The organism is Marinobacter sp. NFXS9, from assembly GCF_040148665.1.
GTDB classification, from domain to species: Bacteria; Pseudomonadota; Gammaproteobacteria; order Pseudomonadales; family Oleiphilaceae; genus Marinobacter_A; species Marinobacter_A mangrovi.
In genome coordinates this window covers 115,344-346,029 of the sequence record NZ_JAGDDW010000001.1, presented here as the reverse complement: position 1 = coordinate 346,029, position 230,686 = coordinate 115,344, and the positions used below count along the sequence as shown (strand labels likewise).

Here is a 230,686-nt window from a genome sequence, read left to right as displayed (position 1 = left end):
CGCTCTGGTCGAAGCGGTTGGTCGCGTCCTGCCATTCGCACGGCAATGGGTATTCCGGGTTCTCTTCGGCGTAGGCGTCGCCTTCGACCGGTGCGTTGGGCTCGAGCTTATTGTCCATGCCGTAGAGTGCGCCTGCCAGCACGGAGGCCAGCACCAGATACGGGTTGGCATCGGCACCCGACACGCGGTGTTCGATTCGCCGCGCGACGTTGGGGCTTTCCGGCACCCGCAGGGCAACCGTGCGGTTTTCATAACCCCAGCTGGCGTGGGTTGGTGCATAGGCGCCGGGCATGAAGCGGCGATAGGAATTCAGGTGTGGCGCAAATACCAGCATGCTTTCAGGCATCAGTTGCATAAGGCCGGCGACAGCGTGGCGCAACAGTTCGCTGCCCTCGTCCGTGCCGTTGTCGAAGACGTTGTTGCCGTCCTGGTCGAGCAGGCTGAAATGCACGTGGAACCCGTTGCCGCTTTCCTCGGCATAGGGCTTCGCCATGAAGGTGGCGGAATAGCCATGGCGACGGGACACACCGCGCACCAGGCGCTTGAACAGGATCGCCTGATCGCCGGCGTTCAACGGATCGGCCACGTGGTTGAGGTTTACCTCGAACTGGCCGGGGCCCATTTCAGCAATGATGGTGTCCGCGCCAATGCCCTGTGCCTGGCAGGCTGCCCGGACGTCGGCGAAGAACGCCTCGAACCCGTCCATCTCTTCAACGGCGTAGCCTTCAGTGTTCGACAGGCGCCGGCCTTTCCCGTCCGCCAGCGCCGGCGGAATCGGGCGCTGGGTGCTTTCGGATTCAGCATCCATGAGATAGAACTCAAGCTCGGTAGCCATGACCGGTGTCAGGCCCTTTTCGGCAAAGCGGTCCACCATGCGTTTGAGTACCTGGCGTGGATCGGCTTCAAACGGTGAGCCGTCCGGGTTGAACATCATGGCCAGCATCTGGTCCCGGGGTGCTTCCGACCAGGGTACGGGTATCGGATCTTCCGTGACGGGCATGCAGACACCATCGCTGTCGCCGGTTTCAAAAACCAGCCCGTTTTCCAGCACGTCGGCCCCCCAGAAGTCGAAGCCAACCACGGAACGAGGTAGTTTGAGCCCTTCCTTCCGCGCCTTTTTCAGGCCGCTGGCCGGCATGCGTTTTCCGCGTAGATTGCCGTTCAGGTCCGTAATAAACAGGTCCAGGTCACGGTGCTTGTCCTGATTCTTGTTAATGGTCATACGCATCACTCTTGAACGCTTTTTCGAAAGTCAGACAGTCAAGATATCCCATCGCCAACGGCGTGTATCTATCACCCGGGGGGTATCTGAAGCCGCTCATGCCACCGTTTTACTCACTCGGACACCTATACCCTTAGGGGTATATCCCCCCAATCACGACATTCCCTATGGTTAACCTGGACCCTGACCCCGCCGCGTCCGAAATAACGCGGCGAGTACTCTCATCCTTCTGGAGGCTGTCATGCCGTACACAACAACAAGCCCTACATCCGGAAACGCGGTGCGCGAATTGGACGCCCGCCACCACCTGCACCCCTTCACCGACACCCAGGCCCTGAACCGAAAAGGAGCCCGGGTCATTACCCGCGCCGAGGGCGTCTACGTCTGGGATTCGGAAGGTAACCAGCTGATCGACGGCATGGCGGGCCTGTGGTGCGTGAATATTGGGTATGGCCGCCAGGAGCTGATCGATGCCGCGTCCAGCCAGATGCAAGTGCTGCCCTACTACAACACCTTCTTCCAGAGCACCCACGAGCCGGTCACCCAACTGGCCCAGACCATCGCCGAAATCACGCCAGGCGACCTGAACAGGGTGTTCTTCGCCAACTCCGGTTCGGAAGCCATCGACACGGTGATCCGGATGGTGCGCCACTACTGGACCCTCAAGGGCAAGCCCTATCGCATGCTGCTGATTGCCCGTGAAAACGCCTATCACGGCAGCACCCTGGCCGGTGCCAGCCTGGGCGGCATGGGACACATGCACCGTCAGTGCGCGCCGATGCTGCCGGGGATCCACCGTATTGGTCAGCCCTACTGGTACGGCGAGGCCGACGGTCTGTCAGAGGATGAATTCGGTCTGAAACGCGCCCGGGAGCTGGAAGAGAAAATACTGGAAGTGGGCCCGGACAACGTCGCCGCCTTCATCGGCGAGCCGATCCAGGGCGCCGGCGGCGTGATCGTGCCGCCCCGGACCTACTGGCCCGAGATTCAGCGGATCTGCCGCAAGTACGACGTGCTGCTGGTGGCGGACGAAGTGATCTGTGGTTTCGGGCGCACGGGGCAGTGGTTCGGTTGCCAGACCTATGATTTCCAACCGGACATCATGTCCATGGCCAAGGGCCTGTCCTCCGGCTACCTGCCGATTTCCGCTGTCGCCGTGGGCGACCGGATTGCGGATGTTCTGACCGAACACGGCGGCGACTTCAATCATGGATTCACCTATTCCGGCCATCCGGCCGCGGCGGCCGTGGCCCTGGAAAATATCCGGTTGCTTCGGGAAGAAGGCGTGATCGAATCCGTCGCATCAGACACCGGCCCCTATCTGCAGGCGAAGTTGCGGGAAGTGGTTGGCGAACATCCGATCTGCGGACACATTGAAGGTACCGGCCTGATCGCGGGTCTTGCCCTCGTCAAAGACCGCAAGAATCGTACGGTCTTTGACGAGGATGTGGGCACTATATGCCGGGATGAGTGCACCAAAGCCGGTCTGATCGCCCGAGCCTGCGGCAATCGGATTGTGCTCTCTCCGCCGCTGGTAATCCGTCGCGAGGAAATTGACGAGATGGTGGATCGTTTGCGTATTGCGCTGGACAGGACTTATGAGCAGGTCAGCAACCTGTCCGCGGCATGATCGTTGCGGTGGACCGGGCTGGCGCCGGTCCACCAACTGGCTTAGCCTTATAGAATCCTCGAAGAAGCCCGTGCTGTAGTGAGCCATCCATGGGCATCGCTTTCAACGGGTGACATTCCGTGGTGCGCTGAAAGAATAAAAAGGATGGTGATGAGAGATCGCGTTAATCAGATACAGGCCAATGAGAGCTGGCAGAAGAACCTGGCGGTCCTCATCGAGCACCAGCGACTACGCAGCTTTCCCTCGATGCTGGAGGCCTTCCTCTCGACCCTGTGTTTCTTCGACACCATCCTGCTGCTGACCTACAAGAAATCCCTGCGACCTATTCTGGTCCACCCTTCCGATCCCGAAGAGCAAAGCGACACACTGCGCCAGTACATCAACCACGCCTATGTGCTCGACCCGCTCTTCCACGCGATCAAGAACGGTGCGGCACCCGGCATCGTGCGGCTGGCCGAGATCATGCCGGATTCCTTCAAGAGTACGGAATATTACCAGACTTGCTACCAGAACTTCGGCCTGGTGGACGAGATCAATCTGCTGATTCGCCTGGATGACAAGGTGACCTGTGCGATCACACTGGGGCGAAGAGCGTCCCTGGAAAGCATTTCCCGCACCGAATTAAACGCCCTGCAGGAATTCTACCCGGTGATCAGCGCGCTGGTGCGGCAATTCTGGCAGGCACAGTCCGGGGAGTTCCTGCAATACGGGCGCTCGGACGGGCCCATGAAGCGGGCCCTGCGCACCTTCGCCAGCGGCGTCCTGACCCAGCGCGAGCGGGAAATTACCGACCTGATCCTGCGGGGCTTTTCATCCCAGGCGATTGCCGACCAGTTGACCATCAGCGTCGGCACAGTGAAGGTGCACCGCAAGAACATCCACGCGCGGCTGAACACCTCCACCCAGGCGGAAATCTTCACCCAGTTCATTAACCACCTGAGCCACCTGGAAGAAAACGCCTAGTGTCCAGATTGTCCGCCGCCGGCCGACCGCTACCGGGCGACCGGATCAGAGACTGATCCAGACGGTTTTGATGTCCGTGTACTTCTCCAAGGCATGCAGGGATTTGTCCCGGCCGAAGCCCGACGCCTTCATCCCGCCGAACGGCATGGTGCTGTCACCACCACCCCAACCGTTGACCCAGACCATACCGCTCTGAATCTTCCGGCTGACGCGGTGCGCCCGGGACAGGTTGCCGGTCCAGACGGACGCACCCAGACCGTAGCGGTTGTCGTTGGCCAGATGGATCGCTTCCGCCTCATCGCTGAACTCGCCCACGGCCAGCACCGGTCCGAAAATTTCTTCCTGCACAAACTGCATGCCGTTATGGGCATCACCGATGATGGTGGGCTGAACGAAATAGCCCTGCCCCGGCACCGCCTCGGGGACGCCACCGGTCAACACCCGGCCACCTTCGTCGATGGCCGACTGAACGTAGCGGGCGACGGTCTCCAGTTGGGTCTTATCGACCAGTGCCCCCATGCGGGTTTCCGGGTTGAGCGGATCCTGGGGCTGGTAGGCCTTGGCGGCTTCCAGCAGCGCTTCAGTGAAGCGCTCGCGGATGGACGACTGAACGTAAAGCCGGGAGCAGGCGATGCAGACTTCGCCCTGGTTGGAGAAGATCGCGGCCGCTGCGGTGCCGGCGGCCTTCTCGATGTCTTCGCAGTCCTCAAACACCAACATCGGCGACTTGCCGCCCGCCTCGATCCAGACCCGCTTGAGGTTCGACTGACCGGCGTACTCCATCAGCAGCCCGCCGACCCGGCTGGAGCCGGTGAAAGCGAGCACGTTAACATCGTTATGCAGAGCCAGCGCCTTGCCGGCCGTGTGTCCAAACCCGGGCAGCACATTGAAGACGCCATCGGGAATACCCGCTTCTTTGGCCAGTTCCGCCAGGCGCAGCACGCTCAGGGCGCTCTTCTCGGACGGTTTGAGAATGACCGAATTGCCCGCCGCCAGAGCTGGCGCAATCTTCCACATGGCCATCATAAGCGGGTAATTCCAGGGGGTGATGGCGGCGACCACACCAGCCGGTTCGTGGCTGATCAGACCCAGCGTGTTGCTGCCGGTGGGTGAAATCTCGCCGTACAACTTGTCGATGGACTCAGCGGTCCAGCGCAGGCAGTCGATGGAATCCGGCACATCAATGGCCACCATCTCGCTGATCGGCTTGCCCATATCCAGGCTGTCCAGAACCGCCAGTTCATCGCCATGTTGCTCGACCAGATCTGCGAAGCGCAACAGCGCCCGCTTGCGATCGCCCGGCGACAACTCCGACCACACGCCAGAGACGAACGCCTTGCGGGCCGCATCGACGGCCAGGTCCACGTCGGCCGTATCACAGCTGGCAATGTCCGCCAGCTTGGTTTCCGTTGCCGGATTGATCGCCGGGAAGGTCTCGCCGGACACGGCGCTCTGGAATCGACCATCGATAAAGGCCTGTCCGTGCAGGGTCACCGACTCGCTCAGGGCTTTCCATTCCGCGCTGGTTTTCATGGTCTTCTCCCGACATTGATTGACTTTGCATCAAGCCTAACCGGCCGGGACATTTCGGCTCCATATCCCCCAGTGGGTATACAAAGCGAGAATTCTACAGCCGTTCCGGCAGACACCCTTCACAAATGCTCAAAAGGACCTCTGGAACCCACTGCATATGCATGTCATATATAATCAGTTTATGGTCTTGCTAACAACACTGGACCATTGGCTTTTCAAGCCATCCACATCAACTGAACGCATGGCAAAGTACCATGTTCCCCGGTCCAGCCCAGTAATTTTGAGCTCCATGGACTGGCCGTCCTCCACAACCAATTCATTAGACATGCTCTCAATGTCCTTTTCGGTACCATAGCGAAGGACATAGCCATCAAGTTCACCCATAGCGAGGGCTGAGCCGTCTTCTCGAGTCAGCGGTGGCTGCCAACTCAACGTGGCGGAGTTCAAATCAGCCTCAGAGCTTTCTTCTACACGGGCACCAGATCCCTCGTCCGGCGCCTCCTGGCTATCAGCTTCGTCACTAGAATCTTCTTCGGGATCACCTACCACGTTTCCGTCAAGGTTGTTGCCCGCCTCTAATTCAAGGCCATCGTTACGCCCTTGAACTGATCCGGCAGCCGAAGTCTCCTCTAAATCCTCACTGGAAGCCGCATTAGAACCAGACGTTGAGCCAGAATCTATCTCCGATCCCGAAATACTTCCCTTAACTTGCCCCCCATCAGACGATTCATCCTCTTCTGTTGTTCCCAATTTATCCGGATCTGGGGCTGGATCAGGCTGAGGCCCTGTTTCAGTATGTGCTTCCGTCGAATCCAGAGCGTCGCTTGGAAAAGACTCGTATCCTGTCGAAAACAGCGTACCCGTCAGACTTTCAATCGTACCTTTGATCTCACTGCGCGATGAACCCAGCTCGCGACTGGATCGTTCATAAAAATATTGGGCCTGCATCAAGGCGGACAACGCGATCAGCTCAAGGCTCATCGAAAACTGATTACCGGCTTCAACCGGAAGTTGCCCCGCGCCAGACATAGAATTCTCGGCAGCATCGATAACTTCGCTCAACGTTTTCCAGCGCTGCCCATCAACCAAAGCCATGAAAGCTGCGTTAACAAAAGCCGCCTTTAGCTCTGGAATTGATGCGTAACCATTTTCGAGGGCAGACAAATCCAATGGTTTCATTTGCAGGGTGCCGGAACCCAGACCGAACTGGGCCTCAATCCCCTGATCTGCGTAGCCCCTCTGAAATTCAAGATCTCCAGAATGCAGTTGATGATTGGCAACCAAAGTGCCTAAAGGCGTTAGCGAAATCGCTGGCGAATTGACCGATGACTTCGCAAGGGTAACCAATCGAAGATCCGGTCCCGGCGAGAACCAATCTCCGAATTCGACATTGCCGCCCAAAGGATCAACACATTTTGGCAATACGTCACAACGCATCATCGTTTGGGAGTCTGCTCGCAGCACAACCTTCAACAGGTCGTTCGAGTACTCTCCAGGCACCGAAAATTTGAAACTACCGTCCGATTGAGTCCGGGCATTCGTGTCCAGAGGGGTCCAACTATACTGAGAGCCTGATGTCTCCAGGCGCCAAACCCTAACAAGGCCATTGTTGATTGCACCTTTTACCGCATAGCCCTCTATCCACACGGGCCTTTCCAGTATGTCGGGCATCGACGAGGGCTTCGACACCTCGCTTGTCTCCGGAGGGGCAGTCGTATTCGCTGGCGATGAACCACCTTCACCCCCGCCGCAAGCACTCAAAACCACACTCATGGCTAACAAAGCTGAGGCGACAAAGTACTGTTTTGAATTGCAAGGATTCATAGCATCTCCAGACGAAACGAACGATGCTATGGTAGGAGACGAGGCTGTCAAATAACGTTAAAGCCGTCGACATTTTGACCCATAATTGCGCCATTTTTCCGACACCAATCCCGATTCCTTTCACTTGGACATCCGATCATTTCGCAAGATGTCCTGCATCCTTTATCGCTCAAGCTAGAAAAATTTCGGTTTCATCAATACCCCTGGCCGTTTAAAACGACCAAACCAGGGGAATCAATCCAACAACAACAACACCGGAAATAGCACTGAGAGGAAAACCAATTCGCATATAATCCGTAAATCGATACCTTCCAGGCCCATACACCATTAAATTGGTTTGATAACCAAGCGGCGTAATAAACGACGCAGATGCAGCGAACATCACTGCGACAATGAAGGGTAAAGCACTCACACCCAAATGTTCTGAAACGGACAGAGCAATTGGGAACATGAGGACAGCAGCCGCGTTGTTTGTCATCAGCTCGGTAAACATAGCCGTGATGACATAAACTACGGCCAGAAGAAGCCATGGAGAGAATGTGCCGGCATCAAGCAAACCGTTTGCCAACCAGTCGGCTGCTCCCGTTTCCCTCATTGCATTTCCAAGCGCAAAGGAAGACGCAATGACCAGTAGAACTGGCAAATCGACACTGCGCCTGGCACGACTTCCCGTAAGGCAGCCGAGCGCAATCATCGCACCGGCGGCCAAAAACGCAGCTTCAAGTATAGAAAGCAGTCCGATTGCACTCACCAGAACCATAACTGACAGGATTGCCAGCGCGCGGGGCGCTTTATGAAAGTCCGGTGGCGTCGAATCGTTAAGCGCACTTACCAGCAAAAAATCACGTCGAAAGCGATACTGCTCGACAAACTGATGGCTAGCTTCAAGTAAAAGCGTATCTCCCATACGGAAAGTGATATCACCCAGTTTGCCTGGAACCCGTCGCCCCTCCCTGGATACCGATAAAACGACAGCGTTGAAACGGGTGCGAAATCGACTGTCGCGGATAGTCATGCCCAGCGCTGGAAACTCCTGCCCGAGTACGACCTCAACCAGGCAACGCTGATGATTTTCTATCTCGAGTTTGTGGACGCTGCCATTCGCTGCCTTCAATCCCTGAATACGGCGCAGTTCACTGGCACACTCCGGTGCGCCGATGAAGTAAAGGTGATCACCGGCCTGGAGAGTCCGATCAGGCTCAACGGCTGTAATGAGACGGCCATTCCGGTTTATCTCTGCCAGATACCCATAACTCAGAGCTCGCAAACCTGCCTCGGCAATCGTTTTACCAACCAAAGAACCTTGCCCCACGACCTCGACTTCAACTCCGTATTCACGAGCCTGTTCCAGTTCCTCATTCACCCCACCACGATCGGGCAAAAGTCGACTCCCGAAAAGCACCAGGAACGCGCCGCCAACCAGAAGCAAAGGAACGCCAACCCAGGCCAACTCGAACAATCCGAAACCAGTCCCAAACTGGCGTCTCACCAGGCCATCAACCACCAGGTTGGTGCTGGTTCCAATCAGTGTGCAAGTACCACCCAGAATGGCGGCATAACTCAGGGGAAGTAAGAGTCGGGAGGCAGAAATATTCAGCTGTTTGGCCCAATCCTGGATAGCGGGAATAAACATGGCCACAACAGCTGTGTTGTTCATAAAACCACTGAGGATTCCGGTCGGAACGACCATACGGAATAAGGCTCCACGCTGCGTTTCCGGGTGTCCAAGCAGCATTCGGGCAATCCACTGAACGGCGCCGGTTTCCTTCAAGCCGGCTGCGACCACATAGAGCGTTGCAATTGTAATAACCCCGGGATTTGCAAAACCTGCCAGGGCCTCTACCGGGGTCAGAATACCGGTAATCAGCAGTATGGCAAGCGCTGCCATGAACACGAGATCGGCCGCAACTCGCGTAAAAACAAGTGCCGACAAAGCTGCTCCAAGGGTCAGTAGCGTCAGGACAGCCTGCCACGTCACTGTATATGCACCTCTGACTGACTCATTATCCTTCGTCCTAGCGGGCCGAAATCAACTGGCTCGAAACCAGATATTCCACAAGTGAATCAATACACTCGTCGACGGATAGTCGGGAGGTGTCCAGCGTGACTTCCGGATGTTCCGGCGCCTCATAGGGTGAATCGATTCCCGTGAAATGCCTTATCTCACCGGTTCTTGCTTTTTCGTAAAGGCCTTTCGGGTCTCTTTCCTCGCAGACCGTCAGAGGCGCATCCATATAAACTTCTATGAACTCACCTGCCGGGAACAGGTTTCGCACCATTCTCCGATCACTGGTGAACGGAGAAATAAACGCACTCAAGACAATCAATCCAGCATCCGTAAACAGCTTGCTGACTTCACCAATGCGACGAATATTCTCTACACGATCGAGATCCGAGAAACCCAGATCTTTACAAAGTCCATGCCTGACATTGTCACCATCCAATAGAAAGGTATGGTAGCCCCGCTGATGCAAGGCCACATCAAGGGCATTGGCAACCGTCGACTTTCCAGAACCACTCAAACCAGTGAACCAGAGCAGGCAGGGCTTCTGAGCTTTATTATCAGCTCGCTGCGCTCGAGTAATTTTGTGATCGTGCCAGACAATATTAGAGGACACTATAAGTTTCCTTTTATAATAGAATTTACCTCAACGATCAATAATCAAACAACTTAATCCAGAATACCCGCATCTTTAAGCCTCTAAACATTTAACAGCTTTAACTAGATTAGCAACAACTACCATTCTTACTTTGAATCAAAGAATTAATTCTGTAACTTTCTTTGATAATGCTTCTCTAACTCTTGAATTTTGGGCCCATTAGGTCTTAACTGTAACGCACGCGAGATGAGCTTATGAGCCATTTCCGTTCTATTCTCCTGATCCACAATAATGGATATATCCCTGAGATAGTCGGCCTCTTTGTATGCTCCTTCAGACATAGCTTTCAGTTGGCGATCAGAAAAACCGAGCGCACCACCAGTAGTTATGCGGGACATATCTAGCATTGCATTATAAAAATCAGGTCTTGCTAAAAGTGGTGATAATACTTGGGCCGATTTCCGAACGACAGGATTGGAGGATTCGAAACCAGAACTCAAAGCATCACGAAGAACAGATCCTATTTTCGGGTTTTTAGCCAAAAGCAGGTCAGTAATACGATTGATTGACTGAACTTTCTTGTTAGAATCGATAACAGGCGAAAAAAATTTATAATTATTATAAAATAATTTTTTATCTAACCCAAAAATATCTGCCAACTCTTCACGGTAGCATTGAAAGAAAGAATCTGCTTGAGCAAGTTCTTCTTCCGAGTACAGCGAAAATTTTTGCCCACCATTTTCAAAGTAGTCGTGAGAATACCTTTGTAAAACAGCATCAACTTCTGCCATAAAAGGAAACGAAATATTCTCAACCAGCGCATTTAGACAACGTTTATAATCCAGTGCATCGGCGCAATATGACACATTCACTTTGCTAGGGCGAATATGAAAATTCTCGGTATGACCCACTCCTATTGAATACAGAAAATCATCGTATATATTTTTATTCTTAAAAGAATCGTTCTCATAAAGCCGAAAAACAACATTATTTTTTCCATACAGATCGACCCACCTCTTTATCAGTTCGCCAGTGTAAAACGGCTCTTTTCTATTCATAACTCTTTTCAAAGCAACAGAGAATGGAGCTTTTTGACCAGCCCTTTTCACCGACTGATTATATGATGACTCAACTAGATCCAGTTGGTTTCGAAAATAGACTATTACTTTGGCGGCAGGTGCAATTCTGTGCACTATTTCAGGATGACCATAGAAGGCTTCACTCGAAATCAAAACATTATTCGACTTACTTTTTTTTAGCAGCTTATCGAGATGAGCCCTAGCCTTACCAACACCCTGATGAATCGCAATATTTATAATTTCTTGACCATTTCCGGAGGAAATATCATTCCCATCGAATCCATGTTTCGGATAACTAAAACCATTGCGCTCTAACGACTCAAGGTTATCCATAAAAAACTTTTGAAGCGCAGATGTCCCAGTTTTTGGTGTTCCAATATGTAAAAAAATCTGCTTATTAGCAATAGACATAGCTATACCAAAGTAGTGCTTAAAATGTACAATTAATGCAAACTGTTACGAGTCAGTTTTCGTTTGATTCCGCGCTGAATAGAGAGTGGCACAAGCCTCGCTGCACCCCCTCCAATCTTGGTTCGAGTCAAATAGAGCAAAAGTCGTAATATTTTTTCTCGACGCCCAATCACCGCATCGGCAGCTTCTGCATTTTCCACATGTAGGCTCAAAACAGTTGGAGATAATGCGCCTCCCCCCTTTCGACACCTCAACCCATCTATATATCTAGTTCCATAAAAATCGTCATCGGAAAATGCTGCATATGATTCCGACACTGAAGAAGACAAAATCACATTAAAATCTGAGCTTGCAGATTTCCAGAATTTAATCCAAGCTTCTTCAGAATCGTATTCCGAAAATAAAACAGTAGCTCCTCTACCTGCTAAGCGTTCAGGAAACGCTCCTATCTTTGAAGCAACTACAGGTAAACCTAATTGCAGCGCCAAGCTTAGAGTGTAACTGTACGTCTCTGCGCAGCGCACTGGAAACCATACGACATGAGGAGCTATGTTAGATATTAGTTCTATCGCGTCTTCTTCTGCATATGATCCATGAACTTTAATTTTTCTGTCCAGGGCCCTGTATGCATAACCCAGCAGGTGAAAATCCAAGTCCAATTTGGCGGTTGCGCGAGCGACGCCCTCTAATATATCAGCACCCTTCTCAGGGCTCAGGGCCCCCAAAACCAGGACTCGTAATTGTCCTTGGGGCTCGCAAGCCTTAACCCTAACAGACTGTAACCCCCTGGCATCCATATGGTGGGTAACAACCCAGCTAGTAAGGTGCGAAAATTCACTGACAGATCTCAGCCGCCTATACATATCATCAGAGGGGCAAATCAGATAGCGCGCCTGCTCCAGGAGGAAGAGCTGGTTCTCTCTCCATTGTTTTGCATCAACTCCCGGCGGGAGGGGGCAGCGGGCAGCACACAGCTGATCCCGATCCTGAAGATCCCCAACGAAACGACCGTTACTGTCCAGCAGAGAAGGATTCCCATTGATAACGGCATAGTCATGCAGCGTATAATCCAGGGTCGTTTCCAGATCGCGAGCCAGCCCCCATAGCCGAGTAGGCAATCCCATAGTGTGATGCACATGGACATGCCCAACTCCAGAAGCTCGAAGAAGATCCAGCAACTGCGGGTATCCCTCATCCATGTTGAAATCAAGGTACATCTGAAATTTTTCTGGAGCTAGATGAAGCCGAATGCCTCCGCCGGTGACGGGTTCGATCAGAAGATAGTGGATGCCAGGGTGCTCTCGAATAAGCTCCCGGAGGTGCGTGTAAACCCCTCCCCCCATGCCATGAGCAAGTAACAACACTTTGGGAAGTCGACTTTCACCCAGCATCGCAACCGAAACAGCCACTCGGTACAAGCGCGCGGGGTCACGGGAGATAAAGTCCTGCACATCAGCGTTGTATGACGGGAACCGTTTCAGGAGGGTTCTTAAATTCTCTTCCTTGCGCGGGTTTGACTCCTCCGCAAAGCTGACGGCGCCCTTATGGTAAACAAACACATTGAGTGCGTGAAGGTTATGCCAACCGCTCTTTATCGCACTTTGGCACCAGTCGTTTTCCTCACCATATCCTCTGCCGTATGCCGTCTCATCGAACAAGCCAATCTCATCCATGCACGCTCGACGCATGTACATGCAGCAGCCAACCCCTGACGGGATCTCAACAGCCATGTTGGCAGGAACCGCTTTCCTGAACACAGCATCCAAGGAGCCAACATCGAACCCGGCAGGCAAGTCATTGTCTTCACAAAAAACAGGGAAGCTGCATATCGTGGCATTGTTCGCCGTCGCGGTCACCGACGCCACGTTTTCACGGGAATAGGCGCAATCCTGCAGTCGCTCAAGCCAGTCATTGGCTACTTCTACGTCACTATTCAGAAGCAGGACATCAGCCTCCCGACGCAGAGTCATTCCCTTGTTAACGGTTCCCACGAACCCAAGATTTCGTTCGTTTTCCAACAATTCATAGCCATATTCCGCCTGACTTTTTCTCAACCAGTCAGTAATCTCAGGCTCCGGAGAACAATCATTGATCACAACAAGTCTTGCCCAGGCTGTGTCAATCGATCCGGCCGCAGAAACAATCGCCTCGCGCGTTTCCTCAAACCCGCCGTAAACAGGAATAATGACATCAACCGGCGGCCTTTCGGCACCGCCAGGGAATACAGTTCTACCGGATGCAGGGCCGGCTCCACTCGTCACCGGGTGAGAACCACTTTTTTTCGCTATCCGCCCCAGCAAACGCATGGCACGATAAAGCTTGCCAGGAAAAGATGCCTCAAACGCAGTGACACGTGCTTGAACCCGCGATAATTGCTGATCCCGCTTCTCCACGATACTTAGCGCGTATTCGTGGTGGGTACGCAGCTCGTCAAATTCATTGCTTCTGCGGTTAATTTCAAGGTTTAGCCCCTCAATCTCACGGTCCCGTGCTGAGATTGTTTCAATTGCCTCCCGATGCAACCCGCCAACGCGCTCCCGCTCTGCATTGAGGGCTTCCAGTTGCTGGTCTCGGCGTTTGATGACTTCCAGCGCCCTGGAATGGTCGCGCCCCAGAGATTCAAGATGGGCACTCACCTTCTGCAACTGGATCGTCGAAGCATTGAAACGCCCAAACAGAACTTCGATGTCATCGAACACCACCCGAAAACGATTGACCAGTTTCGCAAGACTTAAAGGATCGATCGCATGCCGACGGACAATATCGCTGTACAACAGCGCAACCTCGTCTCCAAGCAAGCCCGGTGCATACCTGGTTTCACCTTTATGATGTCTGAGATCGCCTTGGATCCATTGCTCCATTCTTGCTTTATCTGATCGGAGCCCGATTCCCAGAGACTTGAGTGCCAGCTCTGTATACCCCCGGGGCGATTCCATCAAATCGTCATAACTTCCGGTGAAACTGATTTCCAGTTGCCGGCAGAATTCCATGGAAGACAGCACATGATCCAACCAGAGCACGTTGGAATGAGAGGACACGATACCATCTCTTTTCTCAAGTGAACGCGCCACTTCAGACGGGTGACGCACCATCTGTAACCCGACAACACGGGCCCCCGCCTCCTCGAAAAGCGGTAGCCAGAACGACGCGGTCAGGCATAGCCTCGGATCCTTGATCGCAACACACGGCGTTTCAGAGTCCGCTACCCCCTTCATAAGCTCACCAATGAAAGCTCGCGCTCGGTCTTTGAGAGGCTCTAGATCATACGAAGGGTCAGCTAACGACTCAGAAATGCTGTCGGAAGACAATGGGGAGAACCAACAAAGACCTGCTCGTTCGAGCAAATCCTCGTTTATCGCGACCAACTCCTTGTGCTCCCAAAAGCCCTTGTCGTTGACGCCTTTTGCAGGCTCCAGCAGGTCTTCTCCGAGCCAGACACCGGAGGCTGCCAGTGCACCAGCCAGCGCGGATGTGCCGCTGCGATGCATACCCAGTACAAAAATAGCGGTGGGTTTAGTCAAACAGAACTCCTTGCTCTGACAGCACGTTCAAGCCTGGCGCCTGCCGGTCCTTGTCGGACAACTGAACATCACCCACGTCCGGCCACTCGATGCCTACATTTGAATCATCCCAACGCAAACTTCGCTCATGATCAGGAGACCAGTACGCATCCACCTTATATTGCACTTCCGCGATCTCGCTGGTCACAATGAAAGCATGACCAAAACCCGCCGGCACCCAAAGCTGTCTCTTATTCTCGGCACTCAGGTAAACGCCAGTCCAGTGGCCGAATGTTGGCGAGGATCGTCGCAAATCAACGGCAACATCGAAAATCTCTCCAGAGGTCGACCGCACAAGCTTGCCTTGCGCAGCCCCTCCATACTGGAAGTGAATACCTCGGAGAACGCCCCGACCGGACCTTGAGTGATTGTCCTGGACAAATCTCACTTCGTGACCGACCGCTTTCTTAAAATTCAAGGCATTGAAGCTCTCGAAAAACCAGCCTCTGTGGTCGCCAAACACTTTGGGCTCAAAAATAATTACACCGTCCAGCGGCGTCTCAACCACCTTCATTTCACTTCTCCAGGTCACCCAACCGCAACAAATCCAGCAAGTACTGGCCATAGCCTGTCTTGCTGAACTGTTCACCAACCGCCTCCAGCGCGGCATCATCCATCCAGCCATTGCGCCAGGCCACTTCTTCAGGGCATGCCACTTTCAATCCCTGACGATGCTCCAATGTTGCAATAAAGTGAGATGCCTCCAGCAATGAATCGTGCGTGCCGGTATCCAGCCAGGCATAGCCTCGCCCCATCAACTCAACCTTAAGCTGGTCCTGTGCCAGGTAACGTGCGTTAATGTCTGTAATTTCGAGCTCACCACGACCGGAGGGTTCGACTGATTTTGCGAAATCCACGACTTGTTCGTCGTAAAAGTACAATCCGGTTACGGCGTATCGCGACTTCGGGTCCGAAGGCTTTTCCTCAATGTCGACAACGTTGCGACTGCCATCGAAAGTCACAACACCATATCTTTCAGGGTCTTGGACGGGATATGCAAAGACAGTCGCACCAGATGTTTGATCGTTTGCTCGTGCGAGCAGATCGCGGAAATTGCTCCCATGAAAGAGATTGTCCCCCAGCACCAGAGCGCTTGGGTGGCCATTGAGAAACGATTCACCGATAAGAAATGCTTCAGCCAGCCCTCGGGGTTCAGCCTGAACCGCATAGGTAAGATTTATCCCCCACTGCTTGCCATCGCCAAGCAGTTGCTCAAATCGCGGCAAGTCCTGGGGCGTCGAAATCAGGAGAATATCTTTGATGCCGGCCTGCATAAGTGTCGACAGTGGATAGTAAACCATCGGCTTATCGTACACCGGCAACAGTTGCTTCGATGTCGCGAGCGTGCAGGGGTGCAGCCGCGTACCTGAGCCACCAGCCAGGATGATTCCTTTTCGTTCATTACGTTCGGTCATGTGCCCCTCCTCCCCTGGAGATCGGCCAATGTGATCGATAAAGCCCGCTTCCAGTCGGGTAGCGTTATGCCCAGCAGCAACTCGATTCGATCCACAGCCAACCTCGAGTTTGCTGGTCGAGGAGCCGGCGCTGGGTATTCGCTGGTCGGAATGGGAAGCACCTGATCATCCTTCATTGTCAACCGATGCCCCTTCTGGCGGGCCTGATGAATAATCTCCCTGGCAAAGCCACACCAGCTGGTTTCCCCACGACAGCTAAGGTGCAACACCCCGTTGAGCTCGGTATTACCAGCCAAGCGCGACTGCAGAGCAATCGACGTCACCTGGGCAATCAACCAGGCAGGAGTCGGCGCTCCAAATTGGTCAGAAACGACCGTTAATTTCGATTTTTCTGCGGCGAGACGCAACATTGTCAACATGAAATTGCGTCCACGCGCACCGTACACCCAGGATGTCCTGAAAATCAGAGCGGAGGGATCCTCGCGCAGAATGGCTTCGTCCCCGGCCAGTTTGGACTGACCGTAGACTGACGCTGGAGACGTCGGCTCGTCCTCCGTCTGGGGGGATACGCCATGCCCCGGATACACATAGTCCGTCGAAAAGTGGACAAGGAAGCGATCGTGGGCGCGCGTCCATCTTGCTAAGGATTCGGGCATTCGCGCATTGAGCGTAAAAGCAAGTTCCGATTCGCTTTCTGCCGGATCAACCGCCGTGTATGCAGCTGGATTGATCACGACATGAGGATCGTATTTATCGAGTAACGCTTCAACGACCAAAACATCAGACAAATCGCCATCTGCACGCGTCAGGCCAATCACATTGCCGAGTGGTGCCAAACTTTTCAGAAGTTCGTGGCCAACCTGGCCATCGCTACCCGTTACCAGAATGTTCATATCAATGCTCCCAGGAAAGATTCCAGTCAGCTTCTGTATTGGTGATCGAGCCAGTGCCGGTATTCACCGCTTTTAACCCGATCCACCCAGGTACGATTGCTCAGGTACCAGTCCACTGTCCGCCGAAGCCCTTCACAAAAATCAATCTGGGGGTACCAGTTCAACTGGTCACGGATGTGAGTCGGGTTGATGGCGTAGCGCCGATCGTGCCCGGGGCGATCCTTCACGAAACGGATCAGCTCCCGATACCCCCCCTCTCTCGGCTTCATCATCTGAAGTACATTCGTCAGGTTTTCAACGACGTCAAGGTTGGTCCGCTCTTCATTGCCACCGATGTTGTAGGTCTCTCCAGGTGTACCTTTTTCCAATACCGCCATGATGGCATGACAATGATCCTCGACATAAAGCCAGTCCCTGACATTGTTCCCGTCTCCATAAACGGGCAGCGACTCTCCCGACAGGCCGCGTTCGATCATCAGGGGAATCAACTTCTCGGGAAACTGATAAGGTCCGTAGTTGTTGGAACAGTTCGTCGTCAGGACCGGGAGATCATATGTGTGATGCCAGGCACGAACCAGATGGTCCGAGGCCGCTTTTGAAGCAGAGTAAGGACTGTTTGGCTGATAGCGATGCTGCTCGGTGAATGCCGGGTCGCGTTTGCCGAGAGAGCCATAGACCTCATCCGTAGAGACATGGAGGAACCGGAAACCATCCGGTTGGCCCTGCGTATTCCACATAGCCAGAGCTGAATGCAGCAGATTGAACGTTCCCATAACATTCGTTTGCAGGAACGCTTCCGGTGAAGTGATTGAACGATCAACGTGGCTTTCGGCGGCAAAGTGCAGAATGGCACGTGGCCGATATCGTTTGAGCACATCGGCTATTGCCGATGCATCGCAGATGTCGACCTGCTCAAAATAATAATCAGGATTGTCCTGTATATCTGACAGGTTTTCTGCGTTGCCCGCATACGTCAACGCGTCGACATTCACGACAGGCTCATTCTTTTCAGCAAGCCAAAGGCGGATAAAGTTAGTCCCAATAAATCCGCAACCACCTGTAACCAAGATCATCCGCAAAAGCCCTCTCGAGACCGTCTAAAAGGCGCGGATTATCCCAGATAGAGCTGCCATTGTCACAACCCCTTACCAACCCGAAAGAGGCGCCAACCATGCCGCCGGAAAAACTTGAACGCCGAGCATACAAACCACCAGCGGTGCTCCAGAGACTTACCCGATACCCCTCCGCCGGCATGCTGAACAATGGCTCCTGGCTCGTAGACCTGTACCCAGCCCATTTTCGTGGCCCTTACCGATAGATCAAAATCCTCAAAGTACATGAAATACCGAGTGTCGAAACCGCCAAGACTCACCCAGAAATCCGTCCTAGCCAGCATGAAACAGCCGCTGCACAGCTCAACACCTCGGTGCTCCCATTCCGGCAGACGATCACGGTATTCATAGAGGTCATTCAGACGCCGCAACACCCTAAACCGTTGAAGAAACGGAAATTGGCGGACCGCCAATACAGAGAGCGATGGATAACGCTTGCAGCCATACACATCATATCCTGCCTCCGGATCCAGCAGCCGCGGAACGATGATGCCACATCCGGGATCGCCGGAGAGACGCCACAGGAGTCTGGGCATCGCCATTTCCGAAACGATCACGTCAGGATTCATGATCAAGGTGGTGTCGAATGCCCGCGAAGCAATCTTTTCCAACAACAGATTGTTGGCCTTTCCGTAGCCACCATTTTCCTGGGCCTGAAATGCATCGATACCAAAGGGAAAGGTTCGAGCCAGGATTGCCACTTGCGCCTGCAGGTTCACAGGCTCGGACCCATTGTAGAGAATGAAAAGCGCAGCCTCATCGAGCAAGCCCGATTCACGTGCCGCCAACAGACTTCGCCCCAGGGTTGTTACGGAACGTCCAACTTCCTCCTCACGCCAATGATGTATAACCAGAGAAACAGCCAGCCTCTTGCAAAAAAGATCAGCCATTGGCCACCATCGCCTCATACTGAGGCAGAACATCCTGTATCGGCCCTGAAAGCACGCTGCGCCCCTTGTCAATGACGACCAATTTGCTGCACAGATCCCGGAGCGTATTCACATTATGAGAAACAACAATGGCCGACTGACCACCGACAATACGTTCCCTGAGCATCGCCGCAGATTTCCGTCGAAAAGGGGCATCTCCCACGCCCAACACTTCATCGATCAGCAACACGTCGGGTGACGCCGCAAGCGCGACCCCAAAACCCAGTCGCGCCCTCATACCAGACGAGTAGGTTGACAACGGAGCGCTCATCGCATCACCGATTTCGGCAAACTCCCGAATGGCATCAAGCTTCGAACGACCTTGCTTGCGCGTGAGTCCAAGCAACACACAACTCAGGACCGCATTCTCCTCACCAGTCAACTCGGGCAGAAAGCCAACCTGCAACGCCAATAACGACGCCCGAACGCCCGGCTTTTGCCACACCTGACCGCTATCCGGGGATATAATCCCCGCAAGCAGCTTGAGAAGTGTGCTCTTACCCGCCCCATTTCGACCAATGACACCCACGACCTCTCCGTCGTGCAAATCAAAGCTCACGTCCCTGAGAGCCCAATGTTTATGCCGCGAAAAGATACCGCCGGCCGGATAAGCCACACCCGCGGAGTCGACCCGAATAAGACAATCATCAAGGGAATTCATCACACCACCCGCTTTGGATAAACCCGATCAAAACGGGCCAGACATAAGCCGCCAACCAGGCACATGAGACCGCCTATCCCGGCCGAATAGCCCACATGCCCCCAATCCGGATACCCCGACTCGAGCAATACGGCCCGGAACGCCTCAAGCAGCCCAACGAGAGGATTCAGGTAAAACCAGCTTTGGATCGCCTCGGGAAATTCGCTGACGTTAAAAAAAACGCCCGACAAGAACATCAACAACAACATGCCGTTATTGATCAGCATCCGGAGATCATCGGCAAACGGGACGAGCGATGCCGAAAGCAACGTACAACCCGTTACAAGCAGTAATGCGGCCAGAAAAACCGGCATAAGAGCCAACCAATCCCAGCCCGGAGGCCGTCGAAATATCCAGACATAGCCCACCAGCAACACCAGAACAACCAGGAACTTGAAGGTGTTGGCCGTCACGGGAATCAATGGGAGCAGGAATTTTGGCAAATAGACCTGCTGCATCAGCCCACGATTTGCCATTAGACTGTTCGATCCCTGTATAACCGTCGTCGAAAACCACTTCCAGACCACCAGCCCGGTCAACAGAAATCCGACGTACCCCTCGCCACCGTTACCGTGCCTCACGCCCATGGCAAAAATCAGGTAAAAGGCAGACATATAGAGAAGCGGCTCAATAACCCACCAGAGAATACCAAGATAGGTCCGCGTAATGTCCCGATGCAGCTCTGCCGTTGCCCGCAACCAGACGACATCAATCCCATTGGCCACCTTATTCACTGAACGCCTCACTGTCTTTCCCGGGCGCCAGATAAGGGGCACACTGCTCGGAAACCGTTTTCATGGAATGGGTCTCGAGAATCTTTTCGCAGGCACTCAATAATGCGGGTGCGTGCTTTGGATTCAATGATCCAAATACCAGTGGGGACTTCTCCGGAGCCGTGAACCCCTCGCCCCTCAGTCGACGATATTCCTCATTCAACTCCTCAAAACTATGGCCTTGCTGACGCTCTCCGGTTGTGACGCCACCGTGCAGCTGATGAAAGCACCCCTCACCGGCCAGATAAATGAGCGTCGAATCCGGCCATTCAACCACCCGCTTGTAGAAATCCAGGTTAACCAGCCCCCCACCCGGCATTTCAAAACCTTCGTCATAACCGCCGATCCGGTCATACAGATCGCGAGACACACAGATACAGTTACTTTCGGAAGCCCCCAACAACCACCCTCCGGCACAGGAACCGCCCCAGGACGAAATTTCGAACAGACGATACCCGTCTGCTGGCCAGCCAATGTCTTCCAGCAGGCGGTCTTCCACATGCTTGCTATATCCCTGTTCGACCGTCTCTCGCTGATGCGCGGGACCGATATGCAAGCCCAGGACGGCCACAACCGGCTCGCGCGCGAGACCAATTGCATCAACTGCTCCCCGAACCACGCCGGGGCTCAGCATGCGCGCACCGTCAATCATCACCGCCACGAATTCTCCAGAGGTATGAGCCACACCGATATTGATGGCATCGGCGGGAGAGACCCGAGCCTGATCACGACGTATCAACCTCAGTGGAACACCAATATCCCCGACCGCCGAGAGGTCCAGAGGTTGTGCGGAGCCGTTATCCACGACCACAACCTCATACTCAATCCCCTCACTGCCCTTCTGGTACCTCCGGGACAGGGATTCCACCGTCCTCAGAGCTTCCCGCTGCATGTTATAGGCGATCACCACAAAAGACAGCTTTGGCCGCTGAACCTTACGACCACGTTGAAACCAATTCCGAATCATTGCCTGAAACCTGTCATTCTGCCTGTTTACCAGGATTTCGCTGCGCCCTTTAACGCCATGTAGAGCTCAGCGATATCAGGAGGAAGAGCACCGAGACCTTCGACTCGCTGCGAGCGCAGAGCCGGATCGAAAAATGGCTCCGTCCGACGACCAAGCGAGCCTTTCACTGCGCCAAACACCCCCTGGCGACGAACGCGAGCCAGCATCCCTTCACGGAGCCGGAGGGTCTCCATGAGCCGGCCAACGGAAGCGAGATATTCGTCGTCGGGCTCGTCAAAATCGACCAGAGGGAACTGGCGATCGCGCCAGTACGCCAGCAGGCGGCGGTTGTATGTGGCCCACAGCTGCATATAACCTTCCAACGTATTGAGCGCAGGATCGCGACTGTGGAGCGACCGAGCCACGGCAAGAGGGTGCCGGACTGTACCCACCAGCTTCGCATCCGGAAACAGCGACAACCAGCCTTCAAGCGCGATCAAAGCTCTCGGATCCTTGAATCCCCAGCTTTCAACACCTGCAAACCGGCGACAAAACGCTTCCTGCTGGCTGATAAAGGGCTCGGTCCATTCCACCGACCCTGGCGGGTTATGCCAGCTACCGCCATTGGCTTGCAGTAAGGACTCATGCAAGGCCATTAATTCTGGATGCTCACGATTGCCCTTACGATTGAAGGGATTGGCCGTATGGACATCGCCCAGCACCAAACCGGCCTGCTGCAGAGACCCGGTCAGACTACTCGTCCCGCTACGATGCATCCCAAGCACTATGAATGGCGGCCTGACAGCCAACGAGCTTTCCTTCAAAACCTGCCTCCAAATTCAAAAATCGAACCCGAGCAGCGGTATACATCCACCCGGAAGCGGGCGGCATATTACCCTATTTCCAACCAAACTGACGAACGCCTGTTCGGGCCAAGATACAACCACCATTGCTCACACTAAATATTGCCCAAAGACAACCCTGCCCCTGATGATTTATTGGTCATGTTTGCCATTTTTTAATCAACTCTATGTTTACTTTTGTAACTTCTCGAAATTGCGCCAAATTTTTAATATTTAACAACCTCCGTAGTTGACATACTCATGACCTGTACCTAGTATCGGTTTTCGTGAATTCCGGCGCCCGCGGCGGGATTACCGTGTGCGCTGGGTTCCGTGAATTGCAGGAAACCTTGTCGACAAGGTCATTAAATCTTGGAAACTAATAGGAACGTTTCTTATGTATAAAAAGATCCTTTTGAGCACAGCTGTTGCTGCTGCACTGGGAACTGCAGGGGTTGCTAACGCTGCTGTCGATTTGGACAAGCCGAACGGTGAAAACCCGCTCGTGTTTGCACAGGAAATTGCCGTTGGTACCGGCGTTGACCTGAACGTATCTGTTGCAGGCCAGAATGGCGGTGGTGATGGCTCTACCGCTGGTAGCAGCCTCGTCGACCTGACCGGCGGCACGGGCAGCAACACCGGCGGCGCTGTCGAGGCTACTTTTGGCTTTACTATTGGCCAAGGCACTTCCAAATATGTTCGCCTGTCTTTCGACGAGCCTCTGGCTGCCGCTCTGGCCGATGAGGATTTCGACTCCGATAACGGCGATGTCACTTTCTCCATCTCCCAAGGTGGCGCAGCTGGCGACAGCTACGTTATCGTTGAAACAGCACAGCCGACCGGTGTTGCTGACCTGCCGCAAACAGCCAAGTTCATTTTCGCACCGCAATCCGGTGACGAGATCGAAGCGACTGATCAGAACACCCGCTCCATTTCATACGCCCTGTACGAAACTGCGGTAGACGCGGTCAACAAGACCAACGCTCTGGTGTCTAAATCAGGTCAGTGGATCACCTGGGGCCCGGGCTATGCCCTGACTTGCCCGACCGCAAACCCGGCTCAGATTGACGTTGTCGATCCGACTCAGTTTGTCGATGGCACCACAACAACTGACGTTGCAAGCTTCAACCTGGCAGCGAAAAACGTCTTCACCGAAAACGGTGTTGCCGTCACGATCCTGGCCAACTACTTTGGCGCAGGCACTGAAGTTGTCATGCAAGGCAGCACAGACGCATTCGAAACAGCCAACGGCTTCCAGCTGAACAGCGTCAACGCAGATGCAGCGCCGGCTAACGGCTCCGCTACCTGGACTTCTGCTGATCCGGCTGGTCTGCTGAATGGTCTGTTCACCGTTAATGCTGACGGCACTAACGAGATGAGCCAGTCCACTTACTCTGTAAGCGTCACTGATGCTGCGTCTGCAGCCACGTACGACGTGGGCACCGTTACCACGACTTGTAGCGGCCTGCAGTTCAGCGGTTCTACTGACCGTCTGGACTTCGCCCTGACTCCGGGCGGCGCCTTCCAGCAGTTCGCTCGCATCACCAACCCGAGCGGCACTGCTGGCGACGTGACTGTGACCGTGATCAACGATGACGGCGAGCAAGTTTCGTTCGACCTCGGCGATATCGCAGGTGTAGACAGCAGCACTCTGGTCGCTCGTGCCAGCACTAAGCTGATCAACATCAACGACATCTACGCGGCAGCTCAAGCGGCTGATCCGGCCTTCGCTCTGGCAGCAACTGGCGCCGACAGCAAGAACAAGCTGCGCGTTGTTGTTCGTGGTGAGTTCGGCGGTGACGCAGTTGAAGGCTACAGTGCTACTGCAGCCAACGATGGCACCAACCCGACTGTCGAAAGCAGCTTCACTGGTGAGCGCCTGGTGGGTCGTCGTGCAGACGGCATCTACATCCAGGGCCTGACCGTGTCTCGCGACAACAACGCTTTCTTCCAGACCAAGTAATTTGATCTGAAAGAACGTTGTGAGAAAGGCACCCTTCGGGGTGCCTTTTTTTTTGCGCTCCGGTAGACTTCGACGCGTTATTTCAAACAGCGCATGGAACGAAACAGCATGACCATGAAACCCGGCGACCCACATTACCGAGCCTACGTGGGAGACCCCGTTAACTACGACCTTATTGCAGCCACCGTGTTCAACCTGATGACCACGCTGGGTCTACGGGACCACCACAAAGTCCTTGATGTCGGTTGCGGCTCCCTTCGCAACGCCCGACTGCTCATCCCCTACCTTGCCCGATCTGGCTACGTCGGCATTGAACCCAATCGCTGGCTGGTCGAAGAAGGCATGAGCCAAGAGTGCGGCAAAGACGTTATTGAACTGAAACAGGCACGCTTCTCTTTCAGAACCGACTGTACAGAACTCAACACTGACGAGCGCTTCGATTTCATTCTGCTGCAGTCCATTTTCAGCCACTGCGGCGAAGATCTGGTCCGACACTGGCTTCAGGAATTAGACCCCCATCTGGCAGACGACGGTGTGATGCTGGTGACCTGGTTTCCAGACCAAAAGAACTCGGGGGAATCGGGCTGGCTTTACCCGGGACTGGTTCGCTACAACGAGGCGTACTTTAAATCGATGGTCGAAGAGGCAGGACTAACCTACAAATCATTGAACTGGCCCCACCCCATTCAGAGGTGGGCCATGCTGACACGCTCACAGGCCCGACTTGACTGGGTTGACGAGACGGGCCTGTCTTTCTACAAGGCGTTTCAGAGAATGCGCAAGCCGCGCCCGGGTCACTGAGCGGGCTTGCGCTTCTGCAGTTGTTGCTCACTGGATTGACGGACACGCTCCTCCAGGAGGTCCGAAATATTCTGGGCCTCCTTGTCGTTTCGAACAACGTAAGGAATCACCATAACCATGAGCTCGGTCGTGGACGTGTTGTCCGAATCGGTTCTGAACAACTGCCCGATGTAGGGCAACTTACCCAAAAATGGCACGCCCTGCTCACCATTACTACTGGTCTTGGAAATCAACCCTCCAAGCACCACGGAGCCGCCGTCACGAAGCGTTAAAGACGTTTCCACTGACCGATTGAGGATAGTCGGCAAAAACTCATCGCTGCCACTGCTGGTGTCCTGACTCTCGCTGAGCTCCTGGCTAATGCGTATATCAACCAGACCGCTTGCCTGGACAACGGGCTCGACTTTCAGGTTAACCCCTGTCTTGCGATATTGAAACTGCTCCAACACATCGGTGTTGCCATCTGTTTGAGTATCCCCCTGGCGGGACGAGGTCTTGATCGGGATTTCATTGCCGACCTCAATTGTTGCAGTTTCACCACTCTTGACCATGATTTTGGGCGATGAACGAATGACAGCCTGATTGGAGTCATAGAACGCGTTGATCAATGCCCGAACATCCCCCGCACTATCCAAGGTGTAAGTAAACCCCTGGCTACCAATTCCCAGACCGTTCAGTGTCCCGAACTCATGACCGAATTTGCTCCCACTGTGACTCGCCAGCCACTCGACACCCATACCCTGACGATCATTGAGGGTGACCTCGGCCAATACAACCTCCATAAGCACCGAGGGCACTTGCTTGTCGAGCTCTACGGCAATCTTCCGAAGCTTGATCCAATCGGCACCGCTGCCCCGGAAAATAAGCACGTTCCGACTCTTGTCCACGACAAGGCGCCCTCCCGCAACCGTGGTCGAAACACTGCCAGACGCGTCACTTTTTCCGCGACTTCCGCTATTACCACCCATCGAGGAGCCGGAACCGGAAGACCCACTCTCTTTGTCTGAGGAGCTGGAATCCTTGCCCGATTCGGGCGTTTTCATTTCATCGCCACCATATAGCTGTGACAACAACGAAGCCAACTGCTCGGCGCTGCTGTTCTGAACCTCGTAAGTGAACATGCCGGATTCGATTTCGCGCTGGTAATCCTGATCCAGCTTCTCCGCCCACTGTCGGGCGTGGTCAAGAACACTCCGACTGCGTCCCAGCACCACGACAGCCCCCAGTTCCGGCAACGGCAGAATCGTCATGCTGACCCCGGTACCTCCGGGCTTGCCTACGGAATACCCCTCCCCCGTGAGGATATCCTGCAAGGCTTTGGCGAGGCTCGACACGTCCCGATAGACGGGGCGCAATACGAGGCTGTTACGCCCTTGCAGCAACGGACGATCGAAGAATGAAACGGCCTGTGCGGCTTCAGCAACGGACTGCCTGTCCCCTTTCAGAATGATTGCGTTTCGAAGCGCATCTTCCTGAATGTCGATTTTGCTCCCTTTGAACAGGGATGTGACCAGTCCACGGACCTGCGAATTGCTGACCACCTTGAGCGGGATCACCTGGAAGACTGGCCGGTGGCTGGTTGGCACATCCGGAAGCGCTTCGCCGGTTATGAGGAGCGGCACACCCTGTGTGGATACGTTCTCGGCCGGCGAGAATAACCAGACGCCGTCACGCTGCTCCATGGCGACGCCATAGTCCGCCAATACAGACCGCGCGGTTCGGAACAGCGCCGAAGGCTCAAGAGGTTCAGCCAACCTCAGCGTGACCAAATCGGTTTTATTGGACAAAGAAGGCGCCAGGGAGAATGAGAGCCCCAGCTTTTCCCCAAACACTTCGTTGATAAACACGGGCAATGGAAGGTCATTGAGCTCCAGGCTAATCGGCTTACCGGCCAGATCCGGAACATCTTCGGACGTAAGCCCAACATTGGCAGAGCCGGTATCAACGCCCGCAACCGGTCCCCACTCGGCTTTCATCGAAACCTTGGCAGGCTCACGAGTATCGGACACCGTTTGGTCACCTTTCACACCAGTCTCTGACTCGTTACTGGTAGAGGCTCGATCCTCTCGATATAAGGGTTTAACGCTGAAATGCTCAGCTGGATCGACCCCCAGAGAACTGCCTTCACTATCTTTTTGCGCCGAATGGGTTGCGCAGCCTGAAAGCACAAACGCCGCGAGCAGACTGCCAAGAAGGATTTGGGAACTGCGGGTGAACAACATCTTCATTCTTTCGATCCATTTTTCGAGCTCCTGGGAAAGAGGAACAGCGTTCGCGCATCCCCCCCCTGCTCCAGGGAAATTTGTTGCTGGTCGATACTTGCCAGAATGACGCCCGTACCCTGAAGTTCATCTCCGGGCATGGCACGGAATACGGGTGACTGGTCATCAGCGGCATTGAGGTCTCGTATCAGGGCTTCCGGCTTACCACCAGATACCTGGAGGATGCCGAGAAGCCTGAATCGGTCCAAACCTTCTGGAGCCGACTGCTTTTCCGGCTCATCGTCGCCACCGGCCTTCTCTGCCGGGGTCACAGCGGACCATGCTGATCGCTGATACAGGGTTTCCAGACTTTGCTTGCGTCCGGCATCACCATTGGCGGCGGCGACATCATTGGGCAAACGAACGGCCATAGAGTCGTCAAGACCTCTTGGCACCGATGATGGTATGTCTGCCATAAGCCACCCAATGCCTGCCGCACAAGCGATAACAATGAGGCCGAACAAAACATTTCGGATCACTTGCCCGCCCCCTCGTTTTCCAGGCCGGTCACCAGTACCCGGAAATCAATAATCAAGGCGGCGCCCGATTTTCGACCAACGCGAAGATCCAGGCTATCAATGTAAAATGCAGGCGAAGCGCCCTCCAACTCCGCTATCCAGGCCCAGGGAGCACCCCGCTCTTCAGCGCTGACTGTAAGACGGCCACGCATCTCGTCGACGCCCTCCATTATGGGCTGCGGCTCTGTCAGCTCTATGTTTCTGACCCTCAGCTTCAGAGGGCTCTCGGAAGCCGCTTTATCGACAAACTCACGCACGGCCGCCTTTGCGAGCCCTGCGGTTTTGTAGTCCCAGGCCTCGGCAAGCAAACGTTCGCGCCTCTCCTGCCTGGCTTTGACAACCGCCGGCCAGTAACCCTGCTGCTCGAGCGACCGGGAATCCGCTATATCTGCCTCAGCCCTTTGCCACTCTAGCTGCCGCAGTGCCAGCTCATCATCCAGCCAGAGCAATACGTACACAAGGAGAATGATTGCAATCGCCCAGCCACCCAGGCGAAGTACGGAACTGGCCTGCCATTGCTGGCGTACGTCCTGCCACAACGAATCAATCATCAGCGCCGTCCTCAACAGCACCCGGGGCGTCAATGACCTTCATTTTCATTTCCATCAGCGTGTCGCTGCGCTCTTGCGCCTGAACATCCCGGGACCAGGGTGCCGCTTCCACTGCCGTAATGAGGCTCGTCGACTCCGGCATGTCGCCCTCTGGCTCCCAGCTCACCTCAAGCTGGTTCTTGCGGTAAGTCCAGCGCACTAACCGACCGCCGTGCATATCGATTCGGTCGGCGAGATCGGCCGCAACAGCCACCTGTGAGGGAGAGCGATAGCTTGCAAGCAAATCGTTTCCAGACTTCAGCGATGATGACGTTTGCCTTAGCTCAAGAACATCCGACACCCCTGACTTCATGCGTAACGATTGCTGCTGCGCAGCCTGGGACTGGACACTGGCGAATACGATAGCGAATATGTAAACCAGCACGAAAAAACCGAGCAAGCAGGTGGTCAACGGGAAGACGCGGGTCTCCAGTGATGAGCCACGCGCATGCAGCCCCCGGCCACTGACCCCGCTCAGCTCCGGGGCCCCCTGGGCTACAAGGGCCTCTGGGTTCACATTGGCTTTGTGACGATGAAGCCAGGCCGCTATCTCATCTCGCGATGCTGCCCTGGTATAGCGCTTTTCAAACAGCCCGTGCCGGGGATCCTGATATTGCACGACAACCAGACCGCTGCCCCGATCGTCAATCCAGCGATAGTCGCCTGGCGCCAGTGCCGGCCAAAGAGCCCCCTCTGGAACATATGTCAGTCCGACGCCGATTTTGCCCGCTGCATCCTCAGCTTGAGACCCCAAGTCTTCAGGCCAGTACCAGACGCACGCTTGTCCATCGCTCCAGATGACCCAGCCGTTGACTGCATCAAAGGGGGCTTGCTGCTCCAGCTCAAGACGCAGGGCGCTATTGCGCTCCCGTACGGGAAGGTCGCCGAGATCAATTCGACTGAAAAAGACAACCGCTCTGGGGAGCACACAGGCGCCACCGGGAAAACCGGCAAGCGGCCCTATGGGTTCAATTGAACTGTCATTCCATCGATAGCTGGTGCGGGAAAAACGCTGAATAATACGGCCAAGTATCGGCTCCAGGCGCTGCTTCAGTCGTTTCATTCGGGCTGAAAGCATTCTTTGTGTTGTGCTCCTGTGGGCGATGATCAAAACTTACTGGATGGCTGTATTGGATGATCCAGGGCGCACCATTTGAGGTGGCCGTGAATTTTACTCCAATCCATCGCTTGTGTCTGCCCTGCCGGTCTCCCAGCATGATTCTCACATAGCCCGATGGCTGCCATGATGTCTGAAATTGCCCGCCTTGAAAGAGAACCCCGTATCGGGAGGACGCTTCCATCAGGGACTTGATGATGTGTGCCTTGCGATCCCGAACGATTTTTTCAGCCGTTTGGCGAGTCATGGAGTGCACGAGCTCAAGCATCAGTGGCGGCGAGGTGTTCAGGTTCGCCATAGTACCCGTCCCTGTCGTGACCGACCTGATCAGATCATCCGCGACATCCGGGTTCTGACGAGCAATGGGCAGGTTTCGAATTTCGAAGGGCGTGACCGGAAAACGGTTCGGAGGCGGAGCAAGTCCCTGGTCCCGATAGCCCTCTTTCTCAGCCCCGTTGAGCCGGGTAAGAGAGTCGCGATCTTCATAATCGAGGAGCTCGTCGTACCATTGACTAGCCGTATCGGCGGAGAGGCCCAGAAGGCTCATAGCGCGCAACCAGGTGTCGCGCTCCGGCTCAAGGAGGCTCAGGGTTGCACCAGCGTCCTGAAGACTGAAGCTGACATCACCGATACCTTGGTACCAGGTTCCATCAAACCTCAATGTCGGCCCTTCAACCTCGTTGGATGAACGGCCCGCAAACGGGTCAGTCGACTTATTTTCGTCTTTATCGAGGCCGCCGATATTCGTCGCCAGTTGTGCGCCGGCCTCATTCTGACTGTGGGTAGAGAGCAAATAAAGCAGCGTCTGCTCTGTTGCCATCGCATCCTGATCGCTACGAACAAGCTCTCGCATTGAGCTGGCCTGCTCCAGGGTGCTGTTGATTTTGGCCACAATTCCGCCGGTAATTAACGTCAATGCGGCGACACTCCACAGCACCACGGCAAGGACGAACCCACCCTGATTATCCGGTGGCACGCGGTTCATTGAAGTCCCAGGAAGTCACGATAATCATCGCGCCCATAGGGGCGCTGCTCAGTCGTACCATAAAGCCAAACCGCGCCAGAACCATCCTGTATCCGGACAGCAACCGGTAATCGCCTATTCTGACCGTCATCATTCCAATCTGAGGTCCAGCGCCCATCCGCATGAAGGTAGGCGAAAGAAGCATCGGAGGGCAGCTTACCCATCATGTCCAGCGGCTTCGAATCGCCATCCGCCCCCTCTGTGTACGTCAGCAATGAGCCGCTCGCATCTTGAGTCAGCAGCCACTGGATGGATGTCCTTTTACCCGCATCGTTCATAATCGGGGCAAACGAAAAACCCGTAAATTCTCTATCGGAACCCTTCACACAATGCCCAGGGTCGGTACATGGAACCAAACTACCGATCGACTGGGTCCACCATCGAGCCTGACGAAATCGAACGTCCATCGTCGACGTTATGTTGGCCACTCTATTGTATAGATTAAGACTCAGACCAAGACCCCGAACGACGAGCGCTATGACAAGACTGCCAATTACCATGGCAACCAGCAGCTCCATAAGCGTCATACCACGCTCAAAACGTTGGCTCATCCAGCACCTGCTTACTTGCGACCCTCCGTGTCACGATCTCGTCCAAACGACGCTGACCATGCCATAACTCAATATCTACTCGATAAAGGGCGACCTGATGGATACCTCGGGCCCCACTGCCGGTGACGGTAAAAGTAGGGCCCGCAACCCGCTTGAAAAAAGCCCGGGCAGAAACACTACCCGATTCGCTTTGAAATTCGATATCCGCCTGTTTGGTCTCTGGCAACTGACTCAAATCGATCCCCCGAACCCAAGACAGAACCTGAGGTTCCAGAGTCGTCGTCGCAACCGACGCTTCAGCCTTGGCCAGGTTCTGCACTCCAGTGTTGATCAGCGCAAATAGTGCAGCGCCGACACTAGCCACAATAACGAGCGCTACCAACGCTTCGAGGAGCGCAAAGCCTCCTGCCCGACGCATGATTACCCCTGAACCTGAGGGCGGCAAACGGGAGCACTCAAAATCTGCGAGAATCTCCGCCCTTCCCCAAGCTCCCAGTGAATATTGCCGCCGGTGCATGCACCATTAGGGCGATACTCAATGGTCTGGGGTATCCAGACTCTGGGATAACCTTCATCAACTTCGGGTAATGGCACAGGTGAACCATGAAACGCCCGCGGCAAAACGACATAACCGTCGGTGGCATCGAGAGTAAAGTGCTCGCCCGCCTTCATGACGGCTACCGGGAGATCCTGAAGATACTGTGAGAGAGCGTCCCTTTCATTACGCTCCCCCAGTCGATCGGCAAGCCTCATCAAGGAAGGCGTAGCAACAGCCGCCCCCAAAGCGAGGATAAGCAGTACAACCATGAGTTCGAGTAGCGTGAACCCTCCTGAAAAGCGGGCCATAGGGGCTCAGCCTTCAGGCAGATAGCCGATATCGGCATCCAGGCCCTCTCCCCCACGCTTCCCATCGGCGCCATAGGAGAAAAGAAGAAAGCCCTGAGGCTGACTGGAACCCGGCTTATACTGATAGGGCATCCCCCAGGGATCCATCGGCAACTCGTCCCCCAGGTAGGGGCCATCCCACAGTTTACGCTGTCGCTCATCAGAGGGAGGACTGTTCAGGGCTTTCAAGCCTTCCTGCTCGCTGGGGAATTTACCCAAATCAAGTCTGTAGGTAAGCAAGCCGGACTTGAGCATTTGTATTTGCGTTTGCGCCGTTTGCACTTTGGCAGCGTCCGCCTTGCCAAAAAGCCTGGGGCCAACAAGACCGGCCAGCAGCCCGAGAATCACGAGTACGACAAGCAGCTCGAGAAGGGTAAAACCCGCTTCGGCCTTATAATTCTGGTTTGATTTCATTGAGATAGGATCTGGAAGTTCGAATGGATCAGAAGACGATATCGTTGGCACTTGTAATCGCCAGAATAACGCCCATGATGATGACACCGATCACGCCACCAATCAACAGAATGGCAAGGGGCTCAATGAGCGTCAGAAAGCGCTTCATCCGATTGCGGCCACTTTCACTGTGCAACTCGGCCAGGGATCGCAATAAATGAGCCAAATCACCGGACTTTTCGCCGGCCCGAAGCAGGTTGTAACCAGTATTGGTAATCACATCATTCTCTTTAAGAGACTCTGACAACGGTATGCCGGACTTGACCTGACCAAACACCCTGGACAATCGTTTGCGCCTGGAAGGCAGGCGAACGGCGTTTTTTGCCAAATCCAGCGAATCCAGGATCGCTACGCGATGACCTACCAGGGCTGCCAGAATAGAGGCCCAACGTGCTGTCTCGGCCTCAACAATCATCTCACCCACTACGGGCACCCCCTGCAACCCATCCATGAAGCGTGAGCGAACGGCTGGCAGACTAAACACCCTGATCAGGACAAGCGCAATCGCAATCGTACCGGCAACCAGCCAAGCCATATGGGAATTGACCCACTTGCCAGACGCGAGCACGGCCCATGCCAGCGCAGGTAACTTGTCCCTATGTTCCAACAGATTCTGAAATTGAGGAACAACAAAGGTAAATACCAGCAATACCGCGCCGACACCTGAAACGCATAGGATCGCAGGATAGACCAAAGCGTTTTTCATTTCTGTTGCGATTTGCTTCTCATACTCCATCTGGGTTACCGCAGTTTGCAAACTGCTTCCCATTTCGCCGGTCAACTCGCCTGCTCTTACCAGCTGTATCAGATACTCGGGAACAGGAACGCCAGAATCCCGCAAGGCACCACTGAATGATTCACCCTGACGAAGTCCTGAAGCCCACCGCTCGAAAGCCACCTGAAGCGCAGCAGCCCTCTCCCCCCCAATCAGGCTATCTATGGCATCTTTAAGTGGCACACCTGATTTTAGGAGAGTTGCCAATTCGGATAGTGCAAGCAAAAGCTCTTCTCGACTTATTTTGCCTTTGGCTCTCGTGGCTTTTGAGGCCTGGTTGGCTTGAGCCAACTCTGTAACACGAAGGCCCTGCTGCTTCAAATTGCTGAGCGCAAGCTTTCGGGATTCGGCGGCGGCCTCCCCTTCCACCTTCTTCCCATTCGGGTCAATGGCACGATATCTGAATTTCATTCTTCATCGGCCTCGTCTTCCGAGCCCCCTCCGCCTGCGACGCGCATCACTTCTTCTATCGTAGTTTCGCCCCGGGCAGCCTTTATCAACCCATCCTGCAACAAGGTTCTATACCCTCGCTTGGCAGCCCACCTGCGCAGCTCACTGATGTCAGCATTGTCAGCTACCAGCTGTTGAAGCTCTTCCGTCGCGGGAATGATTTCATAGATACCCAACCGCCCCCGGTAACCCGTGTGATGGCATCGATCACAGCCCTTGGGCTCGACAAAGCCAGGGGACTCAATCCAATCTCCCGCCAACGGCCGCCAAAGAGAGTCCGGCAACGTCACGTCCTCACTACAGTTTGAACATACTTTTCGAACCAGCCGCTGTGCCTGAACTGCTTTGACAGGGGCTGCCACAAGATAAGGTTCAACGCCCATATCCACCATGCGGGTAAACGCAGACAAGGCATCATTTGTATGGAGCGTCGAAAGCACAAGATGGCCGGTCAGTGCTGACTGTATGGCTATCTGGGCGGTTTCCAGATCCCGGATTTCACCAATCATAATGACATCTGGATCCTGGCGGAGGATCGCTCTTAATGCTCTGGCAAACGTATACCCAATGTCAGCATTGGCCTGGATCTGAGTCACCCCACGAACCTGAAACTCCACCGGATCTTCAACCGTTATAAGCTTTTGCCGCCCATCAACGAGCTCAGACAGACCACTGTATAGCGTTGTCGATTTACCAGACCCCGTAGGACCCGTCACAAGAACAATACCATTGGAATAACCAAGAACCGAACGCATGAGCTTCAGGTGATCCGGCTCCATACCGAGACTATCCATGGACAGCGACTCCCGGTGCTTGGGCAACAACCGCATCACCACCGATTCGCCAAAAGAACATGGTGCAGTGGACACTCGTATATCCATTTCCTGCCCACCGAGGCGCGTGCTTATTCGCCCATCCTGAGGCAGCCTTGATTCAGCAATATCCATACCACTGATCAGCTTGATTCGTGATGCAACGGCAGGGAATCGACTCGCCGATTGAGTCATTTGGGAATGAAGAACACCATCAACCCTGTAGCGAACGACGAAAAACTCTTCTCCCGGCTCTATATGAACGTCAGAAGCAGCGGCTTCTACGGCCCGAGTCAACAGGTTGTTAACCAACTCCACTACAGGAGCTTCTTCAGCCAGCTCTAACAAATTCTGACTATTTTGCTCACTAAACAAACGCGTAACGGCTACTTCCTGCCTTACAAAGTTTATGAGACGCTCTATTTCATAGGATGAAGCAAGGACCCAGTTGATTTGAAAGCCATGCGGTTCGAGACTGGTTTCGAGCACCTCTCTCACTTCATCGCTATGAAATCGCCCTGAGAGCACATAGATCGGCTTGTCAATACTCTCCGATTCTGACTCGGCATTCGTACCATCAATCCAGGCAACGGTATTCTGATCCAGCATCCAATCGAGGTTGATCGGTAACTCCTTCAGCGTCTCGTAAATCTGGAAGTCATCAGGAACACGCTGCTGCCCTCCCAACAACGGGTATCCCCATTGAGCGGAGAGCGCCCGTAACACCATATCTTCACTAGTGGCACCGGAACGCACCAGCAAACTCCCCAAAAGGCCACCGATCTGTTTCTGGACCTCTAGTGCCTGATTAAGTTCTTTCTCTGAGATTGCACCGAGCTCTTTCAGCCAGGCACCGAGAGGTTTCCAGGGTTGCGATACTGCCATTAAGATACTATTCCGGCCGATTTCGAAAGACGGGATTGTAGCAGAAGGTTCTGATAGCAGCACAGGCACGTTGAGCCGTGACTGCCGTTGCCATTACTTCGCGTATAAAGCGACTTGAGTTAAGTCCAATGATCGATTTGCACTGGACTCTCAGAGCCAGCCTTTTTTCTTGAAATACAGGTACGGGGCAATACCGGCCATGACCATCAGGCCCAGCGCCCAGGGATAGCCGCCCAGCCAGTGCAACTCGGGCATCACGTCGAAGTTCATGCCATAGATGCTGGCCACCAGCGTCGGCGGCAGGAAGACGACCGCCGCAATGGAGAAGATCTTGATGATTTGGTTTTGCTCGATGTTGATGAAGCCCTGGGTGGAATCCATCAGGAAGTTGATCTTGTCGAACAGGAAGGTGGTGTGGGACATCAGCGTTTCGATATCGCGCATGATTTCACGCAGGGTATCGGGATGCTCGGAGGCACTGCGCAAATGCCGCAGCAGAAAGGAGATGTCCCGCTGGGAATCCATCAGGCACAGCCGGATCTTGCCGTTGCTGTCTTCCAGACGGGCCAGTTTGCCAATGGCTTCGTCCAGCTCCGCTTCCTCGTCTTCAAGCACCATGTAGGAGACATCTTCCAACTGACGGTGCAGGTCTTCCAGCGAATCCGCATGGTTCTCCATCTTCTGCTCGAACAGCGTCACCAGGAGCTCCGCCGGTGAATTCGCCTCAACCTGTCCCCGCCGGGCGCGCATGCGGATCAGCCGGAAGTCTGCCACGTCGTCTTCCCGAATGGTGATCAGTCGACGACTCTGGAGAATACAGGCCACGGAAATCGTGTCGTGGCGGCCTTCGGTCTGGGTCAGGAACAGGGAGTGCACGTGAATGCCGGCCTGATCCACAAAACAGCGGGCGGAGGCCTCGATTTCCTCCACTTCATCGAACTCGGGCACATCGGTGTGCAATAGTCGCTGCAGCAGGTTGCGCTCGTCCTCGTCCGGCGTATGCACGTCGATCCAGTCGGCCTTCTCCAGCGCCGAGTCCGCCTCATCCGGCGCCACATCCATCTCCCGGATCAACCCGTTATCAATCCTGAAAAATCGCAGCATTCGACAGTTACCTCTCTGATATCTCGGGGCGCTGGATTGAACGCACCGGCATTTTCCCTGTCCGGTATCTTAGGACAAATCGCTAATAACCCAAGTCCGGGATGCCGTGTAGGATGACTTTCATAAGGCTCGACACAATGAATTAGCAAGCCCCGGGAATCCATCACACATGACTTACGCTCGCATCACTGGCACCGGTTCGTACCTGCCGGACAATGTTGTTACCAACAAAGACCTGGAAAAGAAGGTCGACACCAGTGACCAGTGGATTCGTGAACGGACCGGCATCGAGCAGCGCCACATTGCCCTGGACCACCAGACCACGGTGGACCTGGCGGAGCAGGCGTCCCTGAGAGCGATTGAAGCCGCGGGAATTGATCCGCAGGAGATCGATCTCATTGTTTTCGCTACCTCCACCCCGGACAAGATCTTCCCCAGCAGCGCCTGTATTCTCCAGGCCCGCCTGGGCATCCAGGGTTGCCCGGCATTTGATATCCAGGCGGTCTGCAGCGGTTTCGTCTACGCCCTGGCGACCGCTGACAAGTTCGTCAAGACGGGCGCCAGCAAGAAAGCCCTGGTGATCGGCGCGGAAATCTTCTCCCGGATCATCGACTGGGACGATCGCGCCACCTGCGTCCTGTTCGGTGATGGCGCCGGCGCCGTCGTCCTCGAAGCGAGTGAGGAAACCGGCATTCTCTCCACCCACATCCACGCCGATGGCCGTTACGAAGAACTGCTGCATGTCCCCTGCGGTATCGCATCGGACTTCGAGCGGGTCAAGGCTGGCCGTGCGTTTGTGGAGATGAAAGGCAACGAAGTCTTCAAGATGGCGGTCAACACCCTCGGCAAAATCGTCGACGAAACCCTCGAAGCCAACCAGATGGAGAAGTCTGACATCGACTGGCTGGTGCCTCATCAGGCCAACCTGCGCATCATTTCGGCCACGGCCAAGAAGCTGAACATGTCCATGGATCAAGTGGTAGTGACGGTCAACGAACACGGGAATACGTCCGCCGCGTCGATTCCGCTGGCATTGGATGCAGCGGTTCGGGATGGGCGGATCCAGAAGAATGAAGTCGTGTTGCTCGAGGCCTTCGGCGGCGGGTTCACCTGGGGCGCGGCGCTGCTGCGGTTCTGAAGACCTGATCTCCTGCCGGAAGAAAAAGGGGCGCGATACTCGCGCCCCTTTTTGTTTCGACTCGGCCTACAAGGCATCCCGGGAGTAATCCCCGTCCACCAACCGCAGTAACGCCAACGGATTGCTGTCCCGCACTGCATCGGGTAGCGCGGCGTCCGGCAGGTTCTGATAGCAGACCGGGCGCAGGTAGCGCTCGATGGCCAGGCTACCAACCGAAGTGCCACGGGCGTCGGTGGTCGCCGGATAAGGACCGCCATGAACCATGGTGTCGTTCACTTCGACCCCGGTCGGATAGCCATTGAACAGCAATCGACCGACCTTCTGTTCCAACACCGAGAGCAGCTCCCGCTGGTCGCGCAGGTCCGCGCCACCGGCCGCAAACACCGTTGCGGTGAGCTGTCCGTTCAGGGCGCGGGCGGCAGCAACCAGTTCCTCGTCGCTATCGACCTCGACCACAACCGTCGCCGGCCCGAACACCTCTTCCAGCAACGGCGAGGCTTCGCGGTCCTTAGGTGAAAGCAGCAAACTCTTGTCGGCCGTAAACAGCCGCGCACCCGCCTCACCGTCTTCCGACGGCCCCGCGGCGATCTCATCAATGCCACCCAGACTCGCCAGGTGTTCGAGGCCCTTGCCGTAGTTCGACAGAATGCCCGCATTCAGCATCGTCTGGGCCGGCTGCTCGCGCAGCTCCGACGCTAATTTTTCGATAAAGCGGGATGAGGCTGCGGAACGGCGCATCAGAATCAGCCCCGGATTCGTGCAGAACTGGCCGCAACCGAGGGCTACCGAACCCGCCAGGCCTTTGGCAATGTCGTCGCCCTGCCCGGCCAGCGCGCTTTCCAGCATAAACATGGGGTTGATGCTCGACATCTCGGCAAAGACAGGGATGGGCTCGGGCCGGGCATGAGCCAGATCGAACAGGGCGCGGCCACCTTTCAGCGAGCCGGTGAAACCCACGGCCTTTATCAACGGTTCCTGAACCAGCTGGGCCCCAACCCGGTCGCCGTAGATCATATTGAACACGCCTTTGGGCATGCCCTGGCTTTCCACGGCACGCTCAATGGCATTGGCCACATACTCGGACGTCACCATATGGCCGGGATGAGCTTTTACCACCACCGGGCAGCCCGCAGCCAGTGCCGACGCGGTGTCGCCGCCAGCGACCGAGAAGGCGAACGGGAAATTGCTGGCCCCAAACACCGCAACCGGTCCCAGCGCGGTTTTCATCTGGCGTATGTCCGGCTTGGGCGGTTGAGCGTCTGGCTGCCCCCGGTCGATCCGGGCGCCGAAGAAATCGCCGCGGCGGACGACCCGGGCGAACAGGCGCAACTGGTTGCTGGTGCGCGAGCGCTCGCCCTTGAGGCGGGCTTCCGGCAGAGCGGTCTCCCGCATGACTTCGGCGATCACATCGTCGCCCAAACCATCGATTTCATCGGCGATGGCCTCCAGGAAATCGGCCCGGCTGTTGGGATCGGTTTTCCGATAAATACCGAAAGCCTGGTCGGCGGCCTTCGCCGCTGCAGAGACTTCTTCAGGGGTCGCTTCACAGAACGTCGCCGGAGACGCCTCACCCGTCGAAGCCGAGAGACTCTGCATCGTGGATGACCCTGCGGCAACGCGCTGGCCGCCGACATACTGTTGACCAAGAATCTGCGTCATTGGATTCCTCCTGTTAAAAAGTGGCGATCAACCTAAAGTTCGCTAACCGCAACGGACTCCGCCCGGGTGTGGACAAGCGGGTTGCGCAGCGTCGGGCCAAAATCCGCCACTTCGATCTCGAAAATGTCGCCGTCCCGGGTGATCACGTCATCGGCGCAACTGAGAGTTGCCGTGCCGAAGAAATGCACGTGAACGTCTCCCGGGCGACGGAATTGCGGGTACTTGAAATGATGCGCTTCCAGGTTGGCGATGCTGTGGCACATGTTGGCCTCGCCAGAAAGGAACGGCTTTTCCCAGAGCACCTGGCCATTGCGGTGAATCCGGGACATACCCTGAACGTCCGAGGGCAACTCGCCCAGCCGCAGTGCCGGGCCGAATGAGCAGGCCCGCAACTTCGAATGAGCCAGATACAGGTAGTTCTGGCGCTCGGTCACGTGATCGGAGAACTCGTTGCCGAGCACAAATCCCAGTCGCCGGGGCGTGCCGTGGGTATCGATCACGTAGATACCGGCGATTTCAGGTTCTTCGCCGCCATCGAGGGCAAAGCCGGGCTGCCCCAGCGCCTCGCCGGGGGCGACCACAATACTGCCGTCACCCTTGTAGAACCATTCCGGCTGCACGCCGGCCTGGCCGGATTCCGGTTTGCCACCCTCCAATCCCATGCGGAACATGCGCATGGAATCGGTCAGGGTTTCCGGCTCGTCGAGCTGTCGATGCATCTTGTCGCGGCCTTCGGCACTGCCGAGATGGGTCAGGCCGGTGCCGCTCACCAACAGATGAGCCGGGTCCGGATGGTCGATCGGTGGCAGCAGCCGGCCGTCATCGACCAGCGCATTGAGGTCGACGCGGTCCTGTCCGGGCCAGTCCGCCACCAGCACCTGCAGCGGCGTCCCCCGTTGCAGCGCCTCCAGCGCCAGTGTATAGACGCTTTTGGCACCGTCCAGTACACGGCCTGTACCTTCGTCTCCGGTGCCGGCGATGACCAGCCGGCGTCCCGCCTCATCCTGGGCCTGGAAAAGTTGCATAACGTGCTCCTGATTCAATCCGTCAAACGAGAGGCTCAATGGGAATGGGACGGCACCTTGGCGCCGCGCTGCCCCACGAGGAAGTCGAAATCACAGCCCTCGTCCGCCTGCAGGACGTGGTCGATGTAGAGCTGCAGGTAGCCGCCGTCGCTGGCCAGCACCTTGGAGGTGCCGGGATGCACGTCTTCCATGCGGGCCGCCAGCTCGGCTTCGCTGATGTCCAGATGCAGGCGGCCGGACTCGCAATCCAGTTCGATCCAGTCGCCATCGCGCACGGCCGCGAGCGGCCCGCCATCGGCAGCCTCGGGCGCGACATGCAGGACGACCGTCCCGTACGCCGTGCCGCTCATGCGGGCATCGGAAATTCGCACCATGTCCGTCACGCCCTGCTCCAGCAGCTTGGCGGGCAGCCCCATGTTGCCGACCTCGGCCATGCCGGGATAACCCTTGGGCCCGCAATTGCGCATGACCAGCACGCTGTTGGCGTCCACGTCCAGTTCCGGATCATTGATCCGCGCCTTGTAGTGATCGAAATTATCGAACACCACCGCCCGGCCCCGGTGGTTCATCAGTTCCGGCGTCGCCGCTGAGGGCTTCAGGACGGCACCACGGGGTGCCAGGTTGCCGCGCAGGACGCAAATGCCACCGTCATCGCAAAGCGGGTTATCCAGCGGACGGATCACATCGTCGTTGTAAAGCGGTGCGTCCTTGACGTTCTCCCACAGCGTCTGGCCGTTGGCCGTCAGCGCATCCGGATGTGGCAGCCGGTTGGCTTCGCCCAGGCGACGCAGCACTGCAGGCAGGCCGCCGGCGTAGTAGAACTCTTCCATCAGGAACCGGCCTGAGGGCTGCAAATCCACGATGGTCGGCGTGCCCCGGCCGATCCGGGTCCAGTCTTCCATGGACAGGTCGACACCGATCCGACCCGCGATGGCCTTCAGGTGGACCACAGCGTTCGTCGAGCCGCCGATGGCGGCGTTCACGCGGATGGCGTTCTCGAAGGCTTCCCGGGTGAGGATTTTCGACAGTCGCAGATCTTCATGGACCATCTCCACAATCCGGTTACCGGACATCTGGGCCAACACATAGCGCCGGGAATCCACCGCCGGGATGGCCGCGTTGTGAGGCAGTGACGTGCCGAGGGATTCGGCGATGCTCGCCATGGTCGACGCTGTGCCCATGGTGTTGCAGGTACCGGCGGATCGGGACATATCCGCTTCGGCCGACATGAAATCGTGGATCGAGATCTGGCCGGCCTTGACCTGCTCGGACAACTGCCAGACGGCCGTGCCGGAGCCGATGTCCTGGCCCTTGTGCTTGCCGTTCAGCATCGGGCCGCCGCTGACCACGATGGTGGGCAGGTCACAGCTCGCGGCCCCCATCAGCAATGCCGGGGTGGTTTTGTCACATCCGACCAGCAGCACGACGCCGTCTACCGGGTTGCCGCGCAGGGATTCTTCCACATCCATGCTGGCCAGGTTGCGGGTCAGCATGGCCGTCGGCCGCAGGTTGGATTCGCCGTTGGAGAACACCGGGAACTCCACCGGGAAGCCGCCGGCCTCCAGGACGCCCTGACGGACTTTGTCGGCGATCCGCCGGAAATGGGCGTTGCACGGGGTCAATTCGGACCAGGTGTTGCAGATGCCGATCACCGGTCGGCCATCGAACATGTGCTTGGGGAACCCCTGATTTTTCATCCAGCTTCGGTACATGAAGCCGTTCTTGTCGGCCGTGCCGAACCACGCTTCCGAACGCAGCGGACGCTTTTTATCAGACATCGGATAATGCTCCTAAAGACAGATTCGGGACTCGTTCAGGACGTCAGTGTCCGGTCAGGCCCGGCTGCGACGGGTCTGTTTCCAACGATCGAACAGCACGGCCAGCAGCAGGATGGCGCCGCGCACGAGGTATTGGTAAAAGGTCGGGACGTTGAGCAGGCCCATGGCGTTCTGCACACTGCCCATAATCAGCACGCCCACCAGCACGCCGGTAATGGAGGCCACGCCGCCGGAAAGGGACACCCCGCCCAGCACACAGGCTGAGATCACGGCGAGCTCCAGACCCAGGGAGGTGTTGGGATCGCCCAGCCCCATGCGGGAGGTCAGCAGCACCCCGGCCACGCCAGCCACCACGCCCTGCAGGGCAAAGACAGTGATCTTCAGACGGCGTACGTTGACGCCCGCCAGGTTGGCCGCTTCCGCGTTGCCGCCGGTCGCCAGCACATTGCGGCCGAAGGCGGTCATGTTGAGCAGCACGCCAAAGATCAGGAAACAGACGATCATGGTCCAGACCGGCACCGTCAGCCCCAGGAAGGAGGCGCTACCCAGGTCGAAGAAGGACGGCACGGTGATCATGACCGCATCACCACCGGAGGTGATATAGGCCAGCCCGCGCACGAACTCCATCGCCGCCAGGGTGGCGATCAGTGAATTGACTCCGAACTGGGCCACCACAAAGCCGTTGAAGGCCCCAACCGCGGCGCCGGCGGCGACACCAGACATCACGCCGATAAAGACGCTGCCGGAGGTGGACGTCATGACCGCGGCCACCACGCCGGTAAACGCCACAATGGAGGCCACCGACAGGTCCACCTCACCCAGCGCCAGCACCATCATCATGGTTGTGGCGATGGTGCCAATCAGGGTGACGGATAAAAGCAGGCCGACGATGTTCCGGCCGGTCAGGAAGTCGGGCACCATCACGGAGAGCCCGATGAAGAGCAGGATAAAGACGGCAATCAGTCCGGACGTATCGAGCAGGTTGCGCACGATCCGGGTCAGCCCGCTGCGGCTTGCCGAGAAGTCTGGAGTGGACTGTGCCTGAGCCAGTTTTTCCGTAGACATGGTTGTTCTCTCTTGTTTTGGTTCAGGCCGGCAACGCCAGGCCCAACAAACGTTCAGGGGTGGCCTGGTCACGCGGGACCACATCAATCACGCGCCCGTCCCGCATCACACCAATGCGATCGCAGATCGAGCTGACTTCCGCCAGGTCGCTGGAAATGACCACCACACTCTTGCCCTGCTCCGCCAGGTCGTAGAGCAGCGAGTAAATGTCTCGCCGGGCCCCCACGTCGATGCCGCGCGTGGGCTCGTCCATCACGAACACGTCGATGTCCTCCGCCAGCCAGCGGGCCAGGATGGTTTTCTGCTGGTTGCCACCGGACAGCGTGCCGATGCGGGTTTCCGGGCCCGGCGTCTTGATGCGCAGGCGCCGGATGTAGTCGTGGGCGTTGCTGGCTTCCTGGGCGGTGTTGCGGAACAGCTTCCAGCGGGAGAAGAAGCGCCGGCAGCTGATGTTGATGTTGTCGCCGACGCTGGCGATGGCGAAGATGCCCTGGGTCTTACGATCCTCCGGGCACATGGCGATGCCGGACTGGATCGCTTCCCGGGGACTGGTAAATAGGCAGTCTCGCCCTTTGTAGTGCATCGAACCGGCCTCGGCTTTTTCAGCCCCGCAGACCAGTCGAAGCAGCTCACTGCGGCCGGCCCCCACCAGTCCGAAGAGACCGAATACCTCGCCCTGGCGCACGTCGAAGCTGGCCGGCTCGCTGACGCCGGGACCTTTCAGGCCTTTCACTTCGAGTTGGACCGGGCCGTGTTCGCGCTCCCGGTAACCATAAACATCCTCAATCTCACGACCGACCATCTCGCTGACCAGGATGTCGTGGTCGATGTGCTCAAGCGTGGGATGCGTGCTGATGTGTTTGCCGTCCCGGAACACCGTAATGGCGTCGCACATTTCAAAGACCTCATCCATTCGATGGGTCACGTAAAGCACGACTTTGCCCTCATCCCGCAGCCGTTTAACAATGCGCTTGAGGTTGCGGATTTCCTGGACCGACAGACTGCTGGTGGGCTCATCGAAGGCAATAATACGGGCGTTGCGCAACAGGGCCCGGCCAATCTCGATCATCTGCTGCTGGCCGATGGACAGGTCGCGTACCCGCGTGGACGGGTCGATGCTTTCCTCGCCCAGCTCCCGCAACACGCCCAGTGCGCTCTCGCGCAACGAACGCCGGTCGACAAAGCCCTTGCGGACGGGCAACTGGCCCAGCAACAGATTTTCCGCCACGGACAGGTTGGGCGACAGGGTCAGCTCCTGGTAGATGATGGCGATGCCCTGGTCCAGCGCTTCCCGTTCATTAGCGAACACGTGACGCTCGCCGTTGATCCAGAGTGCGCCGGAAGTGACCCGGTTGACGCCGCTGAGCACCTTGAGCAGGGTCGATTTACCGGCCCCGTTCTCCCCCATCAGGGCGTGAACTTCGCCTGCCTGGGCGCCAAAGGACACATCGTCGAGCGCACGTACGCCGGGAAACTCCACGGAGATGCCGTCAAACCGGAGATATGGGTCAGACATGATTGAACTCCCGAAAACCTCTGAACGGTCGGGCGCCCGGGTTGCGGCGGACACCCGACATCCGCTTAAAGCCCCAGCTCGTCGCGGACCTGTTGCCAGTTGTCACGCGTCATCAGCTTGCCGGTGGTCTGGGTATTCGCCGGCGGCTTCTCACCTTCGGTAATCCAGTTATAGAGGTTTTTGGCACTCTGGCGGCCATGCATCGTGGAGCTGACCGCGATGGTGCCGTAAAAGCCGGTGGGCTTTTCACGGGAGAACTCGGCAAAGGCCGCGCCGGATCCGTTGATACCAACACCAATCACGTCATCGGCCGTCAGGCCATACTGCTCGCTGGCGCGGACGCCGCCCAGCACGCTTTCTTCGTTCAGCGCGTAAATCACCCAGTGCTTGTACTTGCTCTGCTTGGAGAAAACCGGGGAAGCCGCGGCAAAGGCGCTGCTGGTATCGGTGTTCTGCTGGGGCGCGTCAAAGATGTTGTCTTTCTTGAAACCCGCATCCATCAGGGCGTCCGTCGCACCGTCCGTACGCTCCTTGGCGGTCGGCAGCTCGTAGTTACTGATGCGCAGCGCGGCGACATCGTCCATATCCCAACCGCGGGCCTTGATCTGCTTTGCGATGGTTTTGCCCACCTGCTGGCCGATCTTGTAACCGGACATGCCCAGGTGGGGCACGTCTTTCATCGGCTCACCATCGGAATTGACGAAGCGGTCATCGACGGTGACGACTTTCATATTGTACTGCTCGGCACGACGCTTGATCACCGGCCCCAGACGCACGTCCGGCGGGCAGATCACAAAGCCCTGGGCGCCCTGTGAATGGAGGTTGTCGATCGCGGAAAGAACTTCCTGGCCGTCCACGCCGGACAGCTTCACGACTTCGAATCCGTCTTTTTTGCCAAGTTCGGTCGCGGCGCTCTGTTCATTGATGAACCATGCCTGTTCCGGCTTCTTGACGATAAATCCAATGGTGGTGTCCTCCTGCGCCGCATGAGCGGACATCAGGGGGAGGCAGGCAAAACTGGCGCTGATGGCCAGCGTTTTCAGCTTACGAAGAGATCGCATTCAATGTCTCCTGAGTGCCTCGAAGGCACGGTTTGTTGTTGTTGCGCACACGTTCTGTGTCCTGAAGACAGTTCCACCTTAGGGCGACCAGCGATATCCTACAAATCCCAATTTTGGCTACTTTTGATACCACTTTTGATATCGATATAGGCGCACAGACGCAGCCGCTTCACAACAGCGCGCGGAATGAAAAAAGCCACCGCCCGCGAGATGCCGACGATGGCCTTTCAAAACACCTCTTTTCATCAACGGGCCGAGAAGGTATACACCGTGCGCGTGTGGTAGGTGTCACCCGGTTCCAGGATGGTTGACGGGAAGTCTTTCTGGTTCGGGGAGTCCGGGAAATGCTGGCTTTCCAGCGCGAAGCCATTGCGACGGCCGTAGGCCCGACCCGACTTGCCAGTCAGGGTGCCGTCCAGGAAATTTCCGGAATAGAACTGGATGCCCGGCTCGGTGGTGGCGATCTCCAGTATCCGACCGCTGTCCGGCTCGGTCACCCGTGCCGCCAGGACCAGTTCGCCGTCACTGCCATCCGGGCGGTTCAACACGAAGTTGTGGTCGTATCCGGGGCCGTATTCGAGTTGGGTATTGTCGTCGTTGATCCGCTTTCCGATCGCTGTGGCTTCACGAAAATCAAACGGCGTGCCTTTCACCGGACGGATTTCACCCGTGGGAATCAACGTCTTGTCCACGGGCGTGAACGCGTCGGCATTGATCATCAGACGATGGTCCAGAATGCTGCCGCTGCCCTCGCCTTCCAGGTTGAAATAGGAATGCTGGGTCAGGTTCACCGGCGTGGCCTTGGTGGTCGTGGCGTTGTACTCGACCGACAGCGTGTCCTGGTCACTCAGCGTATAAGTCACCGTGACGTCCATTTTGCCCGGATAACCTTCCTCCCCATCCGCGCTGGTATAGCTGAGAATCACGCCCGTCCCGGTGTCGTTGGAGAACGGCTTCGCATCCCACAGCACCTGGTTGAACCCCTTGTTGCCCCCATGCAGGTGATTGGGACCGTTGTTCTTCGCCAGGGTGTAGGTTTTGCCATCCAGGGTGAACTCACCGCCGGCGATACGGTTGCCATAGCGGCCGATCAATGCCCCGAAATAGGGATTGGAGGTCTGGTAAGCCCTGGACAGGTACCCGTCCAGGGAATCAAACCCCAGCACGATGTCATCGACATCGCCGTCACTGTCAGGGGTGCGCAGTGACACGATGATACCGCCGTAGTTGGTCACGGCCATTTCGACACCGTGGGCATTGGAAAATCGGTACAGCCGGGCCTCACGGCCATCCGGTAAGGTGCCGAAGACGGATGTCTTAACGGCGTCCGTCATTGAGGCCGGGTTGTCGGCGGCCAGGGCCGGGCCACTGATCGCGGCGGCCAGAACCCAGGGTGCGGATGCGATCATCCATTTCATGTCGTAGCTCCTGCTTTCGGAATTGTTGTTGTTTGAAAAAGTGGACGCGAACGCCCGACATCACGTTAGACTAGGGATTGATACCCGACTAATACCTTTTTTCGGGTGAACCAATAACAAATCCAATATCGATCAAGACAGGACACGGCTTATGGCCACACTCGCCAGCGATTGGTTCTTGCGTGCTCGACTCAAACTGCGCCACTTGCAACTGTTTCTCGCACTGGATGAACATCGCAACCTGCATCGGGCAGCCGAAAGCCTCTCCATGAACCAGCCCGCCGCCTCGAAACTCCTCAATGACCTGGAAGACCAGCTCGGCGTAGTGCTGTTCGATCGCCACCCTCGTGGGATGACGCCCAACTGGTATGGCGAAATCATGGTGCGCCACGCCCGCAGCATCGTGTCGCAGCTCACCCACACCGGTGAGGAAATCAATGCCATGCGGGAAGGCAACGCGGGCATGGTCGCTGTCGGCGCGGTGATGGCCCCGGCGGTCACGATCCTCACCAGCGCCGTGGAACGGGTTCATCGGGACCTGCCAGGCCTCAAGGTGCGCGTCGATGTGGACGTGAGTAAACGGCTGGTCCCGCGGATGATCGAGGGCGAGTTTGATTTTGTGATCAGCCGGATACCGGAAGGCTTCACCGCGGAGCGGTTCATTTTCGAGGAAATCGGTGAGGAGGATATCTGCATCGTCTGCCGGGAGGGGCATCCGGCGATGGGCGAGGCGCCGGTATCGTTGGACACGCTGACGGACTATCCCTGGTCGTTACAACCGCCAGGCGCCCTACTTCGCCAGCGTGTCGACAACCTGTTCCTGCACTATGGCGTGCAGCCGCCCAAGTACATCGTCGATTCGCCGGACTTCCTGGTATCCCTGGCGCTGGTCGACAAATCCGACACGCTGACGGTAACCACCCGCCAGGTGGCCGAAATGCTCTGTGCCCCGCAGCGCTTCAGCATCCTGCCGTTTGGCGAACCCATCCGGGTCCAGCCCTACGGCCTGGTGAGCCTGCGGGACAAGCGCCTGTCACCGGGTGCGTCGGCCCTGATGAAGACACTGAGGGAAATCATTCGCGAGGAGGCCTGATACTCTCAGCAAGAGGCGGCCAGTTCAGTCCACCTCCCAGTGGAACGGGTCGACGATGACGCGACGCCCCAGCAGGAAGGCATCCGAAACATGCCGAAGAGGGCTCACATCCACATCATGACGCCCACTTTCGATCAATTCGGCAAAGTGCCGGTAGAGCCCGGGGTATTCCTGCTCGGGCGCCTCGAACTGCAACGCGCCATCGATGAACAGCTGGCTGCCGCCTTTTGACAGCGTCAGCGAGCCACCCTCCGCCTCGACATGGATATCCCAGCTCTGGGGCCCTTTCTGGCGGAAGTCGAAAGCCGCATTCACCGGGTATCCGCCAGCGCTGGCAAAGCTCAAATCCGCAGCAATGGGAGCATGCCGGTTGTCCGGCACCGCCAGGACACCTTCGCGGAAGAAAAACGCGTCGTCCAGGATGGCCGTGGCGATCGAAAGCGCGTTGATGCCAGGATCAAAGACGCCCATGCCGCCGGGTTGCCAGATCCAGTCCTGGCCCGGATGCCAGACGCAGACGTCCTCTTTCCATTCGATATCCACGCCAACGATCCGACGCCACTGAAGCCACTCCCGGGCCGGTTCAACGGCCGGCGCATGACGGGAGTGCCAGGAGGCAAACAGCGTTCGACCGGCTTCCAGGGCCTGACGTTCAAGCTCATGAACCTCGGCCAGCGTTGCACCGGGTGGCTTTTCCAGCAGGACATGCTTGCCCCGGGCCAATGCTTCGCTGGCCAACGAGTAACGAACGGTCGGCGGCACACACAGGGCCACGGCATCGATCTCCGGCATCGACTCCAGCATGGCTGTCATGGAGGCGAAGTGCGGCAGGGAATCGGACGTGCTGGATGGGCTGGCCACGGCCACCAGCTCATAGGCCGGGTTAGCGTTGAGGGCGGGCAGATGTTGGTCGCGCGCGATTTTGCCAAAGCCCACGATTCCAATCTTGATAGCGGACATAGTGTTGTTATCCCGTCATTAAAAGCAGATGCCCTCACCTTAACCGGACACGTAAATAGCTTCTAATAGCGATTTTCGGCACCTTCGATATGCCTTTTGATATAGCAGACGCACTCAACCGACGTGTTGCTTGAAGAACGGCAACAGTCGTTGCTTCCAGAGCCGCTGCAGCACCTGAATCCAGCGCGGTTTTTGATAGAGGCGCTGTTCCTCCGCCGTGGGCTTCTCGCCGGTCATCCTGACCTTGTATTTCAGAAGGTGGGACATGTCGCTGCGCCGCATCGGCGACAGCAGAAACCGACCAACGCCCCGCCCCCGAACTGCACCCGCGAAATCGATCAGCACCACCCGGTCCTTGCTGAGGATGATGTTGTTTCCGCGCACATCGTTATGGGTGACCGACATTCCGTGCAGCGATTTCATGACCCCCATCAACTGCGCGAAACAGAAGGGATCGCCTGCGGCCATGTGCTCGCTGAGCAGTTCGCCGGGAATGTACTCCATCATCAGCGCCAGCGTGCCCATACAGCCCACCACTTTGGGTGAGTGTGGCCAGTCTTTCAGGTATTCCAGGATACGGGCCTCACGCCGAATCAGCAGACGCGCAAGCAATGCCCGCCAACTGCCGCGGTAACGACTGTAATCCTTGCAGATAACCGGCTGCCCATCCTGCATGTAGACGAACACATCGGCCTTGAGAAAACCCTTGCCGTGCTGGATAGGCACCGTCTTCTTTGGATGATTCGGATGTTCTGGTGTATGTCTCGGAGTGGAGTCGCTGGAAGTCATGACCATCCCGTGTCTTGCCAATATGATTAGCAGTCTATTTATTTGACACGAGTTTGACAATAGGAAAAAACCGAACCAGGACGGCGGTTTACAGAGCAAGGCAATAAAAAAGCAGGATCAGACAACGATGGTTGGCGACGCGTGAGCTCCTGGCAGCGCCTTTTTATGACTTCATTGGCAGGTCAGTGAAAACCGAAGTTATTTGCCCGTGTAATGGAGTTAACTGTCGTACCGACGCCGCAACAGGTATCCTAGTGCGTTTTGGGGACCCGTATCCCTGACCGAACCTATTCAACGAACATCCGGTAACCGCCTGACTGAAACTGCTCCATGCCGCTTAAATCGATCCTGACCAGACGTTCCCGCCATATCCTTCTGGCCATCGCCGCCCTGTGTATCACGGTTGGCCTGATGTGGCAGTCTGAACCCACCAGCGCTGTCTCTATCCCCATCCAGCAGGTTGAGCTGCCAGCCGATCAGAGCGCTGGCAATACGGCCCCACCGGCACCGGACGCGGCCGAGGATGCGAAGGCGGCCGCTGACGCATCAACAAAGGACACTGAGAACAGCGCACTGAGTCGGGCGACCGAGCCTCACCCGGTGGCCTATGAGATCCAATCCGGCGATACGCTGAGCGAAATCTTCGAGGATCACGGCATCTCCGCCAATACCCTGCACAAGCTGCTGGAAGCGGATGCCGAATTCCTGTCCCTGGAAACCATCCAGCCGGGCACGACCCTGACCTTCACGTTCGATGAGAAAAACCAGCTGCAAAAGCTTGATTTGCAGTTGGATGTTGCCCGTACGGCGTCGTATTCCCGCACTGAGGATGGCGGCTTCGAGCACGAGGAAATCACCAAGCCGTTGCACTGGGAAAGCAACCGGGTCAGCGGTGATATCCACGGCAGTTTCTATGCCTCGGGTCTCAAGGCAGGCCTGGATAAAGCGCAGGTGGCCAAAGTCAGCCAACTGCTCAAGAGCAAACTCAACTTCCGCCGGGACCTGCGCGCGGGCGACACCTTCTCGGTGATCGTCGGCCATGAGCACACCGACTCCCAGGCCACGGGCAACACCCGGATCGAAGCCATCGAGCTGCACCGGGGTTCCAGAATCTATTACGCCTTCCTTTATTCGGACGGCAACTACTACGACGAAACCGGTGACAGTGTGACGCCGGCCTTCCTGCGCTGGCCCACCAAGCGCCATTATCGGGTGACGTCGCCATTCAATCCCAAACGACTGCACCCGATCACGGGCCGTCGGGCACCGCACAACGGCGTGGATCTGGGCGCGCCATCAGGCACGCCTGTAATGAGCACCGGCGACGGTATCGTCTCGCGAATCGGTAACCATCCGTACGCAGGCAAATACGTCGAAATCGAGCACAGCGGTACCTACAAGACCCGTTACCTCCACCTGAGCAAGATTCTGGTCCGTCGGGGTGAAGCCGTTAAACGTGGCGAGAAGATTGCGCTGTCCGGCGCGACCGGCCGGGTGACCGGTCCACACCTGCACTTCGAGCTGCACGTCCGCCACCATCCGGTGAATCCGCTGACCGCCAAGATTCCGACATCCGCGCGGGTGCCAGCGGATCGGATCGCTGCTTTCCGGCAGCATATTCGTCCGCTGCTGGCGCGCTTGAATGTACCCAGCCACCTGCCTGCCAAGGCCTCTGGCAACCCGCAAGGCGACAACGGGCCGACGCAGGCCAATAACAGCGATTGGACGCAACAATGCTTGCGTCCCGGACAATGCCGATTCAACTGAGCGGCAGGCACCCGCGGTTGAAAAAAAGGGGCGTCATGAAGACGCCCCTTTTTTCGTTTAACCGCCGTGCTTTGTCAGTGTGCCGTAGAGGGTGTCTTTGAGCTGAGCCCGCTCCATCTTCATCTGGTTGAAGTGCTCGTCGTCGGTGGGAACCTCTCGAAACTCAAGTCCACGTATGGACTTGTCCAACTTGTCGTAGTGGTCGCTCATTTCCTTGAACGTGGCGTCTGACTGTCGTAATTCGCGGATGAGTTCCTTGTACTGGGGAAAATCCACGTTTAAAGCGTGATCACTAATCGACATGTTGCCCCTCCTTCAGGAAGTTTGGGTGAGCCCATACAGCTGGAAATACGAAAACACCGGCGGAACAGGTTGGTCAACGCCATCCGAAATGCCTTCCGATCCCACAGTCAAGCATAGCATTCCTGCCGCCGCGCCGTGGCGTCGCTGGTGTTCCGGCTTTGACGACCGGGCAAGGCCCCGAGTTCCCGCCATTCATGACTTGCAAAACGTGGATTTTCAGACAGGCTGAAGAGTATGGCCTCAAGGCGCTTCAGCGAGCCCGACAACAAGGAGAACAGCCGGCCCGATGCCCTGGTTCGAATTCCTCCTGCCCTATGATTTCTCGCCGCTGACCGTTGCCGCCTACCTGGGCGCGCTCATTGTTTACGGTCTGGCGTTGCCACGTCTGCCTGAAGCAGAGCGCCCCGGCCCCTGGCGGATCTCCGCCTTCCTGGTGGGCCTTTTAGCCTGTTATGCCGTGATGCAGACGCGATTCGATTACTACGCCCAGTACACGTTTTTCATCCATCGGGGCCAGCATCTGATCTTGCATCATGTCGGCCCCTTCCTCATAGCGTTGTCCAATCCTTTACCGGTCCTGCGCTTCTGGCGCGACCGTCTTCCTTCAAGGGGATTGCGGATCGCTGCTCCCCTGTCCGGGACCTATCGCATCCTCCAGCAACCGGCCGTCGCCGCCGTGTTGTTCGTCGGTCTCATCTATTTCTGGCTATGGCCGGCCGTCCATTTCGATGCGATGCTCAATCGCCAGCTCTACTGGACGATGAACTGGAGCATGCTGCTTGACGGTTTGCTGTTCTGGTGGCTGATGCTTGACCCACGCCCACCGGCCCGGGGCCGCACGCTCGGGCACGGCACCCGCATCCTGATGATGGCCCTGGTGGCCCTGCCGCAGCTGGTGCTGGGAGCCGTAATCGTCTTCGCCCACGAATCGCTTTACGACATCTACGACGTATGCGGTCGCGCCTGGCCCATTGCCCCACGCACGGATCAGCTGCTGGGCGGCTTGCTGACCTGGATCCCGCCCGCCATGATGAGCATTATCGGCATTCTGTTGATGTTGCAACGGATCATGAATGACGGTCGCCCACAACAAAAACAGGCCGACCTGGCACACTCGTCCAACGGAGGCATGACATCATGAGCGCACCCCGGCATACAACAACGCTCGCCGCGTTCCTGCTGGGCCTGGCAATGCTGTTATCCGGATGCTCCGGCGAAAAGCCCCACTGGAACGGCAAGGACATCAGCGGCGTGATGCCGGACCTCGAGTTCAGGCTCCGTAGCGTGCAGGGTGACACCGTCACCCCGGGCGATTCAGCCGGCCAGGTCCGAATCCTGTTCTTTGGCTACACCTCCTGCCCCGACGTCTGCCCGACCACACTGGCCTATCTGCATCAGGTGCTGGAGAAAATGCCGGCCGAAGCCCGGGACGATGTCACGGCCCTGTTCATCAGCGTGGATCCCAAGCGGGACACTCCGGAACGCCTGGGGAGCTATGTGTCGTATTTTGACAGCCACATTGTCGGCCTGACCGGCTCGGAAGACACGTTGCGCAAGCTGGCCAAGCGCTACCGCACCACATTCGGCTATGGGGACGCTGACAACGACGGCAACTACGCCGTGTCCCACAGCAGCGCAATCTACGTCTTCGATGGAAAAGGCAGGATCCGCCTGCTACTGAAGCAGGATATGCCCCAGCAGCAGGCGGCGGAGGATCTCACCCGGCTGGCGCGTCAGGATCTCTCCTGATCGCAAAGGGACCGCAACGCATCGGCGGCGATGGAGAAGGATTTTACTCGGGCGGCGTGATCGTAGATTTGCCCGGTTACAATCACTTCGTCGACGCCGGTCCTGCCCACAAACGCTTCCAGACCGGCGGCCACGGTGGCCGGTGAACCGGCCGCGGACTCCGCCAGCGCGTTCTCGACCTGTTTCCGCTCGAATACGCTACCCACCTGCTCGGGATCGTCCACCGGAGGCTTCAGCGGCCCGGGCGTGCCTCGCCGCAGCGCGATAAATTGCTGCTCCATGGACGTCATCAGGCGACGGCCCTCGTCGTCAGTGTCGGCGGCAAACACGTTGAAACCGGCGGCGGCGTATGGCGCGTCCAGATATTGCGACGGCTCGAATCGCTCACGATAGACTCGCAGCGCATCCCCCAGCATATCCGGGGCGAAATGGGAGGCGAAAGCAAACGGCAGCCCCAGCGCCGCCGCCAACTGAGCACTGTAGAGACTGGATCCGAGCAGCCAGACCGGCACGTTCAGCCCCATACCGGGAACCGCCCTTACCTTCTGGCCGGGTTGCTCGGGTTGGAAATAGTGCAAGAGCTCCTGGACGTCCCGCGGGAACTGATTGGCGCCGTCGATCTGGTCCCGGCGCAGTGCCATCATGGTGGCTCCATCCGTACCGGGCGCCCGGCCAAGCCCGAGATCCACCCGATCCGGGTACAGGGAAGCCAATGTGCCGAATTGCTCGGCAATCACCAGCGGCGCGTGGTTGGGCAACATCACCCCGCCGGCAGCGACACGGATCGTCCGGGTGCCCTCGGCCACGAACCCCAGTGCCACGGCGGTCGCCGCGCTGGCAATACCGGTCATGTTGTGGTGCTCGGCCATCCAGAAGCGCTTATAGCCCTGCCGCTCGGCATGCTGTGCCAGATCGCGGGAATTTCGCAAGGCACGGCCGGCATCGCTCCCTTGAGCGATGGGCGAAAGATCGAGCACGGAGAATGCGCGCATGAACACTCCTATTGATCAATGGATACAGCGCCGGCTCTACCGACTGACCATGAGGCTAACCTGCGGCGGCAGCAGGCTGGTTGCCTGATCCTGCCGACTCCTTGCGCTGCCGCATGTCATGAAGGGATGGGGCTTCAGGACCCCAGGATATGACTGAACAGACTGGTCAGGATGATCAGCCCGGCGATCCAGCCAATCGCCGCCGGCCAGAAGCTGGTCGTCGATGGCTGTTTTTCCCGGCCTTCCGTGCCTTCGGACGGCGCCGCACCCGGCCCCCGATGCAGAGGGTCGTCGAAAGGATCGTTCGTCGTCTGGACCTCGTTCGACGTCGTTTCGTCAAGTTCGCTCCAACCAAACCACTGGGACAGGAACGCCCTGACCGGCTGAGGCAGGGAGCCATCGTCCAGATAGGGCTTGAGACGAGGATACAACGCCCCACTGGCGGCCTCGCGTATGCCGTCCCGGTCGGCCGGCGGCTCGGTCAGGATGGCCCGCCAGATGTTGGCATCCGAGCGTCGATGGCTGTCGTTGAGCATCGCTTCGACCTGGATCACGATCTCGCGCACCACCTGCTGGTCCCGCGCACTGAGCTCGGGTGTCGGGCCGGGCGCCGATACGGCAGGTGCCGACTGACGCTCCGGTTCCGGTGTGGGTTCGGGGTCAGCCACGGCAAAGCCTCCCTCGCGAAGGGCCTGGCGGTAGGCGTCATCCAGATCGGAAAGGGATTCCCCGCTGGCAAATTTGCGCTGGGACTCGTATGCCTTTTCGATGCGCTCCCGATTGTTGGTCGGTGAAATACCCAGGACTTCCCAACACGTCATAAATTCAAACTCCGGCAAAATTTGGTCGAAGTCGAGAGACAGCCGCCGCCGACTTCACTATCATGAAATACTTGTAATCTAAAACAGAATAAAGCTGCGAAACCTACTGCAGCATCAAGCGCTCGGCAAAGTATTTCTAACGATGACAAAATCTCCCTTACTCAGATGGCATCAGGGCCTGTTGGTCCTTTTGGCCAGCGTGGCCGTCAACGTCTACGCACAGGATAACACGATCGACTCCACCATCCCGTCCGGATCCACAGACAGCAGTATGTCCGGCGGGTTCGACCAGGGCTACGATTTCGTCCTTGAACAGCCTATTCCGGAGGTGCTTTCCACCACCAAGCTGCGCCAGCCGAAATCCCGGGTCCCCGGCACCACCACGGTGATCCAGGGCGAGCTGATTCGCGACCTGGGCATTCTCAACATCTGGGAAGTTTTCCGCCTGGTCCCGGGTATGACCGTAGGCTTTGTGCAAAGTAACCGTCCGGTGGTCAGTTACCACGGCACCGTCGCCGATGAACAGCGGCGCCTGCAGGTCCAGATCGATGGCCGGACGGCCTACCAGCCAAACCTGGCGGATGTGGACTGGCACGCCATGCCCGTACCCCTGGAAAACATTGAACGGATCGAAGTAACCCGTGGTCCGAATGCCGCTGCCTACGGCATCAATGCCTTCCTGGCGACGATCAATATCATCACCAAATCGCCCCAGGATACGCACGGGGTCAATCTGCGCGTGCGTGCCGGTGATCACGGTTACAAGCAGGCCTACGGGTCAGTCGGCGACCAGGTCGGCAACTACGACTGGCGGCTGTCCTACAGCCGTCGCGAGTCGGAAGGCTTCGACTACCGTTTCTACAATCCGGACGATACGTCGGTAAAGGAAGGCGAACGCAAGACCTTCAACGACAGCTACCGATTCAACACCCTCAACTACGACTCGATCCTGAATATCGACCCGGACAACGCCCTCGATATCCGGCTGGGTTATAGCGACGTCTATGACGAGGAAGACGCCCAACAGTACGGTGAAGAATTCGGTATCCAGGGCATTCCAGCCGAGACCGGCGATGACTACTACCTGCAGACCAAGTGGACCCATACCCTGAGCGACCGGCACTTCTTCCACGTCCAGGTCAGCTACCAGGATTATAATCGTCGCCAGCACTGGCGCAGTTGTATCCCGGCCGGAACCGACATTGGCGGGACCGTGCTGCCGTTGGAACTCTGTGCCAATACGAACCAGGACATCGACGAGAACCGGCTTGAATTCGAGATTCAGGACACCTTCGCCCTGAACGACAACCTGCGTTTCGTCAACGGTGGTGGCTACCGGGAAGACCGGTTCGACTCGGACACCTATTTCAATGGCGAAGGCAGCAACTACCAGACGCTGCTGTTCTCCAACATCGAATACACCCCCATCCACTGGGTGACCTTCAACGCGGGCGCCAGTTGGGAACAGACCACCGCGTTGGATGACGACTTCATCTCCCCCCGGTTCGCCATCAACTTCCAGTTGACGGAAAATCAGACGCTGCGCTTTGTCTTCTCCAAGGCCGTTCGCACTCCCGATGCCTTTGAACAGGGTGCCGATTGGGGCTACCGCGCAACCGACGTCACTCCCGAGGCCGCATACGGATTCCTCGAAGGCCAACGTCTGCTCGATTTCCAGGCCCCGGGTAATCTGCACGAAGAAACCATCATCTCCCGCGAGATCAGTTACTTTATCCAGCACCGGATGGGAATGGGACTATTCTCCACAGAGGTGAAGTTCTTCCACGACAGCCTCCGGGACATCATCAGCGGGGTGATCTCAGCCGATGGCAGCTGGGATCTGTGCAACTGCGTCGCACTGGACCAACAGGGGATCGAGATCGAAAGCTCACTGGAGTACCAGCAGAGCCAGTTCCGGCTGACGTACGCCTACATGGACCAGAACTCGGAATACCGCGGGCCGCCGCCTACCCTGGGTGAAAACCAGGAAAAACGCTATATCCGCCTGCAAAACCGGCTGACAGCGGAAAATTCCGGCAGCTTTGCCTGGATCCAGCGTTTTCCTCGATCCGTGACCACATCCGCGGCATACTACATCGCCTCCGATCTGGGTGAGTATCTCTATGACCGGATCGATGCCAGGGTCGCCAAATCCTTCTATTTACCGCACTCGACGGTCGAGTTAGCGGCCATCATGCACTATTATCCGCATGACGACCCAATCATGTATCCCGACAATCAATACGAGAATCAGACCCAATTCTTTTTCGAGGCGTCCGTTAAATTCTGACGCCGTGCAGTTCAGGTAAAAGCCTATGGCACCAGGGATGGATGCCGTCCACAGGGGCGGCAGTTAATCGGATGTTTTTCAGACGACGGCTGTCCATCGTCCGGCGCCTCCGAAACGTGGCCCGGCGGGTACTTTGCCCGCTGCTGGCCATGCTGTGGCTCTCGCCTGCCTGGGCCCAGGGACCGCTTTACGCGGCCAGCGACAGCCCCTCCCATGTCGTGTTCCTGGCGGGCTCCGAGAACATCTCCTTCAACCTGGTGTTTCGCAAGCGTCTTGAGGACGCCTTGCCCAAGGGCATCAAGCTCGCCCGCTATGCCGACGACGCGGTCATCAAAAGCCCCGACTCGCTGATCATCACCCTGGGCGCTTCCAGCCTCAACGACGTTGTCCAACAGAATCCACGCTCTCCCGTGTTGGCACTGATGGTGACAGAGGACCAGTTCTCGCAGTATCAGGCCATTGACGAGCAAACCATTACCGCACTCTACCTGAACCCGCCGCTCAAACGTCAGGCCTTGCTGGGACAGCAGATACTGCCCCAGGCGACCCAGGTGGCTCTGTTGGCCAGGGCGGGAGCAGAGCAACAATACCGGGGACTGGCCGAAGCCCTGGCCCGTTACGGACTGGAGCTGCGTGTTTTTACCGTCGATAACCCGCAGAATCTGGCCTCAACGCTCAGCCGGGCCCTCAATTTCGGCGACTTCCTGCTGGGCACCCCCGACCCGGAAATCTATAACCGGCAGACCATCAAACACATCCTGCTGACCACCTATCGCCACAATCGCATCCTGATCGGTCCGGAACGGGCCTTCGTGCAAGCCGGTGCCCTGGCATCGACTTACGCCCCCACCGATACGATTGTCACAGATGCGGCGCAGATTATTTCGGAGTACGTACGTTCAGGACAGCTCCCCCGGGCCCATTATCCGGATGATTTTGCGGTGCTGTTCAATGAACAGGTCGCGCGCTCCCTGAATATTCCTCTTCCCGACCGGGATTCGGTTCTGCAGGCGCTGAAGCGTCTCGAGTCATCATCGACAGGAGTGGGTAATGAGTAGCCGGCAACGCCCGCTGAATCGCCAATTACTGTTGCTGGGTACCGTACCGGCAATACTCATGTTCCTTGTGCTGCTGATTTTCTTCACGTCGGTACGCCTGGAGGACGTCCGTCGGGACCTGTTCCGCTCCACCCAGGTCATTGCCGATAACCTGGCGCCGGCGGTGGAATACGCCGTCGTCTCCGGTAACCACAAAGCGTTGAAGCAAATTCTGGAACGGACCCTGCGCCGCAGTGACGTTGCCTGGATCCGCGTGCGGGATATCGGTGACACCGTCGTCGGCCTGGAGACCGGTCAAGGCGTGTTCCCCGACAGCGGTGACTTCTTCGTCTTCAACGCCGACATCCTGCAACAGCCGCTGGAAATGGACAGCGAAAGCGACCTGGACTGGTTCGAACCCGGACTTTCCAGCAATTCCGGCGCGCTGCGGGTGGGGTCGGTGTCCGTCGCCGTATCCGGCTCGCGACTGACGGCCCAGCGCCAGGAAATCATCTTCACGTCCTTCGCCGTGGCGGTCTCGGTCCTGATCGTCACACTACTGATCATCAATCAAATCGCCCATCGCATTTCCCGGCCGATCCAGAACCTCAGCGGCAACGTCAAAAAGTTAATGGATGGGCACTACGAGCAGCCCGACCGCTCCTCTCACGCCGCCCGCGAAATACAGGACCTGGAGCAGAATCTCAGTGCCCTGGCCTATCATCTGGAACATCTGCGCTCGTCCCGGGAAAAGACACTGAAAGCCTCCGAGCAGGCCCGTGAGCGGGCAGAATCGGCAAGTCACGCCAAGTCCGAGTTCCTGGCAATGATGAGCCACGAGCTGCGCACACCGCTGAGCGGGGTCCTGGGCATGCTGGAACTGGTGGCCGAGGAACCTATGACCGAGCGCCAGAAGGACTATATGCAGACCGCGCGGCGAGCCACGGAAGACCTACTGACTGTTATCAGCGATATCCTGGATTATTCCCGGGTGGAACGAGGCACGCTGACCCTCGAGCACCGTAGCTTTAACCTGCGCCAGCTGATCGAGAACTGCGTTGCCACGCACCGCCATGACTGCGAAAGCAAAGGTCTGGAACTGGACTTGCGGTTTATCGGAGACTGGCCGGAACACCCTCGTGTGCGCGGCGATTCCGGGCGGCTGCGGCAGGTCCTCGCCGGCTTGCTGGAAAACGCCATCAAGTTTACCGAGCAGGGGCACGTGGGCGTGCGCAGCGAATGGCTGGTCATGGAGGGCAACTCCATCTACCTGAGCTGTGAGGTGCGGGATTCCGGTTCCGGAATTCCTTCCGAGTACCTGACCGGTATTTTCAACAGTTTCGAGCAAGTAGACAGTTCGGCGTCCCGCCGCTATGGCGGCACCGGGATGGGTCTGGCGCTGATACAGCGCCTGATTGAACTGATGGGCGGGCACATCCGGGTGGATTCGAGCCTGGGCTCTGGCTCGGCATTCTATTTCGAGCTGCCGTTCGAGTGCGCCGGCGCAGCCGAACTGGAGAGTTCGACGGACTATCCGGCGGCCAGCCGGACCATCACCGCAACCCCGCCGGAAACGCCGGCCGAACCGGCTCGCCCGGGCCAGAACTCGCCGCTGGCGTTGGTGGTGGAAGACAATGAGGTCAATCAGCGGGTAGCCTGCGCCCTTCTCCGTCGCTTCGGCTTTGAAACCATCAGCGCTGAAAACGGCGAGGTCGCGGTCAAACTGGTGACCGAGAGTAACCACACCTACGACATTATCCTGATGGATTGCCAGATGCCGGTGATGGACGGTTATGAAGCCACCCGCTGCATCCGGGCCTGGGAGACGGCCCACGGGCACGATCCGTTGCCGATCATCGCCCTGACGGCGGATGCCCTGCCCGGAACCGACCGGGCCTGCCATACGGCTGGTATGAACGACTACCTCGCCAAACCGGTCCGCAAGGAGAAACTGCGCAATGTGATCAATCGCTGGATCCGTTTACCGGAAACCGGTGCCGATCTGCCATAAGCTGGCCGGCACCGGGTCTTTCAAACCGCTCTATCCGACGATGCGTTCCGGCTCGCGCATGGTGACGAACTCTTCCGCCGACGTGGGGTGAATGCCCACGGTACTGTCGAACACTGCCTTGGTCGCTCCGGCCTTGATGGCCACCGCAATCCCCTGCAGCATTTCACCCGCCTCAGGGCCCACCATGTGGGCCGCGACGACCCGGTCCGACGCATCGTCGACGATCAGTTTCATCAGGCAACGCTCATCGCGACCGGACAACGTGTGCTTCATGGGCCGGAATTCCGTGCGATAGATTCGCAGGCGACCATACTGCTCCAGGGCTTCGGCTTCGGTGGGGCCCACCGTGCCGATATTGGGCTGGCAGAAAACCGCGGTCGGGATGGCCGAATAGTCCATCGTACCCTCGCCGTCCCCGAACAGCCTGCGGGACAGCACCATGCCCTGGCCGATGGCCACCGGCGTCAGCTGCGGCGTTCCGATAACGTCACCCAGTGCCGAGACAGACGGCACGGCGGTCTGGAAATGCTCGTCGACGTCGATGTGTCCGGAGTCGGTCAGCTGCACGCCCAGTGTGTCCAGCCCCAATCCATCGACCAGTGCCCGGCGCCCGGTCGCGGCCATGACCAGGCCAGTATTCAGGCGGGAGCCATCACTCAGATCCAGACGATAGTGAGCGCCTTCCGGTGTCACCGCATCGATGTTCACACCGAAACGCACATCGATGCCTTTCTTGCGCAATTCGGCTGCAGTGAACTCGCGAATGTCGTCATCGAACCCGCGCAGGAACAGGTTCCCCCGATACAGTAGCGTGGTCTTGACGCCCAGTCCGGCGAGAATGCCGGCGAACTCGACGGCGATGTAGCCGCCGCCCCATATCACCGCTTCGCCGGGTAACTGCGGCAGGTAGAACATGTCATTGGAGGTCACCACGTGTTCCTTGCCTGGAATGTCCGGTACTACCGGCCAGCTGCCTGTCGCAACGGTGATGTGCCTGGCGCTGATGCGGCGATCGCCGACTGACAAGGTGTGGGCATCCTCAAAGCGCGCACTGCCATTGATGATGGTGACACCGGCATTTTCCAGCAACCGTTGGTAGATGCCGTTCAGCCGGTGAATCTCGGCATTCTTGTTGGCCACCAGGGTTGGCCAGTCGAATCTGACCTGATCCCCGGGAATGGTCCAGCCGTAACCGGCCGCATCGGCCATGTCTTCACCGACGTGGGAGCCGTAGACGAAGAGTTTCTTGGGAACACAGCCCACGTTGACGCAGGTCCCTCCCAGATAGCGGGATTCGACGATAGCGACACGGGCACCGCGCTGGGCGGACATGCGGGCCAGACGGACACCGCCGGACCCGGCTCCGATGACCACCAGATCAAACTCATAATGCTCCGACACAATGACTCCTCGACTGTCGATGTTCAGTATGCTTTCCGGCAGACGTCCCGGTAGAGGACATACTCCGTCAGTTCGCCCATCCGGACTTCGCCCAGGTTGCGGAAACCCAGGGACTCGTAGAACGGCAGATACCGGCTATTGCCCGTGTCGAGCACCAGCCCCTGGCCGCGGGGGTTATCCTCACACAATCGTTCTACAGCCTCCAATAGAAGACGTCCATAACCACGATTCTGATATTGGGGATGCACGCCCATCAGCGGCAACTGATGTATCTGCTCGCCGGGCAGGCAGGCACGAATCTGCTCGTGGTAATCGATGTAGCGGCGGGTTGAGGCGACGCCTGCGGTCAGCATCATCCGCAGGCGCCAGGACAATTGGCGGGTCAGGTCCAGGCGCATTTCCGGGTCGCCCAGGAAAGCTACCGCCACCAGGGTGTCGTCCGTCATCAGGCCGATGGCGTCCTGATCCATTTCGAAGTAAAGGTCGATAAGCTCGCGCACCGTGGCCCTGACCCGCCGGTCATAGCCCGGTTTGCGGTCGTCGAACAGATAGTGAAACGTGGGTTCGTGCCGGTAGGCCTTGTTGAGAATGGCTCGGGCTTCATTAACTGCGGTCCGATCCAACCGCACGACGGTCGGCTCGGCCCGGGGATCCATCTCGCTTGCAGTGGCTGTCTCCATGGTTCACCTCGCCCCTGTGTGGTGCATCACACCGGGCGACGCGATCACCCGGATCAGATTTCGAACGAAAGCCGGACGCTGACGATACCCGGCTTGTCCTCCCGGTCGATCGCCGCCTGGTCGATGACGATGCCGTGCTCACGGGTCAGCTGCTCAAGCCAGCTCGAGACCTGGTTGAACGGCGCGTCTTCCAGCCACACCCGCATGCCGTCCTCACCACTGGGCTCAAAACGCTGCAGGGAGAGGCCGGCTTTTCCCGCGCTGGCGGTGACGGTGGACATCAACGAGCGCACGTCCGTGATCTGAGTGGCTCCCGCCGGCCGTTCACCAGCCGCCGCCATGCTCCGGACCTCGTCTTCATTCTGTTGCATCCAGGCCAACAGATCCGCAGCGGACTGGCGCTCGGACAGCGCGTCATCGTGATAGGCCGCCGCCGGCCGCCAGATAAGGAAATAGATCAGAAACAGCGCAACTGCAACCATCAGGATCTGGAGAGCCATCTGATCACGCCGGGGCAGATGATCGTACTGGGTGATCAATTTCTGCACGGAGGGATTTTTCTTGAGCTGATTCAACATGTCAGGATCCTCCGCTGACGGTCAGGCGCGCGCGGGCGCCGCTGCTGTCGTTCACCACCGAGCCGATCCGGGCTTCCAGTCCCCGGTCGCCAATGGCGCTGCGTAACGCGCTCAGACGGTCGTAATTGTCGGCACGCAGTTCGACCACCAACTCGCCCCGCTGACGGCTGTAATTAACCGAATCGAACTGCAGGTTCTGGCCGCCGCCCAGCTTGTCGTATTCGGCACCCGCCTGCGCCATCAAGGACAGGAAATCCGCCCGCGGGCCCTGCTGACGAGCGACCCGAAGACGGCCTTCCAATACGCGGCGCACATTCGCTGCGGTTGCGCGAGTGTCCTGTGGAAAGACGTCATGGTAGAGCGACATCGCCTGGTTCTCGAGTTCGGCGGCCTGCTGGTGGTGGTAATAGCCCAGCCCCAGCTCAACGCCTACCTGCAGCGCCAGCCATAGACCGGCGACGATGGCCGCAGGACGCCAGACGCGCCAGACGCCACCGGTCTTGTCGGTGTTCTCGAAGGTGCCCTGACACAGATTGATGGGTTCACACAGGGCGTTATGCTGGGCGTGTGCCAGTAACTCCAGCGGTGTCATCTGCAGTACGTCACGGGTGACGCGCAGTCGATCTTCGGTTTCGATCGGTCGGATGTTATCGGCGTAGCGCGCCAGGTCTTCTTCACTCCCATAGAGGGTCACCGGGATTTCCGCGACCACTTCGTCTTTGTCCGGCTGTGCCAGGGTATAGGAGAAAATGCTCAGGTTCTCGGTCTTCATGCGGAACCACTCGCCCCGGGAGCCGGCCACCAACGTGTCCTCGCCCGCAAGACAGATGCACCAGCGGGATTCGCTCACCGGCAGCAGCGCCGCATCCGGATACAGCGCCTCCAGATCCGCACCCTGGAAGGCATCGAACAGTTCGTGCCAGATCGCCATACGCTGCTGGTCGATGGCCGCGACCCGGAAACCCTCTTCGCTGCGCTTGCCCAGAGCGAGATGGACCGAATCGATGTCCTGGGCGATCTGCTCTTCCACGGCAAACGGCAATGCCTGACGGACATAACGCGCCTGCTTGGCCGGTATCTCGGCAAAGCAGAACAGCACGTCGTCCCCCGGCAGCAGGCCCACCAGCAGGACGTGTTCCAGGTCATTCTGGGTCAGCGTCTGCTCGATTACCGACCGGTCGTCATCCTGGCCGCTGGCCTGGAACACGCCGCTGGCATCGATCAGCGCCCAGTCGAAGCGCTGGCCGTCCATATCGCCATGCAGCGCACGGAAGGGCGCAGCCGGTTGAACGTAGAGTCGATATGACATGAATCCGTAGTTCCTTGTTGTTTTCCGGAAGCGGCTGGCCGTAGACGCCTGACTCAGTCAGATATGCCGAGCGCGTCGGCGGCGTCCCTGGCCTCCTGGCTCTGGCTGTCGCCCGAAACCTGATAGCGCTCCTTGGTGATCAGCTGCGTCTGGCTTTCGTCCCGGCGAACCGTGAACATCTCGCCCTGGGGGTTCCGGTAAATGGTCGTCACCAACCGGAACACTCGATCATTGAACGTGATGCGTGAGGCGACATCGAAAAAGTCCGTGCTGACCCCCAGCCCATTGCTGTTCAGCCCCAGTCCGGCAAACGCCGGCAGTGCCAGGAAATCCTGGACGGTCTCAAACGGCTCATCTTCGCGCTGTTCAACCACGGTTTCCACCTGCGCCGCCGTGAGATTTTCGTTCAGGGCCTGTAATACGGGTGCTGGCGCCATATTAACATTGATTGTCGTGCCCGATACCGGCAAAGCCGCCACATACGGCAACAGTTTACGATAGGCCTCTTCGGTCATGCCGTTGATCAGTCGCAATTCCGAGACACTGGCGAACGGCTGGTTGGCGGCCCGGTAAGGCGGGTCCATACCGAGATAGACGCCGTCCTCGGCACCGTAGGCATTGACCGTTTCATCATTATCGTCGATCCAGTCGATCAGGGCTTCCACGTGTACAGAAGAAATATCGAGAACCAAAAGCAGTCTAGCCAACCGGTCCCGGGTCAGCTCATTGACCGCGCCGGTGGCATCCACCAGATTATTGAGATTAATGCGCCCGCCCAGATCATTGATCTGCACTTCGACCACGCCGTTTTCTTCATACGGCAGCACGGCCGAGTATTTGGCCCAGACTTCGTCGGGGCTGTCGACGTGGGCACCGTCCTCCTCGTCGTCTTCAAAATCCTTGGACAGGATCTGCTCCGCGAAGGCTTCCGCGCCGAAGGCGATACTCTTGCCCTGACTCTGTGCGAGGTAGTGGCTCGCTTTATAGATACGCAGTTGCTGCAACTGGGTCATGCCGGCAACCAGCGTTACCACCAACGCCATGGCCAGCAGTACCATGATCAAGGCCACGCCCTGCTGCTCACGCGATGCGTTTGGGCTCCTCATGACCCCGAGCCCTCCGAGGTACCCGAGTTGGAGCCGGATTGGCTGCCCTCTTCTTCGCTGTCCGACTCCCCGCTCGACTCCGTCGAGTTGGTTATCGTGGTCTGGGCAGATTCCGGATCGAAATCGGGCAGGACGAAAACCCGCTGCAGCTCGCCATAATCCGACTGTTTGATCACGATCGCCACGCCCTTCGGCAGGGGCACGGATGCCAGCGCCGACGGCGAATCACTGGTCTGAGCCGCCGCCTGATCGGTAGTCGGCCATTCGTCCTGCCAGGTGCCCTGGTCGTCCAGAAAACGCACGTTGACATCTTCGACATTGGAAAGCAGCAGCTGATCACGCCCCTTGGCATCCTCCGCCAGATCCAGCGTGCCCCAGTAGCGCCGATGCAGCTCGTCACCGGTGAACTCGTAGCTCACCCGCTGCAGATCACTACGCCGGGCGCCGATGGGGTTGCGCCAGCCCTGGCGGGTCAACGCCAGTTCAACCCCATCCTCGCGACTGGTCATGGCGTAGCGGGCGTCGCCGTAGATATCGCGAATCGGCCGGTTAACCACCTGGTCCAGGTCGCGCTCAATGACCAGCATGGCTCGCTGGATCTGTTCAAACTCCTCGGCGGCGGCATTGACTCGATCCCGGGCCTGGATCACGCCACTGATCATCTGCCAGACACCGACGCCGATCAGGGCTGTGATGCCAACGGCAATCAGCACTTCCAGGAGGGTGAAACCACGCTGCCGGGTCCGGATGGGTGTGCGATCAATAATCACCAATGAACCCCGCCAGACTGGACAGTTGCCTCTTGTCACCATCTTCCGGAGCGAGGAAGACCGTGACTTCAACCCGACGCACTTTTTCATCCTGGGTGCCGCTGACCACCGTTTCCACCTGCCAGTGACGGTTGGCATAGTCCAGGTCATCGGTTTCCTCGGACACTTGCGGGAGATCGGATTGCAGGCGCAGCTGCGCCACCTCGTTCTCGGCAATCCAGGTGGCCATGGTGCGGTCGCGGACTCGCTCAAAGGTGCCGATATAGTTGCTGGCTACTTCAGACGCCGCGGTGGCGATCAGGCCGAAGACCAGCACGGCGACGAGAACCTCGATCAGGGTAAAGCCTCGTTGCCGAAAGCGTGGCGAACACACCGTCACAGCGGCTCCTCCTCACCCGGCGGATGCCATTTGAGGCCGTTCAGACCATCGGTATCAATGCGGTAGATTGGCTCCTCGTCGCTGCCGACCGCCAGTTCCATATCGAACGGAGTGGTTTCGCCAGAGGAATAGAACACGATATCCGGCCGCGGGGTGTCTTCGTCGTCTTCCGTTCCCGGCAATTTGGGCAGGTCGTCTTCGGTGTGGTAAGCCACCGCCAGCCAATCCGGGAGTTGCCGCGGCGCAAACAGACGCTCTTTCTGGCGCTCCCAGGTCTGTTCGACGTCGTCATACACCATAAAGCGATAGGCGTTGTCGTCGATCAGCAGGCCCAGTTCCTGGTTATTCAGAACCGCCTGCTCTGAGGCGGTCTGCATCAACAGGAACATTTCCCTGGCCTTATTTTCCAGCTCCCGCTGCTGGGCGCCGCCGCCCAGGTTCACCACGGCAATGACGGCAAGCAGGCCCACCAGGACCAGCACCACCATAATCTCGATCAGGGTAAACCCGCGCGAGCGGCTCATTGAACCACCCGCTTATTTGTCAGGATTATCCTGAACACTGATGTCTGCAGCGTCGCCCTCACCCCCTTCGCGTCCGTCGGAGCCGTAGGAAAACAGATCGTAAGGCCCATTCACGCCCGGGCTGATGTACTGGTAGTCGTTGTCCCACGGATCCTGGGGCACGTTCTTCAGGTAGCCGTCCGGGTTCCAGTTCTTGGGCTCGGGGCTGCCGCTGGGCTTGCTGACCAGGGCCTGCAGCCCCTGCTGGGTTGAGGGATAGGAGCCGTTGTCGAGCCGGTAAAGATCCAGCGCATTGGCAATGTTGCTCATCTGGGTCTGGGCCACGGTGACCCGGGCCTGGTCGCTCCGGCCCAGGATGTTAGGCGCCACGATGGCGACCAGCAGACCCAGAATGACCATCACGACCATGATCTCGATCAGTGTAAAACCGGCATTCCTGTTCAGTTGTTTCATCGTCATCCGTCTCGTTTGCATCGTCGTCGGTTGTTGTCTCAGGGACGTCCCTGTTGCCAGATTGTGGGCAGGCTTCCGGTTTCTTAAGACCGACTTGTTCAGCCCACCAGGTTACTCATGTTGAGGATCGGCAGCATGATCGCCATCACGATGATCAGCACCACGCCGCCCATGACCAGCAACATCAGCGGTTCAAACAGCCCCACCATGGTCTGGATCTTGGCCTGCAGAGTATTCTCCTGCATGGTGGCGGTGCGTTCCAGCATGCTGTCCAGCTCACCGCTGGCTTCGCCGCTGGCAATCATATGCAACATCATCGGGGGAAAATAGCCCGTCGCGTCCAGCGATTTGTGCAGGCTGGCCCCCTCGCTCACGGATTGCGCCGCCTCTTTGAGCCGCATCCGCAGGTAGTCGTTGGACAGCACTTCGCCAGCAATTCGCATGGCTTCCACCAACGGTACGCCACTGGTGGTCAATATCGACAGCGTGCTGGCATAACGCGCGGTATTCACGCCCCGCGTCATGCCGGAGATCCCCGGCATGTGCAGCAGCGAACGGTGAAAGCGCAAGCGGTTGGCTTCCTTGCGCAACGCCATCCGGAACGCAAAGAAGATGGCCGCGAGGATAATGGCGAGGAAAATCCCGTACTGCATCAGGAAGTCGGACATCACCAGCAGCCCGCGGGTCAACACCGGCAGCTCCTGCCCCTGTTTGACGAAGACCTCGATGATGTCCGGTACCACGTAGGTCAACAGGAACACCACGATAGACAGCGCCACAACGGTCAGGATGATCGGGTAAATGGCCGCCAGCTGGATTTTCTGGCGCGATTCCTGACGAGTCTCGGTATAGTCCGCCAACCGGTTCAGCACCAGGTCCAGGTGACCGGCGTGTTCGCCCGCGGCGACCGTGGAGCGGAACAGCCGGGGAAAAGCCCGCGGAAACTCACCCAGGCTGTCCGCCAGCGAATGACCTTCCATGACTTTCGAGCGTATGGCAATCATCATACTCTTGATGCGTGGCTTCTCGGACTGCTGCGCTGCGGCGCCCAACGCCTGCTCCACCGGGATCCCCGACTGGATCAGGGTCGCGATCTGCCGGGTCACCAGCGCCAGGTCCGAGGCGCTGAGACCGCGGCCTTTTCGGGTCGTCCCGCCACCTTTGTTTTCCCGCTCTGACGCGGTGTCCACCGACAATGGCGTCAGCTTGCGTTCCCGCAGCTGTTGCCGCACCGCCCTGGCGCTATCCGCTTCAACAACGCCCTGTTTCTGTTTGCCCCGCGCGTCCAGCGCCTTGTAGTTGAATGCTGGCATACGCCCCTTAGCTCCGGTGCGTCACGCGCAGGACTTCTTCAACCGTCGTACGGCCGGCCAGCACCTTGGCCACGCCGTCGGCATGGATGCTGGGACCGTGCTGCCGGGCCACCTTCTCCAGCTCCAGTTCGCCGGCCTGGCGGTGAATCAGGGTGCTCAGATCCTCATCGACGCGCACCACCTCGTAGATCCCCATACGGCCACGATAGCCGAGGTGGTTACATTCGTTGCAGCCAACAGCACGGTAGATGTCCGGCGGGTTCTCGGGATCGAGCTGCAGGAATTCGCAATGCTCGACCGAGGGTGAATAGGATTCCTTGCAATGGGGACACAGCACCCGCACCAGTCGCTGGGCCACGATGCCGATCAGACTGGAGGAGATCAGGAACGGCTCGATGCCCATATCGATCAGCCGCGCGATGGCGCCGACGGCCGTGTTGGTGTGCAGCGTGGACAGCACCAGGTGACCGGTCAAACTCGCCTGGACCGCAATCTCGGCGGTTTCCAGATCCCGGATCTCACCGATCATGACCACGTCCGGGTCCTGACGCAGGATGGCACGCAACCCCCGGGCAAAGGTCATGTCGACCTTCGGGTTGACCTGGGTCTGGCCGATGCCGGACAGGTTGTACTCGATCGGATCCTCAACCGTCAGGATGTTGCGGCTGCGATCGTTGATTTCCTGAAGCGCGCCGTAAAGTGTAGTGGACTTACCGGAACCGGTGGGACCGGTGACCAGGATGATCCCGTAAGGCCGGAAGATCAGCTCCCGCAATACTTTGAAATCACGCTCCGCCATCCCTAACGAAGCGAGGCGCAAACGGCCGGCCTGCTTGTCCAGTAGACGCAATACGATCCGCTCGCCATTGGAAGACGGCATGGTGGAGACCCGCAGATCCACTTCCCGACCGGCCACCCGCAGGGATATCCGGCCGTCCTGGGGCACCCGCTTCTCGGCGATATCGAGCCTGGACATCACCTTGATGCGCGACACCAGCAGCGGCGCCAGCGCCCGTTTGGGCTCAACCACCTCACGCAGAATGCCGTCGACCCGAAACCGCACCACCAGGCGCTTCTCGTAGGTTTCAATGTGGACGTCGGAGGCGTTGGTGTTGACGGCTTCGGTGAGGATGGCGTTGATCAGGCGGATAATCGGCGCGTCGTCTTCCTGTTCGAGCAGGTCCTCGGTTTCCGGCACGGACTCCGCCAGGCTGGCCAGGTCCATGTCGTCACCAATGCCTTCAACCATCTGCATGGCTTCGGTGGAATCGTTCTGGTAGGCGGCGTTGAGGGCTTCGTCGAAATCTTCCGGTGCAATCGGCTCGAACTTGGCCCGCCCGCCACTGACGCGGTTGGCTTCCGCCAGCGCCATGGGCGTGGCTCCGGGTCGTACGAGAACCTTCACGGCGCCGCTGTCGCCGCGGGTCAGGATAACGCCGTGGCGTTTGGCGAAGGTAAAAGGCAGGCGCCCGATCGGGGCGTCCTGAGCCTGCATGTCGAGGTCTTGTTCCACGCTGGTTCTCACCTGTTCCTGTCACCGAAGAAGGCAAAGGCTATCATAGCTCGCCCGGGAGTATGCGGTCTCTGACGAGTTATCGGGAAAATTGGGACGTTCGTCAAGCACGTCACGGTGCTAATCGCTTATTTTTGCATCATTTTTGGTCGAATATGACAATTGCCGCCCTTATAATCCACCGTTTGCAAAGACCGCTGAGTATTTACCGGGTGTTTGTCTAAACTGTTACAGTGCGATCGGCCACCGTAGCGTCCTTCCGGAAACCAGGTGCATCGCCTAACCCCGATGAACCGGAAGCGCTCAAGATTAGACCGTATCCAGGGACGGTAATTCCGCTACGCTATCTATCAGGAGATCAGGGCTACCCATGACCGGCATCTATTCCCGACTACCCCAGATTACCGCCCTATTACTGGTGGTGGCCATGATGGCATCGCTGGGCTGGCAGGGGTGGCAGTTTTACCAGGCCGAACAGGCACGACAGGCCGGCGGCGGGGCCGTGGTCACCCGGCAGGCCCCAACGGGCAACGCCGGTGCGCAAGACATTAACCTGTCCGCCATTGATCTCTTCGGCAAAGCCGGCGCCCAGCCCGTACAACAGCCCCAGTCCACCGAGAATCTGCCCGAGACCAACCTGCGCCTCTATTTGCGCGGCGTGATGGCCGGCGGTGAAAAAAGTGTCGCCAGCGCCCTGATCGAAGACGCCAACAACGATACCGAAGCCTACCTGATCGGCGACGAATTGCCCGGCAACGCCACCCTGCGCTCGGTCTATCCCAACCGGGTCATTATCGAACGCAGTGGCAAGCTCGAAAACCTCTATTTTCCTGAAACCGCAGACACCAGCGGTATCGATCTGAGTAACGGCAACGAGGCCCAGGCCGCGGAAAGCACCCCGGCGGAACCCCGGTCCCAGCCTCGAGCCGTCCAACCTCCCGGTTCTGCGCCGGCGGTAACCAGCGACAGACGGGAAGAGATTCGTCGCCGACTGGAGGCTCTCCGGGAGCGATTGCGCCAGAACAGTAACTGAGGCCATGGATGAGTCCGACGCGCATCAGGCAGGGATTTCAAATCTGTGCCCTGGCCCTGTCATTGACGGTCACCGCCGTCATTGGCATCGAGCTGAGCTCGCGTCTGCTTGATTATGTCCAGAATGAATTCGGCGATGCCGCCCGGGAACGCCTGGTTCAGTGGCAGCAGCTGCAGAAGCTGGCCAGCCATGCCCCGGTCCGACGCCAACTGCGGTTGGTGAATTCCTTCTTCAACCAGGTCAAATTCGTCAACGACATCGAACACTGGGGAATGGAGGATTACTGGGCCACGCCGGTCGAGATGCTCGCCACCGACGGCGGCGACTGCGAGGACTTCTCCATCGCAAAATACCTCACCCTGCGCGCGCTGGGCGTGCCCGACGACCAACTACGCATCACCTACGTCAAAGCCCTGGAGCTCAACCAGGCCCATATGGTGCTGGCCTGGTACAAGACGCCGAATGCCGACCCGCTGATCCTCGACAACCTCATCAATGAAATCCGTCCGGCCTCCGAGCGCGACGACCTGGAGCCGGTCTACAGCTTTAACGGCGAAGGCTTGTGGCTGCAACAAAAAGGAGGCGGTGCGGACGCCGAACGCATCGGCAATGCCGACAAACTCAAAAACTGGACCGACCTGAACAACCGCCTCATCGACTCCCTCCGGTAGGAAACCCCATTGAAACGGTTGACACATCTCTGTCGCCGGAATTACCTTTACGTTAACGTCAACGTGAGCAAGTCGATATGAGTGACCTGAACGTCAAGCGAACCCACTCCATCAGCGATCTGGCCCGGGAATTCGACATCACCACCCGGACCATTCGCTTCTATGAAGAAGCCGGCATGATTACGCCGGAGCGCGACGGCCAGACTCGGATCTATACTGATCAGGACCGGGTGAAACTGAAGCTGATCCTGCGCGGCAAGCGCCTCGGTTTCAGCCTGGCGGAATCCCGTGAGCTGATCGAGATGTACGATCCTTCTTCCGACAATGCTCATCAGCTCAATGCCCTACAACAAAAAATCAACGAGCGACGTGACGCCTTGAAGCAGCAGCTTGCAGACATCGAGATCATGCAGAAGGAACTCGACGACGCCGAAACACGGTGCCAGGCCGCCATGGCCGCCCTGAACAACTGAACCGTATCGCGTCCCGAGCCAGACACACCACAACAAAGACAAGATTTCAGGTGGGTTATGACGATGCAGAAGAGCTATGTCAGCGGGGTCAGCGAAACGCCCCTGCTGGGTATGACCATCGGCGAGAAGTTTGACGACACAGCCCGTCGCTTCCCGGATACGGACGCCCTGATCGTCCATCATCAGGATCGCCGTTACAGCTACCGCGAACTGCAGGCTGCCGTGGATCAATGCGCCCGGGCCATGATGGCCCTGGGCATCGAGAAAGGCGACCGGGTGGGCATCTGGTCCCCCAACAACGCCGAATGGTGCATCACCCAGTTTGCCACCGCCCAGATTGGCGCCATCCTGGTCAACATCAATCCCAGCTACCGGGTGCATGAAGTGCAGTACGCGCTCAGGCATTCGGGCGCCTCCGTGCTCATCCTGAAGGGTCAGTTCAAGACGTCGGATTACGTGGGCATGATGACCGAACTGGTTCCGGCCCTGAATGACGCCCGCCAGGAGCGCATCCACAGTGACACCCTACCCGACCTGAAGCAGGTCATCTGCCTGGACGCCAATCACAAGGCACCCGGCATGTGGCACTGGGATGAGGTGATCGCCCGGGCGTCGCAAACGTCAGAGGCCGACTACCGCGCCCGTCAGGCCCGACTGCAGTTCGACGACCCGATCAACATCCAGTACACGTCCGGCACCACCGGCGCGCCCAAGGGCGCCATGCTTTCCCATCACAACATTCTCAACAACGGGTTGTTCGTTGCTCGCCGGATGAATTTCACCGAGAAGGACCGGCTGGTCATTCCGGTACCGCTCTATCACTGCTTCGGCATGGTCATGGGCAACCTGGGTTGCATTACCCACGGCGCCACCATGATCTACCCCAGCGAAGGCTTTGAACCGGTGGCCGCCCTCACCGCGGTGCAGAGGGAGAAAGCCACGGCCCTTTACGGCGTACCCACGATGTTCATCGCCGAGCTGGAACACCCGGATTTCGCGAGCTTCGACCTGTCGACCCTGCGCACCGGCATCATGGCCGGTTCCAACTGCCCGGCCGAGATCATGCGCAAGGTGATCGACCAGATGCACATGACCGACGTGACCATCTGCTACGGCATGACCGAAACCAGCCCGGTGAGCCTGCAGACGGAACCGGATGCGCCCCTCGACAAGCGCGTCACCACCGTCGGCACGATCCATCCGCACCTGGAAATCAAGATCGTCGATCCGGCGACCGGCGACCTCGTGCCGCGCGGCGAGAAAGGCGAGCTCTGCACCCGCGGCTACAGCGTCATGCTGGGCTACTGGAACAACGAGGAAGCCACCCGAAAATCCATCGACGTGACCCGCTGGATGCACACCGGCGACCTGGCCACGATGGACGAGGCCGGCTATGTCGCCATTACCGGCCGCATCAAGGATCTGATCATCCGCGGCGGCGAGAACATCTATCCCCGCGAGATCGAGGAATTCCTCTACACCCACGAGGCCATTTCCGACGCCCAGGTGATCGGTATCCCGGATGAGAAATTCGGCGAGGAAGTCATGGCGTGGGTCAAGCTGGCCGAGGGCAAGCAGGCCACGGAAGACGACATCCGTGAATTCTGCAAGGGCAAGATCGCCCACTACAAAGTCCCCCGATACATCAAGCTGGTCGACGAGTTTCCCATGACCGTCACCGGCAAGATCCAGAAGTTCCGGATGCGGGAAATCAGCATCGATGAATTGAACCTCGGCGGTTGATGCCGGGCGGTCATTGCGATCGCCCTCGCCTCAAGGTTGACGTTAACGTAAACGACAGTTTTTACCGGCAGGAGTCAGAACCACCATGAAAAGCCAGTACACTTCCCTCAACTTCGGACTCGGCGAAACCGTCGACATGCTCCGGGACCAGGTCAACCAGTTTGCCACTGACCGCATCGCTCCCCGGGCAGCCGACGTGGACCGGGACAACCTGTTCCCCAACGAACTCTGGCCGCAGCTTGGCGAGATGGGCCTGCTCGGCATGACCGTCAGCGAGGAGTACGGCGGCAGCGGCATGGGCTACCTCGCCCACACGGTGGCCATGGAAGAAATCAGCCGGGCCTCCGCCAGTATCGGCCTGAGCTACGGCGCCCACTCCAACCTGTGTGTCAACCAGATTTTCCGAAACGGTAATGACGAGCAGAAAGCCAAATACCTCCCCAAGCTGGTCAGCGGTGAGCACGTCGGTGCTCTTGCTATGAGCGAACCCAATGCCGGTTCCGACGTGGTCAGCATGAAGCTGCGCGCTGACAAGAAAGGCGACCGCTACATCCTCAACGGCAACAAGATGTGGATCACCAACGGGCCCGACGCGAACACCTACGTCATTTACGCCAAGACCGACACCAGCAAGGGCCCCCACGGCATCACGGCCTTTATCGTCGAACGGGACTGGAAAGGCTTCTCCCGCGGCCAGAAGCTGGACAAGCTGGGCATGCGCGGTTCGAACACCTGCGAGCTGATCTTCGAGGATGTGGAAGTCCCGGAAGAGAACATCCTGGGTCAGGAGAATGGCGGCGTGCGCGTGTTGATGTCCGGCCTGGACTACGAGCGTGTGGTGCTGTCCGGAGGACCCATCGGCATCATGCAGGCCTGCCTCGACAACGTGGTGCCCTACGTCCACGAGCGCAAGCAGTTCGACCAGCCCATCGGCGAGTTCCAGCTGATCCAGGGCAAGCTGGCGGACATGTACACCGAGCTGGCCGCCTGCCGCGCGTACCTTTATTCGGTCGCACAGGCCTGCGACCGCGGCGAGACCACCCGCAAGGATGCCGCCGGCGTGATCCTCTACACTTCAGAGCGGGCCACCAAGATGGCGCTGGAAGCCATCCAGATCCTCGGCGGCAACGGCTATATCAATGAGTTCCCCACCGGTCGCCTGCTGCGGGATGCCAAGCTCTATGAGATCGGTGCCGGCACCCAGGAAGTCCGCCGCATGCTGATCGGTCGCGAACTGTTCAACGAATCACGGTAAGGGGTCCCATGGCTATCCTCCATTCCAAGATCCAGACCGAATCGCCGGAATTCACCGAGCGTCAGGCCGCGATGCAGGCGCTTTGCGATGAACGCCGGGAACGTCATGACACCATCGCCAAGGGCGGCGGTGAACAGGCCCAGAAACGCCACACCGACCGGGGCAAAATGCTGCCCCGCGAGCGCATCCACCGTCTGCTGGACCCCGGTTCACCGTTCCTGGAGATCGGCGCGTTTGCCGCGGATGATGTCTACGGAGAGGACGTGCCCGCTGCCGGCGTGATTGCCGGGATCGGTCAGGTGCATGGCATTGAGTGCATGATCGTCGCCAACGATTCCACCGTGAAAGGCGGCACCTACTACCCGCTGACGGTGAAAAAACACATCCGGGCCCAGACCATCGCCGAGGAAAACCACCTGCCCTGTATCTATCTGGTGGATTCCGGCGGTGCCAACCTGCCCCGTCAGGACGAGGTGTTCCCGGACCAGGAGGACTTCGGCCACATTTTCTATCGCCAAGCCAACATGTCCGCCAAGGGCATCGCGCAGATCGCCGTGGTGATGGGTCTGTGCACCGCCGGCGGCGCCTACGTGCCGGCCATGGCGGATGAAAGCATCATGGTGCGCGAGCAGAGTTCGATCTTCCTCGCCGGCCCGCCGCTGGTCAAAGCCGCTACGGGCGAGACCGTCAGCGCGGAGGAACTCGGTGGCGCGGATGTGCACACCGGCATTTCCGGCGTGGCGGATCACTACGCCAACACCGAGGCGGAGGCTCTGGAGCGAGCCCGCCAGTGTATTGCCAACCTCAATTTCCGGCGCCCGGAGACGGTTCGCCTGCGCGAGCCGGCCGAACCGCTGTATTCGCCGGATGAGTTGTACGGCGTCGTCCCGAGCGACCTGAAAACCCCCTACGACGTGCATGAAGTCATCGCGCGACTCGTCGACGGCTCCGAGCTCGATGAATTCAAGGCCCGCTACGGATCGACCCTGGTGTGCGGTTTTGCCCACCTCTATGGCATGCCGGTGGGCATCATCGCCAACAACGGCATCCTGTTCTCCGAATCCGCCCAGAAAGGCGCGCACTTCGTGGAACTGTGCTGCCAGCGCGGTATTCCGCTGATCTTCCTGCAGAACATCACCGGGTTCATGGTGGGCAAGCAGGCCGAACACGACGGCATCGCCAAGCACGGCGCCAAGCTGGTCACCGCTGTGGCCTGCGCCCGGGTGCCGAAGCTGACGGTCATCATCGGCGGCAGCTTCGGGGCCGGCAATTACGGCATGTGTGGCCGGGCCTACAAACCCCGCTTCCTGTGGATGTGGCCCAACGCCCGCATCGCGGTCATGGGCGGCGAGCAGGCCGCTGGCGTGCTGGCCGACGTCAAGCGCGCCGGCAAGGAGCGTCGGGGCGAAAGCTGGAGCCAGGATGAGGAGCAGGCGTTCAAGCAGCCGATCATTGACCAGTTCGAGCACCAGTCGAGCCCCTACTACGCCAGCGCGCGCCTGTGGGACGACGGCGTCATCGACCCGGCCGACACCCGCCGGGTGCTGGGCCTGAGCCTCTCGGCCGCCGTCAATGCGCCACCCGAAGACACCCGTTTCGGCCTCTTCCGGATGTAACCAGGAGATCACCATGACTGAACAGGCTGTACGTACCGAAACCGACGGTCGCGGGGTCACCCGGATTACCCTGGCGCGACCGGACAAACGCAATGCTTTCAACGACAGCGTCATGCGCGAACTGCGGGATGCGCTGGTGGCGGCCGGCAATGATCCGGTCTGCCGGGTCGTGGTCCTGCAGGGCGACGGCAAGCATTTTTCCGCCGGCGCTGACCTGAACTACATGCAACAGACCGCCGAATTGAGCCACGAAGCCAACGTGGACGACGCCCTGGCGCTCGCCGGCCTGATGCAGACGCTCGACCAACTCCCCAGGCCGACTATTGCCCGCGTCCAGGGCGCGGCGTTTGGCGGGGCGCTGGGCTTGATCTGCGCCTGCGATATCGCCATCGCCACCGAAAATGCCCGTTTCTGCCTGAGCGAAGCGCGTCTGGGGCTGGCGCCGGCGGCTATCGGTCCCTATGTGATCCGTGCTATCGGCCCGCGTCAGGCGCGTCGCTACTTCCTCACCACCGAGGAAATCCCCGCGGACGACGCCAAGCAACTGGGCATCGTCCATGACGTAGTCGCTGCCGACGACATTGATGAAACCATCAACGCCCTGGCCGAACGGCTTCTGCGCAACGGGCCCGTTGCCCTCGACGCCTGCAAGTCCCTGGTCGCCCGCACCCAGATGGACGGCCCGGACGAGGCGCTGATTCGTTACACCGCCGAACTGATCGCCGGGTTGCGCACCGGTGACGAGGGTCAGGAGGGCCTGCAGGCCTTCCTGGAAAAACGCCAACCAGCCTGGATCCAGGAGTAACCCGATGACTGAGCACGCCATTCGCACCCTCCTGGTCGCCAACCGGGGCGAGATTGCCCTACGCGTGATGCGCACGGCGCAGGCCATGGGCATTCGCTGTATTGCAGTTTATTCAGAGGCAGATCGCAACGCGCCGTTCGTACGTCAGGCCGATGTAGCCGTCGCCATCGGCCCGGCAGCCGCCGCCGAAAGCTACCTGAAAGTCGACCACATCCTCGCGGCCGCAAAGGAGCACGGAGCCGACGCCATCCATCCCGGCTACGGTTTCCTGTCAGAGAACACCACCCTGGCCGAACAGTGCCAGGCTGAAGGCATCCGCTTTATCGGCCCGCCCGCCTCGGCCATCGCTGCCATGGGCTCCAAGAGCGCCGCCAAGGCGTTGATCGCCGAAGCCGGCGTACCACTGGTACCGGGCTATCACGGCGACGACCAGAGCGTTGCCCGGTTCCGTGAAGAGGCCGAAAACACCGGCTTCCCCATGCTGATCAAGGCCAGCGCCGGCGGAGGTGGCAAAGGCATGCGGGTCGTTCACGGGATGGACGAACTGGAAGAAGCCATCGCCGCGGCGCAACGTGAGGCCTGCGCCAGCTTCGGCGACGACCACCTGCTGATGGAGCGTTACCTGGAAAACCCGCGTCATGTGGAAGTCCAGGTCATGTTCGATGGCCACGGCAAGGGCCTGTATCTGTTCGACCGGGACTGCTCCGTCCAGCGTCGGCACCAGAAAATCATCGAGGAAGCCCCCGCGCCGGGGATTCCTGATGCCATCCGCAAAGCCATGGGTGAAGCCGCCGTGCGATGTGGTGAGGCCATCGGCTATGTCGGTGCCGGCACCGTGGAATTCCTCTACGAGCCGGGTGGCTATTTCTACTTCATGGAAATGAACACCCGCCTGCAGGTGGAACATCCGGTCACCGAGCTGATCACCGGGCTCGACCTGGTGGAATGGCAGATCCGTGTCGCCAACGGAGAGACGCTGCCCTGGGCCCAGGACGAACTGACCTGCCATGGCCACGCCATGGAGGCCCGGGTCTACGCCGAAGATCCGGACAACGACTTCCTTCCCGTTACTGGCCGCCTGAACCACCTGCGCGAACCGATGGACCTGCCTCACGTCCGGATCGACTCCGGCGTGGCCGTAGGCCAGGACATCACCCCCTGGTACGACCCCATGCTCGCCAAGGTGATCACCTGGGGCGAAGACCGGGATACCGCCCGCCAGCGCCTGATCGACGCCCTCGCCCGCTACGAGGTCATGGGCGTGACCCTGAACACCGATTTCGTGGCCCGTGTCCTGCGCGAGCCGGATTTCGCCAGCGGCGAGCTGACAACCCACTTCATCGAGACCCACGCCGAGGCCCTGAGCACCCCCGAGTTCACGCACGAGGAACAGCAGGCCCTGAGCTGGCTCGCCTGGCAGCAGGACGCCCGGTCAGAAAGTGCGCCCGGCCCCTGGTCAATGCAGGACAGCTTCCGCCTCGGCGGTCCCCGCCAGCAACGCTGTGAGTTGCGCATTGGCGATCAGGACAGCACGCTGGGCTATGAGATGATCAGTGATCGACGGGCCCGACTGCATTCGGAAGGCGATTCACCGGTGCTGACACTCTCCTGGCAACCGGCCGATCACGCGGCCCTGGCCGTTCGGTTGAATGGTCGCCAGGTCCGTCTGTCCTGGGCCAGTCACGGCGAGAAGCTCGGCCTCTTCGCAGGCAACATGTCCTGGACGGCCTTGGTGAACCATCCCGAGGAGCAGGTCCAGGACGCCGACAGCGACGCTCACCTCACCGCGCCGATGCACGGCCGGGTGATTGCGGTGAACTGCACCGAGGGAGAGACGGTCGAACCGGGTAAGACCCTGGTCGTCATGGAAGCCATGAAAATGGAGCACAGCCTGAAAGCCCCGGCAAAGGGCTGCGTTGTCGCGCTGCACTGTGCCGAGGGCGACAGTGTGGGTGCCGGCCAGGTCCTGGTGGACTTTGAAGCGGAGGAAGACGCATGACGGGCGAGAAAGTAACCCTGGTGGAAGTGGGCCTGCGGGACGGCCTGCAGAACGAGGCAACGGCGGTTTCCCATGAGGACCGTGCCCGCTGGTTCAACGCGCTGGCCGATACGGGGCTGACGCGAATCGAGGCCGGCAGCTTTGTTTCCCCCAAGTGGGTGCCGCAGATGGCCAATACCGATGCGGTCATGCAGGCCATCCGCCGCCGGGACGACGTCTCGGCGGAAGTCCTGGTGCCCAACAGCAAGGGGCTTGAAGCGGCTCTGGCCGCCGACGCCGATGTGATCGCCGTCTTCACCGCGGCGTCCGAGAGCTTCAACCGCAAAAACATCAACTGCTCCATCGAGGAGAGCATCGCGCGCTTCGAACCGGTGGTCAGCGGTGCCAAATCTGCAGGCAAGCGGGTTCGAGCCTACGTTTCCTGCGTCGTGGGGTGTCCGTATGAAGGCCCGATCGCTCCACGCCAGGTGGCTGATGTGGTCCAGAAGCTCCTGGAACTGGGCGCCGACGAAGTCTCCCTGGGTGACACCATCGGCGTGGCCCGTCCCCGTGAAATCCACGCCCTGCTGGATGCCACCCTGCCGCTGATGCCCACCGAAAACCTGGCCCTGCATTGCCACGATACCCGCGGCCAGGCCATCGCCAACATCTACGCCGGCCTGGAGCGGGGCATCCGCATCTTCGACAGCGCCGTGGCCGGTCTCGGCGGCTGTCCCTACGCCAAGGGAGCCACCGGCAATGTAGCCACCGAAGATGTGCTTTACTTGCTGCAGGGCGAAGGGTTCGAAACCGGTGTCGACCTGCATGCCGTGGCCCGGGTCGGTCAGGAGATCTGCGAAATGCTGGACCGCCCCAACCCGTCACGCACAGGCAAGGCCCTCACCGCGCATCTGACCGAAGACGATTTGACGACGGGACAGGATCAGCATTCATGACTAGAACGCCACTCTGGCAACCCAGTGACGATCGCATTGCCAACACCCGCCTGACGCAGTTTGAAGAACGTCTGCGCAAGCGATACCCAGACATGGCACCGGGTTATGAAGGGTTGCACGCCTGGAGCGTCGCGTACGCCGATCGTTTCTGGGAAAACCTGGTGGATGAATTCGGCGTTCTGGGCGACTGGAGCGGGCCGGTCTCGGAAGACGGCTTTCCGGTGGTCGGGCGGCGTTTCTTCCCGCAGAGCCGGATCAACTTCGCCGAAAACCTGCTGGCCCGGGGCAATCCGGAAGCCGTCGCGATCATCGAACATCGCGAGGATGGCCGCCGGCGGATCGTCACCTTCGATGACCTGCGCCACAAGTCCCAGGCCCTGGCCGGGGCCTTGAAATCGGTCGGTGTGGGCGAAGGCGACCGGGTCGCCGGATTCGTCCCCAATGGCATCGAGGCGGTCGTGGGCATGCTCGCCGCCAGTCAACTGGGCGCCGTGTGGTCCTCCTGCTCCCCGGATTTCGGACTCAACGGTGTGATCGATCGATTCGGTCAGATCGAGCCCAAGGTGCTGATCGCCATCAACGGCTACCACTACAACGGCAAGGTGATCGATACCCGCGACCGGGTCCGGAACATCGTCGACTCACTGCCCTCCCTTGCCCGGCTGATCCGCATCGATAACTGCGACGACTGCCCCTGGCCGGACGATAGCGTCGGCATGACCTGGGACGAGGCCATCAGCGCCGAACCGGTCTGTCATTACACCCGTATGCCGTTCAACGCGCCGCTCTATATCCTGTATTCATCAGGCACCACCGGCGTTCCCAAGTGCATCGTGCACGGCATAGGCGGAACCCTACTGCAACACGTGAAGGAGCATGCCCTGCACACCGACGTCCACGCCGGCGACCGGGTGTTCTACTACACCACCTGTGGCTGGATGATGTGGAACTGGCTGGTCAGCAGCCTGAGTCTGGGAGCCACCCTGGTGCTGTTTGACGGCTCCCCGTTCTCGCCCGCGCCGGAAGTACTCTGGAACATCGCCGAGAAGGAACAGATCCGAGTGTTCGGCGCCAGCGCCAAATACTACGCCGCCTGCGAAAAGACCGGCCTGAAACCGCGGGAAAGCCACAATCTGGAAGCGCTGGACGCCCTGCTCTCCACCGGTAGCCCGCTCTCTCACGAAAGTTTCGATTACCTTTACCGGGACGTAAAGCCGGACGTCTGCGTCTCCAGTATTTCCGGTGGCACCGACATTGTCGCCTGCTTCGCATTGGGCAACCCGAACCTGCCGGTCTATCGCGGCGAGCTGCAATGCATCAGTCTGGGCATGGACGTGGCGTTCGTTGACGACGACGGCAATCCATTGGCCGAAGGCAAAGGCGAGCTGATCTGCCGCAACGCCTTCCCGTCCATGCCGGTCGGCTTCTGGAACGATCCCGAGAACGCCCGCTTCGAGGACGCCTACTTCAGTCGCTTCCCGGGCGTCTGGGCCCATGGCGACTACGGTGAGCTGAGCGTTCATCCGGAGACCGCCACGACACCGGCGCAAACCGGCGTATTGATCCATGGCCGCTCCGACGCCACGCTCAATCCCGGTGGGGTCCGCATCGGCACGGCCGAAATCTACCGGCAGGTAGAAAAGGTCGATGCCGTTCTGGAAGCGCTCGCCATCGGCCAGCAGTGGGAGGACGATGTCCGCGTGGTGCTGTTCGTCCGGTTGCGCGACGGCGTGACACTGGATGACGATCTGGTCCAGACGATTCGACAAACCATTCGCGCCAACACCACTCCCCGGCACGTTCCCGCACGGATCGTTCAGGTTGCCGACATACCCCGCACCATTAGCGGCAAGATCGTTGAATTGGCGGTCCGCAACGTGCTCCACGGCGAGCCGGTGAAAAACAAGGATGCACTGGCGAATCCCGAAGCGCTCCGGTATTTTGAGAATCTTCCCGAACTCAAACAATAATACCGGCTAACGGCCGTCCGTCCCCGGGCGGCCGACAGGGACCGTTATGACACGCGCATCCGGATTCACCCTAGAGGATCTTTCAGACCTCTCTGAAAGCCCCCTGCTCACCCTTCTCGACCACATCTGCGAAGGCAGCCTGATCGTTGACGATCACGCCCACGTGCTCTGGATCAGCGACAAGTATCGCGATGTCCTCGGCATCGACCGCGACCTGGCCGTCCGCGGACAGCCCGTCGAAGAGCTGATCCCCAACAGTATGATGCGACAGGTCGTCCGCAGCGGTCAGCCCATTCTGCTCGACCTGCTGCGCAGCCGGGAAACCTGGATGGTGGTCACACGCATCCCCATCCGCGACCAGGCCGACCGGGTGATCGGCGGCATTGGCTTCGTGTTCTACAAGGACATGGACTACCTGAAGGCGTTCGTTGAGAAATACGGCCGTCTGCGCGGTGTCCCCAGCACCGCTGAACGGCAGCTCGCCAATATGCGGGACACCAAATACACCTTTGCCGATTTCATTGGCCAGAGCGCGCCGGTGGAGCAGCTGCTGCAACGGGCCAGACGGGCGGCCGAGCTGGACACCACCGTCCTCCTGCTTGGGGAAACGGGTACCGGCAAGGAGGTCCTGGCCCATGCCATCCATCACGCCTCCGTACGGGCCGAACGGCCGTTCGTCAGCATCAACATGGCGGCGGTGCCGGACAACCTGATGGAGGCGGAATTCTTCGGGGTGGCCCCGGGCGCCTATACCGGCGCCGACCGTAAGGGCCGCAAGGGCAAGATCCAGCTGGCCGACAAGGGCACGCTGTTCCTGGATGAGGTGGGTGACCTGCCCCAGAGCCTGCAGAGCAAGCTGCTGCGGGTCCTGCAGGAGCAGGAGTTCGAACCCCTGGGTTCCAACGAGGTGATCCGGGTCGACGTCCGCATCATCGCCGCCACCAGCAAGGACCTCAAGGCTATGGTGGATGCTGGTGATTTCCGGGCGGATCTTTACTATCGGCTCAATGTCCTGCCCATCGAAGTGCCGCCGTTGCGCGACCGGATGGAAGACATTGAAGTGCTCGCCAACACCATGATCGATCGCATCGCCCACAACCTGGGCATGTCACCCAAGTGGCTCAGTGCCGCGGCACTGGACTACCTGCGCGACCACGCCTGGCCCGGCAACGTGCGCGAACTCCAGAATACCCTGGAGCGCACCTTTATCTTCGCCCAGAGTCCGATCCTCCAGGCCGAGGACTTCCTGCCACCGGCGCCCGACCGCCTGCACGAGTCCGCCGGCGCCGCCGGTATCGAGACCCTGCAGCAGACGGTCGCCCGGGCCGAGCGCGACGGCATTCGCAAGGCGCTGGATGCCACCGGGAACAACCGGTCCCGGGCCGCACGCATCCTCGGCATTTCCCGCGCCAGTCTCTACGAGAAGATGGCCCGATACGGGCTTTAATCCGACGAGGTCGCCCAAATCGCGACCGCTCGGTTATAGTGTCCATTTTTTCAGACAGTGTCCGAGATATCAGACACACCCTTCAGACCCTCGAATCACCGAGTCCGTAACGTCACCCCTATTTTATGTCCGGATTTCCAGACACTTCGGCTTTCACGTAGCCGAAAACCCTGATCCTATAATCCACATATCATTGTTTTTAAACATTTTTCTATCGTTGGCACAAGGATTGTTACAAGCCCACTCGGCAGATAACTCCCTGCACACAACAACAATAGAAGGAAGTCACAATGATAAAGACGAGCAAATCCCTCGCGTTCCTGTCCGTCTGTGGTCTGGCTGCAGCCATGGCCACCACTCCCGCCCTGGGGGCTGAAAAGATCCGCTGGAAGATGCAAGCCGCCTACGGCAGCAATCTCCCGGCTCTGGGCGATACCATTCCGGGTGTTCTGGACGACCTCCGGGAAGTCACCGATAACCGCATCATCATCAAGCATTTCGAGCCCAACAAGCTGGTGCCGACCCTGAACATCACTGACGCCGTTCGTACCGGCAAGCTGGAGGCCGGCTACACCTGGATCGGCTATGACCAGGGCAAGATCCCGTCATCCACCCTGTTTTCGGCGGTACCGTTCGGTATGGAGCCCTGGGAATACATGGCCTGGTGGTACGACGGCGATGGCCAGAAGCTGGCCGAGGAAATCTACGAAAAGAACAACGTCCACCCGGTCCTGTGCGGCCTGACCGGCCCGGAAACCGGCGGCTGGTTCAACAAGGAAATCAACAGCCTGGACGACATCGACGGCCTCAAGATCCGCTACGCCGGCATCGGCGGACGCATCCTGCAGGAACTGGGCGCGTCGGTGACCGTTCTGCCGGGCGGTGAAATCTTCCAGGCGCTGGAGAAAGGCGCCATCGACGCCTCCGAGTTCTCCCTGCCGACCGTCGACGAGAAGCTCGGCTTCTACGAAGTGGCCAAATACAACTACTTCCCCGGCTGGCACCAGCCGTTCGCGGCCTTCCACCTGATCGTCAACAAGGACAAGTGGGATGCCATCAGCGATGCCGACAAGAAGCTGATCAACCTGACCTGCCAGGCCAGCGTCACTCGCAACCTGGCCAGCGCCGAGGCGTACCAGGGCAAGGCCATCGAGTTCATGAAGAGCAAGGGGGCCGAAACCCGCAAGCTGCCGGACCCGGTCCTGCACGAACTGGAAGACGTCACCGAAAAAGTACTCAAGCAGGAAGCAGATAAGGACAAAGACTTTGCCCGTGTCCTGAAGAGCCAGAAGGCGTTCCAGGCGCAGTACCAGGAGTGGCAGGACCTCGGCTACCTGCCGCGGGACTTCTGATCCCGGTACCCACCCGAATGGCGCGACCGTTGGTCGCGTCATGGAACGATTGCCACCCTGGCGGACAACCGTATGACAGGCGCCCCAAACTCGCCGCGGTCATCCGGATTCCCGGGTGGCCCCTACCGTCTTCCGGAGTTTCACATGAACGCTTCCATCGAGGCCACTGCCCCCGAGCTTGAGCCGGCGCCGCAGGGGCTGCCTGGTGAGGTGCTGCCTCACACCCCGATTTCCCGGGTGCTGGACGGTCTGATCCGGCACATCGGCGAATTCAGCGCCTGGCTGTGGCCGGTGCTGATGCTGGTCATCATCGTCAACGTGGTGTCCCGCTATGTTTTCTCCCAGGGCTTCATCGAGCTGGAGGAGCTGCAATGGCACATCTATTCCGCAGGCTTCCTGATTGCCCTGTCCTATGCGCTGCTGCGGGACAATCACGTCCGTGTTGACCTGTTCCGCGAGCGCTTCAGTTTCCGCACCCAGGCCTGGATCGAACTCGGCGGCATGCTCCTTTTGCTGGGGCCGTTCATCGGCTTATTGCTGTATTACTCGGTGCCCTACGTTATCGACTCCTGGCACATGAACGAAGCCTCCAGCGCGCCGGGCGGGCTCAGCCACCGCTGGATCATCAAGAGTGCGTTGCCACTTGGACTGGGGCTGGTGCTGCTTGCCGCTTTTTCCCGGTTTACACGTTTGGTCGCTTTCCTGGCCGGATCGGAGGTGCGCCATGCTGATTAACGAAATGCTCGCCATCGGGATGTTCGCCTCGTTCATCCTGCTGATCTTTACCGGTTTCCCGATTGCCTGGGCCCTGGGTGGTGTTGCCATTGCCTTCACCGGCCTTGCCATGCTGTCGGATAGCTATCTCGATACGTTTATTGCCATCGACTGGAGTTACACCTCACTGGCCATCGACCGGATCTGGGGCACCATGAGCAGTTGGGTACTGGTTGCCATCCCGATGTTCGTATTCATGGGCCAGATGCTGGATCGTTCCGGCATGGCTGAAAAGCTGATGCTCAATGTCTCCCGGCTGTTCGGGCGACTCAACGGCGGTACAGCGATCGCCGTGGTGATCATTGGCCTGCTTCTGGCGGCATCCACCGGTATTGTCGGCGCGTCCGTCGCCCTGCTCACCCTGCTGGCCGTACCGGTCATGCTCAAGCGCGAGTATCAGCCGGAACTGGCGGTCGGGACGGTCTGTGCCGTCGGTACGCTGGGCATCCTGATGCCGCCATCGATCATGCTGGTGATGATGGCCGATCAATTGGCCATGTCGGTCGGCGACCTGTTTATGGGGGCGGTGTTCCCGAGTGCCCTGCTGGGCGTCGTCTTCGTACTCTATATCGTGATTCGCGGCTGGATGCGGCCGGACGTGGCGCCGGCAGGCGACGATGCCGAGCCGGTCAACTTCGGCATCATCCTGGACGCCCTGAAGTCCATCCTGCCGCCGGCTTTCCTGATCCTCGCGGTGCTGGGTAGCATCTTTGCGGGGATTGCGACACCGACCGAGGCCTCGGGCGTCGGTGCCTTCGGCGCCACCCTGCTGGCCCTGGCCAACAAGCGGCTGAACAGGCAGGTGATGCTCGAAGTGTGCCGGGAGACCAGCCAGACCACCGCGTTTATCTTCGCCCTGCTGATTGGCGCTACGGCATTCTCACTCGTCCTTCGTGGGCTGGGTGGTGACGAGATGATCGCCGATGCCCTCCACGGGCTGCCGTTCGGTCCTCATGGCGTGGTGATCTGCATCCTGCTACTGACCTTCCTGCTCGGCTTCGTGCTGGACTGGATCGAGATCACACTGATCATCCTGCCGCTGGTAGCGCCGGTCATCCACACGCTCGGCTTCGATATTGTCTGGTTCACCGTGCTGTTTGCGGTCTGCCTGCAGACCTCATTCCTGACGCCGCCCGTCGGTTTCTCGCTGTTTTACTGCAAGGGTGTGGCGCCGCCATCGATTGGTGTGAAAACGCTCTACAAGGGCGTGACACCCTTCATTCTGCTGCAGGCATCGGTCCTGGCGATCATCTTCCTGTGGCCCGATCTGGTGACCTGGCTACCGGCCCAGGCCTACAGCGGACAGTAGGAGGTTTCGATGTCACATCCCAAACTGATTTCCGCAGAGCAGGCGGCCGCCCTCGTCCCGGAAGGCGCGACACTGGCCACAGGCGGGTTTGTTGGAATCGGCTTTCCGGAAGCCCTGGCCCGAGCCCTCGAACACCGCTTTGTGGCCGAACAGGCACCCCACAACCTGACCCTGGTCTACGCGGCCGGTCAGGGGGATGGCGGCGACCGGGGGCTGAACCACCTGGCTCACGAGGGTCTCGTCAAACGGGTGATCGGTGGCCACTGGGGCCTGGTCCCCAAGCTGGGCGCTCTGGCCTGCAACAACCGCATCGAGGCCTACAACCTGCCCCAGGGCGTGATTGCACAGCTCTACCGGGACATCGCGGCCGGCAAACCCGGCATGCTGACCCACGTGGGCCTGCATTCGTTTGTCGACCCCCGCCACGGCGGCGGGCGCATGAACGAACGCACCGGGGAAGATCTGGTGGAGGTGATGAACCTCAAGGGTCGCGACTACCTGTTCTACCCCACCTTCCCGATCCATGTGGCGTTCCTGCGAGGTACCACAGCGGATGCCCGCGGCAACATCACCACCGAAAAGGAAGCCCTGCCCCTGGAAAGCCTGGCCATCGCCCAGGCGGTCCACAATTCCGGCGGCAAGGTGTTCGTGCAGGTGGAACGCCTGACGGAGCGACACCAGCTTCATCCCGAACGCGTACAGATACCCGGCATCCTCGTGGATCACATCATCCTGGCGGCCCCGGACGAGCATCTGCAGACGTTTGCCGAACCCTATAACCCGGCCTACACCAGCGAGATCCGGCTGCCAGCCCTGGAGGGTGGCGACCCGCTCAGTATCCGCAAGCTGATTGGCCGCCGGGCGGCCGAGCATCTGGAGCCGGGCGCCGTCGTCAATCTCGGCATCGGTATGCCGGAACAGGTCGCGGAAGTCGCGGCCGAAAAAGGCCTGCTGGACCGGATCACCCTGACCATCGAACCCGGCGCCATCGGCGGCCGCCCGGCCGGCGGTCTGAGCTTCGGGGCCGCCGCCAATGCCGAAGCGGTGATCGACCAACCAGCCCAGTTCGACTTCTACGACGGGGGCGGTCTGGATCAGGCGTATCTGGGGATGGCACAGGTGGATCGGCACGGCAACGTCAACGTAAGCCGCTTCGGATCACGTCTGTCGGGTGCCGGGGGCTTTATAAACATCAGCCAGAATGCCCGTGAGGTCTTCTTCATGGGCACTTTCGAGGCGGGCAAACAATCCATCGCCATCGACGAGGACGGCCTGCAGATTGAAGAAAGCGGAACCGGACGCAAGTTCGTGAAGGACGTCGAGCACCTGACCTTCAATGGTCGCTACGCCCTGGAACGCGGGCAGCGGGTGTTCTACATCACCGAGCGATGCGTGTTCCAGCTCACGGAGAACGGCCTGGAGCTGATCGAGATAGCGCCGGGGCTGGATCTGGATCGCGACATCCTGGCCTACATGGATTTCCGTCCAGCCATCTCCAGCCGACTCCATGTCACCGATCGGCGTCTGTACACGCTTTGACGAGAGGAAACCTTTCACGCAAACAAAAAGGGCGCCGTTATGGCGCCCTTTTTTGTAACTGAATCCGTTCTTTACAGAACTTTCTTCAGTTCTTCCTCGAGCTGCGGGACCGCTTCAAACAGGTCCGCAACGAGGCCATAGTCCGCGACCTGGAAGATCGGGGCTTCTTCGTCCTTGTTGATCGCAACGATCACCTTGGAGTCGGACATGCCCGCCAGGTGCTGGATCGCGCCGGAGATACCGACGGCCACGTACAGCTGCGGAGCCACGATCTTACCGGTCTGGCCGACCTGCATGTCGTTCGGTACGAAACCGGCGTCAACCGCGGCACGGGATGCACCCACAGCGGCACCCAGCAGATCCGCGACTTTTTCCAGCATCTGGAAGTTTTCGCCGTTCTGCATGCCACGACCACCGGAGATGACGATACCGGCACTGCCCAGATCCGGACGATCGGACTCGGCCAGCTGCTCGCTGACGAACGAAGACACGCCCGCGTCCTGAACACCGTCAACGGTCTCAACGGACGCAGAACCGCCTTCACCAGCTACCGGGTCAAACGCGGTCGGACGAACGGTCACGACCTTGATGCCGTCGCTGCTCTTCACGGTTGCAATGGCGTTACCCGCGTAGATCGGACGCACGAAGGTGTCTTCAGACTCGACACGGATGATGTCGGAGATCTGAGCGACGTCCAGCAGCGCAGCAACGCGCGGCATGAAGTCCTTACCGGTGGTGCCGGCGGCCGCGAAGATGTGGCCGTAGTTCTTGCCCAGGTCGGACACCAGCAGGGACAGGTTCTCCGCCAGGAAGTGGCCGTAAGCCGCGTTGTCCGCAACCAGAACCTTGTTGACGCCTTCGATCTTGGCCGCTGCTTCGCCGACAGCGCCGCAGTTCTCGCCCGCCACCAGAACGTCGATGTCACCACCTACAGCCTTGGCCGCCGCGACGACATTCAGGGTCGCCTGCTTCAGGCTGCTGTTGTCATGTTCAGCAATTACAAGGATGCTCATTTAGATCACCTTCGCTTCGTTCTTCAGTTTGTCGACGAGTTCTGCCACATCGGCAACCTTCACACCGGCCTGACGGGAAGCCGGAGCCTCAACCTTCAGGGTGGACAGGCGCGGAGCCACATCAACGCCCAGATCCGCCGGGCTCATGTTATCGAGCGGCTTCTTCTTGGCTTTCATGATGTTGGGCAGCGAAGCGTAACGCGGTTCGTTCAGACGCAGGTCTGTGGTCACGACCGCCGGCAGGTTCAGGGCAACCGTCAACAGACCGCCGTCCACTTCACGGGTCACGTTGACCTTCTCGCCTTCAACAACCACTTCAGACGCGAACGTGCCCTGAGCCATACCGGTCAGCGCGGCCAGCATCTGGCCTGTCTGGTTGTTGTCCGTGTCGATGGACTGTTTGCCCAGGATAACCAGCTTGGGCTCTTCCTTCTCGACAACGGCCTTCAGCAGCTTGGCGGCTTCCAGGGACTGGACTTCCTCGTCGGTCTCGACGTGGATACCGCGGTCGGCACCGAGGGCCAGAGCGGTACGGATCTGCTCCTGGGCAGCCTTGGGACCAATGGAAACCACAACGATTTCAGTGGCAACCCCTTTCTCTTTCAGGCGAACCGCTTCTTCCACAGCGATTTCGCAGAAAGGGTTCATCGCCATCTTGACGTTGGCAAGATCGACGCCGGTGTTATCCGGCTTGACGCGAACCTTTACGTTGTAGTCGATTACACGTTTAACAGCGACCAGAACCTTCATAGATTCCTCGTTCTTCTACGATGGGTTTAAGACTTGCAATCATGCAGTATCTGACGGGCCAGGCCACGTCCATACCAATGATTCCTGTCGCATCGATTCGTCCTGGGACCAATCGTACGGTTTCGTCGAGGCCATCCGTTCCGGCTTTTCCAGCTCTTTATTACACGGGCCTCTCACCAACGGTGCGTGCGGCGACCGCACAAATGCACGTTGAACAACGGGGCGGCTTACAGTTAGGCCCCTTGTTAAAAGCGCCATAATACTGACGACAAAGCCCAGGGGGGTCAATAGTCGTGCAGGCATTACACAGCACCGTCATCGGTATTACAATGGCGCCCGGTAAGGCATGTCATAGCCGTCGCGTTGGCGATGTCACTATACAGCCGCCGGCAGCCAGTGACCTCTCCTGCTCGATTGCATTTGGGGCCAATGGTTCGCCACAGTGCCACGGGGCACAGCGATTTTCAAACAAACGTTTGTTTGATTTTTATTATATTGTATCCTTTGCGCCTGTGACACAAGCCTTTGGGCGGTAAAACGTTCGTTTGTCGCCCAGGCTTTGGGTACTATATACTCCGCACAGCGATTTACCAATACCGCTGTGCGGACCATGCGAGTCACAAAAGACCTTGACCGCCTGGATGCCCTAAAAACTAGAGAGAACCGGATTCTTCTTCGCTGCTTCTCAGATGCGCGTCGAAATCCCAATATCCACAATGAAGTTTGAGGAGACCAACGTGGAACGCGAATCGATGGAATTTGATGTTCTGATCGTCGGTGCGGGCCCTGCAGGGCTGTCCGCGGCCTGCCGCATCATGCAGATGGCACAGGAATCCGGCGAAGAACTCACCGTATGCGTCGTCGAAAAAGGCTCGGAAGTGGGCGCCCATATCATGGCGGGCACCGTCTTCGAACCGACTGCCCTCAACGAGCTCTTCCCGGACTGGAAAGAGAAAGGCGCACCGCTGAACACCCCGGTCACCCGCGACGACATCTTCGTCCTGCGCGGCCAGGACTCGGCCACCAAGGTCCCCAACGCGTTTGTGCCGCGCAACATGCACAACCACGGCAACTACATCATCAGCCTGGGCAATCTGTGCCGCTGGCTGGCCGAACAGGCCGAAGGCCTGGGCGTTGAAGTGTATCCGGGCTTCGCGGCTTCCGAGACCATCATCGAGGACGGCCAGGTTAAAGGCATCATTACTGGCGATATGGGCGTGGCCCGTGACGGCAGCCACAAAGACGGCTATATGCCGGGCATGGAACTGCGCGCCAAGTACACCCTGTTCTCCGAAGGCTGCCGCGGTCACCTGGGCAAGCGTCTGATCAAGGATTTCAACCTGGATGAAGGCAAGGATCCGCAGCACTACGGTATCGGCATCAAGGAACTGTGGGACATCGATCCGGACAAGCACGAGCCAGGCCTGGTCATCCACACCACCGGCTGGCCGCTGACCGAGTCCGGTTCCACCGGCGGCTCTTTCCTGTATCACCTGGAAGGCGGTCAAGTGTATGTCGGCCTCATCACCGACCTGTCCTACAGCAACCCTCACATGAGCCCGTTCGAGGAATTCCAGCGCCTGAAACTCCATCCGGAGATTCGCAAGTACCTGGAAGGCGGCAAGCGGGTGGCTTATGGCGCACGGGCCATCACCAAGGGCGGCTACAACGCGCTGCCGAAGATGAGCTTCCCGGGCGGTCTGCTGCTGGGCTGTGACGCCGGTACACTGAACAGCTCCAAGATCAAGGGCTCCCACACCGCCATGAAGTCCGGCCTGCTGGGCGCGGAAGCAGTCTTCGAAGCCCTGAAAGACGGCAAGAACGGCGAGGAGATCACCAGCTTCGCCGAGCGTTTCGAGAACAGCTGGCTGTATAAAGAGCTGTACGATGAGCGGAACTTCGGTCCGGCCATGCACAAGTTCGGCAACATCATTGGCGGTGGCATCGCCTACCTGGAGCAGAACATCCTGCACCGGAGCCTGCCATTCACTTTCCGGGACACTACCCCGGATTACGCGACGATGAAGCCGGCCGACCAGTCGAAGAAAATCGACTATCCGAAGCCGGATAACACGCTGACGTTTGACCGTCTGTCCTCGGTGTTCATTTCCAACACCAACCACGAGGAAGATCAGCCGATTCACCTGAAGCTGAGCAACCCGGAGATCCCGATCCAGGAAAACCTGCCGAAGTACAACGAACCGGCGCAGCGTTACTGCCCGGCGGGCGTGTACGAGGTGGTGGAAGCGGACGACGGCAGTGGCAAGAAGTTCCAGATCAACGCCCAGAACTGCGTCCACTGCAAGACCTGCGACATCAAGGACCCGGCCCAGAACATCACCTGGGTGACGCCGGAAGGCGGTGGTGGTCCGAACTATCCGAACATGTAATAACGTTCGGCCGGAACAAAAAGGCGACCCTCGGGTCGCCTTTTTTATGGCAAGGTCATCCTCACACAGCCGGACTCACGCCCCGCTTTTCTTCGGACATAAAAAAAGCGGCTCAATGAGCCGCTTTTTTCGATAACCCACCTTAGGCTCAGTGCACGTGACCGTGCTCTACCTCTTCTTCGGTCGGCTCGCGGGTTTCGATGACTTCGACATCGAAGTTCAGGGTCTCACCGGCCAGCGGATGGTTGGCATCGATGGTGACGGTTTCTTCCTCAACTTCCACGACGCGAACGATCTGCGGACCGCCCGGAGTCTGTGCCTGGAACTGCATGCCCGGCTCGATGGTGTCAACGCCTTCAAAGGCGGAACGCGGAACCGGCTGAACCAGCTCTTCGTTCTTCTCACCGTAGCCCTCTGCCGGCTCGACGGAGACCTGAAGCTTCTCGCCAGCTTCTTTTTCGTTCAGCGCTGATTCCAGACCGCTGATGATGTTCTGCGCGCCTTCCAGATAGGTCAGCGGCTCACGACCTTCCTCGCGGGAAGAATCGAGCTGCTCGCCCTGTTCGTTGGTAAGCGTATAGTGAATGGTAACAACACGAGGTTGGGCCATGTGATCTCCTTGCGTGCCGCAAAAATAAGCAGTGTGTGTAACTCGGTAATCGAAAGTGTTCGTGAACAGGCGGACTGCACAGAGGGACTAACGACAACCATCCTCGTTCGAGAGCCAGGCTCTACAAAAAACAAGATGTTTAATGCAACAGCTTAACAAACGTCTTGCTGCGTACGCTACCTGAGGTTGAGACCGCACCCCGTTTTTTCAAGGGGACCGGACCGATTAATTGGAGAAAGCGTATGGATCGCCTCAAGAAACGCTCGTTTCCCCTACTCCTGGCCCAACTCAAAAAACTGACCGTCGCTCCAAACCCCCAGCACCCGCTCGTCGTCCGGACTGGCAACGGCGCGCTCAGCCAGCTCGTAGTAGGCCGCCGTGACCAGGCGAGCCTCCAACCCCTGCACCACGCCAACCAAGGGTCGCGGCTCTCCACTGTCATAGCTGTCCATGCGCAGCGGATGCTCGGCACCGACGACCAGTGACTCACCGGTATTCAGCGTCAGAGTCAGCACCTGGCTTCGCCCTTCGCCACTCACATCCAGACCATGGGCCAGTAACGGCGTGTCCTCGACCTGCAACCGCCATTTTTCGACCGGCGTCACCAGGTAATATTCACCGTCGTCTTCGCGACGCAGGATGGTGGCGAACAGTCTCACGATCGCCTCCCGCTGCAGCGGCTTACCCTGGAACAGCCAGGTCCCGTCCCGCAGGATGCGCATGTCGATATCCCCTGAGAGATCGGGGTGCCATTTATCCAAAGGTGGCCGGCCTTCGAACGCCTCGCGGGCTTCCCTGATCTGCTCTTCGATACGCTTCGTCTCGTCTGTCATGTTCTCTCCCGTTGATCCCGTTCAAGCGTCAGCCGCCCATCGACCAGGCCTGATTCACAAGCCGCGCTGCCATTCCTGGCGCAGCGGCATGGCCCCAGGCTGCTCGATCGCCAGCCGGACTTCGCCGAGCAGGCGTTGTTTATCCCGTCCCAGACGGCCTTTCAGAACCAGATAGTTGGAGGCGTGGTCGCTGCGAAATACCGTATTATCCAGCTCCAGATGGGACAGGAATTGCTCGATCTCCGAGAACAGGGCTGGCTGGTCCAGCGGCTCGAAACCGTCCCCAAACCCTGCACGGAAACGCTCCTCGCCCTGCGGGAAGCTGACAACCAGAGTGGACAGGAAATCCGGCTGGGTGTCATTGCACAGCTTAGCGGTGTTGATGGCGTGCTGCTCCGAAAGTTGTTTCCCGCCCAGGCCATTCAGAACCATAACGGAGCTTTTGATGCCCGCTTCGCGCATCTTGAGCAGCGCGCTGCGAGTCGACCCCGCCGTCTCGCCCTTGTTGACCCGCGCCAGAACCTCGTCGTCTCCCGATTCCATCCCCACATAGAGCATCTGCAGACCGGCGGCTTTCAGCGCCGTCAGGTCCTCGACCGACTTCTTTGCAAGGTTGCGCGGCAGGCAATAACTGGTGACCCGCTCCAGCGCCGGAAAACGATCGTAAAGCGTTTCCAGCACCCAGAGCAGACGCCGGGTGGGCAACACCATGGCGTCGCCATCGGCCAGGAATACCCGGCGTACCTTGCCGTCGAAGGCTGAAGCGGACCGCTCGATATCGGCCAGCACCTCGTCGTCCTTGCGCGCCCGGAACTTCTTCTGGGGCTGGGTGTACATCTCGCAGAAGGTGCACTTGTTCCAGGAGCAGCCGTTGGTCAGCGGCAGTATCAGGGAACGCGCCTCACTCGGCGGCCGGAATACCGGCTCGATATAGTCGATAGGAAATGACCGCATAGGTCTTCAAAGCTCCGTCTCGTATCCGCTGTATGGTAGTGTCGGTACAAAGGGCCTGGCCCGGATTCAATCAGACGCCGACTCCAAAAAGGATATCCAATCTTATCATGGACCTGGATAACGAATTTAAACTCGATCCTCAGATCAGTTATCTCAATCACGCGGCCGTAGCGCCCTGGCCTACTCGCGCTGCTGACGCCGTCGCCCGCTTTGCCCGCGAGAATGCCGAACGGGGCGCACAGCACTATCCCCGCTGGATGGACGTCGAAAGCCAGTTGCGAACGAACCTCGCCCAACTATTGAATGCACCTTCGACGGACGATATCGCACTGGTCAAGAACACCTCCGAGGCGCTGTCATTCGTGGCCTACGGACTGAGCTGGTCGCCGGGTGATGAAGTCATTATCTCCGACCGGGAATTCCCATCCAACAGCATCGTTTGGGAATCCCTCGCCGACCAGGGCGTTACGGTCCGCAAAGTCTGTCTCGACGGAGACGATTGCGAGGCGGATATCATCGCCGCCTTCACCGAGAACACGCGCCTGCTGGCCATCAGCTCCGTGCAGTACGGAACCGGCCTGCGTGTAGATCTCGAAAGACTCGGCAAAGCGTGCAAAGAGGCGGACATCCTGTTTTGCGTCGATGCGATTCAAAGCCTTGGCGCTTTGCCCATGGACGTACAACGAGCCCAGATCGACTTCACCATGGCGGACGGCCACAAGTGGTTGCTGGGCCCCGAAGGACTGGGCGTCTTCTATGTGCGTGCGGGATTGCGGGATCGACTCAAACTGAACGAATACGGCTGGCACATGGTGGATAAACGCGGGGATTTTGATCAGCACAGCTGGCGCGTCGCGCCGTCTGCGGTCAGATTCGAGTGCGGTAGCCCCAACAGCGTGGCCGCTCACGCCCTGGAGGCCAGCACCGCCTTGCTCCTGGAACACGGCATGGATAACGTCCGGGATCACCTGTTTGCCAAAGTGGATTATCTGGCGAATGCCCTGCGAAACCTGCCCGGCGTCGCTATCCTGAGTGCGCTGAATGAACGCCGACGCTCAGGGATCCTGACCTTCCAGGTTGAAGGGCAAAATTCTCAGGAGCTCTACAAAGCCCTGATGGATGAGCAAGTGGTCTGCGCCAGCCGGGGCGGCGGCGTTCGCTTCTCGCCGCACTTCTACACCACTGAACGCGCGATGGATCTGGCCGTCGATCGCTTGCGAAAGCTGATCGGCGCTTAGTGTCCCATCGGGTTCATTCGTTAAACCGATGGGACACTAAAATCAGGCCAGGAACTGAGCCTTCAGGTCGCCACAACCGGGCCCGACGATGGGCAGGTCAAGCACCACTGCCTGGCTGGTCATGAAGGGGATGCCGCGGCGGTGGCCGTCCACCAGCAAGGTGGCCAGCGAGCCCACCAGCGGCATGTGCGAGATGATCATTAACGTCTGCGGGAGGTTGTCCTCGGTGAGCAGCACATCCAGGCACTCACCGGGGTCATTGTCCGGCGTCAGGAAGGGCCGCTCGATGATCGGCAGATTCATCACCTCGCCGACAATCGATGCCGTCTGCTGGGCCCGGGTCAGCGTCGAACACCAGATCAGCTCCGGCCGCCAGCGGGACGACGCAATCTCGCTGGCAACCCGGCCACTGGCAAAACGCCCGGCCTCGGTCAACTCCCGCATCTGGTCGATACTGTGCCAGCCGGCCTCGCCGTGGCGCATGATGATCAGTTTCACAACCGCCCTTTCCACTTCAGGATGACAATGTGCGCGGGAGAATGAACTCCACGTCCGAATTCTGCACCGCTGTCATCAGCCCGTTGATCACGTCGTATATGGTGGCGTCACTGTAGAGGATCTTGTGCAGCCCGCCGACCAGCGGCATGGGCACGCCCATATCCTCCGCCTTGTCCTTGACCAGCTGCAGCGTGCGGATACCTTCCGCCACCTGTCCCAGCTCGGCCACCGCGTCGTCCAGTTCCTGCCCTTGACCCACCGCATAACCGATCCGGAAATTGCGGCTCTTGGATGAGGTGCAGGTGACGATCAGATCGCCTACGCCGGCCAGCCCCATAAACGTCATGGGGTTCGCCCCCAGGCTGACGGCGAACCGGCTCATCTCCGCCAGACTGCGGGTAATCAGCATGGCCCGGGCATTTTCGCCCAGCGACAGCGCTGAGGCCATGCCCGCCACAATCGCATAGATATTTTTCAGGGCCCCGGCCAGCTCGACACCGTACACGTCCACGTTGGCGTAGACCCGGAAATAATCGCACCCCAGCAATTCCTGGACACGATTGCGGACGTCAGGATCCTTGGCGGCGATAACGGTCGCTGTCAGGTCTCGCCCGGCGATCTCCTGCGCCAGATTGGGGCCACTCAGCACGCCGATTCGGGTGCGTGGAATTTCTTCCTGGAGGATTTCGCTCATCAGGCGGAACCCTTCCTTCTCGATGCCCTTGGTCAGGCTGACCACCACCTGCCCGTCTTCAAATTCCGTGGCATGCTCGCGGATCACCGTGCGGAAAGCCTTGCTGGGAATCGCGACGAAGATGGCCTCGGCCTCGTGCACCGCTTCGCGGAAATCGGTGGTGGCCCGGATATCACCGCTCAGGACCACATCCGGCATATACCGGCGGTTGGTGCCAGCGGTCTTCACTTCCTCGACCTGGGCCTCGCTGCGCATCCAGAAGCGGACGGTGTGGCCATTTTCCGCCAACACCTTGGTCATCGCCGTTCCAAAGCTGCCACCGCCGAGGACGGCAACCTGCCGGCCGGTTGGAGCGGATGGACGGGCGGATGTCGCTGTTTTGTTATCAGACATGAAAATACCGTGGTGTATGAATCAGGGATGCGGGGCAGCGGGCGACGGCGTTCGGGCGAAGCGGATCAGCATGGCAAAGCGGAAGAAGGCGATTCCCCGATCAGGGTTCTTCGCACTCCAGCGCCCGTACCAGGTTCTTGAACTCTTCGCGGTTGCGGCTGTTCATGCCCATCAGGACCCGGTGTGCATCCAGTACCTTGTCACGGACCTGCTGTTCGCTGGCCCGGAGCACGGGAATCTCTTCCAGTTCTTCAATCCGGGAGGCTGGTTCGCGCACGATGATGAAAATCTTGTCGAACCCCATGGACGTAATGATGCGGGTCACATCGGGATTGGTGGAGATCAGTGTCGGCAGGAAATGACTGCGCTTCTCGGCAGCCATGGCGATCTTCGCCAACAATCCCAGCGTGGTGCTGTCGATAATCTCGGTTTCGGAGAGATCAATGACAACCGTGCGGAATTCAGGGTTGTTCGTGATGGACTCAACCAGATTGTCCAGCGTTGAACACAGGTTCAGCCGGATTTCGCCGATAAACTTCAGGAGATAAATCCCTTGTTGCTCAGCTTGCAGTATCTTGTAGCTAGACATCTTAGTTCGCCACTACGTCCGTCACTGTCACAATAGCGATATCGTCCGGCAATTCTGTGATTGCATCGAGGTTCAGGGCATCACTCAAGGATGCGATAGTGTGACGACCTCCGGAAACGACTTCAAGTAGTTGTCGCTCCTTTTCATCGAGGCTTCGGGCCTTGATGACTTCCAGGATTCCGTCGGAAAACAGGATCAGGCGGAATCCTTCCTCCAGCGGCATTTCGTAGACGTCCCATGTGGGACTTTCAAACAGCCCGACTGGCAGGCCGTTACCTTCCAGAAAATGCCACTCGCCCTGGGCGTTACCCACCATCGGCATCGGGAAATGCGCCCCGACGGCATAAGCCAGCTTGCGCTCCTGATGATAGATAATGCCGGCAAACACCGTCAGGTGCTTACCAAGCCCGGTGTCCAGCAGTTCCGAGTTGATTCGCTGCAGGAACCGGTCGGGGTACAGGATATCATCGCTGGAGCCCCTTCTTACATTACGTTGCAACCGGTTCGTCAGATTCTTCAGTAATACGGTCACAAAGGCCGAACTGGCCCCATGTCCGGAGACGTCGGCAATGTAGACCAGCGTCCGGTTCTCATCCAACGGGAAATAATCGAGAAAATCGCCACTCAGATAGAGGGACGGCTTGATCATATGATCAATAGACACCGCCGTTGACTCAAAGTGCCGGTCCGGCAACATTTTGAGCTGGACCTTGCGCCCGGCCCGCTGGTCGGCGCGCAACTCGGAAATCCCGGCCCGCAAATCACGGTTGGCGGCTTCCAGCTCCTGCCGGTAGACCTGGTTCAGCCTCGACACCCGCACCCGGTCGAACATCTTGGCCAGCACGTCGTCCAGCAGATCCTTGTCGTGGTAGGGTTTGATCACAAAGTCGGCGGCACCGGCCCGCAGGGCGGACACCACCTCCTCGGCGCTTTCCGAGGCGTGGCAGGCGATGATGGGCACAAACGCGTCCTCATCGTCCATGCGGTCGACCAGCTTGCGGATCAAGTCGGCGGAGACGTCGGCGAAAATCGCATCCGGCATCTTGTCTTCGAAGGCGGCTTCGGCCTTGCCGATGCTGGCGTACGTACTGACATAAAAGCCCCGGGATTCCAGGAAGCGGTCCAATTCCTTTGCCGCCGCGGGGTCCGGATCAATAATCAGAATGCGCTCAGTGCGCGATCCCATTTAAACTTCCTCCGAGAACACCCGCTGTATCAACGGGATATCACATGGCCATTTCAGGGGCTTGCCTTATCCGCTATTCTGGCACGGCGGCGACATATAACAAGCCTGAGGAGGCCTTTCCCGCATGCCACGAGCGATAGATGACCTGCTGGGCGCCTACGACAAGCTCATCATGGACCCGGTCCACGGCGGTATCCCGTTGTATCGCCACGAGATTCAGGTGATCGACCACCCGCTGTACCAGCGTCTGCGCAATATCTGCCAGAACGACATCCTGAGCCTCGTTTTTCCGGGCGCGACCCATTCACGGTTTCTCCACAGCATTGGCGTCATGCACGTGGGCACGCGCATGTTCCGCTCGATGATCAACGCCTACCTGCGGGAACAGCAACTCAGCCGGGACGTGGACCTGACGCTGACGCAACTCGAGGCCATCGATTACCTGTCCAAAATCATACGCCTCGCCTGCCTGCTGCACGACAGCGGGCATTCCAGTTTTTCCCACCAGTTCACCCAGGCGCGCCGGATCAAGGAACTGATGAGTCGTCCGAGCCGCTTCCGGGATCTCTGGGCCGGCATCGACATCCGCGACATCTACAATGAGCCCCCGGAAGAGCTGGAGCACGAGCACTATTCCGTGCGGGTCGCCTATGACGTGCTCGAACACACTGACCTGGAGCCCGCCGGGCTGCATCGTAACGATGTGCTGGGCATTATGGAAACGACCCGCGTCACACCCTCTGAGGTTTTCTGCCGGCATGCAGAAACCTTCTGGTCGTTTATCGCCGGTCTGGACGCCCACGCCGGCGTGCTGCAGGATACCTCCACGCCACGCCTGGTGATGGACCTGTTGTCGTCGATCGTATCCGGCGAGATCGATGCGGATCGGGCCGACTACATGCTGCGGGACGGTTTTCACTCGTCCGTCACCATTGGCGGGTTCAACCTGGACCACCTGCTGAGCAACCTGCGTTTCGGTTGGAACGTCGAGGAGCCCTGGCTGGGTCTGGCGATCACCCACAAGGGCCTGGGCGCGCTGGAGGACTTCGTCTACAGCCGTTACCAGATGTACCGCAAGGTTTACGCCCACAAGACGGCCCTGGGCTTTGACTGGCTACTGCGTGAAGCCATCAACGAGGTACTGGAGGATCCAGAAACCTTCGACTGGGTCGACGTCTGCCTGAGCCGTATGGACTATTTTGCCGAGCTGACGGATAACTTTTTCTGGGAAGCCTTCCGGCGCAAGGCGCGCCAGACGCCAAACAGCTACTCCAAGTGCATCGTGGACCGGATCAAGCTCGACCACCTCGACACCCGGGAGAACCTCACGCCCGAGCAACGACAGGCCCACATCGAAGAACTGGCCGGCATGCTCGGCACATCACCGTCCGAGGTGGTCACCTGCACCATGCGGGCCCGCTTCTCCAACATTCAGGACAATTTCAACGGCATCAAGGTACTGATGCGCGAACCGGTCACCCGCCGGCGTCACCTCAAAAGAATTACCGACGTCAGCGCCTTCTTCTCCAAGTTCGGGGACGGCACCATTACCCACTTCTACCGTCGTCCGGAGCGGCTTCGCGCGCCATAAGGATCGCCTCGGCCAGGGCCTGCCCACTCTGGAAGGCTCCTTCGACGCGACCGCCGGCCAACCAGTCGCCACACAAGCCAATGCGCTGTTGCGGATACCACAGGTGGCCCGGGTGCTCGCCCGTTTCCCGGGTTTTCGCATAGAGCCAACGATGGGTCATGACCGTTTCCGGGAGCGATGACGGGTTCGTGCAGGTGCCGAAAGCCGCCAGCAGTTGGCGGGCCACCCAGTCCGCCTCGGCCTCCTGATGCGCTTCCGACCAGTCCGCCCGCGCGTGCAGGACCCACCAACTTCCATCGTTTTCCCGGCCGGGCTTGCTGCTGTTATTGGCCGCCCATTGCAGTACGGGATGCCGGCAACTGAAGCCATCGGTTCCGGGGCTCGGGTTGTCACGAAAATGGGCCATGACGGTCCAACAGGCGTCCAGCGGCAAGTCCGTCAGCTCGGGCGCCGAGGTGTCCAGGCCGGTATCTGATGCCAACAAGAGGTCCCGAGCCTGCACCGGAGGCGCCGTGATCAGCACGGCATCGAAGTCACCCTGCACTCCACCGCTGGTGTCAATCAGCGCCCAGCCCGCGGTAGCCCGCTCGATGCGTGCAATGCGAGTCTCGTAAACCACCGACAGGTCCGTGGCCAGAGCCCGGGAAATGGCAGTCATCCGAGGAACGCCCACATATCGCGGTCCCGCGAGAAAATCGGTCCAACGCCCGTCTTCCTGCTGGAAGCGGAGCTGACCGCGCCACTCCTCAAACGTGTCATTTCCGGCCGACGTTTCCAGAAACCGGCGAAACGCCGGATCGCGGATGGTGAAGTACTGCGCGCCGATATCGATGGCGCCATCCGGTACCCGCTTCGCGGCCAGGCGACCGCCCGGTCCCCGACTCTTCTCAAACAGGGTGACGGACAGGCCAGCCTCTTTCAGAAATATTGCGGCGGTTAGCCCACTCAACCCTGAACCAACGATCGCAACGGTCCGTATGACATCTCTGACGGGTGAATCATTATCTATTTGCAAGGCAGTGCATCCAAAGTGTTGGTTTTAAACGTATAGTCACCGTCGTCGGGTTCCGGGCACGTTCCGGGCCCGGATATTCGAGTTATCCAGACCGTGCAATGGGAAGGCATTCACTTTCATGACCCGAGTACAGCATTGGCGCTACAGCATTCAAAGATGGTTCGACTCCGAAGCGCATTCAGATCAGCTTGACCGGCAGTCCCGCTCTTTCAATTGGGTTCGGGTAATGCCCTTCCTCGCGCTGCATCTGGCCTGTTTCGGTGCCCTTTTTACCGGTTTCAGTACGTTCGCGGTGGGGTTTGCCATCGCCTTCTTCGCCCTGAGAATGTTTGCCATCACCGGCTTCTACCACCGCTATTTCTCACACAAGACGTTCAAGACCAGCCGGGGCTGGCAGTTTGTCTTTGCGCTGGTCGGGGCCAGCGCCGCCCAGCGCGGGCCGCTCTGGTGGGCCGCCCACCACCGACATCACCATCAGCATTCCGACGCGCCGGAAGATCTGCACTCGCCACAACACGGCGGCTTCTGGTGGTCCCATATTGGCTGGTTCACCTGCGACGCCGGCTTCGCCATGGACGACAAACGGGTGCGCGACTGGCTTAAATTCCCGGAGCTGCGGTTCATCAACCGGTTCGACGCCCTGATGCCCGCCTTGTGCATTGCACTCATCTACCTGTTGGGCGAAGCCCTCGCTCGCTGGGCGCCGGGCCTGGGTACCAACGGTTTGCAACTGGTGGTCTGGGGCTTCTTTATCTCTACCGTGGCCCTGTTCCACGCGACGGTGTCGATCAACTCGCTGGCCCATGTCTGGGGCCGGCGGCGGTTCGAAACCACGGACGACAGCCGCAACAATGTGTGGCTGGCCCTGCTGACCCTGGGCGAAGGCTGGCACAACAATCACCACCGCTGGCCCCTCTCCGCCCGGCAGGGTTTCCGGTGGTACGAGATTGACGTGACCTACTACCTGCTGTGCCTGATGGAAAAGCTGGGCATCATCTACGACCTCAACCGTCTGCCCGACCATATCCGTCAGGAAGCCATCGAGATTGACCGCCAACACCGGAGGGATGTTGCATGACTATCATGCCGGAAACCTGTCTGGATCGCTTCCAGCGGCTGTTCAACCAGATGTCTTCAGACCAGTTAGGGGCGCTGGAGTCCGTTTACAGCCCGGACGTCCGGTTTGCGGATCCGTTTGTCACCGTCGAAGGTCTGGACGCGCTGACGGAATACTTCTCCAGTGCCTACACCAATGTCATCAGCTGCAGCTTTCGCTTTGACGATGTGATCGGCGCGGACCCGGCCATCTGCCTGCCCTGGACCATGACGCTGCAGCATCGCCGTATTCGCCGGGGTACGCCGATCCAGGTCGATGGCATCAGCCATCTGCAACTCGCCGATGATCTCATCATCGCCCACCGCGACTATTTCGACGCGGGCCAACTCCTTTACGAGCATCTGCCGGTGCTGGGCTCGGCGGTGCGCCTGATCCGGAAATACGCGGCATGAGTCAGTCTACCCTGGACCGACCGATCACTCTCTGGCTGACCGGCGCATCGTCCGGCATCGGCGAGGCCCTGGCACAGGCAATGCTGGCGCAGGGGCATCACGTGATCGCAACCGGACGGCGGCGCGAACCGCTGGAAACGCTGGCCGCAGCCTACCCTGACCAGGTCACGGTGGCTCCCGCCGACACGACCGATCGGGGGGCCCTCAACGGCCTGACCGCAACATTCGCAGAGCAGGCACCGCTGCAAATGGCGGTTCTCAACGCCGGTACCTGTGAGTACCTGGACGTCGAGCACTTCGACGCCGACGTGATCGAGCATAACCTGCACACCAACGTCACCGGAACCGCCCGCAGTGTGGAAGCGGTCCTGCCGGCCCTGAGAGAAGCCCGCCGCCAGGGTTTACCGGCGGAACTGGTGATCGTGGGTTCTTCAGCCTGGTGGTTCCCATTTGGACGCGCCGAAGGGTATGGCGCTTCCAAGGCCGCCCTGGCCTATCTGGCCCATTCATTGCGGGCCGATCTTGCCGCCGAGGGTATCCGGGTCACGCTGGTCTCGCCCGGTTTTGTGAAAACACCGCTGACCGATCGCAACGACTTCCCCATGCCCTGCCTGATCGAAGCCACCGAGGCCGCCGATCGTATCGTGAAGGGGCTTCAGCGCGGGGCTTCCGAAATCCATTTTCCCCGGCGTTTCACACTGACGCTGAAACTGCTGGGCGCGTTACCACAGAGCTGGGTCGACAGGCTGGCCGCCAGAATGACCCGATCATCCAAGGAACACCCTGAATGACAGACCGACAGAAAATAGCCGTCGTCGGCGGAGGCGTTGCCGGCCTGACCAGTGCCTGGTTGCTGGCCGATTATCACGATGTCACCCTGTTCGAAGCCGCCGATTACGCTGGCGGCCACACCAATACCCGATCAGTGGAGCTGGGCGGACGTGCCTGGCCGGTTAACACCGGTTTTATCGTGTTCAACGACTGGACCTACCCGAACTTCATCAAGCTGATGGAGCGGCTCGATGTGGCCTGGGAAGAAAGTGACATGAGCTTCAGTGTGGCCTGCGCGCGCACCGGGCTGGAATACAACGGCACCAGCCTCAACACACTGTTCGCACAACGGCGTAACCTGCTCAACCCGCCGTTTCTGAACATGATCCGGGAGATTTTGCGGTTCAACAAACAGACCCGCGCCGAACTGGCCTCCGGCCGGATCAGTGACGATGAAACGCTGGGCGAATACCTGAACCGCAACGGCTACTCCCGGTATTTCCGCAACTTCTACATCGTACCCATGGGCGCCGCGATCTGGTCGGCACCGGAGATTGTGCTGGAACAGTTCCCGGTGCGCTTTTTCCTGCAGTTCTTCAATAACCACGGCATGCTGTCGGTCGACGATCGCCCCACCTGGCGCGTGATTTCCGGCGGTTCGGCGAGCTACGTGGACCGTATGATGGACAGGCTCGGCCCGTTAACCCGGCTGAACAGCCCTGTTACTGCCATCCGTCGGTTTGACGATCATGTGGATGTGACGGTGAACGGTCACACTGAATCCTACGACCAGGTGATTCTCGGCTGCCACAGCGACCAGGCGCTGGCGATGCTGGCCGACCCGACCGATGGGGAAACCGAAATCCTGGGCGCCATCGAATACCAGGACAACGACGTGGTCCTGCATACCGACGACAGCCTGCTGCCCCGCAGCCGCCGGGCCTGGGCCGCCTGGAACTATACGATTCCGGAGCATCCGACCGAGCCGGTCTCGGTCACCTACGACATGAACATCCTGCAGAATTTCGACGAGGCACCGGAAACCTTCTGCGTCACCCTGAACCGGTCCGATGCCATCGATCCGGATCGCATCATCGAGCGTTACAATTATGCTCATCCGGTGTTTACGATGGCAGCGGTCGCTGCCCAACAGCGCTACGACGAGATTGGAGGCCACAACCGCACCCATTTCTGCGGCGCCTACTGGTTCAATGGTTTCCATGAAGACGGCGTGCGCAGTGCCCTGCGGGTGACAGACGCCTTCGGTGTGAGGTTATAGTCATGGCCGACGGACAGATCCACAGTGCCTGGCTGGCCGGGCGCATTCGCCACCGACGGATGCAGCCCGTCAATCACCAGTTCCAGTACCGCACCGGGCTGTTGGCACTGGACCTGGACGACTGGCCCCGCATTGGTGAGATCAGTCGTCTGCTCTCCGTCGGTCGTTTCAACTGGTTGTCCTTGCGTCGCAGCGATTACCTGGCCCCGGAGCAACCGGACCTGAAGCAGGCCGTACAGGATCAGGTGGAGGCCGCCACGGGCTGGCGACCTGACGGGCGGATCGAACTGGTGACCCACCCCCGCTATCTCGGCTACATCTTCAACCCCGTCAGCTTCTACTGCTGCTATGCGGCGGACGCCCTGCCGGGAAACGGCGATCTTCCCCGTGTGGTGGCCGCGCAGATCACCAACACCCCCTGGCACGAGCGGCATGTCTACTGCCTTGAAGGCGCGCCGCTGCAAGTCAGCCGGGCGGGATGGCACACCCAGCAATACCGTTTTCAAAAACGCTTCCACGTGTCGCCGTATAACCCGATGGACCAGGAGTACCAGTGGGTTTTCAGCGCCCGCGGCCCCGAGTTGCGCATCCACATGAACGTCCGCCGGAACGGCGCCAAGGTTTTTGATGCGACGCTGGAAGTCCAACGCACCCCGGTCACTCGTAAAACGGTACAGGGTCACATCCGCCGCTTCCCGGTGGAAACGCTCAAAGTGGCCGCCGGTATCTACTGGCATGCCCTGAAACTGAAGTTGAAGGGGGCGGTTTTCCAGACCCACCCCGACAAACTCGACCGCCAGGACCCGGCCTACCGGCTGGGCCACGCCGATCACGGCGAACGGGTTGATCACGCCGTACCCGGAACAGGAAAGGTAAGCTCATGGAGAACCTGAACAGCACCGCAACCGAGTCCCGCCGCGCCTCGCTGACCAACGATTGGGCCCGCCGGCTTGTTCTCAAGCAACTGCAGCAACTTCAAGCTGGCGTATTGACGGTCAAGGAAGCGGGCCGGGCCGATACCCTTTGCGGGGACGGAGACAACCGGTTCCCGCCCGCCGAGATCCGCATCCATGAGGCTTCCGCCTGGCGCGACATCCTGACCGGCGGCGGTATCGGGGCGGCGGAGGCCTACGTGGCCGGCGATTGGACGTCACCGGACCTGACCGCCCTGCTGCGGTTCTTTACCCGCAACATCGATCGCATGAACGCGTTCGAAGACCGCTTCAGCTGGATCACGAAACCGGCGCTCAAGGGGCTGCACTGGCTCAACCGCAACAGCCGGGAAGGCTCCCGCAAGAACATCGAGGCCCATTACGATCTCGGTAACGCGCTGTTCGAAATCTTCCTCGATCCGACGATGATGTACTCATCTGCCGTCTATCCTGACGAGGCAGCCAACCTGGACGAAGCGGCCGTGTTCAAGCTGGATCTGATCTGCCGCAAGCTGGCGCTGGGACCCGACGATCGGGTCATCGAAATCGGTACGGGCTGGGGCGGTTTTGCTCTCCATGCCGCCCGCCACTATGGCTGCCACGTGACCACAACGACCATTTCCCGGGAACAGCACGATCTCGCGCTGGAGCGGATTCGAGACGAAGGTCTGGAAGACCGCATTACCCTGCTGTTCGACGACTACCGGGACCTGACCGGCCAGTACGACAAGCTCGCCTCTATCGAGATGATCGAAGCGGTTGGCCCCCAGTATCTGGAGAGCTACTTCAGCCAGATCAGTCACCTGCTCAAACCGGACGGGCTGGCTCTGATCCAGGCGATCAACATGCCGGAGCAGCGTTATGACCGGGCGCTTCGCAACGTGGATTTCATTCAGCGTTATATCTTCCCAGGGAGCTTTATCCCGTCGTTCGGCGCGATCCTGGAGGCCGTCCGTCGCCAGACCGATCTGGTGATGGTCCAGAGTGACGACTTCGGCTTCCATTACGCGCGCACCCTGCACGACTGGCGCCAGCGTTTTATGGATGCCCGTCGCCGGATTCGGGAACTCGGCTACGACGAAGCCTTCATCCGGCTCTGGGACTTCTACTTCAGCTACTGCGAAGCCGGTTTCTCAGAGCGGGCCATCGGGGTCTCCCAGATCCTGTTTGCCAAACCCGGCAACAAGCTGGACCCGCGGCTGACGCCATGATTGACCGGGGGCTGCTCCGCAACGGCCTGAACTTTGTGATGTTCCAGGCCGGCTGGCTGATTTGTGTGGTCTACCCGGGGCCGATCGCTGTGGTTGCGGCGGCGCTGGTGCTGGCGGTCCACCTGGGTGTCGTCAGCAGGTCGCCGTTGAGAGAAGCCCGCTTTATCCTGATCGGCACCCTGCTGGGCGTCCTGCTCGATGGCTTGTGGTTTCGAGTTGGCGTACTCGTCAGTCCCGACGGCCAGCCGCTTTGGGTTCCTCTCTGGCTGGTGGCGTTGTGGGTACTGTTCATGACGACCCTGTGCCACTCGCTGGCCTGGCTCGGCGAGCACCGTGTTCTGATGGTGGCGCTTCCACCCCTCGCCGGCCCTTTCGCTTACTGGAGCGCAACGCAACTGGGTGCCGTCACCCTGCCGAACCCGCTCATCGGCCTGATCGCCATCGGGTTGGGCTGGCTGGTCCTGTTTCCGCTGCTGATGTTCATTCGACAGCACACCGTCCGGGAGGATGCACTGGCATGAGATATACGGCTTCCCTGCTTCTGCTGCTGACACCGCTCCTGTGTCTGGGCGCGGATAAACCGGCAGAATATCAATTCACCGGAACCGCCTACGGCGACGACGATGCACCGCTCTATGAGGAACATCACGACGTCAACGGCGTTTGCCGGGACCAGCACTTCGTGCCCCTGTCGCACACCGTCGACTACGTGGCGCTGGACGAGTCGCTGGGCCGGCTCAACCACTCCTTCGCCCGCAAACAGATCGACTACACGAACAGCCCCTGGCGACCGACCGTGGACTTTTCCCAGCCCACCTTCGATGAGCGCCTGATGATCCGCAACGTTGAAGATCGGGAAGCCCGGCTGCGCTGGCAGACACCCGCCGGCGACAAAAAGACGTTCGTGGTCCCGCTTGAGAAGGACACGGTCATCGATGCCGGTTTCGTGCACTTTATTCGTGACCATTGGAGCGCCCTGAAACAGGGGCAGTCCGTTGAATTCAGTTTTCTTGCGCCCACCCGGGGTGAAACCTACGGTTTCGTGGCCGAGCCGACCACCCAAGATGAGCTCAACGCCGACCTGGTAATCAATATGCGACCGACCGGCGTCCTGCTGCGCTGGGTGGTCGACCCGATTATTCTGGGCTTCGACAAACAGGGCCGCCTCACCGACTACCTGGGGCTGGGCAACATTCGCAAGGACGAAGACCGCAACTACAACGTGCGTTTGCGCTACGACAAGACGCCCATCCCCTGTCCGCTCCTGCCCCGGGAGAATTGATCCGCGCGGCGTCACAGGTCGGACAGTTCGACCCTTTGTCCTGCCGAACGCTGTGGTAGACTCGCGTCATTGCCTATCCACCCGCCGAACAGGACAGATAATCAGCCGATGATCGTCGTCTCTTTCAACGTCAACAGTATTCGCACCCGCCTGCATCAGCTCCAGGCCGTTATCGACGCCTATAACCCCGATATCATCGGTCTCCAGGAAACCAAGGTGACCGACGAGGAGTTCCCGGCTGACGATATTCGGGCCATGGGCTATGACGTGTTTTTCCACGGCCAGAAGACCCATTACGGCGTTGCGCTGCTGACGCGGCACGAGCCCGAGTGTGTCCAGAAGGGCTATCCCTGGGACGAAGAGGACGCGCAGCGTCGCCTGATTGCCGGCCGCTTCAACATCGGCGGCCAGAAGCTGACGGTCATTAACGGCTACTTCCCGCAGGGTGAAAGCCGGGATCATCCGGTCAAATTCCCGGCCAAGGAAAAGTTCTACGCCGACCTCAACCGCTACCTGGCCGAAGTCGCCAAGCCGGACGATCCGGTGATTGTGATGGGCGACATGAACATCTCGCCCCGGGACGAGGACATCGGCATCGGCGCCGATAACGCCAAGCGCTGGTTACGCACTGGCAAATGCAGTTTCCTGCCGGAAGAGCGCGAGTGGATGAGCACGCTGGAAAGCTGGGGCCTGACCGATGTTTTCCGCCACCTGCATCCGGACGAAGCCGATACCTTCAGCTGGTTCGACTACCGCAGCAAGGGGTTCGAGCGTGACCCGCGCCGCGGCCTGCGCATCGACCTGATCATGGCCAGCAAAGGGCTGCTGCCCAAGGCCCGGGCATCCGGCGTTTCCTATGACATCCGTGGCATGGAGCGTCCCTCGGATCACTGCCCGATCTGGGCCGAATTCGACCTCTGATTGGCCAGCCGGGCCAGGGAACAGCCATGAAGGTCAAGACCCGCGACAGGATTCTGGACACCAGCCTGACTCTGTTTAACGTGGTGGGCGAGCCCAACGTGACCACCCTGCTGATCTCCGATGAAATGGAGATCAGCCCCGGCAACCTGTACTACCACTTCAAGAGCAAAGGCGACATTGTCGGCGAACTGTTCGGCCGCTACGAAGCCGAGTTGCTGGATCTGTTGGAAGTGCCATCCGATGTGGATATCAGCCTGGAGCAGCTGGGCATCTTTCTGCATCTGACATTTGAGGCCATCGCCCGTTACCGCTTCCTGTACCAGGACCTGGTCAACGTACTGTCTCGCTATGACGCCCTGCAAAAACGTTTCCGGGCGATCCTCAAACTCAAGCGCCGCGCCTTCCTGACGCTGTGCGGCAGCCTGCGCCAGCAGGACGTCATGGCGATCGACGATCACGAACTGGACGCGTTGTGTGAGCAGCTGACGCTCACCCTGAGTTACTGGGTCAGCTTCGAGCTGCTGTCACACCTGAATAACAAGGACAATGTGGATCTGGGACGCGGCGTCTTCCAGATGATCAACCTGATCACCCCCTATCTGACCGAAGACACCGCCGAGCAAGCCCGCCTGATGGCGGAGGACTATCTTTAGTGGCCACCAGGCTGAAGTAAACGCTATGACGAGAGAGGTTGCCGAGAGCGGCCGTTACTCCTCTTCGCTGTTCATCTTGCGCGCCTTGTCCTTGCGCACGGCCTTAAGCTCCGCTTCCAGCGCTGAAATGCGGGCTTCCAACGCTTCGATCTCTTCCCGACGGTGAATGCCCAGGCGACGCAGGGCCCCGGAGACACGCTGGTCGAACAGGCCTTCAAGACGATCCCAGGTGCCGCTTGCGCGCTCTTTCACGCCTTCGACATGGCCTTCCACGTTACGCACGTGGCGCTCAACGACGCCCCGCGTCTTGTTTTCCAGCTCTTCACCTTCGTGGACGAGACGATCAAAAAAGCGGCCGGCGTCTTCCTCCGCCTTGGTGTAGGCGCCCAGACCCGCCAGCCAAATCTGGCGAGCAGACCCCTTGATACGATCCGCCAACTGGGCATCACGTTCCTGATCGTTGTCGTTGCCCTTCTCTTGATCGTTGTCACTGCTCATAGATACCTGCTCCAACAGCGGGCCGGTTTGTGAAGATCATCGGGAAAATACCCTTCCCGCACCCTATATATTGAGCTCATTGTATTACATCCACCGGTCAGAATCAGGCCCCGTAATTCGGTAAATCAGCGGAATTAAAAGGCCCTCTCCAAAACCCTTACCCAATGAGACGATCCTCTGGAAAGCCGCGCCAGCAAAGGTCTTCCGGGACGCTATAAGAGTTATTTCGTTAGAAGAAAATAGTTTCAATTGAAGCGTTCAAAAACTTGAGATGTTCAAAATATAAACAATACTGAATGGACCGGTATCCCTGCTGATGCCGGTTTGTCTGGAAGTCTTTCATGGATACTACTCGCACGCCTCTGCCCGGCCTCCCGTGCCGGGCTTTTTTATGCCCGGGATCTGCCTCTTTCAACTCTCCGTTGCCAAGTCAATCTATCGTTATATAATATAATTAAACGTTAATTAATTCCGAACCAATGATACCGGAGATTTCAGGGTCATGAGTGAGCCGGCCATCGACATCCATGAAATGCGGGCTTCTGCCGACCGCGCCAGCCAGTTCCTGCGCAGTATTGCCAATGCCGACCGACTGATGCTGCTGTGCCAGCTCAGCCAGGGTGAGCTGGGCGTCAGCGATCTGGAGGCCGCAACCGGCATTCGCCAGCCTTCCCTGTCCCAGCAGTTGGGCATTTTGCGGCGGGAGGGACTGATTGCGCCCCGCAAGCTGGGCAAGCAGGTGTTCTACCGGATCGACGATCCCAAAGTGTTGGTGATGGTTCAGCAGCTCTATGATCTGTTCTGTACAGAGGAGACCGTGTGATGACGATCGACTGGACACACTTCACACCGATGACCGCCCTCGCAGGCGGCATACTGATCGGCCTCGCGGCCGTTATGCTCATTCTCGTCAACGGGCGCATAGCCGGCATCAGCGGCATATTGGGCGGGCTGCTCACCCCTTCAAAAGGTGAGAATGCCTGGCGAGTCGCCTTCCTGCTCGGGATGGTGTCGGCACCCCTGATCTGGGTGGTCGTTGCAGCCCTGCCGGCCATCGAAATCGATGCCTCGACGCCGCTGCTGGTGATTGCAGGACTGCTGGTGGGTTTCGGCACCCGGATGGGATCCGGCTGCACCAGCGGCCATGGGGTGTGCGGCCTGTCGCGCCTGTCACCTCGCTCGCTGGTGGCCACCGCGCTGTTCATGGCCATGGGCTTTGTTACCGTCTATATCGTGCGCCACGTGCTGGGAGGTGTGTGATGCGAACCCTGTTATTTGCCTTTATTTCGGGGTTGATTTTCGGTGTTGGCCTGCTGGTCTCGGGCATGGCGAATCCCGCCAAGGTCCTTGGTTTCCTGGATCTGGCCGGAGTCTGGGACCCCTCGCTGGCGCTGGTCATGGTCGGCGCGATCCTGGTCGGTCTGTTCGGTTTTACCGCAGCCCGTCGGCGCACCACCAGTCTGCTGGGACACCCCATGCGACTGCCGGACAGCACCGTGATCGACCGCCGGCTGGTAATCGGCGCCCTGTTGTTCGGGGCCGGTTGGGGACTCGCCGGCTTCTGCCCGGGCCCGGCTATCGTGGCTCTGGGTGCCGGCCAGGCCAAGGCGGTTATTTTCGTCGCCGCCATGGTGGCCGGTATGATCCTGTTTCAGGTTTTCCAATCATGGGAGCAGCGTCAGCGCACGGCTTTGGGGTCATAAATCGCGGCGTACAGCATCACCCCGCTCATGTTACTCTCGCGGCATAAAACCGGACGCTGCGCCCGATTACCATTCAACAGGAGACTGCCATGGAATTGCACAAACTCGACGACGATCTGACGGTCGCTCCGCAGATTACGGTGGACGACGTGGCGGAAGCAGCCCGCGCCGGATTCAAGACACTGGTCTCAAATCGACCGGATAAAGAGGGTGACGACCAACCGGCCACGGACGCCATCGCCCAGGCCGCCCGCGAAAACGGCATGGAATGGGTCTACCTGCCGGTGCAATCCGGCAACATCACCGATGACGATGTGGCTCGTTTCGCGCCACTTCTGGAAACGGCCTCCAAGCCCATCCTCGCCTTCTGCCGTACGGGCACCCGCTGCTCAACGCTCTGGGCCCTGTCCCGAGCCCGTCAGGACAACATCGACCAGCTTCTGCAGACCGCCCGATCGGAAGGGTATGACCTTGGCGCGCAGCGTGAGCGCATGCTCCGCATCGCCGCCAAACGCAACGACTGATCGGGATCCGGGCAGTAATGAGAGAACGCCTCTCCGCAGTACTGCCGCCGATGGGCTGGCTGCGCGACTATCACCGCACCACGCTGATCCAGGATCTGCTGGCCGCGTGCATCATGACCGTGCTGGTGATTCCCCAGTCACTGGCCTATGCCCTGCTCGCCGGCCTGCCGGCCCAGGCGGGCCTGTACGCGAGTCTCCTGCCGGTCATTGGTTACGCCCTGTTTGCCAGCAGCAGCGCCCTGGCGGTTGGCCCGGTGGCGCTGATCGCCTTGATGAGCGCCACCACCGTCGGCGATATCCAGGCCGCGGGTCTGGCCGACTTTGCCACCTGCTCACTGGTACTGGCCCTGCTCTGCGGCGTCATCCTCTTTGTTATGGGTGTCGCACGGCTGGGGTTCATGGCCAACTTTATCAGCCACCCGGTGATCTCCGGTTTTATTTCCGGTTCGGCACTGATCATCATCCTCAGTCAGGTCGGAACCCTGCTGGGCATTCCCACCGAAGGCAGCACCTTACCCGCGTTACTCCTCTCAATCGGCGAACACGTGGGTCGGTTCAATGATCCGACGGCCATCCTGGGCATCGGCTCCGTCCTGTTCCTGCTGCTGGCCCGCCGATTCAGTCAACGCCTGCTCTGTGCCATTGGCCTGCCTATCGGCGTGGCATCAACGCTGGCGCGCCTGGCCCCCATGCTGGTGGTGATCGCCACCGCCGCCGTGACGGCCTGGCGGCACCTGGAAACCTCCGGCGTCCGCGTGATCGGCAACCTGCCGTCCGGGTTACCCGGGCTGTCGCTGCCCGCGATTAACCTGCCCCTGGTGGAGGCCCTGGCGGTGCCGGCCATCCTGATCAGCCTGGTGATTTTTGTGGAGTCCACATCGATTGCGCATCGTATCGCCGCCCGCCGCGGTGAGCGGCTGGACGCCAACCAGGAACTGATGGGCCTGGGCGCGGCCAACCTGGCCGCCGCCGTATCGGGCGGTCTTGCCGTGGCCGGCGGCTTCTCCCGTTCCGTCGTCAACATCGAAGCCGGCGCCCGAACCCAGCTGGCCGGGGTGTTCAGCGCCATTGGCATTGCCCTGGTCACGGTTTTCTTCACCGACCTGTTCCACTACCTGCCCAAGGCGACACTGGCCGCGATCATCATCGTGGCGGTGACCACGCTGGTCGATTTCCGGGCCATTGCGGACACCTGGCGCTATTCCCGCCAGGACGGTTTGGCCCTGCTGACTACGCTGCTGCTGACGCTCCTGGCGGGTGTCATCCCGGGCATTCTCGCCGGTGTCGCGCTGTCATTGATGTTGTACCTGTACCGGACCAGCCGGCCGCACGTGGCCGTCGTCGGCCGTATCCCGGGCACCGAACACTTTCGCAACCAGCAGCGCTACGCCGTGGAAACACATCCGCTGATTGTGATCCTGCGGGTGGATGAAACCCTCTATTTTGCCAACGCCCGTTACCTGGATGATTGCGTCAGCGAGCTGGTCAGCCAGCGTCCGGAGGCCACGGATTTCGTATTGATGTGTACCGGCATCAATACCATCGACGCGTCGGCGCTGGAGACACTGGAAGCCATCAACACCCGATTGCAAAGCGCCGGTATCCAGCTGCACCTGGCGGAGGTCAAGGGACCGGTGATGGATCGACTGCGGCGAACCCGGTTCCTGCAAAACCTGTCCGGCGAGGTGTTCCTCAGCACCTTCGACGCCTGGCGAACGCTGAGCGATAGACATCCACTATCGACGCACGCCATTGACTCGTCCGGCGAAAAAGCTAATCCTTCCGGCGCACACTGACGTATCTGGAACGTCCGCCGCCGGATTGCATCCAGCAGCTGCCATCCACTTGTGATTGTTGACGGAAACACGCCATGCGTTACCAGGGTCCAACCGGATTCAAACACCAGCAACCCCAGAAAACCGGCATTCTGATTACCAACCTGGGCACACCGGACGCGCCGACGGCGCCAGCCCTGCGCCGATACCTGAGGGAGTTCCTGTCGGATCCCCGGGTGGTGGAATTCCCGCGCCTGCTGTGGTGGCTGATTCTCAACGGGGTCATTCTCCGGATTCGCCCAAAGCGGTCAGCAGCAGCCTACAGCAAGGCCTGGACCGCCGAGGGATCGCCCTTGCTGATTCATACCGCCAACCAGTGCGAGATGCTCAGAGAGCGCCTGCAGGCGCTCTATGGCGACAACGTGGTGGTGGCCTTCGCCATGCGCTATGGCTCGCCGTCCGTCTCTTCGGTTTTGGAGCAGCTGCAACAGGCCGGTGTCCGCCAGCTGCTGGTTCTGCCGCTCTACCCCCAGTATTCGGCATCCACTTCGGCGTCCACGTTCGACGCCATCAGCGCGGATTTCAGTCAGCGCCGTTGGCTGCCGGATTTCCGCTTTATCAGCCACTACCCCGACTATCCGCCCTACATCGAGGCGATGGCCCGTCACATCGAGGCCCATCGCGCCCAACATGGCGCCGGAGAAAAGCTGATTCTGTCCTATCATGGCATTCCCAAACGCTACCTGCTCAACGGCGACCCGTACCACTGCGAGTGTCTGAAAACCTCCCGCTTACTGGCCGAGCGACTGGGCCTGGGCGAGCACGATTACATGACCACGTTCCAGTCCCGTTTCGGACGCGAGGAATGGCTCAAGCCCTATACGGATGAAACCCTCAAGGCACTGCCCGACCAGGGGGTCAAATCCATCGACGTGTTCTGCCCGGGCTTTTCCGCCGACTGCCTGGAAACGATTGAAGAGATCGATGAGGAAAACCGGGGCTATTTCCTGGAAGCCGGCGGCGAGCGCTTTCAGTACATTCCGGCGTTGAATGCCGAGGATGTGCACATCGACGCCCTGGAACAGCTCATCGAAGAAAACCTGAAAGGCTGGACCCTGCGCAGCCCGGGCACCAAAGCCCTGCGGGACCGGGCCCAACGGGCAAAAGCTTTGGGAGCCACCGAATAAACGATTAGTCATCCACAAGAAACGGAAGCCCGCAGGCTTCCGTTTCTTCCTTATTATCGGCCGTTACGACACGGCATCCGGCATTCGCCCGCGAGTGGCCAACTGCCCGCCGATCTCCCGCGACAGGGCCAATCCATCCACAACAAAGTACTGGCGTTCCTGCAAACCGCATTGGCGCAGGATAGCCGGCAGCGTCCGGAATTCGATCCGGAAAGCCAGTCGCGGAACAAACCGATAGGTCTGGCCACGATAACGCCAGGTCACCAGCGGGGCCAGGTGTTCCTGCCCATTGGGATCGGTCTGGCGCTGGCCGACCACATCGTCCCGCCAGCTGATGTGCAGGTCGGTCACGCCGTAACGCGCCTCGAGTTGACGCTCTTCCGTCAAACCAATCACCCGATTCATTGCCATGCTCATCGTTGAGCCTCCTTTGCATGAGGTCGTTACGACCTCCAGTCAACAAGAAATCCAACTCATCTCGTTGTTGTCACGGATCATCCTGATCACGCCTTCTTATTCTTCCCACTATATGGGCAACCGCGTCGACTTCAGGCCCAAAGCGCCGCTATGGCCCGATATGACAGCGCTTCGGCGGGATATGACCGGTTAATGGCCGGATCGCACGGATCAGAGTGGTCCGGATTCCAATCGGACACGAACAGAAATTTAGGCTCAGGGGGTGGCAAGACCGGGGGTTTAGCCTCTAAGTTATAAGCTGTAATGAAGAAAGGTCAGGATTAGGCTGTCATAGAGAGACCAGTCGCCCAGGAATGGGGAGTCCCATTCCATTTTCCATGAACGTGCCGGAACGTCGCGGCATGCCAATCAGGAGAACGCCTATGAACAACGCTGAACTGCAAGCCCTCAAGGAAAAGTACGTTGCGGCCGGAGCTGCCAGCCCGAACGATCAGTTCGCCGACCGGGCGAAGAATGCAGAAGTCTGGGATGCGGACGGCAAGCGGATGATCGACTTTGCCGGGGGTATCGGCGTTCTCAACATCGGCCATCGACACCCGAAAATCGTGGACGCCGTGAAGGCGCAGCTGGATAAGGTGATGCACACCTGCCAGACCGTCATGCCCTACGCCCCTTACGTCCAGCTGGCCGAAAAGCTGTGCAAGGTTTCACCGGTGACCGGGGACGCGGCCAAGGCCTGTATGTTCAACGCCGGTGCCGAAGCGTTGGAGAATGCCGTCAAGATTGCCCGGTGCGCTACCGGACGCCACGGCGTCATCTGCTTTGACGGCGGCTACCATGGCCGGACCCTGATGACCCTGGCCATGACCGGTAAGGTTCTGCCCTACAAACACGACTTCGGCCCCATGCCCGGCGGGGTTTTCCGCGCGCCCTTCCCGATTCCCTACCACGGGATCACCGAGGAAGACGCGCTGGATGCGCTTCACATGCTGTTCAAGACCGACATCCCGACCAAGGACGTCGCAGCGATTGTCGTTGAGGCGGTCCAGGGTGAAGGCGGCTTCTACATCGCACCGCCTAGCTTCCTGCAGGCGCTGCGCAAGATCTGTGACGATCACGGCATCGCCCTGATCGTGGACGAAGTGCAGTCAGGCTTCGGCCGTACCGGCAAGATGTTCGCCATCGAGCACAGCAATGTGAAGCCGGACATCATGACCATGGCCAAGAGCATGGCGGACGGCATGCCGATTTCCGCCGTGGTCGGCAACGCCCGCATGATGGACGCCTCCGGTCCCAACAGCCTGGGCGGCACCTACAGCGGCAGCCCTCTGGCCTGTGCGTCGGCGCTGGCCGTGCTGGAGGTGTTTGAAGAGGAAAACATCCTCGAGAAAAGCGTGGTTCTGGGCAACAAGCTGGACAAACGCTTCCTGCAGTGGCAGGACAAGTTCAAACACGTCGACAACGTCCGCCACCTTGGGCCCATGGCCGCCTTCGAATTGGTGACGGACAAAGCCTCTCGCAACCCGGAGCCGGAGATGACTGGCGCCCTGGTCAAGAAGTGCAAGGAAAAAGGGCTGATCCTGCTCAACTGTGGCCTCTGGGGCAACTCGATCCGCGTGCTGATGCCCATCACCATCGAGGACGATGTGCTCGAAGAGGGCCTGGCGATCATGGAGGAGAGTCTGGCCGAACTGGAAGCCTGAACTGCATCCACGGTACAGTGGTGGGTGGTGCAAAGGCCGCCCGCCACTCTTTGACAATTACTGTTCACACACCGTTTTTTCGAAGTCCCGTTCGCATTGATCGAGCCAAAACAGGCCATCAGCGGCCTTCTTGGCCCCGGATTTGGCCATGGAGGCATTGGTCGCCAGTTCAGCGGCCGACGCGCATTGTTCGCTGGAGGCTCGAATCAAGCCGGCGGACAGGGACACTAACGGGAAACAGCGTTCCCGACCATCCCGGTCCAGGGCCGTGATTTGCTTTGATTCACGGATACCCTCGGGATATCGTTTGAGCGCATCTGCTGCAAAGAGCTGTTGAACCCTACGGCAACGGCCTTCGATGTCGGTGCCGTTGCAGAAGACGACAAAATCATCGCCGCCGATGTGGCCAACCCAATCCCCCTCCTCTTCGAAGACCGAGCGAATCTGTCGTGCAAGGGCGAGGATCACTTCGTCACCCTCGACGTATCCCAGCAAGTCATTGAACGGCTTGAAGTGGTCGATATCGAAATAGACGCATACGAATGGCTCCCCGCGCCGCAACCGCATTTCGGCTTCCTTCTGAATCATCACATTGCCCGGTAACTGGCTCAGCGGATTGGCATGACGAGCCTGCTCGATACGGCGTTGGGTCAGCATTTTCAGGATGGAGCGGGTCGATCCCAGCCCCATGTATTCGCCGTCCCGCGTCACGATGAAATGCTGCTTCAGATAATACAAATCGTCTTCCAGCAACGACTGGCTGACCGCCTCAATTGACTCATCGTGCTCGACAACCAGCGCGTCCTGACTCATCACACTTTGAACGGTTTTCCTTTCGTTCAGCGACCGCCCATAAGTCGTACTGAATACCTCCATCAGGCGCCATTTATGGAGCAGACCCAGAGGGCGATCATTATCGACGACCGGCAAGGCAAACACCGAAGGTGAGGCCTGCAAACGGTCCCAGGCTTCGCCAAGCGTTGCGGTTGGAGATAGCGGCTCGATAAAGCGCCCCAGGTAGCCGGCATCCGATGTCTCCCGATTGCGGCGAGCCATCATGCCGTCGTCGAGGACATCGAGATTCGCCCCGGGAAACGGACTCGGCCGCCCCAGCAGATACCCCTGAATCAAGTGAATCCCCATTGAGCGCAACAGTGCGAGCTCGGCGCCGGTCTCAACACCCTCGGCAATCAGTCGGCACCCCAGGCGTCCGCACAAGTTGATCACAGAGCGTACGAATTCCTTCTTGACCAGATCGTGGTCGACGTCACGAATGAAGTGCCGATCGATCTTGACGAAATCCGGCTGGATTTCGGACCACAGCTTCAAACCGGAATAGCCGGTGCCGAGGTCATCGATCGCAATCAGAAAGCCGCGCCTTTTCAGCGCAATCAGGCGGGACTTGAGTTGCTCCGGGTCCTCAATGGGGTATCGCTCCGACAACTCAATCACAATACTACCCGGCTTGACGCCGTTGGCGGTCAGCATCGCCTCTAGTCGCTCCTCAGAGAACATGTCTGGCGCAAGCAGGCCCGGAGAGACATTGACGAATATCAGATGATCGATACCGTAACGCAGGCAACTTCGGGCAGCTTCCATCAGACAGGCCCGTTCGAGGCCGATCACCCGACCACACTGCTCTCCGGCCTGGAACAGAGAAGGAGCGCCATGCAGTGGACTGTCCGAAGGACCCCGACTAAGCACTTCATAGCCCAATACGGCTCGGTTCCGGCAGTCAACGATGGGCTGGAACAGCGTCGAAATCAGTTGCTGTTCAATGATGCGCTGGAGTTCACGGGCCTGGTCTCTGGCTGTCATACCCTCTCCCGCCGACTCAAATCTGGAAACGAACAATCAAGATGCCCAAAGACGATGAAGGCTCACATAACGGTTCACTGATCGGTTGCGCCTCTGGCCTCATATGACGGCCATCTTCAACCTATCAACGACCCACTTCAGAGCCTATGAGAGCTAGATGACACTTTTGTTGCAAAAAAGAGCCAAATACCTGAAATAACGACAATACCCTCATATTTCACTGCATTTAACACCAACCGTATTCGCCTGACATCGTTGGCTGCTCAACGTCGGGCAGGCTGGTATGCTGACGATACAGAGGAAGAAAGGACTGACATCGTGAAACTGAATTGCGACCTGGGCGAGAGCTTTGGCGCCTGGACCATGGGCAACGATGAAGCGGTCATGCCCCTGATCGACATGGCCAACATTGCCTGCGGTTTCCATGCGTCCGATCCCGACATCATGGTGAAAACGGTACGGTTGGCCGCCAGCCACGGTGTGATGATGGGAGCCCACCCGGCCTATGCCGACCTTCAGGGGTTTGGGCGTCGGTCGATGCCCCACACGGCGGAGCAGATCCACGCCTTGATCTGGTACCAGGTCGGCGCGCTGGACGGCATCTGTCGGGCGGCTGGCCAACAGGTGGCCTACGTCAAACCCCATGGGGCGCTGAACAACGACATGATGAAGGACCCGGCCATTCTTGAGGCCGTCCTGAAAGCCGTTCACGATTACAACCCGAGCCTGACGCTCATGATTCCCGCAACCCGACTGCACGGCGAACATCGGGCCCTGGCTGCGCAATACGGTGTCCCGCTCTGGCTCGAAGCGTTTGCCGACCGGGCTTACGACAGCGAAGGACAACTGGTATCACGCCGGCAGCCGGGCGCGGTCCATCACGAGGCCGCCACCATAGTGGCCCAGGCCCGCAGCTTCGCCGAACAGGGCGGTGTTCGAAGCATCGAAGGCCAATGGCTCGATCTGCCTGCAGACAGCCTGTGCGTGCATGGCGACAACCCCGAATCCCTGGCCGCCGTGAAAGCGATACGCGAGGCGCTGGGAAAAGCCGCGTGATCATCGAGCCCGTCTCCGAAGACAGTGTCCTGATCCGCTTTGGCGATACGCTGGATGAGCAGTTGACCCCGAGGATCCTGGCTGCGCAGCAAACGATCACCGAACAACTCGGCGACTGGATCATCGATCAGGTGCCCGCCTACACCACGTTGCTTGTCGTTTACGATCTGCACAAGGTGGATTTCCGGCGAGTCATCCGTGCGATCGAGTTCATCCTGACCGCGACGGGTAGAGACACATCAGAGCCCGCCACAGCAGGCCGCATGATTGAGTTACCCGTCTATTACCATCCGGACGTGGGGCTGGATCTCGAAGCGCTGGCCGAACAGGCCGGACTGAGCATTGACGACGTGATCCAGCGGCACACGGCGACGACCTACCGGGTGTTTGCCATGGGCTTTGCCCCCGGTTTCGGTTTCATGGGCACTGTCGATCCGTCGATTGCCGCACCCCGCAAGACGACACCGCGTCAGCGTGTGCCTGCCGGCAGCGTCGGCATCGCCAACCAGCAGACCGCCGTCTACCCGTCTGTCTCACCGGGCGGCTGGAACATCATTGGCCGCTGCCCCACCCAACTGTTCTCACTGGACAGCCTGTCGCTGCTTCAGACGGGCGATCGAGTCTTCTTCACGTCGATATCCCGTGAGGAGTTTCTTGCGCAGGGAGGCGAGCTGTGAGCGGCCTGCGCATTCAAAGCACCGGCCTGCGAACCACCCTGCAGGATGAAGGACGACGACACGGACAACATCTTGGACTGGCCGTCGGTGGCGCCGCCGATCTGCACGCGTTTCGCTGGGCCAACAAGCTGCTGGATAACCCACGTGGGAGCGCCTGCCTGGAAGTCCTGATGGGCGGGTTCAGTGCAGAAGCCACCGGCCCTATGAGCATCGCCGTCACCGGTGCCGCGGGCCGATTGTCGATTAACGGCCGCCGCCAGTCGCTCTGGCGCACGCACGCCCTGCAGGCCGGCGACACCATCAGCCTGGAATCGCCAACCAGCGGTTTGCTCAACTACATTGCCGTTCACGGCGGTTGGCTGGGCAAGGACCTCTGCCAAAGCCGCGCCATGACGCCCCGGGAAGGTTTGCCCGGCCTGAGCGCCGTCGAGCCCGGCCAGTTGATCGAAGCGTCCACGGACATCGCTCCTCACCGGCAGGTGCCTCAAACGTTCCTCCCGGATTACACCGCCCCGCTGACCCTGAACGTCTTCCCGGGCTACCAGTACTCGTCGTTCAGCCACGATGCACGTCGAACGCTGATCACAACGCCCTACACCATCACCCAGCAAATCGACCGCATGGGCTACCGGTTATCGGGCGCCGCCATCGGCGTCCCGGAAATGACACTGCTCTCCGAAGGCATTGCCCTGGGGTCCATACAGGTCCCCGCCGACGGCCAGCCCATCGTCCTGCTCAACGACCGGCAGACCATGGGCGGGTATCCCAAGATCGGCACCGTCGCCGCACTGGACTGCAGCAAGCTCAGCCAGCGAGGGCCAGATACGCCGGTGCGTTTTCAGTTTGCAGACCTGGCGAATGTGCAGTGTGAGCGGGTGGTGTTTGAGGCGTTTTTTGCGAGGACAGCGTGGAACACCAACGGCAATGCCCTCATTTGGCCGTAACGGCCCCCGGGAAAGGTCCGCCACTTAGCTCATCAGACTGCCACCAAAACTGATCAAAAAGCGCACGCCCCATTGTTTTTGCACGAAAATACCGAAAGGGAGTTGCCAAACCAGATCAAAACCATTAGAGTTTGCGCCCTCAGATCGGGGCAGCCCATCTGAAACATTTTATTGGAGAGGTGGCCGAGTGGCTGAAGGCGCACGCCTGGAAAGTGTGTATACGTTAATAGCGTATCGAGGGTTCGAATCCCTCCCTCTCCGCCAATAAAGAAACCCGGCTTTCGAGCCGGGTTTTTTATTGGCCGACCGGGTGGGTAGAAGAACCCTCGCGGGTTCGACCGGAGCAGGCGAAAGCCTGCGGAGGAACGTCAGAGCGCCAGCGACGACGGCCCCGAAGGGGTGAGGCGCAACGCGCCGAATAATCCCGACCGGGTAGCTCCCGCCCCAAATTAGCCCTCGCATATAGAACCCGGCTTTCGAGCCGGTTTTTTTATTGGCTGATTGGGTGGGTAGAAGAACCCTCACGGGTTCGACCGGAGCAGGTACTGCCTGCGGAGGAACGTCGGAGCGTATGCGACGACGGCCCCAAAGGGGTGAGGCGCAAAGCGCCGAATCATCCCTCCCTCTCCGCCAAATTTGAGAAAGCCCGGCAAGAGACCGAGCTTTTAATCTGCCTTACTTCGCGTTCAACCAGAGCGCCTTACCGCTTCTTGGCCCGATAGATAATCCCCGGCTGACACTGAACCATCTCATAGTATTCCGGCAGCCCATTCAGGGATTCCGAAGCGCCCAGGATCAGGTAACCGCCCGGCACCAAGGCGCTGTGCATGCGGGTCAGGATGTCTTTCTTGAGGTCCGCGGAGAAATAGATCAGGACGTTGCGGCAGAACACCAGATCAAACTTGCCCATGATGTAGCGGTCCAGGAGGTTCAGCTCCTTGAACTCGACCATGCTCTTGATCGCAGGCTTGATCTGCCAGCCGCCGGACGGCGAGGACGTAAAGTAGTTGCGTTGACGGTCCGGCGAGAGGCCCCGGCCGATGGCGAGCATTTCGTACTCGCCCCGACGCGCCACTTCCAGGACGCTCCGGGAGATGTCGGTCGCCACGATCCGGACGTCTCCCCGCAGGCGGCCCGGCTTGAGCCGGCGAAACTCGTCGATCGCCATCGCGATGGAATAAGGCTCCTGCCCGGTGGAACAGGCAGCCGACCAGATCCGTAACGGCTGGTTGCCCTTCTGCTCCGCCAGTTCCGGCAGCAATCGCTCATTCAGGATGCGGAAGGGGTGGGTGTCGCGGAACCACAGCGTCTCGTTGGTGGTCATTGCATCGATCACCACCTCACGCAGAGGATCCCGGGGGCGCTGCAATTGCTTGATCAGGCCACCGAGCGTATCGAAGCCGTTTTCCTCAAGGATTTTCCGGAGGCGGCTCTTGACGAGGTATTGCTTGTTGTCGCCCAGCAAAATTCCGCAGGCGTCCTGCAGGAATCCTTTGAAAGCGTCGTATTCCTGGGGAGTAATCTCTGATTTCATGGGCTCTTGCAGCGACTCCGGTCCTTCTCGGCGCGGATCATAGTTGATCCAGCACTTCCATCACCCGCTCAGCGAGCTCGTCTGGGCTGAACTTCGCCATGAAGTCGTCAGCACCCACTTTCTGAACCATGGCCTTGTTAAACACACCGCTCAACGACGTATGCAGCATGATGTACAGCGAGTTCAGCTGCGTGTTTTCCTTGCACCGCGTCACCAGGGTGTAGCCGTCCATTTCCGGCATTTCCACGTCGGAAATCATCATGCACAGGTGATCGCTGATGTCGGAGCCGTCGGCCGTCAGCTCTTTGACGTAGTCCAGGGCCTGTTTGCCGTCGTTACGAGTGACCACCGCCAGTCCGATCGCGGTCAGACAGCGTTCGACCTGGCGCCGCGCCACACTGGAATCGTCGACGACGAGAACGGGACGGGTGGATGTCCGATCGGTTTCGGAGCTGCGGCCCACCAACTCTTCGCCCACATCCTCGCGCAACGGTGCCACCTCGGCCAGGATCTTTTCAACATCGATGATTTCGATCAGTTGATCGTCGATGCGGGCCACGGCGGTCAGATAAACCTCGCGTCCGGCACCCTTGGGCGGCGGCGACACTTCTTCCCAGTTCAGGTTGACGATGCGGTCCACGCTGCCCACCAGGAAACCCTGGGTTCGCCGGTTGTATTCCGACATGATCACGAAGCTTTCGGCGAGGTTACTCGCAGGAATCTCGGGTAACCCGATCGCCAGACTCATGTCGATGATCGGAATGGTCTCGCCCCGGATGTGCGACACCCCCCGGACCACCGACCGGCTCTGCGGGATGGATGACAACTTCGGGCACTGAAGGACTTCCTTCACCTTGAAGACGTTGATGCCGTAGACCTGACGGCCACGCAAGCGAAACAGTAGCAACTCCAGGCGGTTCTGCCCGACCAGCTGCGTTCTCTGATTCACACTGTCCAATACGCCTGCCATAACGCTCTTACCTGTCTTGTTATTCCGTTCCGCGTCAAAAGATGGCCGTTATCATCCATGCTGATTAAATCGGCACAGTTATTGCGACTTTTACCGAAAAGTGTCCGGCATCATCCGCCGGTGACGGAAAGTCGTCAATAGGCCATGGGGCTAGTTGATCGCAATCCTGCCCCTGGATTCAACCGTAAGCATAGGTCATACAGTCCAAAATGCGCATAGTCATTTTCCTCTTGTCCATTGGCATGGTGATCTCGTCACCCCTGAGCGCCGCCGAAAAAACGACGGCGGCCATGATCCGGCAAGCGGCGCAACAGTTCCTCGATCAATACGTCGCGGAGCGCAAGGACGCCGGCCAGACGGCCACCTACAGCCTGGGCCCACTGGATTCACGACTGAATCTGGCCGCTTGCGATGGCGGGCCGTCCGTCAGTTTCACCAGCGATCCGACAGAAACCACGCAGCCAACCCTGTCCGTATCCTGTGATGGCCAGCGCCCCTGGCGCCTTTATCTCTCTGCAACGCTGGAAATTCGCGGCCCGGGGCTGGTCGCCGCCCGCCCGCTAAGCCGGGGCGAGCGCATTACCGAAGGGATGATTGCGACCCAGCCGATAGTCATCAATTCCGTTCGCCGGGGAGCCATCACGCGGCGTGGGGACCTGGTTGGACTGGAGGTCCGGCGCTCTGTGAATTCCGGCACGATTTTCACCCCGGACGTCGTCACCCAGCCCGATGCCGTGTCCCGGGGCGACCATGTTATTATCGTCGCCCGCAGTGGATCGATTGCCGTGCAGTCCCGAGGCAAAGCACTGGGAGATGGGCGCGTGGGTGAACAGATCATGGTCCAGAACCTGCGTTCCGAAAAGACGTTGCGTGCGCAGGTCACGTCTCCGGGACACGTTGAAGTCCCGATGTAGGCAAGGCGGAAGAGGCTTGCCGATGTCCGGCAATCCCCTGCCGCAAAAATAATTGCCGTTTTCGCTAAAGATTCACTAAAGCCGGCCGATACAAACTGTAACCGGTTTAACTCACTTATCCGCAGGTACCGTTATGACAGTTGACTTTAATGGAATTGGCCCCGGCCAGGTCAACTCCAAGACCACCTCCACGAATACCAGCAAGGCCAACACACAAACGCCGTCGACACCGACGCCGACCGAACAGGCTCGCACCCAGGGTTCACGCCCGGATAACGTCAGCCTGAGCAGCCAGGCGCGTGACCTGAAGAAACTGGAAGAGCAGATGAGCAGCTATCCGGAAGTGGATGACGATCGCATCGAGCAGATCAAGTCTGCTTTGGCCGATGGCAGCTACAAGGTGGATGCAGAGAAAGTGGCCCAGAAAATGCTTGATATGGATAAAAGCATTTTTGGATGAGTAGATCATGGCCGCCATCGATGATTTGAAAGCATTGCTCCACAAAGACATCCAGCAACTCGAACAACTGGGCGGATTGCTGGCGTCAGAGAAACAACTGCTCAAGACCTCGGACATGGCAGGCCTCGAAGCCCTGACACGGGAAAAGAACCACCTGCTCAACGAGGTCCGCGAACGAGCCAAGCGCAAGATCCACGCGCTGGTTGCAATGGGCTTCAATCCCCGGCACGGCCAGCCTTCCACTTTCATCCGGGCAGCCGGCGTTGAAGAACTGACCCAGCTCTGGAACGAAGCCGAGAATCGCCTGAAGGCCTGCCAGCGTCTCAATCAGGTCAATGGCCGTATCATTGGTAATCTGCAACAGCGCCTCGGGCGTCTGACGGAAATCTTCCGGGGCTGTGCCGACCAGGCCAAACTCTACGGCGCCAAAGGGCAATCCACGGCCGTTAGCCACAAAACGGTACTGGCAAGCGCCTGACACGCCAACCTGTCAGCCACCCCATTGTTGAGGGGATAAATCAAGCATTCTGGGAAAGGAAAGACCGGGCTGGACAGCACACTCAGCCCCGGGAACGGCCCAGCTTATGGCCGCGTGTAGATCGTCATATGCGATTCTGGCGAGAAGCGGATGTTGTGCAGGCTGACATTCCCCATGGAAGGCCCCTGGGTACCTGACACCCGGATTTCGTTCATTTCCACGCTCTCAATACGCTCCGGCAGAGCCAGTCTCAGACCGCCATCAGCCAGAAGTTCCAGCCTCGGCTCGTCTTCCCGGTAATGCACGCCGCTGATGGTCAGATCGGAGTCCAGGAAATTCAGCACCGGCACAAAGGCGTGCGTGACCAGTTTCAGGCCTTCGATGGCGTCGGCTTTCTGCTCATCACCGTTGGCCGCGTCATCCGGCATTTGGGCGACTCGCTCAATCCGCGCCAGCAGGTCATCGGTTCCCTGCCCGGCAACTCCGCTCATTTCTGCATCCGTCAATGGACGGAAGCCACTGCCTTGCAGCATTTCATCGGACGTGATGGCGCCCTCAGCCTTCTCCGGTGTTGCCGACGCCAACGTAACCACAGGCTGCAGCGGTAATGCCACCATCGCCACGACAGCGGCGGCACGCCGGTAGTGGCGCTGCTGGCGCAAGGCCCGGGACAGATCCCGTTCGCTGACCCAACCGGCGGCAACCAGAACCTCACCGAGCAATGCACCAGATGCGCGCTGCTGTTCCAGCGCCTGTTCCAGTTGCGCTTCACTGATGTGACCGCGATTGACGAGGAGTCGCCCAAGTCGCGACTTTTCCTGATAACCCTGAGTGTTCTTCACCTGTTTCCTCCGTGTGGCTCGACGCGCATCAACGATCTGCGAAACCGCTCGCGATGCCGGCAAGTCTCAGGCCTGCCTGCCGACTCTCGCGTTCGCTGTATCAGTCCACGCAAAGCATGGATCGGGATCACGCACCTGTACAGAAACTGATCGAATCGATACGTAACGCCCGGTGAGCAAAGCGCGCCTGTTTGTTGTCATTGTTTTTATAACGCCGGGTCGGTAACCCATCACGAGCGTTTCGTGACAATCGGCGAGCATCCTGCAAGCGGCTGATTTCCCTTAATAGCCGTGGAAATCTGATAAACTGCCCGGCACCCTGATCAAAGCATGAGGATCCTGTCTTGACGAGTCTCACCCTCAAAAACAACGTTAAATATCCCTATGGTGTGATCTTCCTTCGAGGATTGATTGCACTGATCCTGACCACAGGATTGGTCACAGGCGTTCAGGCAGCGACCAGCGATCAGAATTCATTTCCTCAGGTCCGCCTTGATACCACCGAGGGCGTTGTGACCATTCGCTTGCGACCGGACGTGGCGCCGAAGACCGTGGCCAATTTCCTGGAATACGTTAAGGCCGGATACTACGACGGCACCGTCTTTCATCGGGTCATTCCCAGCTTTATGGTCCAGGGCGGCGGTTTCACGGCCGACCTGAGCCGTAAGACCACCCGTGCTCCGGTACCCAACGAAGCCAGCGAGACGTTCGGTAATGTGCGCGGCTCCGTTGCCATGGCGCGAACCAACGATCCCGACTCGGCCACCTCCCAGTTCTTTATTAACCTCGTCGACAATCACTTTCTCGACAAGGGCGTTCGTGGCGCAGGCTACACCGTCTTCGGCACCGTCACCGACGGGATGGGCGCCGTCGACGCCATCGGCAATGTGCCGACCGAACGGCAGTCCGGCATGGCCGACGTTCCCGAGACGCCGGTCGTGATCCGCTCCGCCACCGTGATCGAGCCTGACCAGGACACCAAGCCCTGATGTCCGGGGCACCGTCGATGTCAGCCACCCTTCGCCCGCCGGCGATTGAATCGGCTGATCTGGAATGGCGCGACGGGCAACCGGTCTCCAAGCGCTTTGGCGACGTTTACTTCAGCCGGGAAAACGGCCTGGAGGAAACCCGTTACGTGTTTTTGGGCTATAACCGGCTGGAAGAGCGCTTCCGGGCCCTCGCCAGTGGCTCCACGTTCGTCGTTGCCGAAACCGGCTTTGGCACCGGTCTTAATTTCCTCGCAACCTGGCAGGCATGGCGGGAACAGGCGCCGGCCGATGCGCAGCTTCATTTCGTCTCCGTAGAGCGCTTCCCGCTTACCCGGGCCGACCTGCAGCAGGCACTGGCCCTGTGGCCAGAGTTGGAACCTTTAGCGAACGATCTGCTTACCGAGTACCCGCCTCTGGTCACCGGTGTCCATCGTCTGGTATTTGACGAAGGCCGGGTTCGGCTCACCCTGTATTTCGGTGCGGCGCAGGACGCCTGGCAAGCGCTCGCCTTTCAGGCCGACGCCTGGTTTCTTGACGGTTTCGCACCGGCCCTGAACCCGGACCTCTGGGCGGAAGGCCTGATCCGGTCCGTCGCCGGACACAGCCAGCCAGGCACCACCTTTGCCACCTTCACAGCCGTCGGCGCCGTTCGTCGCGCGCTCCAGGCGGAAGGCTTTACCGTGCGCAAAGTGCCCGGATTTGGGCGCAAACGGGAGATGCTGGCCGGCGAGCTGACAGATGATGGAAATCAGACGACGAAACACACCAATCCCGAAGGCGCCGATGGCGAAGTCCTGGTGATTGGCGCCGGCATCGCCGGGTCGCTGGTGGCCCGAAACCTGGCCGATCGGGGCCGCACTGTGCGGGTGCTATCAAAAGGCCCGGGCCCGGCGGATGGCGCCTCCGGCAATCCCCAGGCTGCCCTTTACGTCAAACTCGGTGTCGATTACGGCCCGGAAACCCAACTGGCCCTGCATGCCCTGCTGCACGCCCAGCGCGCCTACACCCGCTATGCACGGCAATGTGCGCCGGCGTCATTCTGGTATCCCGACGGCCTTCTGCAGCTCGCCACCACCGAGCAGGAAAAATCCCGGCAAGCCCGGTTCCTGGATCGCAATGACTTTCCGGAGGCCATCCTGCGCCCGGTCTCTTCGGCCGAAGCCAGTGAGCTGGCCGGCTGCCCGATCAACCATGACGGCCTCTGGTTTCCCGCGAGCGGCTGGTTGGAGCCCGTGAACGTGTGCACCGCACTGCTTGAGCACCCACGCATCACCTGTGAATTTGGATGCGAGGTCACCGACATAACCGCCCGCGACGGCGTCTGGCACCTCGGTGATCAACGCGGCCATCAGTGGCAGGCGCGACACGTGGTGGTCACCGGAGGGCATGAGGTGGGCGATGTGCTGCCCGGGCCCTCCCGGTACCGGTTCCGCGCCATTCGCGGCCAGGTAACGCAGTTGCCGTCGGACCGCCTGAACAATCCCCGGGTGGTCATCTGTGGCCAAAGCTACGTCAACCCTGCTCATCGGGGATATGCGGTGACGGGAGCCACGTTTGACCTGAAAGACAGCGATCCCGGCGTGCGCTCGTCGTCCCACCGGGACAATATCGAAAAGCTGGAGAGCTGGCTGCCCGGCATCTGGCGCCAGGGCACGCCTCCTTCGGTCGACGCCATGGCCGGGCGCACGAGCTTCCGCTGCACGACACACGACTATCAGCCCGTGGTCGGTTCTGTCGACGCCGAGCAGGATGGCCTGTACGTGCTGACCGGACTCGGTAGCAAGGGCTTCGCGTTTGCCCCGCTATTGGCCGAGTGGCTGGTGGACCAGCTCACCGGGCAACCGATGTGTCTACCCGAGTCGCTGAGCGCCCGGCTGTCTCTGGAGCGCTGCCTGTCGCCCGAATGAAAAATCCCGACCATCCGGCAGGTTGCGCATTGTTACGATAAAGTCATTCACATTTGCAACGATCGGCCGATAAGCTGTTAGAGGGCCCGGTGTGATTAAATAGGGTCTACCAGCAGTTTGCGAGGATGGCCAATGCCCATATTTGTCACCGAGCCGGGAAGGCCCCAGCCCACCCGGCTGCCCGAGGCTGCCCGGGGACAGTCCATCGGGGTGGTCGATGAACTCAACGAGAGTCAGCCGATCCACGAAAGCCGCAACGAACCGGTCGATCCCACCCGGAGCCGTCAGCAAGAGGCGGCCGTCAAGCGAGCCATTTCCGAATACGGTGAACAGGCCCAGTCTGACTCGGACGGGCCCGGCGGCTACCTGCCGGTCTCCCGCATGGCCTCCGACACCCTTTTCTCACTGCCTGCCGGCGCCACGCTGGCCGATGGTCTCAAGGAAATGCAGCGCCACGATGTGCATCACCTGCTGATCACGTCAGAAGACGCGGTTGCCGGCCTGGTCGACGACCGGTGGATTCTCAACTGGCTGCATCAGCACCATGACGATGAGCGCCTGGTCCGCTTTGCGAGCATTGAGCTCCCCTCATTCCTGACAGCCACTCCCGAAACCGATGCCCATCAGCTGGCGCGCCTGATGCTTGCCCATCAGCTCAGCGCGGCGCTGGTCATCGGCCCACAGAGTCTCCCGCTGGCCATCGTCACCAATACGGACTTCCTGCGCCTGTATGCGGAGAACAGCGTTCAGGAAGGCAACGTCTGACCCCTTACGCAATCAGGGGGTGTTCAGAAGCTGGCCATCGCCGTTGAGCAGGACCAGATGATAGACCCGGCTTCCGGACGAGCCGCTGGCAACCAGGGCAACAATCTCCGCGTCCTCATAGGCCGCCAGTTTGATCAGCCTGGCGTTGCTGCCCAGTGACGGATACTGCTCCCGGTCATCTTCAACCAGCTTTGTGAATTCATGCTCGATGGGGTCATCTTCCTCATCTTCGGCCGGCTCTTCGACCACCTCGTCTTCGCTTCGCACGCGCGCCAGGATCATGCCAGCCCCCTTGCCCTCAACGAAAGCCGCATCACTGTGGCCACCAACAATCATGTCGCCATCGAAAGCGGTCAGCGCGGTGAAACTGTCGCTTGCCACATCGTCCGGATCGTTGAGGGAAATGGCGGTCCTGAAGTTGCCTGAGAGATCGTACGACAGCAGATAACCCTGCTTGGAGGAGTCCGATGCGTCGGTGACCAGTTCCGCGACATACTCGTCCGTATTGATATCGCGCCGATACCCGAAGTTGCCATCGCCCAGCATCCAGTAGCTGGACGAGGCCGCGACGGCGGTATTGAGCGTGTCGTTCGAAGACGTACCGACCTGAACGATGCTCGGCGAGCTCTCGGTGCCACCGGAATAGCTCGACGTAAACAGATCCCGCCCGCCAAGGGGTGTTTCATCACCTATCTGGCCCAGCGTCGTACCGGCCAGATAGGCGGTGGAACTGGACACGCCCAATCCCGCCAGCGTGTCATCCGATGACGAACCCTGTTGGCTGGTCCAGGCGATCACCGGGGACTGGACGGCGTCTTCGGTCTCGGTATCGATCCGCTGGGCATAAACGTCCTTACCGCCAGCGCGGGTTTCACCGGACCAGGTGCCCGCCGTTTCACCGGCAATGAAAACCCGGTTGCTGGCGTTGATGCCAATCCTGAGGGGTGTGTCGTCACCGCCGGAGCCAAACTGGCCATGCCAGAGCTCGGAGTATGCGGCGTCGCCAGCGTCACGGCGGAACAGATAGACCGCCTCATCCTTGCCACCCCGGTTGCTGGCGCCGCTAATCGCACCGTCGGTGGCAAACGTCAGCGCCAGTGCATTGCGCACACGGGATTCCGTGCCGGCTTCTATCGTGGTTCGCAGGAAGGCCAACCTGGGCTGTGGATCCACGCCGCTGTCCGCACTCAAGGTAAACGTTTTCTCCGGCGCACCGCCAAACCGATTGTAGATGTCGACCACCACATCGTAGTGGCCATCGCTGGAATCCTTGAGAGCGCTGGCCACAAACATCCGACCGTTGTCGCCAACCACCACATCGCTCGGCGTCTTGCCGGCCGATTCGTCGCCGACTTCCAGCGGGCTGTCGAGCTCGTTCAGCCAGACTTTCAGGTCGCTTTCACTGGCCGCGTAGTTGGGGCGACCATCCTGATAGTCGGAATCGACGCTCACACTGACGTATTCGTCGTTATTGTCCGGACCATCTCCTGTGGGATTTTCCGAGGCGGGCGGTGCTGACGAGTCGTCGATGGCTCTCACCTGGAATTCCACGGTATCGACGCCCTCGCTGAACGTCAGCTCATCGCCGGCCACATAGGTGGTCGAGCCCACGTCATCCGGCACCAGGAATTCGTAATCCGGATCGGTGGCCGTGGCGTTGTCGCTGTCATTGATTAGTCGCACCTTGTATACGGTGTCATCCGGCTCCTGCTTGCGATCGAGCACGGCCTGGAAATTCTGGGTATCGCCTTCGTTGATGGCGCTGACGCTGTGGCCCTTCAAGCTCTGGAAAGTCACGGCCGGCTGGTTGTCGGCGATGGATAACGACTCCGAGACGCCGTCATTGTCCCCGCCCAGCGCCACCAGTCCCTGGCGCACCTCGGTCAAGGCAATCTCAAACTGCTCGGTGGGCTCGGCGAATTGATCGTCAACCACTTCCAGTCGGATAAAGCACTCGGTAATGCCCCGGTCGATCGTAAGCACGCCGGAAGTATCGTCGATCACCTCAATATAGTCGGGCTGTGGCAGGCGCTCTTCGCCACCACTGTTGTTCCGATTGCCGGCCAGCACCACGTCCTTGCCAAGCTGGGCCTCTTCCCGGTTACGCAGCGAAAACTCGCAGTCCTGACCGGAGGTCGCGCCGTCATCGCAGGCCGTCGGATCGTAGTCCGACTGGAGCTCAAACGCGATTTTGGTGGTCTGGACAGAGGGCTGGTCCAGCAACACGCGCACGATCACCGGATAGGTTTTCAGGGTTGCCGATTCAGACCCCGACACGGTCCCGTCCGTATTGAAGGTATCGTAGGTGATCTGATGCAGACCGGTACCCTTCATGGGTGGCATGGCGCAGGTTTCACCTTCACCGGCACCGTCCACATCGTCGGATCGCTCCCCCTCGGTAAAATTCTCCGCGGAGGCGGTCACCAGATTCTGCTTCACTTCGATATCAAACGGTTGGACGCCGACCCGGGAACCATCGGTTGCGGTCAGGTTGATATCGTTGGTGGTCCCCAGGTCCGCTTCTCCACGGTTGCCGCCGGTTACCCCCGGCACGCCGCGGATGATGATGCCCTCGCGTGCCTTGTTGCTGGTGTCTTCCATGGCCAGCCAGGGCGGTGCGTTGGTCAGCGAGTAATCGAGGATGGCATCGCCGCCATAGGCGCCGAAGTTGTAGTAATACTCCACGCCCAGATAAGCCGTTTTCGCGGGCGTGCCCAAAACCGTGGGATTGTCGGGGGATTTTTCGGTCTTACAGCCCGCCAGCGCCATGATGGCGGGGATCAGGACGATGCCCACCGCTGACCATCGGGAGCGTCTTGATACTGTATTCGTTACGGATCGCGGGGTTTGGGGAAGCTCGGACCGCAAGATCGTGCTGGCTCGCATGCAGAAATCCATTTACCGACGTTGTTGTTGTCTTCGCGCGACAACGGCCACACACCCGACCGGGTTACAGGCCGTTACACACCAACGTCATGGTAAAGAAAATGCGATCCGCGCAATCTGCACGAGTTCTCAGAATGGAGGGGTCCAGGAGGCCACAAATCCGAATCCACGGATTTCATGACCTCGATGAGCTTTGCACCTTACCCTTCCTGCTCCTTCAGGAAAGCCATGAAGGCGGCTTCGTCCATGACCGGAACGCCCAGGGATTCCGCCTTGGTCAGCTTGGAGCCCGCCGCCTCACCGAAGACCACCTGGCTGGTTTTCTTGGACACACTCCCGGACACCTTGGCACCCAACGCCTCCAGTCGCTCCTTGGCGTCTTCCCGGGTCATCTCCGAGAGAGTTCCGGTCAGGACGAAGGTCTGTCCTTTCAAGGGTTTCGGAGAAGCTGACGGCTCCAGCGTCTGCCACTGCACGCCGGCGGCTTTCAGGGCTTCGAGAATTTCCTGGTTGTGCGGCTGCTCGAAAAACAGACGAATGTGACCGGCCACCACCGGCCCCACGTCCGGCACGTCCTGCAAGGCCTCTTCATCGGCTTCCATGATCGGTGGCAAATCGCCAAAGTGGGACGCCAGCCCCTTGGCCGTGGCCTCGCCGACTTCACGGATACCCAGGGCGTAGATAAACCGCCACAGTTCCGGGTGCTTGGACTCGGCGATGGCGTTGACCAGGTTGCTCGCCGACTTTTCACCCATACGGTCGAGGGTCTTGAGGTCGTCGACCGTCAGCGAATAGAGATCGGCCACGGTCTTCACCATGCCCCGCTCCACCAGGATATCGATCCACTTCTCGCCCAACCCTTCGATGTCCAGGGCCCGGCGCGAACCATAGTGGCGAATGGCTTCGCGCTGCTGGGCGCCACAGTAGAGACCGCCGGTACAGCGGGCAACCACCTCGCCCTCAAGCTGAACCACTTCGGACCCGCACACGGGGCAATGCTCGGGCCGCTTCACCGCTTCCGCGTTGGCGGGGCGCTTCTCGGCCACCACCTTGACCACTTGCGGTATCACATCGCCGGCCCGGCGGATAAACACGGTGTCGCCCACGTGCAGATCCAGACGCTCGATTTCGTCCATGTTGTGCAGGGTGGCGTTGCTCACCGTGACGCCCCCGACAAAAACCGGCTTGAGCCGAGCGACCGGGGTCACCGCACCGGTCCGTCCGACCTGGAATTCCACCGCCTCAACGACAGTCATTTCTTCCTGCGCCGGGAACTTGTGGGCAATGGCCCAGCGCGGCGCCCGGGAGACGAAGCCCAGCTCCCGTTGCAGGGCAAGATCGTTCACCTTGAAGACAATGCCGTCGATCTCGTAGGCCAGATCGTTGCGGCGCGCCATAAGGTCTTCGTACGCCCCCTGACACGCCTCGACGCCGACCGCCTTGCGCATTTCAGGATTGATACGGAACCCCCACTCATTCAGCTTCTGCATGCCGTCCCAGTGGTTGTCGGGCAACAGGCTTTCATCCTCGACGGCGACGCTGTAGGTGCAGAGTTCCAGCGGACGGCGCGCCGTCACACGGGCATCCTTCTGACGCAGGCTGCCAGCGGCGGCATTGCGGGGATTGACGAAGGTTTTCTCACCGCGATCGGCCAGGTCCCGGTTCAGCTTCTCGAAGCCGGCCTTGGGCATGTAGACCTCGCCGCGCACTTCCAGCTCAGCCGGATAACCTGCCCCACGCAACTTGAGAGGCACTGATGGAATCGTCCGAATATTGGCCGTGATGTCCTCACCGGTGTAGCCGTCACCCCGGGTCGCCGCTCGATCCAGGACGCCATCCTGGTAATGCAGGCTCACAGCCAGACCGTCCAGCTTCGGCTCGGCCACGTATTCCACGGGCTCTTCCCGCTGCAGGCGATCCCGCACCCGGCGATCGAAATCGGTCATCTCTTCGGCGCTGAATGCGTTGTCCAGCGATAGCATGGGGACCCGATGGGTCACTTCGGCAAAGGTGTTCGACGGCATGGCGCCGACACGCTGGGTGGGTGAATCCGCCGTTACGAGTTCGGGATGCTCGAGTTCCAGCTGTTGGAGTTCGCGCATCAGGCGGTCGTAGGTGGCATCGGGAACGGCCGGCTCGTCCAGAACGTAGTAACGGTAGTTGTGATCGTTAATCTGTTCCCGCAACTGCTCAATGCGCTGGGTCGCCTTGTCTGCCATGTGTCTCCGCCTGTTACAAAAATGCCCGGTGAAAACCGGGCATTATGACATACTCTTTCACGTTCGACTTTGGTGTCATCCCACCCGCTGGGAGCGGCGCTTGCGCTCAAACTCGCGGATACGTTGTCGACAGTGTTCGATGGTCTGCGGCGTCATCACGCTACGACGTTCGTCCTTGAGCTCCCCTCCCAGGTTGTGCACGACGCACTGGGCCGTTTCCACCATGAACTCGAACGCCTTCAGGGAGTCCGACGGTCCCGGCATGCTCATGAAGAAACTGATGCCCGGGGTTTCCATGCCGTCCAGATCCTGGTCGCGGAAGGTGCCGGGTTCAACCGCATTGGCCACGCTGAACTGGACCGGGCTGCGTGTGTCGCTCTCTTCGTGACGGTGGTAGATCTCCATATCACCGAACTCCAGACCGCACCCTTCGAACAGCTTACGCAATGCCGTGCCATCGAACGCCTTCTGTTGGCGGGCCAGTACGTTGATGACGATCACTTCCTGGGCATCCGGGCGGTTGGCGCCAGCCAGGGGCGCTCCATCGTCCCGTTGTGTTGGACGGGGTGCTGGCTCGACCGCCACCTCATCCTCGACGTCGGGCATTTCCTCGACCTCAATGTTTCGTGCGACAGGAGGCTCGGGCTCGGGTTCCGCTTCACGCTCAAACTCGGGTTGCTGATCTCGCTCCGGCTCCGGTTCGGCGGTATCCCAGCTGTCCCCTTCCCAGGCTTCCTCAAAACGTTCCGGGGACTCATCGAACGCACTCATGTGCTCGACGGGCTCCTCCAGCTCTTCAGCCCGCTCGCTGCCCATATCGGATGGCTGCCAGGACGACGGCGCCTCAGACTCATCTTCAGAGGTTCGACTCGGTTGATCGGCAACAACCGGACGGGTCGGCTTTTGCGGCGGCGACGCGAAGCGGGACTTCCCCGATCTGCGGACATAGCCCCGCTCTTCCAGCGTCTCCCGGGTGATCGGACGGGAACCGCCATTCGGCAGTTCCGGATTGAATTCTTCATCGATGGGCGACGATTCGATGTCATCGGCCCCCATGCCTGAGGAGATCGCGGCCGCTTCCTGGCGGGCACGACGCATGCGACGTACGCCGTCGATCACGATCCCCAGGATGATCAGGGCCCCAATGGCAATTAACCATTCACGCAGAGACATAAAAATGCAGTCCTGTTCTTTCTTCTTAATCCGTCTGGTTGCGTCACGTCTTTCCGGGAATACGGGTTACAGGGATTACAGGTGTGCAAACAGTGTCCTATCGTGCCCTGCCGGCGCTCTCGGCTCCCGAATACTCTAAGCAATGACCGTCAGGAATACAACGCGCCGCCCGGCCACATGGCCGGATTGTCATCATAGGCGGCATAATTTTGACAATCTGGCCCTTTCACCCTCGCCCGGATACTGACAACGCGGCGATCAGGCTTCCGCCAGAGCGGCTGCCTCTTCCACATCCACCGAGACGAGACGCGAACAACCCGGCTCGTGCATGGTGACCCCCATCAACTGGTCGGCCATTTCCATGGCGATCTTGTTGTGGGTGATGTAGATGAACTGCACCTGGGAAGCCATCTCCTTCACCATATTGGCATACCGTCCAACGTTGGCGTCATCCAGCGGGGCGTCCACCTCGTCCAGCATACAGAACGGCGCCGGGTTGAGCTGGAAGATCGAGAATACCAGCGCGATCGCCGTCAGGGCCTTCTCGCCGCCCGACAGCAGGTGGATGGTGCTGTTCTTCTTGCCCGGCGGCCGGGCCATGATGGCGACGCCGGTTTCCAGCAGGTCCTCGCCGGTCAGCTCCAGGTAGGCACTGCCGCCGCCAAAGACTTTCGGGAACAGCGCCTGCAGGCCGCCGTTGACCTTGTCGAAGGTTTCCTTGAAGCGCTGACGGGTTTCCCGGTCGATCTTGCGGATGGCGGATTCCAGGGTCTCCAGCGCTTCGACAAGGTCGGTGTGCTGGGTGTCCAGATAGGTCTTGCGCTCGCTCTGGACCTGGTATTCGTCGATGGCCGCCAGGTTGATGGCGCCCAACCGCTGGATCCGGTTGCCGATTTTCTCCAGTTCTTCGGCCCAGGCTTTCTCCGTGGCCTCCTCCGGCAGGGTCTCGATCACTTCCGCCAGCCGGACGTTGAGTTCCTGCAACTGCTCCACGTGGTTGCCGGCGCGAATCTCGAGGGCCTGGGACTCCATCTTGACCTTTTCCAGGCTGGCGCGGACGTCCTGGATCCGGTGTTCGACGCGGCTGCGGTTCTGTTCCAGCTCCCGCACTTCACGGTCGATCTCTTCCAGTGCATCCCGTGCGCCACCCAGCTTTTCTTCTTCGGCCAATCGGCGGTCCAGCAAACCTTCCAGCTGCAGAGACAGGTCTTCGATCGGTTCCTCGGCGACCTCCCGATTCTCACGCAGCACCATGATGCGCTCTTCCAGCCGCTCCTTCTGCAGCTGCATGCGGTCCAGGGTCTGCTTGAGGCCGTCGTGCTGACTCTGCAGGGACTGGATCTGCAATTCCACCTGGTGGGCATGATCGCGATCGTGGCGGGCCTGATGGCGCATGCCGTCCAGTTTCTCGCGCAATGAATCCCGGCGACTGAGCAGGGATTCCTTTTCGTTGGCGTGATCTTCGGTGGCGTTCAGCGCGTCCTGCCAGACGGCCCGGATTTCCTCGAGCTTGCCAAGCTCCTCTTCCTGCTGTTCGCGCACGTCGGCGGTATCGTCGTCGATGCGCACGAGACGGGATTCAATCTGCTCAGCCCGAGCTTCCAGACCGCTCAGCTTCGAAGCGACATCGCTCAGCTCCCGGTCCGCGCCGGAAAGCTGCTGCTGGGCGTCGTCACGACGCAGTTCGGCGTCCTGGGTCCGCTCCTTGAGCTCGGCCAAACGCTCGCTGGCCTCGTCCCACCGGGCGGTCAGCTCTTCCACTTCGGCTGTGAGGGTATCGACCTTTTCCTGGCGGGCGATCACGCCCACCTGCCCTTCGGCGGATTCCGGGGTCTTGAGCCAGTGGCGGCCCAGCCAGACACCGTCGCGGGTTACAATGGACTCGTGCGGGGCAAGGCGATCGCGCAGCGCCAACGCGTCATCCAGTGTCTCGGCCGCATGGATCGTATCCAGGAAACCACCGAGACCACCCGCGTTGTTCACTTCCGCCGACAAACGACCGGCGCTGCCGCCCGCGGCCTGATCGGTCGCGGCCATCAGAGACAGCCCCCGGGGCGCTTCACCCAGGGTGTTACGGAGAAAATCAACGGAGTCGACGCAGACGCTCTGGGTAAAACTGCCCAGCACCTGCTCCACGGCGAACGCCCAATCACCGGAGGCCTTGATCTGCTGGGCATAACGCGGCTTCTCACTCAACTGCTGGGCGTGGAGCCAGTCCTGGAGCGCATCGTCATTGCTGCCCAACTGTTCGGCCAGAAGAGCCTCCTGTGAGGTCAGGTTGGCCTTGGCGGTTTGGAGTTGCTCGCGTAATTCGTTGCTGGCGCTTTCGGCATCGCCTTGCTGGTCGCGGGCGTCCTGGAGTTCGGCGTTGGCCGATTCGATCTGCTCCTGCGCCTCTTCACGACGCATCTGCAGGATCTCCCGCTGCTCGCGCAAGCTGTCCAGCTCGTCTCTCTGGATCTGTCCTTCCAGCAGCTGGCGCTCGTCGAGCAGACGTTGCAGCCGGGTTTTCAGGCTTTCGATGGCGTCCTCGGTCGAACGGATGCGGGACTGGGCCAGCTCCGCCCGTTGGCGCGCCTCGGCGGACCGGCTGCTGAATCCTTCCCATTCCTGCTGCCAGTCGCTCATGGCCTGCTCGGCAGTGTGCAGGGATTCCGCCGATGTCTCGGATTTGGCGGCGAGTTCTTCCCGTTCGGGCTCCAGCATGGCCAGCTCTTCCGCCGCGCTGTTCAGCTTTTCTTCATCGGCGCCCAGTTCCTCGGCCAGTTCCCGCTGGTTGGCCAGGGCCTGGTCAAGCTCGGTCGCCATCTGGCGGGAGCGTTCGCGCTGGTGTTCGAGGCTCTGCTCGATCCGGGCAATGTCCGCCCCCGCCTCGTAATAGCGAGCCTGGGCACGGTTGAAATGTTCGGTGCGGTCCTGGTGGTCTTCCCGCAGGCCTTCCAGGCGGGTTTCCAGGCTGACGCGTTCGGTCAGCAGTCGCTCCAGTTCCAGCTCGGTTTCGCGGATTTTTTCACGGGCGGTTTGCAGATCGGCATCGAGGGCCTGCCAGCGCAGCACGGTCAGCTCGGCCTTTTTCTGTCGCTCTTCCTGTTTCAGGGCCTTGTAGCGCTCTGCCGCCTGGGCCTGGCGCTGCAGGTGCTGGAGTTGACGATCCAGCTCATCCCGCAAGTCGGTGAGGCGTTCCAGGTTTTCGGTGGTACGACGGATACGGTTCTCGGTTTCCCGGCGACGCTCCTTGTATTTGGAAATGCCTGCCGCTTCCTCGATGTAAACCCGCAGTTCTTCCGGCTTCGCCTCGATCAAACGGGAAATCATCCCCTGCTCGATGATGGCATAACTGCGCGGGCCCAGACCGGTACCCAGGAACAGGTCGGTGATGTCGCGTCGGCGGCACTTGGTGCCGTTGAGGAAATACTCGGACTGTCCTTCCCGGGTCACCCGGCGTTTGACGGAAATTTCGGTAAACGCCGCATGCTGGCCCGGCGCGGAGCCGTCGGAGTTGTCGAAGACCAGTTCGATGGACGCCTGGCCCACCGGCTTGCGGGCGCTGGAGCCGTTGAAGATGACGTCGGTCATGGATTCGCCGCGCAGGTACTTGGCGGAGCTTTCCCCCATGACCCAACGGACGGCGTCGATGATGTTGGACTTGCCACAGCCGTTTGGCCCCACCACCGCGGTCATGTTCGATGGAAACGGCACCGTGGTGGGATCCACGAAGGATTTGAAACCGGCGAGTTTGATCGATTTTAGACGCATATCGGCCCGCTAACCTGCTTTGTCATTGCCTGCTGCTTATCCCTGACGGGCAGCGTCGTTGTCCATGTCGAGGGTCTTGAGCACCAATGCACGCTGGTGCTCGCCAAATTGCTGGATGCTACGCACCAGCGCTGTACTGTCCCGCTCAGTTGCCGCGGCCGCCAGCGACCGGAAAAAGCGGCGGGTCTCGGCCACCTCGCCCCGGAAATGATCCATGGCCAGGTAATACGTGCGACTGATCGCCGGCCGGAAGTTTTCCAGCGTCTCTTCCAGGAACGGATTGTCGACGATGTGGTAGGCCCGCCGCATGACTTCGAAACCATTGTCGATAATGCTTTCCCGGGACGGTTCACCGGATTCGATCATCGCATCCAGCTTGCGAACCTGTTCCACCAGGGGCACCAGATCTGCGCCTTCGGTCGTCTCGATCAACCGCCGCGCCAGCATCCCCAGCAGTTCGATATAGATGTCGTAGAGGCTGTTGACCAGTTGCGGCGTCAATTGCGAGACCACCGCCCCTTTGCGGGGGAAAATCTCGATCAGGTAGCGCCGCTCCAGGATGAGCAGCGCTTCCCGAACCGATCCCCGGCTGACGTCCAGCTCACCGGCGATCCGCAACTCCTGGATCCGATCGCCCGGGCGTAGCTGGCCGACAATAATCTGCTGCCCCAGGTGCTGGGCGATCTGCTCGGAAAGGCTTTCTGGCGCTTGAAACCGCATGGTTGACGTCACGACTCGCAAATAACGCCGGAGTGTAACACAACGCCGGTGCGAGCCCAGCCATGGCTTTGCGCGATCGAGTCTTTATCGATTGCGATCGGCCCAGGGCCGGTCGTCCTGCGGTGCGTCGTCGCCAAACGGGGTGATGTCCCGCAGTGGCCGGATCTCGATGCTGCCCAACCGCGCCGGCGGAATTTTCTCAGCCAGGCGGATGGCGTCGTTCAGGTCCCTGGCCTCCAGCATGTAGAACCCGGCGAGCTGCTCCTTGGTTTCGGCAAAGGGACCATCCGTGGTGGTCGCGCGGCCGTCCCGGACCCGGACCGTGGTTGCGGTATCCACGGGCTGCAAGGCGCTGCCATCGAGGTAATGGCCCTGCTGCTGAAGTCCGTCTACACAGGCCAGGCATTCCCGGTTGAGGGAGGTCCACTCGTCGCCGGTCATCTGTTTGATGATGTTTTCGTCGTAGTACACCAATGCGAGATATTTCATGGCTTTTCCCTGAAGTGGTTGTTTTTCTATTCATTGTCGAACCGACGGCCTTCGAATCGACATGGTCAGGCAACGCCGGCACCCATTTCGTCGATACGATGTTGAAGAAAGCGACGTTCCGGTTCCTGCCCGGCCAAAGCCAGTGCCCGCTGATAGGCGATCCGGGCTTCCTCGATTCGCCCAAGGCGTCGCAACAGGTCAGCCCGCGCGGCATGGGCCAGATGGTAGGCGTCCAGCGCCTTACCCGCCAGCAGCTCGTCAATCAGGGTCAGCCCGGCCTGGGGGCCATCACGCATGGCAACAGCCACCGCCCGGTTCAGGGCTACCACCGGGGTCGGAGACTGCTGCATCAGCACGTCGTAGAGACCGACGATCTGCGGCCAGTCCGTGGCTTCCGCCGTCGGCGCTTCGTCATGGACTGCCGCAATGGCGGCCTGCAGGGTATAGGGTCCAAAACGGCGGGTGGCGAGGGCGTCAGTCACCAGAAGGGCACCCTCCTCGATGGTCGCCCGGTCCCACAAGCTGCGCTCCTGCTGGTCAAGCGGCACGAGATTCCCGTCCGATGTCTGCCGGGCAGACCGTCGGGCGTTTTGTAACAGCATCAGCGCCAGTAGCCCTTTCACCTCCGGAGCCGGCAACAACGCGAGCAGAAGGCGACCGAGACGAATGGCCTCATCGGCCAGTTGGTAACGGCTCACCTGTTCACCGCTGGTGGCGGAGTAGCCTTCGTTAAACACCAGGTAGACGACCCGGAGCACCTCGTCCAGCCGGGCCGACATCTGTGAAGGCCCCGGCACTTCATAGGGAATACCGGCGTCCCGGATCTTGTTCTTGGCACGCACGATCCGCTGGGCCAGTGTGGCCGGCGTGGTCAGGAAGGCCCGGGCAATTTCTTCGGTGGTCAGCCCACAGACTTCCCGCAGCGTCATGGCAATCTGGGCTTCGGGGGCAAGACCGGGGTGGCAACAGGTGAAGATCAGGCGCAGCTGGTCGTCTTCCAGCATCTCGTCGTCACTGTCTGCTACGGCATGAGGCGTGGACGTCGGATGATCGAGCTGCCGGGTAATGTCCTCGAACTTCACCCGGCGACGAATCTGGTCGATGGCGCGGAAGCGGCCAGTGGAGACCAGCCAGGCGCTGGGATTGGCCGGAACGCCCTCCTCCGGCCACTGAGCCAGCGCGCAGGTGAAGGCGTCGTGCAACGCTTCCTCGGCCTGCTCGAAGTCCCCCAGCAGTCGAATGAGTGTGGCCAGGACTTTCCGTGAGTCTCGGGCGTAGATGGCTTCGATTTCTTTACGCATGGCGTCGTCCCTGCCTGCGATCCGTTAAAGGTCAGATGCGTCGGGCGCGGAAGGACCGACCTTTCAGCTTACCTGAAGAAAGCTTTTCAAGTGCCTGTTTTGCATGATCCCTTGTCACGGCCACGAAGGCACTGTTATCCGTGACGTTGATCTTGCCGACGGCCTTGCCCGGTACGCCGGATTCACCCGTCAACGCGCCCAGTATATCGCCGGGACGCACTTTCTGCTTTTTACCACCATCGATCTGCAGCGTCACCATCGGCGGTTTGTACGTCGTCTGGTGGCGCTGGTTTCCGGAAGGAAGATTTGATTCATCAATGGCTTGGCCGGTCTTCTCAGAAAGTTTCTCAAGTTTGTAGCGTTCCTTTTCCGAGAAGAATGTGAACGCGAGGCCGTGGCTGCCGGCGCGACCGGTCCGGCCGATGCGGTGAACGTGGACATCCAGATCCCGCGCCACGTGATAGTTGAACACCGCGTCCAGGTTGTCGATATCCAGACCCCGCGCGGCCACGTCGGTGGCGACCAGAACCGTCGCGCTCTTGTTGGCAAAGCGGATCAGCATCAGGTCCCGCGCCTTCTGCTCCAGATCGCCGTGCAGGGCCAGCGCGCTGAAGCCCATGCTGCGCAGCGCATCGGCCACCTCGTCGGTCTCCCGCTTGGTGTTGCAGAAGACAATGGCCGAATCCGGACGGTGCTTCATCAGCAACAGGCGCAGCCCTTCCAGCCGCTGGGCATCGTCGCGCACGGGATAAAAGCGCTGACGGATGGTCAGGTCGCTCTGATGGGTCTCTACCTCCACCCGCTCCGGGTCACGCATCACGCGTTCAGCGATCGTCTGGATCTGGTCCGGATAGGTGGCGCTGAACAACAGCGTCTGACGCTGCGCCGGCATTTCGGCGATGATCTCGTCCAGGACCTCCTGGAACCCCATATCCAGCATCCGATCGGCTTCATCCAGCACCAGCGTCTCGACATCCGCCAGCGACAGGGTGCGCTTGCGGAGGTGGTCCGAAATACGGCCCGGCGTGCCCACGATGATGTGGGCACCGTGCTCCAGCGAACCGATTTGCGGGCCAATTGGCGTGCCGCCACACAGGCTCAGGATCTTGATGTTGTGGATCGCCCGGGCCAGCTTGCGCAGCTCCTGCGCGACCTGGTCCGCCAGTTCCCGCGTCGGGCACAGGACTAGCGCCTGGATCCGAAATCGCGAGACATCCAGCTTGTGCAGTACGCCCAGCCCGAAGGCTGCGGTCTTGCCAGAGCCGGTTTTGGCCTGCGCGATCAGATCCTGACCGGCCAGGACAATGGGAAGACTGGCTGCCTGGATCGGCGTCATGGACCGGTAACCCAGGGAATCCAGGTTACCGAGCAGGTCGGTGCGAAGCTTGAGCGTGCTGAAATCGGACATAGCGGGGTATCGGGCCTGTTCGGTGTGGCATCGGAGCGATCCACAAAAGTAAGTTGGCGGCCATTCTACACCAAGCCGCCCCTTACCAATGTATCGGTCCTTTCCGCAGGTTCTTCACATAGCGCTTATTCAGGGTGCGCAGCAACGGCGCAAACAGGAAGAACACACTGCCAATGATGAAGAACCAGGTGGCCACCGTCTGCCACTTCTCCCAGAGGAACAAAATGCTGCCCACCAGGAACAGGATCGCCGAGATATAATCGTTGGCAATGTGGAGCCATTCATAGCGCTCGTGAATCTTTTTCTCGGCTTCAAGCATCTCATGGTCAAGCTCGTGAACAGGCTTGTTCATGACGGAGACTCCTCCTCGTCCAGTCGCGTGATTTCAATCGGGATAAACGATCACAGTGCCCGCGACACCCGGCGTTCGCAAGGTCAGGAAAGAGGAAGGTCAAGTTGGAAAGGGGCCCGGAACGCGAGTCCGGGCCAGATGGGAACGATCAGTGACTGATCATCCACGGTCGCATTGAGGGAAACATCTTCTTGCCGTCGGCGGTGTAGAAAAGCTTCGAATGACGCCGTTCCGTATGGTCGCACCCGCAGCCCTTCTGTGCGGCATGGCAGGCGCGATCGTCTGCCTCGGCGCGGGAGTCCGCAGTCGAGAAGACCGGCTCATGGCGCGCCTTCTCGTTGCGGGTCTGCGCATCCTGCCGGTCCCGATCCAGTCCGCGCAGCTCCGGCGGCAGCACGATGACCCGTGCCGACATCACGCCACAGGCGGGACAGGCCGCCGGCTTGGCGGCGTCGTCCATTCGGGCCAACTGATAGAAATGGCCGTGTTCCCGGCATTTGTAGTCATAGACAGGCATGGCTCACTCCTTGTCCGGTGACAGGGGCACGTCCATCCCCCCGCTGACCTTCTTGCTCGGACCATCGGCGGACGGATTGATGTCGAAGTCGAAGATGCCGGTCGGCAACCAGAGTGTTGCACAGGCGTTGGGCACGTCCACCACGCCGCTGATGTGGCCTTCCACCGGTGCACAGCCAAGTAGCGCGTAGCCCTGGGCCGGGGTGTAACCGAATTTGGTCAGGTATTCGATCGCGTTCAGGCAGGCCTGGCGGTAAGCAATGTGCACGTCCAGGTAATGCTGCTTGCCCTGCTCGTCCACGGAGATGCCTTCGAAGATGACGTAGTCGTCGTACTTGGGCTTGATCGGGCTGGGCTTGAAGATCGGGTTCTTGATCCCGTACTTGGCCATGCCGTCCTTGACCACGTTGACCCGCAGGTGAATCCAGCCGGCCATCTCGATGGCCCCACAAAAAGTGATCTCGCCATCGCCCTGACTGAAGTGAAGGTCGCCCACCGACAGGCCACCCCCTTTCACGTAGACCGGGAAATACACCTTGGAGCCGCGGGACAGATCCTTGATGTCGCAGTTTCCGCCGTGCTCCCGGGGCGGCACGGTGCGCGCGCCCTCTGCAGCGGCAGCCGCCTTGGCTTCCCCGCTCAATTTGCCCATGTGGGCCGTTTCGGCATACGGCAGATTCGCCAGGCCCGGCACCCGATCCGGCTCCGTGTCATACAGCTCTTTCTCGCGCCGATTCCACTCGTCCAGCATCTCCTTGGACGGTAGGCAGCCAATCAGTCCCGGGTGGATCATGCCGGCAAATTCCACGTTCGGAATATGGCGGGACTTGGTGAACATGCCATTGAAGTCCCAGATGGACTTTTGCGCTTCCGGGAAATGCTCGGTCAGGAAGCCGCCACCGTTCTGCTTGGAGAAGAAGCCGTTGAAGCCCCACTGACTGTCATCGAACGCACCGATGTCCAGGATGTCCACTTCCAGCAGATCACCGGGTTCTGCGCCTTCGACACCCACCGGGCCGGACAGGAAGTGTACCTGGGTCAGGTCCACGTCGCGCACGTCGTCCGCGCTGTCATTGTTCTTGATCTGGCCGCCGGTCCAATCGTGGCATTCAATGATGAAATCGTCACCCGGCTTGACCGTCGCCGCCATGGGAATGTCGGGGTGCCAGCGGTTATGGACTTTCTCGTTTTCGTAGGCGGATTTATTCAGGTCGATCTTGATAATGGTTTCGGCCATCTTGGACGCTCCTCGAATCACGGCGTGAACAGTTATTGGTATGGCTCGCAGGTCCGGCCTGCCAAGTCCTGTTCACTATCCGCCATCCCCACAACGCCCACTATTGGGAAAACGCCCCCCGTCCCTACGTCATTTGACGTATTGAGTGCGGGACATCGCCCAGGGGCGCCCTTTTCTATCGCCCATAAAAAAGCCGCCCAACCAGGAGGGCGGCTTGCGGGAAACGCGGCCGGTCTGACTAAACGGGAATCAGGCCGGCTCTCCCGGAACCGTAACGGGCTCGACGCAGACGGCGCCGCCCCGCAGATAAGCTCGAAACGCCCCGACGTCGGGATGCGCCAGCAGGGCTTCCGCCAGCTGGGGCTCCAGTGTCGAACGAAGGCGCCGCAGGATATCCCGGGCGCCGAAGCGGTTGTCGTAGCGTCCGCAGAGGTATTCGCGCAGCGCCTCCGTGAGTTCAACAGACGCACCCCGGCGGGACAGCCGCTGATTGAGGCGGGCCAGTTGAATGCTAAGCAGGTCGTCGAGTCGGTCGATGCCCAACCGGTTGTATGTGTGGATGCCGTCAATCCGATTGATGAACTCGGGATCAAAGGTGTTCAGCAGGGCCGCTTCCAGCACCTCAGCCTCGCGTCGGGGGATCAGGCCCAGCCAGCGGCGCCAGCCACGCCGGAACGTGTCGCGGTAGCGGGCGACCTCCACGGCGCCAACGTTGGAAGTCATGAAGATCAGGCTGTTGCGAAAGTCGATCTCCCGCTGGCCCGACGGGAAGACCAGCCGGCCGCTGTCCAGGATGTTCAGGAGCGTGCGGACCACTTCAGGGCTCGCTTTCTCTACCTCGTCGAACAGTACGATGCCGGGTTTGCTGAAGCTGCCCTGGATCGCCTCTGTGTCGAAAAGCGTATGGCCTTCCTTGCTGCCCACGTAACCGGGGGGTGCCCCCGTTAACGCGGCAGCGTAATGCTCCTGGGCCAGCGTGTTCATGTCGATTCGGCACAGGGCATCGCGCTTGCCGTGAATGGCCTCGGCCAGCAGGCGCACGGTTTCGGTCTTGCCGACGCCAGTGGGGCCCATCAGCATATGAACTGCCAGCGGCCGATCCTCTGGACCGATGTCCGCCTTCACTCGCACCAGCATCGCCGTTAGGGCCTGTAGGGTTTCGGCCTGCCCGACGATGCGCACCTGCAAACGGTCGCTGACCGCTTCCGGGTCGAACACGAACCGGGACATCCGCTGGACGCGGCCGGCGTAATCCCGGCGTGCCGTCTGTTCGCGATTGGCTTCAATCTTTTCGTTGATGAACGGCACGCCGGTCCCTCCTTACGCGCCTGCGGCCTTCTCCTGGCCATCGTAGGGCAACTCGCCCACCGGGCACTCGGCGACGCCAACGGTCTTGCGGGTCATTGCCTCGACGTTTTCCTGCGCCTTCTGGGCGTCCATCACCCAGGTGCGATAAAACTCGAACGGGCAGTCGGCGATGCCCTTGTCGCCGTCACCGGAGGCGTGAACACCGGAATAGCCCCGGTGCAACAGCTTGAACAGGTGGTTCTGGGACTGGTCGTTGGCCCGGGCATCGCGGATCTGGCTGACAGAGAGCTGGGCATACTGCACACCCATGTCTTCCTCGCCGCACTCGCCAAGGGTGCGGCCATCGAAGCCAATGATTGCCGAATGGCCGAAGTAGGAATAGACACCGTCGAAACCGGAGGCGTTGGCCACGGCCACGTAGCAATTGTTGGCCCAGGCCATGCTTTTGGCCATCATGACCTGCTGTTCTTTGGCCGGGTACATGTAGCCCTGGCACCGGACGATCAACTCGGCCCCTTTCATGGCGCAATCGCGCCAGATTTCCGGATAGTTGCCGTCGTCGCAGATGATCAGGCTGATCTTTATACCCTTCGGCCCCTCGGTGACGTAGGTGGTGTCGCCGGGATACCAGCCTTCGATCGGGCACCAGGGAATGCACTTGCGGTACTTCTGGACGATCTCGCCTTCGTTGTTGATCAAAACGAGCGTGTTGTACGGCGCCTTTTTCGGGTGCTCCTCGTGGCGCTCACCCGTCAGCGAAAACACGCCCCAGGTGTTGGCTTCCCGACAAGTCGCGGCAAAAATGGCCGTTTCGTCGCCCGGCACCGTGGCCGCCGTTTCCATCATCTCATCGTCGTCGTACATGATGCCCATGGTGCTGTATTCCGGGAACACCACCAGGTCCATACCCGGCAGGCCCACCTTCATTCCCTTGATCATCTCGGCAATCTTGCGGGCGTTGTCGAGGACCTCGTCGCGGGTGTGCAGGCGCGGCATTTTGTAGTTGACGACCGCCACGCCGACCGTATCGTTACTGCTGGAAATATCACCGTGTCGCATGATGCGCTCCTACTGATCTGTCGTTAAACCGGAATTCAGACCGCCAGGTACTGGGCGATCTGCTGCTCGTCAGCGGTCTTGCCGTCCACCTCGTGGACGATGGCGCCCTTCTCGATCACCATCACGCGATCCGCAACGGCCATGGCAAAGCTCAACACCTGCTCGGACACCACGATGCTGAGCTTGCGGATTTCCTTGATCTCGTTGAGGGTCTTGGCCAGTTGCTTGATGATCGACGGCTGGATGCCTTCGGTGGGCTCATCCAACAACAGCACCTTGGGATCCGCCGCCAGGGCACGACCGATGGCCAGTTGCTGCTGTTGCCCGCCGGACAGGTTGCCCGCCTTACGATGCCGCATGTCATGCAGCACCGGGAACAGGTCGTAGATGTCGGCCGGGATTTTCTTCGCCCCGGTCGCTTCGAGTCCGGTGGCAATGTTTTCTTCCACGGTCAGCGTCGGAAATACCAGCCGCCCCTGGGGCACATAGGCAATGCCCCGCTGCACCCGCTGATAGGGTTTGGTAGTCGTCAGGTCCTCGCCGCCCAGGGTGATCTGCCCTTTCGCAGGCAGCACCCCGATCAACGACTTGAACAGCGTGGTCTTGCCCATCCCGTTGCGCCCCATGATGGTGAGCGTTTCGTTTTCGCCCACGTTCAGGGACACACCGTGGATCACCTCACTCATGCCGTAGCTGACACGTAAATCGTTGGTACTGAGCATGTTTCGTTCTCCTGCGCTTAGCCGCGCCGTTAGTGCCCCAGGTAAACCTCAATCACCCGTTCGTTCTTCTGGATATCATCCATCTTGCCCTCGGCCAGCAACTTGCCCTGGTGCAACACGGTCACCTTATGGGCGATGTCCTTGACAAAATCCATGTCGTGCTCGATGACCAGCACCGACCGGTTCTGGCTGATTTCCTTGAGCAGTCCGGCGGTGCGTTCCCGCTCGACCACACTCATGCCCGCGACCGGTTCGTCAAGCATCAGCAGTTCCGGATCCTGGATCAGCAGCATGCCGATCTCCAGCCACTGCTTCTGGCCGTGGCTGAGCAAGCCGGCGCTCTTGTCCAGGTCGTCCGCCAGGTAGATCTGCTCGGCGATCTCCCGGACCCGCTTATTGATCTTGGGCGTGCGCCGGAAAAACAGGCTGCCGAACACCGTGCGCCCGGACGGATAAGACAGCTCCAGGTTCTGGGCGACCGTCAGGTTTTCGTAGATGGACGGGGTCTGGAACTTACGCCCCACCCCCTTGTGCACGATCTGATGCTCGGCCATCTTGGTGAGCTCCAGATCCTTGAACTTGATAGAGCCGTCCGTCGCCCGAGTCTTGCCGCAGATCAGATCCAGCAGCGTGGTCTTACCCGCGCCGTTGGGGCCGATCACGACCCGCACTTCGTTACGCTCCAGGTAGAGCGAGAGACCGTCGACCGCCTTGAAGCCATCGAAGGACACGGTCAAGTCTTCTACCGCCAGCAGAATGGGTGAGCTCATCAGTGGGACTCCTGTGCTGAGCCAATGGACACGTCGTCACGGGCTTTGGGTTCAGCCGACTTGGGCGCGCCAGGCTTGGTTTCCGGCGCGGACGCGGCAATGGTTTCGCGCTTGAAGGCGCCGGCGAACCAGTTGCGCACGGGCGCGGCGTAATCCGAGACAAGTCCTGCCAGGCCGCGCGGGAAGAGCATCACCACCGCAATGAACAAAGCGCCCATGGCCACCACCCACAGCTGCGGGAAGCTTTCCGATAGGGAGCTTTTCGCCAGGTTGACCAGGAAGGCGCCGTAGGCCGCCCCGATCAGGGACAGTCGCCCGCCGACCGCACAGAAAATCACCATCTCAATCGAGGCCACGGTGCCCACAAAGGACGGCGACATGAAGCCCACCTGCAGCGTGAAGAACGCCCCACCGATGGCCGAGATGACCGACGCCGCCACGAACACGAAGATCTTGATGTTCGCCACGTCGTAGCCGGAGAAACGCACCCGGTCTTCCTGGTCGCGCATGGCGATCAGCAACTGGCCGTAACGGCTGTTCAGGATGAACTGGCCCGCCAGCAGGCAGAGAATCAGGGCCGCGCAGCAGGCGAAGTACAGCACGTACTTGGCAAAGTCCGTCTGGATATCCCAGCCCATCAGGGTGCGCAGGTCGGTGATGCCGTTGATGCCCCCGGTGTAGCCCTGCTGCCCGATGATCAGGATGGTCATGATGGAGGCGATGGCCTGCGTGATGATGGCGAAATACACGCCGCCAACACGGCGCTTGAACATGGCCACACCGATCAGGAAGGCAAACAGCGCCGGCACCGTCACAATCAGGATCAGCGTGGCCGTGAAGCTGTGGAACGGCTGCCAGAACCAGGGCAGCTCGGTGAGCTGGTTCCAGTCCATGAAGTCGGGAATCCCCGGGGTACTCTGGATCGCCGTGTTTTCCGGCGACGAGGCTTCCAGCTTCAGGAACATGGCCATGCAGTAGCCGCCCAGGCCGAAGAAGATCCCCTGCCCGAGGCTGAGAATGCCGCCGTAGCCCCAGCACAACACCAGACCCGCCGCGACGAACGCGTAGGTAAGGTACTTGCCGTACAGGTTCAGGCGGAAGAGATCGCTGAACAGCGGCAGGACACCCAGAATCAGGACCGCAATGATCAGGATCTGGATCAGTTTTCCGCGGCCGCCGAATTTGTCCATCCAGTTGGCCTTCACTACAGGTTGCGTGCTCATTGTCGTCTCCTCGTATCAGCGGCGATCAGCGCCGGACCTTGCTGGCGAACAGCCCCTGGGGCCGGAACATGAGAATCCCCACCACGGTCATCAGCGTGATGACCTTGGCCATCGAGCCGGACAGGAAGAAGGACAGGATGGATTGCGACTGGGCGATGCCGAAGGCGGACGCCACGGTGCCCAGCAGGCTGGCTGCCCCGCCGAAGACGACGACCAGGAAGGTGTCCACGATGTAGAGCGACCCGGTGGTGGGGCCCGTAGAGGCGATGGTGGTAAAGGCGGCACCCGCCACACCGGCGATCCCGCAGCCGAGGGCAAACGTCAGGCGGTCCACACGTTCGGTATTGATACCCGCGGCGTTGGCCATCATTCGGTTCTGGGTGGTCGCACGGACCTTGATGCCCCAGCGTGAGCGGTACAGCAGGAAGAAAACGGCAATGGTCAGGACAATGGTGATGCCTACCACCAGCAGACCGTTCAATGGAATATCCACCATGTCAGTGGCCTGGTAGGAGCCCATCAGCCAGTCTGGCATGACTACGCTCTTCTCGCGCGGACCGAAGGTGGAACGGAAAATCTGCTGCATGATCAGACCCAGACCCCAGGTCGCCAGCAACGTATCCAGCGGCCGGTTGTAAAGGAACCGTATGAGAAAGCGCTCCACTAGGTAGCCCAATATGAAGGTCCCCACGAAGGCGAGGACGATCGCCACGGGGAAATAGTAATCCAGCAGGAAGGGCCACACATCGGAGGCCACGTAGGACACCAGGTAGGTGATGTAAGCCCCCAGTGTCAGGAATTCACCATGGGCCATGTTGATCACGCCCATCTGTCCAAAAATTATCGCCAGCCCCAGGGCCATCAGCAGGAACACGCAAAACAGACTGAGGCCACTGAACCCCTGCATCAGAAAGATTGCGGTCAGTTCCTCTCCGGTATAACCACCCATGATCAGTCCTCCCTCGGACCGGGGTGCAGACCCGTTTCTGCACCCACTCTGTGTATTGCTTCAAACGTTTCTTTTCAGTCAGGACAACGCCAGGATCGGCGACGCCCGGGATGACTCCCGGGCGTCTATGGCGCTTACTGGTAGCCTTCCGGGAAGGGGTTCGGCTTGATCACGTCGGATTCCCACACCACGTCGGCCTGGCCATCGGCTTTCCACTGGCCAATGCGGGTGCGCATCCACAGGTGGTGGTTCTTGTCGACTTTCAGGTAGCCGTGCGGGGAGTTGTCCCACTCCATATCCGGGGAGGCGGCGACCACCTTGTCCACGTCGAAGCTGCCGGCGGCTTCCACCGCACGCTTCCACAGCCACGGGCCGAGGTAGGCGGATTCGGTCACGTCACCGATCACGGCGTCCTCGCCATACTTCTTCTTGAAGGCAGCGACGAATTCCTTGTTGCCCGGCAGATCCAGGCTCTGGAAGTACTTCATGGAGGAGTACAGACCTTCGACGTTCTCGCCGCCGATACCCAGCACTTCATCCTCGGTCACGGAGATGGTCAGCATGGGCTGTTTCTTGAAGGTCAGGCCGGCGGCGTTGAGCTGCTTGAACCAGGCCACGTTGGAACCACCGACAACCGCGCCGAAGACCAGGTCCGGCTTCTTCAGCTTGATCTTGTTGATCAGCGAGCCGAACTGGGTGCTGCCCAGGGGGTAGTACTCTTCACCCACGACCTTGCCGTGCAGCACGTTCTCGATGTGCTTGCGGGCAATCTTCATGGACGTACGCGGCCAGATGTAGTCGGAACCGACCAGGTAGAAGGTCTTGGCACCGAGCTTGTCGTGGGCCCAGTTCAGGCCCGCCAGGATCTGCTGGGTGGCTTCCTGGCCGGTGTAGAACACGTTGTGGGATTCTTCCAGCCCCTCATAGAAGGTCGGGTAGTACAGCAGGCCGTTGTCCTTCTCGAACACCGGCAGGACGGCTTTACGGGACGCGGAAGTCCAGCAACCGAAGACGGTGGCGACCTTGTCCCGCTCCAGCAGCTTGTGGGACTTCTCGGCGAAAGTCGGCCAGTCAGAAGCGCCGTCCTCCTGGATGATCTTGATCTGACGTCCCAGCACCCCGCCCTGGGCGTTGATCTGCTCGATGGCGAGCTTCTCGGCCTGGACCGAACCGGTCTCACTGATGGCCATGGTGCCGGTCAGTGAGTGAAGAATGCCGACGGTGACCGTGTCATCGGTGACCGCCAAACCGGTGGTGTTCACCTCGGACGTGGCCGGTGCCGCGTTGGCACCCGTAGCCAGCATCACCGAGGCGGCCAATGTCATCAGACTCCGGCGCCAACCGGTGCCCCCCGACAGCGCGCGCTGATTTCCTGTCTTATCTGTCGTACCCATGGTCTTTCCTCGCATTGTTTAATGTTCGGCCTGGCGCCTACCGGGTCGCACAGCACCTACGAGGATCATTCTGTCCAGCACCGCCATGAGCGCCTATTCGACAAATACCCCACCGACCTACGTCATTTGACGCATGGGCGGCCGGTGCCCAACGCGATAAAAACGCAGTACTCCTTTCCCGCGTGCACATTCGCCTGCCGACGACGAGGCCGATGGCACGATAATTGTTGTCCGGTACCCGATAACGCCAATCGGGCTCCAGGCGCCTTAACCGCGAATCTTGCGCCCCCTTTTGGCGCACAAAAATCGGAAAAGGCACTGGATACATGGGGAAGTGGATTTACGACGGACAGGACGGGCTCTCGCTTCGCAACGGCGAAGCCTCCGAACAACAGCAACCAGGCCAGCCCATGACGGCCAGACAGCATATTTTCCGCGTACGCCGGAGCTACAATCAGTGGGTCGCCAACCAGACCCTGGAAGACTACGCCCTGCGTTTTACCGCCAAGACGGCCCGACGCTGGTCGGCCGCCCGGGTCAGCAATACCGCGCTGGGGGCGATTTCCTTCCTGGCGATGGAGGCGATCGGCGGTGCCATCACCCTGCACTACGGCTTCGACAATGCCGTGGTGGCCATCTGCGTGGTGAGCCTGATCATCTTCCTGACGGCGATTCCCATCAGCTACTACGCTGCCCGCTACGGCGTCGACATTGATCTGCTCACCCGTGGAGCAGGCTTTGGCTATATCGGCTCAACGATTACTTCGCTGATATACGCCTCGTTCACGTTTATCTTCTTTGCGCTAGAGGCGGCCATCATGGCCATGGCGCTGGAGTTGCTGTTCGGCATTCCCCTGGTGTTTGCCTACCTGATCTGCGCGCTGGTGATCATTCCCCTGGTCACCCACGGCATTACCACCATCAGCCGCTTCCAGCTCTGGACACAGCCCGCGTGGATTGTGCTGCAGCTGCTCCCCTTCGTATTCATCATCTATTCCAACGCCACTGCCGTGACGGACTGGACGCAGTTCGAGGGCATTCATCCCGAGAGCAGCGGTGGCTTCGATCTGTTGATGTTTGGCGCCGCAGCGGCGGTGGTGTTTTCGCTGATCGCCCAGATCGGCGAACAGGTGGATTTCCTGCGCTTTATCCCGGAACCCAGGGAAGGCGAGAAATCCAGATGGTGGATGGCGGTTCTAGCCGGCGGTCCAGGCTGGATCGTGATCGGCAGCCTCAAGATTCTGGCGGGCTCCTTCCTGGCGGTTCTGGCCCTGCATCAGGGCATCCCGGCCAGCGAAGCATCAGATCCGACACAAATGTACGTGGTGGCCTTCAACTTCATGACCGAGACGCCGCAAGTGGCCCTGGCCATGGCCGGGCTGTTCGTCATCCTGTGCCAGATCAAGATCAACGTCACCAACGCCTACGCCGGCTCGATTGCCTGGTCCAACTTCTTCTCCCGCCTGACCCACAGCCACCCGGGCCGGGTCGTCTGGCTGATGTTCAATGTGGCCATTGCCTTGCTGGTCATGGAGCTGGGCGTCTATCGCGCGCTGGAGGATACACTCGGGTTCTACGGCGTCATTGCCATCGCCTGGGTGGGCACGCTGGTGGCGGATCTGGTGATCAACAAGCCGCTCGGGTTCAGCCCGAAACACATCGAGTTCAAGCGAGCCCACCTCTATGACATCAACCCGGTGGGCGTGGGGGCCATGCTGCTGGCCTCGACTGCCGGACTGGTCTGTCACAGCGGTGCCCTGGGCGATGTGGCCCAGGCCCTATCGCACTTCATCACGCTCGCCACCGCGCTGGTGACCGCGCCCCTGATCGCCTGGCAGACCAAGGGCCGCTATTACCTGGCCCGGCCGCCGGTGCATATGGAGACCACCGAGGGGCTGGTGAATTGCTGCATTTGCGAGCACCGCTTCGAGCCCGAGGACGTGACCCACTGCCCGGCCTACGACGGCCATATCTGCTCCCTGTGCTGCTCACTCGACGCCCGCTGTGCCGACTTTTGTAAGCCTGGCGGCGGGTACCGGGAGCAATTCCAGAGCTTCTTCGGGCGGTACCTGCCCTCGGCCCTGATGCCCCGGCTGACCAGCCGGGTCGGCCACTTCCTGATCCTGCTGTTTGCCATCAACGGCGTGTCCGGCCTGCTGCTGTCGCTGATCTATTTCAAGACGCCGGTGGACAGCGCCGCCGCGGCACTCCTGCTCTCCGCCACGCTCTGGAAGGTGTTTTTCATCCTCATCATTGTGACTGGAGTGGTTTGCTGGCTGTTCGTGTTGGCTCACGAGAGTCGGGTCGTCGCCGAAGAAGAATCCCAGCGCCAGACGCGGCTGCTGATGGAAGAGATCGTGGCCCACGAACGCACGGACAAGGCTCTTCAGGAAGCCAAGGAGCACGCCGAAGCCGCCAACGATGCCAAGAGCCGCTACCTGACCGGCATCAGCCATGAACTGCGTTCCCCGCTGAACGCCATCCTCGGCTACGCCCAGTTGCTGGAAAACGATGAGACCATCCCGGCCAATCGCAAAGGCGCCCTGGATGTGATCCGCCGCTCGGGCGAATACCTGGCCGACCTGATCGAGGGGTTGCTGGACATTTCCAAGATCGAAGCCGGCCGGCTCGACCTGCACCGGGACCAGGTGCGCATTGCGATGCTGATGGATCAGCTGGTACACATGTTCCGGCTCCAGGCTCAGGACAAGGGCCTGCGCTTCACGTACCAGGGCCCGAAACACCTGCCGGAGTTTGTCAGTACCGATGAAAAGCGTCTGCGGCAGATCCTGATCAATCTGCTCTCCAACGCCATCAAGTACACGGATCACGGGGAGGTGAATTTCACACTGCGCTACCGCAGCCAGGTGGCGGAATTCGAGGTGCGGGACACCGGCGAAGGCATCGCCGAATCGGACATCGAGCGCATCTTCCGTCCCTTTGAGCGCGTTCGAACGGCCGGACTGAGCCGCTCGGGCACGGGCCTGGGCCTGACTATTACGCGCCTGCTGACCGAAATCATGGGGGGCGATATCGCTGTGACCAGCTCGCCCGGCCACGGCAGCGTCTTCAGGGTCAGCCTCATGCTGTCGAGCGTCGACCGCCCTCACCCGGAATCAATCACCGTGCCCACCCGAACCATCTTCGGCTACGACGGCCCGGTTCGCCGGATTGCGGTCATCGACGACGAGTCGTCACATCGTCAGCTTATCCGCGCCATGCTCTCGCCGCTGGGCTTCGAGATCCTGGAGATCGACAACTCCCTCTCCGCCTTGCAGACCGTGGAGCGGGAAAAGCCGGACCTGGTGTTACTGGACATCTCCATGCCGGGCTTTACCGGCTGGGAGATCCTCGACCAGATCCGTGGCGCTCGCCTGGAGCTGCCGGTGGTCATGGTCTCCGCCGATGCCAGCGAAGGCCGGCACCAGCTGCAAAGCCCACCGTTGTATGACGGCTACGTTGTCAAACCGGTGCGACTGAACCTCTTGCTGGATCGTATCGGCGAACTGCTCAAACTGAGCTGGCGCTACGAAAGGACGCCCAGCGAGAAGACCGATACCGCGTTCTATCCGTCAACCATCAACCGCCTCCCCGAACCGGCCCACCAGCAGCGTCTGGTGGAGCTGGCTTCAATCGGCCATCGCAAAGGACTGCTCGAAGCACTGCACAGCATGCGCGTGCATGGAGACGCCGACACCCCGTTGCTCGATCAACTGACCGAGCTGACCGAGAACTTCCGGTTTGACGAGATCATCTCCCTGCTACAGGTAACCCGTGATGAATGCTGCGAGTGAACAACGTACCGTTGTGCTGGTTGTCGACGATGCGGTGGACAGCATCCGCATGATCAACGACGTGCTGGAAGAAGCCGGCATGACCGTGTTGGTGGCGCTCGAAGGCGCCCAGGCCCTGACCATCACCCAGAACATTGCACCAGACATCATCCTGCTCGATGCGATCATGCCCAACATGGACGGCTTCGAAACCTGCCGGCGCTTGCGTGAGCGCAGTGAGCTGATGGACGTGCCCATCATTTTCATGACCGGTCTGTCGGACACCGAGCACGTGGTGATGGGGCTCAAATCCGGCGGCGTGGACTACGTCACCAAACCCATCAATGCCAATGAGCTGGTCGCCCGGATGTCCGTGCATCTGGCCAATGCCCGCATGGCCCGCAGCGCACGCTCGGCACTGGATCATGCCGGCCAGAACCTGATGGCCGTCGATGGTCACGGGCAGCAGGTCTGGGCGACGCCGCAGGTTCAGCAGCTGCTCAAGCAGTCAGGCGCCCTCGATACCGAAACCAGCGAGCGCGTCGTTGAAACGCTCAGCACCTGGCTGGACCACGACCCGGAAAGTGGCCATAACCTGGCCCTGGATTTCCTGCCCGAACCACTGACTGCCGAATTTCTGGCCCGGATCGACCATACCAACTACCTGCTTCGACTGAGTCCCCGCAAAGGCGACAAGCATGCGACCGAGACCCTGCGCCAACGTTTCGGCCTGACCGCCCGGGAAGCGGACGTCCTGCTCTGGATCGCCAACGGCAAGACCAACCGGGAAATCGGCCAGATTCTGGAAATGAGCCCGCGCACCGTCAACAAACACCTGGAGCAGATCTTCCGCAAGCAGGCCGTCGAGAACCGCACGTCGGCCGCCGCAGCTGCCATCAAGTGTCTGGGCCGCCTGTGACGGGCGCCCGGACGAAGGGAGACTGGTGAGGCATCCTGAGAATGTGAGAGACTGTGACGGCGACTGAGGTGACAGGAGAGCGCTTCATGAATCCAGACGCCCTAGCCTTTATTTCCAGAGCGCCGGTCCTTGTGGTCGCGGGCGGTCTGGCTTGCCTTATTGCGCTGGCAGCGTTCGTTGTTCTATTCCGACAGGTGCGTCGACAGCAGGAAGAAGTCGATTATCTTGAGCGGCGCATCAATACACTCTGGCAGGAAGCCGATGCCCAGGTCGGCAACGATGGCGATAAGTCGGACGCTCCATCGGTCGATGCCCGGCCACGGGCGGGCGTTTCCGCGACGGAAAGAGCGGCCTACGATACATTGTGGCCCCTCGCGTGGGAGCTGCACGACCGGATCGGCACTTTCCTGCGCGCCATCGATCATCACGAGCCGATCAGCGATACCCGTCTCGCGGCCCGTCATGCGGCCCTCGACCTACGGCGGGAAACCAACCGCCTGCGCCCGTTTATCGATGCCGATATCGATCACCTGCTGCACCAGCTGCTTGATGCCGAGGTCAAGGCGCATCTGGCCGCCTGTCAGTTCCTCGACAACCGGGATGCCCGGGCGCGTGAAGGCAGTGAAAACAGCAGCCGCTGGCAATGGCAGGAACATCATGAGCAGGAAGCGGTCGAGCTGATGAACCAGCTAGTGACGGCCATCAGGAAGCGCGTGCTCTAGCGTCCCTGCGTCTGCCAGGTCCATATACGCGCCATGAACACCCATGGCTTCACCGTTTTCCCGATCGACTGGCACGTAACGCGGCGGCATAGGCTTCGTTCCCCCAGGCCATCATCTGCTCCGGATCCTCAAAGACCTCCTCAGGTGCCTGGCGGTAGGACATCGCAATGCGCTTCCCCTGGCGCTGGATCGTGAAGGGCTCCAGACCCCGGGCAACAAACGCCGGCTCACTCTGGGCATCGAACTTCAAATAGAGCGTCTGCCCGGAAATCAGCGCAAACATGATGTCCCCCAGAAAGAGGCCATGGCCCCCGAACATCCTCTTGGCCTGAACCGGCCCAACCCCCTGCAGCTGATCGACCACAAACGTTACAAACTCGATCTTTGCGTCCTTGACCACGGCAATCTCCTTCCGCCCGTGTCGGATTTAATCCGTCAATAATTTGTCCAAACTGCATTCCGTTGAACTTAAAAGCACCGCCTTCACTTTTAATACACTGTTTATAATGACCTTTACAGGATGGGCACGATACATGCTTGAACGACCACAATGCGAGCGAGAGTACCGTTATGCCCTCTAATCCCACATCCCTGACAAACGCCGGATCTGAGCGCGCTCAGGCCCTGGCCGACCTGGAGCGTCTGAGTCTTCAGTGGCAGCGTGATGATGACGTTTTCATGCGCCTGTGCCGTCGGATGACGACCACGCTGGACCTCCAGGAACTCATGGCCATTTTCGCCGAAGAGCTGGCCTCCGTGGTTCCGTTCGACCGCCTGACCTATCAGAACACCACCGACGGCCAGCCTGTCGAGATCAAGATTGGTCAGGGTGGCAATCATCGGTGTGAGTATGGCCTGAATCTGGCCGGCGAGCACTTCGGCATGTTGAGCATCTTTCGCCGGATGCGCTTCGCCGAACAGGAGCAGACGGTCATCGAGCAGATGCTGGGGACGGCAATTCACTCGATCCGGAATGCCTGTCGCTATGATGCGGTACACCGCGCGTCCCTCACCGATGTCGTCACCGGCATCCCCAACAAGCGGGCGTTTGAAGATGCGCTGGGCCGCGAAGCCTCACTCGGCAATCGTCACGGTGAGCGCTGTGCGTTGATCCTGTGCGATCTGGATCATTTCAAATCGATCAACGACCGCTATGGCCACCTGGCCGGCGACCAGATTCTGCGGGCGACGGCACTGGCAATCGAAGACGCCACCCGCTGCACGGATACGGTATACCGGATTGGTGGTGAGGAATTCGGGATCATATTGCCGCATATTGGCGACAAGGAATGTGCACTGGTGGCTGATCGCATCCGCGAGGCCATCACCTGCATCACCCTGGACAGCGAAGGGGAGCCGGTCCGCGTGACGGCCAGTGCGGGCTTTGGTATCCAGTCCCGTGGTGAGTCCGCCGATGCGTGGTTCAAGCGCGCTGACGAGGCGCTGTACCAGGCCAAATCCGATGGCCGCGACTGCACCCGTCAGGCGCGACCCGCCCAGAACTCCGATATCACCTTCATCGACAGTAACCGCCGCAACCGCGGCGATTAGACCGACGCCAACGCCCACGGAACGGGCGACTCCCTAGTGTTTCGGCGCCTTGCGACGTCCCATCGGGGACTTGCGACGGGCATCCCCTTTCTTTTCCTGACGCTCTTCCGCCTTGTGCTCCGCTCGGGTAAACACGCCCCCCTTACGATAGCTGCCGGAACCCCGGGACGGCTTCTTGCGCTGTTGCCGACGCTGGGTACGGGCTTCTCCCGGCGTTTTCGCCGGTAGCGCCAGTGGATCCAGGCCAACCGCCCGACTCAGGGCATCGACACCGCGCTGATCCATTTCCTCCCAGCGCCCCATGCTGAGACGACTGGGCAACATGGCCGGCCCGAAACGGACCCGCTTCAGGCGACTGACCTTGACGCCCTGGGACTCCCACAGCCGCCGGACTTCCCGGTTACGCCCCTCGAACAAGGTGACATGGAACCAGTGGTTAATCCCTGAGCCGCCGGCGCTGGAAATATCCGAGAAGCTCGCCATGCCGTCATCCAGCAGGACGCCTTCCAGCAATCGATCCGTCATCGCCTCGTCCACTTCCCCGAAGATACGCACCGCATACTCCCGGTCCACCTGATAGGACGGATGCATCAGGCGATTGGCCAGCTCGCCGTCGGTGGTGAACAGCATCAGGCCGGTGGTATTGATATCGAGCCGGCCAATCGCGATCCAGCGCTGATCCTTGAGACGCGGCAGGCGATCAAAAACCGTCGGACGCCCCTCCGGATCGTTACGGGTAGTCACTTCGCCTTCGGGCTTGTTGTACATCAACACGCGACGAACCGGCGCCTGGGCCGCTTCGATGCTGACGGGTTTGCCGTCGATGAAAATGTGGTCGTCCACGGTGACCTTCTGACCCGGAACGGCGATCGCCTTATTGACGGTAATCCGCCCGGCTTCGATCCACGCTTCAACTTCCCGACGCGAACCGACGCCGGCCCGCGAGAGAACCTTCTGCAGACGCTCGGGCGGCAACACCTGACGTGTGGGCTTCTGCTTATCCGCGGACGGCCGCTGGCCGCGGCTCGACTGCGCGTCGCGCTTCTGCGACATGGTATGTTTCCTTCAGAGTGCCCGGACCGACCTCAGTGGACGGTCCCGGAAATGGATTCATTGTGGTCGTCGCCGGAATCGTCGTCTCTGTCTTCCGGGACGGACTTCGGATCGTCAAACTGGATTTCGGCCTGGATCTTCTGCTCGACCTCACGCCCGATCTCCTCGAGATCACGAATTTCCGACAGGGGCGGCAGCTGCTCCAGCGATGTCATGTTGAAGTAGTCAAGAAACTGACGGGTTGTGGCGTACATGGCCGGCCGCCCCGGGACGTCTTTGTGGCCGACGACACGCACCCATTCTCGCTCCATGAGCGTCCGGATGATATTGCTGCTAACCGTAACCCCGCGAATGTCTTCGATTTCACCCCGGGTGATGGGCTGGCGATAGGCAATCAGAGCCAGGGTTTCCAGCAGCGCCCGGGAATAACGCTGCGGTTTTTCTTCGAACAGCCGGCCGACCCAGCGGGCATAGTCTTCACGAATCTGGAATCGATAACCGCTGGACACCTTGCACAGGGTGTAGCTGCGATCTTCACAGGCCTGCTCCAGCTGGCTGAGGGCATGCTCCATCACCTGGCGGGCCGGGCGCTCTTCTTCACTGAACAGCTCACGCAGCTGATCCAGATTCAGGGGCTTGCCAGCGGCGAGCAGCGCGGCTTCGATAATCATCTGTATACGACGAATCTGTTCTTCACTCATTCCGGTTGCCCTGTGTCTCAGTTTGCCGCCCGGGCCCGTACGTGAATTGACCCGAGCACTTCGCCCTGAACCACCTCGATCAGCTGCTCCTTTACCAGCTCCAGCGTCGCCAGGAACGTCACCACAACGCCCAGTCGCCCCTCTTCGATCGTGAACAAACTCTCGAAACGAACAAAGCGGTCGCCGGACAGGCTGGACAGAATATGGGACATACGCTCGCGGGTGGACAGCTTTTCCCGCTCAACGTGGTGGCTGGTGAACAGATCCGCCCGGCGAATGACGTCGCGCAACGCCAACAGCATGTCTTTCAGCTCCACGTCCGGATGCACCTGGCTCTGCGGCAGGCGAGGCAGTGAGGCTGACGTGGCGTAAGTATCCCGCTCCATACGCGGCAGCTCATCCAGATCCTCAGCGGCTTTCTTGAAGCGCTCGTATTGCTGGAGCCGGCGGATCAGTTCGGCGCGGGGATCAAGGTCTTCCTCGTCCTCACTCTCCTGGCGCGGCAGCAGCATGCGCGACTTGATTTCCGCCAGGGTGGCCGCCATCACCAGGTATTCCGCAGCCAGCTCGAAGCGCATGGCCTCGATGGCGTTGATGTAATCCATGTACTGACGGGTGATCTCGCTGACATCGATATCGAGGATATCCATGTTCTGACGGCGAATCAGGTAAAGCAGCAGATCGAGAGGCCCCTCAAAGGCCTCCAGAAAAACGGCCAGCGCGTCCGGCGGGATGTAGAGATCCTGCGGTAGGTCCTTGACGGGCTGGCCCGCCACCCGGGCCACGGAGGCGATATCCGGCGTATCGGTGCCCGACGCCGTCTGAGTTGCCTCAGACGTCTGGGGTTCCGAGGTATCCTGGACCTGCTGATCGTCAGTCATCGCCGCTCCCGGGCCAGTGCTTGTCCACCGCGATCAGCGGTAGGACAGCCCCATGGCATGACGCACTTCGTCCAGAGTTTCCCGCGCCGCATCGCGCGCATGCTCGCAGCCTTCCTCGATAATCGAGCGAATCAGCTCCGGATTGCTCTCGTATTCCCTGGCCCGCTCATGCAGCGGACGCTGCTCTTCAACGATGGCGTCGATCAACGGCTTCTTGCAGTCCAGGCAGCCAATACCGGCGCTCCGGCAGCCGGTCTGAACCCATTCCTGGGTGTCGCTGTCGGAATAGACCTTGTGCAGCCCCCAGACCGGGCACTTCTCCGGCTCGCCCGGATCGGTCCGACGAACCCGCTGCGGATCGGTCTGCATGACGCGGATCTTCTGTGCGACGGCGTCCGGCTCTTCGCGCAGGCCAATGGTGTTCTGGTAGGACTTGGACATTTTCTGACCGTCCAGGCCCGGCATTTTGGAATCCGGCGTCAGCAGTGGTTGCGGCTCCGGCAGAATGACCTTACCGCCACCCTCGATGTAGCCGTAGAGGCGCTCACTGTCGCCCATGGAAATGTTCTGCTGCTCCTTGAGCAAGGCCCGAGCCCGGTCCAGGGCCTCTACATCGCCCTCTTCCTGATACTTGCGCTTCAGCTCGCGATAGAGCTTGGCGTTCTTCTTGCCCATCTTGGTGATGGCGGCTTCCGCCTGCTCTTCGAAGCCCGGCTCGCGACCGTAGATGTGATTGAAACGGCGCGCGATCTCGCGGGTGATCTCCACGTGCGACACCTGATCGGCGCCCACTGGCACCCGACCGGCCCGGTACATCAGGATGTCGGCACTCTGCAGCAGCGGATAGCCGAGGAAGCCGTAGGTGGCCAGATCCTTCTCGCGCAGTTTCTCCTGCTGGTCCTTGTAAGTCGGAATCCGCTCGAGCCAGCCCAGCGGCGTGATCATCGACAGCAACAGGTGGAGCTCCGCATGCTCGGGCACCTTGGACTGGATGAAGATGGTGGCCGAACCCGGATTAACGCCGGCGGCCAGCCAGTCGATCACCATTTCCCATACGCTGGACTCGATTCCGCGGGTATCGTCGTATTGCGTGGTCAGCGCATGCCAGTCGGCAACGAAGAAGAAGCACTCGAATTCATGCTGGAGTTTGACCCAGTTTTTCAGCACACCGTGGTAATGGCCAAGATGCAGTTTTCCGGTGGGACGCATACCAGACAGCACGCGCTGCTGGGGATCTACAGAACTCAAAGCATGAACTCCTTAATGGATGATACTGGAACGCTCGGTTTTCGCCTGATGGCGGTCCGATCTACCGTATTGTCTTCGCCGGGATTATAACGGATGTGGCGGTCAGGTTAACGCTAAACCCGCATCCGTCACAGACCCACTTGCTGCGAAGTCAGCCCAGTTTAAACGAAAAAACCCCCGCTCTCTCCCCGAAGGGAGAAAACAGGGGTTCTTTTTCAGGCGTTGGCTCTTACCAGCCAGTGACCTCTTTCAGCGCCTGACCGATTTCGGCCAGACTGCGAACGGTCTTGACGCCCGCATCTTCCAGAGCCGCAAACTTGTCGTCTGCAGTGCCCTTGCCACCGGCAATGATCGCGCCGGCGTGGCCCATGCGCTTGCCCGGAGGCGCCGTCACACCGGCGATGTAAGACACAACCGGCTTGGTCACGTTGTCCTTGATGAACGCCGCGGCTTCCTCTTCGGCTGTGCCACCGATCTCACCGATCATGACGATCGCCTGAGTCTCGGGGTCGTCCTGCAGCAGCTTCAGCATGTCGATGAAGTTGGAGCCCGGAATCGGGTCACCACCGATACCGATACAGGTGGACTGGCCGTAGCCGAAGTCAGTGGTCTGCTTGACCGCTTCATAAGTCAGGGTACCGGAACGGGAAACGATACCGACCTTGCCCTTCTTATGGATATGGCCCGGCATGATGCCGATCTTGCACTCGTCCGGAGTGATCACGCCCGGGCAGTTCGGGCCGATCATACGCACGCCTTTGCGATCGACGTACTCTTTTGCGTAGAGCATGTCGATGGTCGGGATGCCTTCGGTGATGCAGACGATCAACTCAAGGCCGGCATCCGCCGCTTCGATGATGGCATCCTTACAGAAAGGCGCCGGTACGTAGATCACGGTCGCCTGTGCGCCCGTGGCTTCGACCGCTTCGCGAACGGTGTTAAAGACCGGCAGACCCAGATGCTCGGTACCGCCTTTCCCGGGAGAGACACCGCCAACCATTTTGGTGCCGTACTCAATCGCCTGCTCAGAGTGGAAGGTGCCTTGTGCACCGGTAAAACCCTGGCAGATCACTTTGGTGTCTTTATTGATCAGGACGCTCATTACTTACCTCCCGCGGCTTTAACGACTTGCTGTGCAGCATCCGTCAGACTGGTAGCCGCGATGATGTTCAGGCCACTGTCTGCCAGTACCTTGGAACCCAGTTCGGCATTGTTGCCTTCCAGGCGAACCACGACAGGTACTTTCACGCCGACTTCTTTCACGGCGCCGATGATGCCTTCCGCGATCATGTCGCAACGGACAATACCGCCGAAGATGTTGACCAGAACCGCCTTGACGGCGTCATCGGACAGGATGATCTTGAACGCTTCGGTCACACGCTCTTTGGTCGCGCCACCGCCCACATCGAGGAAGTTGGCCGGCTGACCGCCGTTCAGTTTAACGATGTCCATGGTGCCCATGGCCAGGCCAGCGCCGTTAACCATGCAACCGATGTTGCCTTCCAGAGCGACGTAGTTCAGCTCCCACTTCGCGGCATCGGCTTCGCGCTGATCTTCCTGGGAAGGATCGTGCATCTCGCGAATCTGCGGCTGACGGTACAGGGCGTTGCCGTCAACGCCGATCTTCGCGTCCAGGCAGTGCAGGTTGCCTGCCGGGGTGATGACCAGCGGGTTGATTTCCAACAGAGCCAGGTCCTTGTCTTCGAACAGCTTGGCCAGACCCAGGAAAATCTTGACGAATTGCTTGATCTGGTCGCCCTTCAGGCCCAGTTTGAAAGCCAGCTCACGACCCTGGTACGGCTGTGCGCCGACCAGCGGATCGACTTCCGCTTTCAGGATCTTCTCAGGGGTTTCCTCAGCCACCGTCTCGATCTCGACACCACCTTCAGTAGAGGCCATGAAAACGATACGACGTGAGCCACGATCAACAACCGCACCCAGGTACAGTTCCTGGTCGATGTCGGTCAGATCTTCAACCAGGATCTTGCTGACCGGCTGGCCCTTCTCATCCGTCTGATAAGTGACCAGGTTACGGCCCAGCCAGTACTCGGCAAACTCGCGGATCTCGTCCTTGCTGCTGACCAGCTTGACGCCCCCGGCCTTGCCCCGGCCACCGGCGTGAACCTGGGCCTTCACAACCCAGCGCTCACCGCCAATCTCAGCAGCTGCAGCGACGGCGTCCTGCGGAGTCTCGCAGGCAATGCCTTTGGAAACCGGCAGGCCGTATTCAGCGAACAGCTGCTTGCCCTGATATTCGTGCAAATTCATAGCGTTGTCCCACTCTTATATGGAGGATAACCATTTCAGAAGACACTGGCCGACCGGGCGTTACCGCCCCACCCGCCAGTGGCTTCACTCTGGGATACGAACCCGCGTGGTGCGAATTCTGTTCGGGCGCGTCAGTTCTCGTTGAGACACACCCTGGCCCGGCCGGAGTTGGATTTTCCAACGCCTGAACGTCAGCACAGGCTGACGTTCAGGGGCCAGACCGGGAGAGGTCTTCAGACACTGAGCGCCTCGTTGCGCCCCTCTCCGTCTGTACAAGTTGGGCCGGATAAACCGGCCCACTGACTTCTTATTTTTTCTTGCGCTTGTTGGCGACGTGGATTGCGCCGTCGCCCACTGCAAGGGCTGCCTCGTGCACGGACTCCGACAGGGTCGGATGCGCGAAACAGGTCAGCGCCAGATCTTCGGCGCTGGAACCGAATTCCATGGCAATCACGCCCTGGGCGACGATTTCAGACGCCTGCGGGCCGGTGACATGGAAGCCGAGAATGCGATCGGTCTTCTCGTCGGCAATGATCTTGACCATACCGGTGGCCGAGTTGGCCGCCATGGCACGACCGTTGGCCGCAAACGGGAAGGTGCCGACTTTATAGGCTTCGCCTTCGGCCTTGAGCTGCTCCTCGGTCTTACCCACCCAGGCCACTTCCGGGAAGGTGTAGATGACGTTCGGAATGCAGTCGTAGTTGACCTGCGGCTTGTGGCCGGCGATACGCTCAACCACCATGATGCCTTCTTCGGATGCCTTGTGCGCCAGCATCGGGCCGCGAACCACGTCGCCAATCGCCCAGACGCCCGGTGCGTCGGTCTGGCAGTAATCGTCAACGAAAATGAAGCCGCGCTCGTCCAGGTTCACACCGCTGTCTGCAGCCAGCAGGTTGTCGGTGTTCGGACGACGGCCAACCGCAACGATCAGCTTGTCGAACTTCTGCTCCTGCTCGCCTTTGGCGTCTTCATAGGTCACGTTGACCAGATTACGCTTGACGCTGGAACCGGTGACACGGGCCTTCAGCTTGATGTCGAGGCCCTGTTTCTTGAACTGCTTCAGCGCGTCCTTGGCGACCTGCTGGTCGACGGCCGGCAGGAACGTATCCAGCGCTTCCAGAACGGTCACTTCTGAACCCAGACGGGCCCAGACGCTACCCAGTTCCAGACCGATGACACCGGCACCGATCACGCCCAGACGCTTGGGCACTTTGTCGAATTCCAGAGCACCTTCGGAATCCACGATGAACCCTTCGGTCATCGGCGCCGGCGGAATTTCGATCGGGTTGGAACCGGTGGCAATCACCACATTGTCCGCTTCGTAGGTCGTGGTCTTGCCGTCGTTGTCGGTCACTTCCACCTGACGGTTCGCCAGCACGCGACCGCGGCCGTGAATCGGCGTCACGCCGTTGGCCTTGAACAGCTGCGCGATACCGCCGGTCAGCTGCTTCACGATACCGTCCTTGCGCTCCATCATCTTGGCGACGTTGATGGTCGGATCCTTAACTTCGATCCCCTGGTCGGCAAAGCTGTGGCTGGTTTCCTCAAACTTGTGGGAGATTTCCAGCAGCGCCTTGGACGGGATACAGCCCACGTTCAGACAGGTACCACCCAGCACCTGTTGCTTGCCGTCTTTGGAAGTCCAGTTTTCAACACACGCGACTTTCAATCCCAGCTGGGCGCCCTTGATGGCAGCTACGTAGCCGCCAGGCCCAGCACCGATGACGATGACATCGAACTTATCAGACATGTTCTATCCTGTTTCTCTAAATGTGTTGATGAACCGGTTCAGACGTCCAGCAGAATACGCGCCGGATCTTCGAGCATTTCCTTGATGGCCACCAGGAACTGAACTGCTTCCTTGCCGTCGATCATGCGGTGATCGTATGACAGTGCCAGGTACATCATCGGCAGGATTTCAACCTGACCGTTCACCGCCATCGGGCGCTCCTGGATCTTGTGCATTCCGAGGATGGCCGTCTGTGGCGGATTCAGGATCGGCGTGGAGATCAGAGAACCAAAGATACCACCGTTGGTGATGGTGAAGGTGCCGCCGGTCATTTCCTCAATGCCCAGTTTGCCGTCACGCGCCTTGGTGCCGTACTCGATGATCGTCTTCTCGATATCGGCCAGTCCCAGACCGTCGACGTCGCGCACAACCGGCACAACCAGACCGCGGTCGGTGGACACGGCCACGCCGATGTCCTGGTAACCGTGGTAAACCATGTCGTTACCGTCGATGGACGCGTTGACCGCCGGGAAGCGCTTGAGGGCTTCGGTCGCCGCCTTGGCGAAGAAGGACATGAAGCCCAGCTTGACGCCGTGACGCTTCTCGAACGTTTCCTTGTACTGCTTGCGCAGCTCCATGACCGGCTTCATGTTGACCTCGTTGAACGTGGTCAGCATGGCGGCACTTTGCTGGGCATTGACCAGACGCTTGGCGATGCTGGCACGCAGACGGGTCATCGGTACCCGCTTCTCGGCACGCTCGCCGGTGGCAACGTCGGCGGCCGGCGCCGCTGCGGCGGGCGCACTCGGTGCCGGAGCAGCCTGACCGCCGGAAGACACGTGTTTCTGTACGTCTTCCTTGGTGACGCGGCCGTCCTTGCCGGTGCCCTTGATGGCGTTGGGGTCGACGTTATTTTCCTCAGCCAGTTTGCGGGCCGCCGGACTCAGGATGGCTTCACCGCCGGACGATGCGCTGCCTTGCTCGGCTTTCGGCGCTTCCGTCTCGTCAGAGGAGCCTTTGTCCTCGTCTTTTTTGGCCGGCGCGGAGCCCGCGGCGCCTTCCTTGAACTTGCCGACGACCTCACCGCTTTCCACGGTATCGCCTTCGTCCTTGACGATTTCCTCGATCACGCCGTCAGCCGGCGCGACCACTTCAAGGACAACCTTGTCGGTTTCGATATCGACGATCAGTTCATCGCGTTCACAGGCTTCACCCGGCTTCTTGTGCCAGGTCGCGACTGTGCCCTCGGCGACAGATTCTGGAAAAACAGGGGCTTTGATTTCAGTTGACATCTCGGATCCTTAAATTCGGTAACTCGTCAAACTTCGAACGCGTCGTTAACCAGTTTTTTCTGCTCTTCAATGTGGACCGAGAGGTGTCCGCATGCCGGTGCGGCGGACGCGTCCCGACCTGCATACTGAAGATACAGTTTCGGATTATGGCGGTGCAGTGCCTGGCGCATATGGTGCTGACTGGAGTACCAGGCGCCCTGGTTCATGGGTTCTTCCTGACACCAGACTGCGTGGGTCAGTTTGGAGTACGGCTTTAGAACCTCGTCCAGATCGTCCGCCGGGAACGGGTACAGCTGCTCCAGACGCACAATGGCAACATCATCCCGCTCGTCGGCTTTCTTCTTCTCCAACAGGTCGAAATAGACCTTACCGCTACAGAGGATCAGGCGACGGGCTTTCTTCGGATCCGTCGGTTCCTTCTCCGGCAGCACGGTCTGGAAGGTGCCTTCGGTCAGGTCATCCAGGCCCGAAGTGGCTTCCTTGTGACGCAGCAGACTCTTCGGCGTGATGGCAACCAGCGGCTTACGCAGCGGGCGCTTCACCTGGCGACGCAGCATGTGGAACACCTGCGCCGGCGTGGTGGGCACACAAACCTGGATGTTGTGTTCGGCACACATCTGCAGGAAGCGCTCCAGACGCGCGGAGCTGTGTTCCGGCCCCTGCCCCTCATAGCCGTGTGGCAGCAGCAGGGTCAGGCCACAAAGACGGCCCCACTTGTGCTCACCGCTGGTGAGGAACTGGTCGATCACCACCTGGGCACCGTTGGCGAAGTCACCGAACTGGGCTTCCCAGACGATCAGCGCGTCCGGTGTGGTGGTCGAGTAACCGTATTCGAACGCCATGGCCGCTTCCTCGGAAAGGAGCGAATCATAGATCTCGAACAGCGGCTGCTTGTCCGACACGTTTTCCAGCGGGATATAGGTATCGCCACCCTTCTGGTTGTGCAGCACGGCATGACGGTGCGAGAAGGTACCTCGGCCAACATCCTGGCCGGTGATACGGATCGGATGGCCTTCGTTCAACAGCGTCGCATACGCCATGACTTCGCCATAACCCCAGTTGATCGGCAGTGCGCCCTGGGTCATCTTGTTGCGGTCGTCGACGATTTTGGACACTTGGCGCTGGACCGCAAAGCCTTCGGGCAGCTGCCCCATCTTCTTGCCGATACGCTGCAAGGTTCTCAGAGCGACGCTGGTCTTGCACTTGGCCGTCCACTCGTGTCCCAGGTAGGGTTGCCAGTCCACGTAAAGCGCCTTGTTCGGCTCTTTGACCAGCGATTTGACCACGTGGTCACCCTTGTCCAGCGCATCACGGTATTCGAGCTCCATCGACTTGGCTTCGTCTTCGCCGATCACACCGGCATCAACCAGTTGCTTGGCATAAAGCTCGCGCGTGGTCTTGCGCTTGCGAATCTTCTCGTACATCACCGGCTGCGTGGCCGACGGCTCATCCGCCTCATTGTGGCCCCGGCGGCGGTAGCACACCAGATCGATCACCACATCGCGCTTGAACTCGTTGCGATAATCCATCGCCATCTGGGTGGCAAACATGACCGCTTCAGGATCGTCACCGTTCACGTGCAGGATCGGCGCCTGAACCATCTTGGCGACGTCGGTGCAGTATTCCGTGGAGCGGGCGTCTTCCTGTTTGCTGGTGGTGAAACCCACCTGGTTGTTGATCACGATGTGGATTGTGCCACCCACACCATAGCCCCGGGTCTGGGACATCTGGAAGGTTTCCATCACCACGCCCTGACCGGCAAACGCCGCATCGCCGTGCATGATGATCGGCAGGACCTGGGTACCGTCCGGGTCTTCGCGGCGGGTCTGACGGGCACGTACCGAACCCTCAACGACCGGAGACACAATTTCCAGATGCGACGGGTTGAAGGCCAGGGCCAGGTGAACCTCGCCGCCTTCGGTCATCACGTTTGAGGAGAAGCCCTGGTGGTACTTCACATCGCCCGATCCGGCGTCTGCCAGCTTCTTGCCTTCAAACTCGTCGAACAGCTCACGCGGGTTCTTGCCCAGCGTATTAACCAGAACGTTCAGACGACCACGGTGGGCCATGCCGATGACGATTTCCTTGGCACCGTAGCTGCCGGCACGCTGGATCAGTTCGTCGACGCAGGGAATCAGGCTTTCGCCGCCTTCCAGGCCAAAGCGCTTGACGCCGGGATAGCGGGAGCCGAGGTATTTCTCCAGGCCTTCCGCAGCAGTCAGACGCTCAAGGATGTGACGACGGGTCTTGGCTTCGTACTCGGGATGGGACCGAACCGGCTCCATACGCTGCTGGAACCAGCGCTTGATGCGCGTATCCACCACGTGCATATACTCTGCGCCGATGCTGCTGCAGTAGGTCTGCTTGAGACCTTCCACAATATCGCGCAGCTTCATGGTCTCGGTGCCGAAATTCAGGGACCCGGTCTGGAATTCCAGGTCCATGTCGGCATCGCTGAGATCATGAAAGCCGATGTTCAGATCTTCGACGGTTTCACGTTCCCAGACACCCAGCGGATCCAGGTCGGCATGCTGATGCCCCCGGAAGCGATACGCATTAATCAGCTGCAGGACACGGATCTGCTTGCGATCGGCATCGGACGTTGCGGAAGCCGGAACGCCACTGGCGGCCAGTCGACGCTGGTTGCGGGAAATGTGCTCAAACTGTTCGCGGATCGCGGAAAGGGAGACATCCCTGCCCGAAGAGCCATCAACACGGGGCAGTTTGTCGAAATAATTGCGCCATTCCTCGGGAATCGCGTTGGGATCGGTCAGATAGGTTTCGAAAAGCTCTTCAACATAGGTCAGATTCCCGCCCTGTAGGTGGGATGTCTGCCATAACTGCTCCATGATGCTTTCATGCATTTTGAATAGCTCACCTCGGACTGGAGCGGGGAGCAATCCACTGATGGCAAGGGGTTAACGACAATCGTCCTGAGGGGATTTCGACGACTGTTGCCACCACTGAACTGGCGCGGATGTTTTCCGTTCCCCGGTGGTTAAAACTCAGCAAAGCCGTGCCGAGAACCTTTTAAGTCCACGCCACGGCTTCCGTAGTGTGCCTTCCCCGCCCCGTCTTTGGGTATTAGCCAATGGTGTAAGTCCTTATTTTGACTTCACCTTGTCACAGGGAAGGCTGAATACATCAGAACAGTATAGCGCCTGTGTCAGCCTTTGCTGGTCACGTCGCCCGCTGAAGCAGGAGATTCCGGATGTGGCCGATGGCCTTGGTCGGATTCAACCCCTTCGGACAGACACTGACGCAGTTCATGATGCCCCGGCAGCGGAACACGCTGAACGGATCATCAAGATTGGCCAGACGCTCATCCTGCGCCTGGTCCCGGCTATCAGCCAGGAAGCGGTATGCCTGCAGCAGGCCAGCCGGACCCACGAACTTGTCCGGATTCCACCAGAAGGACGGACAGGAAGTGGAACAGCACGCACAGAGAATACACTCGTAGAGGCCATCCAGCTTCTCCCGCTCTTCCGGGGATTGCAGACGTTCGATTGCCGGAGCCGGATCGTTGTTGATCAGGTACGGCTGCACTTTTTCATACTGTTGGTAGAACAGGCTCATATCGACAACCAGGTCACGAATGACCGGCAGCCCCGGCAGTGGCCGGATCACGAGCTTGCCCTTCTTTACGACCTCAGAAAGCGGCGTGATACAGCCCAGGCCGTTCTTGCCGTTCATGTTGAGACCGTCGGAACCACAAACCCCTTCGCGGCAGGAGCGACGATAGGCCAGAGACGGATCCTTCTCCTTCAGGAGGTTCAGGACGTCCAGCACCATCAGATCCTTACCTTTAGGAATTTCCAGTTCAATATCCTGCATGTAAGGCGCGTTGTCAGTTTCGGGATTGTACCGATATACGCTTACTAACATTTCTGCGTCACTCCTTAGTAGGTCCGAATCTTCGGCTGGAAGGTATCCACCGTCTTCGGCGCGAAGTTGACATCACGCTTACCTACACGCTTCTCGAGCGGGAAGTACAGCGAGTGCTTCAGCCAGTTTTCATCATCACGCTCGGTGAAGTCGTTGCGTGCGTGGGCACCGCGACTTTCCTTGCGCTCGATGGCTGAAACCGCAGTGGCATAGGCGACTTCATACAGGTTATCCAGCTCAAGCGCCTCAACACGGTCGGTATTGAAGGCATTGCTGCGATCGGTCAGCTTGGTCTTGCGAACCCGCTCACCCAGTTCATCCAGCTTCTTGAGCCCTTTCTCCATGCTCTCGCCATCCCGGAACACGCCGAAATAAAGCTGCATGGTGTTTTGCAGATCCTTGCGGACCTCGGCGACACTCTCGCCTTCAGAAGCGCTGTTCAGACGGTCAAGACGAGCCATGGCGCGCTTGATGTCCTCTTCCGTCGGCTCCATGACCTCGGAACCTTCACGCAACTGCTTCTCGATGTGCAGGCCCGCCGCACGACCGAAGACAACCAGGTCCAGCAGCGAGTTGCCGCCCAGACGGTTGGCGCCGTGAACAGACACACAAGCCGCCTCACCACAGGCAAACAGGCCTTCGATGAAGGCGTCGTTGCCATTCTCATCCTGGGTAATCGCCTGACCACCGACGTTGGTCGGAATACCACCCATCATGTAGTGACAGGTCGGCACAACCGGGATCGGCTCTTTCACCGGGTCCACGTGCGCAAAGGTGCGCGACAGCTCACAGATACCCGGCAGACGCAGATTCAGCGTCTCTTCACCGAGGTGATCCAGCTTCAGCAGGACGTGATCCTTGTCCGGACCGCAACCGCGGCCTTCCAGGATTTCGATGACCATGGACCGGGCAACAACGTCACGGCCCGCCAGGTCTTTGGCGTTTGGCGCGTAACGCTCCATGAAGCGCTCGCCCTCGGAGTTGATCAGGTAACCCCCCTCACCCCGACAGCCTTCAGTCACCAGCGTACCGGCACCGTGGATACCGGTCGGGTGGAACTGCCACATTTCCATGTCCTGAACCGGGAAGCCAGCGCGCAGTGCCATGCCGATGCCGTCACCGGTGTTGATCAGGGCGTTGGTCGTTGAGGCGTAGATACGGCCGGCACCACCCGTCGCCAGGACGGTGGCTTTCGACTTGATAAACGCCACTTCGCCCGTCTCGATTTCGATGGCGATGACACCCACCACCTGGTTCTTGCTGTTCTTGACCAGGTCAACGGCATACCACTCATTCAGGAAGGTGGTGCCACCCTTCAGGTTGGCCTGGTAAAGGGTATGCAGCAGCGCATGACCAGTACGGTCAGCCGCCGCACAGGTACGAGCAGCCTGACCACCCTTACCGTAATCCTTGGACTGGCCACCGAACGGACGCTGATAGATACGACCGTTTTCAGTCCGAGAGAACGGGAGCCCCATATGCTCCAACTCGAAAACGGCCTGCGGACCCACCGAGCACATATACTCGATCGCATCCTGATCGCCAATGTAGTCAGACCCCTTGACGGTGTCGTACATGTGCCAGCGCCAGTCGTCGTTGGGATCGGCACTGGCAATCGCACAAGTAATGCCGCCTTGGGCGGAGACCGTGTGAGAACGGGTCGGAAATACTTTGGTAAGACACGCCGTGTTGACGCCGGACTCGGTCAGCTGAAGCGCCGCCCGCATGCCGGAGCCACCACCGCCGATGACGATGGCGTCGTAGGAAATGGTCTTCATATTAGACATGGATCAAAGCCCCCAGAGAATCTGTACGCCCCAAACGACATAGACAAACATCACCGCACCACAAAATGCCTGCACCAGAAAGCGCGGGGCTGTGGCCTTGATGTAGTCGGTTGTCACGGTCCAAAGACCAACCCAGGCGTGACCGCCAATCGACAGCAGCGCCATCAGGCTGAAAATCTTGAACCAGGTTTGATCGAACAGACCCGCCCAACTGGCGTAATCCACATCGGTGAACAGCACAAAGCCCAGCATGAAGAGCGTGTACAGCGCCAATACGTAGGCGGTCACACGCTGGATCATCCAGTCGTAGACACCACTGCGCCCCAGATTCGTTACGCTGCTTACCATACCCAAACCCCCGCGAGAATGATCAGGATAACGGAAATAACCACGGTGGCCTTGGCGGCCAGACGGCCAGACTGCAATTCCTCACAGTAGCCCATGTCCATGATCAGGTGTTTGATACCGGCAACAAGGTGGTACAGCAGAGCAGACAGGATGCCCCAGATGATCAGCTTCGCCAGGAAGCTGTCCAGCAGGTTACCAACCGCATTGAAGCCTTCCTCTCCCGACAGGGAAAGCTGCAGGCCGTAGAGCATGAACGCAATACCGATGAAGATAATGATTCCGCTGATACGGTGCAGGATCGACGTGATCGCTGGCAATGGGAAATGGAACTTGCTGAGATCGAGATTTACTGGTCGTTTGCTATTCACAGCTCTCTCACACTCTCTTTTTGTCCGGTTCACAGACTGCTCGCCGGACGGATGGTTGGTGTAGTTGGGTGTTCTTCTTTGGATCAGAACAATGGAGGGAGAACAAGGCACTGACGAAACGTCGTCATTGGCGTTCCAGACTGGCATGTCCCCGATTCCGGGCTACGGATTATAAGGAGTGGCCCCCTGAATTACAAACCGGCAATCGACTGAAACCCCTCAGTGAGCGGGCAGTTAGGCGTCAATCGCCCTCATAGTTTGCATTAATATTTAGGAACCTACAAAATCCTTTCAGACCAAGGTCTAATCTCGGGAATTCCCTATTCCTGATCTCACAAACTACCCATTTCGCCACTATACATCATCGTGAATTCCTGCTTCATCCATTGACAATAAAAGCCAACTCCCTATATTTTGCCGCCACGCTTCAAAACTGTGTGTGTGCCCGACGCTGGGCGTGAAACACCAATCTGACGGTTTTTGCGGAATAACCAAGCAACTCATCCCCTGCACCCCGGTGCAGCCCGGAATGCCGCACCCGAAGGCTTTCCGGCCGTGACCTCGCGGAGTGATGTTGCAATAATATGCGTTTTCAAGAGAGCAACCGGCGGCGGGCAGAATGGCCTCCAGCCTGTCCTGCAGCACCGCCTGCGGCGTCTCCGGAAACCTTTCTAACGCTGGAAATGCTGATATAGGAGAGCACCATGACCGACAGGAAAGCACAGCTTTCGGTGGGTGATAAGTCAATCGAGCTGCCCGTATATGCCGGCACGGAAGGTCCAGATGTCATTGACGTCCGAGGTCTCGTCCAGGAAGGCGTCTTTACCTACGACCCAGGTTTTGTGTCCACTGCGGCCTGCGAGTCCAAGATCACCTACATTGACGGTGCCAATGGTGTTCTGTTGCACCGCGGCTATCCCATCGAGCAACTGGCAGAAAAGTCCGACTACCTGGAAGTCTGCTACCTGCTGCTCAACGGCGAACTGCCGAGTGCTGAAGAAGACGCCCGCTTCCGCGATACCGTCAAGCACCACACCATGATTCACGACCAGATGCGCCATTTCTTCAGCGGTTTCCGCCGTGACGCGCATCCGATGGCCATCATGTGTGGCGTCGTTGGCGCCCTGTCCGCCTTCTATCACGACCAAATGGACGTCACCAACCAGGAACAGCGAGAAATCACGGCGCACCGCCTCGTGGCCAAAATGCCGACCATTGCGGCGTGGTGCTACAAGTACGCTAACGGCCAGCCGTTTATCTACCCGCGCAACGACCTGAACTATTCTGAAAATTTCCTGCAGATGATGTTTGGCAATCCGTGCGAGGAGTACAAGGTCAACCCGGTCCTGGCCAAAGCCATGGACAAGATCTTCATCCTGCACGCGGACCACGAGCAGAATGCGTCCACGTCTACCGTGCGTCTGGCCGGCTCTACCGGTGCCAACCCGTATGCCTGTATCGCGTCCGGCATTGCTGCGCTGTGGGGACCGGCTCACGGCGGTGCCAACGAGGCGGTGCTGGATATGCTGGCCGAGATCGGCGACGAGGCCAACATCGAGCAGTTCGTGGCCAAAGCCAAGGACAAGGACGACCCCTTCCGCCTGATGGGCTTCGGTCACCGGGTCTACAAGAACTTCGATCCGCGCGCCAAGGTCATGCGTGAAACCTGTCACGAAGTCCTGGCCGAGCTGGGCCTGGAAAACGATCCGCTGCTGCGCATTGCCCAGCGCCTGGAACAGATCGCTCTGGAAGACGAGTACTTCGTCGAGCGCAAGCTCTACCCGAACGTCGACTTCTATTCCGGCATCATCCTGAAGGCCATCGGTATCCCGACCTCCATGTTTACAGTGATCTTCGCCATGTCGCGCACCATCGGCTGGTTCTCTCACTGGAACGAGATGGTCAGCGGCAACTACCGCATCGGTCGCCCGCGCCAGCTTTACACCGGCGCCAGCAAGCGCGACTATCCTGCAAAGTAATCGCTTTGCATGATCTGACGAAAAGGGCTGCACAGTGTGCGGCCCTTTTTCGTTGGTACCGATTCAACCGCCGCTCCCCCGCGCGCAATTCTGGATATCAGGAGGCAGAATTATGTCCAGCAAGGTGACTTTTATCGGACTGGGTGTCATGGGCTACCCGATGGCCGGGCACCTGGCCAAGGCCGGATACGACGTGACCGTCTTCAATCGCACGCCCGCCAAAGCAGATGAATGGACCCGGGAATACACAGGCAAAGCCTGTGGTCGCATTGCCGAGGCGGTATCCGAGGCGGATTTCGTGATGACCTGCGTCGGCGCCGATCCGGACCTTCGCGACGTGTACCTGGGCGCCGACGGCATCATTGCCAACGCCCCCGCCCAAGCCATCCTGATTGATCACACCACGGTGTCGGCCAGCGTGACCACTGAAATCGCCCAGGCCGCCTCAGAGCGTGGCCAGTCGTTTATTGATGCTCCGGTGTCCGGAGGCCAACAAGGCGCTGAAAACGGCAAGCTGACGGTCATGTGCGGCGCAGAACAGGCTGCCTTCGACCGCGCCAAACCCCTGATGGACGCTTATGGCAAGGCCGTCACCCGGATGGGCGAGCCCGGCAAGGGTCAGCTCACCAAGATGGTCAACCAGATTGCCATTGCCGGTCTGGTTCAGGGGCTGTCGGAATGCCTGTATTTCGCGGAAAAATCCGGCCTGGACCAGCGCCAGGTGATCGACGTCATCTCGCAGGGGGCCGCGCAGTCCTGGCAGATGGAAAACCGGGCTGACACGATGATTGCCGGCGAATACGATCACGGTTTCGCCGTTAACTGGATGCGCAAAGACCTCAATATCTGCCTGACCGAAGCCCGTGAACGAGGCGTCACACTGCCTGTCACTGCCCTGGTGGATCAGTTCTATGCCGATGTACAGAGCATGGGCGGAGAGCGCTGGGATACATCCAGCCTGTTGGCCCGCCTTCGCAAACTGGGCGGTCTGCAATAAGCGCCGACCGACTTGATCCAGAGCAACAAAAAAGGGCCCCGAGGGGCCCTTTTCAGTTCTGTGCTGCGGTCAATCAGGACTTTTTGTCCTTTGGCTGCCACTTGCCGTTGGAGTAAAAGGCACTCCAACCGGTCGCTTTGCCGTCCTTTTCGCTCATCACGTACTGTTCTTTGGTCTTGCGGCTGTAGCGAATCACCGTCGGGTTGCCTTCCGGATCCTTTTCCGGCGCGTCCATCAGGAAGCCGTATTTCGGATCGATTTCATCACGGTGTGGCTTGATTTCCTTGACCAGTGGCGCGCGGGTTTCCCGGTTTTTGGGGAACTTGCTCGCCGCCAGGAACAGCCCGGATGCCCCGTCTCGCAGTACGTAGGTATCGTCCACCTTTTCGCACTTGAGTTCCGGCATCGGGACCGGATCCATTTTGGGGGGCGCCGGCTCGCCGTTGCGCAGCAACTTCCGCGTGTTCTTACACTCGCTGTTCGTGCAACCGAAATACTTGCCGAAACGACCGGTCTTGAGCTGCATCTCGGATCCGCACTTATCGCATTCCAGCGTCGGGCCGTCGTAGCCCTTGATGCGGAACGTACCCTCTTCCACCTCGTAGCCGGAGCAATCCGGATTATTACCGCAGACGTGCAGCTTACGCTTTTCATCGATCAGGTAACTGTCCATGGCGGTGCCGCACTTCGGACAACGACGCTTCTTGCGCAGCAGGAGGCTCTCACCCTCGCCTTCCACATCATCGTCGGCACTGACCACTTCGTCACCGGACACCAGGTTGATCGTCGTCTTACACCGCTCCTTCGGCGGCAGGCTGTATCCTGAGCAGCCCAGGAAGACGCCGGTACTGGCCACCCGAATCTGCATCGGACGTGAGCAACTGGGGCACGGAATGTCGGTTTCCGTTGGCGTATTGCCGCGCATTCCGCCTTGCTCGGCATCGCCGCCGGCCTCTTCCAACTGCTGCCGGAACCGTCCATAGAAGCCGTTCAGCACTTTCTTCCAGTCGATCTCTCCGGAGGCGATCTCATCCAGCTCTTCTTCCAGCCGTGCGGTGAAATCGTAGTCCATCAGGTTCTCGAACGACTCCGACAGACGGTCCGTAACGATGTCGCCCATCTTCTCCGAGTAGAACCGGCGATTCTGCAGGCAGACATAGCCCCGGTCCTGGATCGTCGAAATGATTGAGGCGTAGGTCGACGGGCGCCCAATGCCGCGCTTCTCCAGCTCTTTAACCAGACTTGCTTCCGTATAACGGGGCGACGGCTTGGTAAAGTGCTGGGTCGGGTCCAGCTTGGCCAGATCGAGCACGTCATCCACTTTGATGTCCGGCAAAGCAACGTCTTCGTCCTTCTTGGACGACTGGGGCGCGGCCTTGAGGAAACCATCAAAGCGTATGATGCGTCCCCGGGTGCGCAGCTCGTAACCACCAGCGTCGATGCTAATGGAGGTACTGGTAAACTCGGCATCAGCCATCTGACAGGCGATAAACTGTCGCCAGATCAGGTCATAAAGCCGCTCAGCGTCCTTCTCAAGACCCTTGATATCGGTCGGGCGACGCTTTACATCCGTGGGGCGAATCGCCTCGTGCGCTTCCTGGGCGCCTTCCTTGCTGCCGTAGACCCGCGGCTTCTCCGGCAGGTATTTCTCGCCGAACTGGTCGCCGATGTAGTCCCGCACGCTGGCGATGGCGTCCTGACTCAGGTTGGTGGAGTCGGTACGCATGTAGGTAATGAAACCCGCCTCGTACAGGCGCTGGGCCAGCATCATGGTCTTCTTGACGCTGAAGCCCATGCGGTTACTGGCCGCCTGCTGCAGCGTGGACGTGATAAACGGCGCGCTGGGCCGCGAGCGGGTCGGCTTGTCTTCCCGCTTGGCAACACGGAAATCCGAGGCCTTCAGCTTGTCGACGTGCGCCTGGGTTTCTTTTTCGCTGGTCGGACGGAAGGCTTTGTTGCTGTCGTCCCGGGTCACTTCGAACCGGACCGGCTTTTGTTCGCCTTTAGCTTTCAGATCCGCATGCACCTGCCAGTACTCTTCCGGCACGAAGGTGCGAATCTCGCGCTCGCGCTCAACAATCAGGCGTACGGCAACGGACTGCACCCGGCCGGCCGACAGTCCGCGGGCGAGCTTGCTCCACAGCAGCGGCGAGACCATGTAACCCACGACCCGGTCCAGGAACCGGCGCGCCTGCTGGGCATTGACGCGATCGCGATCGAGTTGCCCCGGCTCCTTGAACGCCTCCTGGATGGCGCGCTTGGTGATCTCATTAAACACCACGCGCCGGTATTTGTCGGGCTCACCGCCGATGGTTTCCTGCAGGTGCCAGGCAATCGCCTCCCCCTCGCGGTCCAAATCCGTTGCGAGATAGACGCGATCGGCGGACTTGGCCAGACGCTTCAGTTCGCTGACAACCTTCTCTTTTCCTGGCAGCACCTGATAGTTGGCTTCCCAGTCCTTGTCCGGATCAACCCCCATGCGGCTGACAAGTTGTTCGCGCGATTTACGCTTCTTGTACTCCGCCTTTTCCTCGGGGTTCATCTTTCGCGTCTGCGCGGCCTGGCGCGCACGCTCTTTAGGGTCCGTCTGGCTACCACTTCCACTGACCGGAAGATCGCGAATATGACCCACGCTGGACTTCACCACATAATCGGAGCCCAGGTACTTGTTGATGGTTTTCGCTTTTGCCGGTGACTCGACAATGACGAGACTTTTGCCCATATCGGAATCAGTTTCCTCGAATGGCAGCCGGATACCGGAAACGGCCGCCTCACAATCTGGATTTGAGAAACACTGAACAGGTGTCAGCACAACACTGCCGGCAGAACAGCTCTTCAGTGCATCTCAATACTGGCTATAAATCAGGCTGCTAGCGCCTTCAGGCATTCGCAGGTTTTATAGGTGCTCTGTTTTACAGGGTCAAGGTGAACAGCACAACCCATGATTGGGCCGCGTTACAGGATTACAACCCAACCGAACAGGCAATCTCCCTGCCTGCCACTATAAAAAAGCCCGGCACGAGGCCGGGCTTTGTCAGTCACGCCGAGGCGATCAGACCCGCTCCCAAACGGTCGCGATACCCTGACCCAGACCGATACACATGGTGGATACCCCCAGCGTACCGCCTTTGGCCTGCATCACGTTCAGCAGCGTGGTGGAGATCCGGGCGCCGGAGCAGCCCAGCGGGTGACCCAGAGCGATCGCGCCGCCGTTCAGGTTCACCTTCTCGTCCATCACGTTCAGCAGTTTGAGATCCTTCAGGACCGGCAGCGACTGGCCAGCAAACGCTTCGTTCAGCTCCCAGAAGTCGATGTCTTCGACTTTCAGGCCAGCGCGCTTGAGCGCCTTCTTGGTGGCCGGAACCGGACCATAGCCCATGATCGCGGGATCACAGCCGGCAACCGCCATGCTACGTACCCGTGCGATCGGCTTCAGACCCAAGGCTTCTGCACGCTCCGCGGACATCAGCAGCATCGCCGAGGCACCGTCGGTCAGCTGGGACGACGTACCCGCCGTCACCGTACCGTTCTTCGGATCGAAGGCCGGACGCAGCTGGGCCAGAGACTCAGCGGTGGTTTCCGGACGAATGGTTTCGTCTTCCTCGATCAGCTTCACGAACCCGTTCTCATCGTGCCCCTGGATCGGCACGATTTCGTTCTTGAAGCGACCTTCCACCGTGGCTTCGTGGGCCAGACGGTGTGAACGGGCGCCGAACTCATCCTGCTGCTCGCGGGTGATGCCGTGCATCTTGGCCAGCATTTCCGCAGTCAGGCCCATCATGTTGGAGGCCTTGGCGGAATACTTGGACGAGGCCGGGTTATGGTCGAAACCGGACGTCATCGGCACGTGGCCCATGTGCTCCACACCGCCAACCATGAACATGTCACCGTTGTTGGTCTGGATGGCCTGGGCGGCCGTGTGAATCGCCGTCATCGCCGAACCGCACAGACGGTTGACCGTCTGGGCCGCAGACTCGTGCGGAATACGGGTCATCAGGGAGATCTGACGCGCGACGTTGAAACCCTGCTCCTGGGTCTGATTGACACAGCCCCAGACAACGTCTTCAACTTCTTTCGGATTCAGGTCCGGGTTGCGATCGAAGATCGCGTCGATCAGCGCAGCCGACAGGTTTTCCGCACGCACATTGCGGAAGCATCCGTTCTTGGCACGACCCATCGGAGTCCGCACGCAATCGACGACGACAACGTCTCTCGGATTAAGGCTCATAGATCTTTCTCCGTTCGGAAATCTCGTTCAGGGTTAGCCAAAGAACGTTTCGCCATTCTTGGCCATTTCACGCAGCTTCTCGGTCGGGTGATACAGCGGACCCAGATCTGCATACTTGTCTGCCAGTTCGACGAACTTGTCGACACCCATGTCGTCGATGTAGCGCAGCGCGCCACCACGGAACGGCGGGAAGCCGATACCGTAGATCAGGCCCATATCAGCGTCAGCCGGGGCTTCGACGATGTTGTCTTCCAGGCAGCGGACGGTCTCGAGACACAGCGGAATCATCATGCGGGCGATGATTTCGTCTTCCTCGAAGTCTTTCTTACCCTGAACGACCGGCTCGATCAGCTTGTAGGTTTCCTCGTCGACAACCTTCTTGGGCTTGCCCTTCTTGTCGGTCTCGTACTTATAGAAGCCTTTGTCGTTCTTCTGGCCGTAACGGTCGTTCTCGAACATCACGTCGATGGCGGACTTGTTCTCGTCCTTCATCCGGTCCGGGAAGCCTTCCGCCATCACTTCGTTGGCGTGCTTGGCGGTGTCCATGCCCACGACGTCCAGCAGGTACGCCGGGCCCATCGGCCAGCCGAACTTCTCCATGACCTTGTCGACTTTCTGGAAGTCGGCGCCGTCACGCACCAGGCCGGCAAAGCCGCCGAAGTACGGGAACAGAACGCGGTTCACCAGGAAGCCCGGGCAGTCGTTGACGACGATCGGCGTCTTGCCCATGGCCTTGGCGTAGGCCACGGTGGTCGCGACCGCTTTGTCGCTGGTTTTCTCGCCACGGATAACCTCAACCAGCGGCATCATGTGCACCGGGTTGAAGAAGTGCATGCCGCAGAAGTTCTCTGGACGTTTGAGGTTCTTGGCCAGCGTATTGATAGAGATGGTGGACGTGTTGGACGTCAGGATGGTGTCTTCGCGAACCATTTCTTCGGTTTCACGCAGGACAGCGTCCTTCACCTTCGGGTTCTCGACGACCGCCTCAACGACCAGGTCAACGCTCTTGAAATCGCCGTAGTTCAGGGTCGGCGTGATGCTGTTCAGGACATCGGCCATCTGGTCCGGCTTCATCTTGCCCTTGTCGACACGCTTGGTCAGAAGCTTCTTGGCTTCTTTCAGCCCCAGGGTAATGCCGTCCTGGTTGATGTCCTTCATGATGATCGGTGTGCCTTTCAGCGCAGACTGGTACGCTACACCGCCACCCATGATACCGGCGCCCAGTACGGCGGCCAGGTTCACGTCATTGGCTTCTTTTTCCCACAGCTTGGCCTTCTTCTTGAGCTCCTGGTCGTTCAGGAACAGGCCAACCAGGCAAGCTGCCACGTTGGTCTTGGCCATCTTGGCAAAGCCCTTGGCTTCGACTTCGATCGCCTTGTCGCGGGTCAGGCTGGCGTGCTTCTGCATGACCTTGATCGCTTCAACCGGCGCCGGGTAGTTCTTGCCCGCCTTGCCGGCAACGAACGCCTTGGAGATCTCGAAAGCCATCATGCTTTCCATGGCGTTCAGCTTGATCTTGCCCTGCTTCTCTTCACGGCGGGCTTTGTAATCCAGCTTGCCTTCGTTGCACTGGTTGATCAGGTCGATCGCAGCGTCGACCAGTTTGTCGCCTTCCAGAACCGCATCGACGGCGCCTTCTTTGAGCGCTTTGTCCGCACGGTTCTCAGTGCCACCGGAAATCCACTCGATGGCGTAATCCACACCGATCAGGCGGGACAGGCGCACGGTGCCGCCAAAGCCCGGGAAGATACCCAGTTTCACTTCAGGCAGTCCGACTTTCGCCTTCTTGTCCATGACCCGGTAGTCGGTGGACAGGCACATTTCAAAGCCACCGCCCAGCGCCATGCCGTTGATCGCGGTCACGGTCGGAAACGGCAGGTCTTCGATGGTGTTGAACACCTGGTTGGCCTTGAGGTTGTTCGCCACCAGGTCTTCTTCGGAACCGGCGAAAAGCTCGGTAAATTCGGTGATATCAGCACCGACGATGAAGCTGTCCTTGGCACTGGTGACAACCAGCCCTTTGATGTCCTTCGAAGCCTTCAGCTTGTCAGCTGCAGCGCCCAGCTCTTCGATGGTGAGGCGATTGAACTTGTTTACCGACTCGCCTTGCAAGTCGAAGTTCAGCTGAGCGATCCCGCCTTCGATCTCTTTAACCGTGATGGCTTTACCTTCGTAAATCATCAACTGATCTCCAGTCTGTGTTTGGAACTGCACCAATGCCCCGCTCCGGAAAACCGGCGGGGCGATTCATGCAGAGAGATTTCGGTCACTGCCCGATCATTCGATCCAAAATTCATACAGTCGTTTGAATCGAGTGCGCACACGATGAAAAAAAACCGTTCGTTTGTCAATTTGTTTCTTGCCCGGCGTCCCCTGGAGTCAACCTGTGGATCACCGAAACTGCGGCAGAAACGATCAGACAAATTGCGATTACAGCGGCTTAGACCACGGGCCTCAAGCGAACTGCCAAGGAGGAATCACACGTTCCTGAAAACGGGTGATTTACGGGATGTGCCAGGCTGTAAAAGCCTGTCAAAAGCGCTTGATTGGCACGCGGAGTTACTTTAGCCTCAAATTCAAACAAGCGTCCAACAGCCAACGGCAGTCTCAAACAAGAACAACGGCGCATCCAGACAACGGATCTAACGCCTCGAAATGCAAGCATCCCTGCCAGACGCCATGGACGCAGTACAACAACAAATGACTTTACAGACAAGACAATAAGAACGGAGATCCAGCCGATGGTCTATCCCGGTAAGTGGTTCAGGGCGTCAGTGATGGCGCTGTTCGCGTGCGTCATTCTCTTCTTTTCCATCGCAGCTTCAGCCGCCGAAAACCCGCTGCTGGCCGCATTTCACCAATTCCGCATCAGCAACTTTGCCGCACTGAACGCCTATTATCGATTCAGTGTGAATGGCGATACCGACACCCTCAATGAAATTGTGGCCGCCATTAATGAGTCCAACAGCCAGATCAAACAGGTCGATGCGTCAGCCGGCGACATCCTGAAAGACGACCAGATCGAAAGCCTCAACACCGAGTTCGACAAGTACAAACACCTGATGCGCCAGAACATTAATGACGTGCGCAAGAACGGTTACCCGGACCTGCGACTGGTCTCTGACATGGCCAACCAGGCCCAGGCACTGAGCAGCAAATCCGCCGAACTCTACGATATCGTCCGGACGAACAATAACGTGAAGGCTGACGAGCGTGTGGAAGCAGCCCGGGCAGCCGCTGTTTTGATGGCCCAGATGATGAGCAAGTACTCGGCCCGCTCCACGTCGTCCGTCTCCCAGACGTTCCAGGGGGCCGACACCGAACAGCCGCTGGATGAGCAGGCCCACCAATTCGACGAACAGATGTCGAAAGTGACCGAGGGACACCCCAGCGGGGAACTGCGGGCAGCGCTGAGCAGCGTGGCCTCAAAATGGGCCTTTATCCGCGGCTCCTACATCAACTACAACGACAACAACGTGTCGTTCGTGATTGATCGCTACTCCAAAGAAATTCTCAGGCAGCTGGCTGAGGCCATTGCCATGATGACCGGCACCCCGGTGCCGGAACAGGCCACGGCCCAGGCGCCCAACAGCTAACACCTCTGGCCGGGCACACCTCAGTGCCCGGCACCTTGCGCCAGCTTCCGAATCCAGGAAATGGGCTTTTCCAGGTCGTCAATCGTTGCCGACTCATCCCAGACAAACCCAATCCCCCGCTGATCGGCCAGCCATCCCTTGAAGGCGCCGGATAGCTCGGGAAGCTCTTCCGCTCCCGGAATTGCACGATGGTCTTCGCCCGGCTCAATCCGACGAGGAATCAGCAGCGCCCGACGATCGACGGCGACCTCGGCGGACCAGGGCACCCAGTAGAGCATCAGCAGCCCACCCTGCCCCGGCTCGGCAAAGCGTTCACGTACCTGGCCTTTGACGGATTCCACCTTCAGACCTTTACTCATGGCGTGATTCCGCAGGCGAACCCGGCGCCGCTCATCCGCCGTGGGCTTGACCCAGGACCAGGAACCAATCAGGAATGCGAGGATCAGGACAATTATAAGCCACTTGGTCAATGCACTATCCTTTTACAAACAACAGAAAAAATTTGACGCATATCAGTGATATCACGTCACCCGTCATCTAGATTGATGATAATACGGCAACCCGCTGAAGCGAGAGGAAATGACGATGTACAAGACCATTCTTGCTGCGATCGATCTGACGGAAGAAGCCGATCAGGTGATTACCCGCGCCAGTGAATTGGCCGGCATCCACCAGGCCGAACTGGTTCTTCTGCATGTCGTCGAGCCTGTTGGATACGCCTATGGCGGAGATATTCCCATGGATCTCACCGAGCTGCAGGAGCAGCTGGACAAGTCCGCCCGGGATCAACTGACCGACCTCGGCCACAAACACGGCATTGAAGACAGGAACCTGCTGGTGACGGTGGGCCGGCCGGAAGCCGAAATCCATCGCGTCTGCGAGGAACGTGGCGTGGATCTGGCCGTCGTTGGCAGCCACGGCCGTCATGGCATACAGCTGCTGCTGGGCTCCACCGCCAATGGCGTGCTCCACGGCGCCAAGTGCGATGTGCTTGCGGTCCGCATCAACTAGGTGCTGAAATTCCGATATGGCGCCAACTTACGGCGCCATACCGATATCATGCTCATCCAGTTTTGCTTCGAGTTTTCGCAGCTGCGTTTCCAGTGAATAGGAAACGCTTGAGGCCATGGAAAAGAAATTCAACAACGCCTTCAGGTTGCTGTCGCCCTGACAGAACGTGTGAATCCGTTGCCAGAGCGCCTGGTTGACCAGTTGCAGTCGCTGGTTGCGTTCCACCAACCCCTGCAACTCCCAATCCGGCGTCTTGTGATGGCGCTTTCCGAAATACTGCTGCAATAAATACAGCGACACACTGCGCATGATGAATTCGTCGGTGCTGGCGAAAGGCATGTGATGAACCGCCATGGCACGCAACTCTCCCAGGATCGGGCACTGGCTGGTCGCCATGATCAAACCAAGCAGCGAACGCAACGATTCCTCCAGCGTCGTTTCCTTCTCGTAACGCCGGCGTCCGTCGTCCACGCGCACCGTCACTTTCTGGTAGGCGTTTTCATCTCGAAACGCATCCACGACCGGCAGCATATCCACGGCCGCCGGGCAGTGACTGGTGTCCGTTTTCTTGAGGGGGCAATTACTGCACTGACAGTGCCCAAGGCGTGTCCATTCTGGCAAACCGGCGGTATCCGACGCCGGCTTCGCATCCATGTCCACCTGGAAATCCCGGGTGTCGCCTTCGCTCAGGGCAAAGGAATAGGTAACGCTCATTCAGGACCCTTTATCAACTTCTGACCATCGGGAATACCCTCGCTGAGTGTACTGGAATACGATGGCCGACAACGTGATATTTGGTTTGATTTTGCAATGGCAGGTCTGGAATTATCCCTAAAATTGAACCCGGTCATCATGCGACATTCGTTGGGTGCATCAGCCCGCCATTTCCTCCAACTCCATCCAACGCTCCATCGTCTGCTCCAGCTCCTGCTCCTTGGCTGCCAAGGCCTCCAATGTCTCGGAGACTTCGTCGTGAGGCCGGGAATAGAAGGCCGTATCTGACACGGTGGCCTGCAGCGATTCAATCTCACCTTCAAGCGCCGAAATGCGGTCCGGCAAGCCTTCCAGCTCCAGTTTGAGCTTGTAGCTCAGCTTGCGATTGCCGCCACCCGAAGACTTCGCCTTCGTCGATGCGGCTTTCCCGCCACTCTCCGGCTTCGGCTTTTCCGTCGGCCGCGCCGGTCGCTCCGACGGGAACACCCCGCCCTGCCGGCGCCAGTCCTCATAACCACCCACGTAGGAGCGCACGCGACCGGATCCATCGAGAAACAGCGTATCGGTCACCACGTTGTCGAGGAATTCACGATCGTGACTGATGACGATGACTGTGCCGCTAAACGCCACCAGCTGGGATTCCAGCAACTCCAGGGTTTCCACGTCCAGATCGTTAGTGGGCTCATCCAGCACAAGGATGTTGGCCGGTTTACTGAACAGCTTGGCCAGCATCAACCGCGCCCGTTCGCCGCCGGAGAAAACCCGGACGGGTGAACGCGCCCGTTCCGGCGAAAACAGAAAGTCCTGCAGATAACCCAGAACATGTTTCTGTTGGCCGTTGATATCAATAAATTCCCGGCCTTCGGCCAGGTTCTCCAAGGCGTTCTGATCCGGATCCAGCTCCCCGCGCAGTTGGTCGAAGTACGCCACCGAACGGTTCGTACCGAGCCTTACCTGGCCCTCCCTAGGCTCCAGATCGCCAAGCAGCAGGCGCACCAGGGTGGTCTTACCGGTACCGTTTTCACCAATCAGGCCCAGCTTGTCTCCACGCATGATGGTGAGGTTCAGATCCCGGATGATCGGATCCTGCCCGCTATAGGCAAACGCCGCGTCTTTCGACTCGACAACCAGCTTCCCGGAACGGGCTGCATCCTCAATCGCAAAGCTGGCGTTGCCGCCGCGCTCGCGGCGCTGACGCCGTTCCTCACGCATCGCTTTCAGAGCTCTGACGCGCCCCATGTTGCGGGTTCGGCGCGCCTTGATACCCTGGCGAATCCAGGCCTCTTCCTGGCGCAACTTGCGGTCGAATTCAGCGTTCTGCCGCTCTTCTTCCTCCAGCGCCTTGTCTTTCAAATCCAGATAACGATCGTAGGTGGCCGCGAAGCTGACTAACTGACCACGGTCCAGCTCCACAACCCGCGTTGCCAGCCGACGGATAAAGGCCCGGTCGTGACTCACAAACAGCAGCGCGCCGGCGTACTGCCGAAGGGTGTCTTCAAGCCAGGCTATAGCAGGCACATCCAGGTGGTTGGTCGGCTCGTCCAGCAGCAACAGGTCCGGCTCGGCCACCAGAGCCTTGGCCAACAGCACACGGCGCTGCCAGCCGCCTGACAACGTGGCCAGGACACGATCCGGATCCACACCAAACTGAGCCAGGATGGCATTCACCTTCTGGTCCAGGCGCCAGCCATCGAGCGCTTCCAGCTTTTCCTGAACCTGCATCAAGCGCTTCAGACTGGCCTCATCGGCCTGCTGGGACAGCGTGTGAAACTCCGCCAGCAACTGGCCAGTTTCCGGGAAGGCATCGGCGACCACCTCGTAAGCCGTGCGCTGGTCGTCCGAAGGTAGCATCTGCGGCAAGACGGCCATGACAGCACCGTCCTCAAGCCGAACGGTGCCGCCGTCGGGGGTGACTTCGCCGAGAATCACTTTCAGCAGGGTCGACTTGCCCTCCCCGTTTCGGCCCAGCAGAGAAACCCGCTCGCCGCGCTCGATAATCAGGCGCGCGTCGTCCAGCAATGGGTGCAGGCCGTAGGCCAGGGAAACGCCCTCAAGGCTCAGCAATGGCATGAATCAAAGATCCTCACGAAAAGCTATGTCAAATGTATCGCCGACACGAAGGGTGGCCGGACCGGAGTGCACGGCGTTCACACCGAACAGGACGCCGTCCGGGGTCCGCCGGAAACGGCCCAGCTCCCGCAACGGCTGCAGGTTGTCGGAGCGGACACCGTCGTCTGGATGAACGGTCGTCATGAGGCAGCGTGAGCAGGGCTTTACCAGATCCAGCGTAAAGTCGTCCCGGTGCAATCGGACCCACCGATCTTCGTCAAAGGCGTCGCCACCGGACACCACGATATTGGGTCGAAAACGACGCATATCCACCGACTCGCCAATCCGTTGCGAGAGAGCCGCCAGCGATGCCGTATGGGTGATCAGAAAGGGAAACCCGTCGGCGAAGCTGACCCGCCGATCTTCCGGCACGTAGTTCCGGTCAACCGGGCGAACGCTGGATTCGGGCATATACGCCAGCTCCACCCGAACGCCCAGCCAATCGCTCAGCAACTCGGCAGGCCCCGGCTCGGCCAGCTGCGCCTTGACCCAGTCCCGCCAGACCAGTACGCGACGCTCACGCTCGCTGGCGGTAACCGGAATCGGGGTTTCCTGCCCCGGAATCGACAACGTCAGAACGCCATGCTGGAGTGCAGAGTGAACCAGGGCCAATTGTGGCTGCTCGCGCTGCGTTATGAAGCGCCCCTCTTCATCCACCAGCATCCAGCGACGATCGCCGGCCGGCCCGAAATCATCCAGCGTGACGGCATCCACTTCGACGCCGTGGAGGGATTTGACCGGGTAGTAGAAAAGCTGTTCAACCGTCAACTGCGCCATGATTCGGCCTCCGTGCAAAAGACGAAGAATACCAGCGGCGTGAACAAACTGTCAGTGCAGAAACGAAAAAGCCCGGCACGAGGCCGGGCTTTTTCTGGAATTTGGAGCGGGAAACGAGATTCGAACTCGCGACCCCAACCTTGGCAAGGTTGTGCTCTACCAACTGAGCTATTCCCGCTTTTCTGAAAGGGCTACCCCTCTCAACGGCTGCGTATTCTACGGAATCGACCGTTTCCGTCAACCACTTTTTTGATCTTTTTTCTCGCCCAGCTCCAGGTAAAGCCAGAGGGAATTGGACTCGGACGTCGACACCGATCCCATGAGACCTGAATTTGAGCATGTGCTTCGCAATGCCGTTCGGCTTCCACTCCCACACGGCAATCTGGGTGGTCCCGGTCGATGACCGGTTGAACGTCGCTAGTAAAGCGTGCCGTTCAGGTTGCCAGTCTCTGGCGCAGAGACCTCACCGCCGGCCGGCGCCACGCCCATCAACATCCCAATGACCCGTTGCAGCGTTTCTTCTACGAAACTGGTGCTGAACCGCTCGCGGAACAGCAGGCCATCGTACCCCATCCCCGACACCACACTGATCAGGAGCGCGGCATCCCGGCGAGGGTGATGCGTCCCCAAGCGTTTCATGATGGATTCGACACCGTCCAGCCAGGCTTTGCGATACTCCTGGGCCAGCGGCTCCAGCCCCGGCTCCCGCATGGCTTCCGCCAGGAACGCCTGCTCGGTCAGGACCGAGGATGTGTTGTCCCGGATCTGCTGCACGAAATATTGGGCAATATAGGTCGCCAGCTCAGCCGCCAGACGTTCCCGCCCCTGCAGACTGTGCAGACTGCCCCGCACAAGCGCGCGGTCTATAAGGCCGTTGAGTCCACTGTAGAAAGCCTCCAGTTCGCGATTCGCCTTTTCTGCGAACAGCATGAAGGCATCCTGGATGAGTTCTTCGATGTCCTTGAAATAATACGTTGTCGAGGCCAGGGGCACGTCCGCCAGTTTGGCAACCGGTCGGTGCTTGATCCCCCTCACGCCCTCGTGGGCGGCTATTTCCAGCGCTGCCTCCAGAATCTTGCGCCGACGGGTTTCACTTTTGGCACGCGCGGCCTTCCGACCGTGGTAGTGAATGGATTCCTGCAACGCCCCGCCGACAACAGACTCAGCACCCGGCTTGTCGTCCGTCATCACTCTGTTCCGTTCTTGCTTGTTGGCTCCAGGGTCTTTTTTTCTTTTTTATGCACACCCTGTTGATCGAATTATAGGGTAGCGCCCTGCCACTATCGTGCGAATTGAACAATCGGCAAATGCGCGCTCCTACAACCCGACCTATTCTGACGAAAAAATCGACAGAAAATAGTGACCGGGATCATTATTGACCGAATCGCTGCCCACCATCAGCCAGGTAAGCCTTCTCTGCGTCCGTGGAATGGCGGCCCAACAACTCGTTTCGATGGGGAAAACGGCCAAATTTGGCGATGAGATCCCGGTGCTGGGTGGCCGATTGATAGAAAGAAGACAAAACATCCCGCAGGCGCCCGTCCGCCGTTGCCATCAGTTGTTCGTACAGCGCCACACCTTTCTCCTGATCCGCCAGCCTCTCCGAATGCTGTAAAGGCATCAGAAAGAAACCCCGCTGGATCAAAGGCAATTGTACGTCCACCCCCTTGTCCAGCCCCTCCAGGCAGCACCGACGAGCGAGGGCGTCATTGTCGAACGCCATAGCCCGGCCCCGATGGATGTTGCGTGAGAACTGGTCCAGCAACAGGATTTCCGCCAATGCGCCCGTCGCATCGCTGCGCCACTCCGACAGGCCCTCCTCGGAGGCCACCAGCACCAGGGACAGAAACCGGCGCCGGATTTCCCAATCGAACGATCGACTGGACTTGAACCAGCGTTCACGATGGTAGGCATCGGGCAGGCCGTCCCGATCGAGCTCACCGAACCAGAAATAAATCACTTCCTGCGCTGACAGCATCTTCATCCTCCATACGGCGCTTACCCTGCCCACATGCTCCAATCCGGCATACTATACGTAGAGCATGGGTAAACGTCAGTTCGGGCCCATCAAGGCCATCCATCTCATTTTACCAAGGAGTGACCCGCAGAATGTCAGATCACCGCGTCCTATTGCTCGCCCATGGAAGCAGCGATCCCCAATGGTGCCGAACCTTTGAAAAACTGGCTGCGCCGAGCCTGGCGTCCGTGCCCGATTCAGCCATTGCCTATATGGAACTGAGCGAGCCGTCGCTGGATGACGAGATCGCACGGGCCGCGCAGGACGGTGTGGCCCGGGTGACGGTGTTGCCGTTGTTCCTCGCTGCGGGCCGACACCTTCGCAAAGACGTGCCCGCCATGCTGGACCGCCTGGCAAGCGAACACCGGGTTGAAATCAGCCTGGCAAGCCCCGTGGGCGAGCATCCTTTACTGGGGGATGCCATTCGCCATATCGTGGAAGAGACCCTGACACAGACATCGTCCCACTAACGCTGGAGTCACCAACGATGACGCAGCACATCCTGATCACCGGTGGAACCGGCTTTATCGGGCAGCGATTGTGCCCCGAACTGCTGAAACGGGGTTACCGGCTTACGGTATACAGCCGCAAATCCGACGATGACGTCCGCGCCTTCTGCGGTCGGGTCGAGTCTCTCCACGATCTGGCCGACATCCCTCGCCTCGATGCCATCGACGCCGTCATCAACTTGGCCGGCGAAGGCCTTGCCAATGCCCGCTGGACCGACAAGCGCAAGCGCATCCTGCGGGAGAGCCGGATTGACCTGACGCGGTCCCTGATCGATGCCCTCACTCAGCGCGAGCAACACCCCGGCGTCTTTGTTTCAGGCTCGGCCATCGGTTACTACGGCAGCCACGGCGGGGAACCGGTGACTGAAGATGCGCCGGTAAACGACGACTTTGCCCACCGACTCTGTGCCGACTGGGAAGCGGAGGCCCGCCGGGCCGAGGAATTGGGCAGCCGGGTCTGCCTGTCCCGAACCGGCGTCGTTCTGGGTCCGGATGGTGGCATGCTGGACCGTCTGTTGTTGCCTTTCCGACTGGGCCTCGGCGGCCGCCTCGGCGATGGCCAGCAGTACCTGTCCTGGGTCCACCGCGACGACGTGGTGAACGCCCTGATCTGGATGCTGCAAACCCCGGACGCCAGCGGCGCCTACAACGTGGTCAGCCCACACCCGGTCACCAACCGGGCATTCACCCGAACGCTGGGCCAGGTCCTACACCGTCCAACCCCCTTCCCCATTCCGGCGTTTGTCTTGCGTACGGCATTGGGCGAGTTGTCCGCCATGCTTCTCGAAGGCCAGCGCGTTATGCCCGCCAGGCTACAGCAGGCAGGATTCGGGTTTACTCACCCCAACCTCGAGGAAGCCCTGAGCAGCATTATCGATTAGTGGCGGTTGTCGGCGAGATTGCGCGACACCTCACATCAGCATGGCGGGGGCTCTGGTAGCCTCATCGTATCCGAATCAAAGCTGGTTGTTACATGCGTTGCACCGTTCCCCTGTTGGCGTTCATTGCCATTTTGCTCCTGCCAGAGGCAGCTTTGGCGAGCCCTCGCGGAGCGCAGAGCTTTGAAACCTGCAGCATGGTCACCAGCGAGTACATTACCGTTCTGCAGCTGATTCGCCAGGGCTTCACTGGAAAGCAGTTGATCGATAACTTACCCGGCCTGGACAAGCCGGGGGCTGAGCGCGTCCGTCTTTTGGAAAAGGCCGTGAAAGACGAGGGCCTGGAAGAGACCTTTTCAGCGGTCAATGCCGAGTTCGCCCGTTGCAGCAAACGCGTCTACCAGCGCCGGGGAAAACCGGAACCGGACAGCCGCGAAGGCCACTTCTACTTCTGCGCCGGCGAGAACAAGTTACGCTACGAAATCCTGATGGCTGCGATCCTGGATGCGGATATCGATGCCGTCCTCGGGCAGGTTCCGGCCAGTCGTGAACGGATCACCCGGGCGATCTTCAAACTGCAGGCCAACCAGGGCCCACTGGCCGCCTTCGACGCCATAGGCGACGAACTCAAGTACTGCCTGAATGGCACCAGCTAGCACCACCCCATCGGTTCAAACTTTTTTAAAAAAAGGTTTGACAGTGCCTGGGGCCTTACTTAATATACGCGCCACCTCGACGAGGCAAGCTTTTCAAGCAGATGCGTCCCCTTCGTCTAGTGGCCTAGGACTCCGCCCTTTCACGGCGGCAACAGGGGTTCGAACCCCCTAGGGGACGCCATTTTCTCTCCCTCCCGTTTCCGGGAAAGCCAACATCACCCTAACTTTGACAACATCCTGTCCGGGGCGATGAATTCCAGATCCTGAGCCAACGCAACGCCTTCACAGGTCAGTTTCCCCTGCGCGACATTCAGGCCAGGCAGAAAGCCCGCATCCCCCTGCAGTGCCTGGCGTACTCCCTGATCCGCGAGTTTCACGACATAAGGCAGCGTGGCATTGGTCAGCGCCAGCGTCGACGTTCTCGCCACAGCCCCGGGCATGTTGGCAACGCAGTAATGCACGACACCATCCACCACATAGGTCGGATCATCATGGGTCGTGGGATGGGACGTTTCCGCACAACCGCCCTGATCAATCGCCACATCCACCAGCGCCGAGCCGTCCGGCATGACGCCCAGCAAATCGCGGGTAATCAGACGTGGCGCCGACGCTCCGGGAATGAGAACGGCGCCCACCACCAGATCGGCTTCCGCAAGCACCGTTTCGATCGCATCCCGTGTCGAGTAAAGGGTGGTGATCAGCCCCCGATAGTGCTGATCCAACTCACGGAGAACCGGAACCGAGCGGTCCAACACAGTCACCCGGGCGCCAAGCCCAACGGCCAACTGCGCCGCATTGCGACCAACCACACCACCGCCGATCACCACCACGTTGCCGGGATGAACGCCGGGCACCCCGGACAGCAGGACACCGCGCCCGCCACGCACTTTTTCCAATGCCTGCGCACCCGCCTGGATGGCCAGCCGACCGGCGACTTCGGACATGGGCGCCAACAACGGCAAGCTGCCGTGGCGGTCGGTGACCGTTTCATAGGCGATGCAAGTGGCTCCGGATGCCAGTAGATCCTGCGTCTGATCCGGATCCGGCGCCAGGTGCAGGAAAGTGAACAGAACGTGGTGAGGTTTCAGCAGCGCCCGCTCCTGGGCCTGGGGCTCCTTCACCTTGATCAGCAACGACGCCCCTTCGAAAACCGTTTCGGCGTCGGGAACGATACGAGCTCCGGCCCGCTCGTACAGGTCGTCCGAAAACCCAGACCCGTCGCCGGCCCCCTGCTGGACCAGCACATCGTGACCGTGTTCAGCGAGCTCGCGAGCCCCGGCGGGCGTGAGCCCGACCCTGTATTCGTGGTTCTTGATTTCCTTGAGTACGCCGACCGTTGTCATCACACCCTCCCGAATGCACCGTGAATGGGTCGCTGAAAAAGGTTTCTTCAGTATAGGAGAGACAGGGAATTCCGCAGGATTCCGTAACCCCCTGTCATTAAAGAATGAATCCTGCTTCGCTCAATGAAACAGAGCGTATTGCGGCCAATCCATCGACAACGGGTAACAATGATCAGAATATGAACAATGAACACCTGTTCATCTCTCAACTTTTGCAAAATCACACAGTTAATTGATGAAGCCCAAGGGCATTCAAGAAAATCAACTGCTATAGTCCTTTATGGAAAGTGCCTCTGTTTCAACCTGATCGGCTGAGCGCAGAAGCTGTACCGCCCCTACCCAACGGCACGCTTTTCCGGCGGGACCGAGACTATGTATTTGATGACTTCGACAACATGTCAAACCTGTCGACGAGACTAAGCCAATTCAAGACCAGTTCGCCGCTGTCATTCCGGTTGCTGGCGTATATCCTGCTATTCAGCTCTCTGTTCACGCTGTTTGCTTCGGCGATTCAGGTGTACACCGATTTCCGCAAGGACGTGTCCCTGGTCGACGAACGTATGTCCGTCATCGAAACCAGTTACGCCAGCAGCCTGTCACGCAGTTTGTGGGCCCTGGACCAGAAGCTTCTGCAGGTGCAGATGGAAGGCATCCTCAGTCTTCCGGATATTGTCCACCTGCGCCTGAAGATCTACCCTGACTCCGAAGTGGTGATGGGAGAGGTTCCCAGGGAAACCTCCACCATGACCCGCACGTTCGTGCTGACTCATGAAGGGGATGAGCTGTACAAGCTGGGTGAGCTGACCATTACCGCCAGTCTCGCCGATATTTATCAGGACCTGCGCCGAAAAGTGCTGGTTATCCTGACCACCCAATTCTTCAAGACCTTCTTCATTTCGGTGCTGATCATCTGGGTCTTCCAGTACTTCGTGACGCGCCACCTGACCACCATGGCCCAGTACGCCCGCAGCTTCTCGTTGCGGAACCTGCAGCAACCTCTGGCACTGGACCGGCCGGATACAGAGGTCAATCGTCGCGACGAGCTGTCCCAGGTGGTGGATGCCTTCAATCAGATGCGCGAGCGATTGAATGAAGACATGCAGCGTCAGGAAGAGGATGCCTCCGAGATCCGAAAGCTGTCACTGGCTATTGAGCAGAGCCCGTCCTCGGTCATCATCTGTGACCGGCACTGGCACATTGAATTTGCCAACCACAAATTCTCCCAGCTGACCGGTTTCACGCTTGGGGAAATTCGCGGCAAGCATCCGGGCATGCTGACCAGCGACACTTTCTCCCAAAGGGAAAACCAGCAGCTTTGGCAAAACGTTCGACTGCAGGTCCAACGCGTCGGTGTCTGGCAGGGGGAAATCAACAGCGCCCGCCGCAGCGGCGAGCGCTTCTGGGAACAGGTGATCGTTACGCCGATCAAGGACGTGGACGGCAACCCAACCCACTACCTGATCCTCGGCGAAGACATCAGCATCCGCAAACGCTACGAACAGCAGCTGCTGCGCCAGGCCAACTATGACATTCTCACCGGCCTGCCCAACCGGATGTTGGCGCTGGATCGCCTCAAGCTGGCCCTGGCACAGGCCCGCCGTGAAGAAACCCTCGTCGGGGTGATGTTCCTTGACCTGGACAACTTCAAGCACATCAACGACACCATGGGTCACGAAGCCGGGGACAACCTGCTGATCGAGGCTTCCCGCCGTATCTCCAGCTGCTTGCGGGGCACCAGTACCGTGGCCCGTCTGGGCGGCGACGAATTCCTGGTGATCCTGCCGGGGCTTCACGAGCCGGACGCGACCGAACAGGTTGGTGACCGCATCCTGCAAACCTTCGCCCCACCCTTTCAACTGAATGGGCAGGAAGTGTTTGTCAGCACCAGTATCGGCATCGCCATTTACCCCACCGATTCCGACAATAGTGGCAACCTGCTGCAGCACGCCGACGCGGCCATGTACCAGGCCAAGAGCAAGGGCAAGAGTGCCTATGAACGGTTTGCCCCGGAGATGAAGGAAGTCTCCCACGAGCGGCTGCAGATCGAATCCCGCCTGCGTCGGGCGCTGGAACTGGATGAATTCGAACTTTACTTCCAGCCCATTGTGGAAACCGCCTCCGGCCAGTTGATCGGCGCGGAAGCCCTGATCCGCTGGAACAGCCCCACCATGGGTCTGATGATGCCGGATAAATTCATTCCGCTGGCGGAAGAAACCGGCCTGATTATCCCCATCGGCGAGTGGGTGATTCAGCAGGCCTGTGCGGCTGCACGACAATGGCACGAGACCACGGGACTGAAACTCAGCATCGCCGTCAACGTGTCGCCACGACAGTTCCGCGACCCTTCATTCGTGGACGCGGTCAGCCGTGCGGTGTCGGAGCAGCGACTTGATCCGGCCTGCCTGGAGCTGGAGATCACCGAACGCCTGATCCTGGACAACACCATCGAAACAGCCGACATCCTGCGGCGCCTGGACGAGATGGGGGTGCGCCTCTCCGTCGATGACTTCGGCACCGGCTACTCCGCCCTGAGCTACCTGAAGTCCTATCCCTTCGACACGCTGAAGATCGACAAGTCGTTTATTCGGGACGTCATGATCGAGCCGGGAGACGCGGCGCTGGTCCGCGCGATCATCAACATGGCCCACAGCCTCGAATTGCAGGTGATAGCCGAAGGGGTGGAAGAAGAGGCCCAGACCCACTTCCTCCAGGCCCAGGGCTGCGACTACGCACAGGGCTACTTCTACAGCCGCCCGGCTTCCGCCGACTCGTTCGTGGAGTGGATCCGCAACAATCACCGGGCATCCTGCACCTAAGACTCCCCGCGGCCAAGGCCAATAAAAAAGGCGCCTGAATCGAGAGAGTCTCGAAACGGCGCCTTTTCTCGCGTTCGGAATCGCTTTCTGACGGGCTCGCAGCCTAGCGCGACTTCTTGCTCTTCTGCTTCTTCTTCGTCTTGCGAACGTGTTGCATCATGCGCTTTTTCTTCGCCTGCTGGCGTGGCGTGAGACGATTCACCCGACCGGCAAACGGGTTCTCACTGGAACGGAATTCAAAGCGGATCGGCGCGCCCCGCACATCGAGAACACGGCGGAAGGTATTCTCCAGGTAACGCTTGTAAGCATTCGGCAAGGCATCGGTCTGGTTGCCGTGCACCACCACCAGCGGCGGGTTGGAGCCGCCCTGGTGAGCGTAGCGCAATTTGATGCGGCGCCCGTTGACCAGCGGCGGCTGGTGCTGGGTCAGCGCGTCTTCCAGGATGGCCGTCAGACGATTGGTCGGCCACTTGGCCATGGCCGACTCGTAGCACTCACCGATGGAATCGTACATCACGCCCACACCCGAGCCGTGCAAGGCCGAAATGTAGTGCTTGTCGGCGTAGTCGAGGAACTCCAGGCGGCGGGCCAGCTGCTCCTTTACGCGAGCGCGCTGCTCGCCGTCCATCCCGTCCCACTTGTTGACGGCGATCACCAGCGAGCGGCCGGCATCCAGTACAAATCCGATCAGATGCAGATCCTGGTCAACCAGCCCCTCCCGGGCATCGATCACCAGAATCACCACATGGGAATCTTCGATCGCCTGCAGCGTCTTGATGATGGAGAACTTTTCCACCGTCTCCCGGACGCTCTTGCGCCGGCGCACACCGGCCGTGTCGATCAGCGTGTACTCCTGACCCTGGCGCTCATAGGGAATGTAGACGCTGTCCCGGGTCGTTCCCGGCATGTCGTAGACCACCACCCGCTCTTCGCCGAGCATCCGGTTGACCAGCGTGGATTTACCGACGTTGGGCCGTCCAACCACACCAATGCGAATCCCCGGATAGCGCTCGGCGCTGTCTTCCTCGACCTCTTCCGCTGAAGGCAAGAGATCCTCCAGCATGGAGCGAATGCCACGGTTGTGGGAGGCCGCAATCAGATAGACCGACTCAAACCCCAGCTGATAGAACTCGGAGGCTGCCACATCCGGATCCTGGCCGTCGGTCTTGTTGACCACCAGGTGGGCAGGCTTGCCGGAACGCCGCAGCTGGTTGGCAATCAGCTCGTCGCCGGACGTCAGGCCGGCACGGCCATCCACCAGGAACAGTACGATGTCAGCCTCTTCCACAGCGAGCATGGACTGGCGCGCCATTTCCGCATCAATGCCCTCCTCGTCCCCGGTCAGGCCACCGGTGTCGATCACGATAAAGCGCTGGCCTTCGTACTGGCCTTCGCCGTATTTGCGATCGCGGGTCAGACCGGCAAAGTCGGCCACCAACGCATCCCGGGTGCGGGTCATCTGGTTGAACAGGGTCGATTTGCCCACGTTGGGGCGTCCAACCAGGGCGATTACAGGGGTCATAGAGCGTTCGTCAGTCAGAAAGTGGAATCCCGGCCGTGCACAGCCGGGATCGGATTCAGTCGGATTCGCGCAGCTTGAAGGCTGCCAGTTCACCACTGTTGCCGTAAATATAGATCAGGTCACCGTCAACGATCATCGGCACACGCAATCCGTCGTCGTCCACTTGCAGCTGGCCCTGCAGAGAGCCGTCCAACTGCGAGAGGATATGCACATAGCCTTCAAAATCGCCAGTCAGCAGGTAGCCATCCAGGGAGGCCAGACCGGTGGTCTGCCGCCATTCCAGTTTATCCTGCGACCAGATTTCCTTACGGTTGAACAGACTATACGCACTGATCACGCCGTTCGATCCGGAAATGTACAGGTTGCCATAGTCCAGGGTTGGTGACTGGAAGCTGCTGGCCGCCCGTTTCCAGATTTCCTGGCCGGTGCGCATGTCCACCGCGGCCACGTTACCTTTGTAACCCGTCACATAGGCTACGCCGTCGCGCACCACCGGTGTACCATCGACGTCAACCAGACGTTCAAGCTCCGTCCGGCCACTGGGTTCACCGACGGAATACTGCCATATCGGCTGACCGGTATCGGTCAGGAGGGCGTACAGTTGGCCACTTGAAAAGGCGACCAGGGTGACTTCGGAGCCGACCCAGGGCGTCGCGGTACCCCGGAAACTGAGAACCGGGATAACGCCATCGTACTGCCATTTCTTTTCACCGGTATCGGCATCGTAGGCCAGTGCCTTGCCGTCGATGGTCTGGACGACCACCACCGAGCCGTTGGACTGCGGCGGCGCCAGGATCTCGCTGGGCAGTTTGACCGACCAGACCTCTTCGCCTTTCTTTTCCCGGGACAGCGCCAGCAATTCGCCTTTGCGTGAGCCTACGTAGAGATGATCGGCATCCGCACCGACACCGGCCAGGATGGGACGCTCCAGGTCCGTTTCCCAGTTGTAGTCGCCGTTTTGCGGGTTCAGGGAGACCAGCTCACCATCACTGGAGACCGCAAACAGTTCCCCGTAGGAAAGCACCGGCTGAAGGAACAGCAGCTGCTCGTCATCACCGTCGCCGACGGAGGTATCCCAGACTTCATCCAGCCAGACGCTGCTTTCAATCTCAGGCAGGGGCTTGGGCTGCTCGAACGTGTCGTTGGAGCTGCATCCTGCCAGCAGCCCCGCCAGGCCGACACCGATCAGGCACTGGCGAACAAGGCGCAGGCGCCGCATCAAGCATCCTCCCCAACGGCCATATCGGCCATCTTCAGCTTGAGCAGCGGGCTCGGCGCACTGCCGGCAGCTTCGCTGGCTGCGGTGTAGGCCTTGCGGGCACCGTCCAGATCGCCCTGGGCGCGCAGGATATCGCCCTCAAGCTCGGCGTAAAGCGCCTTGTAAGCACCTGGATCCTTAACGGAACGCAGGGTTTCCAGCGCGTCGTCCGCCTGGTCCGCTGCGAACTGGGCCTGGGCCAGACGCTCACCGATCATGATCTTGAGCGGGCCTTCCGCCGCATGTTTGCGTGCCCATTCAAGCGATTCAGCCGCTGCCTTGGGATCGTTTTTCTCGCTGAACTGGTGCGATGCCAGGATCAGCGAACCATAGACCGCGTAGGCGCTATCACTGTATTCGTCCTGGAGTTCCTTGGTCACGAACTCGATGGTCTTTTCCCGCTCATCACCCGCCTGTTGGTTCAGCGCGCTCAGCAGTTGCTGGTACTGGGAACCCGCAGCGCTTCGCTCGGCCGCCTGATGGTTCTGCCAGGCCTGCCAGCCAAAGACGATGGCCAGGGCCGCGCCGATACCGATCAGCAGTGCGCTACCGTTCTTCTTCCACCAGTCCTTGATCGCCGCGAGTTGTTCTTCTTCGGTACGCAATTCCACGTCAGTTACTCCGTAAAAACGAAAACGATTGATTCAATGTGTGGGATCAGTCTGCCGCCAGCAGCGCTGTCAATGTGTCTGCCAGCTCGGACTGGCTGACCGCCTGTTGCTCGCCCTCACTGCGCAGGGGTTTAAGGCTGACGGTCCGGCTCTCGACTTCGTTGTCGCCAATGATCAGCGCGTAACGCGCGCCGCTGCGATCGGCCTTTTTCATCTGGCTCTTGAAGCTGCCGCCGCCGCAATGCAACACAATCACCTGCTGTGCCATCGATTCCCGCAGCACTTCAGAGACCTTGAGGGCCTCAGCTTCGCCGGCCTCCCCCATACCCATGACATAAACATCCGCATCGCCGCTGACCGAGGCGGGGACCCGTTCGAGGGTTTCCAGCATCAGCACCAGGCGCTCAATGCCCATGGCAAACCCCACAGCCGGCGTGGGTTTGCCACCCAGTTGCTCCACCAGCCCATCGTAACGGCCACCGGCACAGACGGTGCCCTGGGCCCCGAGACTGTCGGTCACCCATTCGAAGACGGTCTTGCCGTAGTAATCCAGGCCGCGGACCAGTCGGGAATTCACCGTGTACTCAATACCGGCGAGTTCTAGGCGCTGCTTCAAACCGGCAAAGTGCTCGATGGATGCCTCGTCCAGGTAGTCCACCAGATCCGGCGCGTCCTGGAGGATGGCCTGGATCTCCGGTGCCTTGGAATCCAGGATGCGCAGCGGGTTGGTTTCCAGGCGACGCAGGCTGTCTTCATCCAGCCGATCCCGGTAATTCGACAGATAATCCACCAGCGCCTGGCGATAGGCCTTGCGGGCCTCGCTGGTGCCGATGGAGTTGATCTCCAGTCGCACATGGGGCGCCAAGCCCAGCGCTTTCCAGAGACGCGCCGTCAGGATCAGCAATTCGGCGTCGATATCGGGTCCGGTCATGCCGAAGCACTCGACCCCGATCTGGTGAAACTGGCGGTAGCGCCCCTTCTGAGGGCGCTCGTGCCGGAACATCGGGCCGGTATACCAGAGCTTGCGGGTCTGGTTGAACAGAAGGCCGTGCTCTTCCGCGGCGCGCACGCAGCCGGCGGTCCCTTCCGGCCGCAATGTCAAGCTGTCGCCGTTGCGATCCTCGAAGGTGTACATTTCCTTTTCGACAATATCGGTCACTTCGCCGATGGAACGCTTGAACAGATCGGTCTGCTCGACAATCGGCATCCGGATTTCCTGATACCCGTAATTGCGCAGCACGCGACTCACGGTCTGTTCCAGGTACTGCCAGACCGGGGACTGGTCCGGCAGGATATCGTTCATCCCTCGAATTGCTTTAATCTTGGCCAAGGTGCTTTTCCAGTTAATTCGTCTGTCGGCTCGTCGAATACAGTGGGGAACGGACCGGGCCCGTCACCTGACAGGCCGGCGTATCGGGATCAGACCCGGACCCACTTCTCAGTCATGGGCCCGGGCGATGATGGCGTCGTCCTGCTCTTTGCGGCGTTCGACCTCGTCCCGGATGAGCCTCTCGAGATTATCGACGAGGTCTTCGTTATCCAGTTTCTGGTTGGGGCTCCCACCCACGTAAAGCAAGTTACGAGGGCTGCCACCGGTCAGGCCCAGATCCGCCTCTTTGGCTTCGCCGGGACCGTTGACCACGCAACCGATGATGGCCACGTCCAGCGACGTGTTGACGTCCTCCAGTCGGGCTTCCAGGTCATTCATGGTCTGGATGACGTCGAAGTTCTGGCGCGAGCAGCTTGGGCAGGCGACAAAATTGATGCCCCGGGCCCGCAAACGCAGGCTCTTGAGGATGTCGTAACCCACCTTCACTTCCTGCACCGGGTCTGCCGCCAGGGAGACCCGAATGGTGTCGCCGATACCGTCCATCAACAGCATGCCCAGCCCGATAGACGACTTGACGGTTCCGGAGCGGAAGCCGCCGGCCTCGGTGATGCCCAGGTGGAGCGGCTGCTCGATCTGTGAGGCAATCTGGCGGTAAGCGGCCACGGTCATAAAGACCTCGGAGGCCTTGAGGCTCACCTTGAAGTCCTGGAAATCGTGTCGATCCAGGATATCGATGTGACGCATGGCGGATTCCACCAGCGCTTCTGGCGTGGGTTCGCCGTATTTTCTTTGCAGATCCTTTTCCAGCGAACCGGCATTGACGCCGATCCGGATCGGGATATTGCGATCCTTGGCCGCATCGATCACGGCTCGAACCCGGTCTTCGCGACCGATATTGCCTGGGTTGATACGCAGGCAGTCGACCCCGTATTCGGCCACTTTAAGGGCGATACGGTAGTCAAAATGAATGTCCGCCACCAGCGGGACCGAAACCTGTGATCGAATCCTCGAGAACGCTTCGGCGGCGTCCATGGTCGGTACGGAAACACGGACAATATCCGCGCCGGCCTGCTGCAGCGCTTCGATCTGCGCCACCGTGGCGTCGACATCGCAAGTCTCGGTGTTGGTCATGCTCTGGACAGCGATCGGCGCATCACCACCGACCGGCACGTTGCCGACGTGGATCTGGCGGGACTGACGTCTTTTAATGGGAGATTCGTGTTTCATACTTTCCTGAATCGGTGGTCTGGATCAGTTTCCCAGCGTCAGGGAGACCCGGTTATTGGATGCCGGATAGCTCGACAGGTCAACGGCGTCACCGTTAAAGCTCAGGTTGACGACATCAACTGCGCCCAGCACCACCTGGAAGGGGCCCTGACCTTCGTATCGTAATGATTCTCCGGCGCGCTTGAGGGACGCGACAACCGTCGTCCCCTCCGCATTCTTAACGGATACCCAGCAATCGCCGGTAAATGTCGCACTCAGCACATCACCGGTCGCCGCAACCGGCTGATCTTCGACCGGCGGTGCCGGTTCAGGTTCACTGACTTCCGGCTCAGCGGTGTCGTTGGCCATTGTATTATCGGCCGGCACTGCGACGGAACCCTGGTCGACAGACTCAGACGACATCGTCTCATCGGCGGGCGACGATTCCGCCTTCGACGCCTGGGTCTGCTCGTTGGCAATCGGAGCATCAGGAACGGGGACACCGCTGTCAGCAGGTTCTTCCACGGAGGCTTGCGGCTCGTCAGCAGGGCCCTGCCCGGCCTCATCAGCCGTTCCGAAGGTGGGGTCCGGGTTATCGGTGGCTCCGTCATCCGACGCCTGCGAGGTCTCTGCGGCGCCCTCGCCTCCCAGCTTCGGATACAGCTCCATTTCCACAACGCGTGTGCCGATCACGGCCACCGCGGCAATCAGCAGAATCCAGATAATCCAGCGGGCGACACGACGCTTCTGCCGCTTTTTGCGTTCGATCGATTCTAACGGATCTTCCCGGCGCGCCTGTTCGGCTTCCTCACGCAACGGTTCCAGTTCCATGTCCAGCGTTTCCAACAGGCTTGTCGCGTTCAAACCGACCTGTTCGGCGTAGGCACGGACATAGCCCTTCAGGAAAAGCTCGCTGCCGATCTTGTCGTACTCGCCGTCTTCAATCGCCTGGATCACTGATGGACGAAGATGCTGACTGTCTGCGACGTCGGCCACGGTAATGCCCTTGGCTTCTCGTGCCCGACGCAGCTGATGCCCGACCTCTCCGGTCAGCGGCGCTGCCTCCGGTTGTTCCTGGGTATCATCATTAATCATTCGAAATCAGTGCTCTATACTGTTTGAGTTGTTCCGATTTTGGGTATTGCTTGCGCAGAAGTAAAGCCAGGCTGGCCTCACGGTTCTCATCGCCGAAATGGTGTGCCAGGCGAAGCCCCGTCAGCAGGCTTTCCGGCGAGTGCTTCAGGTTGGGATTATGCTGCATCATCCCAACCAGTTGATTGTAGTAATGCTCCGCGGATGCGTAATCACCCTCGTTCACCAGCGATGTGGACAATGCCAGTAAATAGTTGGCATTCCCCCGGCTCAGGCCCACGGCCCGCTTGTAGCTCGCTGTCGCATCCTCGAAATCGCCCAGCTCGTCCTGGGTCCGTCCCAGGTTATAGAAAACCGAGCCGCGATCGTCGTATTCGGTATCCTTCGACGCCCGGGTGAACTGTGTTTCAGCGTCCTTGTAACGGCCCTGGTTGTAGAGGAAAGCCCCGTAGAAAACACGCCCGCGCGTGTAGTTGCTGTCACTGTCCAGGGCATTGAGGAAGGATTTTTCCGCCAGATCCGGTTCGCCTTCGGTCTGGTAAATCAGCCCCATGCCAGCCAGGGCACTCGGGCTGTCGGGGTTAATCTGCAGGGCCCGCTCCAGGTGGTCCCGGGCACGGTCGTAGTTGCCCTGCCCAATGTAAGCCATCCCCAGCTTGACGTAGTTCTCTTCGGCCTTTTGCTTATTCGCCTCCCTCGCAAACGGGCTGTCCGTCGTCGTGACACAGCCGGCAAGCGCCAGAAAACCCAGTACCACAAGCACTCTGACAACACAGACAGACAGACCAGGGACTTTCACGCTAAACAGATCCTTCTCGTTTTATAGGGGCGAACCATCATGGAGCAACATGGTGAACGGGAATATAACGCTGGCTGCGACGGGTCCGATCCTCAAACTGGCCAACCAGCTGACCACACGCCGCATCAATATCATCACCGCGCGTCGTACGCACGGTGGTGACATAACCTGCCTCATTCAGGATGCCCTGGAAGCGCCGTGTCGCCATCGACTTGGGACGCTTGAAATCGCTTTCCGGGAACGGGTTGAACGGAATCAGGTTGATCTTGCAGGGCAGCCCCTTCAGGAGCCGGGTCAACTCGTGCGCATGCTCAAGATGATCGTTAACGCCGGCAATGACCGTGTACTCGATCGTGACCTTACGCTTGTCCGGCAAACGAGCCAGGTAGCGCCGCGTCGCCGCAAGAAGCTCGGCAATCGGGTACTTCTTGTTGAGCGGAACCAGCTTGTTTCGCAGCTCATCGTTCGGTGCGTGCAGGGAGATTGCCAATGACACGTCGGTCAGTTCACCCAGGCGATCCAGAGCAGGCACCACGCCGGACGTACTCAGCGTCACCCGACGCTTGGAGAGACCGTAGGCGAGATCCTCCATCATCAGGTTCATCGCATCGACAACGTTATCGAAGTTCAGCAGCGGCTCACCCATGCCCATCATCACCACATTGGTGATCGGCCGATCCCCAGCGGACTCAAACGGCATGAACGAGCGACGCGCCACCCAGACCTGGCCGATGATCTCGGCGGCGGACAGATTCCGGTTGAACCCCCGCTTACCGGTAGAGCAGAACGTGCAGTCCAGACTGCAACCGATCTGTGACGAGACGCAGAGGGTACCGCGCTCGCCATCCGGGATCAGGACGGTTTCGACGCTGTTGCCGCTGTCCATTCGCATGACCCACTTGCGGGTGCCGTCCTTCGACGTTTCATCGTAGACCACTTCCGGCCCACGAATCTCGGCAACTTCTTTAAGTTTTTCACGTAACGCCTTGCTGACGTTAGTCATTTGATCGAAGTCATCCACACCGTGTTGGTGCATCCACTTCAGGATCTGGGTCGCCCGGAATTTCTTCTCGCCCAGCGATTCAAAAAAGGCTTCCAGTTTGGCCTTCGGCAACCCCAGCAGGTTGGTTTTTTCGGCCGGCGATGTCATGGTCATAACCTCGATCAAATAACCCGTCGGGCGGCAGGCCGAAGCCGCCGCCCTCCAATGGAATCAGCCGCGCGGGCAGATCTCATTGTCGTTGAAGAAATAAGCGATTTCACGCTCGGCGGACGCCGGAGAGTCGGAGCCGTGAACCGCATTGGCGTCGATGGAAGACGCGAAATCGGCACGGATGGTGCCCGGATCGGCTTCTTTCGGGTTGGTCGCACCCATCAGGTCACGGTTCTTGGCGATCGCGCCTTCACCTTCCAGAACCTGAACGACAACAGGGCCAGAGGTCATGAATGCAACCAGATCCGGGAAGAAAGGACGCTCTTTGTGCTCGGCGTAGAAACCTTCAGCTTGCTCCTGGGTCAGGTGCATCATTTTGGCGGCAACAATGCTCAGACCGCCTTTTTCGAAGCGGCTGTAGATCTCACCGATGACGTTCTTGGCGACGGCGTCCGGCTTGACGATAGAGAGCGTGCGCTCGTTAGACATGCTAAATCTCCAGTTGGTTATAGGTTAAGGAGCCTCGAAAAACGTCCCGACCATCGATCGTGGCCGAAACATTCTCCGAGGCTCCCTAAAAACTAAACGGCGATTATACGCGGGAAGCCGGCGACTGCCTACCGGACCCCAGAACGGGTCCTCTGTCGCTCCCGCAATCGCTCCAGAACCGTGCCAATCTCGCCAATGGCAAAGTCTATTTCCTCTGCTGTCGTGAAACGTCCGAACGAAAACCTCAGCGCGCTGTGGGCCAGCTCATCACTGACACCCAATGCACGCAGCACATAGGACGGCTCCAGCGACGCCGAGGCGCAAGCCGAGCCGGACGACACGGCAAGCTCCCGCAAACCGAGCATCAGCGATTCGCCGTCAACGCCCTCAAAGCTCAGATTGACAATACCCGGCACCGAGAGTTCCGCATCGCCGTTCAGACTGACGCCGGCCAGCCGAGTCACACCGGCGAGGAACTGACCGCGCAGCGCCATCAAGCGTTCGCGCTCACTGCCCAGCTCTTCTCCGGCAATCCGGAACGCATCCCCCATACCCACGATCTGGTGCGTCGGCAAAGTGCCTGAACGCATGCCCCGCTCATGGCCGCCGCCGTGAATCTGGGCTTCAATGCGGACCGCCGGATCCCGGCGCACGTAGAGAGCACCGACGCCCTTGGGCCCATAAACCTTGTGCCCGGACAGGGACATCAGATCCACCGAGGTCGTCGACAGGTCGATGGCCAGCTTACCCGCGGCCTGGGCTGCATCCACGTGAAACAGGACGCCCTGCTCCCGGAGCCACTCACCAATCGCACCCACATCGGTGATGGCGCCGATTTCGTTGTTCACCCACATCAGGCTTACCAGACAGGTCTCGGGTCGCACGGCCTCTTTCACCTGATCCAACGTCACATGCCCCTGGGTGTCGGGTTGCAGATAGGTCAACTGCATCCCTTGGGACTCCAACCACGCGCACGTGTCCAGGACCGCCTTGTGCTCAATGGCGGAGGTGATGATGTGGCCGCCCGGATAGCGGGCAGCGACGCCTTTGATGGCCAGGTTGTCGGATTCCGTGGCTCCCGAGGTCCAGACGATCTCGCGCGGGTCGCACCCCAGCAGATCCGCCACCTGACGCCGCGCACCTTCAACCGCAGCCTCCGCCTGCCAGCCATAACCGTGGGACCGGGAAGCCGGATTGCCGAACACGCCGTCAAGTGTCAGGTGCTCCACCATGCGTTCGGCAACCCGGGGGTCTACCGGCGTGGTCGCCGCGTAATCAAGATAGACTGGTTTTTTCATAGCGCTCTGGGATTGAGTGGGACACTGGGGTTGTTTCGTTCAGGCCCTGATCAACGGGCCGGGACGGGGACGGTCAGACCGGATCGCCCTGCGTCAGGCGTTGTGTATTGATGGTCTCCGCCTGCCGCTGGTTCTGGCGCTCCGCGACCACCTGGATTTCCCGCTTTCGCATCAGGTCAGCCAGACTGATTTCGCTCAGGAACGCGTGAATCTGGTCACTCAGGTCCGACCACAGGTGATGCGTCAGACACTTTTCGCCGTTCTGGCAATCGCCCTTGTTCTGACAACGAGTGGTATCGAGGGACTCGTTGACCGCATCAACGACTTCCGAGATGAAAACGGTGTCGTATGGCCGACCCAACTGATAGCCGCCGCCAGGGCCTCTGACGCTGACCACCAGCTTGTGACGGCGAAGCTTGGCAAACAGCTGCTCGAGGTAGGACAGCGAAATATCCTGACGCTGGGAAATGTCCGCCAGCGTAACGGGGCCATCCTCGGCGTGCAGCGCAAGGTCCAGCATCGCAGTGACTGCGTAGCGCCCCTTGGTGGTCAGTCGCATGGATTACGGCCTCGAAAGATCGGGAAATGGATTCTACCGAGTTGAAAGTATGAATTGACCGACTATTTCAGTCAAGTATTAAGCAGGACGGCAAAACCGCTGCCAGTTCGCGGACTTACCGCCCCACCCGGACTATTCCTTGTCATCTCTGACGCAGTCGAAATCCTCTTCGTCGATCGCTGGCAACGCCCCATTGCGGTACTCCTTGTCAACGCGCTGCAGCGCCTTGCACATGCTCTCGATCCGCTCATCCACCACATGCATGTGGTCAAGCAGACTGCGAACGGCACGGGCGACCGGATCCGGCATCTCCTCTGTGACGCCATAGGCATCGAAGCCCATACGCTGCTCCATTTCCCGGCGCTTGTCCTTCTCCGCTTCGCTGTCCCGCTTGACAATCACGCGTCCCGGAATACCGACGACCGTGGCATCGGCGGGTACCGCCTTGGTGACCACGGAATTGGAACCGACCTTCGCACGATCCCCTACCTCAAAAGGCCCGAGAATCTTGGCGCCGGCACCGATGACCACACCATTGCCCAGCGTGGGATGGCGCTTACCCTTATTCCAACTGGTCCCGCCCAGGGTCACGCCCTGATAGAGCGTTACGTCATCGCCAATCACAGTGGTTTCGCCAATGACGACCCCCATGCCATGGTCGATAAAGAAGCGGCGACCGATGACGGCACCGGGGTGAATTTCGATGCCGGTCAACCAACGGGCCAGCGTGGAAATGGTCCGCGCCAGCCACTTGAATCCCCGACACCAGAGCGAGTGCGCGACACGATATAACAGGAGCGCGTGCAGCCCCGGGTAATTGGTGAGCACCTCAAAGGTATTCCGGGCCGCCGGGTCGCGGTGGAATACGCTGCCGATATCTTCACGCAAACGCTCGAACATAGTTTATTCCTGTTCCTGCTCCGCTTCAGGGCGACGATCCGCGCCACCCGCACTTTTCTGCACGGCCGTCAGGATACCGCGCAGAATGTTGATTTCCATCTGATCCAGATGCGCCCGCTGAAACAGGCGACGCAACCGCGTCATCAACTGCCGCGGGTTTTCCCGGCGATGGAAATCAATATCCACGAGCACGTCTTCAAGGTGCCCGAAAAAGCCTTCCACATCGTTGACCGACGCCGCCTTGATATCCCAACCGTCGTCACCAGGCTGCAGGACCGGGCGCAAGGCCGCTTCTTCGCCCTGAGCATCAAGCATTTTCAGATGATGCATGCGCACTTCGTAGCAGATGACCTGAACCGCCATGGCCAGATTGAGCGAGCTGTAGTCCGGGTTGGACGGTATATGAATATGGTAATGGCATCGCTGCAATTCTTCATTGCTCAGACCGCTGTTTTCGCGACCGAATACAAGCGCCACCTCGCCGTTACCCGCCTGCTCCGCGGCCCGCTCCGCGCAATCGGTCGGTGGGATCACCGGCCAGGGAACCTTCCGCCCCCGCGCACTGGTCCCCATCACCAGCACGCAGTCGGCGATGGCCTCATCCAGCGTATCAACGACCGTTGCTCGATCCAGGATTTCCGAAGCGCCCGAAGAGCGGGCATAGGAAGCCTCATCCGGGAACGACGCCGGATTCACCAGGTAAAGATTGGACAGCCCCATATTTTTCATGGCGCGGGCAGCGGCCCCGATGTTTCCGGAATGGGACGTCTCCACCAGGACAATGCGGATGTGGGCGTGTGGGTCGTGCTGGGTCATTCAGGCGCCTCTGGCGAGTCAATATCAACGAGGCGGGCAATGATACCAGAAAGCGTACCGCGATGATGCGCTGCAACAGCTCCAGCCGGGTAATCCCCTATGCCCTGTGTTCCCAAAAAACGTACAAGCAAGCCCCGTGTTTTGCTATCATACGCGCCCTTTAACCAGTCAAGTGTCAGAGAGATCCATGCAACCAGCGATTAAGATGGCCCTGCGCATTGCGCGCCAGGGTTCCGAGTACCTCAAGGCCCATTTTGAACGTCAGGATCCTGCCACTGTCGACGACGCTGCCCGCACACAACTTGACCGGGCGGAAGCGTCCATCTACGCCAATTTTTCTGAGCAACTACAGAAGGCGTACAAGGACCACTATATTGCTCCAGCCGGCGACATCGACGCCGCTGGCCATGACCTCAGCTGGCACGTGTTCCCGCTGATCGGCAGTGACAACTTCCTGCGCGGCATTCCCGAGTTCGTCCTGGCACTGGTCCAGAAAAAAGGCAACCGGGCCGAACACATGCTGGTGGTCAACCCGATTACCGGCGAAGAGTATTCCGCCAGCCGCGGCCATGGTGCTGCTCTGAACAGCCGTCGCATTCGCATGAACGGCGCGCAGCAGATCGGTCGGGCCACCCTGTCCACCAACGTCCTCGAGTTTACTCGTGAAACCGAAGATCCACTGGTGTGGGGCGAACTGATCAGCACGCTGGCGCGCGAGTCCGGCCGTGTTCGCACTTGCGGCTGCACACTGCTGGACATGGCCCGCGCCAGCGCCGGCCACCTGGATGGCATCGTTGTTTTCCGGCCAACCGCTGTAGAGCAAGCCCTCGGCCTGTTGCTGACTCACGAATCAGGCGGCCTTTCCGGCGACTTCTCCGGCAACCCGTCCAGTCAGGAAAGCAGCCGACAGCTGGCCATTGCCAACCCGAAGCTGTTCAAGGACCTGCTCAAGACGCTGCACCCGTTCCGCGGCCGCCTTCCCAGGTAAGCCTGGCAGGCGCACCGCTTCCGCGCCTTCCTTTCCAGGCACGCACAAAAAAGGCCGCAATCGCGGCCTTTTTGGTTTGTCAGGGCATCACCTTACATCCGGTTCAGCCACTCTGGCGGCTCCTCTTCCTCCACCTGCTTACCGGCCGCGCCCTCTTTCGCCGGCACAACCAGATCCTCGCGACTGACCCCCATCATGATCAGCAGGTTTGCTGCCACATAGATGGATGAATAGGTACCCACCAGGATGCCGATCAGCAGGGCAATGGAGAAGTTGTGGATCGCCTCACCGCCCAGCAGGAACAGCGCCAACAGCACCACGAGCGTCGTGCCCGAAGTGTTCAGGGTCCGGCTCATGGTTTCAGTGATCGAGTGGTTGATGATCTCTTCGCTGTTGCCGGTACGCAACTTGCGGAAATTCTCGCGGATACGGTCGGCGACGATGATCGTATCGTTCAGCGAGTAACCGATAACCGCCAGCAACGCCGCCAGCACACTAAGGTCGAACGTCCACTGAAACAACGAGAACACGCCCAGCACGACAATGACATCGTGCGCCAGAGGCAACACGGACGCCACGCCAAACTTGAACTGGAAGCGCATACCGACATAAACCAGCACCACAAACAGGGCCAGCAGCATGCCCAGACCACTGCTCTCTTTCAGCTCATCGCCCACCTGCGAACCGACGAACTCGGCCCGCACCATGTCGACCTTGGCGCCATTCGCGCGCAGGTCATCGGCCATGTTCTCGGCGAGCTTGTCGTCGAAATCCTGGCGCAGGCGCACCAGGACGGACTTCTCGTCACCGAAATTCTGGACCACGAACTCCTTGTAGCCCGCATCATCGAGCGTCTGGCGCACTTCATCCAGGGAGGGTGCCTTTTCGTAGGCGAACTCGATGGACGTACCGCCGGTAAAGTCCAGGCCCAGGTTGAGACCATTGATGGCCAGAATAATGATCGAGAGGATAACCGCCGTCAGCGACCCGAAGGACGCCAGGCGCCGGATTCCCATGAAATTGATGGTGTTCTCGGTCAATTTAGCCATTGGCGAGCTTCCCCCCGATCGCAAGCTTCTCGACCTTGCGACCACCGTATATCAGATTGATGATTGCGCGACTGACCAGCAGCCCGGTGAACATGGACGTCAGGATGCCGATACACAGAGTCACGGCGAACCCTTTCACCGGGCCTGAACCCATGGCAAACAGGATGACCGCGACCAGCAGCGTCGTAATGTTGGCGTCGAAAATCGACACAAACGCCCGGGAGAAACCGGCATTGATCGCACTCTGGGGCGGAACCCCGAGCCTGAGCTCTTCCTTTATTCGCTCAAATATCAAGACGTTGGCATCAACCGCCATACCCACGGTCAGAACGATACCGGCGATACCCGGCAGCGTCAGCGTGGCCGACAGGATCGACATACACGCCACCAGCAGCATCAGGTTCACCGCCAGCGCCACGTTGGCGACCAGACCAAAGAAGCGGTAGTACAGCAGCATGTACAGGAGCACCAAGGCAAAGCCCACGGTCACTGACATGACACCGGAATCAATATTTTTCTGCCCCAGGCTTGGTCCGATGGTCCGTTCCTGCACGAAATACATCGGCGCAGCCAGTGAGCCGGCGCGCAGCAACAGGGCCAGCTCGCCGGCTTCGGCGGTGGAATCCAGGCCGGTAATGCGGAACGAGCTGCCCAGCGTCGACTGGATCGTCGCCAGGCTGATGATGCTGCGATTGACCTTACGCTCTTCCACTTCCTGAACCTTGCCATCGACGCGCTTTTTGACGGTCTCGGTCCGGTACTGGATGAACAGCACGGCCATGCGACGCTTGATGGCGTCACGGGTGGCGCGGGTCATGCGGTCGCCGCCGGTGCTGTCGAGCGTGATATTGACCTGCGGCTGGCCGTTCTGGTCGAAGGCCTGTTGCGCATTGGCCACGTTCTCACCGGTGACGATGATTTCGCGCTCAAGGCGAGCCGTGCGATCCGGATTATCACGGAACGGATAGACTTCGGTGGCGCTGGACGGTGCATCCTGGCGCGCTTCGAGACGGAATTCCAGGTTAGCCGTGGCACCCAGTACCCGCTTGGCCTGCGCCGTATCCTGGACACCCGGCAGCTCCACGACGATACGGTCGCGGCCCTGGCGCTGCACCAGCGGCTCGGCCACACCCAACTCGTTGACCCGATTACGAATGGTGGTCAGGTTCTGCTTGAGAGCGTAGTCCTGAATCTCCTTGATCTTCTTCTCGGAGAGCTGCAGAGACAGTACCTGCTGGCCATTGTCGTCGGTGGTCTTGTCGAGCAGGAACTCGTTGTACTGGTCACGAATCAGTTCGAAGGCCTGGTCCTGCGACGCGTCGTCACGGAACACCAACTGGATGGTGTTGCCGTCACCCACATCGCCACCGCGATAGCGGATGTGCTCTTCCCGCAGCTGGCGCTTGATCTCGCTGGAATAGACCTCGAGACGCTTCTGCAGCGCACTGTCCATATCCACTTCAAGCAGGAAGTGGACACCACCGCGCAGATCGAGACCCAGTTTCATCGGACCGGCGCCGATGCTGCGCAGCCAATCCGGCGTGGTCGGTGCCATATTCAGAGCTGCCAGGTACTCGCGACCCAGCGCTTCCTGAATGACCGGCCGGGCGCTCAGCTGCGCCTCTGCCGTGTTAACCCGAATCAGGCCGTTCGGCGGATTCAGAGTCGCTTCCTTGACCGCGATGCCCTCCTGTTTGAGCGCATCGACGGCCTTGTCCAGCGTAGCCTGGTCCACCTGCGTACTGCTGCGCGCACCGGTGATCTGGATGGCGTAGTCATCCGGATATAGGTTGGGCAACGCGTATATGAAACCGATCACGACTGCGACCAGTATCACAATGTTTTTCCAGAGCGGGAATTTGTTAAGCATGGAATGCCTTGTTATCTGCTGGTGTGCACCAGCCCTGTATCATTCTTGAACCGTGACACGCGGCGAAGGGCTCCGCCGCTAGCCTGCTTCAGGCCATCGCCGGACCGCGATGACCTGATAAACGAAGGGGCACCAGAGTGCCCCTTGATAGTCCGATCAGATGTCTTTCAGAGTACCTTTCGGCAGCGCTGTCGCGACAGCCACCTTCTGGACTTTCACTTCGACGTTGTCAGCCACTTCGATAACGATGAAGTCATCGGTCACCTTGGTAATCCGGCCTGCCATGCCGCCGGAGGTCACCACCTCATCGCCTTTGCTCAGGCCGGCCATCAGGTTCTTGTGCTCTTTGGCACGCTTGGACTGCGGACGCCAGATCAGGAGGTAGAAAATCAGGATGAAGCCGGCAAAAAAGATCACCTGCCCGATCACACCCATGCCGCCCTGGCCGGCGCCGCCGGCTTGCTGGGCCATTGCCGCCGCGGGGGAGGCAGCCAGACAGACAGACAGCGCATTACGCAAAGCTTTCATTCGTGTACTCCGTTATTGATTGAAATCGACCCTTTTATAAAGGGAAACGCCTCGGCGACCGGTCCCCGCAAACCCCATTCAGGATTCGCCGGCCAGCGGCGGCACGGACTGCCCCCGACGCGCGTAGAACTGGTGGATAAAGTCCGACAATGTACCTGCTTCAATAGCCCCACGCAATCCAGCCATCAGGTTCTGATAATACCGCAGGTTATGGACTGTATTGAGCTGTGAGCCCAGCATTTCACCGCACCGGTCAAGATGATGCAGATAGCCCCGCGAAAAGTGCTGGCAGGTGTAGCAGTCACAGTCTGCATCCAGGGGGCCGGTGTCGTTACGGTGGCGCGCGTTACGGATCTTGATGACGCCCTCGCTGGTAAACAGGTGACCGTTGCGTGCATTACGTGTTGGCATCACGCAATCAAACATGTCCACCCCGCGGCGCACAGCCTCCACGATATCCTCCGGCTTGCCCACGCCCATCAGGTAGCGCGGCTTGTCCGCCGGCATCTTCGGCGGCAGGAAATCCAGGATGCGGATCATGTCTTCCTTGGGCTCACCTACGGACAGGCCACCGATCGCATAACCGTCAAACCCGATATTGACCAGCCCTTCCAGAGATCGTTCCCGAAGCGGCTCGTACATACCGCCCTGGACGATACCGAACAGTGCCGAAGGGCTATCACCGTGAGCATCCCTGCTGCGCTGGGCCCAACGCAGGGACATTTCCATGGAGTCCTTTGCCTGCTTTTCGGTGGCTGGATACGGGGTGCACTCGTCGAAGATCATGACGATGTCCGAACCCAGCTTGCGCTGGACTTCCATCGAGATTTCCGGCGACAATTCCACCGGCGAACCATCCACCGGCGAGCGGAATTTAACGCCGGCCTCGGTGATCTTGCGCATTTCCCCCAGGCTGAACACCTGGAAGCCGCCGGAGTCGGTCAGGATCGGTCCCTGCCACTGGGTAAAGTCGTGCAGGTCGCCGTGCTCACTGATGACATTCGTGCCGGGACGTAACATCAGGTGGAAGGTGTTACCCAGGATGATTTCGGCACCGATCTCCTGAATGTCGCGCGGCAACATGCCCTTGACCGTGCCGTAGGTGCCGACCGGCATGAAGGCCGGTGTTTGCACCTCGCCCCGCGGGAAGGTCAGCGTGCCGCGCCGTGCCCGGCCGTCGGTGGCGGAGGTCTTGAAGGACATGAAACAACGATCACTCATCGTTCTGACTCCTGCTGGGCGCGCTGCGCCTGCGCCGACGGCTTCTCGCCGGTCACAAACATGGCATCGCCATAACTGAAAAACCGGTAGCGCTCGGCCACAGCCGCCCGATAGGCCGCCATAACACCGTCATAACCCGCAAAGGCGCTTACCAGCATAATGAGGGTGGATTCCGGCAGATGGAAATTGGTAATCAACACATCCACGCACTGGAAGCGATAGCCGGGGTAGATAAAAATGTCCGTTTCGCCCTGGAAAGCGACCAGTTCGCCTCCCACGGAAGCGGACTCCAGCGAACGCACGGAGGTGGTACCGACCGCAACGACACGGCCGCCACGAGCCCGAGCACGAGCGACGGCGGCAACGGTCTCTTCGGGCACGTCGACCACTTCACTGTGCATGTGGTGTTCTTCGACACTGTCAACGCGAACCGGCTGGAACGTGCCGGCCCCCACGTGCAAGGTCACAAAAGCCTGTTCGATGCCCCGCTCTTCCAGTTCGGCCATCAGGGCTTCATCAAAATGCAGGCCGGCCGTCGGCGCGGCAACGGCGCCCGCTTCCCGGGCATAGACGGTCTGATAGCGCTCCCGGTCGGAGCCTTCGTCCGGTCGATCGACATAGGGCGGCAGCGGCATATGGCCGACCGCCTCCAACAGCTCGAGCACCGATTCCGCACCGCTGTCCAGCGCAAGATGAAAAAGCGCGTCCTGGCGACCGACCACGCGGAAAGCGCCCTCGCCTTCTACGAGAATGCGCTGACCGGGCTTGGGCGACTTGGACGACCGGATGTGGGCCAGCAATTCCCGCTGATCGAGCACCCGCTCCACCAGGATTTCCAGCTTGCCACCGGTCTCTTTCTGACCGAACAGGCGGGCCGGAATCACACGGGTGTTGTTGAAGACCAGCAGATCACCCGGTCGCAGGAGATCGAGGATATCGCGAAACTGGCGGTGATCGATCGCGGCCGTTGGGCCATCAAGGTGCAACAGACGGCTCGCGCTGCGCTGCTCAAGGGGATAGCGTGCAATCAGCTCGTCCGGGAGGTCGTAATGGAAATCGGAGACTTTCATGGTGGCTCAACCTGATCTGGCAAGGGGACTCACCAACGGCTGGCATTCAGGTCCCGGAGGATACGTATGACTTTTAGAAAATGGTGCCGGGGGTGGGACTCGAACCCACACGCAGTTGCCTGCACGAGATTTTGAATCTCGCGTGTCTACCAGTTTCACCACCCCGGCAATTGGAGAGTGTCGCGATTATACTGAGGCGAATCTCAGGGTCAACCGCCAAGCGTCTGATTTGTTGATAGCCCCGCCGAAACAGGGCAATTTCATTAGATCCGATCGAACAACGAGAGCTGCGACACCTGGGCGAACGACTGCTGCGCGGCCTGCAGCACGAAACTCTGGAAACTGAGCGTGCTGACGGCCTCGGCGTAGTCCACGTCGCGCAGTTTGGACGTAATCTTGTCCGTATATATAGAGGAATCCGACAAAAAATCCCGAGTGGAGTCGACGGTATTTAACCGCCCGCCAATCTCGGTTTGTGTCGTTAAAATACTTTCCTGAGCGTTATCGAGGTTTTTGAGTGAATCAGCCACCAAGGCATCATAAGCCTCCTGTCCACCCTCGAAATTAGCGGCCAATATAGGTGGGGTTGCCGATGTATCCAGATCAGTGTCCGAAGCGCCAGTTGTCACCAGCGTTCCAGAGAAAGGAGGCCCACTGTCATCAATAGCACTGATATTCAGATCTTCTCCCTGTGACGTCAAAAGGATATTGCCACTATCATCAAGGTTCGCCTCGATGCCCATGCCTTGCAGCTTCTGGTTTCCATTTATCAATCCTGCCAGATCAGAGGAATCTTCGCCTCCCGAAAGTGAGACACCAACACCGTTGATGTAAATTGCGCCCGATGCACTGGCTGCAAAATTGCTGCTAATGGAAGCCGACGCAGGGCCCTTCACCTGATTATCCAGGCCATCAATCAGCTTCTCGATGGTTCCAAAAACCGACTGCTTACTTGAACTTTTAACAAAAAACTCATCGCCACTGGCTGCACCGCTGATCTCAAACTGCACTCCAGCGACGCGGATTGGATCCCCGCTCGTATAGTCGTTGTTAGGTGACAGCGGCGTTAAGTCCTCACCGGTCGTCCGGTTGGTAACCGTAAACGTATTGCCGGACGCATCAATCTTAACTATAAGGTCATCAGGATATATTTCCCCGAATGCATCCTGATCGTAAACAAAGCCGGAACTTATTGTCGCTGCATTGGTGTTTTGAGATGAGCTCTCCGTTCGAAAACTAGGGGAAGCACTGTTCACGTTAACAAAGATACCTTTGCCGGAATCACTGATAGGCACGCTTACCCCAGTATCGATTTCTAGCATCCGCTGCCCTTCATCTCCCTGGTAGCTCCATTTTCCGGCATCATCCTGCGCAAATGCGGGCGTATTCCCTTTGAATCCGCTAAAAATATACTCCCCTGACGCATCTCTCGTATTGGCATACCCCGCCAATTGCTCGAGCCGCTCCTTCAACTCCGACGAAATGGACTTACGATCATCGGCAGACAGCGAGCCGTTCCCGGCCTGAACCGTGAGTTCTCTGACACGCTGAATAACATCTGTAATGTCAGACAACGTGCTCTCTTCCTGTTCCAGGCGATTTTGCGCCAAATCGATTCCACGCTGGTACTGATCAATCTGCGCATTCTGTTGATCCAGTTTGAGCAGGCGCGCTGCCGCAACAGGATCGTCCGATGGATTAATTACCCGCTTACCAGTCGAAATCTGTTGCTGCGTTTTCTGGAGCTGAGTATTCAGGTCCTGCAGCCGGTTCACGCCGCCATTAAAAATCTGCTGTGAGGATATGCGCATGCTTGCTCCTGCCTGCAGCTGCCTTATCTAAAGGTACTTAACAGGGTATCGAATAGATCCTGCGCAACGCTGATCACCTGCGCCGACGCGTTGTATCCTGCCTGATACTGAATCAGTCGCCCGGCTTCCTCATCGAGGTTCACGCCGGAAACCGATTCGCGCTGATTGGTAGACTGCTCCAACAGGGCCTGCCCGGCCTCCAGGTCCATTTGGCTCTGACGCGTGGTCGTACCCACGGTTTCAACCATGCCCGCGTAGGCCTCGCTGAAACTCTGGCTGCCGCCGTTCATCGTGTTGGTGGTTCCGAGCCCTCCCAGAATCTGAGCATTCCGGTTATCAGAAACTCCATCCGTGTTGTAACCAATCATGAACGTATCATTGGCACTGGGATTGCCTGATATCTCGAATTGAAACCCCCGGTAATTGGGATCTGACGGGTCTTCTGAGAATACCTTATTGGAGACGCCTGGTTGATATGACTTTGTCGCAAGTGGAGGATCAGTCGGATTTGAGGCATCCAGAATTTCATACTGGGTATCATCGATAAACCGCACCATCAGGGGTGGGCTTAGCTCTCCACGTTTGCTGAACTCACTGAGAGGAACGTTAGTCAGCGGATTGACGGTACTGAGCATCTTCCCCTGTGAAATCGTCGCATCGCCCGCATTGTCATCCCCCGCTACCGCACTAACAGGCGTTGCAAACGCGAGATCTTCTTCCCGGTCGATCTGCAACTCGATGTTGGCCGCCGCATTGCGGGTCGGCCGGACCAGATAGCTGTCCCCGTCCTGGAAACTGCCGGATTCGATGTGGATGTTGAAACCCGGCATCTCGATTTCGGCCGGCAGCGGATCGGGCAACTGCCCTTGACGGACGGTCTCGCCGGTTTCCACGTCCACGACTTCAAAATTCTCGCCGTTGGTGCCGTTGAACTTCAGAGTGTAGGACTTGGCCGCCAGATCGGTGGTATCGGTGATTTCCACCGACACGACGCCGTCCTGCGGCGCCCCGTTGTTGGCGTTGGGCGTCACCCGGTCCAGTTGTGCGGCACGGCTGTTGATGTCGGTAAAGAACATTCCGCCCAGATCGCCTTCCAGGTCCATACCGATGCTGTGCTGTTGGTTCACCTTGTCGGATACCGCCAGCGCGATGCGACCGAGCTGGTCAAACGCCGGTTCCAGTACTTTGTTCTGGAAGGTGCGCAGCCCACCCAGCGACCCACCGACTATCTGATCGGTGACATCCGTCACCCGATTGCCGTTGGTCAATTTGAATTTCAGCTTGGCCGGATCGGAGTCTGATGTTTCCGTCGACAGGCTTGCCGCCTGGGCGCCGACCACCAGAGCCTGCCCACTGGTCAGCGAGACGTTGACCTGATAGCCGTCCGTTTCCGACACCTTCACCTGGATAATTTCGGAAAGCTGCCTCAGTTTCTCGTCGCGTTTGTCGAGCAGGTCGTTGGGCATCTTGCCCTGGGCAATCCCCGGGCTTTCCGCGATCTGCTCGTTCAAATCGGCAATATTGGACAGCAGGGAATTTACGTCCGAGGTGGCCTGATCCATCTGACCGGTGACCGATTGCCGCTGCTGGATCAGCTGCTCGTGCAGTGACTGGAAGCGGTTGACCAGCCCCTGGGCTTCACTCAGAACGGACTGGCGCTGCGGCAGCGCTGCCGGATCCTCGGCGGCACTCTGGATGCTGTTGAAGAAATTGTTGAGAGCCGTATTCAAACCGGTTGATTCACCACCCAGCAGGTTGTCCAGGTTGGTCAACTCCGTGTTGAGCGTATCCTGCTCATTGAACAGAGACGTGTCAGAGCGCAGCTGGTTCACCACAAACTGGTCGGTGATGCGGCGGATGTCACTGACATTGACACCCGTACCGACCGATCCCACGCCGGTCCGCTGGCCGTTCTGGGCTTCCAGGGTGACCTGCTGTCGGCTGTAGCCATCGGTATTGGCATTGGTGATGTTATTACCGGTGGTATTCAGGGCCGACTGATGCCCCAGAATGCCGGAAAGACCGATGTTGATCAGGCCCGCCATGACAATTACTCCTCAGTACCCTGGTTCAGGGACAGGGACTGCCCTGTGATCGTATCGAACGAGTCACTGTTAAGAATGCCGCGAATCTTCGCGCCATAAGCCGGATCCGTGGCGTAGCCAGCCTGCTGCAGACCGTCCGCAAAGGCTTCCGGATCATCCGCCACCGAGAGCACATCGCGATAACGCGGGTTGTCCTGCAGGAAGCCCACATAGTCCTCGAAGCTCGACTGGTAATCCGGATAGGATCGGAACGCGGCCCGCTCCTTCAGCGGAATGCCGTCGCGAACCTCGGTCGTAAGAATGTCCACGGAATCCCCTTGCCAGCGACCGTCGGCCTTGATGCCAAACAGGTTGTTACTGGCTTCACCGCCCTGCCCGCGGATCATGTGCTTACCCCAACCGGTTTCCAGCGCGGCCTGGGCGACCATGACCTTGGGGTCGATCCCGGAGTCACCGGCCACTTTTTGGGCCAGCGGCAGCAGGGTCTGCACGAACTGTTCAGGGGACTCGAAACGCTCCGGCAACGTGCCGTCAGCAGCGTCGCCGGATGCCTGGGATGCCTCCGTGTCAGCGTTCCCTGCGATGGCCTTGACCTGCGCCACCTCATCCGGCAAGCGGGGTGACAGCGCCGGCAGGCTACGCTGGTAATCAGTGATGCTCGCCTTGTGCGTGCCTGCCGTGTCGCCGTCGGACTGCATCCCCGGAATCTGCCTCGACAGTTGGCGGACCAGCGTCTCCGAGAGGCCGAAGCCGCCTTTCTGGCTCATGCTCAGTGTCAGCTGGCTGTCGAACATCTGCTGGTAGAATTTCGACTGGCTGCTGTGCAGGTAATTACCCTCGGCGTACACGTCGTTGACCTTGCGCATGGACTTCAGCATCTGCGCCAGGAACAGGCTCTCGAACTGTTTGGCCACCTGCTCCAGCGCGGCCTTCTTGTCCTTGTGCGCCTCCGTCTTCAGGGCATTCAGGCCGCTGAAGTCGGTGTAGTACTGCGCTGAATCGAGCCGGGAATCCTGCATCACTGCACCTAGATCACGATCAGTTCGGCGCGCAGGGCACCGGCCTGTTTAAGGGCTTCGAGCACAGCCATCACGTCACTGGGCGCTGCCCCCACCTGATTCACGGCCTCAACAATTTCGTTGAGCGTGACCGCCGGGCCGAACTTGAACATGCGGGCCGGCTCCTGTGTGGTGGTGATGGTGCTGTCCTGGGTCACCACAGTGTCGCCGCCGGACAGCGGTCCCGGCTGGCTAACGTTCGGATTCTCTTCAATAGTCACCGTGAGGTTGCCATGGGTAATGGCCGCTGGACTCACGTGCACGTTCTGGCCCACCACGATCGTGCCGGTACGGCTGTTGATGACGACCTTGGCCGCCTCTTCCGCCGGGTTCACATCCAGGTTTTCCAGCACCGACAGGAAACTCACCCGCTGGGACGGATCCCGGGGTGCCTTGACGGAGATGGAGCTCGCATCGTGGGCATAGGCCATATCCGGCCCCAGGGTGTCGTTGATGACGTCCACCACCCGGCGGGCGGTGGTGAAATCCGGGCGCATCAGGTTGAAGGTGATGGTGTCGCCCCGATCAAACGGCGACGTCACCTCACGCTCGACGGAGGCGCCGTTGGGAATGCGACCCACGCTGGGCAGGTTCACCGTAATTTTCGAGCCGTCAGCACCCGACGCGCCGAAGCCCCCGACCACGAGGCTGCCTTGCGCCATGGCGTAAACCTGGCCGTCCGCCCCTTTCAGGGGAGTCATCAGCAGGCTACCGCCGCGCAAACTGTCGGCGTTGCCGATCGAGGACACGGTAATGTCAATTTCCTGACCGCGCTTGGCGAACGGCGGCAGCGTGGCATGCACGGTCACCGCCGCAACGTTATCCAGCTTAGGATTGACGTTCGCCGGCACGGTGATGCCGAACTGGTTCATCAGGTTGCGGAACGTCTGGTCGGTGAACGGCGCGGAATCGCCGGTACCGTCAAGCCCGACCACCAGGCCGTAGCCCACCAGCTGGTTGGACCGCACACCCGCGACCCGGGCCAGATCCTTGAGGCGATCCGCCATCACCGGCTGGGCCAACAAAGCCAGTGCCAGCAAAGAGAGGAAGGCGCGTTTCAGACTCATAGCGGAAACCACTCGCTGTTGAAGAAGCGTGACAGCCAGCCCTGGCGCGTTGCGTCGTCGAAATCGCCGGTGCCACCGTAGGCAATGCGCGCATCGGCAATCCGGTTGGACGACACGGTGTTATCGGTCGAGATGTCCTGCGGTCGAACCAGACCGGTCAGACGGATGTATTCATCGCCATTGGTCAGCGAGATCCACTTCTCGCCACGGATCCGCAGGACGCCGTTTGGATAGACGTCGGTGACCGTGACGGTGATGCTGCCGGCCAGACTGTTGCTCTGATCCGCGTTCGCCTGCCCCTTGAAATCGCGATTGAACTGGGGATTGGTGGCCAGATTCAGCTTATCCAGCCCCAGAATGGAGCCGTCATTGAAATCAACCTGGTTTTCTTTCTTGATTTCGTTGTCAGCACTCTTGGACGCCTGTGTCTGCTCTTCCAGATTCACCATCAGCACGTCGCCGACGTTGAGGGCCACCCGATCGCCGTAGAAGTTGAAATTGCGCGTCGTCTGGTAAATTGCGCCGGACGAGGGATCCCGCTGCATCATGGATTGCGCCATGACCGGCGCGTAGTCCGGATCGTCGGGCACCGCCCGCGGGCGGCTGACGGCCTGACAGCCCTGCAGGGCCGCCAGGATCACGATCAGCAATGGTGTCAGTCTGGATTGCATGGACTTATACCTCCTCTACCCGTCCGTCAGCGTCAGCCGACGTTCTGGGTCAGGAACTGGAGCATCTGGTCGGTGGTCGAGACCACCTTGGAGTTCATTTCGTAGGCGCGCTGGGTCGTGATCATGTTCACCAGTTCTTCGACCACCTCAACGTTCGAGGATTCCGTCATTCCCTGCTGAACCGCACCCAGGCCGTCAATGCCCGGATCGCCTTCCTGCGGGGCGCCGCTGGCATTGGTCTCGACAAACAGGTTGTTCCCGATCGCCTGCAGGCCCTGCGGGTTCACGAAGTCCACCGTGGTGATCTGCCCCAACTGCACCGGGTTGGCGGCGTCATCTACGACGGCAGTCACCGTACCGTCGGTACCGACCGTGATGTGGGTCGTGTTGTCCGGTACGTTGATGTTAGGCTCAATCGGATAACCATTGGCGGTGACAATGTCCCCGTCGGAGTTCAACTGGAACTGACCGTCCCGGGTGTAGGCGATGTTGCCGTCCGGCTTGAGCACCTGGAAGAAACCACGCCCGTCGATCGCCATGTCCAGCGGCTGCTCCGTCACCTGCAGGTTCCCCTGGGTGAACTGCTTGGCTGTGCCCACAACGCGAACACCCGTACCCAACTGCAGGCCCGATGGCAGCTGCGAGTTCTCCGACGACATACCGCCCGGCTGCCGATGAACCTGATACAGCAGATCCTGGAAGACCGCCCGGTCGCGTTTGAAGCCGGTCGTATTGACGTTGGCCAGGTTGTTGGAGATGGTCGCCAGGTTGGTGTCCTGGGCGCTCAGACCGGTTTTACTGACCCAAAGTGCTGGATGCATTCTCTATACTCCTGCAAGAAACCCGTCAGCGGGCGGCGAACATTTGCCGCCTTTTTCCCGCTTCAGCGATCAAGCCGACTGTTAACCAAGGTTTTGCAACAGCCGTGCCGTCGCTTCTGAATTGCTTTCCGCGGTGCGCATCACCTTCACCTGCATCTCGTACTGGCGTGCCAGCTGAAGGTTGTCGATCATTTCCTCCACCGCATTGACGTTGGAGGCTTCAAGAAAGCCCGGCTCAATCCGCACGTTCGGATCAGCGGGTGCGACCGTGCCGGCTTGCCCCTCGGGACCGGCCCGTAAAAAG

Annotated in this window: 203 protein-coding genes and 4 tRNA genes (2 of these 207 only partly in view); 71 read left to right on the top strand and 136 right to left on the bottom strand. The window is 59.4% G+C overall.

Annotated elements, in window-relative coordinates; translation table 11 throughout:
- Positions 1–1,222, bottom strand: the 5' portion of a protein-coding gene (locus J3364_RS01565) for a glutamine synthetase family protein (RefSeq protein WP_349556123.1). The gene continues 128 nt to the left of window position 1, outside the view; 1,222 of the gene's 1,350 nt are visible here — the first part of the coding sequence; the start codon lies at positions 1,220–1,222; its stop codon lies off the left edge, out of view.
- A gap of 241 nt (positions 1,223–1,463) precedes the next feature.
- On the opposite strand from J3364_RS01565, the gene J3364_RS01560 reads away from it, so the two are divergent.
- Both J3364_RS01560 and J3364_RS01555 read left to right on the top strand, forming a co-directional pair.
- Positions 1,464–2,852: an aspartate aminotransferase family protein gene (locus tag J3364_RS01560; protein ID WP_349556122.1), complete on the top strand. Its 1,389-nt coding sequence runs from the start codon at positions 1,464–1,466 to the stop codon at positions 2,850–2,852.
- Positions 2,853–3,002: 150 nt separating this feature from the next.
- Positions 3,003–3,815, top strand: a complete 813-nt coding sequence (locus J3364_RS01555) for a response regulator transcription factor (protein ID WP_349556120.1) — start codon at positions 3,003–3,005, stop codon at positions 3,813–3,815.
- Positions 3,816–3,860: 45 nt separating this feature from the next.
- On the opposite strand, the gene J3364_RS01550 is transcribed toward J3364_RS01555, so the two are convergent.
- From J3364_RS01550 to J3364_RS01480, 15 genes are all read right to left on the bottom strand, one after another.
- Positions 3,861–5,348, bottom strand: coding sequence for an aldehyde dehydrogenase (locus tag J3364_RS01550; protein WP_349556118.1), 1,488 nt, complete (start codon positions 5,346–5,348; stop codon positions 3,861–3,863).
- A gap of 174 nt (positions 5,349–5,522) precedes the next feature.
- On the bottom strand, positions 5,523–7,172 hold the full coding sequence (locus J3364_RS01545) for a fibronectin type III domain-containing protein (RefSeq protein WP_349556116.1): 1,650 nt from the start codon (positions 7,170–7,172) through the stop codon (positions 5,523–5,525).
- A gap of 211 nt (positions 7,173–7,383) precedes the next feature.
- Positions 7,384–9,150, bottom strand: a complete 1,767-nt coding sequence (locus J3364_RS01540; protein WP_349556115.1) for an SLC13 family permease — start codon at positions 9,148–9,150, stop codon at positions 7,384–7,386.
- Positions 9,151–9,187: 37 nt separating this feature from the next.
- Positions 9,188–9,790 carry an adenylyl-sulfate kinase gene (gene cysC / locus J3364_RS01535; protein ID WP_349556114.1) on the bottom strand — a complete coding sequence of 201 codons (603 nt, stop codon included), beginning with the start codon at positions 9,788–9,790 and terminating at the stop codon, positions 9,188–9,190.
- Between the two features lie 146 nt (positions 9,791–9,936).
- The gene (locus tag J3364_RS01530; RefSeq protein ID WP_349556113.1) at positions 9,937–11,262 is read right to left on the bottom strand and encodes a sulfotransferase family protein; all 1,326 of its coding nucleotides are present in this window, start codon (positions 11,260–11,262) and stop codon (positions 9,937–9,939) included.
- Positions 11,263–11,294: 32 nt separating this feature from the next.
- A complete protein-coding gene (locus J3364_RS01525) occupies positions 11,295–14,783 on the bottom strand; it encodes a glycosyltransferase (RefSeq protein ID WP_349556111.1) in 3,489 nt (1,162 codons plus the stop codon).
- A complete protein-coding gene (gene rfbC / locus J3364_RS01520) occupies positions 14,776–15,336 on the bottom strand; it encodes a dTDP-4-dehydrorhamnose 3,5-epimerase (RefSeq protein WP_349556109.1) in 561 nt (186 codons plus the stop codon). Before rfbC ends, J3364_RS01525 begins: the two co-directional genes overlap by 8 nt.
- A 1-nt stretch (position 15,337) precedes the next feature.
- The gene (gene rfbA / locus J3364_RS01515) at positions 15,338–16,237 is read right to left on the bottom strand and encodes a glucose-1-phosphate thymidylyltransferase RfbA (RefSeq protein ID WP_349556108.1); all 900 of its coding nucleotides are present in this window, start codon (positions 16,235–16,237) and stop codon (positions 15,338–15,340) included.
- Positions 16,234–17,130, bottom strand: coding sequence for a dTDP-4-dehydrorhamnose reductase (gene rfbD / locus J3364_RS01510; RefSeq protein ID WP_349556106.1), 897 nt, complete (start codon positions 17,128–17,130; stop codon positions 16,234–16,236). The genes rfbA and rfbD overlap by 4 nt, the downstream gene beginning before the upstream one ends.
- A 26-nt stretch (positions 17,131–17,156) precedes the next feature.
- A complete protein-coding gene (gene rfbB, locus J3364_RS01505; protein ID WP_349556774.1) occupies positions 17,157–18,203 on the bottom strand; it encodes a dTDP-glucose 4,6-dehydratase in 1,047 nt (348 codons plus the stop codon).
- 62 nt (positions 18,204–18,265) lie between these two features.
- On the bottom strand, positions 18,266–19,132 hold the full coding sequence (locus J3364_RS01500) for a glycosyltransferase (protein WP_349556104.1): 867 nt from the start codon (positions 19,130–19,132) through the stop codon (positions 18,266–18,268).
- On the bottom strand, positions 19,125–19,832 hold the full coding sequence (locus J3364_RS01495; protein WP_349556102.1) for an ABC transporter ATP-binding protein: 708 nt from the start codon (positions 19,830–19,832) through the stop codon (positions 19,125–19,127). The genes J3364_RS01500 and J3364_RS01495 overlap by 8 nt, the downstream gene beginning before the upstream one ends.
- A complete protein-coding gene (locus tag J3364_RS01490; RefSeq protein ID WP_349556100.1) occupies positions 19,832–20,605 on the bottom strand; it encodes an ABC transporter permease in 774 nt (257 codons plus the stop codon). The genes J3364_RS01495 and J3364_RS01490 overlap by 1 nt, the downstream gene beginning before the upstream one ends.
- Entirely contained in the window at positions 20,598–21,611 is a 1,014-nt protein-coding gene (locus J3364_RS01485; protein ID WP_349556099.1) for a glycosyltransferase family 2 protein, read from the bottom strand. Before J3364_RS01485 ends, J3364_RS01490 begins: the two co-directional genes overlap by 8 nt.
- A gap of 26 nt (positions 21,612–21,637) precedes the next feature.
- Positions 21,638–22,375: a sulfotransferase gene (locus J3364_RS01480; protein ID WP_349556772.1), complete on the bottom strand. Its 738-nt coding sequence runs from the start codon at positions 22,373–22,375 to the stop codon at positions 21,638–21,640.
- 454 nt (positions 22,376–22,829) lie between these two features.
- Between J3364_RS01480 and J3364_RS01475 the strand changes: the two genes are divergently transcribed.
- The gene (locus tag J3364_RS01475; RefSeq protein ID WP_349556097.1) at positions 22,830–24,395 is read left to right on the top strand and encodes a hypothetical protein; all 1,566 of its coding nucleotides are present in this window, start codon (positions 22,830–22,832) and stop codon (positions 24,393–24,395) included.
- 108 nt (positions 24,396–24,503) lie between these two features.
- Positions 24,504–25,196, top strand: a complete 693-nt coding sequence (locus J3364_RS01470; protein ID WP_349556096.1) for an SAM-dependent methyltransferase — start codon at positions 24,504–24,506, stop codon at positions 25,194–25,196.
- Here the strand turns inward: J3364_RS01470 and J3364_RS01465 are convergent.
- From J3364_RS01465 to corA, 12 genes are all read right to left on the bottom strand, one after another.
- Complete coding sequence (locus tag J3364_RS01465) at positions 25,190–27,424, bottom strand: secretin GspD/PilQ domain-containing protein (protein ID WP_349556094.1); 2,235 nt, start codon at positions 27,422–27,424, stop codon at positions 25,190–25,192. The genes J3364_RS01470 and J3364_RS01465 overlap by 7 nt on opposite strands.
- Positions 27,421–27,828 (bottom strand): hypothetical protein, encoded by a 408-nt coding sequence (locus J3364_RS01460; protein ID WP_349556092.1) that lies wholly within the window; start codon positions 27,826–27,828, stop codon positions 27,421–27,423. Before J3364_RS01460 ends, J3364_RS01465 begins: the two co-directional genes overlap by 4 nt.
- A 104-nt stretch (positions 27,829–27,932) precedes the next feature.
- The gene (locus J3364_RS01455; protein ID WP_349556090.1) at positions 27,933–28,526 is read right to left on the bottom strand and encodes a hypothetical protein; all 594 of its coding nucleotides are present in this window, start codon (positions 28,524–28,526) and stop codon (positions 27,933–27,935) included.
- Positions 28,519–29,643, bottom strand: a complete 1,125-nt coding sequence (locus J3364_RS01450) for a hypothetical protein (RefSeq protein WP_349556088.1) — start codon at positions 29,641–29,643, stop codon at positions 28,519–28,521. Before J3364_RS01450 ends, J3364_RS01455 begins: the two co-directional genes overlap by 8 nt.
- Positions 29,546–30,667: a type II secretion system minor pseudopilin gene (locus J3364_RS01445; RefSeq protein ID WP_349556086.1), complete on the bottom strand. Its 1,122-nt coding sequence runs from the start codon at positions 30,665–30,667 to the stop codon at positions 29,546–29,548. The genes J3364_RS01450 and J3364_RS01445 overlap by 98 nt, the downstream gene beginning before the upstream one ends.
- Complete coding sequence (locus J3364_RS01440) at positions 30,664–31,257, bottom strand: PilW family protein (RefSeq protein ID WP_349556084.1); 594 nt, start codon at positions 31,255–31,257, stop codon at positions 30,664–30,666. The genes J3364_RS01445 and J3364_RS01440 overlap by 4 nt, the downstream gene beginning before the upstream one ends.
- Entirely contained in the window at positions 31,241–31,675 is a 435-nt protein-coding gene (locus J3364_RS01435; RefSeq protein ID WP_349556082.1) for a type II secretion system protein, read from the bottom strand. Before J3364_RS01435 ends, J3364_RS01440 begins: the two co-directional genes overlap by 17 nt.
- Positions 31,676–31,677: 2 nt before the next feature.
- Positions 31,678–32,103 (bottom strand): type II secretion system protein, encoded by a 426-nt coding sequence (locus tag J3364_RS22590; protein WP_502882457.1) that lies wholly within the window; start codon positions 32,101–32,103, stop codon positions 31,678–31,680.
- A gap of 6 nt (positions 32,104–32,109) precedes the next feature.
- Positions 32,110–32,556 carry a type II secretion system major pseudopilin GspG gene (gene gspG / locus J3364_RS01430; protein WP_349556080.1) on the bottom strand — a complete coding sequence of 149 codons (447 nt, stop codon included), beginning with the start codon at positions 32,554–32,556 and terminating at the stop codon, positions 32,110–32,112.
- Positions 32,557–32,584: 28 nt separating this feature from the next.
- The gene (locus J3364_RS01425) at positions 32,585–33,781 is read right to left on the bottom strand and encodes a type II secretion system F family protein (protein WP_349556078.1); all 1,197 of its coding nucleotides are present in this window, start codon (positions 33,779–33,781) and stop codon (positions 32,585–32,587) included.
- On the bottom strand, positions 33,778–35,517 hold the full coding sequence (locus J3364_RS01420) for a GspE/PulE family protein (protein WP_349556076.1): 1,740 nt from the start codon (positions 35,515–35,517) through the stop codon (positions 33,778–33,780). Before J3364_RS01420 ends, J3364_RS01425 begins: the two co-directional genes overlap by 4 nt.
- A gap of 150 nt (positions 35,518–35,667) precedes the next feature.
- A complete protein-coding gene (gene corA, locus J3364_RS01415; protein ID WP_349556074.1) occupies positions 35,668–36,621 on the bottom strand; it encodes a magnesium/cobalt transporter CorA in 954 nt (317 codons plus the stop codon).
- Between the two features lie 169 nt (positions 36,622–36,790).
- Between corA and J3364_RS01410 the strand changes: the two genes are divergently transcribed.
- Positions 36,791–37,759, top strand: coding sequence for a beta-ketoacyl-ACP synthase III (locus tag J3364_RS01410; protein WP_349556072.1), 969 nt, complete (start codon positions 36,791–36,793; stop codon positions 37,757–37,759).
- Positions 37,760–37,825: 66 nt separating this feature from the next.
- Here J3364_RS01410 and J3364_RS01405 read toward each other — a convergent pair whose 3' ends face one another.
- From J3364_RS01405 to J3364_RS01375, 7 genes are all read right to left on the bottom strand, one after another.
- The gene (locus tag J3364_RS01405; RefSeq protein WP_349556070.1) at positions 37,826–39,418 is read right to left on the bottom strand and encodes an aldehyde dehydrogenase (NADP(+)); all 1,593 of its coding nucleotides are present in this window, start codon (positions 39,416–39,418) and stop codon (positions 37,826–37,828) included.
- 32 nt (positions 39,419–39,450) lie between these two features.
- Positions 39,451–40,443: an AraD1 family protein gene (gene araD1, locus J3364_RS01400; protein WP_349556068.1), complete on the bottom strand. Its 993-nt coding sequence runs from the start codon at positions 40,441–40,443 to the stop codon at positions 39,451–39,453.
- A gap of 35 nt (positions 40,444–40,478) precedes the next feature.
- Complete coding sequence (locus tag J3364_RS01395) at positions 40,479–42,221, bottom strand: IlvD/Edd family dehydratase (protein WP_349556066.1); 1,743 nt, start codon at positions 42,219–42,221, stop codon at positions 40,479–40,481.
- 54 nt (positions 42,222–42,275) lie between these two features.
- A complete protein-coding gene (gene araH / locus J3364_RS01390) occupies positions 42,276–43,286 on the bottom strand; it encodes an L-arabinose ABC transporter permease AraH (RefSeq protein WP_349556064.1) in 1,011 nt (336 codons plus the stop codon).
- A 22-nt stretch (positions 43,287–43,308) separates the two neighbouring features.
- Positions 43,309–44,802, bottom strand: coding sequence for an L-arabinose ABC transporter ATP-binding protein AraG (gene araG / locus J3364_RS01385; RefSeq protein ID WP_349556062.1), 1,494 nt, complete (start codon positions 44,800–44,802; stop codon positions 43,309–43,311).
- Positions 44,803–44,867: 65 nt separating this feature from the next.
- Entirely contained in the window at positions 44,868–45,863 is a 996-nt protein-coding gene (locus tag J3364_RS01380) for an arabinose ABC transporter substrate-binding protein (RefSeq protein WP_349556060.1), read from the bottom strand.
- A gap of 245 nt (positions 45,864–46,108) precedes the next feature.
- Positions 46,109–47,281, bottom strand: a complete 1,173-nt coding sequence (locus J3364_RS01375) for an aldose epimerase family protein (RefSeq protein ID WP_349556058.1) — start codon at positions 47,279–47,281, stop codon at positions 46,109–46,111.
- Positions 47,282–47,432: 151 nt separating this feature from the next.
- Between J3364_RS01375 and J3364_RS01370 the strand changes: the two genes are divergently transcribed.
- Entirely contained in the window at positions 47,433–48,374 is a 942-nt protein-coding gene (locus tag J3364_RS01370; RefSeq protein WP_349556056.1) for a LysR family transcriptional regulator, read from the top strand.
- Positions 48,375–48,398: 24 nt separating this feature from the next.
- On the opposite strand, the gene J3364_RS01365 is transcribed toward J3364_RS01370, so the two are convergent.
- Both J3364_RS01365 and J3364_RS01360 read right to left on the bottom strand, forming a co-directional pair.
- On the bottom strand, positions 48,399–49,334 hold the full coding sequence (locus tag J3364_RS01365) for a Gfo/Idh/MocA family protein (RefSeq protein WP_349556054.1): 936 nt from the start codon (positions 49,332–49,334) through the stop codon (positions 48,399–48,401).
- A gap of 114 nt (positions 49,335–49,448) precedes the next feature.
- Complete coding sequence (locus J3364_RS01360) at positions 49,449–50,129, bottom strand: RIO1 family regulatory kinase/ATPase domain-containing protein (protein WP_349556052.1); 681 nt, start codon at positions 50,127–50,129, stop codon at positions 49,449–49,451.
- 324 nt (positions 50,130–50,453) lie between these two features.
- Here J3364_RS01360 and J3364_RS01355 point away from each other — a divergent pair, with 324 nt between their 5' ends.
- Positions 50,454–51,890, top strand: a complete 1,437-nt coding sequence (locus J3364_RS01355; protein ID WP_349556050.1) for a peptidoglycan DD-metalloendopeptidase family protein — start codon at positions 50,454–50,456, stop codon at positions 51,888–51,890.
- A 57-nt stretch (positions 51,891–51,947) separates the two neighbouring features.
- Here J3364_RS01355 and J3364_RS01350 read toward each other — a convergent pair whose 3' ends face one another.
- Positions 51,948–52,193 carry an HP1242/YdcH family protein gene (locus J3364_RS01350; RefSeq protein WP_123634734.1) on the bottom strand — a complete coding sequence of 82 codons (246 nt, stop codon included), beginning with the start codon at positions 52,191–52,193 and terminating at the stop codon, positions 51,948–51,950.
- A 286-nt stretch (positions 52,194–52,479) separates the two neighbouring features.
- Here J3364_RS01350 and J3364_RS01345 point away from each other — a divergent pair, with 286 nt between their 5' ends.
- Positions 52,480–53,334 (top strand): cytochrome c oxidase assembly protein, encoded by an 855-nt coding sequence (locus tag J3364_RS01345; protein WP_349556048.1) that lies wholly within the window; start codon positions 52,480–52,482, stop codon positions 53,332–53,334.
- Entirely contained in the window at positions 53,331–53,942 is a 612-nt protein-coding gene (locus J3364_RS01340) for an SCO family protein (protein WP_349556046.1), read from the top strand. Before J3364_RS01345 ends, J3364_RS01340 begins: the two co-directional genes overlap by 4 nt.
- Here the strand turns inward: J3364_RS01340 and J3364_RS01335 are convergent.
- A complete protein-coding gene (locus J3364_RS01335) occupies positions 53,927–54,934 on the bottom strand; it encodes an LLM class flavin-dependent oxidoreductase (protein WP_349556044.1) in 1,008 nt (335 codons plus the stop codon). The two genes, J3364_RS01340 and J3364_RS01335, sit on opposite strands and share 16 nt — an antisense overlap.
- Before the next feature lie 134 nt (positions 54,935–55,068).
- The gene (locus J3364_RS01330; RefSeq protein ID WP_349556042.1) at positions 55,069–55,755 is read right to left on the bottom strand and encodes a J domain-containing protein; all 687 of its coding nucleotides are present in this window, start codon (positions 55,753–55,755) and stop codon (positions 55,069–55,071) included.
- Positions 55,756–55,897: 142 nt separating this feature from the next.
- Here J3364_RS01330 and J3364_RS01325 point away from each other — a divergent pair, with 142 nt between their 5' ends.
- From J3364_RS01325 to J3364_RS01315, 3 genes are all read left to right on the top strand, one after another.
- Positions 55,898–58,045, top strand: a complete 2,148-nt coding sequence (locus tag J3364_RS01325; protein WP_349556040.1) for a TonB-dependent receptor plug domain-containing protein — start codon at positions 55,898–55,900, stop codon at positions 58,043–58,045.
- A 71-nt stretch (positions 58,046–58,116) separates the two neighbouring features.
- Positions 58,117–59,103: an ABC transporter substrate-binding protein gene (locus tag J3364_RS01320; RefSeq protein ID WP_349556038.1), complete on the top strand. Its 987-nt coding sequence runs from the start codon at positions 58,117–58,119 to the stop codon at positions 59,101–59,103.
- Positions 59,096–61,093 carry an ATP-binding protein gene (locus tag J3364_RS01315; protein ID WP_349556036.1) on the top strand — a complete coding sequence of 666 codons (1,998 nt, stop codon included), beginning with the start codon at positions 59,096–59,098 and terminating at the stop codon, positions 61,091–61,093. The genes J3364_RS01320 and J3364_RS01315 overlap by 8 nt, the downstream gene beginning before the upstream one ends.
- Positions 61,094–61,123: 30 nt before the next feature.
- On the opposite strand, the gene gorA is transcribed toward J3364_RS01315, so the two are convergent.
- From gorA to gspE, 11 genes are all read right to left on the bottom strand, one after another.
- Entirely contained in the window at positions 61,124–62,494 is a 1,371-nt protein-coding gene (gene gorA, locus J3364_RS01310; RefSeq protein WP_349556034.1) for a glutathione-disulfide reductase, read from the bottom strand.
- Between the two features lie 23 nt (positions 62,495–62,517).
- Positions 62,518–63,174: a GNAT family N-acetyltransferase gene (locus J3364_RS01305; RefSeq protein ID WP_349556032.1), complete on the bottom strand. Its 657-nt coding sequence runs from the start codon at positions 63,172–63,174 to the stop codon at positions 62,518–62,520.
- Between the two features lie 53 nt (positions 63,175–63,227).
- Positions 63,228–63,752 (bottom strand): type II secretion system protein M, encoded by a 525-nt coding sequence (locus J3364_RS01300; RefSeq protein ID WP_349556030.1) that lies wholly within the window; start codon positions 63,750–63,752, stop codon positions 63,228–63,230.
- Between the two features lies 1 nt (position 63,753).
- Positions 63,754–65,061 carry a type II secretion system protein GspL gene (gene gspL, locus J3364_RS01295; protein WP_349556028.1) on the bottom strand — a complete coding sequence of 436 codons (1,308 nt, stop codon included), beginning with the start codon at positions 65,059–65,061 and terminating at the stop codon, positions 63,754–63,756.
- 53 nt (positions 65,062–65,114) lie between these two features.
- A complete protein-coding gene (gene gspK, locus J3364_RS01290) occupies positions 65,115–66,167 on the bottom strand; it encodes a type II secretion system minor pseudopilin GspK (RefSeq protein WP_349556027.1) in 1,053 nt (350 codons plus the stop codon).
- Positions 66,164–66,937, bottom strand: a complete 774-nt coding sequence (gene gspJ / locus J3364_RS01285) for a type II secretion system minor pseudopilin GspJ (protein WP_349556026.1) — start codon at positions 66,935–66,937, stop codon at positions 66,164–66,166. Before gspJ ends, gspK begins: the two co-directional genes overlap by 4 nt.
- Positions 66,927–67,316, bottom strand: coding sequence for a type II secretion system minor pseudopilin GspI (gene gspI / locus J3364_RS01280; protein ID WP_349556024.1), 390 nt, complete (start codon positions 67,314–67,316; stop codon positions 66,927–66,929). Before gspI ends, gspJ begins: the two co-directional genes overlap by 11 nt.
- Complete coding sequence (gene gspH / locus J3364_RS01275; protein WP_349556022.1) at positions 67,313–67,840, bottom strand: type II secretion system minor pseudopilin GspH; 528 nt, start codon at positions 67,838–67,840, stop codon at positions 67,313–67,315. Before gspH ends, gspI begins: the two co-directional genes overlap by 4 nt.
- A gap of 12 nt (positions 67,841–67,852) precedes the next feature.
- Complete coding sequence (gspG, locus tag J3364_RS01270) at positions 67,853–68,299, bottom strand: type II secretion system major pseudopilin GspG (protein WP_407944034.1); 447 nt, start codon at positions 68,297–68,299, stop codon at positions 67,853–67,855.
- 92 nt (positions 68,300–68,391) lie between these two features.
- Positions 68,392–69,606: a type II secretion system inner membrane protein GspF gene (gspF, locus tag J3364_RS01265; protein WP_349556020.1), complete on the bottom strand. Its 1,215-nt coding sequence runs from the start codon at positions 69,604–69,606 to the stop codon at positions 68,392–68,394.
- A gap of 7 nt (positions 69,607–69,613) precedes the next feature.
- Positions 69,614–71,101, bottom strand: a complete 1,488-nt coding sequence (gspE, locus tag J3364_RS01260; RefSeq protein WP_349556770.1) for a type II secretion system ATPase GspE — start codon at positions 71,099–71,101, stop codon at positions 69,614–69,616.
- Positions 71,102–71,489: 388 nt separating this feature from the next.
- Here gspE and J3364_RS01255 point away from each other — a divergent pair, with 388 nt between their 5' ends.
- The 15 genes from J3364_RS01255 (at position 71,490) to J3364_RS01185 (ending at position 90,040) form a co-directional block, all read left to right on the top strand.
- Positions 71,490–72,152: a type II secretion system protein N gene (locus J3364_RS01255; protein ID WP_349556018.1), complete on the top strand. Its 663-nt coding sequence runs from the start codon at positions 71,490–71,492 to the stop codon at positions 72,150–72,152.
- Positions 72,153–72,160: 8 nt separating this feature from the next.
- The gene (locus J3364_RS01250; protein WP_123634752.1) at positions 72,161–72,823 is read left to right on the top strand and encodes a transglutaminase-like cysteine peptidase; all 663 of its coding nucleotides are present in this window, start codon (positions 72,161–72,163) and stop codon (positions 72,821–72,823) included.
- Between the two features lie 77 nt (positions 72,824–72,900).
- Positions 72,901–73,296, top strand: coding sequence for a MerR family transcriptional regulator (locus J3364_RS01245; RefSeq protein ID WP_123634753.1), 396 nt, complete (start codon positions 72,901–72,903; stop codon positions 73,294–73,296).
- Between the two features lie 57 nt (positions 73,297–73,353).
- The gene (locus J3364_RS01240) at positions 73,354–75,039 is read left to right on the top strand and encodes an AMP-binding protein (RefSeq protein WP_349556017.1); all 1,686 of its coding nucleotides are present in this window, start codon (positions 73,354–73,356) and stop codon (positions 75,037–75,039) included.
- An 85-nt stretch (positions 75,040–75,124) separates the two neighbouring features.
- On the top strand, positions 75,125–76,294 hold the full coding sequence (locus J3364_RS01235) for an isovaleryl-CoA dehydrogenase (RefSeq protein ID WP_349556016.1): 1,170 nt from the start codon (positions 75,125–75,127) through the stop codon (positions 76,292–76,294).
- 8 nt (positions 76,295–76,302) lie between these two features.
- Positions 76,303–77,910 carry a carboxyl transferase domain-containing protein gene (locus tag J3364_RS01230; protein ID WP_349556015.1) on the top strand — a complete coding sequence of 536 codons (1,608 nt, stop codon included), beginning with the start codon at positions 76,303–76,305 and terminating at the stop codon, positions 77,908–77,910.
- A 13-nt stretch (positions 77,911–77,923) separates the two neighbouring features.
- Positions 77,924–78,715: an enoyl-CoA hydratase-related protein gene (locus J3364_RS01225; protein ID WP_349556013.1), complete on the top strand. Its 792-nt coding sequence runs from the start codon at positions 77,924–77,926 to the stop codon at positions 78,713–78,715.
- A 4-nt stretch (positions 78,716–78,719) separates the two neighbouring features.
- Positions 78,720–80,714, top strand: coding sequence for an acetyl/propionyl/methylcrotonyl-CoA carboxylase subunit alpha (locus tag J3364_RS01220; protein ID WP_349556012.1), 1,995 nt, complete (start codon positions 78,720–78,722; stop codon positions 80,712–80,714).
- Positions 80,711–81,649 carry a hydroxymethylglutaryl-CoA lyase gene (locus tag J3364_RS01215; RefSeq protein WP_349556010.1) on the top strand — a complete coding sequence of 313 codons (939 nt, stop codon included), beginning with the start codon at positions 80,711–80,713 and terminating at the stop codon, positions 81,647–81,649. The genes J3364_RS01220 and J3364_RS01215 overlap by 4 nt, the downstream gene beginning before the upstream one ends.
- The gene (locus J3364_RS01210; protein ID WP_349556009.1) at positions 81,646–83,619 is read left to right on the top strand and encodes an acetoacetate--CoA ligase; all 1,974 of its coding nucleotides are present in this window, start codon (positions 81,646–81,648) and stop codon (positions 83,617–83,619) included. Before J3364_RS01215 ends, J3364_RS01210 begins: the two co-directional genes overlap by 4 nt.
- Positions 83,620–83,665: 46 nt before the next feature.
- Positions 83,666–85,066, top strand: coding sequence for a sigma-54 interaction domain-containing protein (locus tag J3364_RS01205; protein WP_349556007.1), 1,401 nt, complete (start codon positions 83,666–83,668; stop codon positions 85,064–85,066).
- Positions 85,067–85,356: 290 nt separating this feature from the next.
- On the top strand, positions 85,357–86,418 hold the full coding sequence (locus J3364_RS01200; protein WP_349556006.1) for a TRAP transporter substrate-binding protein: 1,062 nt from the start codon (positions 85,357–85,359) through the stop codon (positions 86,416–86,418).
- 144 nt (positions 86,419–86,562) lie between these two features.
- Entirely contained in the window at positions 86,563–87,153 is a 591-nt protein-coding gene (locus tag J3364_RS01195; protein WP_349556005.1) for a TRAP transporter small permease subunit, read from the top strand.
- The gene (locus J3364_RS01190) at positions 87,143–88,501 is read left to right on the top strand and encodes a TRAP transporter large permease (RefSeq protein WP_349556002.1); all 1,359 of its coding nucleotides are present in this window, start codon (positions 87,143–87,145) and stop codon (positions 88,499–88,501) included. Before J3364_RS01195 ends, J3364_RS01190 begins: the two co-directional genes overlap by 11 nt.
- Positions 88,502–88,510: 9 nt before the next feature.
- Positions 88,511–90,040 carry an acyl CoA:acetate/3-ketoacid CoA transferase gene (locus tag J3364_RS01185; RefSeq protein ID WP_349556000.1) on the top strand — a complete coding sequence of 510 codons (1,530 nt, stop codon included), beginning with the start codon at positions 88,511–88,513 and terminating at the stop codon, positions 90,038–90,040.
- A gap of 71 nt (positions 90,041–90,111) precedes the next feature.
- Here the strand turns inward: J3364_RS01185 and J3364_RS01180 are convergent, their stop codons facing one another.
- Entirely contained in the window at positions 90,112–91,053 is a 942-nt protein-coding gene (locus J3364_RS01180; protein ID WP_349555999.1) for an electron transfer flavoprotein subunit alpha/FixB family protein, read from the bottom strand.
- The gene (locus tag J3364_RS01175; RefSeq protein WP_349555997.1) at positions 91,054–91,803 is read right to left on the bottom strand and encodes an electron transfer flavoprotein subunit beta/FixA family protein; all 750 of its coding nucleotides are present in this window, start codon (positions 91,801–91,803) and stop codon (positions 91,054–91,056) included.
- A 737-nt stretch (positions 91,804–92,540) separates the two neighbouring features.
- Between J3364_RS01175 and J3364_RS01170 the strand changes: the two genes are divergently transcribed.
- Positions 92,541–94,193 (top strand): electron transfer flavoprotein-ubiquinone oxidoreductase, encoded by a 1,653-nt coding sequence (locus tag J3364_RS01170; protein ID WP_349555995.1) that lies wholly within the window; start codon positions 92,541–92,543, stop codon positions 94,191–94,193.
- Positions 94,194–94,341: 148 nt separating this feature from the next.
- Here J3364_RS01170 and J3364_RS01165 read toward each other — a convergent pair whose 3' ends face one another.
- The 3 genes from J3364_RS01165 to J3364_RS01155 all read right to left on the bottom strand — a co-directional run bounded on the left by J3364_RS01165 (position 94,342) and on the right by J3364_RS01155 (position 96,590).
- Positions 94,342–94,803 (bottom strand): FKBP-type peptidyl-prolyl cis-trans isomerase, encoded by a 462-nt coding sequence (locus tag J3364_RS01165; RefSeq protein WP_123634769.1) that lies wholly within the window; start codon positions 94,801–94,803, stop codon positions 94,342–94,344.
- Positions 94,804–95,075: 272 nt separating this feature from the next.
- Positions 95,076–95,636 carry a DUF1285 domain-containing protein gene (locus J3364_RS01160; RefSeq protein ID WP_349555993.1) on the bottom strand — a complete coding sequence of 187 codons (561 nt, stop codon included), beginning with the start codon at positions 95,634–95,636 and terminating at the stop codon, positions 95,076–95,078.
- Between the two features lie 54 nt (positions 95,637–95,690).
- The gene (locus J3364_RS01155; RefSeq protein ID WP_349555992.1) at positions 95,691–96,590 is read right to left on the bottom strand and encodes a radical SAM protein; all 900 of its coding nucleotides are present in this window, start codon (positions 96,588–96,590) and stop codon (positions 95,691–95,693) included.
- Between the two features lie 107 nt (positions 96,591–96,697).
- Between J3364_RS01155 and J3364_RS01150 the strand changes: the two genes are divergently transcribed.
- A complete protein-coding gene (locus J3364_RS01150) occupies positions 96,698–97,828 on the top strand; it encodes an aminotransferase class V-fold PLP-dependent enzyme (RefSeq protein WP_349555990.1) in 1,131 nt (376 codons plus the stop codon).
- 42 nt (positions 97,829–97,870) lie between these two features.
- Here the strand turns inward: J3364_RS01150 and J3364_RS01145 are convergent, their stop codons facing one another.
- The 4 genes from J3364_RS01145 to J3364_RS01130 all read right to left on the bottom strand — a co-directional run bounded on the left by J3364_RS01145 (position 97,871) and on the right by J3364_RS01130 (position 101,188).
- Positions 97,871–98,326 (bottom strand): SixA phosphatase family protein, encoded by a 456-nt coding sequence (locus tag J3364_RS01145; RefSeq protein WP_349555988.1) that lies wholly within the window; start codon positions 98,324–98,326, stop codon positions 97,871–97,873.
- 16 nt (positions 98,327–98,342) lie between these two features.
- On the bottom strand, positions 98,343–99,413 hold the full coding sequence (locus tag J3364_RS01140) for an NAD(P)H-dependent glycerol-3-phosphate dehydrogenase (protein ID WP_203140887.1): 1,071 nt from the start codon (positions 99,411–99,413) through the stop codon (positions 98,343–98,345).
- Between the two features lie 100 nt (positions 99,414–99,513).
- Positions 99,514–100,002 (bottom strand): STAS domain-containing protein, encoded by a 489-nt coding sequence (locus J3364_RS01135; protein WP_123634775.1) that lies wholly within the window; start codon positions 100,000–100,002, stop codon positions 99,514–99,516.
- Position 100,003: 1 nt separating this feature from the next.
- The gene (locus J3364_RS01130; RefSeq protein ID WP_203140886.1) at positions 100,004–101,188 is read right to left on the bottom strand and encodes a PP2C family protein-serine/threonine phosphatase; all 1,185 of its coding nucleotides are present in this window, start codon (positions 101,186–101,188) and stop codon (positions 100,004–100,006) included.
- 124 nt (positions 101,189–101,312) lie between these two features.
- Here J3364_RS01130 and J3364_RS01125 point away from each other — a divergent pair, with 124 nt between their 5' ends.
- Positions 101,313–102,779 carry an HD domain-containing protein gene (locus J3364_RS01125; protein WP_349555985.1) on the top strand — a complete coding sequence of 489 codons (1,467 nt, stop codon included), beginning with the start codon at positions 101,313–101,315 and terminating at the stop codon, positions 102,777–102,779.
- Here J3364_RS01125 and J3364_RS01120 read toward each other — a convergent pair.
- Positions 102,736–103,794, bottom strand: a complete 1,059-nt coding sequence (locus tag J3364_RS01120) for an NAD(P)/FAD-dependent oxidoreductase (RefSeq protein WP_349555983.1) — start codon at positions 103,792–103,794, stop codon at positions 102,736–102,738. The genes J3364_RS01125 and J3364_RS01120 overlap by 44 nt on opposite strands.
- Positions 103,795–103,912: 118 nt before the next feature.
- On the opposite strand from J3364_RS01120, the gene J3364_RS01115 reads away from it, so the two are divergent.
- The 10 genes from J3364_RS01115 to J3364_RS01070 all read left to right on the top strand — a co-directional run bounded on the left by J3364_RS01115 (position 103,913) and on the right by J3364_RS01070 (position 112,352).
- Entirely contained in the window at positions 103,913–104,872 is a 960-nt protein-coding gene (locus J3364_RS01115) for an acyl-CoA desaturase (RefSeq protein ID WP_349555981.1), read from the top strand.
- Entirely contained in the window at positions 104,869–105,303 is a 435-nt protein-coding gene (locus J3364_RS01110; protein WP_349555979.1) for a nuclear transport factor 2 family protein, read from the top strand. The genes J3364_RS01115 and J3364_RS01110 overlap by 4 nt, the downstream gene beginning before the upstream one ends.
- Entirely contained in the window at positions 105,300–106,094 is a 795-nt protein-coding gene (locus J3364_RS01105; RefSeq protein WP_349555977.1) for an SDR family NAD(P)-dependent oxidoreductase, read from the top strand. Before J3364_RS01110 ends, J3364_RS01105 begins: the two co-directional genes overlap by 4 nt.
- Entirely contained in the window at positions 106,091–107,353 is a 1,263-nt protein-coding gene (locus J3364_RS01100; RefSeq protein ID WP_349555973.1) for an NAD(P)/FAD-dependent oxidoreductase, read from the top strand. The genes J3364_RS01105 and J3364_RS01100 overlap by 4 nt, the downstream gene beginning before the upstream one ends.
- Positions 107,354–107,355: 2 nt before the next feature.
- Positions 107,356–108,246, top strand: coding sequence for a DUF1365 domain-containing protein (locus tag J3364_RS01095; protein ID WP_502882456.1), 891 nt, complete (start codon positions 107,356–107,358; stop codon positions 108,244–108,246).
- Entirely contained in the window at positions 108,234–109,496 is a 1,263-nt protein-coding gene (locus tag J3364_RS01090) for a class I SAM-dependent methyltransferase (RefSeq protein ID WP_349555971.1), read from the top strand. Before J3364_RS01095 ends, J3364_RS01090 begins: the two co-directional genes overlap by 13 nt.
- The gene (locus tag J3364_RS01085; protein ID WP_349555969.1) at positions 109,493–110,017 is read left to right on the top strand and encodes a DUF2878 domain-containing protein; all 525 of its coding nucleotides are present in this window, start codon (positions 109,493–109,495) and stop codon (positions 110,015–110,017) included. Before J3364_RS01090 ends, J3364_RS01085 begins: the two co-directional genes overlap by 4 nt.
- Complete coding sequence (locus J3364_RS01080; RefSeq protein WP_349555968.1) at positions 110,014–110,778, top strand: hypothetical protein; 765 nt, start codon at positions 110,014–110,016, stop codon at positions 110,776–110,778. The genes J3364_RS01085 and J3364_RS01080 overlap by 4 nt, the downstream gene beginning before the upstream one ends.
- A gap of 108 nt (positions 110,779–110,886) precedes the next feature.
- The gene (xthA, locus tag J3364_RS01075; protein WP_349555966.1) at positions 110,887–111,699 is read left to right on the top strand and encodes an exodeoxyribonuclease III; all 813 of its coding nucleotides are present in this window, start codon (positions 110,887–110,889) and stop codon (positions 111,697–111,699) included.
- Between the two features lie 26 nt (positions 111,700–111,725).
- Positions 111,726–112,352, top strand: coding sequence for a TetR/AcrR family transcriptional regulator (locus J3364_RS01070; protein WP_349555964.1), 627 nt, complete (start codon positions 111,726–111,728; stop codon positions 112,350–112,352).
- A gap of 54 nt (positions 112,353–112,406) precedes the next feature.
- Here J3364_RS01070 and J3364_RS01065 read toward each other — a convergent pair whose 3' ends face one another.
- Positions 112,407–112,850: a phasin family protein gene (locus J3364_RS01065; protein WP_123634787.1), complete on the bottom strand. Its 444-nt coding sequence runs from the start codon at positions 112,848–112,850 to the stop codon at positions 112,407–112,409.
- Between the two features lie 502 nt (positions 112,851–113,352).
- On the opposite strand from J3364_RS01065, the gene J3364_RS01060 reads away from it, so the two are divergent.
- The 6 genes from J3364_RS01060 (at position 113,353) to hemH (ending at position 118,039) form a co-directional block, all read left to right on the top strand.
- On the top strand, positions 113,353–113,673 hold the full coding sequence (locus J3364_RS01060) for an ArsR/SmtB family transcription factor (RefSeq protein ID WP_123634788.1): 321 nt from the start codon (positions 113,353–113,355) through the stop codon (positions 113,671–113,673).
- The gene (locus tag J3364_RS01055) at positions 113,673–114,110 is read left to right on the top strand and encodes a YeeE/YedE family protein (protein WP_349555961.1); all 438 of its coding nucleotides are present in this window, start codon (positions 113,673–113,675) and stop codon (positions 114,108–114,110) included. The genes J3364_RS01060 and J3364_RS01055 overlap by 1 nt, the downstream gene beginning before the upstream one ends.
- Positions 114,110–114,553, top strand: coding sequence for a DUF6691 family protein (locus tag J3364_RS01050; protein WP_349555959.1), 444 nt, complete (start codon positions 114,110–114,112; stop codon positions 114,551–114,553). Before J3364_RS01055 ends, J3364_RS01050 begins: the two co-directional genes overlap by 1 nt.
- A gap of 89 nt (positions 114,554–114,642) precedes the next feature.
- Positions 114,643–115,077 carry a protein tyrosine phosphatase family protein gene (locus J3364_RS01045; protein ID WP_123634791.1) on the top strand — a complete coding sequence of 145 codons (435 nt, stop codon included), beginning with the start codon at positions 114,643–114,645 and terminating at the stop codon, positions 115,075–115,077.
- Positions 115,078–115,094: 17 nt separating this feature from the next.
- Positions 115,095–116,873: a SulP family inorganic anion transporter gene (locus J3364_RS01040; protein WP_349555956.1), complete on the top strand. Its 1,779-nt coding sequence runs from the start codon at positions 115,095–115,097 to the stop codon at positions 116,871–116,873.
- Positions 116,874–116,947: 74 nt separating this feature from the next.
- Positions 116,948–118,039 carry a ferrochelatase gene (gene hemH, locus J3364_RS01035; protein ID WP_349555955.1) on the top strand — a complete coding sequence of 364 codons (1,092 nt, stop codon included), beginning with the start codon at positions 116,948–116,950 and terminating at the stop codon, positions 118,037–118,039.
- A gap of 63 nt (positions 118,040–118,102) precedes the next feature.
- Here the strand turns inward: hemH and J3364_RS01030 are convergent, their stop codons facing one another.
- Positions 118,103–118,456: a hypothetical protein gene (locus J3364_RS01030; protein ID WP_349555953.1), complete on the bottom strand. Its 354-nt coding sequence runs from the start codon at positions 118,454–118,456 to the stop codon at positions 118,103–118,105.
- 422 nt (positions 118,457–118,878) lie between these two features.
- On the opposite strand from J3364_RS01030, the gene gabT reads away from it, so the two are divergent.
- Positions 118,879–120,159, top strand: a complete 1,281-nt coding sequence (gene gabT / locus J3364_RS01025; protein WP_349555951.1) for a 4-aminobutyrate--2-oxoglutarate transaminase — start codon at positions 118,879–118,881, stop codon at positions 120,157–120,159.
- 57 nt (positions 120,160–120,216) lie between these two features.
- Here gabT and J3364_RS01020 read toward each other — a convergent pair whose 3' ends face one another.
- Complete coding sequence (locus J3364_RS01020; protein ID WP_349555949.1) at positions 120,217–121,977, bottom strand: GGDEF domain-containing protein; 1,761 nt, start codon at positions 121,975–121,977, stop codon at positions 120,217–120,219.
- A gap of 363 nt (positions 121,978–122,340) precedes the next feature.
- Here J3364_RS01020 and J3364_RS01015 point away from each other — a divergent pair, with 363 nt between their 5' ends.
- The 4 genes from J3364_RS01015 to J3364_RS01000 all read left to right on the top strand — a co-directional run bounded on the left by J3364_RS01015 (position 122,341) and on the right by J3364_RS01000 (position 124,918).
- Positions 122,341–123,033, top strand: coding sequence for a 5-oxoprolinase subunit PxpA (locus tag J3364_RS01015; RefSeq protein ID WP_502882468.1), 693 nt, complete (start codon positions 122,341–122,343; stop codon positions 123,031–123,033).
- Positions 123,033–123,710, top strand: a complete 678-nt coding sequence (gene pxpB / locus J3364_RS01010) for a 5-oxoprolinase subunit PxpB (protein ID WP_502882467.1) — start codon at positions 123,033–123,035, stop codon at positions 123,708–123,710. Before J3364_RS01015 ends, pxpB begins: the two co-directional genes overlap by 1 nt.
- The gene (locus J3364_RS01005; protein WP_349555944.1) at positions 123,707–124,654 is read left to right on the top strand and encodes a 5-oxoprolinase subunit C family protein; all 948 of its coding nucleotides are present in this window, start codon (positions 123,707–123,709) and stop codon (positions 124,652–124,654) included. The genes pxpB and J3364_RS01005 overlap by 4 nt, the downstream gene beginning before the upstream one ends.
- Before the next feature lie 173 nt (positions 124,655–124,827).
- A tRNA-Ser gene (locus J3364_RS01000) sits at positions 124,828–124,918 on the top strand.
- A 436-nt stretch (positions 124,919–125,354) separates the two neighbouring features.
- Here the strand turns inward: J3364_RS01000 and J3364_RS00995 are convergent.
- Entirely contained in the window at positions 125,355–126,188 is an 834-nt protein-coding gene (locus J3364_RS00995) for a CheR family methyltransferase (RefSeq protein ID WP_349555943.1), read from the bottom strand.
- A 37-nt stretch (positions 126,189–126,225) separates the two neighbouring features.
- Positions 126,226–127,158, bottom strand: coding sequence for a chemotaxis protein CheV (locus tag J3364_RS00990; protein WP_123634799.1), 933 nt, complete (start codon positions 127,156–127,158; stop codon positions 126,226–126,228).
- Positions 127,159–127,367: 209 nt separating this feature from the next.
- Between J3364_RS00990 and flgA the strand changes: the two genes are divergently transcribed.
- The 3 genes from flgA (at position 127,368) to J3364_RS00975 (ending at position 129,010) form a co-directional block, all read left to right on the top strand.
- Positions 127,368–128,072 (top strand): flagellar basal body P-ring formation chaperone FlgA, encoded by a 705-nt coding sequence (gene flgA / locus J3364_RS00985; RefSeq protein WP_349555942.1) that lies wholly within the window; start codon positions 127,368–127,370, stop codon positions 128,070–128,072.
- A gap of 133 nt (positions 128,073–128,205) precedes the next feature.
- Complete coding sequence (gene flgM, locus J3364_RS00980) at positions 128,206–128,532, top strand: flagellar biosynthesis anti-sigma factor FlgM (protein ID WP_349555940.1); 327 nt, start codon at positions 128,206–128,208, stop codon at positions 128,530–128,532.
- A gap of 7 nt (positions 128,533–128,539) precedes the next feature.
- Entirely contained in the window at positions 128,540–129,010 is a 471-nt protein-coding gene (locus J3364_RS00975; RefSeq protein WP_203140866.1) for a flagella synthesis protein FlgN, read from the top strand.
- Positions 129,011–129,114: 104 nt separating this feature from the next.
- Here J3364_RS00975 and J3364_RS00970 read toward each other — a convergent pair whose 3' ends face one another.
- On the bottom strand, positions 129,115–129,852 hold the full coding sequence (locus J3364_RS00970; RefSeq protein WP_349555938.1) for a cyclic di-GMP-binding domain-containing protein, MshE-related: 738 nt from the start codon (positions 129,850–129,852) through the stop codon (positions 129,115–129,117).
- Between the two features lie 407 nt (positions 129,853–130,259).
- Here J3364_RS00970 and J3364_RS00965 point away from each other — a divergent pair, with 407 nt between their 5' ends.
- The 3 genes from J3364_RS00965 (at position 130,260) to J3364_RS00955 (ending at position 133,513) form a co-directional block, all read left to right on the top strand.
- Entirely contained in the window at positions 130,260–130,841 is a 582-nt protein-coding gene (locus tag J3364_RS00965) for a peptidylprolyl isomerase (protein WP_502882466.1), read from the top strand.
- A gap of 17 nt (positions 130,842–130,858) precedes the next feature.
- Positions 130,859–132,748, top strand: coding sequence for a bifunctional tRNA (5-methylaminomethyl-2-thiouridine)(34)-methyltransferase MnmC2/FAD-dependent 5-carboxymethylaminomethyl-2-thiouridine(34) oxidoreductase MnmC1 (mnmC, locus tag J3364_RS00960; RefSeq protein WP_349555936.1), 1,890 nt, complete (start codon positions 130,859–130,861; stop codon positions 132,746–132,748).
- Between the two features lie 132 nt (positions 132,749–132,880).
- Positions 132,881–133,513, top strand: coding sequence for a CBS domain-containing protein (locus J3364_RS00955; RefSeq protein ID WP_123634805.1), 633 nt, complete (start codon positions 132,881–132,883; stop codon positions 133,511–133,513).
- Between the two features lie 12 nt (positions 133,514–133,525).
- Here the strand turns inward: J3364_RS00955 and J3364_RS00950 are convergent, their stop codons facing one another.
- The 18 genes from J3364_RS00950 to urtA form a co-directional block, all read right to left on the bottom strand.
- Positions 133,526–136,309, bottom strand: a complete 2,784-nt coding sequence (locus tag J3364_RS00950) for a hypothetical protein (RefSeq protein WP_349555934.1) — start codon at positions 136,307–136,309, stop codon at positions 133,526–133,528.
- 290 nt (positions 136,310–136,599) lie between these two features.
- Positions 136,600–138,618 (bottom strand): NAD-dependent DNA ligase LigA, encoded by a 2,019-nt coding sequence (gene ligA, locus J3364_RS00945; RefSeq protein ID WP_349555932.1) that lies wholly within the window; start codon positions 138,616–138,618, stop codon positions 136,600–136,602.
- A gap of 75 nt (positions 138,619–138,693) precedes the next feature.
- Positions 138,694–139,791: a cell division protein ZipA gene (gene zipA / locus J3364_RS00940; RefSeq protein WP_349555930.1), complete on the bottom strand. Its 1,098-nt coding sequence runs from the start codon at positions 139,789–139,791 to the stop codon at positions 138,694–138,696.
- A 258-nt stretch (positions 139,792–140,049) separates the two neighbouring features.
- On the bottom strand, positions 140,050–143,547 hold the full coding sequence (gene smc / locus J3364_RS00935) for a chromosome segregation protein SMC (RefSeq protein WP_349555928.1): 3,498 nt from the start codon (positions 143,545–143,547) through the stop codon (positions 140,050–140,052).
- Between the two features lie 36 nt (positions 143,548–143,583).
- Positions 143,584–144,267: a GntR family transcriptional regulator gene (locus J3364_RS00930; protein ID WP_349555926.1), complete on the bottom strand. Its 684-nt coding sequence runs from the start codon at positions 144,265–144,267 to the stop codon at positions 143,584–143,586.
- Positions 144,268–144,351: 84 nt separating this feature from the next.
- Entirely contained in the window at positions 144,352–144,756 is a 405-nt protein-coding gene (locus J3364_RS00925) for a YciI family protein (protein ID WP_349555925.1), read from the bottom strand.
- Positions 144,757–144,821: 65 nt separating this feature from the next.
- The gene (locus tag J3364_RS00920) at positions 144,822–146,057 is read right to left on the bottom strand and encodes an RNA polymerase sigma factor (RefSeq protein ID WP_349555923.1); all 1,236 of its coding nucleotides are present in this window, start codon (positions 146,055–146,057) and stop codon (positions 144,822–144,824) included.
- A 31-nt stretch (positions 146,058–146,088) separates the two neighbouring features.
- Positions 146,089–147,465 (bottom strand): ATP-dependent RNA helicase DbpA, encoded by a 1,377-nt coding sequence (dbpA, locus tag J3364_RS00915; protein WP_349555921.1) that lies wholly within the window; start codon positions 147,463–147,465, stop codon positions 146,089–146,091.
- 82 nt (positions 147,466–147,547) lie between these two features.
- Positions 147,548–147,817 (bottom strand): YrhK family protein, encoded by a 270-nt coding sequence (locus tag J3364_RS00910; RefSeq protein ID WP_123634814.1) that lies wholly within the window; start codon positions 147,815–147,817, stop codon positions 147,548–147,550.
- 148 nt (positions 147,818–147,965) lie between these two features.
- Entirely contained in the window at positions 147,966–148,334 is a 369-nt protein-coding gene (locus J3364_RS00905; protein ID WP_349555919.1) for an FmdB family zinc ribbon protein, read from the bottom strand.
- A gap of 3 nt (positions 148,335–148,337) precedes the next feature.
- Positions 148,338–149,570 (bottom strand): formamidase, encoded by a 1,233-nt coding sequence (gene fmdA / locus J3364_RS00900; RefSeq protein ID WP_349555917.1) that lies wholly within the window; start codon positions 149,568–149,570, stop codon positions 148,338–148,340.
- Between the two features lie 249 nt (positions 149,571–149,819).
- Positions 149,820–150,878, bottom strand: a complete 1,059-nt coding sequence (locus J3364_RS00895; protein ID WP_349555916.1) for an AAA family ATPase — start codon at positions 150,876–150,878, stop codon at positions 149,820–149,822.
- A gap of 12 nt (positions 150,879–150,890) precedes the next feature.
- Complete coding sequence (locus tag J3364_RS00890) at positions 150,891–151,937, bottom strand: aliphatic amidase (protein WP_349555915.1); 1,047 nt, start codon at positions 151,935–151,937, stop codon at positions 150,891–150,893.
- A 35-nt stretch (positions 151,938–151,972) separates the two neighbouring features.
- Positions 151,973–152,659 (bottom strand): urea ABC transporter ATP-binding subunit UrtE, encoded by a 687-nt coding sequence (urtE, locus tag J3364_RS00885; protein WP_349555914.1) that lies wholly within the window; start codon positions 152,657–152,659, stop codon positions 151,973–151,975.
- A gap of 29 nt (positions 152,660–152,688) precedes the next feature.
- Entirely contained in the window at positions 152,689–153,429 is a 741-nt protein-coding gene (gene urtD / locus J3364_RS00880) for an urea ABC transporter ATP-binding protein UrtD (protein ID WP_349555913.1), read from the bottom strand.
- Entirely contained in the window at positions 153,429–154,619 is a 1,191-nt protein-coding gene (gene urtC / locus J3364_RS00875; RefSeq protein WP_349556764.1) for an urea ABC transporter permease subunit UrtC, read from the bottom strand. The genes urtD and urtC overlap by 1 nt, the downstream gene beginning before the upstream one ends.
- A gap of 58 nt (positions 154,620–154,677) precedes the next feature.
- The gene (urtB, locus tag J3364_RS00870; RefSeq protein ID WP_349555911.1) at positions 154,678–155,601 is read right to left on the bottom strand and encodes an urea ABC transporter permease subunit UrtB; all 924 of its coding nucleotides are present in this window, start codon (positions 155,599–155,601) and stop codon (positions 154,678–154,680) included.
- Between the two features lie 134 nt (positions 155,602–155,735).
- On the bottom strand, positions 155,736–156,905 hold the full coding sequence (urtA, locus tag J3364_RS00865; RefSeq protein ID WP_502882465.1) for an urea ABC transporter substrate-binding protein: 1,170 nt from the start codon (positions 156,903–156,905) through the stop codon (positions 155,736–155,738).
- 500 nt (positions 156,906–157,405) lie between these two features.
- Between urtA and J3364_RS00860 the strand changes: the two genes are divergently transcribed.
- The 3 genes from J3364_RS00860 to J3364_RS00850 all read left to right on the top strand — a co-directional run bounded on the left by J3364_RS00860 (position 157,406) and on the right by J3364_RS00850 (position 162,409).
- Positions 157,406–160,789, top strand: a complete 3,384-nt coding sequence (locus tag J3364_RS00860; RefSeq protein ID WP_349556762.1) for an ATP-binding protein — start codon at positions 157,406–157,408, stop codon at positions 160,787–160,789.
- Positions 160,773–161,687 carry a response regulator gene (locus J3364_RS00855; RefSeq protein ID WP_349555908.1) on the top strand — a complete coding sequence of 305 codons (915 nt, stop codon included), beginning with the start codon at positions 160,773–160,775 and terminating at the stop codon, positions 161,685–161,687. The genes J3364_RS00860 and J3364_RS00855 overlap by 17 nt, the downstream gene beginning before the upstream one ends.
- Positions 161,688–161,773: 86 nt before the next feature.
- Complete coding sequence (locus J3364_RS00850) at positions 161,774–162,409, top strand: hypothetical protein (protein WP_349555907.1); 636 nt, start codon at positions 161,774–161,776, stop codon at positions 162,407–162,409.
- A 49-nt stretch (positions 162,410–162,458) separates the two neighbouring features.
- Here J3364_RS00850 and J3364_RS00845 read toward each other — a convergent pair whose 3' ends face one another.
- On the bottom strand, positions 162,459–162,809 hold the full coding sequence (locus tag J3364_RS00845) for a TfoX/Sxy family protein (protein ID WP_349555906.1): 351 nt from the start codon (positions 162,807–162,809) through the stop codon (positions 162,459–162,461).
- Positions 162,810–162,979: 170 nt separating this feature from the next.
- Between J3364_RS00845 and J3364_RS00840 the strand changes: the two genes are divergently transcribed.
- A complete protein-coding gene (locus tag J3364_RS00840; protein WP_349555905.1) occupies positions 162,980–163,960 on the top strand; it encodes a GGDEF domain-containing protein in 981 nt (326 codons plus the stop codon).
- 33 nt (positions 163,961–163,993) lie between these two features.
- Here J3364_RS00840 and rluB read toward each other — a convergent pair whose 3' ends face one another.
- From rluB to sdhC, 13 genes are all read right to left on the bottom strand, one after another.
- A complete protein-coding gene (gene rluB, locus J3364_RS00835; protein WP_349555903.1) occupies positions 163,994–165,013 on the bottom strand; it encodes a 23S rRNA pseudouridine(2605) synthase RluB in 1,020 nt (339 codons plus the stop codon).
- 32 nt (positions 165,014–165,045) lie between these two features.
- A complete protein-coding gene (scpB, locus tag J3364_RS00830) occupies positions 165,046–165,714 on the bottom strand; it encodes an SMC-Scp complex subunit ScpB (RefSeq protein ID WP_349555901.1) in 669 nt (222 codons plus the stop codon).
- A 17-nt stretch (positions 165,715–165,731) separates the two neighbouring features.
- Positions 165,732–166,595 carry a segregation and condensation protein A gene (locus J3364_RS00825; RefSeq protein ID WP_349555899.1) on the bottom strand — a complete coding sequence of 288 codons (864 nt, stop codon included), beginning with the start codon at positions 166,593–166,595 and terminating at the stop codon, positions 165,732–165,734.
- Between the two features lie 33 nt (positions 166,596–166,628).
- Entirely contained in the window at positions 166,629–167,843 is a 1,215-nt protein-coding gene (locus tag J3364_RS00820) for a tryptophan--tRNA ligase (RefSeq protein WP_190294813.1), read from the bottom strand.
- 229 nt (positions 167,844–168,072) lie between these two features.
- Positions 168,073–168,945: a succinate--CoA ligase subunit alpha gene (sucD, locus tag J3364_RS00815; protein WP_123633401.1), complete on the bottom strand. Its 873-nt coding sequence runs from the start codon at positions 168,943–168,945 to the stop codon at positions 168,073–168,075.
- Positions 168,945–170,111 carry an ADP-forming succinate--CoA ligase subunit beta gene (gene sucC, locus J3364_RS00810; RefSeq protein ID WP_123633402.1) on the bottom strand — a complete coding sequence of 389 codons (1,167 nt, stop codon included), beginning with the start codon at positions 170,109–170,111 and terminating at the stop codon, positions 168,945–168,947. Before sucC ends, sucD begins: the two co-directional genes overlap by 1 nt.
- Before the next feature lie 307 nt (positions 170,112–170,418).
- Complete coding sequence (gene lpdA, locus J3364_RS00805; RefSeq protein WP_123633403.1) at positions 170,419–171,861, bottom strand: dihydrolipoyl dehydrogenase; 1,443 nt, start codon at positions 171,859–171,861, stop codon at positions 170,419–170,421.
- Positions 171,862–171,899: 38 nt separating this feature from the next.
- Positions 171,900–173,132 carry a 2-oxoglutarate dehydrogenase complex dihydrolipoyllysine-residue succinyltransferase gene (gene odhB / locus J3364_RS00800; RefSeq protein WP_349555896.1) on the bottom strand — a complete coding sequence of 411 codons (1,233 nt, stop codon included), beginning with the start codon at positions 173,130–173,132 and terminating at the stop codon, positions 171,900–171,902.
- Between the two features lie 26 nt (positions 173,133–173,158).
- A complete protein-coding gene (locus tag J3364_RS00795; RefSeq protein WP_349555894.1) occupies positions 173,159–175,996 on the bottom strand; it encodes a 2-oxoglutarate dehydrogenase E1 component in 2,838 nt (945 codons plus the stop codon).
- Between the two features lie 316 nt (positions 175,997–176,312).
- On the bottom strand, positions 176,313–177,017 hold the full coding sequence (locus tag J3364_RS00790; protein ID WP_123633406.1) for a succinate dehydrogenase iron-sulfur subunit: 705 nt from the start codon (positions 177,015–177,017) through the stop codon (positions 176,313–176,315).
- Positions 177,018–177,031: 14 nt separating this feature from the next.
- Positions 177,032–178,804 carry a succinate dehydrogenase flavoprotein subunit gene (sdhA, locus tag J3364_RS00785; RefSeq protein WP_349555891.1) on the bottom strand — a complete coding sequence of 591 codons (1,773 nt, stop codon included), beginning with the start codon at positions 178,802–178,804 and terminating at the stop codon, positions 177,032–177,034.
- Positions 178,805–178,807: 3 nt separating this feature from the next.
- Positions 178,808–179,152: a succinate dehydrogenase, hydrophobic membrane anchor protein gene (gene sdhD / locus J3364_RS00780; protein WP_123633408.1), complete on the bottom strand. Its 345-nt coding sequence runs from the start codon at positions 179,150–179,152 to the stop codon at positions 178,808–178,810.
- Positions 179,146–179,520, bottom strand: a complete 375-nt coding sequence (gene sdhC, locus J3364_RS00775) for a succinate dehydrogenase, cytochrome b556 subunit (protein WP_123633554.1) — start codon at positions 179,518–179,520, stop codon at positions 179,146–179,148. The genes sdhD and sdhC overlap by 7 nt, the downstream gene beginning before the upstream one ends.
- Positions 179,521–180,224: 704 nt before the next feature.
- Between sdhC and gltA the strand changes: the two genes are divergently transcribed.
- On the top strand, positions 180,225–181,499 hold the full coding sequence (gene gltA / locus J3364_RS00770) for a citrate synthase (RefSeq protein WP_123633409.1): 1,275 nt from the start codon (positions 180,225–180,227) through the stop codon (positions 181,497–181,499).
- 94 nt (positions 181,500–181,593) lie between these two features.
- Entirely contained in the window at positions 181,594–182,496 is a 903-nt protein-coding gene (locus J3364_RS00765; RefSeq protein WP_349556760.1) for an NAD(P)-dependent oxidoreductase, read from the top strand.
- A 73-nt stretch (positions 182,497–182,569) separates the two neighbouring features.
- On the opposite strand, the gene topA is transcribed toward J3364_RS00765, so the two are convergent.
- From topA to fadB, 3 genes are all read right to left on the bottom strand, one after another.
- The gene (gene topA, locus J3364_RS00760) at positions 182,570–185,218 is read right to left on the bottom strand and encodes a type I DNA topoisomerase (RefSeq protein ID WP_349555889.1); all 2,649 of its coding nucleotides are present in this window, start codon (positions 185,216–185,218) and stop codon (positions 182,570–182,572) included.
- Positions 185,219–185,548: 330 nt separating this feature from the next.
- Complete coding sequence (fadA, locus tag J3364_RS00755) at positions 185,549–186,724, bottom strand: acetyl-CoA C-acyltransferase FadA (RefSeq protein ID WP_349555887.1); 1,176 nt, start codon at positions 186,722–186,724, stop codon at positions 185,549–185,551.
- Positions 186,725–186,757: 33 nt separating this feature from the next.
- Complete coding sequence (gene fadB / locus J3364_RS00750; RefSeq protein ID WP_349555885.1) at positions 186,758–188,905, bottom strand: fatty acid oxidation complex subunit alpha FadB; 2,148 nt, start codon at positions 188,903–188,905, stop codon at positions 186,758–186,760.
- Between the two features lie 560 nt (positions 188,906–189,465).
- Here fadB and J3364_RS00745 point away from each other — a divergent pair.
- Positions 189,466–190,320, top strand: coding sequence for a hypothetical protein (locus tag J3364_RS00745; RefSeq protein ID WP_349555883.1), 855 nt, complete (start codon positions 189,466–189,468; stop codon positions 190,318–190,320).
- A 20-nt stretch (positions 190,321–190,340) separates the two neighbouring features.
- Here J3364_RS00745 and J3364_RS00740 read toward each other — a convergent pair whose 3' ends face one another.
- On the bottom strand, positions 190,341–190,790 hold the full coding sequence (locus tag J3364_RS00740) for a hypothetical protein (protein WP_349555881.1): 450 nt from the start codon (positions 190,788–190,790) through the stop codon (positions 190,341–190,343).
- Between the two features lie 109 nt (positions 190,791–190,899).
- Here J3364_RS00740 and J3364_RS00735 point away from each other — a divergent pair, with 109 nt between their 5' ends.
- Positions 190,900–191,331, top strand: coding sequence for a universal stress protein (locus J3364_RS00735; protein WP_123633416.1), 432 nt, complete (start codon positions 190,900–190,902; stop codon positions 191,329–191,331).
- A gap of 27 nt (positions 191,332–191,358) precedes the next feature.
- Here J3364_RS00735 and J3364_RS00730 read toward each other — a convergent pair whose 3' ends face one another.
- From J3364_RS00730 to J3364_RS00705, 6 genes are all read right to left on the bottom strand, one after another.
- A complete protein-coding gene (locus J3364_RS00730; RefSeq protein ID WP_349555879.1) occupies positions 191,359–192,045 on the bottom strand; it encodes a DUF6901 family protein in 687 nt (228 codons plus the stop codon).
- A 159-nt stretch (positions 192,046–192,204) separates the two neighbouring features.
- Entirely contained in the window at positions 192,205–194,115 is a 1,911-nt protein-coding gene (locus tag J3364_RS00725) for an ATP-binding cassette domain-containing protein (protein WP_349555878.1), read from the bottom strand.
- A 3-nt stretch (positions 194,116–194,118) separates the two neighbouring features.
- Entirely contained in the window at positions 194,119–194,931 is an 813-nt protein-coding gene (locus tag J3364_RS00720) for an MOSC domain-containing protein (protein ID WP_349555876.1), read from the bottom strand.
- Between the two features lie 102 nt (positions 194,932–195,033).
- Positions 195,034–195,109 (bottom strand) — tRNA-Gly (locus J3364_RS00715).
- Positions 195,110–195,348: 239 nt separating this feature from the next.
- Positions 195,349–196,119 (bottom strand): TetR/AcrR family transcriptional regulator, encoded by a 771-nt coding sequence (locus tag J3364_RS00710; protein ID WP_349555875.1) that lies wholly within the window; start codon positions 196,117–196,119, stop codon positions 195,349–195,351.
- 184 nt (positions 196,120–196,303) lie between these two features.
- Positions 196,304–196,909: a DUF924 family protein gene (locus J3364_RS00705; RefSeq protein ID WP_349555874.1), complete on the bottom strand. Its 606-nt coding sequence runs from the start codon at positions 196,907–196,909 to the stop codon at positions 196,304–196,306.
- Between the two features lie 131 nt (positions 196,910–197,040).
- Here J3364_RS00705 and J3364_RS00700 point away from each other — a divergent pair, with 131 nt between their 5' ends.
- From J3364_RS00700 to J3364_RS00685, 4 genes are all read left to right on the top strand, one after another.
- Positions 197,041–197,418, top strand: coding sequence for a sirohydrochlorin chelatase (locus J3364_RS00700; protein ID WP_349555873.1), 378 nt, complete (start codon positions 197,041–197,043; stop codon positions 197,416–197,418).
- A 17-nt stretch (positions 197,419–197,435) separates the two neighbouring features.
- The gene (locus tag J3364_RS00695; protein ID WP_349555872.1) at positions 197,436–198,338 is read left to right on the top strand and encodes a TIGR01777 family oxidoreductase; all 903 of its coding nucleotides are present in this window, start codon (positions 197,436–197,438) and stop codon (positions 198,336–198,338) included.
- Between the two features lie 152 nt (positions 198,339–198,490).
- On the top strand, positions 198,491–198,991 hold the full coding sequence (locus J3364_RS00690) for a hypothetical protein (protein WP_349555871.1): 501 nt from the start codon (positions 198,491–198,493) through the stop codon (positions 198,989–198,991).
- A gap of 105 nt (positions 198,992–199,096) precedes the next feature.
- A tRNA-Glu gene (locus J3364_RS00685) sits at positions 199,097–199,172 on the top strand.
- Positions 199,173–199,206: 34 nt separating this feature from the next.
- On the opposite strand, the gene ald is transcribed toward J3364_RS00685, so the two are convergent.
- Positions 199,207–200,334, bottom strand: coding sequence for an alanine dehydrogenase (ald, locus tag J3364_RS00680; protein ID WP_123633424.1), 1,128 nt, complete (start codon positions 200,332–200,334; stop codon positions 199,207–199,209).
- A gap of 395 nt (positions 200,335–200,729) precedes the next feature.
- On the opposite strand from ald, the gene J3364_RS00675 reads away from it, so the two are divergent.
- Positions 200,730–203,150 (top strand): bifunctional diguanylate cyclase/phosphodiesterase, encoded by a 2,421-nt coding sequence (locus tag J3364_RS00675; RefSeq protein WP_349555869.1) that lies wholly within the window; start codon positions 200,730–200,732, stop codon positions 203,148–203,150.
- A gap of 103 nt (positions 203,151–203,253) precedes the next feature.
- Here the strand turns inward: J3364_RS00675 and der are convergent, their stop codons facing one another.
- The 13 genes from der to trmJ form a co-directional block, all read right to left on the bottom strand.
- Positions 203,254–204,672, bottom strand: a complete 1,419-nt coding sequence (gene der, locus J3364_RS00670; protein WP_349555867.1) for a ribosome biogenesis GTPase Der — start codon at positions 204,670–204,672, stop codon at positions 203,254–203,256.
- Between the two features lie 55 nt (positions 204,673–204,727).
- The gene (gene bamB, locus J3364_RS00665; RefSeq protein ID WP_123633427.1) at positions 204,728–205,891 is read right to left on the bottom strand and encodes an outer membrane protein assembly factor BamB; all 1,164 of its coding nucleotides are present in this window, start codon (positions 205,889–205,891) and stop codon (positions 204,728–204,730) included.
- The gene (locus J3364_RS00660) at positions 205,891–206,541 is read right to left on the bottom strand and encodes a YfgM family protein (RefSeq protein WP_349555865.1); all 651 of its coding nucleotides are present in this window, start codon (positions 206,539–206,541) and stop codon (positions 205,891–205,893) included. Before J3364_RS00660 ends, bamB begins: the two co-directional genes overlap by 1 nt.
- Before the next feature lie 46 nt (positions 206,542–206,587).
- Complete coding sequence (gene hisS, locus J3364_RS00655; RefSeq protein WP_502882455.1) at positions 206,588–207,844, bottom strand: histidine--tRNA ligase; 1,257 nt, start codon at positions 207,842–207,844, stop codon at positions 206,588–206,590.
- A gap of 135 nt (positions 207,845–207,979) precedes the next feature.
- Entirely contained in the window at positions 207,980–209,098 is a 1,119-nt protein-coding gene (gene ispG, locus J3364_RS00650; protein WP_123633430.1) for a flavodoxin-dependent (E)-4-hydroxy-3-methylbut-2-enyl-diphosphate synthase, read from the bottom strand.
- Between the two features lie 24 nt (positions 209,099–209,122).
- Positions 209,123–210,172 carry a RodZ domain-containing protein gene (locus J3364_RS00645; RefSeq protein WP_349555862.1) on the bottom strand — a complete coding sequence of 350 codons (1,050 nt, stop codon included), beginning with the start codon at positions 210,170–210,172 and terminating at the stop codon, positions 209,123–209,125.
- Positions 210,165–210,926 carry a type IV pilus biogenesis/stability protein PilW gene (pilW, locus tag J3364_RS00640; RefSeq protein WP_349555860.1) on the bottom strand — a complete coding sequence of 254 codons (762 nt, stop codon included), beginning with the start codon at positions 210,924–210,926 and terminating at the stop codon, positions 210,165–210,167. Before pilW ends, J3364_RS00645 begins: the two co-directional genes overlap by 8 nt.
- A gap of 79 nt (positions 210,927–211,005) precedes the next feature.
- On the bottom strand, positions 211,006–212,118 hold the full coding sequence (rlmN, locus tag J3364_RS00635; RefSeq protein WP_123633433.1) for a dual-specificity RNA methyltransferase RlmN: 1,113 nt from the start codon (positions 212,116–212,118) through the stop codon (positions 211,006–211,008).
- A gap of 63 nt (positions 212,119–212,181) precedes the next feature.
- Complete coding sequence (gene ndk / locus J3364_RS00630; RefSeq protein ID WP_123633434.1) at positions 212,182–212,610, bottom strand: nucleoside-diphosphate kinase; 429 nt, start codon at positions 212,608–212,610, stop codon at positions 212,182–212,184.
- A gap of 128 nt (positions 212,611–212,738) precedes the next feature.
- Positions 212,739–213,908, bottom strand: coding sequence for an IscS subfamily cysteine desulfurase (locus J3364_RS00625; RefSeq protein ID WP_349555857.1), 1,170 nt, complete (start codon positions 213,906–213,908; stop codon positions 212,739–212,741).
- Positions 213,909–213,981: 73 nt separating this feature from the next.
- Positions 213,982–214,467 carry a Fe-S cluster assembly transcriptional regulator IscR gene (gene iscR / locus J3364_RS00620; RefSeq protein WP_349555855.1) on the bottom strand — a complete coding sequence of 162 codons (486 nt, stop codon included), beginning with the start codon at positions 214,465–214,467 and terminating at the stop codon, positions 213,982–213,984.
- Between the two features lie 132 nt (positions 214,468–214,599).
- Complete coding sequence (cysE, locus tag J3364_RS00615; protein WP_349555853.1) at positions 214,600–215,367, bottom strand: serine O-acetyltransferase; 768 nt, start codon at positions 215,365–215,367, stop codon at positions 214,600–214,602.
- A gap of 3 nt (positions 215,368–215,370) precedes the next feature.
- A complete protein-coding gene (gene trmJ / locus J3364_RS00610; protein ID WP_349555851.1) occupies positions 215,371–216,183 on the bottom strand; it encodes a tRNA (cytosine(32)/uridine(32)-2'-O)-methyltransferase TrmJ in 813 nt (270 codons plus the stop codon).
- Between the two features lie 187 nt (positions 216,184–216,370).
- On the opposite strand from trmJ, the gene J3364_RS00605 reads away from it, so the two are divergent.
- The gene (locus J3364_RS00605) at positions 216,371–217,171 is read left to right on the top strand and encodes an inositol monophosphatase family protein (protein ID WP_203140816.1); all 801 of its coding nucleotides are present in this window, start codon (positions 216,371–216,373) and stop codon (positions 217,169–217,171) included.
- Between the two features lie 92 nt (positions 217,172–217,263).
- Here the strand turns inward: J3364_RS00605 and secF are convergent, their stop codons facing one another.
- The 13 genes from secF to flgF all read right to left on the bottom strand — a co-directional run.
- Positions 217,264–218,220, bottom strand: a complete 957-nt coding sequence (gene secF, locus J3364_RS00600) for a protein translocase subunit SecF (RefSeq protein ID WP_349555849.1) — start codon at positions 218,218–218,220, stop codon at positions 217,264–217,266.
- Positions 218,213–220,090, bottom strand: coding sequence for a protein translocase subunit SecD (gene secD / locus J3364_RS00595; RefSeq protein ID WP_349555848.1), 1,878 nt, complete (start codon positions 220,088–220,090; stop codon positions 218,213–218,215). Before secD ends, secF begins: the two co-directional genes overlap by 8 nt.
- A 156-nt stretch (positions 220,091–220,246) precedes the next feature.
- Complete coding sequence (yajC, locus tag J3364_RS00590; protein ID WP_123633442.1) at positions 220,247–220,618, bottom strand: preprotein translocase subunit YajC; 372 nt, start codon at positions 220,616–220,618, stop codon at positions 220,247–220,249.
- Between the two features lie 78 nt (positions 220,619–220,696).
- The gene (gene tgt, locus J3364_RS00585; protein WP_349556759.1) at positions 220,697–221,821 is read right to left on the bottom strand and encodes a tRNA guanosine(34) transglycosylase Tgt; all 1,125 of its coding nucleotides are present in this window, start codon (positions 221,819–221,821) and stop codon (positions 220,697–220,699) included.
- A 14-nt stretch (positions 221,822–221,835) separates the two neighbouring features.
- Entirely contained in the window at positions 221,836–222,909 is a 1,074-nt protein-coding gene (queA, locus tag J3364_RS00580; RefSeq protein ID WP_349555847.1) for a tRNA preQ1(34) S-adenosylmethionine ribosyltransferase-isomerase QueA, read from the bottom strand.
- 81 nt (positions 222,910–222,990) lie between these two features.
- Positions 222,991–223,077: transfer RNA gene (locus tag J3364_RS00575), tRNA-Leu, on the bottom strand.
- Between the two features lie 95 nt (positions 223,078–223,172).
- A complete protein-coding gene (flgL, locus tag J3364_RS00570) occupies positions 223,173–224,720 on the bottom strand; it encodes a flagellar hook-associated protein FlgL (RefSeq protein ID WP_349555845.1) in 1,548 nt (515 codons plus the stop codon).
- A gap of 23 nt (positions 224,721–224,743) precedes the next feature.
- A complete protein-coding gene (flgK, locus tag J3364_RS00565) occupies positions 224,744–226,765 on the bottom strand; it encodes a flagellar hook-associated protein FlgK (protein WP_349555843.1) in 2,022 nt (673 codons plus the stop codon).
- Between the two features lie 5 nt (positions 226,766–226,770).
- Positions 226,771–227,784 (bottom strand): flagellar assembly peptidoglycan hydrolase FlgJ, encoded by a 1,014-nt coding sequence (flgJ, locus tag J3364_RS00560; RefSeq protein WP_349555841.1) that lies wholly within the window; start codon positions 227,782–227,784, stop codon positions 226,771–226,773.
- Between the two features lie 8 nt (positions 227,785–227,792).
- The gene (locus J3364_RS00555) at positions 227,793–228,890 is read right to left on the bottom strand and encodes a flagellar basal body P-ring protein FlgI (protein ID WP_349555839.1); all 1,098 of its coding nucleotides are present in this window, start codon (positions 228,888–228,890) and stop codon (positions 227,793–227,795) included.
- Positions 228,887–229,561: a flagellar basal body L-ring protein FlgH gene (gene flgH, locus J3364_RS00550; protein WP_203140802.1), complete on the bottom strand. Its 675-nt coding sequence runs from the start codon at positions 229,559–229,561 to the stop codon at positions 228,887–228,889. Before flgH ends, J3364_RS00555 begins: the two co-directional genes overlap by 4 nt.
- 32 nt (positions 229,562–229,593) lie before the next feature.
- On the bottom strand, positions 229,594–230,382 hold the full coding sequence (gene flgG, locus J3364_RS00545; protein ID WP_349555836.1) for a flagellar basal-body rod protein FlgG: 789 nt from the start codon (positions 230,380–230,382) through the stop codon (positions 229,594–229,596).
- Between the two features lie 81 nt (positions 230,383–230,463).
- Positions 230,464–230,686, bottom strand: the 3' portion of a protein-coding gene (gene flgF, locus J3364_RS00540) for a flagellar basal-body rod protein FlgF (RefSeq protein ID WP_123633450.1). 533 nt of this gene lie beyond the right edge of the window; the window shows 223 of its 756 coding nt (coding positions 534–756); its start codon lies off the right edge, out of view; the stop codon is at positions 230,464–230,466.

What these genes read in the sequence shown, in the direction of transcription:
- J3364_RS01560 (WP_349556122.1), top strand. Translation starts at nt 1,464, where the DNA reads ATGCCGTACACAACAACAAGCCCTACATCCGGAAACGCGGTGCGCGAA.
- J3364_RS01555 (WP_349556120.1), top strand. Translation starts at nt 3,003, where the DNA reads ATGAGAGATCGCGTTAATCAGATACAGGCCAATGAGAGCTGGCAGAAG.
- J3364_RS01550 (WP_349556118.1), bottom strand. Translation starts at nt 5,348, where the DNA reads ATGAAAACCAGCGCGGAATGGAAAGCCCTGAGCGAGTCGGTGACCCTG.
- J3364_RS01545 (WP_349556116.1), bottom strand. Translation starts at nt 7,172, where the DNA reads ATGAATCCTTGCAATTCAAAACAGTACTTTGTCGCCTCAGCTTTGTTA.
- J3364_RS01530 (WP_349556113.1), bottom strand. Translation starts at nt 11,262, where the DNA reads ATGTCTATTGCTAATAAGCAGATTTTTTTACATATTGGAACACCAAAA.
- rfbC (WP_349556109.1), bottom strand. Translation starts at nt 15,336, where the DNA reads ATGAAGGTGGTTGAGACGCCGCTGGACGGTGTAATTATTTTTGAGCCC.
- rfbA (WP_349556108.1), bottom strand. Translation starts at nt 16,237, where the DNA reads ATGACCGAACGTAATGAACGAAAAGGAATCATCCTGGCTGGTGGCTCA.
- rfbD (WP_349556106.1), bottom strand. Translation starts at nt 17,130, where the DNA reads ATGAACATTCTGGTAACGGGTAGCGATGGCCAGGTTGGCCACGAACTT.
- rfbB (WP_349556774.1), bottom strand. Translation starts at nt 18,203, where the DNA reads ATGATCTTGGTTACAGGTGGTTGCGGATTTATTGGGACTAACTTTATC.
- J3364_RS01500 (WP_349556104.1), bottom strand. Translation starts at nt 19,132, where the DNA reads ATGGCTGATCTTTTTTGCAAGAGGCTGGCTGTTTCTCTGGTTATACAT.
- J3364_RS01495 (WP_349556102.1), bottom strand. Translation starts at nt 19,832, where the DNA reads ATGAATTCCCTTGATGATTGTCTTATTCGGGTCGACTCCGCGGGTGTG.
- J3364_RS01485 (WP_349556099.1), bottom strand. Translation starts at nt 21,611, where the DNA reads ATGATTCGGAATTGGTTTCAACGTGGTCGTAAGGTTCAGCGGCCAAAG.
- J3364_RS01475 (WP_349556097.1), top strand. Translation starts at nt 22,830, where the DNA reads ATGTATAAAAAGATCCTTTTGAGCACAGCTGTTGCTGCTGCACTGGGA.
- J3364_RS01470 (WP_349556096.1), top strand. Translation starts at nt 24,504, where the DNA reads ATGACCATGAAACCCGGCGACCCACATTACCGAGCCTACGTGGGAGAC.
- J3364_RS01465 (WP_349556094.1), bottom strand. Translation starts at nt 27,424, where the DNA reads ATGAAGATGTTGTTCACCCGCAGTTCCCAAATCCTTCTTGGCAGTCTG.
- J3364_RS01460 (WP_349556092.1), bottom strand. Translation starts at nt 27,828, where the DNA reads ATGGCCGTTCGTTTGCCCAATGATGTCGCCGCCGCCAATGGTGATGCC.
- J3364_RS01455 (WP_349556090.1), bottom strand. Translation starts at nt 28,526, where the DNA reads ATGATTGATTCGTTGTGGCAGGACGTACGCCAGCAATGGCAGGCCAGT.
- J3364_RS01450 (WP_349556088.1), bottom strand. Translation starts at nt 29,643, where the DNA reads ATGCTTTCAGCCCGAATGAAACGACTGAAGCAGCGCCTGGAGCCGATA.
- J3364_RS01445 (WP_349556086.1), bottom strand. Translation starts at nt 30,667, where the DNA reads ATGAACCGCGTGCCACCGGATAATCAGGGTGGGTTCGTCCTTGCCGTG.
- J3364_RS01440 (WP_349556084.1), bottom strand. Translation starts at nt 31,257, where the DNA reads ATGAGCCAACGTTTTGAGCGTGGTATGACGCTTATGGAGCTGCTGGTT.
- J3364_RS01435 (WP_349556082.1), bottom strand. Translation starts at nt 31,675, where the DNA reads ATGCGTCGGGCAGGAGGCTTTGCGCTCCTCGAAGCGTTGGTAGCGCTC.
- J3364_RS22590 (WP_502882457.1), bottom strand. Translation starts at nt 32,103, where the DNA reads ATGGCCCGCTTTTCAGGAGGGTTCACGCTACTCGAACTCATGGTTGTA.
- gspG (WP_349556080.1), bottom strand. Translation starts at nt 32,556, where the DNA reads ATGAAATCAAACCAGAATTATAAGGCCGAAGCGGGTTTTACCCTTCTC.
- J3364_RS01425 (WP_349556078.1), bottom strand. Translation starts at nt 33,781, where the DNA reads ATGAAATTCAGATATCGTGCCATTGACCCGAATGGGAAGAAGGTGGAA.
- J3364_RS01420 (WP_349556076.1), bottom strand. Translation starts at nt 35,517, where the DNA reads ATGGCAGTATCGCAACCCTGGAAACCTCTCGGTGCCTGGCTGAAAGAG.
- corA (WP_349556074.1), bottom strand. Translation starts at nt 36,621, where the DNA reads ATGCTGCGATTTTTCAGGATTGATAACGGGTTGATCCGGGAGATGGAT.
- J3364_RS01410 (WP_349556072.1), top strand. Translation starts at nt 36,791, where the DNA reads ATGACTTACGCTCGCATCACTGGCACCGGTTCGTACCTGCCGGACAAT.
- J3364_RS01405 (WP_349556070.1), bottom strand. Translation starts at nt 39,418, where the DNA reads ATGACGCAGATTCTTGGTCAACAGTATGTCGGCGGCCAGCGCGTTGCC.
- araD1 (WP_349556068.1), bottom strand. Translation starts at nt 40,443, where the DNA reads ATGCAACTTTTCCAGGCCCAGGATGAGGCGGGACGCCGGCTGGTCATC.
- J3364_RS01395 (WP_349556066.1), bottom strand. Translation starts at nt 42,221, where the DNA reads ATGTCTGATAAAAAGCGTCCGCTGCGTTCGGAAGCGTGGTTCGGCACG.
- araH (WP_349556064.1), bottom strand. Translation starts at nt 43,286, where the DNA reads ATGTCTACGGAAAAACTGGCTCAGGCACAGTCCACTCCAGACTTCTCG.
- araG (WP_349556062.1), bottom strand. Translation starts at nt 44,802, where the DNA reads ATGTCTGACCCATATCTCCGGTTTGACGGCATCTCCGTGGAGTTTCCC.
- J3364_RS01380 (WP_349556060.1), bottom strand. Translation starts at nt 45,863, where the DNA reads ATGCGATCTCTTCGTAAGCTGAAAACGCTGGCCATCAGCGCCAGTTTT.
- J3364_RS01375 (WP_349556058.1), bottom strand. Translation starts at nt 47,281, where the DNA reads ATGAAATGGATGATCGCATCCGCACCCTGGGTTCTGGCCGCCGCGATC.
- J3364_RS01370 (WP_349556056.1), top strand. Translation starts at nt 47,433, where the DNA reads ATGGCCACACTCGCCAGCGATTGGTTCTTGCGTGCTCGACTCAAACTG.
- J3364_RS01365 (WP_349556054.1), bottom strand. Translation starts at nt 49,334, where the DNA reads ATGTCCGCTATCAAGATTGGAATCGTGGGCTTTGGCAAAATCGCGCGC.
- J3364_RS01360 (WP_349556052.1), bottom strand. Translation starts at nt 50,129, where the DNA reads ATGGTCATGACTTCCAGCGACTCCACTCCGAGACATACACCAGAACAT.
- J3364_RS01355 (WP_349556050.1), top strand. Translation starts at nt 50,454, where the DNA reads ATGCCGCTTAAATCGATCCTGACCAGACGTTCCCGCCATATCCTTCTG.
- J3364_RS01350 (WP_123634734.1), bottom strand. Translation starts at nt 52,193, where the DNA reads ATGTCGATTAGTGATCACGCTTTAAACGTGGATTTTCCCCAGTACAAG.
- J3364_RS01345 (WP_349556048.1), top strand. Translation starts at nt 52,480, where the DNA reads ATGCCCTGGTTCGAATTCCTCCTGCCCTATGATTTCTCGCCGCTGACC.
- J3364_RS01340 (WP_349556046.1), top strand. Translation starts at nt 53,331, where the DNA reads ATGAGCGCACCCCGGCATACAACAACGCTCGCCGCGTTCCTGCTGGGC.
- J3364_RS01335 (WP_349556044.1), bottom strand. Translation starts at nt 54,934, where the DNA reads ATGCGCGCATTCTCCGTGCTCGATCTTTCGCCCATCGCTCAAGGGAGC.
- J3364_RS01330 (WP_349556042.1), bottom strand. Translation starts at nt 55,755, where the DNA reads ATGACGTGTTGGGAAGTCCTGGGTATTTCACCGACCAACAATCGGGAG.
- J3364_RS01325 (WP_349556040.1), top strand. Translation starts at nt 55,898, where the DNA reads ATGACAAAATCTCCCTTACTCAGATGGCATCAGGGCCTGTTGGTCCTT.
- J3364_RS01320 (WP_349556038.1), top strand. Translation starts at nt 58,117, where the DNA reads ATGTTTTTCAGACGACGGCTGTCCATCGTCCGGCGCCTCCGAAACGTG.
- J3364_RS01315 (WP_349556036.1), top strand. Translation starts at nt 59,096, where the DNA reads ATGAGTAGCCGGCAACGCCCGCTGAATCGCCAATTACTGTTGCTGGGT.
- J3364_RS01305 (WP_349556032.1), bottom strand. Translation starts at nt 63,174, where the DNA reads ATGGAGACAGCCACTGCAAGCGAGATGGATCCCCGGGCCGAGCCGACC.
- J3364_RS01300 (WP_349556030.1), bottom strand. Translation starts at nt 63,752, where the DNA reads ATGTTGAATCAGCTCAAGAAAAATCCCTCCGTGCAGAAATTGATCACC.
- gspL (WP_349556028.1), bottom strand. Translation starts at nt 65,061, where the DNA reads ATGTCATATCGACTCTACGTTCAACCGGCTGCGCCCTTCCGTGCGCTG.
- gspK (WP_349556027.1), bottom strand. Translation starts at nt 66,167, where the DNA reads ATGAGGAGCCCAAACGCATCGCGTGAGCAGCAGGGCGTGGCCTTGATC.
- gspH (WP_349556022.1), bottom strand. Translation starts at nt 67,840, where the DNA reads ATGAGCCGCTCGCGCGGGTTTACCCTGATCGAGATTATGGTGGTGCTG.
- gspG (WP_407944034.1), bottom strand. Translation starts at nt 68,299, where the DNA reads ATGACGATGAAACAACTGAACAGGAATGCCGGTTTTACACTGATCGAG.
- gspF (WP_349556020.1), bottom strand. Translation starts at nt 69,606, where the DNA reads ATGCCAGCATTCAACTACAAGGCGCTGGACGCGCGGGGCAAACAGAAA.
- gspE (WP_349556770.1), bottom strand. Translation starts at nt 71,101, where the DNA reads ATGCAGGCTCAGGACGCCCCGATCGGGCGCCTGCCTTTTACCTTCGCC.
- J3364_RS01255 (WP_349556018.1), top strand. Translation starts at nt 71,490, where the DNA reads ATGACCGGCATCTATTCCCGACTACCCCAGATTACCGCCCTATTACTG.
- J3364_RS01250 (WP_123634752.1), top strand. Translation starts at nt 72,161, where the DNA reads ATGAGTCCGACGCGCATCAGGCAGGGATTTCAAATCTGTGCCCTGGCC.
- J3364_RS01245 (WP_123634753.1), top strand. Translation starts at nt 72,901, where the DNA reads ATGAGTGACCTGAACGTCAAGCGAACCCACTCCATCAGCGATCTGGCC.
- J3364_RS01240 (WP_349556017.1), top strand. Translation starts at nt 73,354, where the DNA reads ATGACGATGCAGAAGAGCTATGTCAGCGGGGTCAGCGAAACGCCCCTG.
- J3364_RS01235 (WP_349556016.1), top strand. Translation starts at nt 75,125, where the DNA reads ATGAAAAGCCAGTACACTTCCCTCAACTTCGGACTCGGCGAAACCGTC.
- J3364_RS01230 (WP_349556015.1), top strand. Translation starts at nt 76,303, where the DNA reads ATGGCTATCCTCCATTCCAAGATCCAGACCGAATCGCCGGAATTCACC.
- J3364_RS01225 (WP_349556013.1), top strand. Translation starts at nt 77,924, where the DNA reads ATGACTGAACAGGCTGTACGTACCGAAACCGACGGTCGCGGGGTCACC.
- J3364_RS01220 (WP_349556012.1), top strand. Translation starts at nt 78,720, where the DNA reads ATGACTGAGCACGCCATTCGCACCCTCCTGGTCGCCAACCGGGGCGAG.
- J3364_RS01215 (WP_349556010.1), top strand. Translation starts at nt 80,711, where the DNA reads ATGACGGGCGAGAAAGTAACCCTGGTGGAAGTGGGCCTGCGGGACGGC.
- J3364_RS01210 (WP_349556009.1), top strand. Translation starts at nt 81,646, where the DNA reads ATGACTAGAACGCCACTCTGGCAACCCAGTGACGATCGCATTGCCAAC.
- J3364_RS01205 (WP_349556007.1), top strand. Translation starts at nt 83,666, where the DNA reads ATGACACGCGCATCCGGATTCACCCTAGAGGATCTTTCAGACCTCTCT.
- J3364_RS01200 (WP_349556006.1), top strand. Translation starts at nt 85,357, where the DNA reads ATGATAAAGACGAGCAAATCCCTCGCGTTCCTGTCCGTCTGTGGTCTG.
- J3364_RS01195 (WP_349556005.1), top strand. Translation starts at nt 86,563, where the DNA reads ATGAACGCTTCCATCGAGGCCACTGCCCCCGAGCTTGAGCCGGCGCCG.
- J3364_RS01190 (WP_349556002.1), top strand. Translation starts at nt 87,143, where the DNA reads ATGCTGATTAACGAAATGCTCGCCATCGGGATGTTCGCCTCGTTCATC.
- J3364_RS01185 (WP_349556000.1), top strand. Translation starts at nt 88,511, where the DNA reads ATGTCACATCCCAAACTGATTTCCGCAGAGCAGGCGGCCGCCCTCGTC.
- J3364_RS01180 (WP_349555999.1), bottom strand. Translation starts at nt 91,053, where the DNA reads ATGAGCATCCTTGTAATTGCTGAACATGACAACAGCAGCCTGAAGCAG.
- J3364_RS01175 (WP_349555997.1), bottom strand. Translation starts at nt 91,803, where the DNA reads ATGAAGGTTCTGGTCGCTGTTAAACGTGTAATCGACTACAACGTAAAG.
- J3364_RS01165 (WP_123634769.1), bottom strand. Translation starts at nt 94,803, where the DNA reads ATGGCCCAACCTCGTGTTGTTACCATTCACTATACGCTTACCAACGAA.
- J3364_RS01160 (WP_349555993.1), bottom strand. Translation starts at nt 95,636, where the DNA reads ATGACAGACGAGACGAAGCGTATCGAAGAGCAGATCAGGGAAGCCCGC.
- J3364_RS01155 (WP_349555992.1), bottom strand. Translation starts at nt 96,590, where the DNA reads ATGCGGTCATTTCCTATCGACTATATCGAGCCGGTATTCCGGCCGCCG.
- J3364_RS01150 (WP_349555990.1), top strand. Translation starts at nt 96,698, where the DNA reads ATGGACCTGGATAACGAATTTAAACTCGATCCTCAGATCAGTTATCTC.
- J3364_RS01140 (WP_203140887.1), bottom strand. Translation starts at nt 99,413, where the DNA reads ATGTCTGATAACAAAACAGCGACATCCGCCCGTCCATCCGCTCCAACC.
- J3364_RS01135 (WP_123634775.1), bottom strand. Translation starts at nt 100,002, where the DNA reads ATGTCTAGCTACAAGATACTGCAAGCTGAGCAACAAGGGATTTATCTC.
- J3364_RS01130 (WP_203140886.1), bottom strand. Translation starts at nt 101,188, where the DNA reads ATGGGATCGCGCACTGAGCGCATTCTGATTATTGATCCGGACCCCGCG.
- J3364_RS01125 (WP_349555985.1), top strand. Translation starts at nt 101,313, where the DNA reads ATGCCACGAGCGATAGATGACCTGCTGGGCGCCTACGACAAGCTCATC.
- J3364_RS01115 (WP_349555981.1), top strand. Translation starts at nt 103,913, where the DNA reads ATGACCCGAGTACAGCATTGGCGCTACAGCATTCAAAGATGGTTCGAC.
- J3364_RS01110 (WP_349555979.1), top strand. Translation starts at nt 104,869, where the DNA reads ATGACTATCATGCCGGAAACCTGTCTGGATCGCTTCCAGCGGCTGTTC.
- J3364_RS01105 (WP_349555977.1), top strand. Translation starts at nt 105,300, where the DNA reads ATGAGTCAGTCTACCCTGGACCGACCGATCACTCTCTGGCTGACCGGC.
- J3364_RS01100 (WP_349555973.1), top strand. Translation starts at nt 106,091, where the DNA reads ATGACAGACCGACAGAAAATAGCCGTCGTCGGCGGAGGCGTTGCCGGC.
- J3364_RS01095 (WP_502882456.1), top strand. Translation starts at nt 107,356, where the DNA reads ATGGCCGACGGACAGATCCACAGTGCCTGGCTGGCCGGGCGCATTCGC.
- J3364_RS01090 (WP_349555971.1), top strand. Translation starts at nt 108,234, where the DNA reads ATGGAGAACCTGAACAGCACCGCAACCGAGTCCCGCCGCGCCTCGCTG.
- J3364_RS01085 (WP_349555969.1), top strand. Translation starts at nt 109,493, where the DNA reads ATGATTGACCGGGGGCTGCTCCGCAACGGCCTGAACTTTGTGATGTTC.
- J3364_RS01080 (WP_349555968.1), top strand. Translation starts at nt 110,014, where the DNA reads ATGAGATATACGGCTTCCCTGCTTCTGCTGCTGACACCGCTCCTGTGT.
- xthA (WP_349555966.1), top strand. Translation starts at nt 110,887, where the DNA reads ATGATCGTCGTCTCTTTCAACGTCAACAGTATTCGCACCCGCCTGCAT.
- J3364_RS01070 (WP_349555964.1), top strand. Translation starts at nt 111,726, where the DNA reads ATGAAGGTCAAGACCCGCGACAGGATTCTGGACACCAGCCTGACTCTG.
- J3364_RS01065 (WP_123634787.1), bottom strand. Translation starts at nt 112,850, where the DNA reads ATGAGCAGTGACAACGATCAAGAGAAGGGCAACGACAACGATCAGGAA.
- J3364_RS01060 (WP_123634788.1), top strand. Translation starts at nt 113,353, where the DNA reads ATGAGTGAGCCGGCCATCGACATCCATGAAATGCGGGCTTCTGCCGAC.
- J3364_RS01055 (WP_349555961.1), top strand. Translation starts at nt 113,673, where the DNA reads ATGACGATCGACTGGACACACTTCACACCGATGACCGCCCTCGCAGGC.
- J3364_RS01050 (WP_349555959.1), top strand. Translation starts at nt 114,110, where the DNA reads ATGCGAACCCTGTTATTTGCCTTTATTTCGGGGTTGATTTTCGGTGTT.
- J3364_RS01045 (WP_123634791.1), top strand. Translation starts at nt 114,643, where the DNA reads ATGGAATTGCACAAACTCGACGACGATCTGACGGTCGCTCCGCAGATT.
- J3364_RS01040 (WP_349555956.1), top strand. Translation starts at nt 115,095, where the DNA reads ATGAGAGAACGCCTCTCCGCAGTACTGCCGCCGATGGGCTGGCTGCGC.
- hemH (WP_349555955.1), top strand. Translation starts at nt 116,948, where the DNA reads ATGCGTTACCAGGGTCCAACCGGATTCAAACACCAGCAACCCCAGAAA.
- J3364_RS01030 (WP_349555953.1), bottom strand. Translation starts at nt 118,456, where the DNA reads ATGAGCATGGCAATGAATCGGGTGATTGGTTTGACGGAAGAGCGTCAA.
- gabT (WP_349555951.1), top strand. Translation starts at nt 118,879, where the DNA reads ATGAACAACGCTGAACTGCAAGCCCTCAAGGAAAAGTACGTTGCGGCC.
- J3364_RS01020 (WP_349555949.1), bottom strand. Translation starts at nt 121,977, where the DNA reads ATGACAGCCAGAGACCAGGCCCGTGAACTCCAGCGCATCATTGAACAG.
- J3364_RS01015 (WP_502882468.1), top strand. Translation starts at nt 122,341, where the DNA reads ATGGGCAACGATGAAGCGGTCATGCCCCTGATCGACATGGCCAACATT.
- J3364_RS00995 (WP_349555943.1), bottom strand. Translation starts at nt 126,188, where the DNA reads ATGAAATCAGAGATTACTCCCCAGGAATACGACGCTTTCAAAGGATTC.
- J3364_RS00990 (WP_123634799.1), bottom strand. Translation starts at nt 127,158, where the DNA reads ATGGCAGGCGTATTGGACAGTGTGAATCAGAGAACGCAGCTGGTCGGG.
- flgA (WP_349555942.1), top strand. Translation starts at nt 127,368, where the DNA reads ATGCGCATAGTCATTTTCCTCTTGTCCATTGGCATGGTGATCTCGTCA.
- flgM (WP_349555940.1), top strand. Translation starts at nt 128,206, where the DNA reads ATGACAGTTGACTTTAATGGAATTGGCCCCGGCCAGGTCAACTCCAAG.
- J3364_RS00975 (WP_203140866.1), top strand. Translation starts at nt 128,540, where the DNA reads ATGGCCGCCATCGATGATTTGAAAGCATTGCTCCACAAAGACATCCAG.
- mnmC (WP_349555936.1), top strand. Translation starts at nt 130,859, where the DNA reads ATGTCAGCCACCCTTCGCCCGCCGGCGATTGAATCGGCTGATCTGGAA.
- J3364_RS00955 (WP_123634805.1), top strand. Translation starts at nt 132,881, where the DNA reads ATGCCCATATTTGTCACCGAGCCGGGAAGGCCCCAGCCCACCCGGCTG.
- ligA (WP_349555932.1), bottom strand. Translation starts at nt 138,618, where the DNA reads ATGGCAGACAAGGCGACCCAGCGCATTGAGCAGTTGCGGGAACAGATT.
- zipA (WP_349555930.1), bottom strand. Translation starts at nt 139,791, where the DNA reads ATGTCTCTGCGTGAATGGTTAATTGCCATTGGGGCCCTGATCATCCTG.
- smc (WP_349555928.1), bottom strand. Translation starts at nt 143,547, where the DNA reads ATGCGTCTAAAATCGATCAAACTCGCCGGTTTCAAATCCTTCGTGGAT.
- J3364_RS00930 (WP_349555926.1), bottom strand. Translation starts at nt 144,267, where the DNA reads ATGCGGTTTCAAGCGCCAGAAAGCCTTTCCGAGCAGATCGCCCAGCAC.
- J3364_RS00925 (WP_349555925.1), bottom strand. Translation starts at nt 144,756, where the DNA reads ATGAAATATCTCGCATTGGTGTACTACGACGAAAACATCATCAAACAG.
- J3364_RS00920 (WP_349555923.1), bottom strand. Translation starts at nt 146,057, where the DNA reads ATGCGTAAAGAAATCGAAGCCATCTACGCCCGAGACTCACGGAAAGTC.
- dbpA (WP_349555921.1), bottom strand. Translation starts at nt 147,465, where the DNA reads ATGTCCGATTTCAGCACGCTCAAGCTTCGCACCGACCTGCTCGGTAAC.
- J3364_RS00910 (WP_123634814.1), bottom strand. Translation starts at nt 147,817, where the DNA reads ATGAACAAGCCTGTTCACGAGCTTGACCATGAGATGCTTGAAGCCGAG.
- J3364_RS00905 (WP_349555919.1), bottom strand. Translation starts at nt 148,334, where the DNA reads ATGCCTGTCTATGACTACAAATGCCGGGAACACGGCCATTTCTATCAG.
- fmdA (WP_349555917.1), bottom strand. Translation starts at nt 149,570, where the DNA reads ATGGCCGAAACCATTATCAAGATCGACCTGAATAAATCCGCCTACGAA.
- J3364_RS00890 (WP_349555915.1), bottom strand. Translation starts at nt 151,937, where the DNA reads ATGCGACACGGTGATATTTCCAGCAGTAACGATACGGTCGGCGTGGCG.
- urtE (WP_349555914.1), bottom strand. Translation starts at nt 152,659, where the DNA reads ATGCTCAGTACCAACGATTTACGTGTCAGCTACGGCATGAGTGAGGTG.
- urtD (WP_349555913.1), bottom strand. Translation starts at nt 153,429, where the DNA reads ATGAGCTCACCCATTCTGCTGGCGGTAGAAGACTTGACCGTGTCCTTC.
- urtC (WP_349556764.1), bottom strand. Translation starts at nt 154,619, where the DNA reads ATGGACAAATTCGGCGGCCGCGGAAAACTGATCCAGATCCTGATCATT.
- urtB (WP_349555911.1), bottom strand. Translation starts at nt 155,601, where the DNA reads ATGGGTGGTTATACCGGAGAGGAACTGACCGCAATCTTTCTGATGCAG.
- urtA (WP_502882465.1), bottom strand. Translation starts at nt 156,905, where the DNA reads ATGCTGGCTACGGGTGCCAACGCGGCACCGGCCACGTCCGAGGTGAAC.
- J3364_RS00860 (WP_349556762.1), top strand. Translation starts at nt 157,406, where the DNA reads ATGACGGCCAGACAGCATATTTTCCGCGTACGCCGGAGCTACAATCAG.
- J3364_RS00855 (WP_349555908.1), top strand. Translation starts at nt 160,773, where the DNA reads ATGAATGCTGCGAGTGAACAACGTACCGTTGTGCTGGTTGTCGACGAT.
- J3364_RS00850 (WP_349555907.1), top strand. Translation starts at nt 161,774, where the DNA reads ATGAATCCAGACGCCCTAGCCTTTATTTCCAGAGCGCCGGTCCTTGTG.
- J3364_RS00840 (WP_349555905.1), top strand. Translation starts at nt 162,980, where the DNA reads ATGCCCTCTAATCCCACATCCCTGACAAACGCCGGATCTGAGCGCGCT.
- rluB (WP_349555903.1), bottom strand. Translation starts at nt 165,013, where the DNA reads ATGTCGCAGAAGCGCGACGCGCAGTCGAGCCGCGGCCAGCGGCCGTCC.
- scpB (WP_349555901.1), bottom strand. Translation starts at nt 165,714, where the DNA reads ATGAGTGAAGAACAGATTCGTCGTATACAGATGATTATCGAAGCCGCG.
- J3364_RS00825 (WP_349555899.1), bottom strand. Translation starts at nt 166,595, where the DNA reads ATGACTGACGATCAGCAGGTCCAGGATACCTCGGAACCCCAGACGTCT.
- sucD (WP_123633401.1), bottom strand. Translation starts at nt 168,945, where the DNA reads ATGAGCGTCCTGATCAATAAAGACACCAAAGTGATCTGCCAGGGTTTT.
- sucC (WP_123633402.1), bottom strand. Translation starts at nt 170,111, where the DNA reads ATGAATTTGCACGAATATCAGGGCAAGCAGCTGTTCGCTGAATACGGC.
- lpdA (WP_123633403.1), bottom strand. Translation starts at nt 171,861, where the DNA reads ATGTCTGATAAGTTCGATGTCATCGTCATCGGTGCTGGGCCTGGCGGC.
- odhB (WP_349555896.1), bottom strand. Translation starts at nt 173,132, where the DNA reads ATGTCAACTGAAATCAAAGCCCCTGTTTTTCCAGAATCTGTCGCCGAG.
- J3364_RS00795 (WP_349555894.1), bottom strand. Translation starts at nt 175,996, where the DNA reads ATGCATGAAAGCATCATGGAGCAGTTATGGCAGACATCCCACCTACAG.
- J3364_RS00790 (WP_123633406.1), bottom strand. Translation starts at nt 177,017, where the DNA reads ATGTTAGTAAGCGTATATCGGTACAATCCCGAAACTGACAACGCGCCT.
- sdhA (WP_349555891.1), bottom strand. Translation starts at nt 178,804, where the DNA reads ATGTCTAATATGAAGACCATTTCCTACGACGCCATCGTCATCGGCGGT.
- sdhD (WP_123633408.1), bottom strand. Translation starts at nt 179,152, where the DNA reads ATGGTAAGCAGCGTAACGAATCTGGGGCGCAGTGGTGTCTACGACTGG.
- gltA (WP_123633409.1), top strand. Translation starts at nt 180,225, where the DNA reads ATGACCGACAGGAAAGCACAGCTTTCGGTGGGTGATAAGTCAATCGAG.
- topA (WP_349555889.1), bottom strand. Translation starts at nt 185,218, where the DNA reads ATGGGCAAAAGTCTCGTCATTGTCGAGTCACCGGCAAAAGCGAAAACC.
- fadA (WP_349555887.1), bottom strand. Translation starts at nt 186,724, where the DNA reads ATGAGCCTTAATCCGAGAGACGTTGTCGTCGTCGATTGCGTGCGGACT.
- fadB (WP_349555885.1), bottom strand. Translation starts at nt 188,905, where the DNA reads ATGATTTACGAAGGTAAAGCCATCACGGTTAAAGAGATCGAAGGCGGG.
- J3364_RS00745 (WP_349555883.1), top strand. Translation starts at nt 189,466, where the DNA reads ATGGTCTATCCCGGTAAGTGGTTCAGGGCGTCAGTGATGGCGCTGTTC.
- J3364_RS00735 (WP_123633416.1), top strand. Translation starts at nt 190,900, where the DNA reads ATGACGATGTACAAGACCATTCTTGCTGCGATCGATCTGACGGAAGAA.
- J3364_RS00730 (WP_349555879.1), bottom strand. Translation starts at nt 192,045, where the DNA reads ATGAGCGTTACCTATTCCTTTGCCCTGAGCGAAGGCGACACCCGGGAT.
- J3364_RS00725 (WP_349555878.1), bottom strand. Translation starts at nt 194,115, where the DNA reads ATGCCATTGCTGAGCCTTGAGGGCGTTTCCCTGGCCTACGGCCTGCAC.
- J3364_RS00720 (WP_349555876.1), bottom strand. Translation starts at nt 194,931, where the DNA reads ATGGCGCAGTTGACGGTTGAACAGCTTTTCTACTACCCGGTCAAATCC.
- J3364_RS00710 (WP_349555875.1), bottom strand. Translation starts at nt 196,119, where the DNA reads ATGACGGACGACAAGCCGGGTGCTGAGTCTGTTGTCGGCGGGGCGTTG.
- J3364_RS00705 (WP_349555874.1), bottom strand. Translation starts at nt 196,909, where the DNA reads ATGCTGTCAGCGCAGGAAGTGATTTATTTCTGGTTCGGTGAGCTCGAT.
- J3364_RS00700 (WP_349555873.1), top strand. Translation starts at nt 197,041, where the DNA reads ATGTCAGATCACCGCGTCCTATTGCTCGCCCATGGAAGCAGCGATCCC.
- J3364_RS00695 (WP_349555872.1), top strand. Translation starts at nt 197,436, where the DNA reads ATGACGCAGCACATCCTGATCACCGGTGGAACCGGCTTTATCGGGCAG.
- ald (WP_123633424.1), bottom strand. Translation starts at nt 200,334, where the DNA reads ATGACAACGGTCGGCGTACTCAAGGAAATCAAGAACCACGAATACAGG.
- J3364_RS00675 (WP_349555869.1), top strand. Translation starts at nt 200,730, where the DNA reads ATGTCAAACCTGTCGACGAGACTAAGCCAATTCAAGACCAGTTCGCCG.
- der (WP_349555867.1), bottom strand. Translation starts at nt 204,672, where the DNA reads ATGACCCCTGTAATCGCCCTGGTTGGACGCCCCAACGTGGGCAAATCG.
- bamB (WP_123633427.1), bottom strand. Translation starts at nt 205,891, where the DNA reads ATGCGGCGCCTGCGCCTTGTTCGCCAGTGCCTGATCGGTGTCGGCCTG.
- hisS (WP_502882455.1), bottom strand. Translation starts at nt 207,844, where the DNA reads ATGAACGATATCCTGCCGGACCAGTCCCCGGTCTGGCAGTACCTGGAA.
- ispG (WP_123633430.1), bottom strand. Translation starts at nt 209,098, where the DNA reads ATGAAACACGAATCTCCCATTAAAAGACGTCAGTCCCGCCAGATCCAC.
- J3364_RS00645 (WP_349555862.1), bottom strand. Translation starts at nt 210,172, where the DNA reads ATGATTAATGATGATACCCAGGAACAACCGGAGGCAGCGCCGCTGACC.
- rlmN (WP_123633433.1), bottom strand. Translation starts at nt 212,118, where the DNA reads ATGACATCGCCGGCCGAAAAAACCAACCTGCTGGGGTTGCCGAAGGCC.
- ndk (WP_123633434.1), bottom strand. Translation starts at nt 212,610, where the DNA reads ATGTCTAACGAGCGCACGCTCTCTATCGTCAAGCCGGACGCCGTCGCC.
- J3364_RS00625 (WP_349555857.1), bottom strand. Translation starts at nt 213,908, where the DNA reads ATGAAAAAACCAGTCTATCTTGATTACGCGGCGACCACGCCGGTAGAC.
- iscR (WP_349555855.1), bottom strand. Translation starts at nt 214,467, where the DNA reads ATGCGACTGACCACCAAGGGGCGCTACGCAGTCACTGCGATGCTGGAC.
- cysE (WP_349555853.1), bottom strand. Translation starts at nt 215,367, where the DNA reads ATGTTCGAGCGTTTGCGTGAAGATATCGGCAGCGTATTCCACCGCGAC.
- trmJ (WP_349555851.1), bottom strand. Translation starts at nt 216,183, where the DNA reads ATGACCCAGCACGACCCACACGCCCACATCCGCATTGTCCTGGTGGAG.
- J3364_RS00605 (WP_203140816.1), top strand. Translation starts at nt 216,371, where the DNA reads ATGCAACCAGCGATTAAGATGGCCCTGCGCATTGCGCGCCAGGGTTCC.
- secF (WP_349555849.1), bottom strand. Translation starts at nt 218,220, where the DNA reads ATGGCTAAATTGACCGAGAACACCATCAATTTCATGGGAATCCGGCGC.
- secD (WP_349555848.1), bottom strand. Translation starts at nt 220,090, where the DNA reads ATGCTTAACAAATTCCCGCTCTGGAAAAACATTGTGATACTGGTCGCA.
- yajC (WP_123633442.1), bottom strand. Translation starts at nt 220,618, where the DNA reads ATGAAAGCTTTGCGTAATGCGCTGTCTGTCTGTCTGGCTGCCTCCCCC.
- tgt (WP_349556759.1), bottom strand. Translation starts at nt 221,821, where the DNA reads ATGTCCTTCAAGACCTCCGCCACCGACGGCCGGGCACGGCGCGGCACG.
- queA (WP_349555847.1), bottom strand. Translation starts at nt 222,909, where the DNA reads ATGAAAGTCTCCGATTTCCATTACGACCTCCCGGACGAGCTGATTGCA.
- flgL (WP_349555845.1), bottom strand. Translation starts at nt 224,720, where the DNA reads ATGCGCATATCCTCACAGCAGATTTTTAATGGCGGCGTGAACCGGCTG.
- flgK (WP_349555843.1), bottom strand. Translation starts at nt 226,765, where the DNA reads ATGGCGGGCCTGATCAACATCGGTCTTTCCGGCATTCTGGGGCATCAG.
- flgJ (WP_349555841.1), bottom strand. Translation starts at nt 227,784, where the DNA reads ATGCAGGATTCCCGGCTCGATTCAGCGCAGTACTACACCGACTTCAGC.
- J3364_RS00555 (WP_349555839.1), bottom strand. Translation starts at nt 228,890, where the DNA reads ATGAGTCTGAAACGCGCCTTCCTCTCTTTGCTGGCACTGGCTTTGTTG.
- flgH (WP_203140802.1), bottom strand. Translation starts at nt 229,561, where the DNA reads ATGCAATCCAGACTGACACCATTGCTGATCGTGATCCTGGCGGCCCTG.
- flgG (WP_349555836.1), bottom strand. Translation starts at nt 230,382, where the DNA reads ATGCATCCAGCACTTTGGGTCAGTAAAACCGGTCTGAGCGCCCAGGAC.